At 43.3% G+C, this 230,686-nt stretch carries 188 protein-coding genes, 2 tRNA genes, 1 pseudogene and 2 riboswitches (1 of these 193 only partly in view); of the genes and pseudogenes, 84 read left to right on the forward strand and 107 right to left on the reverse strand.

Annotated elements, in window-relative coordinates; translation table 11 throughout:
• Both DXX92_RS17935 and DXX92_RS17940 read left to right on the forward strand, forming a co-directional pair.
• On the forward strand, nucleotides 1-298 hold the 3' portion of the coding sequence (locus DXX92_RS17935) for a BlaI/MecI/CopY family transcriptional regulator (RefSeq protein ID WP_116002037.1). 83 nt of this gene lie to the left of the window's left edge; 298 of the gene's 381 nt are visible here — the last part of the coding sequence; its start codon lies beyond the left edge, outside the window; it ends in the stop codon at nucleotides 296-298.
• A 121-nt stretch (nucleotides 299-419) separates the two neighbouring features.
• The gene (locus tag DXX92_RS17940) at nucleotides 420-2,519 is read left to right on the forward strand and encodes a M56 family metallopeptidase (RefSeq protein ID WP_116002038.1); all 2,100 of its coding nucleotides are present in this window, start codon (nucleotides 420-422) and stop codon (nucleotides 2,517-2,519) included.
• Nucleotides 2,520-2,594: 75 nt separating this feature from the next.
• On the opposite strand, the gene DXX92_RS17945 is transcribed toward DXX92_RS17940, so the two are convergent.
• Nucleotides 2,595-3,101: a Spy/CpxP family protein refolding chaperone gene (locus DXX92_RS17945; RefSeq protein WP_116002039.1), complete on the reverse strand. Its 507-nt coding sequence runs from the start codon at nucleotides 3,099-3,101 to the stop codon at nucleotides 2,595-2,597.
• Nucleotides 3,102-3,302: 201 nt separating this feature from the next.
• Between DXX92_RS17945 and DXX92_RS17950 the strand changes: the two genes are divergently transcribed.
• The 4 genes from DXX92_RS17950 (at nucleotide 3,303) to trmL (ending at nucleotide 7,234) form a co-directional block, all read left to right on the forward strand.
• Nucleotides 3,303-4,004 (forward strand): response regulator, encoded by a 702-nt coding sequence (locus tag DXX92_RS17950; protein ID WP_116002040.1) that lies wholly within the window; start codon nucleotides 3,303-3,305, stop codon nucleotides 4,002-4,004.
• On the forward strand, nucleotides 3,997-5,418 hold the full coding sequence (locus DXX92_RS17955; protein WP_116002041.1) for an ATP-binding protein: 1,422 nt from the start codon (nucleotides 3,997-3,999) through the stop codon (nucleotides 5,416-5,418). Before DXX92_RS17950 ends, DXX92_RS17955 begins: the two co-directional genes overlap by 8 nt.
• 149 nt (nucleotides 5,419-5,567) lie before the next feature.
• Entirely contained in the window at nucleotides 5,568-6,668 is a 1,101-nt protein-coding gene (locus DXX92_RS17960; protein ID WP_181901781.1) for an alpha/beta fold hydrolase, read from the forward strand.
• A 101-nt stretch (nucleotides 6,669-6,769) separates the two neighbouring features.
• Nucleotides 6,770-7,234 carry a tRNA (uridine(34)/cytosine(34)/5-carboxymethylaminomethyluridine(34)-2'-O)-methyltransferase TrmL gene (gene trmL, locus DXX92_RS17965; protein WP_116002043.1) on the forward strand — a complete coding sequence of 155 codons (465 nt, stop codon included), beginning with the start codon at nucleotides 6,770-6,772 and terminating at the stop codon, nucleotides 7,232-7,234.
• 86 nt (nucleotides 7,235-7,320) lie between these two features.
• On the opposite strand, the gene gpsA is transcribed toward trmL, so the two are convergent.
• The 4 genes from gpsA to DXX92_RS17985 all read right to left on the reverse strand — a co-directional run bounded on the left by gpsA (nucleotide 7,321) and on the right by DXX92_RS17985 (nucleotide 9,615).
• On the reverse strand, nucleotides 7,321-8,328 hold the full coding sequence (gene gpsA / locus DXX92_RS17970; RefSeq protein ID WP_116002044.1) for an NAD(P)H-dependent glycerol-3-phosphate dehydrogenase: 1,008 nt from the start codon (nucleotides 8,326-8,328) through the stop codon (nucleotides 7,321-7,323).
• 8 nt (nucleotides 8,329-8,336) lie between these two features.
• On the reverse strand, nucleotides 8,337-8,822 hold the full coding sequence (gene secB / locus DXX92_RS17975; protein ID WP_116002045.1) for a protein-export chaperone SecB: 486 nt from the start codon (nucleotides 8,820-8,822) through the stop codon (nucleotides 8,337-8,339).
• 81 nt (nucleotides 8,823-8,903) lie between these two features.
• Entirely contained in the window at nucleotides 8,904-9,164 is a 261-nt protein-coding gene (gene grxC, locus DXX92_RS17980) for a glutaredoxin 3 (RefSeq protein WP_116002046.1), read from the reverse strand.
• 22 nt (nucleotides 9,165-9,186) lie between these two features.
• On the reverse strand, nucleotides 9,187-9,615 hold the full coding sequence (locus tag DXX92_RS17985) for a rhodanese-like domain-containing protein (protein ID WP_116002047.1): 429 nt from the start codon (nucleotides 9,613-9,615) through the stop codon (nucleotides 9,187-9,189).
• A gap of 469 nt (nucleotides 9,616-10,084) precedes the next feature.
• Here DXX92_RS17985 and gpmM point away from each other — a divergent pair, with 469 nt between their 5' ends.
• From gpmM to DXX92_RS18000, 3 genes are all read left to right on the forward strand, one after another.
• On the forward strand, nucleotides 10,085-11,626 hold the full coding sequence (gpmM, locus tag DXX92_RS17990; protein ID WP_116002048.1) for a 2,3-bisphosphoglycerate-independent phosphoglycerate mutase: 1,542 nt from the start codon (nucleotides 10,085-10,087) through the stop codon (nucleotides 11,624-11,626).
• Nucleotides 11,627-11,634: 8 nt separating this feature from the next.
• On the forward strand, nucleotides 11,635-12,807 hold the full coding sequence (locus DXX92_RS17995; RefSeq protein WP_245961524.1) for a murein hydrolase activator EnvC family protein: 1,173 nt from the start codon (nucleotides 11,635-11,637) through the stop codon (nucleotides 12,805-12,807).
• An 84-nt stretch (nucleotides 12,808-12,891) separates the two neighbouring features.
• Nucleotides 12,892-13,641, forward strand: coding sequence for a divergent polysaccharide deacetylase family protein (locus tag DXX92_RS18000; protein ID WP_245961525.1), 750 nt, complete (start codon nucleotides 12,892-12,894; stop codon nucleotides 13,639-13,641).
• A gap of 18 nt (nucleotides 13,642-13,659) precedes the next feature.
• Here the strand turns inward: DXX92_RS18000 and DXX92_RS18005 are convergent, their stop codons facing one another.
• Entirely contained in the window at nucleotides 13,660-14,421 is a 762-nt protein-coding gene (locus DXX92_RS18005; protein ID WP_116002051.1) for a S1 family peptidase, read from the reverse strand.
• A 104-nt stretch (nucleotides 14,422-14,525) separates the two neighbouring features.
• Between DXX92_RS18005 and DXX92_RS18010 the strand changes: the two genes are divergently transcribed.
• The 4 genes from DXX92_RS18010 to DXX92_RS18025 all read left to right on the forward strand — a co-directional run bounded on the left by DXX92_RS18010 (nucleotide 14,526) and on the right by DXX92_RS18025 (nucleotide 19,428).
• The gene (locus DXX92_RS18010) at nucleotides 14,526-15,383 is read left to right on the forward strand and encodes a patatin-like phospholipase family protein (protein WP_116002052.1); all 858 of its coding nucleotides are present in this window, start codon (nucleotides 14,526-14,528) and stop codon (nucleotides 15,381-15,383) included.
• Between the two features lie 306 nt (nucleotides 15,384-15,689).
• Nucleotides 15,690-17,291 carry an acyl-CoA ligase (AMP-forming), exosortase A system-associated gene (locus DXX92_RS18015; protein ID WP_116002053.1) on the forward strand — a complete coding sequence of 534 codons (1,602 nt, stop codon included), beginning with the start codon at nucleotides 15,690-15,692 and terminating at the stop codon, nucleotides 17,289-17,291.
• Between the two features lie 4 nt (nucleotides 17,292-17,295).
• Nucleotides 17,296-18,522: a pyridoxal-dependent decarboxylase, exosortase A system-associated gene (locus DXX92_RS18020; RefSeq protein ID WP_116002054.1), complete on the forward strand. Its 1,227-nt coding sequence runs from the start codon at nucleotides 17,296-17,298 to the stop codon at nucleotides 18,520-18,522.
• A 135-nt stretch (nucleotides 18,523-18,657) separates the two neighbouring features.
• Nucleotides 18,658-19,428 carry a PEP-CTERM/exosortase system-associated acyltransferase gene (locus tag DXX92_RS18025; RefSeq protein WP_116002055.1) on the forward strand — a complete coding sequence of 257 codons (771 nt, stop codon included), beginning with the start codon at nucleotides 18,658-18,660 and terminating at the stop codon, nucleotides 19,426-19,428.
• Nucleotides 19,429-19,893: 465 nt separating this feature from the next.
• On the opposite strand, the gene DXX92_RS18030 is transcribed toward DXX92_RS18025, so the two are convergent.
• The 13 genes from DXX92_RS18030 to DXX92_RS18090 form a co-directional block, all read right to left on the reverse strand.
• Nucleotides 19,894-20,847 carry a PEP-CTERM sorting domain-containing protein gene (locus tag DXX92_RS18030; RefSeq protein WP_116002056.1) on the reverse strand — a complete coding sequence of 318 codons (954 nt, stop codon included), beginning with the start codon at nucleotides 20,845-20,847 and terminating at the stop codon, nucleotides 19,894-19,896.
• Nucleotides 20,848-21,061: 214 nt separating this feature from the next.
• Nucleotides 21,062-23,857 carry an XrtA/PEP-CTERM system TPR-repeat protein PrsT gene (prsT, locus tag DXX92_RS18035; protein ID WP_116002057.1) on the reverse strand — a complete coding sequence of 932 codons (2,796 nt, stop codon included), beginning with the start codon at nucleotides 23,855-23,857 and terminating at the stop codon, nucleotides 21,062-21,064.
• 30 nt (nucleotides 23,858-23,887) lie between these two features.
• Nucleotides 23,888-25,603, reverse strand: a complete 1,716-nt coding sequence (locus tag DXX92_RS18040; RefSeq protein ID WP_116002058.1) for an FAD-binding oxidoreductase — start codon at nucleotides 25,601-25,603, stop codon at nucleotides 23,888-23,890.
• Between the two features lie 27 nt (nucleotides 25,604-25,630).
• The gene (gene prsT, locus DXX92_RS18045) at nucleotides 25,631-28,369 is read right to left on the reverse strand and encodes an XrtA/PEP-CTERM system TPR-repeat protein PrsT (RefSeq protein ID WP_116002059.1); all 2,739 of its coding nucleotides are present in this window, start codon (nucleotides 28,367-28,369) and stop codon (nucleotides 25,631-25,633) included.
• 73 nt (nucleotides 28,370-28,442) lie between these two features.
• The gene (wecB, locus tag DXX92_RS18050; protein ID WP_116002060.1) at nucleotides 28,443-30,713 is read right to left on the reverse strand and encodes a non-hydrolyzing UDP-N-acetylglucosamine 2-epimerase; all 2,271 of its coding nucleotides are present in this window, start codon (nucleotides 30,711-30,713) and stop codon (nucleotides 28,443-28,445) included.
• Nucleotides 30,714-30,783: 70 nt separating this feature from the next.
• Nucleotides 30,784-32,151, reverse strand: coding sequence for a phosphomannomutase CpsG (locus DXX92_RS18055; protein ID WP_116002061.1), 1,368 nt, complete (start codon nucleotides 32,149-32,151; stop codon nucleotides 30,784-30,786).
• Entirely contained in the window at nucleotides 32,151-33,563 is a 1,413-nt protein-coding gene (locus DXX92_RS18060) for a mannose-1-phosphate guanylyltransferase/mannose-6-phosphate isomerase (protein ID WP_116002062.1), read from the reverse strand. Before DXX92_RS18060 ends, DXX92_RS18055 begins: the two co-directional genes overlap by 1 nt.
• 40 nt (nucleotides 33,564-33,603) lie before the next feature.
• Complete coding sequence (gene prsR, locus DXX92_RS18065) at nucleotides 33,604-34,953, reverse strand: PEP-CTERM-box response regulator transcription factor (RefSeq protein ID WP_116002063.1); 1,350 nt, start codon at nucleotides 34,951-34,953, stop codon at nucleotides 33,604-33,606.
• A gap of 23 nt (nucleotides 34,954-34,976) precedes the next feature.
• Nucleotides 34,977-37,004 carry an XrtA/PEP-CTERM system histidine kinase PrsK gene (prsK, locus tag DXX92_RS18070; protein WP_116002064.1) on the reverse strand — a complete coding sequence of 676 codons (2,028 nt, stop codon included), beginning with the start codon at nucleotides 37,002-37,004 and terminating at the stop codon, nucleotides 34,977-34,979.
• A gap of 26 nt (nucleotides 37,005-37,030) precedes the next feature.
• A complete protein-coding gene (locus DXX92_RS18075) occupies nucleotides 37,031-38,131 on the reverse strand; it encodes a nucleotidyltransferase domain-containing protein (RefSeq protein ID WP_116002065.1) in 1,101 nt (366 codons plus the stop codon).
• Entirely contained in the window at nucleotides 38,128-39,033 is a 906-nt protein-coding gene (locus tag DXX92_RS18080; RefSeq protein WP_220347673.1) for an HprK-related kinase A, read from the reverse strand. The genes DXX92_RS18075 and DXX92_RS18080 overlap by 4 nt, the downstream gene beginning before the upstream one ends.
• On the reverse strand, nucleotides 39,030-39,200 hold the full coding sequence (locus DXX92_RS19120) for a hypothetical protein (RefSeq protein WP_181901782.1): 171 nt from the start codon (nucleotides 39,198-39,200) through the stop codon (nucleotides 39,030-39,032). Before DXX92_RS19120 ends, DXX92_RS18080 begins: the two co-directional genes overlap by 4 nt.
• A 101-nt stretch (nucleotides 39,201-39,301) precedes the next feature.
• The gene (locus tag DXX92_RS18090; RefSeq protein WP_116002067.1) at nucleotides 39,302-39,973 is read right to left on the reverse strand and encodes a hypothetical protein; all 672 of its coding nucleotides are present in this window, start codon (nucleotides 39,971-39,973) and stop codon (nucleotides 39,302-39,304) included.
• A gap of 283 nt (nucleotides 39,974-40,256) precedes the next feature.
• Here DXX92_RS18090 and DXX92_RS18095 point away from each other — a divergent pair.
• The 3 genes from DXX92_RS18095 (at nucleotide 40,257) to DXX92_RS18105 (ending at nucleotide 43,226) form a co-directional block, all read left to right on the forward strand.
• Nucleotides 40,257-40,333 (forward strand) — tRNA-Arg (locus DXX92_RS18095).
• 219 nt (nucleotides 40,334-40,552) lie between these two features.
• Nucleotides 40,553-41,323 (forward strand): UDP-2,3-diacylglucosamine diphosphatase, encoded by a 771-nt coding sequence (locus DXX92_RS18100; RefSeq protein ID WP_116002068.1) that lies wholly within the window; start codon nucleotides 40,553-40,555, stop codon nucleotides 41,321-41,323.
• Nucleotides 41,324-41,510: 187 nt separating this feature from the next.
• Entirely contained in the window at nucleotides 41,511-43,226 is a 1,716-nt protein-coding gene (locus DXX92_RS18105; RefSeq protein ID WP_116002069.1) for a GNAT family N-acyltransferase, read from the forward strand.
• 120 nt (nucleotides 43,227-43,346) lie between these two features.
• Here the strand turns inward: DXX92_RS18105 and dapE are convergent, their stop codons facing one another.
• Nucleotides 43,347-44,528 (reverse strand): succinyl-diaminopimelate desuccinylase, encoded by a 1,182-nt coding sequence (dapE, locus tag DXX92_RS18110; RefSeq protein ID WP_116002070.1) that lies wholly within the window; start codon nucleotides 44,526-44,528, stop codon nucleotides 43,347-43,349.
• A gap of 193 nt (nucleotides 44,529-44,721) precedes the next feature.
• On the opposite strand from dapE, the gene DXX92_RS18115 reads away from it, so the two are divergent.
• The 4 genes from DXX92_RS18115 to DXX92_RS18130 all read left to right on the forward strand — a co-directional run bounded on the left by DXX92_RS18115 (nucleotide 44,722) and on the right by DXX92_RS18130 (nucleotide 49,614).
• Complete coding sequence (locus DXX92_RS18115) at nucleotides 44,722-45,840, forward strand: ketoacyl-ACP synthase III (RefSeq protein ID WP_116002071.1); 1,119 nt, start codon at nucleotides 44,722-44,724, stop codon at nucleotides 45,838-45,840.
• Nucleotides 45,841-45,950: 110 nt separating this feature from the next.
• Nucleotides 45,951-46,592 carry a single-stranded DNA-binding protein gene (locus tag DXX92_RS18120; protein ID WP_116002072.1) on the forward strand — a complete coding sequence of 214 codons (642 nt, stop codon included), beginning with the start codon at nucleotides 45,951-45,953 and terminating at the stop codon, nucleotides 46,590-46,592.
• Nucleotides 46,593-46,742: 150 nt separating this feature from the next.
• Entirely contained in the window at nucleotides 46,743-48,887 is a 2,145-nt protein-coding gene (locus DXX92_RS18125; RefSeq protein WP_147301988.1) for an SHOCT domain-containing protein, read from the forward strand.
• A gap of 235 nt (nucleotides 48,888-49,122) precedes the next feature.
• The gene (locus DXX92_RS18130; protein WP_116002074.1) at nucleotides 49,123-49,614 is read left to right on the forward strand and encodes a TVP38/TMEM64 family protein; all 492 of its coding nucleotides are present in this window, start codon (nucleotides 49,123-49,125) and stop codon (nucleotides 49,612-49,614) included.
• A gap of 35 nt (nucleotides 49,615-49,649) precedes the next feature.
• On the opposite strand, the gene DXX92_RS18135 is transcribed toward DXX92_RS18130, so the two are convergent.
• From DXX92_RS18135 to ccoG, 3 genes are read right to left on the reverse strand one after another with little or no spacing between them, the layout of a single operon-like run.
• Nucleotides 49,650-50,288 (reverse strand): thiol:disulfide interchange protein DsbA/DsbL, encoded by a 639-nt coding sequence (locus DXX92_RS18135; protein WP_116002075.1) that lies wholly within the window; start codon nucleotides 50,286-50,288, stop codon nucleotides 49,650-49,652.
• 10 nt (nucleotides 50,289-50,298) lie between these two features.
• Nucleotides 50,299-51,276 (reverse strand): serine/threonine protein kinase, encoded by a 978-nt coding sequence (locus DXX92_RS18140; RefSeq protein ID WP_116002076.1) that lies wholly within the window; start codon nucleotides 51,274-51,276, stop codon nucleotides 50,299-50,301.
• A complete protein-coding gene (gene ccoG, locus DXX92_RS18145; RefSeq protein ID WP_116002077.1) occupies nucleotides 51,276-52,715 on the reverse strand; it encodes a cytochrome c oxidase accessory protein CcoG in 1,440 nt (479 codons plus the stop codon). The genes DXX92_RS18140 and ccoG overlap by 1 nt, the downstream gene beginning before the upstream one ends.
• 129 nt (nucleotides 52,716-52,844) lie before the next feature.
• Here ccoG and DXX92_RS18150 point away from each other — a divergent pair, with 129 nt between their 5' ends.
• Complete coding sequence (locus DXX92_RS18150) at nucleotides 52,845-53,198, forward strand: hypothetical protein (protein WP_116002078.1); 354 nt, start codon at nucleotides 52,845-52,847, stop codon at nucleotides 53,196-53,198.
• Here the strand turns inward: DXX92_RS18150 and DXX92_RS18155 are convergent.
• The 7 genes from DXX92_RS18155 to DXX92_RS18185 form a co-directional block, all read right to left on the reverse strand.
• A complete protein-coding gene (locus DXX92_RS18155; protein ID WP_116002079.1) occupies nucleotides 53,175-55,511 on the reverse strand; it encodes an FdhF/YdeP family oxidoreductase in 2,337 nt (778 codons plus the stop codon). The genes DXX92_RS18150 and DXX92_RS18155 overlap by 24 nt on opposite strands.
• Nucleotides 55,512-55,513: 2 nt before the next feature.
• Nucleotides 55,514-56,395, reverse strand: coding sequence for a formate dehydrogenase accessory sulfurtransferase FdhD (fdhD, locus tag DXX92_RS18160; protein ID WP_116002080.1), 882 nt, complete (start codon nucleotides 56,393-56,395; stop codon nucleotides 55,514-55,516).
• Nucleotides 56,396-56,450: 55 nt separating this feature from the next.
• A complete protein-coding gene (locus DXX92_RS18165) occupies nucleotides 56,451-57,830 on the reverse strand; it encodes a formimidoylglutamate deiminase (RefSeq protein WP_116002081.1) in 1,380 nt (459 codons plus the stop codon).
• 12 nt (nucleotides 57,831-57,842) lie between these two features.
• Entirely contained in the window at nucleotides 57,843-58,643 is an 801-nt protein-coding gene (gene hutG / locus DXX92_RS18170; protein ID WP_116002082.1) for an N-formylglutamate deformylase, read from the reverse strand.
• Between the two features lie 171 nt (nucleotides 58,644-58,814).
• The gene (locus tag DXX92_RS18175) at nucleotides 58,815-59,312 is read right to left on the reverse strand and encodes an META domain-containing protein (RefSeq protein WP_116002083.1); all 498 of its coding nucleotides are present in this window, start codon (nucleotides 59,310-59,312) and stop codon (nucleotides 58,815-58,817) included.
• 406 nt (nucleotides 59,313-59,718) lie between these two features.
• Entirely contained in the window at nucleotides 59,719-60,375 is a 657-nt protein-coding gene (locus DXX92_RS18180; protein ID WP_245961526.1) for a peroxiredoxin-like family protein, read from the reverse strand.
• Between the two features lie 152 nt (nucleotides 60,376-60,527).
• Nucleotides 60,528-62,414 (reverse strand): methyl-accepting chemotaxis protein, encoded by a 1,887-nt coding sequence (locus DXX92_RS18185; protein ID WP_181901783.1) that lies wholly within the window; start codon nucleotides 62,412-62,414, stop codon nucleotides 60,528-60,530.
• A 310-nt stretch (nucleotides 62,415-62,724) separates the two neighbouring features.
• Here DXX92_RS18185 and purU point away from each other — a divergent pair, with 310 nt between their 5' ends.
• From purU to hemN, 5 genes are all read left to right on the forward strand, one after another.
• Entirely contained in the window at nucleotides 62,725-63,585 is an 861-nt protein-coding gene (purU, locus tag DXX92_RS18190; protein ID WP_116002085.1) for a formyltetrahydrofolate deformylase, read from the forward strand.
• 997 nt (nucleotides 63,586-64,582) lie between these two features.
• Nucleotides 64,583-65,173 carry a Der GTPase-activating protein YihI gene (yihI, locus tag DXX92_RS18195; protein WP_116002086.1) on the forward strand — a complete coding sequence of 197 codons (591 nt, stop codon included), beginning with the start codon at nucleotides 64,583-64,585 and terminating at the stop codon, nucleotides 65,171-65,173.
• Between the two features lie 42 nt (nucleotides 65,174-65,215).
• Entirely contained in the window at nucleotides 65,216-65,713 is a 498-nt protein-coding gene (locus DXX92_RS18200; protein ID WP_116002087.1) for a DUF2489 domain-containing protein, read from the forward strand.
• Between the two features lie 30 nt (nucleotides 65,714-65,743).
• On the forward strand, nucleotides 65,744-66,055 hold the full coding sequence (locus DXX92_RS18205; RefSeq protein WP_116002088.1) for a TraR/DksA family transcriptional regulator: 312 nt from the start codon (nucleotides 65,744-65,746) through the stop codon (nucleotides 66,053-66,055).
• A gap of 92 nt (nucleotides 66,056-66,147) precedes the next feature.
• Nucleotides 66,148-67,518: an oxygen-independent coproporphyrinogen III oxidase gene (gene hemN, locus DXX92_RS18210; protein WP_116002089.1), complete on the forward strand. Its 1,371-nt coding sequence runs from the start codon at nucleotides 66,148-66,150 to the stop codon at nucleotides 67,516-67,518.
• A 36-nt stretch (nucleotides 67,519-67,554) separates the two neighbouring features.
• Here the strand turns inward: hemN and DXX92_RS18215 are convergent, their stop codons facing one another.
• Complete coding sequence (locus tag DXX92_RS18215) at nucleotides 67,555-68,100, reverse strand: DUF1285 domain-containing protein (RefSeq protein WP_116002090.1); 546 nt, start codon at nucleotides 68,098-68,100, stop codon at nucleotides 67,555-67,557.
• A gap of 148 nt (nucleotides 68,101-68,248) precedes the next feature.
• Between DXX92_RS18215 and DXX92_RS18220 the strand changes: the two genes are divergently transcribed.
• The 3 genes from DXX92_RS18220 to DXX92_RS18230 all read left to right on the forward strand — a co-directional run bounded on the left by DXX92_RS18220 (nucleotide 68,249) and on the right by DXX92_RS18230 (nucleotide 70,109).
• A tRNA-His gene (locus DXX92_RS18220) sits at nucleotides 68,249-68,324 on the forward strand.
• Nucleotides 68,325-68,644: 320 nt separating this feature from the next.
• Nucleotides 68,645-69,631 (forward strand): GAF domain-containing protein, encoded by a 987-nt coding sequence (locus DXX92_RS18225; protein ID WP_116002091.1) that lies wholly within the window; start codon nucleotides 68,645-68,647, stop codon nucleotides 69,629-69,631.
• Nucleotides 69,624-70,109, forward strand: coding sequence for a Panacea domain-containing protein (locus DXX92_RS18230; protein WP_116002092.1), 486 nt, complete (start codon nucleotides 69,624-69,626; stop codon nucleotides 70,107-70,109). The genes DXX92_RS18225 and DXX92_RS18230 overlap by 8 nt, the downstream gene beginning before the upstream one ends.
• A gap of 244 nt (nucleotides 70,110-70,353) precedes the next feature.
• On the opposite strand, the gene DXX92_RS18235 is transcribed toward DXX92_RS18230, so the two are convergent.
• On the reverse strand, nucleotides 70,354-70,617 hold the full coding sequence (locus DXX92_RS18235) for a CBU_0592 family membrane protein (protein WP_116002093.1): 264 nt from the start codon (nucleotides 70,615-70,617) through the stop codon (nucleotides 70,354-70,356).
• Between the two features lie 279 nt (nucleotides 70,618-70,896).
• Here DXX92_RS18235 and DXX92_RS18240 point away from each other — a divergent pair, with 279 nt between their 5' ends.
• Both DXX92_RS18240 and DXX92_RS18245 read left to right on the forward strand, forming a co-directional pair.
• Entirely contained in the window at nucleotides 70,897-71,463 is a 567-nt protein-coding gene (locus DXX92_RS18240) for an SOS response-associated peptidase (RefSeq protein WP_116002094.1), read from the forward strand.
• 368 nt (nucleotides 71,464-71,831) lie between these two features.
• Nucleotides 71,832-74,651, forward strand: coding sequence for an insulinase family protein (locus DXX92_RS18245; protein WP_116002095.1), 2,820 nt, complete (start codon nucleotides 71,832-71,834; stop codon nucleotides 74,649-74,651).
• A 107-nt stretch (nucleotides 74,652-74,758) separates the two neighbouring features.
• On the opposite strand, the gene DXX92_RS18250 is transcribed toward DXX92_RS18245, so the two are convergent.
• Nucleotides 74,759-76,018 carry a glutamate-5-semialdehyde dehydrogenase gene (locus tag DXX92_RS18250; RefSeq protein ID WP_116002096.1) on the reverse strand — a complete coding sequence of 420 codons (1,260 nt, stop codon included), beginning with the start codon at nucleotides 76,016-76,018 and terminating at the stop codon, nucleotides 74,759-74,761.
• A gap of 13 nt (nucleotides 76,019-76,031) precedes the next feature.
• The gene (gene proB / locus DXX92_RS18255) at nucleotides 76,032-77,186 is read right to left on the reverse strand and encodes a glutamate 5-kinase (RefSeq protein ID WP_116002097.1); all 1,155 of its coding nucleotides are present in this window, start codon (nucleotides 77,184-77,186) and stop codon (nucleotides 76,032-76,034) included.
• A 510-nt stretch (nucleotides 77,187-77,696) separates the two neighbouring features.
• On the opposite strand from proB, the gene DXX92_RS18260 reads away from it, so the two are divergent.
• Both DXX92_RS18260 and DXX92_RS18265 read left to right on the forward strand, forming a co-directional pair.
• On the forward strand, nucleotides 77,697-78,599 hold the full coding sequence (locus tag DXX92_RS18260) for an acyltransferase (protein ID WP_116002098.1): 903 nt from the start codon (nucleotides 77,697-77,699) through the stop codon (nucleotides 78,597-78,599).
• 111 nt (nucleotides 78,600-78,710) lie between these two features.
• Complete coding sequence (locus tag DXX92_RS18265) at nucleotides 78,711-79,955, forward strand: mechanosensitive ion channel family protein (RefSeq protein WP_116002099.1); 1,245 nt, start codon at nucleotides 78,711-78,713, stop codon at nucleotides 79,953-79,955.
• An 11-nt stretch (nucleotides 79,956-79,966) separates the two neighbouring features.
• Here DXX92_RS18265 and tesB read toward each other — a convergent pair whose 3' ends face one another.
• The gene (tesB, locus tag DXX92_RS18270; protein WP_116002100.1) at nucleotides 79,967-80,824 is read right to left on the reverse strand and encodes an acyl-CoA thioesterase II; all 858 of its coding nucleotides are present in this window, start codon (nucleotides 80,822-80,824) and stop codon (nucleotides 79,967-79,969) included.
• A 506-nt stretch (nucleotides 80,825-81,330) separates the two neighbouring features.
• On the opposite strand from tesB, the gene DXX92_RS18275 reads away from it, so the two are divergent.
• Nucleotides 81,331-81,585, forward strand: coding sequence for a hypothetical protein (locus DXX92_RS18275; RefSeq protein WP_116002101.1), 255 nt, complete (start codon nucleotides 81,331-81,333; stop codon nucleotides 81,583-81,585).
• A gap of 74 nt (nucleotides 81,586-81,659) precedes the next feature.
• Here the strand turns inward: DXX92_RS18275 and DXX92_RS18280 are convergent, their stop codons facing one another.
• The 3 genes from DXX92_RS18280 to DXX92_RS18290 all read right to left on the reverse strand — a co-directional run bounded on the left by DXX92_RS18280 (nucleotide 81,660) and on the right by DXX92_RS18290 (nucleotide 86,315).
• Nucleotides 81,660-82,220 carry a hypothetical protein gene (locus DXX92_RS18280; RefSeq protein ID WP_116002102.1) on the reverse strand — a complete coding sequence of 187 codons (561 nt, stop codon included), beginning with the start codon at nucleotides 82,218-82,220 and terminating at the stop codon, nucleotides 81,660-81,662.
• Between the two features lie 26 nt (nucleotides 82,221-82,246).
• Complete coding sequence (locus DXX92_RS18285; protein WP_147301990.1) at nucleotides 82,247-84,088, reverse strand: GGDEF domain-containing protein; 1,842 nt, start codon at nucleotides 84,086-84,088, stop codon at nucleotides 82,247-82,249.
• A 148-nt stretch (nucleotides 84,089-84,236) separates the two neighbouring features.
• A riboswitch (cyclic di-GMP riboswitch) is annotated at nucleotides 84,237-84,319 on the forward strand.
• Nucleotides 84,320-84,545: 226 nt separating this feature from the next.
• Nucleotides 84,546-86,315, reverse strand: coding sequence for a DUF885 domain-containing protein (locus DXX92_RS18290; RefSeq protein WP_116002513.1), 1,770 nt, complete (start codon nucleotides 86,313-86,315; stop codon nucleotides 84,546-84,548).
• A 249-nt stretch (nucleotides 86,316-86,564) separates the two neighbouring features.
• Between DXX92_RS18290 and DXX92_RS18295 the strand changes: the two genes are divergently transcribed.
• Nucleotides 86,565-87,578 (forward strand): GGDEF domain-containing protein, encoded by a 1,014-nt coding sequence (locus DXX92_RS18295; protein ID WP_147301991.1) that lies wholly within the window; start codon nucleotides 86,565-86,567, stop codon nucleotides 87,576-87,578.
• A gap of 66 nt (nucleotides 87,579-87,644) precedes the next feature.
• On the opposite strand, the gene DXX92_RS18300 is transcribed toward DXX92_RS18295, so the two are convergent.
• Both DXX92_RS18300 and DXX92_RS18305 read right to left on the reverse strand, forming a co-directional pair.
• Nucleotides 87,645-87,977, reverse strand: coding sequence for a DUF3630 family protein (locus DXX92_RS18300; RefSeq protein WP_181901784.1), 333 nt, complete (start codon nucleotides 87,975-87,977; stop codon nucleotides 87,645-87,647).
• Nucleotides 87,965-89,437: a protein adenylyltransferase SelO gene (locus tag DXX92_RS18305; protein WP_116002514.1), complete on the reverse strand. Its 1,473-nt coding sequence runs from the start codon at nucleotides 89,435-89,437 to the stop codon at nucleotides 87,965-87,967. Before DXX92_RS18305 ends, DXX92_RS18300 begins: the two co-directional genes overlap by 13 nt.
• A gap of 122 nt (nucleotides 89,438-89,559) precedes the next feature.
• On the opposite strand from DXX92_RS18305, the gene DXX92_RS18310 reads away from it, so the two are divergent.
• On the forward strand, nucleotides 89,560-89,859 hold the full coding sequence (locus DXX92_RS18310; RefSeq protein WP_116002106.1) for a c-type cytochrome: 300 nt from the start codon (nucleotides 89,560-89,562) through the stop codon (nucleotides 89,857-89,859).
• An 81-nt stretch (nucleotides 89,860-89,940) separates the two neighbouring features.
• Here DXX92_RS18310 and DXX92_RS18315 read toward each other — a convergent pair whose 3' ends face one another.
• Complete coding sequence (locus DXX92_RS18315) at nucleotides 89,941-91,647, reverse strand: M1 family metallopeptidase (protein WP_220347674.1); 1,707 nt, start codon at nucleotides 91,645-91,647, stop codon at nucleotides 89,941-89,943.
• A gap of 169 nt (nucleotides 91,648-91,816) precedes the next feature.
• A riboswitch (TPP riboswitch) is annotated at nucleotides 91,817-91,915 on the forward strand.
• A 124-nt stretch (nucleotides 91,916-92,039) separates the two neighbouring features.
• Between DXX92_RS18315 and thiC the strand changes: the two genes are divergently transcribed.
• Genes thiC through thiE form a run of 5 tightly spaced genes read left to right on the forward strand, consistent with a single transcriptional unit; the run spans nucleotide 92,040 to nucleotide 97,983 of the window.
• Nucleotides 92,040-94,019 (forward strand): phosphomethylpyrimidine synthase ThiC, encoded by a 1,980-nt coding sequence (gene thiC, locus DXX92_RS18320; protein ID WP_116002107.1) that lies wholly within the window; start codon nucleotides 92,040-92,042, stop codon nucleotides 94,017-94,019.
• 5 nt (nucleotides 94,020-94,024) lie between these two features.
• Nucleotides 94,025-95,236, forward strand: coding sequence for an FAD-dependent oxidoreductase (locus DXX92_RS18325; protein ID WP_116002108.1), 1,212 nt, complete (start codon nucleotides 94,025-94,027; stop codon nucleotides 95,234-95,236).
• Nucleotides 95,233-95,511, forward strand: a complete 279-nt coding sequence (gene thiS, locus DXX92_RS18330; RefSeq protein WP_116002109.1) for a sulfur carrier protein ThiS — start codon at nucleotides 95,233-95,235, stop codon at nucleotides 95,509-95,511. Before DXX92_RS18325 ends, thiS begins: the two co-directional genes overlap by 4 nt.
• 2 nt (nucleotides 95,512-95,513) lie before the next feature.
• Nucleotides 95,514-96,308, forward strand: coding sequence for a thiazole synthase (locus DXX92_RS18335; protein ID WP_116002110.1), 795 nt, complete (start codon nucleotides 95,514-95,516; stop codon nucleotides 96,306-96,308).
• A 52-nt stretch (nucleotides 96,309-96,360) separates the two neighbouring features.
• Entirely contained in the window at nucleotides 96,361-97,983 is a 1,623-nt protein-coding gene (gene thiE, locus DXX92_RS18340; protein ID WP_116002111.1) for a thiamine phosphate synthase, read from the forward strand.
• A 13-nt stretch (nucleotides 97,984-97,996) separates the two neighbouring features.
• On the opposite strand, the gene DXX92_RS18345 is transcribed toward thiE, so the two are convergent.
• The 5 genes and pseudogenes from DXX92_RS18345 to DXX92_RS19280 form a co-directional block, all read right to left on the reverse strand.
• Nucleotides 97,997-101,029: a PqiB family protein gene (locus tag DXX92_RS18345; RefSeq protein WP_116002112.1), complete on the reverse strand. Its 3,033-nt coding sequence runs from the start codon at nucleotides 101,027-101,029 to the stop codon at nucleotides 97,997-97,999.
• 55 nt (nucleotides 101,030-101,084) lie between these two features.
• Nucleotides 101,085-101,744 (reverse strand): paraquat-inducible protein A, encoded by a 660-nt coding sequence (locus tag DXX92_RS18350; RefSeq protein WP_116002113.1) that lies wholly within the window; start codon nucleotides 101,742-101,744, stop codon nucleotides 101,085-101,087.
• Nucleotides 101,734-102,363 carry a paraquat-inducible protein A gene (locus tag DXX92_RS18355; protein WP_116002114.1) on the reverse strand — a complete coding sequence of 210 codons (630 nt, stop codon included), beginning with the start codon at nucleotides 102,361-102,363 and terminating at the stop codon, nucleotides 101,734-101,736. The genes DXX92_RS18350 and DXX92_RS18355 overlap by 11 nt, the downstream gene beginning before the upstream one ends.
• Before the next feature lie 144 nt (nucleotides 102,364-102,507).
• Entirely contained in the window at nucleotides 102,508-103,047 is a 540-nt protein-coding gene (locus tag DXX92_RS18360) for a c-type cytochrome (protein WP_116002516.1), read from the reverse strand.
• 72 nt (nucleotides 103,048-103,119) lie between these two features.
• Nucleotides 103,120-103,740: pseudogene (locus DXX92_RS19280) on the reverse strand (c-type cytochrome); the annotation flags it as partial.
• 393 nt (nucleotides 103,741-104,133) lie between these two features.
• Here DXX92_RS19280 and yihA point away from each other — a divergent pair.
• On the forward strand, nucleotides 104,134-104,781 hold the full coding sequence (gene yihA, locus DXX92_RS18370; RefSeq protein WP_245961527.1) for a ribosome biogenesis GTP-binding protein YihA/YsxC: 648 nt from the start codon (nucleotides 104,134-104,136) through the stop codon (nucleotides 104,779-104,781).
• 608 nt (nucleotides 104,782-105,389) lie between these two features.
• On the opposite strand, the gene DXX92_RS18375 is transcribed toward yihA, so the two are convergent.
• The 4 genes from DXX92_RS18375 to DXX92_RS18390 form a co-directional block, all read right to left on the reverse strand.
• A complete protein-coding gene (locus DXX92_RS18375; RefSeq protein WP_116002116.1) occupies nucleotides 105,390-106,679 on the reverse strand; it encodes a hypothetical protein in 1,290 nt (429 codons plus the stop codon).
• A gap of 1 nt (nucleotide 106,680) precedes the next feature.
• Entirely contained in the window at nucleotides 106,681-107,724 is a 1,044-nt protein-coding gene (locus DXX92_RS18380; protein WP_116002117.1) for a nucleoid-associated protein, read from the reverse strand.
• Between the two features lie 202 nt (nucleotides 107,725-107,926).
• The gene (locus DXX92_RS18385) at nucleotides 107,927-108,208 is read right to left on the reverse strand and encodes a hypothetical protein (protein ID WP_116002118.1); all 282 of its coding nucleotides are present in this window, start codon (nucleotides 108,206-108,208) and stop codon (nucleotides 107,927-107,929) included.
• 19 nt (nucleotides 108,209-108,227) lie between these two features.
• A complete protein-coding gene (locus DXX92_RS18390) occupies nucleotides 108,228-108,410 on the reverse strand; it encodes a hypothetical protein (RefSeq protein WP_116002119.1) in 183 nt (60 codons plus the stop codon).
• Nucleotides 108,411-108,600: 190 nt separating this feature from the next.
• Between DXX92_RS18390 and DXX92_RS18395 the strand changes: the two genes are divergently transcribed.
• Nucleotides 108,601-110,577 carry a winged helix-turn-helix domain-containing protein gene (locus tag DXX92_RS18395; RefSeq protein WP_181901785.1) on the forward strand — a complete coding sequence of 659 codons (1,977 nt, stop codon included), beginning with the start codon at nucleotides 108,601-108,603 and terminating at the stop codon, nucleotides 110,575-110,577.
• A gap of 20 nt (nucleotides 110,578-110,597) precedes the next feature.
• On the opposite strand, the gene DXX92_RS18400 is transcribed toward DXX92_RS18395, so the two are convergent.
• The 7 genes from DXX92_RS18400 to katG all read right to left on the reverse strand — a co-directional run bounded on the left by DXX92_RS18400 (nucleotide 110,598) and on the right by katG (nucleotide 121,680).
• Nucleotides 110,598-111,602, reverse strand: coding sequence for a cytochrome-c peroxidase (locus DXX92_RS18400; protein ID WP_116002121.1), 1,005 nt, complete (start codon nucleotides 111,600-111,602; stop codon nucleotides 110,598-110,600).
• 189 nt (nucleotides 111,603-111,791) lie between these two features.
• Nucleotides 111,792-113,081 (reverse strand): sensor histidine kinase, encoded by a 1,290-nt coding sequence (locus DXX92_RS18405; protein ID WP_181901786.1) that lies wholly within the window; start codon nucleotides 113,079-113,081, stop codon nucleotides 111,792-111,794.
• A gap of 13 nt (nucleotides 113,082-113,094) precedes the next feature.
• Nucleotides 113,095-114,510, reverse strand: a complete 1,416-nt coding sequence (locus tag DXX92_RS18410; RefSeq protein WP_245961528.1) for a sigma-54-dependent transcriptional regulator — start codon at nucleotides 114,508-114,510, stop codon at nucleotides 113,095-113,097.
• Between the two features lie 122 nt (nucleotides 114,511-114,632).
• The gene (locus DXX92_RS18415; RefSeq protein WP_116002123.1) at nucleotides 114,633-117,101 is read right to left on the reverse strand and encodes an FtsX-like permease family protein; all 2,469 of its coding nucleotides are present in this window, start codon (nucleotides 117,099-117,101) and stop codon (nucleotides 114,633-114,635) included.
• Nucleotides 117,098-117,844 carry an ABC transporter ATP-binding protein gene (locus DXX92_RS18420; protein ID WP_116002124.1) on the reverse strand — a complete coding sequence of 249 codons (747 nt, stop codon included), beginning with the start codon at nucleotides 117,842-117,844 and terminating at the stop codon, nucleotides 117,098-117,100. Before DXX92_RS18420 ends, DXX92_RS18415 begins: the two co-directional genes overlap by 4 nt.
• 3 nt (nucleotides 117,845-117,847) lie before the next feature.
• A complete protein-coding gene (locus DXX92_RS18425) occupies nucleotides 117,848-119,098 on the reverse strand; it encodes an efflux RND transporter periplasmic adaptor subunit (RefSeq protein WP_147301992.1) in 1,251 nt (416 codons plus the stop codon).
• A gap of 362 nt (nucleotides 119,099-119,460) precedes the next feature.
• Nucleotides 119,461-121,680, reverse strand: a complete 2,220-nt coding sequence (gene katG, locus DXX92_RS18430) for a catalase/peroxidase HPI (protein WP_116002126.1) — start codon at nucleotides 121,678-121,680, stop codon at nucleotides 119,461-119,463.
• Between the two features lie 120 nt (nucleotides 121,681-121,800).
• On the opposite strand from katG, the gene DXX92_RS18435 reads away from it, so the two are divergent.
• From DXX92_RS18435 to DXX92_RS18445, 4 genes are all read left to right on the forward strand, one after another.
• Nucleotides 121,801-122,712, forward strand: a complete 912-nt coding sequence (locus DXX92_RS18435; protein ID WP_116002127.1) for a hydrogen peroxide-inducible genes activator — start codon at nucleotides 121,801-121,803, stop codon at nucleotides 122,710-122,712.
• A gap of 451 nt (nucleotides 122,713-123,163) precedes the next feature.
• Nucleotides 123,164-123,307 carry a hypothetical protein gene (locus tag DXX92_RS19125; protein WP_181901787.1) on the forward strand — a complete coding sequence of 48 codons (144 nt, stop codon included), beginning with the start codon at nucleotides 123,164-123,166 and terminating at the stop codon, nucleotides 123,305-123,307.
• A gap of 102 nt (nucleotides 123,308-123,409) precedes the next feature.
• On the forward strand, nucleotides 123,410-123,622 hold the full coding sequence (locus DXX92_RS18440; RefSeq protein WP_116002128.1) for a DUF2061 domain-containing protein: 213 nt from the start codon (nucleotides 123,410-123,412) through the stop codon (nucleotides 123,620-123,622).
• A 60-nt stretch (nucleotides 123,623-123,682) separates the two neighbouring features.
• A complete protein-coding gene (locus tag DXX92_RS18445; RefSeq protein ID WP_116002129.1) occupies nucleotides 123,683-124,159 on the forward strand; it encodes a Dps family protein in 477 nt (158 codons plus the stop codon).
• 131 nt (nucleotides 124,160-124,290) lie between these two features.
• On the opposite strand, the gene DXX92_RS18450 is transcribed toward DXX92_RS18445, so the two are convergent.
• Both DXX92_RS18450 and DXX92_RS18455 read right to left on the reverse strand, forming a co-directional pair.
• A complete protein-coding gene (locus DXX92_RS18450) occupies nucleotides 124,291-126,501 on the reverse strand; it encodes a xanthine dehydrogenase family protein molybdopterin-binding subunit (RefSeq protein ID WP_116002130.1) in 2,211 nt (736 codons plus the stop codon).
• On the reverse strand, nucleotides 126,494-126,967 hold the full coding sequence (locus DXX92_RS18455; RefSeq protein WP_116002131.1) for a (2Fe-2S)-binding protein: 474 nt from the start codon (nucleotides 126,965-126,967) through the stop codon (nucleotides 126,494-126,496). Before DXX92_RS18455 ends, DXX92_RS18450 begins: the two co-directional genes overlap by 8 nt.
• A gap of 219 nt (nucleotides 126,968-127,186) precedes the next feature.
• Here DXX92_RS18455 and DXX92_RS18460 point away from each other — a divergent pair, with 219 nt between their 5' ends.
• Complete coding sequence (locus DXX92_RS18460) at nucleotides 127,187-130,384, forward strand: ATP-binding protein (RefSeq protein WP_116002132.1); 3,198 nt, start codon at nucleotides 127,187-127,189, stop codon at nucleotides 130,382-130,384.
• Nucleotides 130,385-130,387: 3 nt separating this feature from the next.
• Nucleotides 130,388-130,669 carry a hypothetical protein gene (locus DXX92_RS18465; protein WP_116002133.1) on the forward strand — a complete coding sequence of 94 codons (282 nt, stop codon included), beginning with the start codon at nucleotides 130,388-130,390 and terminating at the stop codon, nucleotides 130,667-130,669.
• 27 nt (nucleotides 130,670-130,696) lie between these two features.
• Here the strand turns inward: DXX92_RS18465 and DXX92_RS18470 are convergent, their stop codons facing one another.
• The 7 genes from DXX92_RS18470 to DXX92_RS18500 all read right to left on the reverse strand — a co-directional run bounded on the left by DXX92_RS18470 (nucleotide 130,697) and on the right by DXX92_RS18500 (nucleotide 145,500).
• Nucleotides 130,697-131,308, reverse strand: coding sequence for a TetR/AcrR family transcriptional regulator (locus DXX92_RS18470; protein WP_116002134.1), 612 nt, complete (start codon nucleotides 131,306-131,308; stop codon nucleotides 130,697-130,699).
• Between the two features lie 139 nt (nucleotides 131,309-131,447).
• Nucleotides 131,448-131,987 (reverse strand): carboxymuconolactone decarboxylase family protein, encoded by a 540-nt coding sequence (locus tag DXX92_RS18475; protein WP_116002135.1) that lies wholly within the window; start codon nucleotides 131,985-131,987, stop codon nucleotides 131,448-131,450.
• A gap of 787 nt (nucleotides 131,988-132,774) precedes the next feature.
• Nucleotides 132,775-135,570 (reverse strand): DNA polymerase I, encoded by a 2,796-nt coding sequence (polA, locus tag DXX92_RS18480; protein ID WP_116002136.1) that lies wholly within the window; start codon nucleotides 135,568-135,570, stop codon nucleotides 132,775-132,777.
• Nucleotides 135,571-136,316: 746 nt separating this feature from the next.
• Complete coding sequence (locus DXX92_RS18485; protein WP_116002137.1) at nucleotides 136,317-138,371, reverse strand: S9 family peptidase; 2,055 nt, start codon at nucleotides 138,369-138,371, stop codon at nucleotides 136,317-136,319.
• 94 nt (nucleotides 138,372-138,465) lie between these two features.
• Nucleotides 138,466-139,032 carry an acyloxyacyl hydrolase gene (locus tag DXX92_RS18490; RefSeq protein ID WP_245961562.1) on the reverse strand — a complete coding sequence of 189 codons (567 nt, stop codon included), beginning with the start codon at nucleotides 139,030-139,032 and terminating at the stop codon, nucleotides 138,466-138,468.
• Between the two features lie 334 nt (nucleotides 139,033-139,366).
• On the reverse strand, nucleotides 139,367-140,719 hold the full coding sequence (gene gorA / locus DXX92_RS18495) for a glutathione-disulfide reductase (protein WP_116002139.1): 1,353 nt from the start codon (nucleotides 140,717-140,719) through the stop codon (nucleotides 139,367-139,369).
• Nucleotides 140,720-140,826: 107 nt separating this feature from the next.
• Entirely contained in the window at nucleotides 140,827-145,500 is a 4,674-nt protein-coding gene (locus DXX92_RS18500; protein ID WP_147301993.1) for an EAL domain-containing protein, read from the reverse strand.
• A gap of 258 nt (nucleotides 145,501-145,758) precedes the next feature.
• On the opposite strand from DXX92_RS18500, the gene prlC reads away from it, so the two are divergent.
• The 7 genes from prlC (at nucleotide 145,759) to DXX92_RS18535 (ending at nucleotide 154,326) form a co-directional block, all read left to right on the forward strand.
• Nucleotides 145,759-147,804 carry an oligopeptidase A gene (gene prlC / locus DXX92_RS18505; RefSeq protein ID WP_116002518.1) on the forward strand — a complete coding sequence of 682 codons (2,046 nt, stop codon included), beginning with the start codon at nucleotides 145,759-145,761 and terminating at the stop codon, nucleotides 147,802-147,804.
• Nucleotides 147,805-147,827: 23 nt separating this feature from the next.
• Nucleotides 147,828-148,535, forward strand: coding sequence for a DNA-3-methyladenine glycosylase I (locus DXX92_RS18510; RefSeq protein WP_116002141.1), 708 nt, complete (start codon nucleotides 147,828-147,830; stop codon nucleotides 148,533-148,535).
• Nucleotides 148,535-149,335 carry a class I SAM-dependent methyltransferase gene (locus tag DXX92_RS18515; protein WP_116002142.1) on the forward strand — a complete coding sequence of 267 codons (801 nt, stop codon included), beginning with the start codon at nucleotides 148,535-148,537 and terminating at the stop codon, nucleotides 149,333-149,335. The genes DXX92_RS18510 and DXX92_RS18515 overlap by 1 nt, the downstream gene beginning before the upstream one ends.
• Before the next feature lie 281 nt (nucleotides 149,336-149,616).
• Entirely contained in the window at nucleotides 149,617-151,584 is a 1,968-nt protein-coding gene (locus DXX92_RS18520; protein ID WP_147301994.1) for a methyl-accepting chemotaxis protein, read from the forward strand.
• Between the two features lie 262 nt (nucleotides 151,585-151,846).
• Complete coding sequence (locus tag DXX92_RS18525) at nucleotides 151,847-152,323, forward strand: peroxiredoxin (RefSeq protein WP_181901789.1); 477 nt, start codon at nucleotides 151,847-151,849, stop codon at nucleotides 152,321-152,323.
• Nucleotides 152,324-152,464: 141 nt separating this feature from the next.
• Entirely contained in the window at nucleotides 152,465-152,995 is a 531-nt protein-coding gene (gene ftnA / locus DXX92_RS18530) for a non-heme ferritin (RefSeq protein ID WP_116002144.1), read from the forward strand.
• A 125-nt stretch (nucleotides 152,996-153,120) separates the two neighbouring features.
• Nucleotides 153,121-154,326 (forward strand): NAD(P)/FAD-dependent oxidoreductase, encoded by a 1,206-nt coding sequence (locus DXX92_RS18535; protein ID WP_116002520.1) that lies wholly within the window; start codon nucleotides 153,121-153,123, stop codon nucleotides 154,324-154,326.
• Nucleotides 154,327-154,405: 79 nt separating this feature from the next.
• On the opposite strand, the gene DXX92_RS19150 is transcribed toward DXX92_RS18535, so the two are convergent.
• Nucleotides 154,406-156,397, reverse strand: coding sequence for a serine hydrolase domain-containing protein (locus tag DXX92_RS19150; protein WP_220347675.1), 1,992 nt, complete (start codon nucleotides 156,395-156,397; stop codon nucleotides 154,406-154,408).
• 224 nt (nucleotides 156,398-156,621) lie between these two features.
• Between DXX92_RS19150 and DXX92_RS18545 the strand changes: the two genes are divergently transcribed.
• Nucleotides 156,622-158,700 (forward strand): winged helix-turn-helix domain-containing protein, encoded by a 2,079-nt coding sequence (locus DXX92_RS18545; protein ID WP_181901790.1) that lies wholly within the window; start codon nucleotides 156,622-156,624, stop codon nucleotides 158,698-158,700.
• 134 nt (nucleotides 158,701-158,834) lie between these two features.
• On the opposite strand, the gene msbA is transcribed toward DXX92_RS18545, so the two are convergent.
• Both msbA and DXX92_RS18555 read right to left on the reverse strand, forming a co-directional pair.
• The gene (gene msbA / locus DXX92_RS18550; RefSeq protein ID WP_116002146.1) at nucleotides 158,835-160,613 is read right to left on the reverse strand and encodes a lipid A export permease/ATP-binding protein MsbA; all 1,779 of its coding nucleotides are present in this window, start codon (nucleotides 160,611-160,613) and stop codon (nucleotides 158,835-158,837) included.
• A gap of 145 nt (nucleotides 160,614-160,758) precedes the next feature.
• Nucleotides 160,759-161,157, reverse strand: a complete 399-nt coding sequence (locus DXX92_RS18555) for an acyl-CoA thioesterase (protein ID WP_116002147.1) — start codon at nucleotides 161,155-161,157, stop codon at nucleotides 160,759-160,761.
• A 198-nt stretch (nucleotides 161,158-161,355) separates the two neighbouring features.
• Here DXX92_RS18555 and ubiE point away from each other — a divergent pair, with 198 nt between their 5' ends.
• The 7 genes from ubiE (at nucleotide 161,356) to DXX92_RS18590 (ending at nucleotide 167,090) form a co-directional block, all read left to right on the forward strand.
• Nucleotides 161,356-162,147 carry a bifunctional demethylmenaquinone methyltransferase/2-methoxy-6-polyprenyl-1,4-benzoquinol methylase UbiE gene (gene ubiE / locus DXX92_RS18560; RefSeq protein WP_309545219.1) on the forward strand — a complete coding sequence of 264 codons (792 nt, stop codon included), beginning with the start codon at nucleotides 161,356-161,358 and terminating at the stop codon, nucleotides 162,145-162,147.
• Nucleotides 162,148-162,150: 3 nt separating this feature from the next.
• Nucleotides 162,151-162,786: a ubiquinone biosynthesis accessory factor UbiJ gene (locus tag DXX92_RS18565; protein ID WP_116002148.1), complete on the forward strand. Its 636-nt coding sequence runs from the start codon at nucleotides 162,151-162,153 to the stop codon at nucleotides 162,784-162,786.
• Between the two features lie 133 nt (nucleotides 162,787-162,919).
• On the forward strand, nucleotides 162,920-164,563 hold the full coding sequence (gene ubiB, locus DXX92_RS18570) for a ubiquinone biosynthesis regulatory protein kinase UbiB (RefSeq protein ID WP_116002149.1): 1,644 nt from the start codon (nucleotides 162,920-162,922) through the stop codon (nucleotides 164,561-164,563).
• A gap of 255 nt (nucleotides 164,564-164,818) precedes the next feature.
• On the forward strand, nucleotides 164,819-165,523 hold the full coding sequence (locus DXX92_RS18575; protein WP_116002523.1) for a DUF1538 domain-containing protein: 705 nt from the start codon (nucleotides 164,819-164,821) through the stop codon (nucleotides 165,521-165,523).
• Entirely contained in the window at nucleotides 165,520-166,329 is an 810-nt protein-coding gene (locus tag DXX92_RS18580) for a DUF1538 domain-containing protein (RefSeq protein ID WP_116002150.1), read from the forward strand. Before DXX92_RS18575 ends, DXX92_RS18580 begins: the two co-directional genes overlap by 4 nt.
• 9 nt (nucleotides 166,330-166,338) lie before the next feature.
• Nucleotides 166,339-166,689: a P-II family nitrogen regulator gene (locus tag DXX92_RS18585; RefSeq protein ID WP_116002151.1), complete on the forward strand. Its 351-nt coding sequence runs from the start codon at nucleotides 166,339-166,341 to the stop codon at nucleotides 166,687-166,689.
• Nucleotides 166,690-166,691: 2 nt separating this feature from the next.
• Nucleotides 166,692-167,090 carry a CBS domain-containing protein gene (locus DXX92_RS18590; protein ID WP_116002152.1) on the forward strand — a complete coding sequence of 133 codons (399 nt, stop codon included), beginning with the start codon at nucleotides 166,692-166,694 and terminating at the stop codon, nucleotides 167,088-167,090.
• Nucleotides 167,091-167,243: 153 nt separating this feature from the next.
• Here the strand turns inward: DXX92_RS18590 and arsH are convergent, their stop codons facing one another.
• The 7 genes from arsH to DXX92_RS18625 form a co-directional block, all read right to left on the reverse strand.
• Nucleotides 167,244-167,975, reverse strand: coding sequence for an arsenical resistance protein ArsH (gene arsH / locus DXX92_RS18595; RefSeq protein WP_116002153.1), 732 nt, complete (start codon nucleotides 167,973-167,975; stop codon nucleotides 167,244-167,246).
• 99 nt (nucleotides 167,976-168,074) lie between these two features.
• On the reverse strand, nucleotides 168,075-168,617 hold the full coding sequence (gene sigZ, locus DXX92_RS18600; protein ID WP_116002154.1) for an RNA polymerase sigma factor SigZ: 543 nt from the start codon (nucleotides 168,615-168,617) through the stop codon (nucleotides 168,075-168,077).
• A 143-nt stretch (nucleotides 168,618-168,760) separates the two neighbouring features.
• Complete coding sequence (locus DXX92_RS18605; RefSeq protein ID WP_116002155.1) at nucleotides 168,761-170,494, reverse strand: two-component system response regulator; 1,734 nt, start codon at nucleotides 170,492-170,494, stop codon at nucleotides 168,761-168,763.
• 201 nt (nucleotides 170,495-170,695) lie between these two features.
• Nucleotides 170,696-171,118, reverse strand: coding sequence for a response regulator (locus DXX92_RS18610; RefSeq protein ID WP_116002156.1), 423 nt, complete (start codon nucleotides 171,116-171,118; stop codon nucleotides 170,696-170,698).
• On the reverse strand, nucleotides 171,102-173,012 hold the full coding sequence (locus DXX92_RS18615; RefSeq protein WP_116002157.1) for a response regulator: 1,911 nt from the start codon (nucleotides 173,010-173,012) through the stop codon (nucleotides 171,102-171,104). The genes DXX92_RS18610 and DXX92_RS18615 overlap by 17 nt, the downstream gene beginning before the upstream one ends.
• A 1-nt stretch (nucleotide 173,013) precedes the next feature.
• Nucleotides 173,014-173,472, reverse strand: coding sequence for a response regulator (locus DXX92_RS18620; protein ID WP_116002158.1), 459 nt, complete (start codon nucleotides 173,470-173,472; stop codon nucleotides 173,014-173,016).
• Nucleotides 173,462-174,964 (reverse strand): PAS domain-containing sensor histidine kinase, encoded by a 1,503-nt coding sequence (locus tag DXX92_RS18625; protein WP_116002159.1) that lies wholly within the window; start codon nucleotides 174,962-174,964, stop codon nucleotides 173,462-173,464. Before DXX92_RS18625 ends, DXX92_RS18620 begins: the two co-directional genes overlap by 11 nt.
• Before the next feature lie 456 nt (nucleotides 174,965-175,420).
• Between DXX92_RS18625 and DXX92_RS18630 the strand changes: the two genes are divergently transcribed.
• Complete coding sequence (locus tag DXX92_RS18630; RefSeq protein WP_116002160.1) at nucleotides 175,421-175,933, forward strand: 2TM domain-containing protein; 513 nt, start codon at nucleotides 175,421-175,423, stop codon at nucleotides 175,931-175,933.
• Between the two features lie 44 nt (nucleotides 175,934-175,977).
• On the opposite strand, the gene recQ is transcribed toward DXX92_RS18630, so the two are convergent.
• Entirely contained in the window at nucleotides 175,978-177,789 is a 1,812-nt protein-coding gene (gene recQ / locus DXX92_RS18635) for a DNA helicase RecQ (RefSeq protein WP_220347676.1), read from the reverse strand.
• A gap of 153 nt (nucleotides 177,790-177,942) precedes the next feature.
• On the opposite strand from recQ, the gene DXX92_RS18640 reads away from it, so the two are divergent.
• The 3 genes from DXX92_RS18640 to DXX92_RS18650 all read left to right on the forward strand — a co-directional run bounded on the left by DXX92_RS18640 (nucleotide 177,943) and on the right by DXX92_RS18650 (nucleotide 179,945).
• Entirely contained in the window at nucleotides 177,943-178,398 is a 456-nt protein-coding gene (locus tag DXX92_RS18640; RefSeq protein ID WP_116002161.1) for a thioesterase family protein, read from the forward strand.
• Nucleotides 178,399-178,477: 79 nt separating this feature from the next.
• The gene (gene rarD, locus DXX92_RS18645; RefSeq protein WP_116002162.1) at nucleotides 178,478-179,389 is read left to right on the forward strand and encodes an EamA family transporter RarD; all 912 of its coding nucleotides are present in this window, start codon (nucleotides 178,478-178,480) and stop codon (nucleotides 179,387-179,389) included.
• Nucleotides 179,390-179,495: 106 nt separating this feature from the next.
• Nucleotides 179,496-179,945 carry a hypothetical protein gene (locus DXX92_RS18650; protein ID WP_116002163.1) on the forward strand — a complete coding sequence of 150 codons (450 nt, stop codon included), beginning with the start codon at nucleotides 179,496-179,498 and terminating at the stop codon, nucleotides 179,943-179,945.
• Between the two features lie 21 nt (nucleotides 179,946-179,966).
• On the opposite strand, the gene DXX92_RS18655 is transcribed toward DXX92_RS18650, so the two are convergent.
• The 7 genes from DXX92_RS18655 to lptM form a co-directional block, all read right to left on the reverse strand.
• Complete coding sequence (locus DXX92_RS18655) at nucleotides 179,967-181,220, reverse strand: diguanylate cyclase (RefSeq protein ID WP_116002164.1); 1,254 nt, start codon at nucleotides 181,218-181,220, stop codon at nucleotides 179,967-179,969.
• A gap of 300 nt (nucleotides 181,221-181,520) precedes the next feature.
• Complete coding sequence (gene uvrD / locus DXX92_RS18660) at nucleotides 181,521-183,698, reverse strand: DNA helicase II (RefSeq protein WP_116002165.1); 2,178 nt, start codon at nucleotides 183,696-183,698, stop codon at nucleotides 181,521-181,523.
• 16 nt (nucleotides 183,699-183,714) lie between these two features.
• Nucleotides 183,715-184,449 (reverse strand): HAD-IA family hydrolase, encoded by a 735-nt coding sequence (locus DXX92_RS18665; RefSeq protein ID WP_116002166.1) that lies wholly within the window; start codon nucleotides 184,447-184,449, stop codon nucleotides 183,715-183,717.
• Nucleotides 184,450-184,530: 81 nt separating this feature from the next.
• The gene (locus DXX92_RS18670; protein ID WP_116002167.1) at nucleotides 184,531-185,229 is read right to left on the reverse strand and encodes a DUF484 family protein; all 699 of its coding nucleotides are present in this window, start codon (nucleotides 185,227-185,229) and stop codon (nucleotides 184,531-184,533) included.
• Nucleotides 185,226-186,056 carry a diaminopimelate epimerase gene (gene dapF, locus DXX92_RS18675; RefSeq protein WP_116002168.1) on the reverse strand — a complete coding sequence of 277 codons (831 nt, stop codon included), beginning with the start codon at nucleotides 186,054-186,056 and terminating at the stop codon, nucleotides 185,226-185,228. The genes DXX92_RS18670 and dapF overlap by 4 nt, the downstream gene beginning before the upstream one ends.
• 58 nt (nucleotides 186,057-186,114) lie before the next feature.
• Complete coding sequence (gene lysA, locus DXX92_RS18680) at nucleotides 186,115-187,362, reverse strand: diaminopimelate decarboxylase (RefSeq protein ID WP_116002169.1); 1,248 nt, start codon at nucleotides 187,360-187,362, stop codon at nucleotides 186,115-186,117.
• Complete coding sequence (gene lptM / locus DXX92_RS19055; RefSeq protein ID WP_147301995.1) at nucleotides 187,362-187,502, reverse strand: LPS translocon maturation chaperone LptM; 141 nt, start codon at nucleotides 187,500-187,502, stop codon at nucleotides 187,362-187,364. The genes lysA and lptM overlap by 1 nt, the downstream gene beginning before the upstream one ends.
• Nucleotides 187,503-187,620: 118 nt before the next feature.
• On the opposite strand from lptM, the gene cyaY reads away from it, so the two are divergent.
• The 6 genes from cyaY to DXX92_RS18710 are packed head-to-tail and all read left to right on the forward strand — an operon-like array spanning nucleotide 187,621 to nucleotide 194,375.
• A complete protein-coding gene (cyaY, locus tag DXX92_RS18685) occupies nucleotides 187,621-187,941 on the forward strand; it encodes an iron donor protein CyaY (RefSeq protein WP_116002170.1) in 321 nt (106 codons plus the stop codon).
• A gap of 36 nt (nucleotides 187,942-187,977) precedes the next feature.
• Complete coding sequence (gene hemC, locus DXX92_RS18690; protein ID WP_116002171.1) at nucleotides 187,978-188,901, forward strand: hydroxymethylbilane synthase; 924 nt, start codon at nucleotides 187,978-187,980, stop codon at nucleotides 188,899-188,901.
• Nucleotides 188,891-189,742, forward strand: a complete 852-nt coding sequence (locus DXX92_RS18695) for a uroporphyrinogen-III synthase (RefSeq protein ID WP_116002172.1) — start codon at nucleotides 188,891-188,893, stop codon at nucleotides 189,740-189,742. The genes hemC and DXX92_RS18695 overlap by 11 nt, the downstream gene beginning before the upstream one ends.
• Complete coding sequence (locus DXX92_RS18700) at nucleotides 189,732-190,997, forward strand: uroporphyrinogen-III C-methyltransferase (RefSeq protein ID WP_116002173.1); 1,266 nt, start codon at nucleotides 189,732-189,734, stop codon at nucleotides 190,995-190,997. Before DXX92_RS18695 ends, DXX92_RS18700 begins: the two co-directional genes overlap by 11 nt.
• Entirely contained in the window at nucleotides 190,994-192,172 is a 1,179-nt protein-coding gene (locus DXX92_RS18705; RefSeq protein WP_116002174.1) for a heme biosynthesis HemY N-terminal domain-containing protein, read from the forward strand. Before DXX92_RS18700 ends, DXX92_RS18705 begins: the two co-directional genes overlap by 4 nt.
• 4 nt (nucleotides 192,173-192,176) lie before the next feature.
• Complete coding sequence (locus DXX92_RS18710; protein WP_116002175.1) at nucleotides 192,177-194,375, forward strand: sensor domain-containing diguanylate cyclase; 2,199 nt, start codon at nucleotides 192,177-192,179, stop codon at nucleotides 194,373-194,375.
• A gap of 92 nt (nucleotides 194,376-194,467) precedes the next feature.
• On the opposite strand, the gene fre is transcribed toward DXX92_RS18710, so the two are convergent.
• Together fre and ubiD are read right to left on the reverse strand one after the other, a co-directional pair.
• Nucleotides 194,468-195,163, reverse strand: a complete 696-nt coding sequence (fre, locus tag DXX92_RS18715) for an NAD(P)H-flavin reductase (protein WP_116002176.1) — start codon at nucleotides 195,161-195,163, stop codon at nucleotides 194,468-194,470.
• A gap of 23 nt (nucleotides 195,164-195,186) precedes the next feature.
• On the reverse strand, nucleotides 195,187-196,668 hold the full coding sequence (gene ubiD / locus DXX92_RS18720) for a 4-hydroxy-3-polyprenylbenzoate decarboxylase (protein ID WP_116002177.1): 1,482 nt from the start codon (nucleotides 196,666-196,668) through the stop codon (nucleotides 195,187-195,189).
• A 125-nt stretch (nucleotides 196,669-196,793) separates the two neighbouring features.
• Between ubiD and DXX92_RS18725 the strand changes: the two genes are divergently transcribed.
• Nucleotides 196,794-197,288 carry a DUF1579 domain-containing protein gene (locus tag DXX92_RS18725; RefSeq protein WP_116002178.1) on the forward strand — a complete coding sequence of 165 codons (495 nt, stop codon included), beginning with the start codon at nucleotides 196,794-196,796 and terminating at the stop codon, nucleotides 197,286-197,288.
• Nucleotides 197,289-197,642: 354 nt separating this feature from the next.
• Here DXX92_RS18725 and DXX92_RS18730 read toward each other — a convergent pair whose 3' ends face one another.
• The 3 genes from DXX92_RS18730 to trxA all read right to left on the reverse strand — a co-directional run bounded on the left by DXX92_RS18730 (nucleotide 197,643) and on the right by trxA (nucleotide 200,290).
• Nucleotides 197,643-198,380, reverse strand: coding sequence for a substrate-binding periplasmic protein (locus tag DXX92_RS18730; protein WP_116002179.1), 738 nt, complete (start codon nucleotides 198,378-198,380; stop codon nucleotides 197,643-197,645).
• 110 nt (nucleotides 198,381-198,490) lie between these two features.
• The gene (gene rho / locus DXX92_RS18735; protein ID WP_116002180.1) at nucleotides 198,491-199,750 is read right to left on the reverse strand and encodes a transcription termination factor Rho; all 1,260 of its coding nucleotides are present in this window, start codon (nucleotides 199,748-199,750) and stop codon (nucleotides 198,491-198,493) included.
• A gap of 213 nt (nucleotides 199,751-199,963) precedes the next feature.
• Complete coding sequence (gene trxA / locus DXX92_RS18740) at nucleotides 199,964-200,290, reverse strand: thioredoxin TrxA (RefSeq protein WP_116002181.1); 327 nt, start codon at nucleotides 200,288-200,290, stop codon at nucleotides 199,964-199,966.
• A gap of 209 nt (nucleotides 200,291-200,499) precedes the next feature.
• On the opposite strand from trxA, the gene rhlB reads away from it, so the two are divergent.
• Both rhlB and DXX92_RS18750 read left to right on the forward strand, forming a co-directional pair.
• The gene (gene rhlB, locus DXX92_RS18745; RefSeq protein WP_116002182.1) at nucleotides 200,500-201,747 is read left to right on the forward strand and encodes an ATP-dependent RNA helicase RhlB; all 1,248 of its coding nucleotides are present in this window, start codon (nucleotides 200,500-200,502) and stop codon (nucleotides 201,745-201,747) included.
• A 3-nt stretch (nucleotides 201,748-201,750) separates the two neighbouring features.
• Nucleotides 201,751-203,256, forward strand: a complete 1,506-nt coding sequence (locus DXX92_RS18750; RefSeq protein WP_116002183.1) for a guanosine-5'-triphosphate,3'-diphosphate pyrophosphatase — start codon at nucleotides 201,751-201,753, stop codon at nucleotides 203,254-203,256.
• A 113-nt stretch (nucleotides 203,257-203,369) separates the two neighbouring features.
• On the opposite strand, the gene hemB is transcribed toward DXX92_RS18750, so the two are convergent.
• Genes hemB through tatA form a run of 7 tightly spaced genes read right to left on the reverse strand, consistent with a single transcriptional unit; the run spans nucleotide 203,370 to nucleotide 209,012 of the window.
• Complete coding sequence (gene hemB, locus DXX92_RS18755; protein ID WP_116002184.1) at nucleotides 203,370-204,380, reverse strand: porphobilinogen synthase; 1,011 nt, start codon at nucleotides 204,378-204,380, stop codon at nucleotides 203,370-203,372.
• Entirely contained in the window at nucleotides 204,373-206,283 is a 1,911-nt protein-coding gene (locus DXX92_RS18760; RefSeq protein ID WP_181901791.1) for a sensor domain-containing diguanylate cyclase, read from the reverse strand. The genes hemB and DXX92_RS18760 overlap by 8 nt, the downstream gene beginning before the upstream one ends.
• A 14-nt stretch (nucleotides 206,284-206,297) precedes the next feature.
• A complete protein-coding gene (locus tag DXX92_RS18765; RefSeq protein WP_116002186.1) occupies nucleotides 206,298-207,077 on the reverse strand; it encodes a TatD family hydrolase in 780 nt (259 codons plus the stop codon).
• A gap of 12 nt (nucleotides 207,078-207,089) precedes the next feature.
• Nucleotides 207,090-207,632 carry a hypothetical protein gene (locus DXX92_RS18770; RefSeq protein WP_116002187.1) on the reverse strand — a complete coding sequence of 181 codons (543 nt, stop codon included), beginning with the start codon at nucleotides 207,630-207,632 and terminating at the stop codon, nucleotides 207,090-207,092.
• Nucleotides 207,632-208,381, reverse strand: coding sequence for a twin-arginine translocase subunit TatC (gene tatC, locus DXX92_RS18775; RefSeq protein ID WP_116002188.1), 750 nt, complete (start codon nucleotides 208,379-208,381; stop codon nucleotides 207,632-207,634). The genes DXX92_RS18770 and tatC overlap by 1 nt, the downstream gene beginning before the upstream one ends.
• Entirely contained in the window at nucleotides 208,362-208,772 is a 411-nt protein-coding gene (tatB, locus tag DXX92_RS18780) for a Sec-independent protein translocase protein TatB (protein ID WP_116002189.1), read from the reverse strand. Before tatB ends, tatC begins: the two co-directional genes overlap by 20 nt.
• 3 nt (nucleotides 208,773-208,775) lie before the next feature.
• Complete coding sequence (tatA, locus tag DXX92_RS18785; RefSeq protein WP_116002190.1) at nucleotides 208,776-209,012, reverse strand: Sec-independent protein translocase subunit TatA; 237 nt, start codon at nucleotides 209,010-209,012, stop codon at nucleotides 208,776-208,778.
• Nucleotides 209,013-209,595: 583 nt separating this feature from the next.
• Here tatA and DXX92_RS18795 point away from each other — a divergent pair.
• Complete coding sequence (locus DXX92_RS18795; RefSeq protein WP_116002192.1) at nucleotides 209,596-210,648, forward strand: hypothetical protein; 1,053 nt, start codon at nucleotides 209,596-209,598, stop codon at nucleotides 210,646-210,648.
• A gap of 98 nt (nucleotides 210,649-210,746) precedes the next feature.
• On the opposite strand, the gene DXX92_RS18800 is transcribed toward DXX92_RS18795, so the two are convergent.
• The gene (locus DXX92_RS18800) at nucleotides 210,747-213,383 is read right to left on the reverse strand and encodes a sensor domain-containing phosphodiesterase (protein WP_116002193.1); all 2,637 of its coding nucleotides are present in this window, start codon (nucleotides 213,381-213,383) and stop codon (nucleotides 210,747-210,749) included.
• A 248-nt stretch (nucleotides 213,384-213,631) separates the two neighbouring features.
• The gene (rpoH, locus tag DXX92_RS18805) at nucleotides 213,632-214,498 is read right to left on the reverse strand and encodes an RNA polymerase sigma factor RpoH (protein ID WP_116002194.1); all 867 of its coding nucleotides are present in this window, start codon (nucleotides 214,496-214,498) and stop codon (nucleotides 213,632-213,634) included.
• A gap of 274 nt (nucleotides 214,499-214,772) precedes the next feature.
• Between rpoH and DXX92_RS18810 the strand changes: the two genes are divergently transcribed.
• Complete coding sequence (locus DXX92_RS18810) at nucleotides 214,773-215,984, forward strand: EAL and HDOD domain-containing protein (protein WP_116002195.1); 1,212 nt, start codon at nucleotides 214,773-214,775, stop codon at nucleotides 215,982-215,984.
• Here DXX92_RS18810 and ftsX read toward each other — a convergent pair.
• The 3 genes from ftsX to ftsY form a co-directional block, all read right to left on the reverse strand.
• The gene (ftsX, locus tag DXX92_RS18815; RefSeq protein ID WP_116002196.1) at nucleotides 215,981-216,955 is read right to left on the reverse strand and encodes a permease-like cell division protein FtsX; all 975 of its coding nucleotides are present in this window, start codon (nucleotides 216,953-216,955) and stop codon (nucleotides 215,981-215,983) included. The two genes, DXX92_RS18810 and ftsX, sit on opposite strands and share 4 nt — an antisense overlap.
• Complete coding sequence (gene ftsE / locus DXX92_RS18820) at nucleotides 216,948-217,664, reverse strand: cell division ATP-binding protein FtsE (RefSeq protein ID WP_116002197.1); 717 nt, start codon at nucleotides 217,662-217,664, stop codon at nucleotides 216,948-216,950. The genes ftsX and ftsE overlap by 8 nt, the downstream gene beginning before the upstream one ends.
• A gap of 218 nt (nucleotides 217,665-217,882) precedes the next feature.
• A complete protein-coding gene (gene ftsY / locus DXX92_RS18825; RefSeq protein ID WP_116002198.1) occupies nucleotides 217,883-219,394 on the reverse strand; it encodes a signal recognition particle-docking protein FtsY in 1,512 nt (503 codons plus the stop codon).
• Between the two features lie 310 nt (nucleotides 219,395-219,704).
• On the opposite strand from ftsY, the gene rsmD reads away from it, so the two are divergent.
• The gene (gene rsmD / locus DXX92_RS18830) at nucleotides 219,705-220,313 is read left to right on the forward strand and encodes a 16S rRNA (guanine(966)-N(2))-methyltransferase RsmD (RefSeq protein WP_116002199.1); all 609 of its coding nucleotides are present in this window, start codon (nucleotides 219,705-219,707) and stop codon (nucleotides 220,311-220,313) included.
• On the opposite strand, the gene DXX92_RS18835 is transcribed toward rsmD, so the two are convergent.
• The 4 genes from DXX92_RS18835 to DXX92_RS18850 form a co-directional block, all read right to left on the reverse strand.
• A complete protein-coding gene (locus DXX92_RS18835; protein WP_116002200.1) occupies nucleotides 220,305-221,078 on the reverse strand; it encodes a CPBP family intramembrane glutamic endopeptidase in 774 nt (257 codons plus the stop codon). The genes rsmD and DXX92_RS18835 overlap by 9 nt on opposite strands.
• A gap of 60 nt (nucleotides 221,079-221,138) precedes the next feature.
• The gene (locus DXX92_RS18840) at nucleotides 221,139-221,738 is read right to left on the reverse strand and encodes a YjaG family protein (RefSeq protein WP_116002201.1); all 600 of its coding nucleotides are present in this window, start codon (nucleotides 221,736-221,738) and stop codon (nucleotides 221,139-221,141) included.
• Nucleotides 221,739-221,841: 103 nt separating this feature from the next.
• Complete coding sequence (locus tag DXX92_RS18845) at nucleotides 221,842-223,548, reverse strand: hypothetical protein (protein WP_116002202.1); 1,707 nt, start codon at nucleotides 223,546-223,548, stop codon at nucleotides 221,842-221,844.
• A gap of 187 nt (nucleotides 223,549-223,735) precedes the next feature.
• Complete coding sequence (locus DXX92_RS18850) at nucleotides 223,736-224,485, reverse strand: SapC family protein (protein ID WP_116002203.1); 750 nt, start codon at nucleotides 224,483-224,485, stop codon at nucleotides 223,736-223,738.
• A gap of 262 nt (nucleotides 224,486-224,747) precedes the next feature.
• On the opposite strand from DXX92_RS18850, the gene DXX92_RS18855 reads away from it, so the two are divergent.
• Together DXX92_RS18855 and DXX92_RS18860 are read left to right on the forward strand one after the other, a co-directional pair.
• On the forward strand, nucleotides 224,748-225,605 hold the full coding sequence (locus tag DXX92_RS18855; RefSeq protein WP_116002204.1) for an EamA family transporter: 858 nt from the start codon (nucleotides 224,748-224,750) through the stop codon (nucleotides 225,603-225,605).
• A gap of 11 nt (nucleotides 225,606-225,616) precedes the next feature.
• Entirely contained in the window at nucleotides 225,617-225,946 is a 330-nt protein-coding gene (locus DXX92_RS18860; RefSeq protein WP_181901792.1) for a hypothetical protein, read from the forward strand.
• Between the two features lie 40 nt (nucleotides 225,947-225,986).
• Here the strand turns inward: DXX92_RS18860 and pgi are convergent, their stop codons facing one another.
• Nucleotides 225,987-227,618: a glucose-6-phosphate isomerase gene (gene pgi / locus DXX92_RS18865; protein ID WP_116002206.1), complete on the reverse strand. Its 1,632-nt coding sequence runs from the start codon at nucleotides 227,616-227,618 to the stop codon at nucleotides 225,987-225,989.
• 444 nt (nucleotides 227,619-228,062) lie between these two features.
• Here pgi and DXX92_RS18870 point away from each other — a divergent pair, with 444 nt between their 5' ends.
• Together DXX92_RS18870 and DXX92_RS18875 are read left to right on the forward strand one after the other, a co-directional pair.
• Nucleotides 228,063-229,472 (forward strand): choice-of-anchor L family PEP-CTERM protein, encoded by a 1,410-nt coding sequence (locus DXX92_RS18870; RefSeq protein ID WP_116002207.1) that lies wholly within the window; start codon nucleotides 228,063-228,065, stop codon nucleotides 229,470-229,472.
• Between the two features lie 68 nt (nucleotides 229,473-229,540).
• Nucleotides 229,541-230,149, forward strand: a complete 609-nt coding sequence (locus tag DXX92_RS18875) for a peptidoglycan-binding domain-containing protein (RefSeq protein WP_116002208.1) — start codon at nucleotides 229,541-229,543, stop codon at nucleotides 230,147-230,149.
• On the opposite strand, the gene DXX92_RS18880 is transcribed toward DXX92_RS18875, so the two are convergent.
• Nucleotides 230,126-230,650 (reverse strand): flavodoxin family protein, encoded by a 525-nt coding sequence (locus DXX92_RS18880; RefSeq protein WP_116002209.1) that lies wholly within the window; start codon nucleotides 230,648-230,650, stop codon nucleotides 230,126-230,128. The genes DXX92_RS18875 and DXX92_RS18880 overlap by 24 nt on opposite strands.
• Nucleotides 230,651-230,686: the final 36 nt, after the last annotated feature.

A 230,686-nucleotide genomic window follows, 5' to 3' on the forward strand; every position in this document is an offset into this window, starting at 1 on the left:
CGTTCGACAAATACATGAAGCAGTAAGCGAAACGCAAAAAACTGGCTACACGACTGTACTCAAAATTTTGCAAATCATGCACGAAAAAGCATTGGTGATTCGCGACGAAAGTAATCGTGCTCATGTTTATGCCGCCGCGAACAGCGAAACCCAAACACAATCATCGTTGATCAAAGACCTGATCAGTAAAGCTTTTGGTGGTTCAACGTCAAAGCTGGTAATGCGTGCCTTAAACGAATCAACCAGCAAACAAGAAATTGAAGATATCCGTCAGCTGTTAGACACTTTAGATAAATAACACGAAAAGTTAAAATAACAGCAATACTTAATAAGTAATGCTTGATATGTACTACTTTTAAGCGAACGGGCACACAACAATATCGTTAATACAAATTAAAAATATTGCGAATTAGAGCAACATGATATCAACACTGATCACTAACAGTCCTGAGGTTCAAGCGTTTACACAAGCGCTGACCATGACATTGCTACACTTTCTGTGGCAAGGGCTAGTGATAGCTGGTGTGCTAAAAATTGCATTGTCACTGATTTCAGTGCAGCGTTCTAGATTGCGATACGGGTTAAGTTGTTTAGCCATGGGGGTAAATTTATTACTTCCCATAGCGACTTTTAACTATTTATTCCAGCCATCGAATAGCTCGATTCTCAGCCCAACAAACTCTATGCCCATTGCGCAATTCCAACATGTATTGCAACAACAGCATGGGGTGACTTGGTACAGCCAAAGCCTTGACTATTTGCCGTATCTATCCGTCGCTTGGTTTGTTTGTGTGCTGTTCTTAACCAGCAAGCTGTTAATTGAAGTAACGACTACGGGGCGGTTAGCACGTAATCAAACAATACCAACAGATCCCAAACTATTAGCAAGGTTTAGTGAACTCGCAGCGCAAATTGGGCTAAACCATACCCCACGTTTAGTTATTTCACTGAAAGCACAAGTACCAATGGCTATCGGCTGGCTAAAACCCGTTGTACTGATGCCTGCACAAATGCTAATGGGGCTAAACCAAGCACAGTTAGAAATGCTACTACTGCACGAACTGGCCCATATTCGCCGTTATGATTACCTTGTTAACTTCCTGCAAACACTGATCGAAATATTATTATTCTTCCATCCCGCGGTGATCTGGGTGTCTAAGCAAATGCGCCAAGAACGTGAATATTGTACTGATGACATTGCCGTGGCGCATTGTGGCAATGCTGTTGCTTATGCTCACACCTTGGCCGACACGGCGTCATTATGCCAGAGCCACCATTGTCAGAACCATCGCCATGAGACTATTCCAGCGATGGCCGTGGCGGCATCTGGCGGCGATTTAAAAGCACGCGTGGTTCGTTTAGTTGATCATTCTTGTACTAACGAACAAGCCCCTGGGCGATTGCTTGCTGCACTGGTCATTATTGGCTCGCTGCTAGTGTTAAGCATTAAGCAGCTAGTGAATTCACCCTTGCTAGAAATATCAGGTCTAAAAGTGGCTGCTTTTTCAGATAGCTATGGCCAATCTTCAGGTTATAACAGCCACCAACAAAGCTTTAACGACGCTACGCTGAAACAAGACTCTATTGCTGGTCACTTATTGGCAGATCATTTATTGGCTCTGCCGAGCTGGTCGGCAAAAACAGAATTGAACTTGCAACAAGACAAAAACCAAGAGCAATCGTTATTCGCTTCAGCTCCCAAAATGGAAAAAGAGCAGCAAAACGACCAGCAAAGCAAGGACGCAACGGCTTCTCTTTTACGCGAACACGCCCTCAGTGAAATTGCCTTAGCATCGCCAAGGAAAGAACAAAAAGAACAAAAATCACTTGCTAGCGAAGAGCTGCCTAGCGCTAATCCAAATATTAAAACAGCAGCAACTCATTTGAACATCGACGCGAACACTAACATCGACGTAAATGCTAACGCATATGGGCAACAGAGAGTCGAAAGCTCTGAGATAAATAAATCGAGCGCCCCAGCGACAGCACTGTTAGCATCAACAAGCATTAGGTCAGACGGTGAGCAAAACCCATTGGCTCAGTCTTCAGTCATTAATGAAAATGATAGCATCGGCACAACTGAAAATAGCTTAGCTAATGATGATAGTGAACACGTTACGCTAGCCAAAATCGTACCTACATTGAGCAGTCCACATCAGTCACTGTTTGAAGCTCCGGTATCAAAAGTAAGCTTATTTGAACAACGCTACCAGCGCACTCCTACCCCACAATCGGATGTCATTCAAAACTTGGCGCCTGCCAAACTGATGAATGCCATTGATCCTCGTTATCCATCAGTCGCTAAACGAAAAGGAATTGAACTTGATGTGCAAGTCAACTTCACCATCGATGAATTTGGTCGAGTGACTGATATTGAATTTGAGCAGCAAAGCAAGCTTAGCTATTTCCGCTCGGCAATTATTAGTGCAATCGAGCAATGGCGTTTTGAGCCTGCTCGCGCAAATGGCGAACCAGTAGACAGTAAAATGTCAAAAATTTTCTCATTTAGTATGAGCTAAAGTTGGCGCGTTTGATTGAGCTAGCACTACCGTCAGCTAGCTCAAATTGCTTTGGTTAGAGAGCTCTAACCTCTATTAGCTTCGCTCTGAACTTCTACGAGCTTTACGTTTTTCCTGAAATGCTTGCCATTTCGTTTGTTGCTCTGGCGTTAACACTTGAAAAATAGCATGACGAGTTTTCGCTTTTTGCAGTGCGAGTTGTGCAAAAGTCTCATGATATTGTAGATAAGTGGCGCTGAAAGCTGTTTCATCAAATTCACTACCCGATTGCTGATTTTTAACCTCTGCTTTAAACGCCTTCATTGCCGTGCGAAGAGGTTCGTTTTCTGTTTTGCTTTGGCGGCGAATTTCTTTAATTTGAGCAACCTGCTCATCACTCAAATCAAGATAGCGCGTCATTTTCCTCAACAGCTTTACACCGTATTGCCCCTGCTTCATGCGATGACCGCTATGTACCTTTTTATGCTGGTGTTCGTAGCCTTGTTGATGCTCATCGCTAAACGCAGCAGGAGCTGCCAGTAAACCTAACGCTGTAAATAACGCTGCTGCCTTAACTGTTGTTTTTCTCATTGCTGTTGTCATCTTATGCCTCTCAATCTGTTTCAAGTATTAGGGGCTAATGAATTATTAAATAAAAGTCAGCAGCCCCTAGTTCAAATTCAGTATAAAAACTGCAATGCAAAGATGCGCAAAGCCAGTGTAAAACTGTGTAAAGATAACAATCGTTGGATTAATAAACTGATAAAATGATGGCTATCGACAATGGGGTAATACCAAAACGTTATGACAAAGCATATCTTGATTATTGATGATGATATTGAATTAAGTGAGCTGCTCACTAGTTATTTATCTGCAGAAGGCTTCACTATCACTTGCCGTCACGATGGCGCCAGTGGTTTAGCAAAAGCCTTTGATCAGGATATCGACTTGATTTTGCTCGATGTTATGATGCCTAAGTTGAATGGCTTTGATGTCTTAAAAGCCCTGGGCGGTAAACACCATATCCCCATTCTAATGCTGACCGCCAAAGGGGATGACAGTGATCGTATTCTCGGTCTTGAATTAGGGGCCGACGACTACCTACCTAAGCCTTTTCACCATCAAGAGTTGCTTGCTCGCATCAAGGCGATATTTAGACGTATTGATATCACTCAGCAACAAACAGGCACAGGGCACGTACTCAATGTTAATGGTGTACTCATTGACAATGCGACACGTCAGGTTAAATGTGAAGAACAACTTATTGAACTAACCGGCACGGAATTCGAAATTTTATTCGAGTTGATGACGCAAAACAGCGTGATTGTCAGTAAAGAGCAACTTTCAGAGCAAGTACTAGGGCGAAAGCTTAGTCCATTTGATCGCAGTATTGATATGCATGTCAGTAATATTCGCCGTAAATTAAGCCAATATACGAGTGACGACAAGATTAAAACCGTACGCGGCTCAGGTTATATATTTTTAGCAGGAGAGTCGCTTGTATAGCCTTACCAAGACGAATGTGATTAGTGGTATTCGCCGCCACTTGAGCTCCATCAAAGTAAAGCTGTTTCTCTGGTTTTGGATTGTCACCATTTGTGCAATTGCCGCCACGCGATTCGTTTCTATTCAATTGAGCCAGCAGTATGTAGAAATTGATACAGATAAAGGCGATTTGCGCCGGCTAACGCGAATCACTGATGTCATACATCAAGCTCAGCCCAGAAATTTGGCAAAGTTTATTCACGACAATCGTCACCGCCGAACCAAGCGCAGTTTTAAACATTTAATGGTTAAGCCGCTGAACAACAATCAACCTGTCATAGGCGGTCATCCTGAACATCCGTACGTAAACCAGTTTATTCAGGCAAATGTATTTGATAACACCACGACTTGGATATTTCCACATTCACAAATCACGGGGCCTGTACAACTAGAGGTACGCGGCCAACAGTATTTAGCCTTTTACAAACGCCACACCAGCCGTATTCGCACCATAGGCTTTTTTATGCAGCAATTACCTTATTGGGCAAGAATTGGTACGCCAGTCATTGTCAGTTTTGCGCTATGTTGGCTGCTCGCTCGCTCACTCAGCAGGCCATTGTCAAACATCACTAGAGTGGCTGACCGTTTTGGTCAAGGAGACTTAGCCGTTCGAGTAGAAAATGACGATAAACGCAGTGATGAATTAGGCACACTCGCCAAAGCCTTTAATCAAATGGCGGATAAGCTATCTGACAACGTCTCAGCGCATCAACGTTTGCTCGGCGATGTCTCGCACGAGTTACGCTCGCCATTAACCCGATTACAAATGGCATTAGCACTTGCGCAAAAACACAAGGACGATCACGAAACCTTAGAGCAATACATTGCGCGCAGTGAGCGCGAAGTCGCTCGTTTAGATGAAATGATCGAACATGTACTTACCTTATCTCGCCTTGAAAATAGTGCTCAAGCGATAAGTAAACAGCCCTGCCACCTTAAGCCTTTACTCGATCATTTAGTCGATGACGGTAACTTCCTTGGCCAAGATAAGCAGGTTCAAGTCAACCTTAATGCCTTAGGCAACCCGCAATTAAACCTTGATGAAGCCCTTATAGCGAGTGCCGTAGGAAACATTATTTGTAATGCTATTAAGTACTCACCATCAGCGAGTAAGGTGCTAGTTGAACTAACCGAAACTGCCGAGCACGTTGTGATCAGTGTCATTGATCAAGGTAATGGCGTGCCTGATTTAGTACTTAGTAAGTTGTTTGAACCTTTCTATCGAGTCGCTTCTGCCCGTGATAGGTTAACAGGTGGCACAGGATTAGGATTGGCAATTGCTAAGCAAGCAGTGCTAGCTCACCGCGGTGAAATTTCCGCAAAAAATAATAGTGAAGGCGGCTTAACGGTCACTATCTGCCTACCTAAGGTTTAGTCAGGGCGTGTTGACCATATAATGAACTTTGAATAAAACCGAATAGATCGGCAAATAGCTCATTGAAGTGTGCGTAAATTGGGGCATAAATGGGGACGTAAATTTAACAGATTGCAATGCTGTTTTTTTCAACAAAATTGCGTAACATAATGCAGGCATTTCACAATATTAATAACAATATGAAAGATTTACTGGCAGGATTACTCGCAATTTCTATGACGCTATTATCAGTAAAGGCATCAGCCATGAGCTCACCTTGGTCGATTACCTCAGAGCAAGAGCTTACCACTCGCTACGAGCGGGAAATAAAAAGCTTTTGGCAAACTGGCCAATTTAGCCAATTTAGCGGTGTTGACGACATTAATATTCGTTATGCGCAATTTGTATCGCCTAATCGCGACAAATGTTTAGTACTAGTGCCAGGGCGCTCTGAAGGTTATTTGAAGTACCAAGAACTCGCTTTTGATCTTACCAATGCGGGCTACAACTTATTTATCATCGATCACCGTGGCCAAGGGTTATCTGGGCGCATGCAAGCAGATCAACACAAAGGCTATGTCGCTATGTTTGATCATTACAGCGACGACCTCCACTACTTCGTAAGTAACATCGTTCAGACACAATGCCAACAAGATATCTATTTGCTTGCTCACTCCATGGGTGGAGCAATCAGCGCGCGTTATATGCAGCGCTACCAAACGCCAATTAAAGCCGCAGTATTAGCCTCGCCAATGATTGCAATAAACAGCGGCGGCATCCCGAATTGGCTCGGCGAATTTATTATTAGCGGCGGTGATACCTTATCTAAATGGTTGAGCGATGACTCTTGGTATTTTCTTGGTCAAGATGGTTACAGCAGCAGGCCGTTTGCCGACAATGCGTTGATGCAATCTTCTGTGCGCTATGAAATTTTTACTAACCTATACCAATCGACGCCTGAGTTGCAGTTGGGTGGTGTCACCTTCCGCTGGTTGGATGAAGCAGTAAAAGCGAATAAAGACATATTTGCCGATATCAATAAACTAACCACGCCGACCCTAGTACTTCAAGCTGGCAGTGATACGGTTGTTGATAATAGTGCTCAGGATGACTTCTGCCGAGCATTGCATGCAGCTCACCCGCAGTCATGCCCCAATGGCAAACCAGAAGTCATTGCTGGCGCTCGCCATGAAATCTTTTTTGAGCTAGATGAATACCGTGTTGATGGTATTGTTAAAACCCTTAACTGGTTCGAGCAAGTAAACAACTAATACCGATTTGGTGCAATACGCCCTAAATAAAACGAGCCATTAACTTAAGCGGCGGATTAACGATATAATGCGTCGCAGTATTCGCTTATTGATTATTTGTTATGTTAGATGTTGTGCTGTTTCAGCCAGAGATTCCACCAAACACTGGTAATATTATTCGCCTATGTGCTAATTCTGGGTTCCGTTTGCACTTAATTGAGCCACTAGGCTTTTCAATAGAAGACAAGCGACTAAAGCGTGCAGGGCTTGATTACCATGAATTTGCCAACCTGAAGCGCCATGAAAACTTTGATGCATTTCTCGCTAGCGAAAAGCCCAAGAATTTATACGCCATTACCACTAAGGCAACACGTTATCATCATCAAGTTTCCTTTGAACAAGGTGACTATGTAATGTTTGGCTCAGAAACTAAAGGTTTACCTGATGTCGTGCGCGATCAAATTCCCGACGAGCACAAAATTCGCATTCCTATGGTCACTGGCAGTCGCAGTATGAATTTATCTAATTCAGCGGCAGTGATTATTTATGAAGCGTGGCGTCAGCTTGATTTTGCTAATGGGATCTAGTCAGCTTCAAATAACTAAATGTGGTTAAAGATACGAAAAGCTGAATGAGAGAGTTAGTGAGATAAAGAGAGTAACAGCAAACGCTGTTACTCAAATTTCTTTTCGCGAGAAAGTAAATCAGAGGCTGCTTTTAAGGCGGGTTTACCTTGATAAAGCACTTGGTAAACTTGCTCAACAATTGGCATTTCAACCCCTTGTCGCTCAGCCAGCATAAAAACTTCTTTGGTATTGCGATACCCTTCTACCACTTGGCCGATATCAGCCATCGCAGTATCAACATCTTTACCCTGTCCCAATGCTAAACCAAAACGACGGTTGCGCGATTGGTTATCAGTGCAGGTTAACACCAAGTCACCTAAGCCAGCCATGCCCATAAAGGTTGCAGGTTCGGCTCCCAAAGTTGCCCCTAAACGCGTCATTTCAGCAAGACCACGTGTGATAAGCGCCGTTCGAGCGTTAGCGCCAAAGCCAATACCATCAGCCATGCCAGCACCAATGGCAATCACATTCTTAACCGCGCCACCGAGCTGAACACCAATAAAGTCGTTATTGCTATAAACTCGAAATGCCTTTTCACAATGCAGCAATTCAGAAAGCTCAGTAACAAAACTATCGTCAGTTGATGACAACGAAATAGCTGTAGGTAAGCCCGCAGCCATTTCTTTGGCAAAGGTTGGCCCAGATAACACACCAAGGCTAATATCATCGCCAAGAATATCGCGCGCCACTTCTTGCAATAAGTGGCCAGAGTCAGGATCTAACCCTTTGGTTGCCCATGCTAGCTTAGCGTTGTCGTTCAGGTGCGGCTTAACTTGGCGTAGCATATCGCCAAAAACATGGCTTGGCACCACCACTAAAACAATATCGCTAGCCTTTACCGCACTGGCAAAGTCAGGTTCGATAATTAAGCTTTCAGGAAACTTGCTGCCAGGCAAATACTTTTCGTTACTGCGAGAAGATGCCATAGCTTGCATTTGCGCCTGATCTCGCCCCCACAATACCGTTGGGTGGCCATTTCGGGCAAAACATATAGCAAGGGCAGAGCCGTAAGACCCTGCCCCTATCACAGAAATTTTGGCTGTTTGCACAGTCATCGCCTCAACTAGTGAGCTTCTGTGCTCGCCGCTTCTTGTTGTGCTTGACGCTGCTGCAAGTAAGAAGCAAATAATGCATCGAAGTTAACTGGCGCTAAGTTAAGTTGTGGGAATGAACCGCGGTTAACTAGGTTAGCAATGGTTTCACGAGCATATGGGAATAAGGTATTCGGGCAGAATGCACCAATCATATGCGCTAATTGGCCTTCGTCAATATTACCAATAGTGAAAATACCCGCTTGCTGAACTTCTGCCAAGAAAGCTGTTTGACCTTCAACAGTTGCCGTTACGGTTACTGCTAAAACCACTTCGTAAGTTTCATCATGTAACTTGTTTGAGCGAGTGTCGATGTCTAACTTAACTTCTGGTTTCCATTCTTTTTGGAAAATAGCAGGAGAATTAGGCGTTTCAAAAGAAATGTCTTTAGTGTAAACACGTTGAATCGCGAACTGTGGTGCCGCTTGCTCTGCTGGGTTTTGATGTTCATCAGCCATTTGAAATATTCCTATAATTTACTGCACGGCAAGGTTCACTGTGCGTTTTCTAACTAAAATCTGTTTTGGTATTAGACAAGCTTACTTTTCAAGCAAAGCGTCCAATTTCTTCGCGTACTCTAATGCTACTAAGTCATCACAGCCGCCAATATGCTTGTCGTTAATGAAAATTTGAGGGACAGTGCTACCACCGTCAGCACGTTTGATCATCACATCACGCAATTCGCGTTGCTTATCAATGCGAAACTCTGTGTATTCTACTTCTTTGTAATCAAGCAATGATTTTGCTCGGCTACAGTAAGGACAATAACCTTTCGTGTAAATTTCAATTTTTACTGCCATAACGACCTCTTAAAATATTCGCCTACTTCTTGGTTACTGGCAGGCCAGCACCAACCCAGGCATTCATGCCACCTTTTAGCAAACTTACTTGTGAGAAACCCGCTTTAAGTAACTGATTTGCCACTTTAGTTGCCGTTAAGCCAGCAGTACATACGACAATAATGGGTTTGTCTTTATGTTTTTCAAGGGCAGCAAAGTCATTTTTATTAGCTTTTTCTTGAGACAGGTGCAGCGCATCAATAATACGGCTTGTTTTGAATTCTTTGTCAGTGCGAATATCAACAACAACACCATTTTCTTTGTTCACCTGAAAGGTTAACTCTTGCGGTGATACCTGTTTTACCGGCGACATTTTAATCATCACTGTAATAACAATAATCGCAACCACAAGCGCAACCCAAGCGGTGCTTAACAATGGGTGATTTGCGGCAAAAACCATTAATTGATCCATAAATACGTACCATGGTGGAATGAAATTTTAAAACGGGCACAGTATACAGACTTCATTAACCAAACCCAAATGGCAACAGAATGCTTAGGGAGTGTTGAACTTTCGAGGTTGAATTTCGTTCAATCTAAACGCTTTCTGATCGCGGCGCTCGCTTTGTCGCATAGTCGTTTTATGTAAAAAGCTAGCAACAATGAGCAGGAAGCGTTTAGGTGAACCCACTCAACACAAAATAAAGGGGCTGCGCCTGTTTGGGCTTTCTACAGTGTTGGCACTTATTTATAGAGAGTGACTACACTGCACAAGTGCCGCCTTGTATAAAACCCCAAACAGGCTGCAGCAAAAGCACCCCTGAAAGATCAACACGCCCGAAATAAACACCAATAATTTTGCGGGCTTGGCTAGTGCTATTCGCCGCTAACTGTGTAAAATAATCTCAGTTTTTCGCCAATCTAGATTTAGGAAATTTCGAATGCCAACTAAGAAGCCAATGGTTCTGCTTATTCTTGACGGTTGGGGCTATCGTGAGCACCAAGAGTCAAACGCCATTTTTCACGCAAAAACTCCGGTGTTAGATGACTTAAAGGCACGTTTTCCTAATATGCTAATTGGCACCTCAGGAATGGCAGTTGGTCTTCCTGAAGGTCAAATGGGTAACTCAGAAGTCGGACATGTTAACTTAGGTGCTGGCCGTATTGTTTACCAAGACTTCACCCGCATCACCAAAGCAATCGACGATCAAACCTTTAGCCAAAACGCTGCGCTCTGCAATGCCGTAGATAAAGCACAGCAAGCCGGCAAGGCGCTCCATATTTGTGGCTTAATGTCTCCCGGTGGCGTGCATAGCCACGAAGATCATATTTTTGCGATGATGAAATTAGCAAAAGCTCGCGGCGCTGAAAAGGTATACCTGCATGCATTTCTCGACGGTCGTGATACTCCGCCACGTAGCGCTCACGAATCATTGGTTAAAGCCCAAGAAAAATTTAACGAGCTTGGCAATGGCCAAGTAGCTTCAGTGGTGGGGCGATACTACGCAATGGACAGAGATCAACGCTGGGAGCGAGTTGAAGCGGCATATAACTTAATGGTTAGCGGCCAAGCACAATATCAATTTGGCTCAGCCGTTGACGCGCTAGCCGCAGCTTATGAGCGCGATGAAAACGACGAATTCGTACAACCAAGCGTGATTACTGACGCTCAAGGCCAAGCTATTACCATTGAAGATGGCGATGCACTGGTATTTATGAATTTTAGGGCAGATCGCGCACGTCAATTTACACGAGCTTTTGTAGAGCCTGGCTTTAATGGCTTTGAGCGCAATAAAGTGCCTGCTATCAGTGACTTTGTCATGCTAACGGAATATGCCGCCGACATTGATACGAGCTGTGCTTTCCCACCTGAGCCGCTGAACAATGTTATGGGTGAGTGGTTAGCTAAACATAACAAAACACAATTACGTATTTCGGAAACAGAGAAGTACGCGCACGTCACTTTCTTCTTTAGTGGCGGCAAAGAAGATGAATTTGACGGTGAACAGCGTATTTTGGTGCCATCACCACAAGTAGCAACCTATGACTTGCAGCCAGAGATGAATGCACCCTTACTTACCGACAAACTTGTTGCTGCAATTGAAAGTGGTGAGCATGACTTCATCGTTTGTAATTACCCTAATGGCGATATGGTTGGCCATACCGGTAAATTTGAAGCAGCGGTAAAAGCTTGTGAAGCGGTTGATACCGCCATAGGACGTGTGGTTGAAGCACTACAAAAAGTCGGTGGCGAATGTTTAATTACTGCAGATCACGGTAACGCTGAACAAATGGTCAATCCAGAATCAGGCCAAGCGCACACTGCTCATACTTGCGAGCCTGTGCCTTTGATTTATGTTGGTCGCCAAGCGACGCCAGTTAACGATGGTGCGCTTAGTGATATTTCACCAACACTGTTAAATTTAATGGGGCTTGAACAACCAGCAGAGATGACTGGCAAGGTATTAATGCAGTTAAACTAAACCCTGTCGTGCGTTTATTTAAAAAACTAACAACCACTGTGCAATGTCTAGCCTTGCTCGTCATTGCCAGTGCGTTTACTCTTGTATCTGCACAAGCTCAATCTGCTTCATCAGAAGACGCAAAGAAGCAGCGTTCTACTGAGCAGTTATCGACGGTAAAAAGTGAAATTGCCAAACAAAAATCGGCAATCGTGCAAGTGAGTAAAAAACGCCGTCAACTCAATGCCCAGCTGAAAAAAGATGATTTTGCCATTGCGAAGGTGGCAAAAGCGATGAATAACACGCGCAATTCGCTCAAAGCAACCCAAGATAAACTCACCAGCCTAGCGAAAGAAAAAGCACAACTCAATCGAGATAAAGTACAACAAGAAAATGCATTAGCGCATCAACTGAGAACTGCTTACACCACTGGGCAGCATGACTACCTAAAAATGCTGCTTAATCAAGAAGAGTCAAGCCAAGTTCAGCGTTCGCTCACCTATTATCAATATTTAAGTAAAGCGCGAATAGCTGAAATTGAAGCGTTTCAGGCGACCATTGCGCGACTGTCTGAGGTAGAGGTAGAGCAACAGCAAAAAGCTAAACAATTAACCCAACTTCAGCAAACTCAACAATCACAACGCGCTGCACTAGAGAAAAATAAAGCGCAGCGCAAGAAAACGTTAACAGCATTACGCAAAGAACTGCTTTCAAACAAGCAACAATTAGCAAAGCTAGAACAAGAAGAAGCAAACTTAGTTGCTGAACTTGAACGCTTGGCACGCCAAAGCGCACTGGCAAAAAATTTACCAGGTCTAGATAGGCTAAAACGAAAACTGCGCTGGCCAGTTTCTGGTCGCATTAAGCACTCATTCGGCACTCGAAAACAAGGCTATTTGCGCTGGAAGGGGGTATTACTTTCGGCGGCTGTTGGTAGGCAAGTCACTAGCATATATTCTGGCAAAGTACTGTTTTCAGATTGGTTAAAAGGTTATGGCTTAGTCACAGTGATCGATCATGGCAAGGGCTATATGAGCTTGTACGGCCATAACCAAGCTTTATTAAAAAATGTTGGTGATACTGTTGAACCAGGTGAAGCAATAGCAATTGTTGGCCAAAGTGGTGGACAAAGTGAGCCAGGCCTCTATTTTGAAATTCGCCATCACGGCAAAGCAGTTAATCCGAAGCTTTGGTGTAGATAGCCAGCTGTGTGCGTTAATAATGCGTCGACCTGTTTCGGTAAAGCTGCTAGGCTAGTCTTACAAAAATAAAAAATAACTACATTCGTGATTCGTTTTCTCTCATTTTTAATGTTTATTGCAGGCTCTGCTGCGTTTGCTAACGCCGCACAGGTTGCCATTGTAATTGATGACATCGGTTATCGCATGACTGACAAACAAGTGCTCACCATTCCCGGCAATATTACCTATGCTGTATTGCCACAAACCCCTTATGGTAAACGTATTGCCGAGGCAGCTAACCGCCGCAACCAAGACGTCATATTGCATATTCCAATGGAATCAAGCCAAGGGAAAAAGCTTGGTCCTGGAGCGTTGACTGCTGATATGAGTGAAGCGGCAATTAAAGCCAGTTTGAATGAATCACTGCAAGAAATTCCCTTTGCTGTCGGCATTAATAATCACATGGGCAGTCATCTCACAACGTTGGCTAAGCCAATGTTGTGGACGATGAAATTTCTTAAAGAGCGCGAGCTATTGTTTCTAGATAGTGTGACAAGTTCAAAAACACTAGGAAGAACCATCGCTGATCGTATGGGCGTACCTGCAATGAGCCGCCATGTGTTTCTCGATAACCAGCTCTCTCACCAATATATCGAAGGCCAATTTAAACAACTGATTAACAAAGCGAAACGCCAACAAACAGCAATCGCGATTGCTCACCCTCACCCTGAAACCGTGGCAGCATTGACTAAGCTTATCCCACAACTAAAACAACATAATATCGACTTAGTGCCATTGTCAGCACTTTACCAAAAGCCCAGCTTTAGCGAGCCATTAACCGCGAGTACCGAATAGCGGCTTGCTTTCCCTAAACTATTGATCAGGTACCTGATTATCACGCATTAACTTGCGTAGGTGGCGCACGGGAATGGCGTAGGTAATACCGCTCGGATTAGAAATCACCGCCTCTTTGGTACTTTGCACAAAAACCTTGTTAATCACCCCGATAACCTTGCCCGTTTCATCATAAAGTGCGCTACCACTGTTGCCTGGATAAGCCGTTCCATCTAATTGATAAACCATGTAGGGATCGCGTAATCGCTTTAACATGGCTATCGACATTTGTCGTGTATCTTTCACTGGAATCACCACGGGCGTAATACTCGCTAACATGGCCTTATGCGTTACTGGAAACAATCCTAAAATCGCGCCAATTGGAAAGCCAGTAAAGCCAACCTCACTGCCTTCTGGATAAAATTCATCCCCAGCTAATGGCATAGCCGGTAACTTGTCACCTTCAACCTTGAGAATCGCCAAATCGTGATAGCGAGAGGAGGCGACAATTTTTGCTTTGCGTGCCTTGGCTTTTTTACCAACCCCAACAAATACCACCATTTCCTGTAAACGTTCAGTATCAAGTACCTCAGGCAAAACATGGTGATTGGTCGCCACGTATTGACCATTACTGATCACAAACCCCGTTCCACGCAATTCATTTTTAGGTTGTCCAAGTGGCGTATAAACGCCAATACCCACCACAGATGGCTTGACCTTCTTTACTAGGCTAACCATGTCGTGTCCATAAGCTGTTTTTACAGTAAAAATTAATGCAAGCAGTGCAGCAAAAAGGCGCATAAACCTTCCTTGTGTCGTTATTCGTTCAGTTGTAAGTCTGTCAATTTTAGGCAAGTTTTCCAACTATAAACCATAATATTTGTAATTGTTGGCGAGGTAGAGTTATGACAACAAAAATTATTCCTATCATGGCAGGTGGTGGCACACGTTTGCCTGCTCATATCGGTATTTTAAAAGCGCTTGAGCAACTGGGCGTAGAATTTGGTGATATTGTCGGTGTTTCTGGTGGCAGCATCGTCGCCAGCCTATATGCAGCCGGTCACTCATTGGAAACAATGAAGCAAATAGCGATTGAGACCGATTACAATCAGTTTAGAGAATTCTCATTGTTAAAATTGCTTCGCAATGGCGGCTTAAGTTCTGGAGACGTTTTCGAGCGCTGGATAGATAACCTCTTGGACGGGAAAACTTTCGCACAAATGGACAAGTCACTACACATTGTTGCTACCGACGTAAAAAGCGGCCAGCCCGTTGTTTTCGATCGAGAAACTTCGCCCGACATGAAAGTGTCTCTAGCCGTACGATTTTCGATGTCGATACCTCTAGTCTTTAGTTTCAAGCCATTTGGTAAACGTATTATGGTTGATGGCAGTATTCTTTCCGAAGACGCATTGCACCGTGATTGGGATGGCCAGGCGACGCCAGTACTTTGCTTTAGGCTGCGCGGTGAACACGAATATCAAGATCTAAAGGTAACGGGTTTCTTGCCCATTTTTAATTACATTACGCTATTAATTCGCACCTTTATGACCACCCTTTCGCGTGAGTACATCAATGAGGCTTTTTGGCACAACACAATAGTTGTTAATACTGGGGAGTGCTCTGCTGTCGACTTCAATTTGACCAGCGACCAAAAAAATCAACTGTTTGAAACGGGTTACCATACGGCAATGGACATCATCCCCATCAAAACCAAAATTAAGACGGCGCCACTGCAACACTTATCAGGTATCAATGGCTAATTTAACCTCAGTTCTAGATAACTAATGCGCTTCTAGCGACTATTTTTACTGCTACCAGCGTTAAATTTACTTGCAATAGACCAGCTATTGACGCGCAAATTTGCCTTGATATCAGAAAAAATTTCTCGCTAGAAGATAGCGCTGAGCATAACTAATTGAATTAATTTATTATTCACTATTTCTTATCCAAATCTAAGGTTAATTTAGCAGCGTCAAAGCCTTGTTAATAGCCTGTGAACATGGTCATAATAATAGGCAAAAGTGCGAATTAATGCGCTTTGACTGACATTGTTTTCAGGATGAAGAATGACCAAGCTATTACACGAACTGATTGAGCTAAGTGCTAAGAAAACACCAGAATCGATTGTGCTGCACCATAAAAATCAGCAACTGACATACAAAGAACTCGCGCAAGAAATAAAGCATATAGCAAAGTGCTACCAATCATTAGGGCTTACTCGATACGGCCGTGTTGGCATTTATCTCCCCAAAAGCCTAGAAACAGTTACCTCTTTATTCGCCTGTTCTGCAGCCGCAGGTGTTTTTGTTCCAATTAACCCAGTACTCAAAGCGCCGCAAGTAAGTCATATAGTGGCTGATTGTGACATTCAAATATTAGTCACTAATAAAGCAAGACTATCGCCTTTAATCGAAAATTTAGCGTCACTGCCCAGCCTAAAATACATCGTACTTGTTGACGGAAAGCCAAATGACGAACGCCAATTAGCGCAGGCTCAGGTCATTAGCTGGGATAATTTCTATGCTGACGCGGCAAAGCAATTATCAGTACCTGCACAAACATCTAACGATATGGCTGCCATTCTATATACCTCTGGCAGCACTGGAAAGCCGAAGGGTGTTGTGCTCTCTCACAGTAATATGGTTATTGGCGCACACTCAGTGGCAGAGTACCTAGAAAATACCGCAGACGACGTTATTCTCGCGGTATTACCACTGAGCTTTGATTATGGCTTGAGCCAGTTAACGACAAGTTTCTCTGTCGGTGCCACCTGTGTGCTGTTGGATTATTTATTGCCTCGAGATGTACTCAGTGCCATTGATAAATACCAAGTTACAGGCCTCGCCGCGGTGCCCCCTTTGTACAGTCAATTATGTAGTTTGCAATGGCCTGAAAACAGCGGTCAATCCATTCGCTATTTTACCAATAGTGGTGGGGCATTAACCCAAGCCAATTTAACAACCCTGCGAGAAAAGCTGCCGCAAGCAAATCCTTACCTAATGTATGGTTTGACCGAAGCTTTTCGCTCAACTTATTTACCGCCAGCGCAAGTGGATCAAAAGCCAGGTTCGATGGGCAAAGCAATCCCAAATGCCGAAGTAGTCGTTGTCCGTCCTGATGGCAGCTATTGCGAGCCGGAGGAGCCAGGCGAACTTGTTCATATGGGGCCATTGGTGAGCTTAGGCTATTGGAACGCGCCAGACAAAACCGCAGCACGCTTTAAACCAGCACCGGGAAAGCCAGAGGGCATTATGCTGCAAGAAATGGCAGTGTGGTCAGGTGACACGGTAAAACAAGATAAAGACGGTTATTTGTATTTTGTTGCCCGTGCTGATGAAATGATCAAAAGCTCAGGTTATCGCGTCAGCCCTATGGAAGTAGAGGAGATACTCTATCAGTATCCTAACATATCAGAGGCGGCAGTCATCGGCGCACCACACCCAGAACTTGGTCAAGCCATTGTTGCCTTGATCTTAGCAAGCGATACTGAAGGTACTGAAGAACAAGAAGCTTTAGCTAAGTTAGTGACTAAGCATTGTCAAAAACACTTAGCAAATTACATGATACCCAAACAAGTTATCGTGCTCGACAGCATGCCTCACAACGCCAACGGTAAGATAGACCGTGCTGCGCTTAACCGAGATTACCAAGGAATTTTTACGGATTAACTTTATGAAAGCACATGACACGCTAACCCCGTTCGAGCAAGAAGAACATCAATTAAAAATTGGCAATAAAACGCTTTCACAGATTGAAATGTTAGTCGGCAGCACCCCTTATTATGCTTACGATCGCGCAATTCTTTCAAAGACCGTTATTTCACTTAAAGAAACATTACCAGAGCGAATTTCACTGCACTACGCAATTAAGGCGAACCCTTACCCACCACTGGTAAATTTTATGCGCCCGCTAGTGAGTGGCTTTGATGTTGCCTCAGCCAAAGAAATGCTGTTGGCTATTCAATCAGGTATGTCACCCAATGAGATTAGCTTTGCTGGCCCCGGAAAGACCGAGGATGATATTCGCGCGGCTATTGTTGCCGGTATTACCTTGCATGCCGAGTCGACGACAGAAATTCAGCGAGCGGTAAATATTGGTAAACAGCTTTCGATTAAGCCCAATATTGCGATTCGCATTAACCCTGCATTCGAGCTAAAAGCATCAGGCATGAAAATGGCGGGCGGTGCCAAGCCATTTGGTATAGACGAGGAACAAATACCAGGCATTCTGGCAGAGTTAGACTACCAAATGCTGAACTTTCGTGGTTTTCATATTTATGCCGGTTCACAAAACCTCAAAGTTGAAGCCATTATTGAAATGCATCAAAAAACCTTTGCACTAGCAGAGCGGCTCGTTTCCATTACTCCAGTTCAAATTGATTACATAAATATTGGTGGTGGTTTAGGCATCCCATATTTTGCCGGTGAAACACGACTCAATCTTGCCCCTGTTGCCGATAATCTAGCCACACTAATAGCTCAACACTCATCACTTTTTGATATTGAGCTCATTATGGAATTAGGGCGTTACCTAGTTGGCGAAGCAGGTGTTTATGTGAGTAAAGTCGTCGATATAAAAGCCTCTAGAGAAACGACATACGCAGTTTGCGATGGCGGCTTGCATCATCACTTAGCAAACTCAGGTAACTTCGGCCAAGTGATCCGGAAAAATTACCCAGTCGCTGTTGGCAACAAAATGGACTTACAAAGCGCTGATACGGAAACCGTCACTGTTGTTGGTCCACTTTGCACACCGCTAGACATTATTGCTGATAAAGTTCAATTGCCAGCACTCGAAATTGGTGACTATATTGCCGTTTATCAATCTGGAGCATACGGCGCATCAGCAAGCCCACAAAGCTTTCTAAGTCAACCAGAATTGAGTGAAATTTTACTCTAATATCATTAGCTTAGGCTGTTGTAAAATTTTCAGACATTTGCAGATTAATGGGTGAAATATCAAAATAACTTGTTATAGTTAAACAAAGGCGCACAAACAAGCGTCAATTTTCGAAGTAACAAAAGTGGGAAAAGTATGGCCGGATATTCATTAGCAGAAAATTTCGCCCAATATTTTCAGGTAAAGTTCGCAAATACTAAAGCGTTACGCCAAGAAGCTTTCAAGATTAGGTATGGTGTTTACGCAGCTGAACTTGGATGGGAACCTGAAAACGACCGTCATATGGAAACAGATGAATGTGACGATTACGCTTTCCACTGTTTACTCGAACACAAAAGAACTGGTGTGCACGCAGGTTGCGTAAGATTAGTGATTCCTCCAACCAATAAACCTGATAAAAAGCTCCCGTTTGAAGCTCATTGCCTAGAGAGCGCTCGCAAGGACGTTATAGATTCGACTCAACTGCCACGCGGTAGTTTTGGTGAAATATCAAGGTTAGCAGTGCTTTCTAGCTTTAGACGCCGGGAAAATGAAAAGAACGTTCCATTTGTGCTGAAGAGCATCAACCCTAAAACAGTATATACAGAAGAAGAGCGTCGTAACTTCCCCAATATAGCAATGGGACTATACATAGCTGCCGTAGCGTTGGCAGATATTTGTAATCATCAAGGGGCGTTCGTTATGATGGAGCCTAGGCTTAACCGTCGCCTAACGCGTTTTGGCTTGCCATTTGTTCAGTGCGGCGAAGAGATGGATTATCACGGTATGCGTGCTATGTTTCACCTTGAGCGTTCAGGTTTTAGCTCTCATCTAAGCCCTGAATTGGCCGAGTTGTATCAAAATATATTCAACGATCTATCGAATCAAATATTTCTAACTCCTTTTACAAATCCGAAAGATAAATAACTACCCAACGCTCTTATACCCCGTTTAATTATATTAAGTGGGGATTTCACACTACTAGACCCCTACTTTAAGTTTACTGTCTTCGTTTGAAGCCACCTTTATCAATAGCAGCAAAATCACTTTTACCCAGACGCTGAAATAGGCAATAGCCAGAAACAGCAAATTGTTTTTATTATGGTCTATTAGTTAAACCAATATTATAGAAAACTTATCTTAGATAATACGATTCTGAACCTGTCGTTAAAATAGTAATGTCGAAGCAAAATAGATATGAGAAATAAAGATTAGTAGCGCAGCTAAATAGGGTATTAGCATGAAATATTTCATTTAAAAACAAAAAACTTAGGTCAACACCAACAAACTGAAAAGCCATCTATTTAATGGCATAGCTGCTACTAGTAGGTTTGAGTGAAAATAAAAAAGGCTTCTTTAGTAGAAGCCTTTAATCAAAGAATAAATGGTGTATTAACTTTGCAATTTTTTTCGTGCAGCAAAACCCATCAGTCCTAATGCTAGAGCAAACAACATACCTGGCTCTGGCACATCTCTAGTCGCGACCACATTCGTTTGGTGGTTAATACTCAGCGTGTAGTTAACACCTGCTAGAAGTGCATTAGTAGAGACTGCTGAGAAAGAGCCCATGATTGCTTGTGATGCAACTTGACCCGCAGATGTTGCGGCAAGTGTAAGGTTAATCGCCATATCATCTTGTAGCTCTGTTGTAGTAGCATTCACACCAACAAAACCGTCTGGTGCCCAAGAAAATACTATCGCATTTGTAGCAACTTCTCTAATTACAATTGAAAACGCTGTACTGGCCTGCGCAAACGAAGGAGGAACGTTGTTGTCTGGCGTTTGTTCAGCTTCCACTAAACCAGAAGCAGTAAAATCAAACTGCACTTGAGAGGCTTGGTTTAGGTTGAAGAAAAACTGAGTATTAGTCGCAACAGTAGACTGTGAGTTACTCGTTGTATTCGTTGTTAATTGGGTCTCGGCCACACTATTAGCAGTCGCACCAGCGCCTGCTCCATCAATGTCTACAACAGCACCAGTTATAAGGCTGTCTGAACGAGAGAAGTTAGTTCCCAATGGTACTTGAGTGAAGGTATTTCCACCAATTGCACAATCACCAATACACGCCATTGCACTATCAGGTGTACCAGTTTCCTGTGTGAAAACTCCGCCTAAATTAGCATTATTAACCTGTGTATCGTTTACACCATTTGGTAACTGGATATTTCCGCTTGCAGGGTCGATAAAGCTGGTAGTTAATGGATTGCCATTACCATCAGACATTACCAAGTTGTTAATATTTAGGTTTGCAAAGGCATAAGAATCTGCCAACGCACTTCCTGAAAAAGACGCCGACAGTGCAACTGCTGATGCTATCGCTAACACTGATTTTGATAATTTTTTCATTTTGTTAATCCTATTCACTTATTTACCGTAATCAAAACTGCTGTACGTTATTCCTTACGTTTGATAGCGACTTTGTATAACAGATGTGCGCTGACAGTAAACAAAGCAAATAATAAACCAAAAATAAAAAAACCTTTAAAAGCAATGCACTAAAAACAATTGATGTGGTTTATTTGCTACAACCTTTAAGGTTTGTAAAGCAAATTGACAGCGACTAGCTCTTTAATTCGCGTAGTTTCTCTGTAGACTTTTTAATAATTAAAAGATCCTTTTCAGATTTGGGCCTTTGGGCCATTATTGACTCTAATGAAACGATAGCGTCTTGCTGGTTTTGGCTTTCAATTTGAATCAGTGCTTTGGTATACAATATGGCAATGTTTAATGGGGTAATAGCATCAGCCTTTAAAATTTGCTTTAAGGCTTGCTCAATTTTACCTGTAGCCATCAATATTTGAGAGTGAGTGTGAATTAAAAACGGATTTTGTGGCTCAAGAGTCATAGCACTTTCAATATGAGTTAACGCCTCTTCAGCCTCATCGTTTTGAAGCAGTAAATAGCTCAAATTATTTAGTGCAAGAACGTCTTTTGGAGAAATTTCAATTATTTTTCTTAAGCTAGGAATCGCCTCACTGTTACGACCGGCTTTAAAATATGCATTCACTAAAACTTTTAATGTTAGCAAATCTTTTGGATGCTCCTTAAGCCACTCTTTCATATTGTTGATAGCTTCTTCTTCTCTGCCTACTTCAAGCAATACATTATTGAGCTCTCTGTGGTACTGATTATTTTTTTGCTTTTTTAACTGGTCTTGAAAAATATCGATAGCAAGATCGTATTGTTTGTTTCGAGCCAGCCAGGTTGCGTACAACATACGAGTTGATGTTTGTTCTGGTGCCACTAGTGTTAGTTGATCTATTGTTTGTTTGGCTTCAACTTGTTTACCTAACATCAGTAGTAATGCAATTTTTCGCTCATACCCTGCTACATAACTTGGCTCTAGTAAAAGTACTCTGTTTAAGTCACTGAGTGCACTTTGAAACTGGCCTAGTTGCTCCAAACTTAAAGCACGCCAATAGTAAGGAAAAAATACTTCTGAGTTTATATTTATTGCTTGGCTCAAGTAGTCAACTGACTCTTCTAGTTGTTTGTCCGTTCTTGCTAACTGTGCAAACAATATTGCCACTCGATAGTTATTGTTAGCTTCTTTACGAAATGGTGATATATATTCTGCTGACTTTGTATATTCCTCCGCAAGATACAAATATTCAGCAGCAGCGAGAGCGGCAGATAAACTCGTATCCCCGCTTTCAATCGCTAGCCGAAGCCACTCAAATGCATTTTCATAATCTAAAGTTAAATCGATTGAATACAGTTGTCTCAATGTGCGAATGTGCTTAGCGTTATGCTGCAATGAGGCTAGGTATACAGCCTTTGCTTTTTCAAAGTCTTGCTGTCGTAAGTATATGACAGCAAGGTTGTGACTCGCGTTAACATCGCTTGGTTGCTTGGCTAATACCTTTTTCAGTAACACTTCCGCTTTTTCGTATTGACCGTTTTCTATCCAAAGCACAGACTGAAGGACTTGACCATTTGTATCTTCGGGAAAGTCTTGAAGAAACCCGTCAATCTCTTGTTGAGCAACTTCATAGTTTCTGTCTGACATGTATATTGAAATCAATAGTAAACGGGCGCTTACAGATTTAGGGTTCTTCTTTATTGCCTGTTGAGCACTTTCTAAACTTCCCTTAATGTCTTTATCACTTAGGTATGCAAGCGTTATGTCTAAATCTGGCTCAATCGCATCAGGCATCAACTCTCGCACATTATTTAGAAACAGTTTTCTACTATCCGTAAAACCTTCCTTAAATGCTGCGTTACTAGCGGCATAGAGTAAATCAATATCATCCACATCAAAATTATCTTCCCCAAGCTTTGACAGGACTTGGATTGCTTTTTCATGCATTCCCAATTTCAATTGAGTTGCAGCCATCAATTTTGCCGAGGGAATATGCATAGGGTTATTTGAATAAACTTTTGTAATGCTTCTTAGTGCCTGCTCATATCGAGATAAAGAGTATGCAGCGGATGCCTTGACATAGTTGCTCGGCATATGTTCCGGGACATATGACAACGCTTTATCACTCAAGTTATAAGCTTTTGTATAATCTTTCTCTTTTAATGCTAGTAACGCACCATAGTAATTGGCTTCAGGGTAATCTGGTGCTCTATTTAATATTTGACCAACCAAATTCTTAGCTTCATCTAGTTGTTCTTTAGCCACTAAGATACGAACTACGTTCATTTTCAACAGGTTGCTATTTGGTTGCAACAACGATGCTTCTTGATACAAAGACAGCGCTTTATCAGCTTTACCTTCAAATGCTGCAATATCTGCTTTTAAAACTATTGCCTTAATAAAACTCGGCTTCTTATTAAGTGCTTCGGTTAAGTAATCATTTGCTACTGCAAATTGTTGTCGGCTACTAAGAACTAACGCATTTGCATATAATAGTGCTGAATTCTCTGGCAAGGTTGAAGCCATATCCAACAGCAACTCGGCTTCTGCTAATTCACCTTTTTGCAAGAACACTTCAATTTTCAATGAAACTGCTGTTGCTTGGTCATCAAGAGTCCACCCTTCAACATCCTGCAACAATTTCTCAAATTCACTAATATTTCTTAACTCGATTAAGGCTTTAGCATATAGTATCTCTATTTCAGGGTCTTTTGGAGATAATGCGATTGCTCGCTCTAGTTCTTTTTCAGCAAGCTCAAAGTCGGCATTTTCTAAGTAAATAGCCCCAAGTAGTTTTCTAGATTCAATATGTCTCGTATTTTTTTTTAATGAATTTTTTAACTCAACAACCGCACTTTCTCTATCATTCTGATTATAATAAACAAAGGCTTGCTGATAATGCTCATCCGCAGTTTTTCCAATATCGCTGCAGCTTTGTAGCGCTAAAGCCACTATAAATGGCAACAAAACCTTACAAGATACCTTAATATCCATTGTTTTCTTCCTTTTAAACGCAAATTTTGATTAATCTAGTTCTATACCATAACGGCCATTTGCTATGACACCATTTGGGTCAAACACCTGCTTCAGTGCAGTTAATACATTCTTGTGTTGTTGACTAAGCTCGTCGTGCCAAGCCTTCCAATGCACATTGGCAACCCGGTAAGGTGGAAAGCCATTCCTAATGCACCGCACCATTGCCGCTTTACTGCATTCTATTGCTCTTCGAGTTTCCTCTTCATTGGTAACATCAAACACAGGGTTACAGATAATCGCGGTGGATCGGTCATCGATAAAACTCAGGGTTGCATATAAATGAAATCCTTCAGATTCATATGCATCTCTCAGTAATTCAAGAACTTCACTTATATGTCGCTTAGACGTGGGGGCTGTCGGTGACATCCAAATAAGACCACAGCCATCTTTTGCGATATCAATAGACGGCCCAAAATCAGTGGGAAAACCACTACTGTGCTTGTGATAGCACCCTTTCAAAAAGTAATTGGTTGGGGTTCCTGAGTGCATATCAATTAACGCACTTGCTGAGATTAAATTAGCTTTAAGCTTAGCAAGCTCGTTGACGACAAACTGCAATGGTAAAAGCTTGTTCAGGCTACTAAAAATAGGAAGTAACCCATTAGCAACGAACATTGCGTTTTTAACCAAGCTTTCTGGCAAAAAGTGAATTTTACAATGACAGGCGCCGTTAAGTGCGCGTTTTAACTCACTCTTGTATGCACTCACCATTTTCTTGCTACCGTATAGTGCCCCAGACATAGCCCATGGGCCTATTCCTAAGTTGGCTAACGATTCGCTAATTTGATTTCTAGTTAATAGTTCGTCGGTGTTTGGTTGAATTAGGTTATAAGCAATACTTGACGAGATTGCTCTCATATCATTGCCAACATGCATAACACTGCGGGCAACGCCAGCCTGCTTTAAGGCAGAGAGAGGCTCTATAGCATTTAGAAAGTCTTCATGGCTATTAAATATAACAATATATGGAAGTATTGACTCAGGTCTTGGCATCAGCCAAAAGCAAAGCTTTGTCACAATACCGAAGTTTGATTGAGAGAATAATCCATCAACAATTGGCCCTGTAGTTGGTTTTGTATGACAATTTCTGACGCCATGCGGGCCTGAGTTTTCATATGCTAAATGGCCAGTTCGCAATATCTCACCATTACCGAGGACGACTTCGAAAGAGCATGAGTTAAACTGCCTGTTTCCGGTCAAAGTGTGGCCAAATCCTCGCTCTAAAATATTGCCAACGATACTGGTAAATTCTGGAGCCCCAGTACAATCCATAAATAAACTCGTATTTTTGAGTCTATCACTTAATTGACGTTGGGTGACCCCTGGTTCAATTATCGCTAGCTTGTTCTCCTCATCTACTTCAACGATTTTGTTCATTTTTGATAAATCAATCAAAACCATGTGTGACTTGGATGGCATAGCATCAGAGTAACCCCAGTTTTTTCCAGCGCTTATAGGGTACAAAGGTATTCCATATTCATTAGCTACGCGAACTATAAACTGAACATGCTTAGTGGTCGTTGGCCAAAAAATTCCTAGAATTTCTGACGTATAACCCGTAGTAACATCGCCATAATTAGCAACATCATCCTGCTGGCATGAGGCAGAGCATTCGTTTATTTGGCAGAACTCTTGAATAGATTGCCAAAAAGATTCTGCATTACCTGAGACAGGTTGATTTGCTACTTTCTTGTCTGAAACCATATATCCTCGCAGATAAACCTATAGAAATTATTTAATCATAGATTCAATTCGTGATTTTTTTTGACTTTGCTCTGCTGTTTCAACATTTGTTTCCTCTAATAGCTGAATAGCTCTTGGGATTCGCTCATTTATAATCAATGCCTCTATATAATTTAGCTTTATATCTACATCTTTACCTTTAGAGCTTTTGTAAGCTAAGCTCGAATTAGCAAGTGCTTCGTCGCTTTCCCCTAATCTAAGCAAGACTTGAGCGTAAGTATCAATAACACTTGCCACTTCAGGTGCAAGAGCAACCGCTTTTTCAGCATACGTAAGTGCTTTCTCTAGCTGCCCTTGTTCCATAAAAAGCCACGCAGTATTGTTAAGAGCAATGACATTACCCGGTTCTTTGTCTGCCATTTGCTGGTAAACGCTTAACGCATCTGTCGATAGACCTGACTCTAACATTAAGCTACCAAGCAATGAGCCAACCCGCGAATCGTAAGCATTTTCAGCCAAGTAAGATTCTAATATAGCAATTGCCTGTGGCTTTTGCTTCGCTCCAGTATGAGCACCAGCTAGCAATAACGCATTTCTAGCACTTGGTTGAACTTTATAAAATTGAGATAAATGCGATTCAGCGGTTGTAAAATCACGCTCGAGTAGCGCTAGTCGACCGTATAAACCATGTCTAATTTGACGATTAGCAATATCCTCTTCTAGCTCAGCAAGTAATTCGCGAGCATCCCTAGCCTTACGCGCATTAATTAACACTTCTGTCTTAATTAACTTTAAAGGTAAACTTTCTGGCTGTTTTATCAGCCCACTTTCGATTGTACGAAGAGCACCGTCAAAGTCTTTTTCCAACACATACACTTCGGCTAAATAAATATAAGGTTCTATGTGATATGGATTGACCTTTCGCCATTCATTTAACGTTGTTTTTACTAAACTGCTGTTTTGGCTGTAACGATATCCAGCAACTTTTAACTGCCAATAAAACTTGGGCGTCTGGATATTGGGTGTAATTGTGTTTAGCTGGGTCAACGCGACTTCAATCTGTTCTTTTCTATATAGCGCTTCTGCATAGACAAGAATCAAGTTAGTGTTCTCAACACTTTGGTTTATCTTTGCTTTTATTTCATTAAGCGTAGCATCAGTATGGTCTAGCTGAAGAAGTGAACGTAAAACTCTAATGTTATCAGGAGAAATAGTATTTGCTTGTTGCAGCAACTCCAGTGCTTTTGCTTGATTGTCTTCGATTAACGAAAGTTGAGCTAATTGCAACAAGGCATAAACGTTGGGCTCTACGGTTATTGCCTGCTCTAAGAGCGCTTTACCCACTTTACCCTTGCCCTGTTTTAAAGCGATGGCTGCGGATAGGTTTAACCCGTCCGGTTTGTCAGGGTAAACTTTTTGCCATTTATTAGCGATGCTCTCCGCTTTAGCGAAGTCACCAGCATTTAACGCCATATAGGCGATAGCTAATTCTGCTTTTATCAACTCTGGGTCAAGCTCAACGGCACGCTCTAATGATACAAGGGCTTTTTCATCATTCACCATTAGCTTTAGCATGCCATCTTTGAGTAGCTGCTGGGGCGAGTTCTCGTCAATATTGACCGCTTCAATAATTGCTTTAGCTTCTTGTTGCGCGCCCGCTTGCAGCAATTTAAAGCTTAACGCTGAATAAAAATCTGCCCCAGTTACTGCGTTTTCATCAACACTGCCAAGCGTTGTCGCAACATCTTCAATGATACCGAGTTCAACTTGACTCACTACCAGCATTTTCCGCGCAAAATGATCTTCAGGCAGGTATTTAACTAACGGCTTGATGTAAAGCATCACTTGTTCATATTTACTTAGATAAAAAGCACTAACACCTGCTACTAGTCTTAAATTAGCTTGGTTTAAATTGTTATTAATTGCCTTTTCAGCATGTTGCAGCGCTAATTCGTAGTCTTGATCTTGTACTCTAACCATAGCTTTAACATAATTTGCCAGTGGTTGGTTAGGTAACGCTTTTAACATGCGATCTGCGTACTTCTCAGCTTGCTCAAACTTTTCAGCCTTTAAAAATGCATTGGCAACAAGTAACTCTACTACTCGCTGGTGAGGCTGAAGTTCTAAATATTTAAGAAAGTTCTCACTCGCGAGTACGTAATTTTCGTTAGCTGCAGCAATGTTACCAAGCAGTAAGATGGCCTCTGGCTGACCTGGTACTTTTGATAATGCCCCTAACGCTTCTTGCTCTGCTTGCGCCAAGTCTTGCTGTTCGTAATGGATAAATGCATTGGCCAGAGCGGTGTAGCCATGTGCTTCATTGGCCTGCTGCATTTCTTGCTGGACTGAAGTTGCTTGCTCTAAGTTACCCTGTCGAATAAAGGTTAGTAATTTATAAAAATGGGTGGTTAATAAAGCGTCAGGGGTCAGTGACGACTGAGATAATGCTGAAACCGCTTCAAAATCTTCAACTAAATAATAGCTTCTCGCGATGAGGGGGCTAACTAAATTGGCGTCATATTTGGCCTTTTGTGCACGTTCAAGTTCTTTGGTCGCGTTGATTGCGTTGCCCTGACTCAAATAAAGTTGGCCAAGAAGAAAACGCGCCTCGCCATTATTAGGCTCAAGTTTAATCGCATTCTTTAAAGCAATTATTGCGTTACTCGGTTGCAGGTTTTGCTTGGCAGCTTTAGCTTGTTCAAGGTAGCTAGCCGCATTCTCCTGTTCGCTGCAACCTGCTGCTAATACCCCAGCAACGGCTAAGGCAATAATTGTACGTTTATTCATTATTATTTATTTCCATGTACTCTCTTATACAAAAAAGCTCATCATGTGATGAGCTTCTTAAAATTTTATGTCATTAAGATCTAGTATTGATTAAATACGAGTCAACTTGCAACTCTCGGTAGTCAGAATGATCTGTCACAAGAATTAATACATCTGCCCAACTATCGAGTTGTGAAAGTTCTGTTTCACGCTCACATAGCCATTCTGGTACATAAGGGTCATGATATTTCACTTCTATACTTGCTTGATTGAAGTAATGCAGAATAGGTTCCGCGGGTGTTTCACGACAATCATCAACGTCTGCCTTATATGCAACACCAAGTATACCTATCTTAGTCTGACCAGGTTGGAGTTTTGCGATAGCTTGCTGAGCGACTAACGCAGGCCTTTCGTCGTTGATAGCTCGAGCTTTGCGTACTAGCTCACCAGATTTCGTGTTTTCTACCAAGAACCAAGGGTCAATTGGAATACAATGACCACCAACACCTGGGCCAGGATTCAGCACATTTACCCTTGGGTGACGGTTCGCTAGTTTGATAACTTCGTAAACATCGACGTTTAACTCCTGACATATCTCAGCCAACTCGTTCGCAAAGGCGATACCGACATCTCGTGAGGTGTTTTCAACCAATTTCACACACTCTGCCGTAGTCAAATCGGTTAAAAAGACTTCACCTTTGACAAAGCTTTGATAAATGCCCTTAACTTTTTGTTGAGCTTGGCTGCTAGTCGCGCCAATAATGCGATCATTATTGACCAATTCATGCAGTGTTTGCCCAGGTATTGCACGTTCTGGACAGTGAACAAGATCAACCGATAAACCAGCAGATTTAAACCTATCTGCCGCGGCCAAACTGGTTTGCGGCGAGATCGTCGATTCGATAATAACCGTTTGACCATTGCTTGCTACTTTCGCAATTGCATCAACAGCACTAAATACATATGAACGGTCGCACGCATTTTCCTTATGTGGAGTAGGAACAGCAACTAAATATGTATCACTGTTCACTACTTGGGTTGACGCCTTTAACAAACCTTGGCTAACAACTTTATCTAATAATTCAGGTAAACCAACTTCATCAAATGGGCAAGTTGCACTATTAATAGCAGCCACTTTTTCTTCATTTAGATCCACACCTGTCACTTGATAACCCGCCTGCGCAAGCAAACAAGCAATAGGTAAGCCCATATACCCCATGCCAACGACGGTTATCGACTCTCCATTGCGAACAATTTCTGCTTGTTCGTTACTTGCTATTGCCTTCTCTCCTAAGCAAATATCAATAATGCGTTTAGCAACATGGCCGTCACCAAATGGGTTTTCCCAGCTAATACTACCCTCAGTATTTAACCACTTATCTGCCGCAGCAAGCGCTTTATCAGCATCACGGCCAACTAAAACATTAGCGCCAACTTCTATCGATTCAGGACGTTCTGTATTTTCTCTTAGCGTAATACAAGGAACACCCAGCAAACATGCCTCTTCTTGAATACCGCCTGAGTCAGTCAAAATAAGCTCAGCATTTTTCTGAAGTTGAATAAAATCGAGATAGCCAATTGGTGGGCTTAACTTAAGATAGCTAGGAATCGTTATGCCAAATTCTGTTAGTTTCGCTTGAGTACGAGGATGAATTGGCCACACGATTGGTTGCTCATACTTCTCATGTAAGCGTTCAAATAAAACCAGCAGTTCTTTTAAGTGAGCCGGAATATCAACATTAGACGCTCGATGTGCCGTCACTAGAAAGTAGGCTTTTTTGTTAAGTTGCAACTCATCAAGGATTTGGCTTTTATCTGCGGCAATTTCTAGGTGCTGAAATAGCGAGTCAGAAACGGTATTGCCAACCGTGTGAATCTTGTCTGCTGAGATACCCTCTTTATCAAGGATTTGTTCTTGATTTGGCCCTACAGCAAATAAGAACTCACTCATATGATCGGTAAGAATGCGATTTGTTTCTTCTGGCATCATACGATCATAGCTTCTCAAGCCCGCTTCAATATGACCTACTTTGATATTAAGCTTTGACGCAGCAAGTGCACCGGCAAGAACCGTATTCGTGTCCCCTTGAACAAGCACTATATCTGGTTTCTCTTCAACCAAAATAGGCTCCATTTCGATCAAAATATTACCCGTTTGGTTACTATGCAGCCCAGAGCCGACACCCAGATTATAGTTGGGAGCTGGTAACTCTAATTCATCAAAGAAAATACTATCCATTTCCTGTGAATAGTGCTGATTAGAGTGAATAATAAAGTAGGGGATAGATCGCTTTTGGCACTCACGAATTACAGGCGCCATCTTGATTATTTCTGGGCGCGTGCCGACAATAATCCCAATTTTCATCTATTTTTCCTTTGAACAAGTTTGACAAGCAAATAGGAGCTAATTGTATAGCTACTGCTAAAATTAATCATCAGTCTTTGAGCAATATCCCTAACACTTCTTGTGTTTTTTCTTTCATCAGCCCAATCTCGCCTTTAGACTCAACATTTAAGCGCACAACGGGCTCGGTATTACTGCTGCGAAGATTAAAACGCCAATTAGAAAATACCATGCTGATGCCATCAGTTTCGTCAAAGTCTATAGCCATTGGCTGATAAAACGCTTTCACTCGGTTAATGGCTTGAGGAGCGTCTTTTACCCGATTGTTAATCTCACCAGAAGAAGGGAACATCGCAATTCGTTCGCCAACTAACTCAGATAGCCTTTTATCTTTGACACAGACTAACTCAGCAATCAAGAGCCAAGGAATCATGCCACTATCGCAATAGAAAAAATCTCGAAAATAATGATGAGCGCTCATTTCACCGCCATAGACAGCGTTTTCCTTGCGCATACGTTCTTTGATAAAGGCATGGCCTGTTTTACTTTGAATGGGGTGGCCACCAGCATTACTGACAATATCAATCGTATTCCAAGTCAACCTAGGATCGTGTATTACAGCCTCTTGAGCATTCTTGGCAAGAAAGTTCTCTGCCAGCAAACCCACGATGTAATAACCTTCAATAAATTGCCCGTGCTCGTCAAACAGAAAACACCGATCAAAATCTCCATCCCAAGCGATACCAAAATCGGCTTGATGCTCAATCACTGCTTGTTGAGTTGAATCTCGATTCTCGGGCAGCAATGGATTAGGAATGCCATTAGGGAAAGTACCATCTGGTTGGTGATGAACTTTGATAAATTCGATTGGTATTTGGTGAGTGCGAAAATACTGTTCAATAAAATCTAACGTTGGTCCTGCAGCGCCATTGCCTGCATTAACGACGATTTTCAAAGAAGAAAGCTGCCCTGAATCAATATAGGTCATTAGGTGCTCAGTAAACGCTGCCTCAATGTTCAAGTCGCGTTTAGTGCCACGGCGTTCAGGCTTTTCAAATTTATTGGCTTCAGCTAGCTCTTTAATATCAAACAGTCCAGAATCGCCGCTTATTGGCTTACTTTCACTACGTACTAGCTTCATACCGTTGTAATCAATTGGGTTATGGCTCGCTGTCACGCATATGCCACCATCGCAGTTTAGGTGAGAAGTCGCAAAATAAATATGTTCTGTCCCGCACAGGCCTATATCAATGACATCAGCCCCGCCATCCATTAACCCTTCTGCAAGCGCTGCCTTAAGCGATTCTGTACTCAGGCGAACGTCGCCCCCGATAACAACCGAGTGGGCAGCTAAGTGTTGTGCAAACGCTCGCCCAACACGGTAAGCAACATCTTCATTGAGTTCATCGCCGAGTTTGCCGCGAATATCATATGCTTTAAAACAGGTCAGTACTGACACTAGTTTTGCTCCTGTTCACGGCCATATCGATCTTCCAAGCGCACTATATCGTCCTCTCCCAAATAGCTTCCCGATTGCACTTCAATCATCTCTAAAGGCAACTTGCCTGGGTTTTCCAAGGCATGAACAGCGCCTACAGGAATATAAGTTGATTCATTCTCAGTCATCAAAAAGGTGTCGTCATTAATTGTCACCTTTGCCGTGCCAGAAACGACAATCCAATGCTCTGCGCGATGATGATGCATTTGTACAGACAACTTAGCGCCAGGTTTGACGACAATTCGTTTCACCTGAAAGCGTGAACCGTTGTCGATTGAGTCATAACTACCCCAAGGTCGATAGACCTGACGGTGATGATCAACCTCACTGCGTTGCTTCAGTTTGAGTTCATTAACAATATGCTTTACTTGTTGAACCTGAGACTTCTCAGCCACTAGCACCGCATCTGAGGTATCAATCACAACTAAATTGTCGATACCAACAGTTGCTATCAGCTTATTGTCGCTATGCAAATAACTGTTGGAAGTTTCGTGTGTCAGCACGTCACCTTTGCAAACATTACCATCTTGATCTTGCTCACTAACTTCCCAAAGTGCACTGTAAGAGCCCACATCGCTCCAACCTGCATCTAGCGGCACGACCACAGCTTGTTCGGTATGCTCCATTACAGCATAATCAATAGACTCATCAGGACATTGTTTAAACGCCGCTTTATTTGGACGAATAAAGTCTAAATCCGTGACACAATCAGACATTGCCGCTTGGCAGGCTTGATAAATATTCGGTCGATATTTATTCAATTCTGCCAAATAGCGACTTGCTTTGAACATAAACATGCCGCTATTCCACAGATACTGACCACTAGCTAAATAGGCTTGAGCAGTAGCTAGATTGGGCTTTTCAACAAAGGTATCAACATCAGCAATTCCCTGATCTAGCACGCCATGTTTAATATAGCCATAGCCGGTTTCGGGCTTGGTAGGCACAATGCCGAATGTTACCAATTTGCCTGCTTCTGCAGCTGCTTGTGCCTGCACAACAGTATTTTGAAAGGCAAGCTGGTCATGAATAACATGATCAGCCGCTAAAACGAGTAACACTGCATCGTCATCTTCGGCAATTGCTTTAAATGCAGCTAACGCTACCGCAGGTGCTGTATTTTTTCCTTGTGGCTCTAATAAAATACTACCTTGGTTATCTACAGCATTAATTTGCTCAGCAACGGTAAATCGGTGGGCCTCGTTACAGATAAAGATTGGCTGCTGACAGCTGCTAGGCAGTCGCCCTAAAGTATCTTGCAGCATAGTCGTTTGATTGACTAGCGCTATGAATTGTTTAGGCAATAACCGACGTGACAATGGCCACAAACGGGTTCCGCTGCCGCCACACATAATTGCAGGGTAGATTTTCATAGAACTTTAACTCCTTATTCCTGCCAGCAATGTAAAAAGCTTAGCCATGCAAGTTCAAGCCATATTTTTCAATTAAGCTATATAAGGTTGGGCGAGTAATGCCCAGTAATGCTGATGCTTTAGACATATTCCCGTCAGTTAACGCGTAGGCTTTTTGAATTGCAATGGTTTCAGCCTGTTCTCGTACAGTGCGCAAATTTAACGACAGCTCATAGTTATCGTCACCTGAATTTAATAACCCTAAATCTATCGCACTAACTTGGTTGCCTGCCGCCATAATGACTGAAGATTTGACCTTGTTTTGAAGCTCGCGAATATTTCCTGGCCAGCGATGCTGTTTGAGCGCTTGTATTGCATCATCGGCAAACCCTTTGATGTTGCGCTTATATTCAGCCGCATATTGTTGAAGGAAAAACTGGGCAAGAATTATAACATCCTCTTCACGATCACGTAGTGGTGGGATATTAATCGTGATTTCGCTGATACGATAAAATAAATCTTCTCGAAACTCTTTATTAGCAACCATTTCTTGAAGGTTTTGATTGGTTGCACACACCACTCTGACATCGACAGGAATTTCCTGCCGCCCGCCAATACGTTCAATTACTTTTTCCTGTAAAAAACGTAATAGTTTGGCCTGCAAATTAAATGGCATATCCCCAATTTCATCTAGAAATAACGTACCACCCTGTGCACACTCTATTTTTCCCTTTGTGGTGCGATGGGCGCCAGTAAACGCTCCTTTTTCAAAGCCGAATAATTCACTTTCTAATAAGGTTTCAGGAATTGATGCACAGTTAATCGCAATAAAAGGTTTCTTGGCGCGATCACTCACACTATGCACAGCCTTTGCGGTGACTTCTTTACCTGTGCCACTTTCGCCTAATAACAAGACAGAGATTTCTGTTGGTGCAACCCGTAAAATCATTTCTCGCATGCGATCAATCAAGGTGCTATTGCCGATAATCCCTGTTTCAGCACCGGCAAATTGCTTCATCGTGCGATTTTCTTTCTCCAAATTGGCGAGTGACATCGCACGAGAAACAATGACATTAATCACATCTGAATCAATAGGCTTTTGATAAAAGTCATATGCGCCAAGTGCAATAGCTTGTAGTGCAACATCATGATTATCGTTACCTGTTATCACGATAATTTTGGTATGTGGCGCTATTGCCAAAATCTCTTGCAAAGCAGCTAGCCCCTCGCTCGCATTAGCAGGATCTGGTGGTAGTCCTAAGTCTAAGGTAATTACGCTAGGTTCAAAGCGTCGAACGGCGGCAATCGCTTTCTCACGATTTTCTGCAAACACCACGTCGTAATCCGATAAGCTCCATTTTAGTTGCTTTTGAATACCGGTATCGTCATCAACTATTAGTAATTTTTCCATAAATATTGTTTTGCCTTATTCAATCACGCACATGGTATGTTCAATATAAAGGTACTTCCCTTGTGTTCTTCACTCGTCACCGAAATTGTTCCACCTTGAGACTCAACAAATTGCTTCGCCTCAAACACGCCAATACCCATGCCAGCGTTACCTTTAGTTGTGTCGAAGGGCTTAAACAAACGGTGCTTGATAAATGACTCACTCATACCTATGCCATTATCGCTAACAATGACCTCTACTTTATTATTTTTAGAAGCGATCTGCACTTTCACCCAACCTTCATCGTCTGTCGCTTCCTGCGCGTTTTGCACGATGTGGTTTAAAACAGGGCTAAGCTCTTCATTTACTTCGATGTTTAATTCTCCATCAATTTGAACGTCAACACTAGGTTTATTTATATTTCTTTGTGCGAGCACTTTATCGACCAAAGACGACAACAAAACATTTTGATTTCTATGTTCAGAATGTTGTTTATTACGCAGTTGTTGAAGCACTTTATTAAGCCGCTCTGTGGCTGATAACACGGTTTCAAATACATCATCAACAAAAGCAGGGTTATCACGATGTTTCGAAACATTGCTGTTGATCAAAGCTAGTTGGCCCTGAATATTCTTAAGATCATGTACCAAGAATGCCGACATTCGGTGAAAAGCTTCAAACTGTTTAGATTCGGCGAGCTTACTGTTCGCTTCATTCAACGAGATAAAATTGCTTAGCTGCTTAGTGACCGCAAACAGCAAGTCGCGATCTTCCCAATTGAGGAATGTTTGATTTTTGCCTCTAGCCAACATGAACAATCCCCATATTTCATTGTTATGAATTACAGGAATAATCAAATCAACATTGGCTTCCCGAAGTACAGTTAACTCAAGTGATAACCCCTGATACGCATCCTCAACAAAAAGATACTCTTGCACATCGATGATCCAGCCAGACTGATGGCAAAAATCAGCAATAGTCATCAAATTTTCATGTAACTGTTCATCAACTTGCATATCCATATTGATGGTACTGACTACTTTAAAGTGGTGATCCGCAGTTTTTTTAATTAAACAACCGCCAGGTGCATCGATCGATGAACAAATAACTTTTAACGATGTTTGATAGCTGTCTTCACTTTCACTTGCTTCAATTTGCTCAATAGAGCGAAGCCACTCAATGCGATAGTCATACTTATTGGCAAAAAAATGTTTGGTAATAAAAACTTTAACTTCACGACGTAGCTTCTCAGTTAGCAGCAAGGCTGCCAGTACAGCCATTCCAAGTGCCGCAAAAGAGATACTGAGCACATTGCCCCATTCACCACCAAACAATTTCAACGCGTAGCCTGCGAATGACAGCGTAAGTAAGTAGCCACCGGCGATTAATATCATTGAGCTGTAAAAAACGACTTCGCGCGAAACAAAAACATCAACAGACCAGTCTTTAATACGGCGAGCACTAACCAAGAAAAATGGCATACCTAGTGCAATAACATACCCTCGTGCATACCAAAAATTAAAATCAAGCTGGTCGAGCATTGAGGCTTGCGCAAAGATAATAAAATCAACCACCGTAATTACGCCAAGCGAAATCACTAATGGCCACAGCATCCATTTTTCTCGTGATTCGGCGTTACGATAAAGCTGCTCTAAGAGCACAATGACAAATAGATTTAAGACGAGAAATAATAAAAAGAGCGAGTTACTGCCGAGCTCTGTTTGATGAGCAAGAACCCAAGTAACTGCTGATAATACTATTAGACTCACTACATACTTGAGCAGCCAAGGCTGTTGAAGTAACTGTGACCATGCAGTTAACCTCGCACGAGCCGCAAACAAAAATATGATTAAGCTTAATAATTTAACATTTTCTGCAAGCAAAACCGGCTTCAGCGAGTTACTATAATAAACTTGAACAAAACCTGTGACGGTAGCAACCAAAGTAAAGAGTACGCTGCTGGCAATCAACACCGCGATGAGTGACTTCTTTCGAATAACAATAAGTAAAAAGAAAAAGACTAAATAAGCAAGCGACGCCGCGCCATAGCCAGTAATAGCAACCCAATTCATATTAATCCCTATACGTTACAGGCTAACTACAATGATATAGTTGCCTCATCTTTCTTCTTAAATACTCCAGCAAATGCTTTATATGTTAAGTGTGGCAGCAAGATATTAATCGGCATCTTTAACCAATGAGAGCGCACAAATAAGCACAGTGACGCCCATTTGTATTTAGAGTTTTGCCTCACTTTTAGATCAGGGTTCAACACGGTAGTAAATGCGTTAACTATTCGATTAGCAATAGTTTTTGATGGCAACCCTGACTCTAGATTTTTCATAACGAATGCATCCACTTGAAATGAAAAAAAGGCTTGTTGCAACCTAAGAGAATAATACAGAAGAAAGCTAACATTCAGCGCTTCAGCACGCTGACAAAGTCGCATTTGAAAATCATCATCTCTTTGTTGAAATTCAATTAGCATCAGATAGATATCATGAATATCACGAAAGCCATGATTAAACTCACCATCAAGTAACAAGTGAATTATGCTATGAAGTACTTTATCCTCATTACACAATGTGTTGGTGCTATGCTTATTTTCGGTGTCAATTTCCAATAACTTATCTGAGTTAAATGAAACTCGGCTAACAATTGGTAATAAATGATGATGAAGGTCTAATGTCATACCAGTTTTGGTGTTCACCATCGGCGGTAGCTCATGCATCCAGTCTCGGTAGTACTTTTGGTCATGCTCATCAAGTGACTTGACTTGCCAACCATTCCAACCAAGTATTTCTTCTGCCGCTTTGAGCTCTTCCTTTTTAACAAATACATCGATATCTGAGAACAATCTACCTTCACTACAAGTGAGCTTTTCCAGCAGATACGCACTGCCTTTTAAATAAACAGGTGTGATGCCTACCATACCTAACGTATTGTTAATTTTTTCAACCTCCCTTACCGCATCGTCGCGATGAGCAATGAAAACTTTATTTGCTGACTCAAAGTGCCATTTCATTTCATTCGGCACATGACAGAACAATTGTCGCTTAATAAGCATGGCATATACTCGAGCTAGCATGCCCGTATAATAGCTTTGCTCAATCAATTGTTGCCACTGTTCAGGTCGCCAAGCTCCCACTTCAGTGGGAGTGCTAAGAAATTTAATCAGAGGAGTTATCTTTATACTCATTCCACCAAAGAGTCCATTACTCTAATCGCATACTCTAAATTACCGTCATAATGAAAACTAAAACATTCCACTTGGTCGTGGAGTTTGCCTAAGGCACAAAATCCATCGTTAGCTAACACATTATAATTGAAAGAATTCTCAGCTAGTCTCATAAAGCTCTCACCTTTAGAGAGTTCGTTTAGTCTATTTTCAATGTTACGTTGAAACTTTGGGTAAACAACAATTGACGGAATCGCCAATTCACTTTTTGCTTTAAGGCTTTCAGAAGGAGCCCTGACATGGGCAACTGAGCCTTTTATAGTATCTTTAACTACGGAAGAAAAAGGATCATTGCCAATATAAGATTTAATCAAATCAATAGACTGATTTTTTAGACTGATTGGTCTGGGGTTGGGGTGAATATATGAATCATTTATATTTACCATAGTGAGTTCATCAGATAATAAGCGCCAGCCGCCTAATTCGACCAAGGCTGCGCACAATGTGCTTTTTCCGGCTCCAGGACTGCCAGGAAGAATCAACGCCTTACCATTTTTTTCGACGACAGCGGCATGAATAATCAAATATCGGTGATCATGACTCGTCACACACCAATTCAGCCCCCATTCAAATAGCGGGAAGGCTTGGGCGCATGGTAATGGACTAAAAGGCTCTATTCCATTAAAGCTGAATTGAACTTGTGGCTTCAGAAGCCCACGAATACCTGACGATCGTTGCAAAGAAACATTAAAATCAACCATTCCATCAACAATGGCGGCATTGCGATAAAGCTTTTTAATACCTCGTGCAACACTTACTATGTTAGACGAAAGTTTAACCGCGTAAGATCCTGCTTCGAATCTCAATCCAGCTGTTGTTAATTGACAAATTAACTCTTTCTCTGGTAAATCTTTGATAATCACTCAATACGCTCAATCAACTGCAATCGCTCCAGTGTATCAAGAGATTGTGACAAAGAATCCAGTTCAAACCTTTGATGATTTTCTAACGACATCAGTAACTGCTCTAGAGTCAACAAACGCTCATCTTCCAATGCAAAAAAAACCGCTGTTTCAATTGCTGGCAGCAATATAGTTTCTTTCGATAACGTATCAAATAACACCAATTCAGGGGGACAAGCATATGATAAAAGCTGTCTATGCTTGGTTTTTGTAACTCTCAAAATACTGATTAATGGTATAACTGAGCAAAGAACTTTTGTAGATCGAGTGTATCTAAGTTCAACACAGCACCAGTTGTTGTTGTGTAGGTTTGTTGCATTGAAGTGTAAGCCATGTAGACACCACGAATATCAATGGCATTGATTTTACCGTCCCCGTTACCCCAATTATAGTAATTGGCATTAAGGAAATTAGAAATCATATGGAATTCTAAAGTGCCAGGGTTTTTTAATAATACGTCGTGCAATGTATCTGAAGGGTCTACATACACACTAGGCGTTGCACCACTAAAGGCTTCCCATGCATAAAACAAAGTACCATCGGGATCGTCGGGATATATACCTTTCTTAGTATTGTAGCTTAACGAGCCAGCTTTTCGTGGATTAGGGTAAAAACCAGCCTTAATCCAATTATCTCTGCTGCCATCTTGGTTTCCAGTCTTGTAACCATTTTCTTTCCAACCACCAGGGCTGATTCCACCACAACCAACATTATGGCGAGCAACCCCCGAAGGATTAACAGATTGGAACCCGGAAAGGCTGCAAACGGCACCATAAGCTGGGCGACTAGCTAGCGTAATAGCCAAAGGCGTACCAATCACAGCCTTTTTGAAAAGGCTTCTACGCCCTTTCTGTTTCTGTGATGCTGAATTCACTTCCGCTGTAGACTTTTTAACGCTCATAAACCTTCTCAACTCTAAATGCCGCTAATGACTATTGGGGGCAACGACTTTTACAAAATTCAAGCAAAAAACAAACCATGTCATGAATAACGCATAACTACAGCGCTTCAACAACTATAACGATTTTTAGAACCCCTAAATTGTCAAAATTACTGACACTAAATGTAGTTAATTCACTGACTTTTAGTATAGTAATCTCATTAATAAGAGCTATCAATAAATAACATTTATTGCAGTAACCGCCTAGACACATGGCTTCATTATCTATACTATTTCGCCCGCTGCACCCATAGCTCAGCTGGATAGAGCGCTGCCCTCCGGAGGCAGAGGCCGCAGGTTCGACTCCTGCTGGGTGCGCCATCGCTCTATTATTCTCTTCTTGCTTAGCTTTCATAAATTCTTCAATGATTCCATTCGTCACTAACTCGTAAGTAAACCGTAAGCATTTGTTTAAAAAAACGTCACAGCTCTGACATAAATCACTTCTAGCATAGCCCCCGTAAGTTCGGTTATCGGAAATACGACACCAGCAAATTTACCGACAGCATTATTTTCCAACGGCATTGAGCAGGGCGCACTATGAAGCAACATCATCGCACGGTTTGGTTATCTGATATTCACCTAGGCTGCAAAGATTGCAAAGCAGACTTGCTGCTCGATTTTCTTCAATATAACACCATGGACACACTCTACCTAGTGGGTGATATTGTTGATTTTTGGGCATTAAAGCGTCAGTTTATGTGGCCAGAAAGCCACAACTGTTTGCTTCACGCCTTGTACCAAAAGTCACTTGATGGCACACATGTGGTCTATTTACCAGGCAACCACGACGAAATCATTAAGCCATATGCCAATATGCTATTCGGCAAAATCGAAATTAAAAAACGCCTTGTGCACACTACAGCACAAGGTAAGCAACTATTGGTATTACACGGTGATGACTTTGATGGCGAAGTTTGTTTGGGTAAATGGCAAGCTTGGCTTGGCGACAAACTTTATGATGTGCTGCTCTGGCTAAACCGCAACCTCGATCATTGTCGCAGAATGCGTGGCTTTCATTATTGGTCGCTGGCCGCTTACATTAAAAAACGCATTAAAAAAGCAAACGAAGCCATCGCCCGCTATCGTGACGCAACACTTAAGGAAGTTGCCCGAAATAATTTAGATGGCGTGGTATGTGGCCATATCCACCACCCCGAAATTGTTGAGCAAAATGGCTTGCTATATTGCAATGACGGTGACTGGATTGAAAGCTGCAGCGCCCTTACTGAAAATGCGTATGGAGAACTTAATTTATGCTACTGGACAACAATGCAACCTAAGCTGACCGTTGTCTCTATGGCGAGTTAATCGTTGTGCTAAGAGTTTTAGCTGAGTGCTTGTTAAGCACTTTTTAGGCATAGCTAACAGCCCCTTTAGAGTCTCAATAACAATGGTCATAAAAGCATCATCTAGCTGTCACCTTTTATTCATCTGCTTCACTTAACGTGCACAAAAGCTTGCCACAGAGTGAGTATTTCAGGTGTAAGGAAAGAATATGTTTCGAGTTGATGATGTAGTTGCACAAAACCTACCCACACTTAATGATAAGCCTTGGTTAGCAAAACCCGTAAAAGCAGCCTTAAGAGGCTTGTTGCACGAAAAAGAGTTCTTAGATTTCGAGCAAAGATATCCTCACCTCACCGGCTTAGATTTTGTTGAACAAGTGCTGAATATGTTCAATATCAGCTATTCAGTACGTGATTCAGAGCGTGAAAACATCCCCTCGACAGGACGAGTCGTTATCATAGCCAATCATCCTATTGGCTCGCTCGACGGCCTTGCACTGATCAAAATGGTTGCCGATATTCGCCGTGACGTCAAAGTAATAGTTAACAGCTTGCTGATGAACATCAAACCGCTCAGCCCGATGTTATTACCTGTTAACAATATGGGCGGTAAAACTCCCAAAGAAAACTTGCAAGCTATTCACGAGCACCTAGCGCAAGACAGCGCTATTATTGTGTTTCCAGCTGGCGAAGTGTCGCGTATTCGCCCAGCTGGTGTTAGAGATACCAGGTGGCACGCTGGCTTTCTAAAATTTGCACAAGCGGCGAAGGCTCCCATCGTACCTGTTTATATCAAGGCGAAAAATTCAGCGGCCTTTTATGGCGTTTCTATGATGTATAAACCGGCATCAACTTTGCTCCTAGTCAACGAAATGTTTAAACAACAGCAAAAAGACATCCCGATGCGCATTGGGAAGCAAATTCCATTTGATAGCTACCATGGTATGCCGCTTGATATTAAAACCAAAACGAAGCTGTTTAAGAAGCACTTATACCGTTTAAAAAATAATAAAGCCGATATATTTCAAACACAAAGCGCGATCGCCCCGATTGAAGATAGAAAAGTGCTGAAAAAAGCCATTAAGCAATGTGAATACCTTGGCACCACTCAAGATGGCAAAGGAATCTACTTACATCGCGCAGTTGAGAATGACCCGATCATGCGAGAAGTAGGTGTACTGCGTGAAATTGCCTTTCGTATGGTCGGCGAAGGTAGCAACTTACGACGTGATATCGACAAATACGACAGCCACTATTTCCACTTAATTTTGTGGGACAACGAGGAGCTAGAGATCGTCGGCGCCTATCGCCTAGCAGACACGCAAGCGGTACTTGATCAGCAAGGGTTATCCGGTTTATACACTCACTCGCTCTTTGAACTAACAGAACAAATGTCACCTTATTTAACACAAGGTTTAGAGCTTGGTCGCAGCTTTGTACAACCTAAGTACTGGGGTAAGCGCAGCCTAGATTATTTATGGTATGGCATCGGGGCTTTCTTGCAAAAGTACCCACATTATCGCTATTTGTTTGGGCCAGTAACCATGAGTAATGCACTGCCGCAATCGGCCAAAGAACTGCTAGTGTATTTCTATCAATTGTACTTTGGTGCAGACCGCGAGATCGCGCCGTCGCGATCTCCATTTACTTTAAACCAGCCAGCGATGGAACAGCTAAAGTCACAATTTGTCGGCGATGATTACAAAGCGGATTTCGCCAAACTTAAACACCTACTTGCTAATATGGGAACAAGCGTACCAACACTTTATAAACAATACAGTGAATTAACTGAAGCTGGCGGAGTGAAATTTATCGACTTTGGCGTCGACAAAGACTTTAACGACTGTATTGATGGTTTAGTATTGCTAGATATCACTCAACTTAAACGAAAAAAACGCGAGCGCTATCTGGGTGAAAACGAATAAAGCGTCACAAAGGTTTACTTAATAACACCGATTGACTGGCAGTATTTAGGTGCAATTTAAGTGCTACCATAAAGCTGCCGTAAATCTTACACAACGTAAATACAGTACACTTTTCGTCTATTAATCAATGCCCATCAAGCGTACCAATAACGTTTGATAGATTGCTTGTAGTTGTTGCAGGTCAGAAATTTTTACACGCTCGTTAACTTGATGAATTGTGCAATTTGGCACACCTAATTCAACAACCTGACAACCAGTCTGAGCGATAAAGCGCCCGTCAGAAGTACCACCTGAAGTCGATAACCTTGGAAAACGCTTGGTTACTTGATAAATCGCTTGTTCGACCACGCCAATTAAGTTCTGCTTATCATCCACCACTTCAGTCAAGTAAGGATGGCAAGGGCGCAACCATTCAATCGCGATCGTTTTTTGTATCTGGCGTAAGCCATCCTCTATTCGTTGCACTATGCTATGTTCGCTGTAAACATGGCTATAGCGAATGTTGAAACACAATTTACTTTGGCCAGGAATGATATTGTCAGTCCAACGACCAGTATCAATGCCGGTAATTTGCAAACTTGTACCTGGAAAATCATCGCTCCCCTCATCCCAAGATAAGTGATTCAACCAAGAGGCAATATCTGCCGCCGTATGTGCGGCATTATCAGCAAATTGGGGGTAAGCAGCATGACCTTGCCGGCCACTAATGGTCAATTCGGCAGAAATTGCACCACGCCGCCCAACTTTGATCACATCACCTGTTTTATGGCTGGCCGTAGGTTCACCGACAATACAGTAATCAGGCAATAAATCATGTGCCGCTAAGTGCTCTACTATCGATTTTGTGCCAAATTCAGCTTCGCCTTCTTCATCGCTAGTGATCAATACTAAAAACGTGTTTTTTTGTGTATTAATGCGATTAATTGTGGCTTCTATTGCCGCGAGCATCGCGGCGATTCCCCCCTTCATATCGGCAATACCGCGACCAATAATCTCATCACCTTTTAACGTTGCAATAAACGGGTCGGTGCGCCAGTTATCTTCATCGCCAGCAGGCACCACATCGGTATGACCGGAGAAAGCAATTTTCGTATCACCTTCCCCTAATGTCGCGACTAAATTAGCGACACCGTTATCGGTAAATTGATGTGTTTTAAAACCTAGCCTACGCAAAACCTCACCAATGTAGTCCTGACAACCAGCATCCATCGGCGTTATCGAGGGGCGATTAACTAAATTTTCAATATGTTCAAACAGTAAATAGTGTTCAGATAAAGAAAATTTTAGTGACGAAAGAGACATAACAACTTATACACTTTGCCAATTTTATCGTCAGCTTAGAAGACGTTATTGACAGTTCGGTGACAGTTCGGTGTCAATGGTATGAAACACTGACAAACCTCACTTTGTACTAATTTGTATCAAGGCTTTTAAAGCACGTTTTAGGTGAGTAGAATGCCGTCAACTACAACAGGATCAATAGAAGTATTAAGCTATGTCTGCAGACACTTTCGCTGAAAACAGTGCCCTACAAAATACCGCAACCTATGCCGAGATTACCGGCTGGGGTAAATGTGTACCACCAGCTGAATTAACTAATGATGATTTAGCTACATTTGTTGATACCAGCGATGAGTGGATCACCACACGTACCGGCATTAAATCGCGTCGCATTTCACATGTAAATACTGCTGAATTAGCAGCGCTTGCCGCAAAGCGTGCTATGGCAGCGGCCGGTATTAGCCCAGAAGAAGTTGACTTAGTTGCTTTAGCTACCTCATGTCCAGATACCATAGTGCCGAATACAGCTTCTAAAGTGCAGCAATTGATTGGCGCTAAAAACGCCGCAGCGTTTGATTTAAATTCAGCCTGTACTGGCTTTTTATATGCGCTGCAAAATGCGACAGCACAAGTACGCTCAGGCATGATCAAAAAAGCGGTTGTTATTGGTGCTGAACGCATGAGCTGGTGGGTAAACTGGGCGCTGCGTGAAACCGCAGTTTTATTCGGTGATGGTGCAGGCGCAGTCGTGATTGAAGCTAGCGATAAACCAGCAGGATTAGTCCACGCTAAGCTCGGCTGTGATTCAGAAGCTAGAGATATTCTTGAAATTCGCGGTTTTGGTACTGATATGGATCGTTACGAAAACCCACCGTCAGCCTTAGATGTGCACTTTATGGGGCCTGACATTTTTAAACGTGCTGTACGTGCAATGGGACAAGGCTCTGAAACCGTGCTTAAACAAGCACAGCTTAATGTTGAAGATATTGACCTTTTAGTCCCGCACCAAGCAAACTTGCGCATCATCGCATCCCTACAAAAACAGTTTAAGCTAACTGATGATCAGGTCATGGTAAATATCCACAACTACGGCAACACATCGGCGGCTACGGTGCCAATTGCACTTTGTGAAGCCGTTGAATCTGGTCGTGTAAAACCTGGCGCGAATATTATGACAGCTGCATTTGGTGCGGGTTTAACATGGGGTGCAGGTTATATTAAGTGGGGCGAGCGCGTGACACCAGTGAGCACCTGTGATGAAGAGCTGCCAGCCAACGATAAGTCAGCGAAAGAGTTACTGTCGATTGCAATTAAGCACTGCCTTAACCAATAAAACAATTAACCGTCTAATATCAATTAATTAATTCAATTGGTATGAAACTATGTTTTAATTAAAAAGCCGTAACCACGGCTTTTTTTGTTTGTGTTGAAGAGCTAAAACCTATGTCTAGATCTCGCCATCAGTTATGTCAGGTAACCTTACTGGGCAACCTAGTCGCTAAGCCTGAAATTCGCTATCAAGCGAATCCCGTACTTGCTGTTACAGAGTTAACACTGGCGACAACTCATCGATGGCAAGACAAGCAGCAACAAACCAAAGAGTGGACCAGCTACCACCAAATCAAAGTTGTTGGTAATGCTGTTGAAGAGGCGATCGCACAGGCCAATAAAGGAGACTTGCTGCTGGTAAGTGGTTACCTAGCAACAAATTCAATCAACCGCAGTGAGATTGTTCACGCAACAACTGTTGAGCACTTTGCGAAAGGTTTTACTCCCAATATTAACCAAGTAATTTGCAGTGCAGAACTGGTTTCAAACGTAGAATTAGTCACCAGCGAACGTGGTCAACCCCTCGCACATTTTAATGTCGCCATCTCGCACCGAGCCTATAGCGAACAAAAGCAACAACTTATAGATCACAACATCACTCGAACAGTACAAGTTTGGGGGCACACCGCTAGCCAACTTCATCAACAAGCGAGCTTGGGTGCAAACTTAGTAATTGAAGGGCGACTCACTTATGCTAACGACGCTGAAAAAACACAGCAAATTACCGCCAAAAGCGTTCACGTGTTACTCAAATAAATCTATTGAAACTGTTGATTTTTCGGTCATTAACAACGATTATTAGAGGATAATAACAAGCTACCAACAAGATCAGTTCAAGTAGATTGCAGTCGGTTGAGGTGCCAATTTTAAGACCATATGTGGGTCAACTTTAACGACACTGTAAGTATGAATACACTTCGTATTATAATTTTTTTAGCCTTTTACTTTTTGCTAGTCGCTTGGAGTTCAAGCGCAGAATTAAGCTTCAAACCTTTTGCCACCTTGCCGAAGCATATTGCCGAGCAGGTGATCGCTATATATCCCATTTCGAAATACTATCAACATTTTATAGTCGCTAGCGCATCTGGAGAGTTATTTATTCTTAATGCGAGTAAACGCCAGCCTGAGCTGACACCGCTGAACCACAAATTACTCACCGAAAAAGATAACTCAAGACTTCTTGCCATTGCACTACACCCTAATTTCGACACACGCGAGCAAAACGGCTACCACAAGTTTTATAGTGCTCATCAAGCTGCAATTGATCAAGCCAACACTAAAGCCAGTCGAATTGTAGGTCGGCAATTCAACAAAGACTCCCTGGAGCAAGATATTGTGCTTAAAGAGTGGCAATTAAGTGACAGCATTGACCTAGAAGAGGTCACTGTACGAGAGGTGCTGAGAATTGGGTTACCAACATCGACCACTGCAAAAGTACAACTGGCATTCAATCCTTACCATAGAGCGTGGGATGATAATTTTGGTTTGCTGTATATAGGTTTAAGTGCAATTAAAGGTTTCGCAACTTCACCACTTTATTCGGGCAGCATATTGCGTATCAAACCCGAACAATTTGGTTTAAAACCTTACACGGTTCCTCCAACAAATCCCTATGTGGAAAACGCAGAGGTTAACCAAGAAATTTTTAGGTTCAAACTGTCACAACTCGGTCATTTCACTTGGCCTGATAGAGTTAATGAAACACTTTGGATTGATCATCAAGACGAGCAGACACACAAGATCAGCCGGGCTTCTAACCCTTTATCCACCGTGTTTCGTTACAAAAATCTTGAGATCAGTGATTTTCAAATACTTCCCTATTACGGGAACCAAGCAGACCAGCTTTTTGGCTCCACTCTAGTGGTAAGTGTTCATCAAGACCAACCATATCTAGTAAGCCTAACCAAGCATGCCAGTAGCAGTGACTATCAATTAACACCAATTATACCGCTCGGCGTAGAGCTACCAGTAAAATTGTTTCACGATGCAGTTGGCGGCGTGCTGATGTATCAACCTTCGACAGGCATATTGTCTCGTTTAGTCAATAACCTTGCCGATTCAAAAGAAACATTGGTAACAGACTCCAATACGGGGTTAGATAAATTAATCGTTTTTCTGATAATGCTATCGCTGACAAGTTGGGGATTATGGCATACCTATCGTCGAATTAATAAGCGTAGATTCTCTGTTACCAGTTTTTACCAACAACAGTTTAATCACCTAGAACTATCCAGTGATCACAGTGTAATTCATCTGTTTAAACCGCACCAATCCGTCCCTAGTAAAAGCTTAGCAATTGGAAACCTTGCAGGGATTAAACTGCTTATCAACAATATCAGCGTGGTTGAGTTGTCCATTCAACAAGGCATGACCAATGACTTTGATAATATTTGGCGTCAGACATGTAATGTCGAAAAGCGAGAGAAAATGACTGACGGAAAGTTAAGGCATATTCAATTAGCTATAACTGACAGTGAGCGGCAAATATATTTAGTTAGTCTGTATCTACGCAAAGGTGATAATCGTATTTCAAAAGCGAGCTATCAGGCAGCGTTGGTCAATGCAGTAGACTGGGCATGGCGTTTGTCTGCATTACTTGCACCTGAAACGACGGAGCAAAGGGAAACGTCATCGGATGTAATTATCGATAAATCAAGACCTATAAAAACGCGAAAGACGTTTTTAAACTGCTCTGCACTCGCAAAAGCAAAAGCAAGTAGTCCGCTCTCTAGCGAAAACACCGTAAACAATTCAGACAACGAGAATGAAGAAAAGTGTGTAGAAGAAAGTAAAGTGGAAGCCAAAACAGAGCAAATAGCAGACACTACCCATGCTCAAAAAGCTGATGTTGATGATTTCCATTTATTTTCAACAACGAATACAACTGAAGAGCCAGGAGCCCTTGCCGAAAACAGTGGACTAACCCGTGGCCAAACTGATACGCAAATCATTTTAGCTTTAGAAAAACTCGTCAGCCTAAAAAAACAAAACTACCTCACTGAAGAAGAGTTTGAACAAGCAAAAGCTAAGTTACTTAACGGCTTGATGTAAGCGTGTAACTAATAAATCAAAATTCTGAAGCTTGCACTTAGCGGGCTCCCTTAATGCCCCTGCTTTATGTTTTAGCACTCCACTCATATAATGGCAGCACTGCCATTTACACCACGAAAAGTAGTAGAGCGCCAATATCGACAGCCTAAGCCAATTAATCACGAGTAGCACCTGGTTCACCGCCACGCCATCAGGCTTTTTACTTTGCTATCTCATCTTAAGTTTAGCGACTGGGATGGGGTTACCACGACAAGTAGCAGCGTTATCTACAGGTATGCTGTTTGGCGCGAAAGTAGGTTTTATGGTGGCTACAGCCGCCACAATTTCTGGTTGTATGCTAACGTTTTTGGCTAGCCGATATTTATTCGCCCGTTGGGTCTACCAGCGTTTTCCAAGTAAATCTTTGGTTATACATCGCTTTTTATCAGTTAATACTTTTACAAAAGCACTGATCATTCGAGTTTTGCCGCTGGGTAGTAACTTCATCACTAATATTGTCGCAGGTGCGACAAAATTACCTTTTACCCCCTATATTGCTGGCTCTGCGTTGGGCTTTATTCCACAAATGGTGATTTTTTCACTGGCGGGTGCAGGCATTAAATTAGCAGCAGAAACTCAACAGCAAATGAGCGTCGCACTAGCTGGGTTAGCGCTAGGGTTAATGCTCATGCTCTACATAAAGCATAAACACAAATTACAGGCGAAAAAAAAGCTTAGCCAAGGCTAAGCTTTTCGAAATCATAATTTCACCAAAAAGCGCCATTAGCCCTCTAGCGTAGACAAGTACTTCACAATGTTAATGTAGTCTTGTTCGAAGTTATTGCGGTCTAACTTATCAGCGTTGATACGGTATTTACCGTTTACAACGACTGTTGGAACACCCGTTAGTGCGCGTTTTTTCACTAAGTCGTTTTGCATTTTCTTCATCAACTTAGCTTTGCTATTCACTGAAAAGCTCTTAAATGCCTTGTCGAATGCCGCACCATCTACACCGTTTAATACGAAGATGTTGCGAATATCCTTTTCTTCGGTAATAGCACCGCGTTGTACTTGAATGTAGTTAAAAATCGCAGCAGCAATTTTGTCTTCAACTTTTAATTGTTGTGCAGTGGCTAACGCTTTAGTGACCATAAATTGGATTTCAGGCGTTGTAAAGCGTAAGAAATCAACGTGGTTACGTTCAAAAGACACACCTTCTGGCAGGTTCTTTTTCACGTTTGCAAAGAAAGGTTCAAAACGCAAACAATGTGGGCAATAAAAAGAAAAGTACTCACGAACTTCAGGCTTTTTAGATAACTGGTCACTGACTTTAGTGTACTGGTTACCTTCTTGGTAATTCGCGGCTTGTGCGGCAAATGGCAACAACATAACCATTAACAAACTAGCAAAAATTTTTTTCATCTCTGTTCCTTTACGGTAATAAGCTTAGCGGTGCCTGCGTTAAGGCAGCGTGTTGCTCTTTCAACACTAACACCTGTTGTTCCCAGTATTTATCGGTATTAAACCACGGGAAGTTACGCGGAAACGCTGGATCTTGCCAACGTTTACTTAGCCAAGCAATGTAATTGACTAATCGCATTGTACGCAAAGATTCTATCAAGACAAGCTCGCGCGCATCAAATGAAAAGAACTCTTCGTAACCGCTTAACATGGTGTCTAATTGTAAAAATTGTTGCGATCTATCCCCAGAGAGCATCATCCATAAATCTTGGATTGCTGGGCCTTGGCGACAATCATCTAAGTCAACAAAGTGTGGTCCTTGCTCGTCACGCCACAAAATATTACCGGCATGACAATCGCCATGTAAGCGTATGCTCGATTTTGGTTGGTACTGACTTAACGCCAGCTGAATCACTTGATCGAGTACCGTAAAAAAAGCATTTTCGATGTGCATAGGCACAAAGCCACTATTGGCTATCGTCTCACGTGCCTCAAGCAAAAATTCATTGGTGTTAAATGATGGGCGGTGCGCAAACGCTTGCTTGCTACCCACGGCATGAATGCGGCCAACAAAACGCCCCATCCATTCCAATTGATCTAAGTTGTCTACTTCAAAGATGCGCCCGCCACGGCATGGATAAAGCGCAAAGTGATACCCTTGGTGTTCAAATAAACTCTTACCATCGCGCAAAATCGGCGCAATTACTGGAATTTCTTGCTCAGCTAACTCTAGCGCAAAATCATGTTCTTCTTGAATTTGCGCCAGCTGCCAGCGCTGCGGCCGATAGAACTTAGTGACCCAGCGCTCACCGTGTTCATCCTGAAACTGATAAACACGATTTTCATAGCTATTAAGTGCTAATAAACCCGATTCAGCATAAACGCCAATGCTTTCTAAGCCGTCTAAAATGAGATCGGGCGACAGTGAAGAAAAATCAAAAACCGCCATTAGCGCTTCTTAAAGAAGCGACTATCGTGAGCTAAACGCACATCACTATCTTGCTCGGCAAGTTCAACAACAAAGGTAATATCAGTCATATAGTCTTTCAATTCGTATGGGTCAACGGCAATGCTAATTGGCAGAGTATATACTGATGCCGCCTTAACAAACACCTCGCTTTCACCAATCCACTTGGCGCCGTCAATTCCTTCAACGGACAATCGATAAGTGTTGTCTTGCTGCGACTTGTTCAAAATTTTCAGGGTGTAAACGTTTTCCACTTCACCGTTAAAGTTCTCGCGAGCTAATTCATTGCGGTCGCGAATAATGTCCATCGAAACGGGGACACGAGTAGCAATTTCATAACCTAACAATGAGGTCATAATGATCATCAAGGTTGCATAGCCAACTAATTTGCCACGCAGGATATGGACTTTCTTGCCTTTAAGCTCATGTTCTGTGGTGTAACGAATCAAGCCAGGTTCATAGTTCATTCGCTCCATTACGCCATTACAGGCATCGACACAAGCACCACAGTTAATGCACTCGTATTGTAAGCCGTTGCGAATATCTATGCCGGTTGGGCACACCTGAACACATAAATTGCAGTCAATACAATCTCCTAATCCTAAAGCTTTAGGGTCTTGTTTACGGCCACGTGCACCGCGATTTTCTCCGCGATTGTAATCATATGAAACCGTCAATGTGTCTTTATCAAACATTGCTGATTGGAATCGTGCATAAGGGCACATATGCAAACACATAATCTCTCGCATCCAACCGGCGTTACCGTATGTACAAAAGGCAAAAAACCAAACAAAGCCCGCTGCCATCAGCGAGGTTTCGAGTGTGAAAAAGTCGATAAACAGTTGACGAACAGGAGTGAAATAGCCGACGAAAGTGAGCGCGGTCAGCACGGAGAAAAAGAGCCAACAGAAATGTTTTAGCGCCTTTTTGCGCAGCTTAGTGGCATCCATTTTTTGCGCATCGAGCTTTTTACGCTGATTGGCTGTACCCTCAATTTTTTCTTCAAACCAGATAAAAATAAAGGTCCATACGGTTTGTGGACACATGTATCCACACCACACACGCCCTAAAAAGGTAGTGACAAAAAACAGTAAAAAAGCACTTAAAATAAACAGCCATGCCAGCAAGGTTAAATCTTGCGGCCATAGGGTTAGGCCCCAAATATTAAAGCGCTGCTCGCCAATATCGAAGAGTACCGCTTGTTGGCCATTAAAGTTCACCCAAGGAATGGCTGCAAACATAAACAAAAAGACGAAATTCATCTTTTGTCTTAACTGCTGATAGAAGCCTGTGACTTTGCGCACATAAATTTGGTCGCGCGGCTTATAGTGCTCTTGGCTACCACTTTTAGGTTGATGAATTTCTACATTCTTGACGGGAATTGCTGATTTGCCGCCTAGCTCTTTCTTGTTGTCACTCACTCTAAACCCTAGCCCCCTGGGATGATTGAATTTCGTTATGCAATAGCGCGCAATGTAATCGCTGTTTGGAATTTATTCTTTGATGAATTTTGATTATGCTACTGCCACTTCACCATTATATGATAAGCCATGAAAAATATATTGATCTTAATCGTCTTCGCCGCTGTTTTTCTTCACTTTTACCCGCAACCTGAGGTAACCACTTGGTATGAAGAAAAAAAAGAAGCGGTGCTTGAGATGTTCTCAGACGCCACAGATACCAAAGTGCGCCTAAAAGCCGATCGTGTTTTTAAAGATATTGAACCTAAATTCAATCAATTCAGACCCAGCGAAATCAAGCACGTGGAACAAATCACCAGCTCACGCAAAGCTATCGTTAGCTATTACAATGAATATTGCGCCAATAAACGTGATACTAAGCTATACGCAAAGAATCAGGCACTTGTTTGCCAAACCATGTCAAAGTATTCGAGTTTCTTCTAAGATTGGTTGATGTGGCGTGATCACAATAGCAATCGATTTTGAGGTTGGCGTAAAGCTTTGCTGACCAACACTGGCAAGCGGCACTAGCGCGTTAGCCTCAGGAAAATACGCGGCAGTATTGCCCGCTGGCATATCGTAAGGAATTAAGCGAAAACCAGTGACCTTGCGCGTGATTTCATCAGGCCAAAGCGACTCAATATCCACTAATTGCTCGGCTTGCATACCTAGTGCCTTAATGTCGTCTGAATTGATTAGCAGTACTTTACGATCACCGGAAATACCGCGATACCTGTCTTCAAAGCCATATACCGTGGTGTTGTACTGATCATGCGAGCGCAGTGTTTGTAAGGTAAATACGCGATCGCTAGATAATGCCCGCACCGACGCAGGCACTATCGCCTCAGGTAATGAATGAGACAAAATTTGTGCTTTTTGTTGCGATGTTTGCCACAAACGTTCAGCAGCGCTATTCCCCAAGTAGAAGCCACCTGGCGCCGTTAGTCGCTGATTCATGTTGTGAAACCCAGGAATGACTTGGCTGATCAGCTCTCGAATATTGCGATAATCTGTAATCAACTCCTGCCAGTTAACGGGTAAATTACCTAGCGTCGCCTGTGCAATACCCGCGACAATTGCCGGCTCTGAGCGCATCTCCCCTATCTCACTTGCCACCACGCCAGCCGAGGCATGAACCATAGAAAACGAGTCCTCCACCGTAACTTGCTGAGGCCCACTCGCTTGTTGATCAATATCTGTGCGCCCTAAACAAGGCAATATTAATGACTGTTTACCCGGCGTTACGTGGGTGCGATTAAGCTTGGTGGCAATATGAACGGTTAGCTGGCAATTCGCCATCGCCTGTTTGCTCAATTCGGTATCGGGTGTTGCCGCCACAAAGTTACCACCGAGACCGACAAATACTCGACTGTGACCTGACAGCATAGCTTCAATCGCTTGCACGGTATTGTGACCATGGGCTCGTGGGGGTTCAAAGTCAAAAACCGCCGCTAATTTGTTTAAAAATGCAGGATCTGGCTTTTCGTTAATCCCCATGGTGCGATCACCTTGCACATTCGAGTGCCCACGCACCGGACACAACCCCGCACCACGTTTACCAATCTGACCAAATAACAACTGCAGGTTGGTCATTTCCTGAATAGTGGCCACTGAATGCTTGTGCTGCGTAATACCCATTGCCCAAGTAAAAATCACGTTGTCGGCATTTTGATAGAGCGTTGCCGCTTGTGCTAGTTGCGACCGACTAAGCCCAGATTGCTGCTCGATATGCTGCCAATCTGTGGCATCAACTGCGGCTAAATAATCTGCCATTCCCTCGGTGTGCGCCGCAATAAAATCGAGATCGAATACTGAAGCGCCTTTTGCTAGCGCCTGTTGATGACGTTCAGCTAGCACTTTCACTATGCCGCGCACCGCCGCCATATCACCGCCAAGGTTCGGCTGAAAATAATGACTGGATATTTGGGTGGCGCCGCCAGTAAGCATTTCGGTAGTTGATTGCGGATTCGTAAAGCGTTCTAAACCTCGCTCTTTTAACGGATTAAAACTGACTATCGTAGCGCCACGGCGTGATGCCTGACTTAACGTATCCAACATACGCGGGTGGTTCGTGCCCGGATTTTGCCCAAAAATGAATATTGCATCAGCGTGTTCAAAATCAGTTAAAGTGACAGTTCCTTTGCCGACACCAATTGCTTGTTTTAACGCTACGCCACTCGCTTCATGGCACATATTGGAGCAATCAGGAAAGTTATTCGTACCATAAGCGCGCACAAATAACTGATATAAAAATGCCGCTTCGTTGCTGGTACGCCCGGAAGTATAAAATTCTGCCTGATTTGAGCTTTCTAGCTGTGTTAAATGCTCGGCAACAAGGGCAAATGCCTCATCCCAGCTAATCGCTAGGTATTTGTCTAAGGCGCTATCATAGCTTAGCGGCTGCGCCAGCCGCCCTTGATCTTCTAAAAAGAAATCACTTTGCTTTGCCAGCCAGCTCACCGTATGCTGAGTAAAAAACTGTTCACCTACGCGGCGCCCAGTTGCTTCCCAATTCACCGCTTTTGCGCCATTTTCACAAAAGCGAAAACGCCCGGGCTCATCCTTTTCACCCCAAGCGCAACCTGGGCAATCAAAGCCATGAGTTTGATTGGTTTTTAGTAGGTTTTTAATGTTTTTAGCAACATTATCACTACGCAACAAATGCTTAGCTGTGCTTGCCAGTGCTCCCCAGCCGCCGGCACTGCCTTGATACTGGCTATAAGTTTTTTTTTGATTGGCATTCGATTTATCTGACATAGCTAATTTTCCATCGCCAACTGAGATTGGCCACAATAAACATTGGCTTGTTGCGCCTTTGTAAAACCAATGAGTGCAATATTAAAATGTTTAGCTGTTGTTATCGCTAAATCAGAGGGTGCGCCGACCGCGACAATAACAGGAATACGTGCAGCTACTGCCTTTTGCACTAGCTCGAAACTGATACGGCCACTGAGTACCAACACGCTTTGTGCTAACGATAGATTATGCTGATAGGCATGCCCCAGCACTTTGTCGACGGCATTGTGACGACCAACATCCTCCGCAATAACCAGTTCACTTGTTGAATTAGCAAGCCAAAGTCCTGTACCATGACTGCCGCCAGTTTGCAGAAATAATGATTGTCGCTCTCGAAGCTCACTAGGCAGTGAAAGCAACTGTTCTGGCTTTAACCAGCTACGCTTAGGGTTAAGCGGCTCAAATAATAACGCCAACTGCTTTAATTGGCTTTGTCCACAAACACCACAACCAGACTGACTGACAAATACCCGCTCAAAACGCTGCCAGTCAACCTCAATATGCTGCTTCAGCTTCACTTCCGCTAAGTTATCTTCTTCAAGTATTAACGCCTCAACCTCTACCAAGGTGTTAACTACGCCTTGTGAAACCAAGTAACCGAAGACTAATGCCTTATCATCGCCAGGTGTGCGCATGATGACTGCTAGCGAGCGACGTTGCCACCGCCCCTGCTGGTAATAGTTCAGCATAATTTGCAGGGCTTGTTCGCTTGCCACACTATCGCTCATTGGCGCTAAATTGACTCGCCCCGCGTTAGTTTGGTCAGAGCCTATTTGCTCGAAGCTGGGAGCCGAGATCACTAGCTGGGTTTTATTGATAACAGTCGCTTGATTCGTTGATTCCACGTTGGGCAATTAATTTCTCTATCTATGTCAGTAGTTCTAGGTTAACGGTTAATGTTCAGCGCTTTAATCGTGCCAGTAACGTGCTAAATTTCTCGTGTGTTGCTTGCTCGTTAGGATGCTTGCCCTCAGTCACGACCCATTGGCCATTCACCATAACGTCTGCAATAGCATTGGCGTGTGTGGCAAACACTAAGCTATCAAGGCAATATTTTGCGCCACTGGCATATACGGAAAGTTTAGCTTCATCTAAAACAAGTAAATCAGCTTGTTTACCAACCGCCAACTCCCCTGTATTGGACGAAGTACTCTGCGCGCCGCCTTTAGCCGCCGCTTGCCATAAATATTGACCGACCGACGGGGTCTGAGGTGTAGCCAAAACTGCACGCTGCTGCTTCGTTAAGCGCTGGGCATACTCTAACCAGCGTAATTCTTCCACTGGGCTAACCGAAATATGGCTATCGGATCCTATCGCCCAGCTCCCGTGCTCGTTAATAAATTCCGTGGTCGGGAATATTCCATCACCTAGATTAGCCTCTGTTGTTGGGCAAATGCCAGCAATGGCACCACTGGCAACAATACCTTGTCGTTCCTTAGCATCAATATGAGTAGCATGAATTAAACACCAATGCTGATCGAGTTCAGCATTATCTAAAAGCCACTGCACAGGGCGTTTTTCATAATGTGCCAAGCAATCATTCACTTCTTTTTGCTGCTCAGCAATATGAATATGAATAGGTGCGTGTTTATCTTTGCTTCGCACATATGAAACAGCTTCAAGCAAAGAAGATTTATCAACAGCACGCAGCGAGTGAGGCGCAATACCTACATTGCTGTTAGGCTGGCGCTCAGCAAGTGCAAAGCAATCATCAACCAAAGCATTAAACGCATTCATTGAATGGATAAATCGCTTTTGGCCATCATTTGGCGTCTGCTCGCCAAAACCACTAAAGCGATAAAGCACTGGCAACATCGTAAGGCCAATGCCACTGGCCTTTGCCGCATTAAAAATAGCTTCAGCCATTGCCGCAGGTTTTGCATGTACATGCCCCTGGGGATCGTGATGCAAATAGTGAAATTCAGCAACACGGGTGTAGCCTTGTTTGACCATCTCAATATATAGCTGCTCGGCAATCAACTGTGCATCGTCAACCGTTAGTTGTTCAAGGAACTGGTACATAATATTGCGCCAAGTCCAAAAGCTATCTTTCATTTCGCCTTGGCTATTTTCGCTCCCTTGCTCACTGAAGCCAGCAAATGCGCGTTGAAATGCGTGAGAGTGACAGTTCACCATACCCGGAATCACAATACCTTTAGTGACATCGGCGTAGGATTCACAGCCTTCAGCCATTGCGGTGATCAAGCCATTGTCGATGGTGATAATTTGGTTTTCCTGCCAACCCTTGCTGGTTAACACTTGTTTAGCAAAAAGTTTCATTGCAACACCACGCTATTTATTACGACTAATTTGGGCACCAAATGCGATTAAGGCGCTCACTAAAGATTTAAGTTTAGGCTGTACTTGCTCAGCGCGACTTGGCGAATAGCTTAAGCTCTGTTCATCCATATAAGTAATTTGTGACAACTCTAGCTGCAATGCATGGATATCTTGCTCTGGATTGCCATACGCTCGGGTAATATAGCCGCCTTTAAATCGGCCGTTGGTTACTTGGCTATACGGCGCGAAATTGATTGCTTCAACTTGTTCGATTAATGCCGGTGCACAGCTTTTGCCATCAGCACTACCAAAGTTGAAATCCGGCAAGCGGCCATCAAAAAAACGCGGCACATGTGACAATATTGAGTGGGCTTCTAATAACACCGCGACACCAAATTTTTGCTTAATCGCCGCCAGCTCGTTAGCAAGCGCTTGATGATAAGGTTGCCAGTAAAGCTCGACACGGCGCTCAATTTCAGCTGACGACGGCACTTTTCCGTCGACATAAAGAGGTGATAAATCAAACGCACTGGTCGGGCAAAGTTCGGTACTATTCGCGCCTGGGTATAGGTTTACACCCTTAGGATCACGGTTTAAATCAATCACATAACGATTGTATTTAGGCGCAATAATACTTGCTCCCATCGCCTCGGCAAAATCATAAAGTTTATCCAAGTGCCAATCGGTGTCGCGAACAGCTAGGCCATCGGCTGTCATATTGGCGGCGATATCATCGGGAATGGCTTGACCATTGTGCGGCATGCTGATCAAGAGTGGCGTCAAACCTTGGTGTAGCGAATAGCTTTCAGTCATCACATGAAATTGTATATACAAGTTGTATTATTAATTTACCATGCCGCTCAGAAGCAACGCAACTTACGCTAATAACCTTTAACTGTGCGCAACAACAAAAACGCCGAACTTTCGGCATTGCGAAAAGTTCAGCGCTTGTTCTGGGATTACTTGAGGCGTGTTGAGCTTGAGTTAATCTTGCTTAAAGCGTGCGATTGTCTCGCCCTGTTGATCAATAAGTTCTAAAAACTGCTCACTAAATCGATAGGTAGACACTTGCGTTATCGCTTTAGCAAATTTAGCTTCAAGCTCCATCCCTTGCTGACAAAGCATTTTCGTCATGGCTAAATGACCAAAGTTCAGTGCATTTTGCTTGATGGTGTATGCCCCAAAGTAACGGTTACAACCGGCAAAACCACTGACTTGCTGTTTTTGGGGTTCAAAGCGAAGGCTAACGGGTTTACCACCTTTGCCTTTGAGCGTTTCAGTTCCAGCTAATTGCACAAGTTGCCATTGGCGTTGATATAAGCGTGCGAGCCCAGACTCGTTGCTAACTTGTCCAGTCTGTTCTTGGCTATTGGCGGATTCAGGGGTTTGAGACACTGAGTTAACAGGGGCTTGATAACTACATGCGCTTAACGATAGTAAGGTGGTTGCGATAACGCAAACCAGAGTTGTTCCTTTGGTCATATACCTTTCCTTTTACAGATAATGGTTGTGTATACCCAAACCACTTCAAGATACATGTTTCAGCGCTATCACAGGAGCTTAGTATCAAGGCGCAGCTAGCAGGAATGGTAACTCCCTTGCAATTAGCTGTAACGATGAGAGTAAGTTCCTGTGAAGCGCCCGAAGGGTTGATTTAAAAACGATTTATGCCGCGTTATTGATCTTAACAAGGGAACAACCATTCTTGGCAATCAATGCCTTGCCTAAATCGTTTTTAATTTCAACTGAAACGAGCATTTTGAAGTGGCTTGGGTATATATGACCTTAGTGTAACCAGCTCATCGACGACAATCGACCTGCTGATTACAGGTTTTTAGCAATGCCTATCAATTAACTGATAGGCATCGCCAAAGCAGTAAGTAACTACTTACTTCACTAATTTTGCAGCAGCTAGCAAGATTTCAGGCTGTAAGCGAACTCTAAAGTTCGGGTTAACATAGCTAAACTGTACTAGACCTTTGCCGTCAATCACGTAAATCGCTGGTACTGGTAATACTAGGCGTTCTTCACCATCAGCATTTTTTTGAAGCGGGTTAGACAACTTCATCGCCGCTAAGTAACGCTCTGTGGTTTTTTGTGATGTAAAAAAAGCTAAACCAAATGCTTGGCTGATCGTTGAGTTGTAGTCTGAAAGCAGTTGGTATTCTAAAGACATGCTATCAACACTTTTCTTTAAGTCTGCTGGCGCGTCAGTTGACACACCGATAAGCTGGAAGCCTGCTTTTTTAAGCTCAGGCTCTAACTGCTTTAGCTGACCCATTTGCGTGTTACAGAATGGGCACCAGCCACCGCGATAGAAAAACAAAATTGTCTTTTTGCCAGCTAGTACGTCTTTTAAAGGCTTGCTTTTACCGTCAATCGTTACCGCATCTACATTAGGTACCATCTGACCATTCAATAGCGGGCTTACCCACTCAGCACTTTCAGCAACAGGCTTTGTTTTCATGGTATTAGTCTCGGCCATACTGGCAGAGGTAAACAACATCGACAATGCAATTACCGCAGGAACAAATAACTTCATCATAAATTTTCTCTTTTAGTTCTAATCAGCGCAATTGACCTTGTTAGATGCAAAAATATTTCACAATGGCAACAGATATACGTCGAAAACTTACACGACTTTCGCTGAGCTATTGCGTGGAGCCGCGTTACCTTGCGCTGCGATGAGTAAACGCCTTACACCTTAAATTGGCGCACTAACAGGTTAAGATCGTCAAACACCGATTGCAGTTCATCACAGGCATGCTGAGTTTGTTGCAAATTGCCAACGCCTTCCTGATTTAAATTCATTAGCTGTAAAATATCTTCATCAATACTTTGAATTACATTGACTTGTTGCTCTGTCGCCACAGCTACCGAATGATTTTCTCGCTCAACATCCGCCAAAGCGCCAATCACTTGCTGCATTTTGTCACCCGCAACATTGGCTAACGCAACGCTATTACTGCTGTTCGTTTGGCTTTCGGCCATCGTATCAACTACCGCCGACGAGCCTTGTTGCAAGCTAGCAATCATCACTTCAATTTCGGTTGTTGCCACTTGTGTGCGCTGCGCAAGCTGTCTCACTTCATCGGCAACAACAGCAAAGCCGCGCCCTGCTTCCCCTGCGCGAGCTGCTTCAATGGCCGCATTAAGGGCAAGCAGATTAGTTTGTTCACTAACGCCTTTGATAACGTCAAGAATGTTACCGATATTCTGCGTTTCTTGGCTGAGTTTTGTGATGTCGTCACTTGAGCCCGCCATCATATTGCTCAGCGTATTGATCGCAACAATGTTGTCGCTGATAGCATCAACCCCCTGTTGAGATTGATTGTGCATGGCAGACGTTAGCGATGACGCCGTGGCTGCATTGCTGGAAATTTCTTGCGCCGAGCTATTGAGCTCGGTTACCGCGGCAGAAACGTTCGTGCCCCGACTTAATTGTTGCTCAGCCATATTGATACCCGTTGCAGTACTACTGCGAACTTGCCCAATTTGGCTGTTTAGCGTTGTGGCAACGGTATGTACTTGGGTCATGGATTGATGGATGGTATCAATAAAGCCATTGAAATCATGTGACAATTTACCAATTTCATCTTGGCTTTTAACCGCTAAACGCTTGGTCAGATCGCCGTCGCCTTCAGAGATATCTTTGATCGCATACGATAATTGCTGAATAGGTTTAAGCAAATGACTGAGCAATAGGTTTAACAACACAACGGTCACCACCACACTCACTACACCAAAAACAATAGCGCTGTTTCTAGCACTTGCTAACGGTGCATAGGCTTTTTCCTGATCAAGCACAACGCCCAAATACCAGTTTACCGATGAAATCCCTTTGACGGGCATAAAGGCAACAATCTGGTTCTGCTCATCAACATCAACAAGCTCACTATTGAGTGGCGCCTGATAACCCAATAAATCGCTAATATTTTTATCAATATACTGAGCTTCTGGGTGACTTAGGATCTTGCCTTGTTCAGTAACTAAATAAGCATAGCCGAGCCCAAGAAACTCGATGCTGTTGATAATATCGGCCACTTTATCAAGCAAGATGTCGCCGCCAGCAACACCAATAAACTGCCCTTGCTGCTCAATCGGCGTTACCGCAGAAATAAGTAACTGATTAATCGTGGCATCAACATAAGGTTCGGTAAACGAAGGCATGCGCTCTTGCTTAACCTGCTGATACCAAGGACGTTGCCTTGCATCAAAATCTGCAGGTAGTTGAATATTAGGGTCATCGAGAATAAATTCACCGGATTGTTCAACAGCGATATATGCGTTTTTAAAATCACCCGCATTATCTGCTTGCTTAGTAATGTTAAACATCTCAGCACTGCTCGTGTCCGCGGTGGTTGCTGTTGCCACGGCTTCAACAATCGCGAGTTTGCCGTTCAGCCAGTTGGCGATATTGCCAGACACTGACGATGCAATTTCGGTAATACTTTGCTGCAGTTGGTGATGAATTTCTTCATTCGCCGCAGTGTAGTTTCGAACCGTGAGTACTGATAATGCAAGTACAATCAATACGGCTGCAATTAAATTAATTTTATGGGCAAACTTTAATTTCGCGAACATATACATCTCAACTATGCCTAACTAAATGTCTAACTAAATGTTTTGTTATGAATATTTTTCTGATTTTTCTCTGGCGTCTAACGCTGAGCAGTGTGTTTTTTTAGGGTTTAAATAGCTTTAAATCTATTGGTCGCTCAGACACGCGCAGCTTCTTATAACACGATAAAAGTCGCTAGGCTACGGCAGTAATGTCCAGTCCAATAACACCATATGTTTCCATATTTCAGCAAAGCAGTACTTATATTTTTTTCTACTAGCTTTATCAGCAAGAATACTGGCAAGATACGGCTTTTGCAGTTAGGAAGTGTTTATGCAGTCTCATCATCATTATGTTCTTACTTGGCAGTGCCCTGATACCTCTGGGGTATTGGCAAAAATCACCCAAAACTTGTATGAACACGGCGCATTTATTACTGAAACTGCACAGTATAGTGATCCCTATAGCGACACCTTTTTCTCACGCATTGCCTTTGATGACAGATCGCTAACGGTTCCGATTGAAGAATTTATCGCTGGTATCGAAACACTGGCTAAGCCACTGAATATGCAGTATCAACTACGCAGCAGAGATTTGTTGCCGAAAGTGGTGATTGCGGTATCAAAAGACGATCATTGTTTAGTGTCATTACTAACCAAGTGGAAAGCCGGTGTGCTACCAATCGATATCGTAGCGGTGGTATCTAACCATACCGACTGCCAGGCGTTAACCCAGTGGCACGGTATTCCATTTCATCACCTACCGATTACCGCTGACACCAAGGCCGAACAGGAAGCGCAAATGCTGAAACTGTTCAATGATTATGAAGCGGAATTACTGGTACTCGCTCGATATATGCAGATTTTGTCTGACGATTTATGTGAGAAGTTACGAGGCAAGGCGATAAATATTCATCACTCTTTCTTGCCAAGCTTTAAGGGCGCAAGACCTTACCATCAAGCCCATGCTCGCGGCGTTAAAGTCATTGGCGCAACCGCGCACTATGTCACCGCTGATCTTGATGAAGGGCCGATTATTGTGCAAGAAGTAAAACCCATCAACCATACCTTTACCATCGAACAAATGGTGCATATGGGCCACGACCTTGAAGCCACTGCACTATCGCACGCGGTAAAAATGCACGCCGAACAGCGCATTTGTTTAAATGGTGATAAAACGGTTATTTTAGCCTAGCCCAACGGTTAGGCTCAGCGCTAGGAACCATACATCGATATACGCTGGCTAAATACGCTAGCGTTGCTAGCGGTAAACATCAGACTACTACTTTCACTTAAAAACCTAAAAACCTTAAACCTTAGTTTAGGTTCAGTGAAGCTCCTGCTAGCTAATAGCACTTCACCTCTTTTACACGCAAATCCACTCCCCCAAAAAAAGATAATTGAGTAAATATTCCACTGCAAATGATCAATTTTGGTTCAAAACAAAGCCAATCTGTACTACAAGAGCTATCTTTTTTGTAAGACATTTGCCATTTTATTAATTTTTTTGATTTGGTTAACATAAAATTACATTTTAATTACACATTCAATACAAGCACTTAGCAACAAAGACGCAAAATGCTCAAAAAAAGTGCAAAAATATAACTTGCTGTTATGGGATAACAGCGTAAAGTAATGACCAGCTACTACGTTAGTGGCGCTGTTAGCGCATAACGATAATTAGCCAATATTAAGAATAAGGACACTAGCTCAGCTAGACTTGCACAGGAAGCAAGATGTCATTCACCATTAGCAATTGACCCCAGCGTCGTAGCTCAGGTGAAGACCTTATCTGAAACACGGATGGTTAACTTGGTTATCAGGATGATACGATTATTAGTCCAGGAGGGCTCGTAAGGATAGCTAAAAAAGCGTTAGGACGACCGAAAAAAACAAAATACGTACGGAAACAACAAAAATAAGACAGGATATAGTTGAATTACAGGGACTGTGCTAATTAGGTAGGATACCAATTCAGGATCGGAAAAGATATTGATGGCACTAGCCACAGTGACTCTCCAAAAGCGATGCAATTGCATCGCTTTTTTCTTTTCTAAGAGCTAGCAGTTTGTCTTCACTTAGCTCAACTAGGTCAAACTAGTTTAGTTAACAAGTTAGATCAGCCAGATGTTTTCCATATCTGCTGAATTCCCGTAAAATAACCACCATTAATCCCGCTCAAGTTAAATTTCATGACACGTAAAAAGAAATCAAGAAAGCCTGGCGTAGGCTCTAGTGGCATTCGCAAAACTGACACAACAAACAGTTCAGTCGTTGTTTCTGATAAAAAGCCAAAGAAAAAAACAGGTAAAGCAGCCGGCAGTCGCCAAATCGAAGGGACAAAATCCAAAAAAGCTGGCAACACAAACAAGCCGGCTAAAGATCCACGTATTGGCAGTAAAAAACCTATTGAGTTGGGCACCTTAGCCTCAACCAAAACGGCGACACCAGCAGTAAAACACAAGCCAAATAAACCTCGTATCGCAAACGTTCGTGTTATTGATGCAGCGCCAAGCCTAGCTCAGCAACTTGCAGCGATTGAAAACGACGAGCGGCTCCAGCTTATTCTTGCCAAGCAAGAACAAGAAGAGGCGTTGAGCAGTGAAGAAGTCGATCTTTACAATGAACTAATGGACGAATACGAACGTTTATCTGCACAGTTAGCTGAGCAAGAAGATACGACATCGGCACCTTCGAATACGCCGGATGGCGCGTTAGATGACGATGACTTATGGGATAAGCTCGATACCTCAGATTTCTCAGACTATTCCGACGAAAGCTAAGACCAAGACTAAAACCAAGATTAGACACAAGAGTAATCATCAATGACCGAAAACATATGGCTTGTGTTAGCCGTTGTTGGCGCACTGATCATTTTTGCCCTAGCAATTTACGCAGGTAAATTGTTAATGCAACTAAAGCAGCAAAATGTCGCCCAAGCTAAGGCCGAGCAAGAGCGCCAAGCGCAACTGCAAAAGCATGATCGCAAAGTGCTCGACAGTTTATTGATCATCGTCAAAGCGATGCAAGAGCAGCAATGTGAATATAGTGAAGGCGCATGGCGATTAACTGTGCTGATGGACTCATTGAAATTAACACCCACTATGTCGGCAGAATTTCCTGCTATAGTTGAGTTATACGAGAGTATTAAACATCACTCAATACTCGCCGAGCGCAAAAAATTGCCCAAACAGCAACGCATGAAACAAGATGTCGAGCGCATGCAAGCCGAGGCAAAGCTAACGGAGCAAATTTCATTGGAACTCGACACCCTATATGAAACGGCAACCGCACAACGAGCCAGTATAAGCGAATCTTCATAACGATTATTCGCTCATGCTAAGGAGCGAATAATGTCAGAGCAGTTAAAACAACAATTTACCGAGCGTATCGTTGAGCTACAACAACGCATTGACTCTATCCACCAAGACTTTGCCGACGGGCGCCATGCCGATTGGTCTGAGCAAGCGGGTGAACGAGAAAACGACGAAGTGCTTAACGCGTTAGAGTCAGAAGCAAAAGTTGAGATACAACAACTTTCTAACGCCATTACCCTTATCGACAACGGCAACTATGGCTATTGCCAAAAGTGCGGCGAACAAATAAATCCTAAGCGTTTAGCCGTCCAGCCCGCAGCTATCAAGTGCATCAACTGCGCTGACTAAACAGCCAACCATTCATCTCAGGCTTTGCGCTTGATCAACTTTTGCCATGATGTCTTCTGATAAAATACTTCGGTTAACATTCGGGAGATATCATGCAAATTGCACAGTTATTCGATAAAAAACTCTTAGCTAAATACAATACCAGTGGCCCAAGGTATACCTCTTACCCGACGGCATTAGAGTTTCACGACGAATTTAACGATCAAGCCTTTATTGACGCCGTTGCTGGCTCAGACACCCGTGATTTGTCTATTTATGTGCACATTCCATTTTGCCACAGTCTTTGTTACTACTGCGGCTGTAATAAAATTGTCACTCGTCATCGCGATAAAGCCGATATCTACCTAGACTACCTTGCCAAAGAAATCATCCAACGCGCGCCGTTGTTTAACGAGTATCAAGTTAAACAAATTCACTGGGGGGGCGGTACACCAAGCTTTTTAACCAAAACGCAAATTACCCATTTGGTTAACTTACTCAAGCAACACTTCAAATTTGCTGAGCAATTGGAGATGAGCATTGAAGTTGACCCACGTGAAATCGAGCTAGATTTAGCAGATCATCTATACGAGCTAGGCTTTAATCGCATGAGCATCGGTGTACAAGACATTGATGAACAAGTGCAAAAAGCGATCAACCGTGAGCAATCTACCGAGTTTATTACCGACTTCACGCACCATGCAAAAGCCGTCGGCTTCCAGTCCATTAATATCGATTTAATTTACGGGCTACCGCACCAAACGCTTGATACCTTTGGTCGCACACTCGCTAGTGTTGAAGAAATGGCCGTTGATCGCATTTCGCTGTTCAGCTATGCCCACTTGCCATCGCGTTTTGCCGCGCAGCGCAAACTCAAAGACGAATGGCTACCGAATGCCAATGAAAAGTTAGCACTCATGCAGTTAGCGATAGAAACCCTATGTCAGCAAGGTTTTGACTTTATCGGCATGGATCATTTTGCCAAACCCGATGACGAATTAGCGATAGCGCAGCGCACAGGTAATTTGCACCGCAACTTCCAAGGTTACACCACGCAAGGTGACTGTGATTTGCTTGGCTTAGGGGTTTCTTCAATCAGCGCTGTTGGCCGCTGTTACAGCCAAAACAACAAAGAGCTGAAACAGTATTACCAAATGATTGACGAGCATAGCCATGCCGTTGAGAAAGGTGTAACGCTGAACACCGACGATGTATTGCGCGGCAAAGTTATCCGCTCACTAATGTGTAATATGTCGCTCGACAAACGCGCAATTGAACAAGAGTTTAATATTGTATTTGACGACTACTTCGCTGATGAATTGGTCTCGCTAGAAACCTTTATTGAAGACAACTTAGTGACTAATCGAGAGCATGAAATTGTCGTTCATGCCAAAGCTCGCCTACTCATTCGTAACATTTGTATGAGCTTTGATGCTTATATGAAGCAACACATTAACCAACAACGTTTCTCACGCGTTATCTAATTAATGCCAATTTCAACTTTAGACCAATAGGGCGTTTTAATAACGCCCTATTTCATACCCTCGCCCTTGGCTGTGCATAAATAGGCTAGTGCTACTATCACTTGCAACCTCTTTCGCCGCCTCAACCCATTGATAATAAACATTGCGATGTACTTTCGCCTCTAAATTGCGGCGCACCGTAATGTAAATATTGCCCTCGCTATCTAATCGAAGGGGGTGCTGCTCGTTTAACACAAACTCGTCACCTAAATTGGTCGCGAGTAACAGCTCAGAATGAGGCTGCTCATCTTTCCATTCCCAGCGCGTAATTAAAAACGGGCTGTCTTCCACCTGAATTTTTACTTTCTCTACAGGAGTGACTAAAAAGTACTCGCCATCTTCTTTTTTCAGCACCGATGCGAACAATTTAACCAAAGACAAACGTTTAAATGGCGTGCCCATATAAAACCAATCACCGTTTTGCCTAATCTGTAAATCAATTTCGCCACAATACGCTGGGTTCCACAAATCAACCGGTGGCCCTTTTTTCTCTTCGCCACAAATATGCCCATCGAGCTGCGCAAACAAATTATCTAACGACATAATGATGCCTTTTTCACCACTTTATTCAGCTAATAGTATTAATTTTACTGGTATTGAAAGAAATTACGAGTTGATGCTTGTCAAAGCCCAGTAAACTGATATAGAATCCGCGCACTGATTCGCACAGGCGGGTTAGATTTCCTTGATGGTGGCATTAGCTCAGTTGGTAGAGCCCTGGATTGTGATTCCAGTTGTCGTGGGTTCAAGTCCCATATGCCACCCCACTATTTTCCTTGCTCTAAAAAACAATCCTAAACAAACTATCAGACCAATAGAATTAAGCTCTAAAGCTAATTTATTGTCTATTCAATTAGCCCTTCTTTATTAAATTTTAATATTCTGGCAAATTGATTGACTGCTTAGTTTATATATTCGCTGCATAAGTATCGTCAATTACAGTTGAATAAAGCCAACTGGGCACATTTTTATCTATAATTAGAGCATAAAAATAAGATTATAAATTCCAATTGAATTAACAGTTTACTGTGAATTTCGCGTCCATTAAACTTCATATAGTTACCTTTTAAATTTGATAGGGAATTGAGTGAATAAGCTGCAATTCGGTTTTACTGGTGAGTCTGAAGTACTCAATCAGTTTTCTAATAAAATTGGACAGTGGTGGTATATATTCTTTGCTGCAGCCGGTTCTGCGCTGATAAGTATCTGTGCTTCTTTCGCTGCTGGCTTTGATTTTTCTACTAAATTGGAAGCTACTATCGGTTTTTGGCCATGCCTATGGTTATTTATTTGGAACCCATGGCTAGGAATATTGTTAGGTGTATTAGCAATTCTATATGGTGGTAAAGGCACATTTAACGACCTAGAAAACCTTAACGATATAAATGCAAAACTCAAAAAAGAAAATACAAATATTCCCGAATTAAAAAATCAAATAAATAGCATTTCTGAAGACTCTGAATCATTACAAAATCAGCTTTCAGACTTGCAAGTAAAGCTTGTTGAAACATGGCTAAAAGGTAGCTCAAGGCAATGGAAGTTGAGCACTCAAGAGAGGGTTTCGATCTATTACTATGTTGACAATCATTTTTATTTACTTGCTAGACATTCTCAAAACCCGATTTACGCCGAGCAACACAGACAAAAGTTTTCTCGAAATCAGGGTGTAATAAGCAAGGCATGGCAACATAAAATTTGTGTCGATATTGAGAACTGTCCATTATACAAAGATGATCCTGAAGGATACAAAGCCTACATGCAGGAGCATTATCAATACGACTCCGAGAAAATTGATAATTTAGCAATGAAAAGTAGTCGATTTGTAGCAATATCAATTATTGACGCTGATAAGCATATAGGTGTTATAGTAATAGAGTCCGTACGAGCAGATTTTTTTAAATCTCAAAAGGTGTCGCAGATTAAACGTTATTGCACTGAGTATCAAAGTTATATGGTTGACTTTGTTAAGGGCGCAATTCAATACGATAAATCTGCTAAGGTAGGACAAAATCATAATCTGCACGTTGATCAGGACTTTATGGAGTCATTAACTAAAGGGGGGAAACATGAATAAATTGCGAGCAATAATGGCATATTTTTGTGCGAACTACCCACATAAAAGCGAACTTTCCAAAGCTCGATTAACGAAGTTAGTTTATTTAGCTGATTGGTATTCTGCCCTTATGCGGAACCATAGGATGACAGATATTGATTGGGTTTTTAACCATTATGGGCCTTATGTAGACAACATTACAGATCTAGCCAGTCTTGATGGTGACTTTTCAATTACTCCACAGAGGACCACTTATGGTGGAAATAAATTCGTTATTTCGTATAACGGAGATAATGTTGAAGGTCTATTTAATGAGAGTGAATTAGATATTCTCAACGCAATAATAAGCAAAACAAAAGCTATGTATTTTAATGAGTTTATAGACTTTGTTTATTCTACATATCCAGTCTCATCAAACGAACGTTATAGTAAACTTAATCTGGAATTATTAGCTGAGCAATACAGGGCAACTCATGTAAATCAAACTCTACGGAACTAGAACTCAGCGATACCGAAGCAAAAAGCTTAAAATACCTTATCAGTGGACAAGTAATAAAAGCTTTTATTTCGCTATACCTAATGTTACTTGATGTTTGCTTAACTAGGTTAATCTCGAAACATTTGCACAGAAGCCCTATTTATATTTCGTGAAAGTTAGCCAAATTGCTTTATGGTAAAAACAAAAACGCCGTAACTCAGTACGGCGTTTTAAACTGACTGCTGCTATTTAAACTACAAAGCAATTAGCTGGCTTGTACTGGTTCTCGCTGATAATAGCGGTAAATACCAACCAGTGATGCCGCAATCCAGAAGATTTCAATCACAAAGCTCGCCAAGTTGAAGTTAATACACAGGCTGATCAGTAGTAAAATAGCACCGGTTAAGTTTAATAAGTTGTACGCCATGCCTTTTGGGCTAAGCTTTTCTAACTGAATTAAAAAGAAAGCAAGCACCACTAAAAACGTGCCTGACATACCGATGATATCGGCAAATAAACTAAGAGACATTCTTACTCCTAAACGATGTAATTACCTGGCGCGGTTCCTTGGAGACTAGACCATGTTAGCGACTCAAAGTCGCTAACTTCCCTCTGGCAGAATTTAATGATTAGAAAACGCACAATAGGCGTCGAAATTTAAACCGGCGGGTATTCTAGTGATCTAGCGCCAAGAATCAATAGCGAATTATCCTCTGTTGGTGATTATTTCAGCTGCGTTAGCGTTCACCGTTAAGTCGCGAGATAAAAATGCTAGTATTAGCATTAACTTGGCAGATAAGAAGCAGCTATGTGTGGCCGATTAAACATTATTGACGATCCCATCGCACAGTTTATTAACGACGTGTTAGGAATCGAATTTAACACGCAAACCAACCCTGATTTGCGCCCTTCGCAGGATATTGCTGCCATTATTCGCCCTAGTGGGCAATTTCAACAGCTTAATGCCACATGGGGCATTCAACCTGAGTGGTCAAATCGGTTATTAATTAATGCACAAGCGGAAACGGTGAACACCAAACCCACATTCAAAGCAGCATTTGGTCATAGCCGCTGCTTACTGCCTTGCTCTGGTTGGTACGAATGGAAAACAGAGCATAATCAAAAAACTAAGTATGCCTTTACACACGCCAATGAACAGCCTTTTTTAATGGCGGGCATACTCTATGATCTTGCTGCCCCTAAACTTGTCACACTCACCACCAGTCCGAACGAGAAATGTGGCGAGATTCACAAACGCATGCCTGTGCTAATTCAGCCAGAACATATCGACTACTGGTTTAATGCTCAGCCACATGAACTAGAGCCTTTGATGAACGCAATTAGCGGTGACAGTATTCTCATACAGAGGGCTTAATCCATACCAGTATTAGCGTTTCATTGCACTCAAACACCTAATTATCGCTGCGCAAAAGTCACTTAACCTAATGATCTACATCAATATATAGCACACAATACTTGTTAATTTCACCGGAGTTTAATAGGGTGTCTGTTCGCTAAAATCTTCAAATAGCGATATCCACCCTCGGTAAATAGTGAATATTAGTGAAGTTTGTTGCCCTTGAACCTTATCAGTTCGAATTTCCAGCAATTCAAAATCAAGTTTGCCATACTAGTCTTCGTCATTGATAAGACTTGAGGTAGGACAAGCGCCGAGTATTTTCGTCGATATGCCCACAAAACACTCACTAATAACAACATGGAAAACAAGGAAGCGTGTGCTTTATGAAAACCTTTACCCAACAACTGACTAAGCTCAGTACCGCACTTGTGCTATCTGGCGCTGCACTTGGTACTTATGCAGGCACAGTCAACAAAAGCCCAAATGACCCGCGTGAATACCACACCTTCACCTTAGGTAATCAACTGGAAGTTATCACGGTATCTGACCCCAACTTGAAACAGTCGGCTGCCACTTTATCTGTCGGAGTCGGCCAATATCAAGATCCAACGCAATTTCAAGGTTTAGCGCATTTTCTTGAGCACATGATTTTTATGGGCTCAGAAAAATACCCTACCCCTGATGAGTTTATGGCATTCGTTAGTGAAAACGGCGGTCGCACCAATGCTTATACAGCACAGCAGCAAACTACCTACTTATTTACAATCGACAGCAAGCAGTTTGCACCTGCACTCGATCGATTAAGTAGCGCCATCAAGCAGCCATTGTTTGACGCAAGCATGGTGCAAAAGGAAATCAACGCGGTAAATTCCGAATGGCTAACTCATCGCCAATCAGATCAGTTTGTACAGCAACGCGCTGCAGCTCGCACAGGTAACTTAGCGCACCCAAGAGTGCAACTAGGTGTTGGTAATCTAGAAACGCTTAACAAAGACAAAGCGGCACTATTAGCTGAGCTAGGTAACTTCCACCAAGATTTTTACTCTGCCAATATCATGAAGTTGGTACTGGTTGGTAACCAAACACCTAAGCAGCTAAAGAAGTTAGCGAAAAAATACTTTTCGAATATTAAAAACAAGAAAGTCGAGCGCCCAGTCACACTACTACCGGCCTACCAGACAGAGCATTTAGGCCAACACATTTATGTGCAAAGTAAGGTTAAAGTGCCGCTACTGGCAGTAGAGTTTGCGATCCCCAACAATATGTCGCAATGGCAAAGCCAAGCTAACGCTTATGTGCAAAAACTTATTGCTTCACAAGAAGAAGGCTCGCTGCTTGCCACGTTAACCGAGCAAGGGCTAATTCAATTTGGCAATGTAATGTTTATGCCAAATGCATGGGGTAACAATGGCAGCGCCTTTATTCAATTTGTTTTAACCGAAAAAGGACAGGCCCAGCAAGATACAATTCTGGCGAGTACCTTTAGCTACCTAGAGCAAATTAAAAGCCAAGGTATTAGCCAAGCACACTTTGACGAGCTAAAAGGCTTGCTCAACCTTCAATACGAAGATTACCGAGCGCCTGCAGCACTGCCACTTGCTATGCAACTAGCGCAACCTATTTTTGATGTACCAAGTGAGCATTTAATTGATCACAACTTTGTCGCTAAGCGGTTTAATGCTAAACAGATTGGCGATCTTGTCGATCATTTAACGCCAGAACGCGCACGTATTTACCACATTAATCCTGAAGAAAAAGTCGATACTGAATTAACTTACGCTGAGGGTGGCTACCGCGTTGCAGCAATAACCGAGCAAGAGTTGGTAAAATGGCAAAGCTCGCCACTAGCGGTGAAATTGCCAGCGGCGCAAATTATTGAGCAAGAAGAAGCTGTAGAAGTTGTGCTAGACGGCGATTACTCTTCACCGAAGAAAATTTTTAGTGAAGCGGGCACTCAAGTGTTTTACTCACAAAGTACTCACCATAAGGGTAAAGAGGGAGTGCTAAACCTTGCACTAACCTCAACTGCCCCATCTGAGAATATCGACAATGCAGTCAGCGCATCACTACTTAACGTCATTTTTATTAAAGAAAATCAACGTTTGTTACAACGCGCTCAGCAGCGTAATGGTGTAATGATTAGCCCTGCGCCAAACAATGCCAATAACACGGTATTTCGTTTGTTTGGTCGTAGCAGTAAGCAATTTAAGTTAGCCACTCAGCTTGTAGAAGAGTTCAAAGAATTAGAAATTACTGAACGTGACTTTAAATCAGCCTTGAAACTTGTGAATGACTCACTCGAAAGTATGCAAGAGTTGAAAATTTCCGATCAGTTGTCATTCCATGCAATGAACTTAACTCGCCGTAGCCCTTATCAATATTCGGTCAAGGCAACGCGCAAAGCCCTTGCCAATGCTTCTTTAGAAAAAGTACAGGCAATGCATCAGCAAATCCTCAACAACAACTTTGTTGATATTTATGCCCATGGTAATTTTGCACCAAACAAGCTGATTGAATTTGCGAAACAAACACGTGAATTATTGGGTAAAAGTGAAATGCAGCCTTGGTATATAGCTTCAGAATTTTCTGTTAAACAAGGTAGCGCAGTCGTAAAAAAAGTGTCGGTAAAACAAGACGGCGTTGGTCTAGTCGATACTTACATTTACCCAGAGCAATCAGCAAAAGTGCTAGCTCAGCTACATTTGCTTAATCGCTTGTCATCAACACCATTATTTAAGGAGTTGAGAACCAATCAACAAGTTGGCTATGTGGTCAGAAGTTACGAAGAGAATATTCACGACTATCCGGCATTGTCAGTGATGATTGTTAGTGACAATACAAACTTGCAACAGCTAAAAGAAAGAATCGAATCTTTCCAAATTGGCTTTTACAACGCACTGGAGCAAGTAGATGAAAAAGCGATTACTCAACTGGCTAACTCAGTCGCTGATGAACTCAGTAAAAAGCCTGAAAATATCTTTGTTGAAGTCGGCCATTTTATTCAAGATTGGGAGCAAAATAAGCACTCTTTTAGCACCAAAGCACAGCAAATTCGCGATATTAAAGCGACCACAAAAGCTGACTTACTTGCGCTTTATAAAGATATGTTTATTCAAGGTAAATTTATGAATGCCTTAACCCAATTAAAAGGCGAAGACTTTAAAGATACGGGTTATTACAGCTGGTCTTCAACGGGTCAATAACCGTTTAGTGTAGCAACTAAAAAGCGCCGTTACTTATTGCAAAGTTAGTTATGCAAAAACAGTAACGGCGCTTTCTTTATATCAATGCCAGACTAGCTTCGACTCAATTAAGGTCTAACTTGGCCATCCCCTAAAACCACAAACTTTTCTGTGGTTAGCGCCTCTAACCCCATTGGCCCATAGGCGTGCAGCTTACTGGTAGAAATGCCAATTTCTGAGCCTAGGCCAAGCTGCCCACCATCAGAAAAACGCGAAGACACATTGGCCATCACCACAGATGAATTGATCCGGCGGATAAACTGCTGACAACGGGAGGTATCTTGGCTAACTATCACTTCAGTGTGATCTGAGGTGTATTGGTTAATGTGAGCAACCGCTGCGTCGTAATCCGCGACTATTTTAACTGCAATTTCTTGCGCCAAATACTCTGCTTGGAAGTCGTCTTCACTGGCCAGTTCCGCCCCCTCAAAATATGGCTGAGATTGCGCACAAGCATGAATTTTCACGTCAAATTCTGCTAATGCTTGAGCCGCTTTCGGTAAGTACTGCTCGGCAATCGATTGGTGTACAAGTAAGGTTTCCAGTGCATTACAAGCGCTTGGGCGCTGCGTTTTACCATTGACAAGCAGATCAATCGCTTTGTTTAAATCAGCAAACTCATCCACGTACTGATGACAAACCCCTTTAAAATGCTGAATAACGGGGATTTGACTGTTCTCAGTAACGTAACGAATTAGCCCTTCACCACCGCGTGGAATTACCAAATCAATCGAATCACGTTGTTTTAGCAGTTGTTCGATTACTTCACGGCTGGTATCAGGAATAACGGAAACCATGTAAGGATTTAGCTGATGTGTCGCCAACACTTGGTGCAAACAATTAGCTAGCGCAAGGTTGCTGTGAATAGCTTCTGAGCCACCACGCAGCACCACCGCGTTACCTGCCTTGATGCAAAGCGCTGCCGACTCTGCGGTCACATTTGGGCGTGATTCATAAATCATCGACACAACACCAAGCGGAATACGCATTTTACCCACTTGCATACCATTTGGGCGAAGCTGCATATTCGCAATATTGCCAACCGGATCAGACAGGTTAACAATGTCGATAATGGCGGCGGCAATATCATCAATTCGCTCAGGTGTCAGCGTTAGCCTGTCTAACATGGCTGACGACAAACCTTTGTCTCGCCCTGCTACTAGGTCTTTTTCATTTTCAACAATTATTGCAGCGCTGGCAGCGCGAATGGCCTGCGCCATATCGGTGAGTAGCTGGTTCTTTTGTGTTGTGGTTAGTTGCGCCACTTCACGGCTTGCAGCTTTAGCTTGTTGTGCCATGTATTGCATATCAAAGTTTTTAGAATTCATGTGCGTTCCTTTACTACTGAGTGTTGTCGCTGCTGGTATTGGTTTGATTACTGACATCACTGCTATTCGTTTTTAGCATCACCATATCATCACGGTGTACTGCTACTTTACTCGGGCAATAGCCAAGAATGGCGGCAATTTGATTACTGTTTTGCCCTATAATCTTCGCCAAATCACGATGGCTATACTGGCTAATACCTTTGGCAACGGGCGATTGATTTACCGCATCAATAATGTCGATAGAGTCACCGGCAGCAAAACTACCTTCAACGCCTGCAATGCCGGAAGGCAACAACGACGCGCCTTTATTGGTCACAGCATGAATCGCGCCGGCATCGAGCAATACTCGCCCAGTACTTTTTAACGTGTGTTTTAGCCAGTGTTTTTTCGCTTTAAATGGTGCTTGCTGGGCATGAAAATGCGTGCCGGCATTAATACCTTGGCCGAATTGTTCAAGCGCATTGGCATCTTCGCCACTGAGAATAAAGGTCGCGATGCCATTTTCTGTTGCTTTTTCTGCCGCTTGAATCTTGGTTTGCATACCACCTGTCGCAATGTGATTATCAGTACCTGAAGCCATCTGGTATATCGCTGGAGTAATCGCACTTACATCGCTGAGCTTTTCAGCGTCAGGGTTATGCTTTGGGTTTTCACGATATAAACCATCAACATCGCTGAGAATTAACAAGCAATCAGCCTCACTGACCAGCGCTACTTGTGCTGCCAAGTTATCGTTATCGCCAACTTTTAATTCATCGGTTGCCACCGTATCGTTTTCATTAACAATCGGGATCACGCCATTGGCGAGTAAAATACGAATAGTATTTTTGATATTAATATAGCGCTGGCGATCTTTTAAATCGCCATGGGTGATCAGTAATTGGCTGCATGGCACATCGAAAAAGCGCTGCCAATTTGCCATCATTTTCATTTGCCCCACTGCCGCCATCGCTTGTTTAGTGGGGATAGAAGGGTTGGGAGAGCCATGTCGTATTAATGCGCGGCCAGCAGCAACACTGCCAGACGAAACTAAAATCACTTCTTTCCCTGCCTGTTGGCATTGGGTAATAAAGCGCGCTATCGACAATAAATACTGCCCGCTACAACCCTGTTTATCAGGGGCAACTAAGGCACTGCCGACTTTAATCACAACACGTTGAAAATTCATTACTCCTCCTCAATTACTACCAGCCTAGCATGACGTGAAAAAGGCTTAAATAGCAATCACCTTTTGCGACTTTTATCAACGAAAAGAATCTTTTTAATAGGTTTAAAGCATATGGCTACACTAGCCTTTATTTTTACCCATTAAATGTTAATAAAATGTATATTTTTAAATGGCTAACTAAAAATGTGTTTATTTTGTCACCTTGGTTGACAACCTATTCAATACCACTGTTTTTCATAGTAAAAATCCGCACTTTTGTGGTGCAATCTAGTATCAAAAAGCGGTTCTTTTCTAAAAATACATAGTTAAACGTAATTTGCGATAGCTCGTCATATAAGTTCAGCTTACAACCGTTCACTTTCGCTAGTTATCATCAAGTCCAGTGATTTTTACGATGTAAAAACTGGTTATCTGGTGATAGAAAAAACCGTGTTCAAACACTTTTTAAACCCTTACAATCTAAAAATCGTCAACCTTAAAAGCAAATTTTTGTCAGTTAAGTTCATTATTATGTTGAGTTTTCTACCTAGACCTTTGATCGGATTTTTGTCTTTAGTTTGTTACACCATCAACACATTATTGTGGGTGTTACCTGTTGTTGTTAGCTCTCTATTAAAAGCTTTAGTACCACTTAAAGGCTGGCAAAAGCTCTTTAGTTATTTGCTCGATCGCATGGCAAGTAATTGGGTCACCTGTAATACTGGCATTCAAAACTTATTCACCAAGGTCAATTACCAAGTCACCGGCTTAGATAAACTCACCACTAAAGACTGGTACTTAGTGCTGAGTAACCACCAAAGCTGGGTAGACATTCTGGTGCTGCAACGGTTATTAAATGGCAAGATCCCATTTTTAAAGTTCTTTTTGAAAAAAGAGCTTATCTATGTGCCTTTTCTCGGCATTGCCTGGTGGGCATTAGACTTTCCATTTATGAAGCGCTATAGCCAAGCGTTTTTGAAAAGGAATCCTCATTTAATTGGCAAAGATATTGAAACAACACGAAAAGCGTGTGAAAAATTTAAACATAAACCTGTGAGTGTAATGAACTTTATTGAAGGAACGCGCTATACGCAGGCCAAGCACGAAAAACAAAAATCGCCGTTTAAGCACTTATTAAGACCGAAAGCCGGTGGTATCGCCTTTGTGCTAGATGCCATGGGTCAACACCTCAATAAAATTGTTAACGTGACTATCTATTATCCGAATGGCATTCCAAGTTATCAGCAGTTTATTTCAGGCGATGTCAGCGAGATCCACGTAAACGTTGAAACTATCGATATTCCAGACGAAATTATTGGCGATTACTTCAATGACAAGGCGTTTAAACAAAACTTCCAGCAATGGGTTAATCAGCTGTGGCGCGATAAAGATCAGACAATGGCGGAAATGGAATTGGCTGACCATCAGTCTTAACAACAATTGAAGTCGCGACTTAGTTGTTTGGCGATTATAAAAAGCTCGAAAGATTCAATATCAAGCCGTTGATTAAGTTGGCAATAATAAGAATGATAAAGGAGTAAACCCGTGCAGCAATGGATTTCTGAGCAATTGATTTTACTTGGTTTACCAAACCAATATTTGGAGTTGGGTACGAGTGTTGCGGGCATTGTATTATTGTTATTGCTTGCCAGTGCCAGCCACTACTTAGTTAAACACCGTCTATTGGTGTTGGTACAAAAACTTGTTCAGCGAACCAAAAACACCTGGGATGACTTGTTTGTTACCCACCAAGTATTTACCAAAATTAGTTTACTGGTTCCGTTTTTTCTAATTATTGCGCTAACGCCTATTTTCTTGCCTGATGAGTCACTCAAGGCAACGATTCTAGTGGCGATTGCACGTGTCGCGGTGATCTTTCAAATAGCCCGAGTATTGTCGGCACTGCTTGACGTAATTAAGGCCATCTATCAAGCAAAAGCCAAAACCCGTTACATGCCGCTAAATGCGACAATTCAGTTGATCAAGCTGGCTATCTATTTAGTAGCAACCATCTTGTCTGTTGCTGTAATTATCGATCGGTCACCCATATTCCTGTTGAGCGGTTTAGGTGCACTAACAGCAGTACTGTTACTTATTTTCCAAGACACCATTAAAGGGTTAGTCGCCAGTATCCAAATTGCGGCGAATAAAATGGTTGCCCCGGGGGATTGGGTTGAACTGCCACAATATGGTGCCGATGGTGATGTTCTTGAAATTGGCCTAAATACGGTAAAAATTCAAAACTTTGATCGCACTGTAACCACAGTGCCTACCTATGCGTTGATCAGCGGCTCCTTCAAGAACTGGCGAGATATGTTCAACTCTGGTGGCCGACGCATCAAACGGGCGATTTATATTGATGCCGCCAGTGTGCGCTTTTACCAAGCGGAAGAAATCAAACAGCTCACCAGTATTCGCTTGCTCGCTGACTATTTAGCACAAAAACAAACGGAGCTGGCACAAAACCAACAACAACTGGGTAGTGCAGCGACCGATAAGCGCAACCAACGCCAGTTAACCAATATTGGCACTTTCCGCGCTTACATTACCGCTTATTTGCAAAGTCATCCGAAAGTTCATCAACAAATGACTTGTATGGTGAGGCAGCTAGCCCCAACAGCAACCGGGATTCCGTTGGAGCTTTACCTATTTAGCAATGACCAAGATTGGGTCAATTACGAGGGTATTCAGGCAGATATCTTTGACCATATTTATGCTATTGCGCCAGAGTTTGGCCTGCGAATTTTCCAACATCCAACAGGCCACGATTGGCAGCGTTTCGCCAACTAATACCAATAGTACTAGCGAGCGCGGATCACACCTTCTTGCATTGTTGAGGCAACCAACTCGCCTTGGCGATTAAAAATTTGGCCTTTCACTAAGCCTCGTCCGCCAGTGGCTGATGGGCTATCAACCGCATACAACAACCAGTCATCAAAGCGAAATGGACGATGAAACCACATGGTATGGTCAATCGTGGCGATCTGAAAATTTGGATCCCAATGGCTTTTACCATGCGGAAACAGTGACGTAGGTAAGAAATGAAAGTCTGACGCATAAGCCAGCATATAAGTGTGCACACGTAAATCATCAGGCAAATCACCGTTGGTTTTGATCCACATATGGGCTTTAGCGGGCACTTTTTCTGGTGACACCCAGTTATATTGCTCAACTGAGCGCAATTCAATCGGCTTTTCAGCAAGAAAAATTTTGCGGATATGCTCAGGGAAAACTGACTGATTTGCGCGAATAAAGTCTTGGTAAGAGGGAACGCCTTCAGGACCAGGGACATTTGGCATTTGATCTTGATGTTCAAAGCCTTGCTCAAGCTGTTGAAACGAAGCTGTCATATAGAAAATAGGCTGTCCATTTTGGATAGCCTTAACGCGCCGAGCACTAAAACTGCCGCCATCACGCAATACTTCAACGTCATATACAACGGGTTTAGTTGCATCACCGGCGCGTAAAAAGTAGGAATGTAATGAATGAACATGGCGCTTTTCATCTACTGTTTCTTGCGCCGCGGACAGCGCCTGACCTAATACTTGGCCACCAAATAAAGCTTTAAAACCAAGGTCTTGGCTTTGACCACGGTAAATACCCTGTTCAATTGTTTCTAGTGTTAATAGTGATGATAAGTCGTCTAACACCTGACTCATACTCGCCTCTTTGCTTCTTGTTGTTTTTGGTTATCATACCAAATTGAATAATTATTTGGTCACTCAGCGAGAATTTAAAGGCTCATAGACAAGGCTTGGCGTGCAGAGAATAGTTACTCCCCTTTTTTGAACGAAAAGCAAACGCCATAACGCGGTATATGAGCCTTTAAAACTCGCTCTTGGGAATGCGTAAGCAGCATGATAACGGCACAAAATTCACTAGATGTAGAACAAAATTTCGTTTGTTCTAATACTGCTTACGCCATTCTGAGAGACTAAATAGTTAATCAAAGTGGTATTAAACCCCAGCCAATCTTCCAGGGTAGACTCGCCCGCCAAAATCCACAGCACTCGTGTTCGTTATATTAAGTACAACTGCTCAGCTAACACTAAGATTACGTTAAATTTTTATAAAATATACACATTTACCTGTTGAAATATTAAACAATATTCTATAGTGTCACGTAATAGTTATTTGCAGTTTAAATAGTTAATGTGAGGCTAGGATGCAGGCGGTTTCAAAACGTGAAATGCTGTTAGAGCGAAGGCAACACGACCAAATTCAAGCAACGTTATGGGAAAAATTAACCTTAGCGCAGAAATTTGCAGCCAGCAGTCTGACTCAGTTTGGGTATGATCTAGCATTTATTAGAGCCAGTGCCGGCAGTAGTTTAGCCATACTATTATGCGATGGAAAAGTAGCAACTATCGCATGGGATGGTGAAATAAACACTCAACCTGAGATTACAATTCGCAACTAGTAGCAAGCATTAAAAGATAGTAAAACAGCGCTTTATAGCGCTGTTTTTGTTTGTATTCGTCTTGTTAATTAGCGTTAATTGAATTTATGAAATTCGATATTTTCTTCAGGCGCTTCTTCTTTCTTCACAAGTTTTATTTTAGCCAATGCTTGTTGCTGCTCAGTCAACAAGCTTTCCATCAGCGACATAAAGCCGCTTAAATTATTGCTGCTCCACATCCGCGCAACATGCTTCTCACGACCCGAAATATAGGTAAGAAAGTCTTTATAAGCACCTGGTTTGTGATTTTCAAAATAGGTTTGCGCGGTCGGTTTAAGTTGCTCTTTACCGCCAGCACAAGCATTGAAGATTGCCGCATAGTTGGTCACTAGTGGCGATATACGTTTCACATCGCTCAATATTGCTGGTGATTTTCGCTCTGCTTCTTCTTTTACTTTATTGTAGCGAAAAGTAAAAAATTCTTGCTGCTTTGCTCCGATTGAAGCCACCGTATCAGCTAGCTGCTTATGACTTTTTCGGGTTTGTGCTGTATCGCGTTTTTGTTGAACTAAATCATGCTGTAAGCGTTCTGAACGAAAATAGAAATAAACACTAACGGCAACAAAAATGGCAATTACAACTAATGCAAAAAACATAAACCTACTGAATACCCTTCAATAATTTAAGACACGTCACTCAAGCGCGATAAGAAGATATAAGGATCGATATCCTGCACTGCGGGTGTATCTAAAGAAAACCTAATATTAACCGAAAATTCGCCCAAATTGGCAAAAAAACGTACCTTAAGTGCATCAATGAGCTTTTCAAACTTAGCTTTGGCTTGGCTTTGTGACTGATGCGGAAAAAGCACAATATACTCACCATCGTTAATCTGCCCACTCTGATCAAACTCCCCCATATGCTCATTAATCAATGTAGCTAGTGTTTTGTTCACTTCGGCAATAACCCGCTTGTTAAAACTAAACGTTAAGTCTTGCCAATTGCTAATCGTTAAATAACCTATGGTGAGCGGGTACTCATACTTGCGTGCTTTCTTGAATGCGCGATGGTAGATATATTTGGTTTGTGCTGGATTAGGCACTAAATACGTTGGGCGCTCTAACTGTTCATACACATCGTGCTGTTTGCGAGAGCGATAGGTAAGCCATTGAATAATCAAAACCACAAGCAGAAACAAACTCAATGTTGTTAAAACGATAATATAGTGTTGCTGCATCCTCACTTGTTCTGAGAATTCAGTGTGTGCGTCATATGCTTCGGCTAAATCTAGCGCAAGCGCTTTGTTGCTATCTTCGACCGCAAGCCGACTAGGCGCACGAATAACTCTGGCTTTCGCATCTTTGAAAAACTGATGTTGCAATTCTACGTAACGATTAAGCATTGCTAGTGCTTTGTCTTTATCACCTTCAATCTGGTAACGATTAGCGAGTAGTAGGTATAAATCAACTTGATCACCTGCTACTTCGACGATTTCAGCAAGCTCTTCAGCAAGTACCAGCAATTGCAATGCAAAAGCCTGGCGATCAGTTGCAAAGCTCGCCTTAGCTAGTGCAATTAACGTGCTCAAATAAGGCTTATTCAAATTCTGCCCTTTAAATGAATGCTCGGCTTCAACGAGGGCGAGATAAGCAGATTGATACTCACGTTGATCCAATAACACTTGGCCAATACCAAGTTCGGCATAAGCGCGTTTTATTGGCCAAACGCGCTGCTCAGCAATTTGCTTTACCTGCCAAAACGCATTGTATGCATCATCTAATCGTTCGAGCTCTCGGTACGCTGAAGCTAAATTGTAATAGGTTCCTTCAATACCATTTTTGCGATTAAGCGCGAAACGCAATTTTAGAATACGCTCGTGTATCTCCATCGCAGTTTGATAATCCCCTAAATAGTGATACGAGATAGCAATCACTTCCAATAACTGTAAATGCTCCGCATATTGGAGGTTTTGCTCAACCAACTCTTTCACCATATGGAGATCGTCAGCCGCTTTTTGATTTTCACCAATTAGGGCATTTGCCATTGCACGATAGCCCAAAGCCAGTAGTTGGTACTTTACTAAGCCTTCTTGCGTGGCGCGCTCCCAGACTTGATCAACAAAGTGGAAGACATTGTGATATTTACTTTTTACAAAGTAACCTTCCGCCAATTTGATTTCTAAATTAAGCTGCAGCTCAGCAGGTAGTGGCTTGTAAGTTAAACCGTCAATCGCAAATTGAAAGGCACGTGCAGCATCACCTTTACTCGCTGCGACTTCGGCAAGTAAGACGTAAGCTTTAGCAATAACGTCTTTCGGGTATTGATGACGATACTGAACAATTTCAGTCGCCAAAGAAACTATTTCATCGTAGGGAAGTGCTTCTTTATCTGCCTGATAAAAACCACTGACTCGTTCGATATTGGCGGTAACAACTTCTCTTGGCAACTGTGCTTGTGCATTAGCAACTTGACTTAGCAAACAAGTCATCACCAATGTCAGTACCAACCAAATCTGTTTCAACAAGTGTCAACCTTAAACGATAGCTTTTTCAGAGCAGGCATTTTAACGAATCGTATGAATTAGCGCCAACTTTCGACTAACCTTAGTCATCAAATTGGATTTAGTATTTACTCTACGCAAATATTGACTATAATATCGCCGAGCGACTAAAGCTCGTTAAAGGCAAATCTAGTGAAAGCTAGAGACGCAAAGTTACCGGTCTAAGGGGAAACCTAGGACAGCGGGACTGCCAAATTTAGATATAGTGGGGGCTTATCTATTTTAGCTATTCAGCTAACCTTCTACTCCTACGGTATACTTTGCGTGTCTTTCCCTTTTCTTTCTTTTATTCCTATTAATACCTTGCAGCCTCTCTGCTAAGTAGCACACCAGTAACAACGACACCTAGCCGCTGATCAATTGAATATGTAATCAGCATGCTATTGGCGCCATTCAACATTTAGCTTATTAGCTCTTTCAGCTATTGCTTTTTCTGTTGCTGCTCTTGCTGCTGCTCTATGTATTGCGTAATCACAACCTCCAACATAGACAAAGGCATCGAACCATTTGCTAGCAATTGATCGTGGAAGTCACGCAAATCAAAGTCAGCGCCTAGCGCTTGCTCAGCCTGTTTGCGCAAACGCTTAATCGTCAACTCGCCAATTTTGTATGAGAGTGCCTGACCAGGCCAAGAAATATAGCGGTCTATTTCAGTTTTAACATTGTGCAGTGACAACGCGGTATTGCTGGCTAAAAAGTCCATTGCTTGCGCACGTGACCAACCTTTGACATGCATTCCAGTATCAACCACTAGTCGACAAGCGCGCCACATTTCATATGTTAAACGGCCAAAATCACTGTAAGGGTCGGGGTACATACCAGCTTCAATACCTAAGTATTCAGCATATAGGCCCCAACCTTCACCAAATGCAGAAATATAAGTTTCATTTCTGAACTCTGGTACGTTTTTCATTTCACGAGCAATAGAGCCTTGTAAATGATGACCAGGTACGGCTTCATGTAAGGTTAACGCTGGTAACACATAGAGCGGGCGGCGATCTAAGCGGTAAGTATTAACCCAATAATTACCCGGTTGATCATCTCGCGATGGTCCAGAGTAACGGCCCGTTGTGTACTTAGGCGCAATATTGGCAGGAACTTCAATTACCCCATAAGGTGTGCGCGGCAAAGTTTTAAACAAGCTTGGTAACTTGGCATCCATTTGTTTAGCAAGAAAAGAGGCTTCTTTGATCAGTTGCTCTGGCGTAGTCGCGTAAAATTGAGGGTCTGTTCGCAAAAACTCAACAAAATCAGCAAAAGAACCTTCAAAGCCTAGCCTCGCAATAATGGCATTCATTTCAGCGCGAATTCGCTTAACTTCTGCCAAACCAATTTGGTGCACTTCATCGGCGGTCATATCTAATGTCGTGAAATGCTTCACGCGATTGGCGTAAAACGCGGCACCATTTGGCAAACTACTTGCCGCGATATTTTGTCGAGCATTGGGTTGATATTCGCCCACCATAAAATCATAAAAAGCTTGGTAACTGGGGAATACTTGCTCTTTAATGACCTTGGTTGCTTGCGTTCGTAACGATGTTTGTTGTGCCGTTGTTAAATGCTTTGGCATTGACTTAAACGGCTGATAGTAAACACTTTCGGTCACATCTTCTTTGATAAAGGCCGTAATTGATTCTTCAAAGCCTTTCAATACTACTTGCGGTTGGCTGTAGCCAGCAGCTAACCCTTCACGCATCCAAGTCATTTGCTGCTCAAAATAACGTGGCATTTGTGCCAAGCGGCTAAGGTAATCAAGGTAGTCTTGTTCGGTTTTAAAACTCACCATACGGCCAATAAAACTGATATGTGCATGGAATCCAGATTCCGCAGTTATTGGCATTAGGTGTTCTTTATTTAGGTAATTATCTACCTGATTTTGAATGCGATATTGCAGTACCGACCAGTTAATTTGGTTAGCAGTACTAAGTGACTCGACATCAATAGCATTCACTTTGGCTAAAATATCCGTCAGTTGTTGATGGTTTTCAGCTAATGTCTCGGCACTTAAATCTGGCAATTGTGCATTAGTTTTGCCTGGCTCTGGGTTATTGAATGGACTACTTTGCTGCTCATAATCGTGATAAGTCTCAATCACGTTGGCTAGTTGTTGATCGGCATTAGGCTTACTTTTTAGCGCCGTTTGGCTACACGCCGTCAGCATGAACAACATGAGTATAATGGGGTATTTCATTAGCTTATTGCTTCCGTAATCGAGCTTTATTAAGCGGTTATTGTGCATTTATTTTACCTTGGCGATACGCCCTTGCAAATTAAGGCTAACACAAAGCTATTTCGATTCGCACAACAGCCTTTCTGGATAAATAACACGCACTCATTAAACTATTTGCTCTATTAATCGATAAAAGTTGTTTGTAAGGCTAGAAGTTTTCAGCATTTTTCGCCAGAATGGCTGAGTAGTTAGATTTTTTGGGGTGAATCATTGAAGCATCATGATTCCTTAGCACAAGCACAAGTTAAAATGGCAAAAACACTTAAGCTGTTAGCACAGTGGAAGTTGCCTGCAACCCCAATAAATTACGCAATTGGTTACGAATACATTTGCGAAAAAAACACACCGCTTATCACTAAGATAGACCAACATTTATTTGCCAATAATCACCTCGATAACTTTCTCATTGAGCAGCTTTATCAAGACCATGTACTTGGTCAAAGTAACTTGCGCGACGACATTTTTGATGATGCTAAGCAACTAACTGCCCAGCTCAGTGAAACTTGTCATAACGCTAATGCGCAAGGTAATAAATTGCTGTCTGCACTCGACACTAATATTGCATCAGTGCGAGATGGTGATAAAGAGCAAGCAGCGCAGGCCCTATCGCGATTATCACAGACAGTTGAATTGCTTAAGCAGCAACAAGCGTCATTGTTGAAGCAACTGGCGAAAACCGAGCAGCAAGCAGATAACTTGTATCAAGAATTTAGTGCGGCACGCAAAGAAATCTACCTAGATCCAGTGACTCGGTTATACAACCGAAAGGCGCTGAGCAAGCATTTTGATACATGGGTGAGTGAATCACCGGACCGTCAAATCGCAGCTTTGGTCGTTAGTGTTGATGACTTTAATCTGTTTAGTAATAAATTCGGTTCGCTAATTGGCGATGTTATTTTGTCTAAGATTGCCAACAAGGTAAGTAACTACGTGGGTGAAAGTGGCTTACCTGTGCGCACAGGTAATGAGGAATTTCTTATTCTGCTGCCTGATGTTGAAATGGGAATCGCAAGCGAAATTGCCGAGAAAATTCGCCAAGGCGTAGAGAAAATACGCTTTATTAGCAGTAAATCTGGCATCCGTTTACCACAAATGACAATTTCACTTGGCGTTAGTGAATTCAAGCAAAAAGAAACACTAAATAGCCTACTTAGCCGCACCCAAAAAGCGCTATCGAATGCTCAGCAAAAAGGCCTAAATCAAGTATCTATGCTTCCTGCTTAGCTGCCGCTTAACTTTTTTACTCACTTCGCAGTAAAAACTCTCTAACAACCGATAGTGTCAGCTTTGCTAATTGCCCGTTAATGAACCACAAATAAGTTCCAGCAAAGGTTGTTCATCAATAGACTCTGGCTCTAACCAGCATGACTGGCTATACACTTCAAAATTTAAGACAAAATAACCAAAATCTTCCGCGACTTGTGCACGGAATCTGACATTATGGCGATCGGCGCCGGGGATTTTTTCCAAGATACTAACCTGCGTCAACTGACTCAATACCACCTCGGTCGCGATGTCGAAATCTTCTTCGTCAAACTCGCCATCAAATCGAATATCGAGATGATCATCACGCAAAAATACTGCTGAAACTAGAAGTGATGATGGTTGCGTTAACTGCTGCATGAAATTTCCAAGTGCTTGCCCCATTCTGGCGCTGGCTGTGCATATTGCTCTGCGCCTGCTTGCTCATCAAATGGGGTTTGTAAAACGCCTTGTAGGCGCTCAATTTCAGTGTAATCACCCTGCTCTGCTTGCCTAATCGCTTGCTGAGCTAAGTAATTGCGTAAGATAAATTTAGCGTTATGCTGGTTTTGAATTTGATGGCGGGCACTATCTGCCATGTCATCGTCCGCTAATCGCTGGCGATACTTTTTAAGCCACTCAATAACAACTTGTTGATCATTAAAATGTGCTAACAACTTTTGGCATTGCTGATTATCAACATCATCGACAAATACTTGATTGAGCAGCCTGAAACTTAGAGTGTAATCTGCTTTTTGCTTGGCCAGCAGTGTTAACCACTCCCCTAACAACGCCTGATCTTCATCTTGCCATGTTGCCAACCCAAGCTTTCGCTGCATTAACGAAATATAGTGCTGCACGAATATTGGCTCATATTGGCTCAGCGCCGCGCGAATTTCTTCGGTTGATAACCAGTCAGAGAAAGTAATAGCCAGCGCATTTAAATTCCACAGGCCAATGCTCGGCTGCTGGTCAAAGGCGTAGCGACCGGTATGATCGGAATGATTGCAAATAAAACTGGGCTGATAGTCATCAAGAAAGCCAAATGGACCATAATCTATGGTCAGGCCAAGAATCGACATATTATCGGTATTCATTACCCCATGCGCAAAACCATGTACTTGCCACTTAGCAATGAGTGTCGCGGTTGATTGTACAATCGCCGCCAGCATGGCTTTGTGTGGGTTTTCCTGCCTTAAACACTCAGGAAAGTATTCAGCTAAACAATAATCCGCGAGCTGATTGAGTTCATCTTTTTTCCCTTGATGAAACCAATATTCAAAGTGACCAAAACGAATATAACTCGGCGACGTTCGCGTCATGATAGCGCCCTTTTCGACGCGCTCGCGATAAACATCGTGTTCACTACCAATAATGCATAGCGCTCGTGTGGTGGGAATATCAAGCGCCGCCATCGCCTCACTAGCGAGGAATTCGCGAATACAAGAGCGCAGTACTGCCCTGCCATCGCCCATGCGAGAAAACGGCGTTTCCCCTGCCCCTTTGAGTTGAACATCTAACCGCTGGCCAGACTTCGCAATAATTTCGCCGAAGCTAATGGCTCGCCCGTCACCTAATTGCGGCACGTATTGGCCAAATTGGTGACCGCTATACACTTGCGCATGAAAATAGCCACCTTTAGGTAATACCTTGCCAGCAAAAACATCAACAAAATTAGTTTGATGTAAATCATCTTTTGCAATGCCAAGCTCTGCTAGCATAGCGTCACTGGTCGCCACCAAATGCGAATTCACTAAAGGAGTCGGCGATACAGGTCGATAAATAAAAGGTAAATGCTTTACAAGTCGATTGTCGAAATTAAACGCAATTGGCTCGGACATCGTAATTACTTCAGTCATAGTAAGTGTTTACATAATACTAAAAAATCTAGGACAACTTAGGTCTTTTTCCATATAATCGACTAAGGCTCAGAAAAATCTAATCATTAAGAGAGACAGACATTATGAAAAAAATGACTCTTGCTATTGCAACTGCAGCAATGATGGTAGCTCCAGCATTCGCGGGCGACGTTGCAGCGGGTAAAGCAAAATCAGCAATGTGTGCAGCTTGTCACGGCGCAGAAGGTATTTCTGCTATTCCAATGTACCCTAACCTTGCTGGCCAAAAAGAAGCTTACATTGCGAAGCAATTAAAAGATTTCAAATCTGGCGCACGTAAAGATCCAGTAATGGCTCCTATGGCGATGGGCCTAACTGATGCAGACGTAGCTAACTTAGCTGCGTACTACGCTAGCCTTAAGTAATTTATTACTGTGGGCTTAGCAAAAGCGCTCATCTGAGCGCTTTTTGCTTTTCTAGCGCCTGACAAATATCTTATCCATCGCCTACTCAATCAAAAGCTGCGCAATATAGTGGTTTTTGTCCCACTGAATACCTGTCGCACCCTGCGGTAGTTCAAAGGTTTGCCAATCGCTTGTCAGCGCAAAATTTTGCTGATCAGATGCCACACCACCAGTAAACTTCGCCGGAATTGCCATCGCAAAACCATCCACCACATGACGCCAACGGGCTTTAAATTCGCCGTCCATTAGTCGATATTCCAGCACAGGAATACGACTGTCGCGCAGGTACTGATCAAAAAACTTATTAAGCACGAGCCCAGATTGTTCAGCAATATAATCTTCCACTTGCTGGGTAGTAACGGTTTGATGATAAAAAACCTTGTTTAAGCCACGCAAAATCTCACGCCATTTGCTGTCGTCATTAATGAGTTGGCGAAGCGTGTGCAGCATATTCGCACCTTTGGGGTAAATATCGTACGAACCCACTTGGTGTTGGTGATAAGTCCCTATCATCGGCTTATCGTTGCGAATATTTTGACGTTGCCCACGCAAGTATTCTGCCCCTGCCGCTTTGCCGTAGTGATACTCAACAAACAAACCTTCAGCGTAGGTGGTAAAGCTCTCTTGTATCCATAAATCAGCAACATCCTTAGCCGTAATACTGTTAGCAAACCATTCGTGTGCGGTTTCGTGAATAATCAAGAAATCCCACTTTAAGCCCCAACCTGTCTCGCTGAGATCACGTCCTTTGTAACCTTGCTGATAGTTGTTGCCATAAGTGACTGAGCTTTGATGCTCCATGCCAAGATACGGAGCTTCAACCAACTTGTAACTGTCTTGATAAAACGGATATGGACCAAACCAATGCTCCAGCGCTTCGATAGTACGCTTGGCATCACCAAAGTGTACGCGCGCTTTTTCTTCGTTAGCACGTAGCACGTAATAGTCCATATCTAATACGCCATTTTCACCTTGATATTGCTCGGCAAAATTGACGTAGTCAGCAATATTGATATTCACACCGTAATTATTAATAGGATTGATGACGCGCCAGTGGAAAACTCGGCTATCACCTTGATCTTCAATGTTAATTAAACGGCCATTAGAGACATTAAACAAAGGTCTTGGCACTTCAATCAACATATCAATTCCGCGGTCGGCTTCGTCATAGCCGTGATCTTTATTCGGCCACCAAATACTGGCGCCGATCCCTTGATTTGACGAAGCAATAAATGGCATGCCATCTTCATCTTCCGACCAAGTAATACCGCCATCCCAAGGGGCATTTTTCGCTTCATGAGGCTGACCCGAAAAGGTCAAGGTTAACTGATATTCCTGACCTATTTGCTGTGGCTCTTTTGTCGAAATAAAGTAACTGTAACCTTCTTGGCGAATCCCTAAGATTTGCCCTGCTTGCACAGCAGCTTCAAGCTTCATAGGTGCTTGTAGCTCAATTTGTAATTCTTTTGCATTATCAATTACTTGATAGGTTATGATGTTTTCGCCAGCAAAAGATCGGTCACCAATATCGACAGCCATCGATAGCTGGTAATGCTTTACATCCCACCAAGCGCGTTCAGCGGTAATCGCACCGCGTAAATGCTTTTGCCTTTGTTCGCTAATGTCAGGTGTATTTGGCTTGCTTTCAATTTCGTTATTAATATCGATAAGCTGCCGCGCATTAACTTGATGACTGGTCAGCACGAGTAAGGCACTAATTGCTGTTGATAACCATTTGTTGGGCATCATTTTTTAACTCTTTGCTCTGAGAATATGAGCAATATTGTGCGTCGCTAGCAAGTTGATGGCAAGCCATAGACAAAGTGGGTTTGTCACCGACCTATGAATCTGGCGCTTGCGTAAATTAAAAATTCTTGTAAGACTAAAAAGCATCTGAGCAAGCGAATTAATTTGCTCAGCGAACTTGTCGGAGTGCCATAGGGCTGAGATCGCGAAAGCGGGATCCGTAGAACCTGATCAGCGTAATTGCTGCGAAGGGAACAAGCGCAATACAAACTCAATATATTAATTAGCTGTAGACAATTTTAGGCTACTGTTCTTGATGACATTGGGTTTGTGTTGTTCTCGTCATACCTAGTCAACTCCGCCGAATATAATTAATTATTATCTAGGTGAGAGCTATGAGTTCATTATCGCGACGTGAACGTCGTCAGCAGGCGGAAGCCTTTATCAACAATGTGTCGGGACAAAGTTACCCGAATTCCAGCAAAATTTATGTATCGGGCAAGCTGCACAATATCCAAGTAGCCATGCGAGAGATTGCCGTTGGCGATACTTTTGTCGGTGGCACCGAAGAAAACCCCATTTTTGAACCTAACGAGCCGATTCGTGTTTACGACAGCTCTGGCCTTTACACCGATCCAAACGTAAGCGTTAATGTTCATGAGGGTTTACCTAAACTGCGCAGTGCATGGGTAGCCGAGCGCGCAGATACTGAAGAGCTTACGGGCGCGACATCAGGTTATAGCCAGCAGCGTTTAGCGGATGAAGGCCTTGATCATATTCGCTTTGAAAACCTACCGAAAGTGCGCCGCGCCAAAGCGGGGAAAAACGTGACCCAGTTACACTACGCACGCCAAGGTATTATCACGCCGGAAATGGAATACATCGCCATTCGCGAGAATACCAAACGGGCGGAAATGAAAGACGAAATCCTCAGCCAGCGTCATGAGGGGCAGGGCTTTGGAGCCAAATTTACCGAAGCTGGTCACGCTAACATTCCCGAGCAGATTACCCCTGAGTTTGTACGCCAAGAGGTTGCAGCAGGGCGCGCCATTATTCCCGCTAATATTAATCACCCTGAATCTGAACCAATGATTATTGGTCGTAATTTTTTGATCAAAGTAAACGCCAATATCGGTAACTCGGCGGTTACTTCATCCATTGAAGAAGAAGTGGAAAAGCTGGTGTGGTCAACCAAATGGGGCGCAGATACCGTGATGGATTTATCCACTGGCCGCTATATTCACGAAACGCGCGAGTGGATTGTGCGTAACTCGCCAGTGCCAATTGGCACAGTACCGATTTATCAAGCACTCGAAAAAGTAAACGGCATTGCCGAAGACTTAACATGGGAGGTATTTCGCGACACCTTGATTGAACAAGCAGAGCAGGGCGTTGACTACTTTACTATTCACGCAGGTGTACTGTTGCGCTATGTGCCGATGACGGCAAAACGCGTGACCGGTATCGTCTCGCGCGGTGGTTCTATTATGGCAAAGTGGTGTTTAGCACATCATCAAGAAAACTTCCTTTACACCCACTTTGAAGATATTTGCGAAATTTGTAAGCAGTACGATGTTGCCTTTTCATTAGGTGACGGCCTGCGTCCGGGTTCTATTGCCGATGCCAACGACGAAGCACAGTTCTCTGAGCTTCATACCTTAGGAGAGCTGACCAAAATCGCTTGGCAACACGATGTACAAGTAATGATTGAAGGTCCAGGTCATGTGCCACTGCATATGATTAAGGCGAATATGGACGAGCAACTGGAACATTGTCACGAAGCGCCATTTTATACATTAGGACCACTGACGACAGATATCGCCCCTGGTTATGACCACATCACCTCGGGGATTGGTGCCGCAAATATTGGCTGGTACGGCTGTGCCATGCTGTGCTACGTGACCCCCAAAGAGCACTTGGGCTTGCCTAACAAAGAAGATGTCAAAGAAGGCTTAATCACCTACAAAATTGCCGCGCATGCGGGCGATTTAGCAAAAGGGCATCCCTGTGCACAAATTCGCGATAATGCATTGTCAAAAGCGCGCTTCGAGTTTCGCTGGCACGACCAATTTAATCTTGGTTTAGATCCTGAGCGCGCCCGTGAATACCACGACGAAACCTTGCCGCAAGAGTCAGGCAAAATCGCCCATTTTTGCTCAATGTGTGGGCCAAAATTCTGCTCGATGAAAATCACCCAAGATGTTCGCGACTATGCGGCAAAACTAGAGGCTGAGCAACGCATTGAAATCAAGCTCGCAGACGAAACCGTCAGCGTTAGCCGTGATGCCATTGATAAAACGCTTGCCCAAGGTATGGCGGAGAAGTCAGCCGAATTTAAAGCAACTGGCTCTGAAATTTATCATCAAGTAAGGTAAATACCGTGGCCAATATTGCAATTGTTGGCGCGGGGCTGCTAGGTCGTTTAATGGCCTGGCAGCTGAGCCTAGCGAGTAACACGCACAATAACGCACACCAGATCAGCCTATACGACAAAGACGCCATTGATGGTCGGCAAAGTGCTGCCTACACGGCAGCGGGTTTGCTCACGCCTTATGGCGAGTCGTTAAGCTGTGAACCTGAAATTGTCGCCATGGGCGAGGCAGCACTAACCATGTGGCCGGAGTTACTCGGCGAACTTGCCAGTCCAGTCGACTTTCAAGCGAATGGTTCTATTTGCGTTAGTCACCGCGTGGACCAAGGTGACTATGAACGCTTTGCACGCCATATCAGCCAGCATTATCCGCAAGCTCAGCTTCAATTACTAAGCAAAAGCGAATTTACCCAGCAAGTACCTGCATTAGCAGAGCGCTTTGAAAGCGGTGCATACCTGCAAGGTGAAGGCTGTATTGATAATCATCAACTGCTCAATGCACTGGCAAGTGCGCTGCAAGCAAATAATGCGGTCGATTGGCTTGCGCAAACGCAAGTGCTGACGGTATCTCCTTATCAAGTTCACACCAACTCAGGTATTAAGCAATTTGACTTGGTCATTGATTGCCGTGGCATCGGCGCAAGTGCCATTCACACCCAAGCTGGTTCCAATATCGACGCGAATACCGATGCCAAAATCAAAGACCAGGGAGCACTGCCGATGTTAAGGCCAGTGCGCGGAGAGGTCATCAGGGTGTATGCGCCGGACGTCGAATTTTCACTGCCAGTGCGTTTAATGCACCCAAGATACAAGCTTTATATCGCTCCGAAAGCCAAGCATGAATACGTTATTGGCGCGACGGAAATAGAAAGTGGGGCGACGGGTAAAGTTACCGTGCAATCGGCACTAGAGCTGCTGTCTGCCTTGTATAGCCTGCATCCAGGTTTTGCCGAAGCGCAGATTCTTGAGCAGCTTAGCCACTGCCGCCCAGCATTTGCCGACAACCGCCCACAAGCAAGAAGCAAAGCAGGGCTGATACAGCTCAACGGCTTATATCGCCATGGTTATTTGCTCGCGCCAGTGATGCTAGCAACGGGCTTACACTTGGCTGCTCAGCAAATTAATACGGCTAAAAGTAGCAAGTCCTCTTACTCAGTGCCGCCAGCATTTTTTGAATGGCTACACGTTGACGGTAAAAACAATCTAAGAGCAAAACAATGACCCATACCTACCCAGATAAGACCTACCTAGCTCATACCTACTTGGTGAATGGTAAAGCTTTCACCCTTGATCAAGCTGTTTACCAAGAGGCTGAACACAAAGAAACAGACATCACAGTGAGCCAACTGCTTAACGAGTATTTTTCAGTGCACCCAGAGCCTAAGTTATTTGCGGTAGCCGTCGATCAAACCTTTGTTGCCAAAACAGACTACGAGACAACATCACTTAGCAACGGCGCAAGTATTGAGCTATTTTCACCGATTCAAGGAGGTTAGCGATGACACTCTCTATCTATGGCACTGAGCTTGATAGCCGACTGCTCATCGGTACGGCACTTTATCCAAGCCCAGCCATTATGCAACAAGCGGTCATCGCTAGCGGCGCTAAAGTAATGACTTTATCACTGAAGCGCCAATCACCAGCAGAGCAGGGGGGGCAGATGATTTGGCAGTATTTGCAACAACTTGCCAATGATCACCAAATTAAGCTACTGCCCAATACCGCAGGTTGTAAAACTGCCAATGAAGCCATCACCCTAGCACACATGTCGCGTGAGTTATTTCAAACCCATTGGCTTAAATTAGAAGTGATAGGTGACGACTACAACTTGCAACCCGACCCGATTGAATTGCTTAAAGCAACTAAAGCCCTAATTGATGATGGCTTTCAAATATTGCCGTATTGCACTGATGACTTAGTACTGTGTCAGCGTCTTTACGATTTAGGCTGCGAGGTGATCATGCCGTGGGCATCGCCGATTGGCACAGGTAAAGGTTTAATGAATCCCTACAACCTCGCCACGATTCGCAGCCGCTTACCCCAAGCAACCTTAATTGTTGATGCCGGTATTGGAAAACCTTCAGATGCGGTGCAAGCACTAGAGCTAGGTTATGACGGCGTACTACTTAATAGTGCGGTTGCGCTAGCAAGTGATCCTGTTGCTATGGCAAAAGCTTTTGCCTATGCAATGCAAGCAGGAGAACTGGCGCAACAGGCTGGCATTATGCCTGAGCGCCAGACGGCACAGCCAAGTACGCCAACACTCGACACGCCATTTTGGCACCAAAGTTAACCAGCAGAACATTACAAGCTAAGTAAAGACGAAAGAGTAGTATGAGTTTCTTATGAGCACATCCCGTTCACACCATCCAGCACCAGATAAAGCACTTGATACACAAAAGCCCAAACCAATTGTTTGGACAATTTCCGGCAGTGACTGTTCTGGCGGTGCGGGTATCGCAGCCGATATCAAAACCATGCATAGCCTTGCCCTTAGCCTTTCACCTGGCCTTAGTCTTAGCCAAGACAATGTTGAAATTTGTACGCTGATCAGCGCCAATACCACTCAAAATTCAGAGCGTTTAGTGGCGGTAAATCCAGTCGCTACAGAAATACTTGATGAGCAGGCCAAACTACTTATCAAGGATAAGCCACCCACGGCTATCAAGATTGGTTTATTAGCAAACGATCATCAAGTTAATTGGCTGATCACGCTATTGGCAAGGCTCAAACAGCAAGATCCTGCGCTGATCACTGTCTACGATCCCGTCGCTAGTGCCAGTGTTGGCGGTAAGTTCAGCCAAATCGATCCCGTAGCGATCCAAAAATTATTACCATACCTTGATGTGATCACACCTAACTTGCCTGAGCTTGAAGCGCTTGCTTGTGTAGAAAAAGTAACAGAAAAAACAACTGAGCAAGCTGCTTTGCAATTGCTAAACCATGGTGTTCAAACCGTTGTGGTAAAAGGCGGGCACAGTAGCGATATTGATACTTGTTTAGACAGTGCTTATTCACTAGTTAAGAATTGTGATCCAGCTAACAAACCTCAGCTACACACGATAAAAATTGTTAGCGCACGAATTAATACGAGTTACAGCCATGGCTCAGGTTGCGCTTTTACATCGGCACTCACCTTATTATTAGCGCAAGGTTATTTATTGCGTGACGCACTCACTTTAACTAAAGCGTTTATTAATCAAGGACTAAGCAAGAATGTTGGAAAAACTGGCTATTATGGCGCTTTTGCTGTTGGAGCTTTTCCTACGGATGATAAGTATTTTCCTGACATAGTTAACAACAGTGCAGATTTACCTAACTCTGGCTTTCCTTCGCTAGGGTTAAACAATGGTTTAAGCAATAGTTCCGGCAAAGAAAAACTAGGACTTTACCCCGTGATTGACTCACTCGATTGGCTAGAGAAACTGCTGCCATTTGAGCTCAATATTATCCAGCTCAGGCTAAAAGATTTACCGATTGATGAAGTCGAGAGACAAATTGCCCAAGCAGTAAAGCTAACGAGCAACACAACTACTCGGTTATTTATCAATGATTACTGGCAACTGGCGATAAAACACGGTGCCTATGGCGTGCACTTAGGACAAGAAGATCTCGCCGATGCCGACTTAAAGGCTATTGCTAATGCAGGATTACGGCTTGGGATCAGCACCCATGGCTGCTATGAGCTTTTATTAGCTCGGCAACTAAAACCTAGTTATTTAGCCATTGGGGCGATTTTCCCAACTGTGACCAAAGATATGACAGGACAAATTCAAGGATTGGAAAATTTGCAGCACTTGTTAGCACTCAAGCAAAATATTCCCATTGTTGCGATTGGTGGCATTAACCTTGAGCGAGCGAAAGTCGTTGCCAGCACTAGGGTTGATAGCGTCGCCGTAGTCACCGCGATTACCCGCGCAGATGATTACCGCCAAGCTGTTCGAGCGCTAAAAGCCATTTGTCAGTAGTCGCTTTATAGAGTTAATTCGCTAGCTGAATTTTCGGAGCCCAACTACGCCATTTGGCCTCAGGGTTTTGCTTTAAGGTAAAGCTGTATCCTTGGCTAACTGATGAATCCCCTGAAGTGGAATCTGGAGTCGCAAATGCGATACCACCGGCAATGATGGTTTCAATTGATTCAGCATCAACAGAAACGCCTGAGAATAATCCAGCATCCATACTAAAACCACTGGTATTCCAAAACTGACTGGCAGGTGATACTAATTTGGCAAAACGCTGCTCAATATTAATAAAAATATGCACTTGATCAGCGGTTGGCGCTAAGTCCACACCAATGACTTCACCTACTTTCACCTGACGATAAAGAACAGGATTGCCCACCCGAACTGAGCCAAGTTGCTGTGCCGTTAACTGCAAATTTAAGCCAAACGGCAGTTGTGTAACCGCTGGCGCATAATCTTCCGCGATAAATTCAGTTTGCTGCGCTGCTTTACCGTTAACGTGGGCAGCAGGTAAGGTATTAATAAAGCCACCAGTGATCAAAGCTCCCACATTTTTAGAGCCCACTAAGCCCACTTCCGGCTCAGCAAACCAGAACTTAGTACCAGCCGCCGCAAACTTGCGACCTGAATGATTTAAATACGCAAACGCCGTTGCACCATGTGCGTTCTCATTAAAAACAACGCGCTCAACCATGCCAATTTCTTGCCCCTGATATTGGATAGGTAAGTTAGCCTTAAGTCCCGTAACTTGATTAAACGCAATACGAATAGCGACACCCGCATTTTCCGCATGGCGTAAATCATTAAACAAGGTATATTGCGCCGTCTCTTGCGCAGGCTGCGGGTTAACAACACCGTCTGGGTTGTAAAAACTAAGACCGCCAGTTAGCACTGTATCTGCCGATTCGGTTTTAACAACAAAGTCGGTTAAATTGCCCGTAATGGTAAAGCCACTGGCATGATAAAAACGCGTATAGTCGTGCACTAAATGGCGATACTGCTCGTCGATAGAGATATTAATTGCGACTTTTTCACCGTCACTGGCAAGCTCAATATTGTCGACCTGACCAACCACAATACCGCGATAACTAATGGGACTCCCTGGGCTAACTTCACTACCGTTTTCGCTAATCACGGTAAGCTGTAAGCCTTCTGCTGATGCGTGTTTAGCAGGTGCTTTATCAAGGGCAACAAACTGTCGGAGCTCAGTGCTTGTATCACTTGTATTGCCCGCATCAACATTAAAATAGTTACCGCCAAACAGGGCTTCAGTATCGGTTAGGCCAGAGAGCGAGAGCTTAGTTTTTACTAACCAGAACTGAGTACCGTCTTTTAAAAGCCAACGAAATTCAGGCAGAATACCCACGTTTAAACGGGCGCTGTCATCTACATAACGAATGGTATGCACCGCGCCAATTTGCTCACCGCGATACATAATTCGTGTGCCTTTGCGCACATCTTTCGCGCTGACAAGTGCCAGTTCAATGGCAACACGTTGCTTGGCTATATCAATGTTTTCATGCAAAACAAAGGTATCACCGTTATTCGGTGGTTGCTGAGCATCATCAATGCCCTTGTCGAAGGCGATACCGCCAGCAAGGATGGCTTGCATTGACTGACTTTGAATGTCTAACTGCTGAATATTGCCGGCAATTCTTAACCCGCTAGCGTTCCAGAAGCGACTATCTGAGCTCACATAGCTTTGGTATTCCGGCTGGATATGAATATGCACATTGAAAGCGCTTGGTCCGGTGTTTTCAATTGCCTGAATATTACCAACCACTTGCTGTTTGTAAAAAACACTGGTGCCCACTTTTAGCGAATTAACATCACTGGTGGTTAACACTAAGTGCAAGCCGGGTTCGGAGTATCGATAAGCAGGCTTTTGACTATGAACTCTGAAAGTATCGGTAACATCGCCGTCTAATGATGGCCGCATGCCAATTTGAGCACCAGCAATAACGTTGTGTAAGTTAGTAACCCCGCCTAAATCTAACTCAGGTGCCATTAGGTAAAATTGGGTACTGGAATTAAGGTACGCAGCAATACGTGGGTTAACCTTGGCAAGCGCGGTGATTTCACGCGTTTGTGGATTGATATTGGTGAAACTATCTAATCGCCCTAGCGTAATGCCTTGATAGACAATGGCGGCACCGACATCGAGCTGGCTGTTCCAATCAAGCTGTAAGTTAATGGCGTAACCCATTTCGGCATCTTGAAAATGTTGATGTAGCTTAAAGCGTGCACCATTTTTGCTATTAAGCGCTTCTCCTTCAACATCGAGGGTATCAAAAGCAATACCTCCTGAGATTATCGACGCCAATGAATCAGTATCAACATGCACACCTGTGGTTAATGAGCCAGAAACTGTTAAGCCACTCGCGTTCCAAAAGCGTGAATGTTGTTTAACAAGGTGAGCAAATTCAGGTTTGATATACACGTTGATATCAACTTGATTGCGTCTGTCATCGTAACGATAGCTCGCCACATGACCAACCATAATTTGTTTGAAGGTAACGGGTGAGTCTTTAACAATCGAACCAAGCGTATCTGAAGAAAGCACAATATGCAGGCCCGGTGCCGATTCGTCGACCTCTGGCTCTTCTTTTAAACCAATAAAATGGCGCTGCGACTTGCCACTAGCGTCAATATCTGGGCGAACGTTAATATAGCTGCCAGAAAGTAGGGTATCTAAGCCTTTAACTCCGCTCAAAGAGACATCGGCAGTCACATACCAAAACAGTGTTTCATCAGTCAGTGTATCTTTTGCATCACTGATTACTTCCGCCTCAACAATCACACTTTGCAGATCACTGGAAGTTTCAATGTCGCGCACAACACCAACCGTTAAGCCTTTGTAGCGAATTTCAGTTTTACCCGCGACAATCCCTGTTGCGTTGTCAAACTCAATAGTGATAAATACGCCGCGATCACCAACCGCTTTAACCACTAACCAAGCACCAAAAATCAAGGCAACAATAGGCACCAACCAAATAGCAGAAATACCTGATTTTGCTTCAACAATTGGCTCTGGATGTGATTCTGTGCTCATCGTGCTTCTCTTTTGTCTGCTTTATTCTGGGTTATTTGTGTTGGCGCTAAACAGCTTAACGCGATTTTGCTTCGTTGAGCTGACTTTGGCTATCATCAGTTTTTGGCTTCTGGTCTTGTGCATCCCATAGCAATCGGGCATCAAAACTCTCGGCGGCTAGCATGGTAAACACCACCATTAGACCAAAATAGGTGATCCCCTTTGCTGCTTCAATAGAACTGAGAAAACCCAAATTGACCACCGCCGCCATAATAGCGACGACAAAAACATCTAACATTGACCAAGGGCCTAAGAATTCGACTATGTGATACAACTGCCCTTGCTGCTTAACCGTTAACTTACTCGCGCGTTTGGCGTGATACATCAGGATAAACAAGCCAATAATTTTTGCCAGCGGCACAACAAAGCTGGCAATAAAAATCACGATCGCCACTGGGTACATACCAAACTGAATAAAGGTTGCTATCCCCTCTAAAATGGTAGATGCCTCTGGTTGCCCAAGAGTGTAGTAGATCATCATGGGGTATAAGTTGGCTGGCACCAGCATCACTAATGCGGCAATTGTCCACGCAAAGGTATGCGATAAACTATTGATTTTGCGTACGCTGAAACTGCGGTGGCAGCGTGGACATTGCTGAGTTTCAGCCTGCATTTTCACCACTTTATGGCAGCAAGGGCAGCAGCCCAAACCCATCGCTTTCGCATTAGTCTTCAAGCGCTTGCTCCATTTTCTCCCAAACGTAGTGATGATCTAAGGTCACCGATACCAGCGTTGAGCAAATAAGCAATAACACAAAGCTCATTAAGCCGCCGCCAACAGTGAGCTCAGCAAGATCAACAATTTTGTAAATAGAAACAACAACACCAAGGAAGAACACATGCAGCATCGTCCAACTGTCTAGCACGTGATAACTGCGAAAAAACACTAGCAATGACTGGCTAATTTTATTGAAATGCACCGCAACAGCAATGTAAAACGCCGCCAACAGGTGAACTATAGGAATGGCAATGGTAAACAAAAACACGATAAACGCGACGATGTGGTAGTCGGTGTTAAGCAAAATGATGATGCAATCAATTAATGATGCTTCATTGTGCGTACCTGCGGCACTTACCCCTATCATGGGTAATAAAATTGCAGGAAAGAAGAGTAATAGCCCCGCCAGCGACACCGCCATAGTGCGCTCCATGGGGTTTTTCTTTAGCTCGTACAGCAGGGCGCTGCAACCAGGGCAAGTGGCTTTTTGACCCGGTTCAATTTTAGGTTTAGATAACACCGCATCACAGCGACGACAAACCACAATATTGTTAAGCGATGCAGCTGGTTTTGCCAAGGTAACCTACTGAAAGAGGAGCGTTTAACTGCAAGTTTAAGTCAATATCTAACGCTAGCCAACCTGTCTACGACAAAAATCACCCGCATATTGGAGACATAAAAAAAGCAGCCTACTGGCTGCTTTCTCTAATTTAGCAATAGCTTAAAGCGATTGGATAAACGCTGTAAGGTTAGCAATATCATCGTCTGATAGCTTGATCGCGATGTTACGCATCATAGCGTTAGCATCGTTACCACGTGCACCAGAGCGGAATTGCTCTAACTGTGCTTTCACGTAATCACCGTGCTGGTTAAGTAATGCAGGGAACTTCGCGTGCTGCATACCTTCACCGCTTGGGCTATGACATGCTGCACAAGCGGTGATACCACGTGCAGAGTCACCACCGAAGTATAACTTGCGGCCCGCTTCGTTTGCAGTTTCCGGTTTCACAACCTTAGACGTTGTTTGGCTTGCAAAGTAAGCTGCTAAGTTCTTCATATCTTCGTCAGAAAGTGCTGCAACCATACCAGCCATAATGCCGTTGTTACGTGCGCCAGATTTGAATTCTTGTAACTGCTTCAACAAGTAACCTTCGTGCTGACCCGCAATTTTCGGGTAGATTGCTACTTGAGCGTTGCCGTCAGCACCGTGACAGGCAACACAAGTTGCTGATTTTGCTTTACCAAGCTCTATGTCACCCATAACAGCAACAGCGGCTTTAGTTTTCTTCGGTGCCACATTAGCAACAGCTGCAGGGTCTTTGAAGTAAGCGCCTAAGTCAGCAATTTCTTGCTCTGTTAAAGGACCTGCAAACTGCCCCATTGCGTAGTTGTTAGCGCGGTCGCCTGATTTGAAGCTGTTTAATTGCTTTTCAATGTACTCAGGGTGTTGCTTCGCTAGATTTGGGTAAATTAATACTTTGCTTTCGCCGTCTTTACCGTGACAGCCAACACAAGCACCGATAGCACGAGACTCGTCGCCGTTTTCGTATAAGTATTTACCTGCTGCTGCATCACCAACAATAGCTGCTGTCACAACGGCTGCTGGAGCGGCTGCATCGCCCGCTGATGCCGAAGCTGATGCTGCGGTAAGTGGCTGGCTCGCAAAGTAAGCACCTAGGTCTTGCATATCTTGCTCAGACAAACCTGCTGCCATTGGCGCCATTACAGGATCGTTACGGGTTGAACCGTCTTTAAATGCTTTTAATTGCTTAACAATGTAATCAGCGTGCTGACCCGCTAGGTTAGGGTAGGTATCTACAGCGCTATGCCCAGTAGCACCATGACATGCTGCACAAGTTGCGGCTTTCGCTTTCCCCGCTTCAGCGTCGCCTTGCGCATTTGCATTCGCTAGCACACCCAAGCCCAATAGAAGTGATACGATAACTTTTTTCATCGAATGCTCTCTGCTTGTTGATCTTCATACTCAGCGCTTGTGATATTTAACTTAGCCCACACGCACACTGAATCCCAATATGATTAGTCGCGACATTTTACACGAATATTCTTTTTGTGTAACAGGCTAGTGCATAAAAACCTATAAAAATTCCGGTTATTTAACCGTTTTCTTCAATTAATCCTCATAATTGCACAAAGTCATAGGCGAATTAAGCGTTAGATAAATCACTCCAAACAGACTTAACACAATGTTTTTACTAGATATAAATGCAATTTATAGCAAATAGCGCTGCAATGAATTTCCGGTGAAAATCTACCGCAAAGCTATTTATTGTCAGCAACAATGAAAAAAACGCTATAATAGCGCCACTTCAAAAGAGGAATGTCTGCTGTGTCTGAGCAAGTTATCAATTTAAACAACGCAAAATTTACCATTAGTGCCCCCGATATCCGCCGTTTACCTGAAGATACAGGTATCGAAGTTGCCTTTGCTGGCCGCTCTAACGCAGGTAAATCTAGTGCGCTTAACACACTGACTCGCCAAAAAAGCTTAGCTCGCACGAGTAAAACACCAGGGCGTACCCAATTGATCAACGTTTTTGAAATAGCAGAAAACAAGCGTTTGATTGACCTTCCTGGCTATGGCTTTGCCAAAGTTCCGATGGAAATGAAGAAAAAATGGCAAAAAGCCCTTGGTGAATACTTAGAAAAACGCGACTGCTTAAAAGGTTTAGTGGTATTAATGGATATTCGCCACCCGCTAAAAGACCTAGATCACAATTTGATTGAATGGGCCGTAGACAGTGAGTTACCTGTGCTATGTCTACTCACTAAGTCAGACAAACTATCGCAAGGTAAAGCATCGGCAGAAGTGTTAAAAGTGAAGAAAACACTGGCTGAACTGAACGGGAATATCAAAGTACAAGCGTTTTCATCGTTGAAAAAGTCAGGTATGCCACAAGCAACGCAAGTAATTAGTGACTGGTTTGCTCAAGAAGATTTAGAGCAAGAAAGTTTAGGCGAAGACGCTGCAGAGTAAGACTATTTAGGATAGGCAGCTGCGAGCACAGTTAGCTGCATAAATCCATTGTAAGCTCTAGCTTAAAAAGTTAGAGCTTAGCACCCACTCCCTCAATACAAATTCCAAAGACTTCTTTCACGCTCACGAGAACATCAACGGCTTTAATACCTGTTGAACTTTGAATAGAAGCCAATCACGCTTACACGCCTAATGAATTCGCTATAAAGAATCGATAGATTCAATGTAGAACAAGCATACCAGTATCAATTTGGCTGACTCTCCAAGCGCATGACGCTCCAAGCGCAGATAGTACTCTAGGTTAACCAATCCTTTAATTTAATTGGTAGCTCACTGAAATTTGGACAAAAAAAACCGGCAATGCAAGCATTGCCGGGTATTTAGCTATGGGGAAAGCTAGAATATACAAAATTATTACAACAGGCGTTCACAAGGAACGATTTGAAGTATAGAGCATGTACTCTACAAAAGTAAAGTACTTACTCTAAATTAATTAAAAAATATTCATTCGGTTTGAATATCCCGCAGTCTAAGATTAAAACCCAACCGTTAAGACTAAGAAACACCCTAGTTTTAGGAGAGTAGAAAAATCTTTTGATTGTAGTTATTTAAGTAATCGCAACATATAATTTTAACCAAAGGAGAAGTGGCACTAATAGGAGGTTTATCCAAACAAAAACGCCATACCATACTAAGCGCTCTTTCTTACTTTCAATTGCTGCTCCAAGCCTCTCTTTCATTTCTCTAATTTCTTTTATAACTTTTGTTCTATCTAACTTTTGAATTCCGTCTTCCGTTAGTTTCCTGAATACAAAATTTATGCTGTCTTGAATCTGTTTGAACCGAGAAAACTGCTCACTAATAATGAATTGAGAAAACAAGCAAACGATAAAAATACCTAACACAATGAAGCTATAACTCAACCAACTACTAGCTTTTAGTAATGCACCTATACCTATTAAACTTGCTGGAACTGCGAACATTTTAGCTTGCACGTCACCAACTGTTTTATTGATACTTTCAATGTACTCGAAATACTTATTCTCGACTTCGTTATGAAATTCATCCAATGCGAAATTTTGAATGAATACCTGAACTTGTTCGTGGTAAGAAGCTGTTAATTTATCTATGTTTTCCAGCAAAGATTTAACAACGGGTACTTTAGAGGTTTTTTCTTCTGCAACATCTGACAGTACTTGAACAATGGCTTGCTTAAAAAACACTTTTCGTTCTTCAGTATGGAGATCACTTTTACTTTGTAAAAGTGTTGTGAACTCTCCTAATTTTGGTATGTTCTGTATTTTCGTAAAGCTATAATCGATTATTAATTCAAGTTCGGTATGCTTCAGAAATTTATCTTTGTCTCTTTTAGCAATAAAATAAATAAGCTCTCCGTTTTCTGTGGGCTTGTCGATATCAGATAAGCTACGAAATAAAGCAAACCAATCTTGTACAACAGACAGATTATTGAACCATACAGGTTTATCTTTAGAAGTACTTTTATAGCCTTCATTTACTAAGTAGTAATAATCAGGTAAGGCTGCACCTTTAGCCAAAAAAGGAGCCTGTTTATCAATAAGTTCAATTGCAGAAGTGGCAAAAAAAATAGGCTTCTTGTCTTGCGGCTTATTTATTGAAATTGAAAGGTGAGTACAGACATCTTCCGGCTCCAAAGTTTCAAATGAGACATCTTCATAATCTACATTTAGCTCCAATTTTCCAAGCAACTCACTTTGCTTGTTTAACTCTTGCAGAATGCTGATAACCCGCGAGTTTAGCGAAAACTCTTTAGTTAAGCTAAAGGTGTCGAATGAAGAAACCTCTATATTTCCCTTGCCGACAGAATAGAGCTCTATCAGTAAATTAAATACCAGTTCCTTTTGGTCAATATCATTCATTTTATAAATTTAAATGTTGCTTAACTTGATCAATAAATTCTTTTGATAGATCTCGAATAATTATTTGATCTTTTTCAGGATCAAACATTACGGGCTTCGCGCTTGAGGCGCTATCTCCGCTTAAGCCAAGAACATCTTTTTCAAAGTTAACTGTTACTTTATCTGTTTTAAAAGCTAATCTAACCATGCTTTCGACAGTCCCTTTTGAAGCTTGGAAACTATCAGGAAGTTGATATCTATCTTGTTTAGCGAACTTAAGGAAGGCATCTTTAGCCTCGTTGATTTTATCATCAGGTAAGTAAGCATTAGCAATCTCATTTATTCTGTTTAAGTATACAGTTTTATCTTTATTCGCATTAAAGTATCTCAATACACTTTGTTGAGCTTCTTTTATTAAGTGCTCTTTTTGTGAATAACCCTCTAAAAACACTCTAACCGCGGCAGGAGAGGCTTTAACAGCCTTTGATGGAGTAATATTATCTGTGCAACTAAAAGCTAATTGAAAATAACCTGAAGGTTCTCCACGCTTACTAATGAAGCCTATGTAACTTTTCTTTAATTCAGTTTTCCCTAAATTGTTCAAATAGTATGAAACATTAATATCTAAAGCTTGATATAGCTTGCTTAAATCTACGTGAATTTCTTGTTCTGGTTTTAGGTTAGTTAGTTTTATACCATCTGTATTTTTTATCATGGCTACTAGTAACCTGTTGTCACCTTTAGATTGATACTCAATGAAGCATATATATCCCCCTGTCCCACTTGTCGTACTTATTGCATCAGACAGTAAGTCCATAGCTTTTGTGGAAACTTCATAAAAACCCTCTTGATGATAAGCGTCATTGTAATCTGCTAGTAGCCGAGGAAACTGGCCACTACTCTGAAATTTTCCCCAGATCACATTCACCTTATTTCGATATATATTCAAGATATCTTCAGCCAGTGACATAACTAATGGATCACTCAAATCTAAAACACTTTTTGCGATATCGGAATTCTGGTGCTTAATTAGTTCATGAATGATGAAGTTAGTAATCTTAGCCATGTTAAATACTATCCTGTGAGGTTATTTGCCCACATTACTTATGCAAGCGGTTATTTGGTGATTTATAAACGTTGATTTTGTTTAAACTGTCCAAGCTTATTATTTTGAAATAAATAAATGCTTGATGTAGGTATATTGCGACTGTTCTATTTTATAAATTGCAATATATCTATTTCTTCACGGTTGTGTTTCTTCTTATTACTTATCTTAGCGAGCTACACACTCGGCCTTTTTTTACATTTCTTGAAGATTCGCCGGCTGCTAGTGTTCGGCATTTTCGGCAGCAACCTTGAAAACCATCGGGATTGGCAGAAGTTACATCGGCAGAGGGCATGCCAAAATCATAAGGATATTGGTGAAACACATGCTCGCTACCATGGGTAGCAGAGCAATGTGGGCATGATTTGTAAGTATGACCTGACTCGGCATCAACGCGTATTACGGTTCCACTACTTAATTCGAAGCCACAACACTGGCACGTCATAAAAAAACTCCTAAATAATTTATTGAACGCGTTCACGGCACAATGGGAAATCTAAACAACGACCAAATTTTTCGAGTTCGCTTGGCTTGTTATCGACTTTTGCCAATGTTGATGCTTTATTGGAGGTGAATTCAGTGTTACTTGCTAAGGTGAAAGTAACGGCAGCGATAGTGATTACAGTAAGTGTTTTTAAAGTTTTCATTTTCGGCATTCCTCTTGGTTGAAACACCGATTCAAGTTATTGAAACTACTGTTACGAGACTTTATAAAAAGCTTATAATGTTATGATATTTTTCATATAAATTAGGCAGTTTGCTGGCTTTATGGTTAGTTCGGGCGTTTATTACACAATCAATAATAGACTTCAGTTTTTCTATAAAAGCGGTTGTTTAGTGCTTGACCAACAAGAGGTCAAATTAGACCCACTAGAGTCACTAGTACTGGAAGAATTAACCAAACACCCCAAAGAAATTATTGCCACAGATACTTTGCTTGATCTTTGGCCAACTAGCGCAACTAGCCCAAATTCCCTGACAAGAGTTATTTCAACGTTAAGAAAGAAGCTACGAACACTAGATGCTTTCCATGTTGAGATTAAGAATTACCCCAAAAAAGGTTATGCATTAATTGCTGAGGTTGATCACTTATCAGCCCAAACACCTAAGGTACAATTAGAAAACAGGCACACTAAACCAACTAGATTGGCAGCTAAGACGCCAATAATAGGGATACTATTCATTGCTGTTGTGCTGCTCATCAATTATGCCGCCACCTTTGTTTTTGAAAAAACCGAAGATTCAGTGTCACCTGTGCTTGATAAAGCGATACAGCTTGTCGACGATCAATTTGAAAAAGTCGATTTGTCGGTAAACGACACACATACGCAAGTCGTTTATGCAACTCGTGATAACGAGCAGGCCAATTGGCAGTTGAAAGTATTGGACACCTATTCGCTAGAAAGTAGGGTGATATCAGAGGCTGGTGTTAATTTAAGATCCCCAGACTGGCTCAACAATGACACATTGATTTATCGAGCATACGGGGATAATAGTTGCGCGATTAAAAAGCTTGATTTGTTGCACAGTGATGCGCAGCCGATCGCTATGTTTCCCTGCAATGAATTAACCACAGGCAAAGGGCTTTCTGTATTAAGTGCTGACACCATATTATTTACTGACGCGGCTCATGATATTGCACCGGCATCTCTTTACAAAGGGAATATACAAACAGGAAAAGTCATTAAAATTCCTGGTTTTGATAGCAGTGGTGTTGGTGCTTACAACATTCAATCAAAAGCGGGCTCAAATTTAGTTGCGATACTAACTAGCACGGATTGGAGTACCAGCAATATTCACTTAGTAGATACGCAAGACAACTGGCGCTCAGTTTGGCAAACCAACACACCTAAAGCCAAACATTCAGTAAGTTGGGATGGTCAGTCTTTGTTTCACGCCAACGAAAGTGGTGGCGTAACCGCCCATTTATTCAATGCGAGTCATTATGTGAAAAGCATCGAGATGTCGGGTTTTAGCAAGCTTTACAATTTTGTCGGTAATAATGGCTCTGTCGCTTTTATACAAGGCGATATGTATCGCACTGATGTATTGATGTCGCCTATCAATGAATCCGAAAGCACAGCAACCTTGCTTGTTGATTCACGTGCATCCAACAAACTTGCCCAATTTATTGACGAAAATACCGTGCTGTACGTTTCAGACGTTACAGGGATTGAACAGCTTTGGTTAGTTGATATCAATACACAAACGAAGAAACAGCTATCAATGTTTGCAAAAGCCCAGAAAATTGATCACATTGCTTACAATGTACAAAAGGGGCTAGTTGCCATTGAGGCAGATAAAACAATAAGCCTATTCACACTAGCTAGCGGTAAAGTAAGTGGTGATGGTTATCAGCAATTCGCAGGTACCAAACCATTATTTTTTGAAGATAACTTGCTATTTAGTACTCATGACGATTCAGATAACTATCGTATTGATGCCTTAAACCTTGAAAATCAAACACTGAAGAAAAGTTTTTTGATTGGTGCGCACGACGCCAAGGTAAGCAATGGTCGTTTGTACTACACCAAGTACTATCAACCAGGCTTATGGCAATACCACAAACAAAAAGATGATGACTTAGTCTCCGCGATGAGTCAGGACGTCAGTTATTGGTTTGTCGACGGTCAACAGCTGTTATTCAAAGATCAAGACGATATGCCAACACTGGTTGACTTGACCAATAACCAGTTCACTCAATTGAACGGGTCAACTTGTCAGTTTATTACGGACTATCAATTCGGCCATTGTTTAGGGCAAGCCTATAAGCCTAACAATACACAATTGATGTTGGCGGAAACCAACCTCTAGGATTGCACTCTCCACGCACACTACTGGCGAGTATTGAAACTGAACGCCGCCTGATTATTTAGGCTGGAAAAAAACGCTTTAATATCTTGAATTTCTTGCGCTGTTAGACGAATACCCAGCTGATGTTTAGCGGTGTCGATAATAGCTTGTTCAATGGTAGTGGCAGCACCGTCATGGAAATAGGGAGCGGTATTTAGCACGTTACGCATCGAGGGCACTTTAAAAAAGAACTTATCACCAGCATTGCCAGTAACCTCCGCTCGGCCAAGATCAACTTTATTGGGGTAAGGTTCGACAATGCCCATTTTCATCAACAGTTGCCCGCCCATCGCAGGGCCGTTATGGCAAGCAACACAGCCTTTCTCGATAAATAGCTTTAAACCTGATTTTTCCTGCGTGTTTAGCGCAGTTTCATCACCTTTTAAATACTGTTCGAAGCGATCTTGGGAAATTAATGTCCGCTGAAAGTCGGCCAGTGCAATCGCTAGGTTTTCCATCGTGATCTGCTTGGTATTCTCAGCGCTTGCCGGAAAAGCCTGCGCAAAAAGCTTGGTATAACCTTTACCCTCCAACCTAAGAATAACTTGCTCTGGAGAAGTCATCGCCATTTCAGCCGGGTTGAATATCGGTAAAGTCGCTTGCTCAACAAGCGTTTTAGCTCTCGCATCCCAAAATTGGGCAAAGTGCAAGCTTGAATTCCAAGTGCTCGGCGCATTGCGAGTACCTAGCTTGCCCAGTGCGCCGATTGATGTTTTCAAATTATCAACGCCAGCACCGCCATTACCGAGTCGATGGCAGGTATTACATGACTGGCTATTGTTAATAGACAGGGCAGTTTCGAAATAGAGTTTTTTACCTAAGGCGATACGTGCTTGAGTATTTTGATTTTGTGCTAAAAGTGGCTTTGGAAGTGGCGAAAAATAAGTGCGAGCAGTGTCTAACAGCTTTGTGTTTTCAGTTGCAGCAATTGCCACGCTTGTTACGAACACGAAATGAAGGAACAGAGAAAAAAGGAGCTTGCTCATCGCTTACCTAATTGGTTATGGCCGTTTCGCCTGGTAATGTTTCGGCTAGTAATTCTTGCCTAATAATACGGCTAAGTTTAAACCACTATTAAAGGCGCTAGAATAACATGCCTCTATTCTCACGCTTTTCTCAAGCTTTAAAGAGAGCCATGATGCAATGCTATCGCCTTTTCACAGAAGCAAAGAGCGTTAGCTTTGTAGTGGCCAAATCAGCTCAACTTTCGCGCCGATTCCCGCATTATCCTGATTACCAACTTTCACATCTGAATCAGCCACATTGGAAAGCCTGACAACTCCGCCGTGTTTATTCAACACAGTTTCAACAAAGGCTAAGCCGATACCGGCACCATTAGCCTTGGTAGTAAACAACGGCGTAATAGCGTTGTCGATATTGGAAAAGCCGGTGCCATTATCAATCACACTCAGGTATTGCTGATTATCTTGCTGATAATAATTTACCTTGATAACCACACCCTGAGTATCTTTCGACTCAACCGCATTTTTAACTAAATTCATCAGCACTTGCGCCATCAGTTGCGAGTCGGCGTAACAGATATGTTGACCGGTAAACGTCAGTGAATCTTTTTCGGTTAACAGCACTTTGGTTTGCTCAACCAAGGCAGGTAATTCAAAACGCTCTTTATTGGGCTCTGGAATTTTTGCCACTTCCGCAAAGCGTTCGACAAAGTTCAGCAAGCCGCTCGAGCGGGTTTTAACACGCTCAAGCACTTTACGCGTTTGCACTGTATCCAAGGTTTGCATCGACAATAAGGTTTCTGCCATTGACGACATCGGCGTTAGCGTATTTCTCAGCTCATGACTCAGCACGCGCACGAGGTTTTTCTGCACCGCCTGCTCGCTTTGTTTAAGTTCGCTGGCAATATCAATGGCGGTAAACAAATGGATAGGTTGTTGCTGAAAGTTAATCAGACTGGACTGACAACGCCAATTTGACGCCAGCGCTGAGTGATTAAGCTGCTTATTTTGCTCAACAAAGCCTAGCGCTTTAGCACTCATGCCTTGTAATAAGCTGATTTCAGCAATGTCGTATGCCGCTCGGTTGGCATAGCTGAGCGTGTAGTCTTGCTCAAATATCACCACAGCTATCGGCAAGTCTTCAAAGAGCTGACCAAATAACATGGTCAGTGAAGCATTTGCGCCGCTATTCACTGTAGACTGTTGATAAAGCTGTGTGATCTCATCACTCAAATCATCGAGCAATGTCGATTTACCACGCTGAGCAAGCGAGACACCTGACTCTCCCATGGCTAGGCTTTGCGTGTAGGTGGTTAAACGCATTATCGAAGATGACCAAAACTGCCATGTGCGCCACGCCAGCCAACACAGTGGGTAACTCAACAAAAACACTGAGGTTACCGTGGCAAGCATGGACCAGCCCCACGCAGTCGTTAATAGCACGACTAAGGTAATAAAAGCGAGTACAAAGCAGGTCAGGGCGAATTTGATCTTAAATTCCACTGAGCGAAACCTGCTACTCAAGGTCAAATTCCTCTTTATCGAGCTGATACTTTTCCATTCGGCGATACAACGCATTGCGCGAAATACCCAGTGCTGCAGCCGCCTTACTGATATGGCCTTGATATTTTTTCAGCGCTTTCCTGATCATCTCAAATTCAATGTCATCAAGCGGTCGAAGTTCTCTATCACTAACTTCATTGCTAGCATGCTCTGATGACAGAGGCTCAGACAGCATAATATGTGCACTTAAAATTTCTGTCTCGCGACACAAAATCACCGCTCGCTCTATCACATGGCTAAGTTCGCGAATATTACCCGGCCATGAATGAGCATTCAGCATCGCTATAACATCTTTGCTTAATGTTAGCGTTGGCTTGTTGTATTTGGCTGAAAACTTTTCGATCAAGCTATTGCACAGCGGCACAATATCTTCTTTACGCTCTCTAAGCGGCGGTAATGTGAGCACAAAGGTATTTAAGCGAAATTTAAGATCGCGTCTAAACGCACCAGTCTCCACTAACTGAGCCAAATCGGCATTGGTGGCGCTGATCAATCGTACATCTGCACGCAAAGTTTGGCTGGCACCAACAGGTTCAAATTCGCCGCTTTCTAGTACCCGTAACATTTTGGGCTGAACACTAGCAGGCAGAGTGCCGATTTCGTCCAAAAACAATGTGCCATGTTGCGCCAATTCAAAGCGCCCTTGGCGATTTTCACGCGCATCAGTAAAAGCACCTTTTTTATGACCGAATAATTCACTTTCAAATAAATTTTCTGGGATTGCGCCCATATTCACCGAGATAAAAGGGGCTGAGTTTCGGCCAGATAGTTGGTGTATACGCTGAGCAAGTAATGATTTTCCGGTGCCATTTTCACCTAAAATCAAAACGCTGGCTTGCGTGTCAGCCACTTGATCAATCATAGCTTCAAGTTGCTGCATCGCTTGAGATTCCGCAATCCAGTTTGCAGTAATAGAATCCGTATTCGTTTTACGATTGGCGACTTTTTGGGGGGAGGACTCACCATCAATAGGTATTTTAGCTATTTGCTTGTCGACTATTTGTTTATCGATGATACCCAACAGCTTTTGGTTATCCCATGGCTTTTCAATAAAGTCAGCAGCACCTAATTGCATACCTTTGACCGCGAGTTCAATATTTCCCCAAGCCGTCATCAGTACCGTTGTGATATTTTGCTGCGCTAACTGCGACAGTACTTCCAACCCTTCAGTGCCACTAGTGGTATCACGACTGAAATTCATGTCTAGTAGCACTAATCTGGGTTTAACACGAGCAGTGATGCTCGCTAATTCGGCAGGTGAGCCCGCTTCCATTACCTGATAACCTTCATTGGTCAGCAGCATAGACAAGGCCAATCGAATATCTTCATCGTCATCCACAACAACGACCAGCCCTTTGTTCATTTGCATAGTGCTCCTTAACATAACGCTCTTTAAAATAGCGCTCCTTAAATTAACGGCCTCAAACTGCGACGTTCGAGGCCGTTATTGCATCCAAAATTGATAAATAGTTTGCTTGGCTATTTACCTGGTTAAAGCTCTCTTAGTACCCGCATTGGATCTTTACGGATAACCAACCAGCCAGGCAGTGCCACTGATAGTATCATCACTATCGCAAGCGCCAAGTTAATCAGCGATGTTACCATCCAGTCAAACGCTGGCGCACTGTTAAAGAAGGTCAGTAAATACTGGTAGCTAGTCACCGCTGCCAATACGCCTAGTCCTAATCCAAACGCTAACATCCAAATAGAATCTTGCAGCAACAAGCGTAGCAAGCGACTTTGTTTAGCCCCCGTTGCCATGCAAACCGCCAGTTCATAGCGTTTTTGGCTCGCGGTCATTTGACTCAAACCGGAAACACCAATCGCAGCTAACGCTAATGTGAGTGCCGCCAGCCCCATCACCACGTACATATTTAAGCGAGTGGCTGCCGTCACCGTATTCCAGCGCTGTTGCATAGAATCAACTTGTACGTCACTCAAGCGCGAATCCATACCAACAAGCAGCTGCTCAACCTCTTCTCGCTGCAACTCTTGCGCGTCAGGCATAATCACCACGGCAGACAAGCGATTTAGCACAATGCGCGATGGGTTACTATAGTAGACTTCTGGGGCATCAATGTTCAAGGTGCCGCCCGGTAGTGGAATCGTATCTTCAACAATACCCACTACCTTGAAAATATCTTCTGTATCGGTTCCCATTTTAAGCTCTTTACCAATCATTGCTTGCCATGGTTCATTGCCAGCACGGTCGATGGCAAACGAGCGTGAGATCAAGACATGCGGCAAGTCGATATCCGTCTCGTTCAAATCTCTACCTGCTAATAGCTCGATATCAAACTTAGCCAATAACCCCTCCGCCCACATTTGTGGTCGTATCATCACAGAATCACCGGTATCAGGATCAGGAAAGGCACTCATCGAGACATTACCAGACAGGGGCAAGGCATTGATATCGATAACATCGCCACCCAAGTTCGACAGACGCTCAACCAAATTGGCTCTCAGTTGTTGCCATTCACTGCCGCGATACTGTTCGTATTCAGCCAATGAGGTTTGCCAAGTTTCATCGCCAATCGCCATGCTCACTTCGAAGGCATTGGGCATACTGTAACCAAGATTTGCATAAGCACTATTAAAACTGTCTTTAACAGAAATACTGGCACCGGTGAGCAATACACAAGCCAAGGTTAATTGCACTATCATCAGCGCTTTACTAACCAGTTGATTTTGCTGAGCTGGCGTACCTTTACCACTGGAATTTAAACTATCGGTCAGTGCAGTTTTATCGACATAAATTAAAGCGACCATGGCAAAAATAAAGTTGATCATGCCAATCAATGCTAAGGCGATAAGTACACTGCTAGTACTCAGTGATATTTGTTCGACTAGCGGCAGGTTATCGCCCGCTAAGGTAGGTAGACTCTGAATTAGCCAGCCAGCGGCAATCAGCCCAAGTGTGGTTGCCAGTAAAAACATCGGTAGATTTTCGGTGAAAATTAAGCCGCGCAGTCGACCCAAGGTCGAGCCCATACACATTTGAATGGCAAACTCTTTGTTTCTACTTTGATAGTGGGCAATAAACATATTGAGCAAGTTGAGACTCGCCATCACCAATAAACTAAACATGGCGAACATCAATACGAAGACTAGCTGGCGACTATCACCAATAAATGAATCCCGGTAGCTTACGACTTCACCTGTGACGGCTTTGCTGAGCAGAAAATCACGAGCGCGGTCATTGCTGATCTCCGCATTCACGTAATCAACAAACCACGACTCTAGATCTTCAGGAGTTGGAAGCGCACTTTTATCCCCTCTAACAAAGGTAATCGGCCCTAAGTTAAGTACAACTGCATCAGGTGATTCCAGGGTTGCTTGCAAGTTTTGAAATTGCCAGATTTGTTCGCTTGACTGCTCACTCAGATTCACTGAATTAAGGCTGGTTAAATTGTCAAACACCCCAAAAATAGGATACTCAGTGCCATCTAGGCGCAGTATCTGCTGCGATAAATCTTCAGCGCCGCCAAACATTGATTGCCACAACGCCTTAGAAATCCAAATACCGTCTTCCACATTATCAATGTCACTGCCTTGACCATTTAGTAGCGATAAACCTAGCAATTCCGGCGAGCCTGCGGTGGCATTAAAGCGCGTTACTTGAACTTCATTACCGCCAAGCTCAATAGGCACAGTATCTGACGCGATATTGCCCCAAGCAAGGTCGTCGCCATAGAGCTTTTTGATCGCCGCGATACGTCTTGGCTCACTAAAAAACGGCACGGTTAAATCTTCATTAAATGCCAGATTCAATTCAATGCGATACAGATCATTCTCGTCGATGTCGGCCAGTGGTTGGTAAAGCAGCGTATTGGCCACCGCAATTACGGTTAGCACAGCAGCTAACGTTAACCCTAAGGTGGTGATCAGGGGTAAACTCAAGCGTGGCAGGTTGAATATGCGGGCGATGCCCTGCTGAAAAGCCTTGCTGTATAATCTCATGCCACTTCCTTTTCACTCTTTGTTTGCAAACAATTGGTTTGCAACTTATCGCTTTGCAACTGTTTTTCACCGACAATTTTGCCGTCTAACAGTTGAATTTGGCGATCTGCCAAACCACTGTAGCGGCTGTCATGGGTGACCATGACTATGGTTGAACCTTGCTTGTTAAGCTCAATCAGTAGCTTCATTACAGCATCACCATTTTTGGTATCTAAGTTACCGGTTGGCTCGTCCACTAAAATAAGATCTGGGTTGCCAACCAAGGCTCTAGCGATTGCCACCCGTTGCTGCTGACCACCGGAAATTTGATTCGGCTTATAGTTTACGCGGTGCTGCATTCCCACTTTCGTTAGCGCGGCCAGCACTTCTTGCTTGATCACCTCAGGTTTTTCACCTCGGTGCTCAAGCGGCAGCGCGACATTGTCGTATACCGACATTGAATCAATTAGGTTAAACGATTGAAAAACATAGCCAATATGCTGGTTTCTAACATGAGTGCGCTGATCGACTTTTAACCCTGTGGTATCAATACCACTCAGTTGATAACTGCCGTCACTCGCGCTATCCAGCAAACCCATAATGGTTAATAGTGTTGATTTACCGCAGCCTGATGGGCCGGTAATAGCAACGAACTCGCCTTGGTAAATGGTTAGTGACACCCCTTGCAAAGCGTGTGTTTCAATTTCAGTACCGACATATTTTTTGTGAATGTTTTCCATACTGACGACAGTGTTATTAGTCATTTTTTACCCCTGTTGATCGATATTGATTGTTTGATATGCCGACCATGTGTCAGGCATTTGTGAAATAAATTGCTCGTCTGCGCTAATGCCAGACTCGATAATGAGCTTACCCTTAGTTAAATCGCCCAATTGAATGTTTCTTTTCGTCGCTGTTGTAGTGCTATCTGTGGTTAACACAAAGCGCTCTAGCTGGGACATTGGACGTAAGCCTGCCACTTGTTTGATATACAGAGCATTTTCTTTGGTGTGCATAAATATTTGCCCGGTAACCGGTGCTAATGGTCTGGCATCGGCAGGCAACTCGCTCGCTAGCGCCACTTCCGCAAGCACATTACCGTTGGTTACCAAAGATTCGATACGGGCGATTGTGCCACTAATGGTTCCCTTGCGAGTGGCTAGTTCGACAGGCGCACCAATAATAATTTGATCCGCTTGATGTTGCGGTACTCGCAGCCTTGCTAACAAAGAATCTACTGAACCGACACGTCCTAAAATCGCACCTTGTGGTAAAGACTCACCCGTTTCAACCGCTAAACTTTGTAGCGTGCCATGAATACCCGCTTTTACTTGTAAATCATCCAGTTGCTGCTGCAATAACGCGACTTCTTGGCTTTGCTGCTCCAGAGCAATTTGACGTTGTTTTAACTGAAACGCCTGCACTTTGAGAAAGTGCTGATACTTTTGCTGTTCAAATGCGAGCTTTTTCCCTTGCTGATTTACCGACAATTCCGCTCTGATGATATCCAATTTGGCAGAGACACCGCGCTCGGAAAGTTCATTGTTCACTCTCAACTCTAACTGGGCTCTTTCCAATGCCGACTCGATATCGACAATGCGGCCTTGGTAATCTAGGCGCTCATTTTCTTGCTCTAACTCAAACGACTCTAACTGAGCTTTGCTGGCATCTAAATTTCCCACAGCTGACTGATAAGCCAAGTTCAGTTCAGGGTTTGCTAACGACAAAATCACCGTTTCTGGCGTAACAATTGCGCCGGGTTTAACGTGAATATTTGCCACTTTGCCTGATGCTTGTGAAGTCAACATGCGCTCTTGTGCAGAATACAATTCACCAAAAGCTTGGCTAAATAAATCCACTTGCCCTTGTTCAACCTTGAGTAAAGTCAATTTATCGCTAGCCACTGTCGGCACACTATCCGCCTGATAAAAATATAAAATACAGGCAATTAAGCCCACAAACGTGGCGGCTGCATATTTGAGTTTCATGGACTTTTTACGCGGTATCTGAATTTCCACAATGGCTCCCTTCTCGATTTTTAATTCATTATGCTAGGGGTAATGAAAAATCTGCGCCAAGTTTATTGTTATTAAATATCAATAACTTAAGTGAAAAAATATTGAGATGTTCGGATTTGAATGTATGTTTTCAAACAATTATGTTCGATTTCGAACAATCAATATTTAAGTGTTCGCTCGGTGAAAACGTTAGAAATCTATTAGCTACCTAGCTAGTTCGGAAGGACGCAAAGCAAGTTACGGATAGAAAGATTAAAGCTAAAAATATAAAGAGCCGCAAGTGCGGCTCTTTAAGTGGAGTTGTGTGAGCACCTACTAGTGAGCACACATTTTATTTTGGATTTTCGTTCGACTCTAAAGACTTAGTTTTTTAAGTCAAAGCGGTCAAGCTGCATTACTTTAACCCAAGCAGCAATGAAGTCATCGTAGAACTTCTGCTTCGCATCAGCTGAAGCATAAACTTCGGCAATTGCACGTAGCTCTGAGTTCGAACCGAAGATTAGGTCAACAGGTGTTGCTGTCCACATTGCTTTGCCAGACGCACGCTCTTTACCTTGGTAAATACCTTCTTGGTTGGTTTTGCTCCACGTGTAGCGCATATCCAATAAGTTAGTAAAGAAGTCGTTGTTCAACGTACCTGGCTTATCAGTGAATACACCGTGCTCGCTGCCATCGTAGTTGATGTTAATGCTACGTAAGCCACCTAATAATACCGTCATTTCTGGTACTGTTAGACCAAGCATGTTGGCTTTATCAACCATCATTTCAGTTGGGCCGAAGTATGAAGCGTCAGTGAAGTAGTTACGGAACGCATCTGCTTTTGGCTCTAAATGAGCAAATGAAGGTACTTCAGTTTGTGCTTGAGAAGCGTCAACACGACCCGCAGCAAATGGTACAGACACTTTCATGCCAGCATCTTTCGCCGCTTGCTCGATACCGGCAGCACCAGCTAAGACAATAACGTCAGCTAGTGATACATCACGGCGAGACTTCTTGTTCCACGCCTTTTGTACATCTTCTAGCTTAGCTAATGCTTTGCTTAATTCTTTCGGGTTGTTAACTGCCCAGCTTGCTTGTGGCTCTAAACGAACACGTGCACCATTGGCACCACCACGCATATCAGTTACACGGTGACTTGCCGCTGACGCCCATGCAGTGCGCACTAGCTCAGAGGTTGTTAAACCAGTTTTCAAGATTTGCTTTTTAAGTTTCGCAGCATCTTTTTCACTGATTTGCTTACCTTTCGCTTCTGGCAATGGGTCTTGCCATAACAACACTTCTGATGGTACATCAGCACCAACATAACGCGCACGAGGGCCCATGTCACGGTGCGTTAGCTTGAACCATGCTTTGGCGAAAGCTAAATCAAACTCTTTTGGATCAGCTCTGAAACGTTCAACAATTTTGCGGAATGCCGGATCTTCTTTTAACGCAATATCCGTAGTGAACATGATAGGCGCATTACGCTTACCCGGAATGTGTGCATCTGGCACTAGGTTCGCTGCTGCAGGGTTATCTGGGATCCACTGCTTAGCACCTGCTGGGCTTTTCGTTAATACCCAGTTGAAGTTCATTAGGTTATCTAAGTAGTTAGTTGACCAACGGGTTGGTGTTACTGTCCACGCACCTTCTAATCCACTGGTGGTTGCATCAGCACCTTTACCGGTACCACAGCTGTTTTTCCAACCTAAACCTTGTTGTTCGATCGGCGCTGCCGCTGGTTCTTTGCCAATACAGTCGCTTGGCTTTTTCGCACCATGTGCTTTACCTAAGGTGTGACCACCCGCAATTAAGGCAACAATTTCTTCGTCGTTCATCGCCATGCGGCCAAATGACATACGAATATCGTTAGCAGCTAATAGTGGATCTGGCTTACCGTGTGGGCCTTCTGGGTTAACGTAAATTAAGCCCATTTCAACCGCTGCCATTGGGCCTTTTAATTTGCCAAATTTGTCGCGACGCTTGTCTTTTAGAAACGCTTTTTCTGGACCCCAGTAAACTAAATCGGGTTCCCAATCATCTGAACGGCCACCAGCAAAACCAAAGGTTTCAAAGCCCATTGATTCAAGTGCAACATTACCCGCAAGTACCATTAAGTCAGCCCATGAAAGGCTTGCACCGTACTTTTGCTTAACAGGCCATAACAGGCGGCGTGCTTTGTCTAAGTTGGCGTTATCTGGCCAGCTATTTAAAGGCGCTAAACGATGTTGACCACCTGCTGCACCACCACGACCATCAGCAACACGGTATACACCAGCGCTATGCCATGCCATACGGATCATTAATGGACCATAGTGACCCCAGTCAGCTGGCCACCAGTCTTGTGAATCGGTAAGCGTAGTTTCAATATCTTTTTTGACTGTTGCTAGGTCCAGCTTGGCGAATGCTTTTGCGTAATTGAAATCAGCACCGTAAGGGTTAGATTCTGGGCTGTGCTGACGAAGTGGGGCTAAGTTTAGTTGCTCAGGCCACCAAAATTGATTGGTTTTTGCTTCACCTACTGACGCAGATACTGACATTGATGCCGTGCCGAACATCATGCCAGCAGCGACTGCAGCAGATAAGATCTTATTAAATTTCATTTGTTCCCCCTAGAAGGATAGTTAGGTGTAACTACTCTGTTCAGCGAAAGTATAGGAGATTCCCAAGCAATCGAAATTTGATTAAAATGAACGTTATATTCGATTTATTAGAACAACAAGATGATTTCTCTTAAGCAAATCAATTACGCGCTAGCGGTTGGTAAAACCTTGCACTTTAAAAAAGCCGCAGAAATGTGCAACGTGTCGCAGTCAGCATTAAGCTCTGCTATTAATGAAATGGAAACTCAGCTTGGCCTCAAAGTATTCGAACGTAATAACAAGCACGTTTTTATTACTGATATCGGTCAGCAAGTGTTAGCAAAGGCTCAACAAGTTAAGTTGGAACTTGAAGAACTTATGCAGCTGTCACAAATGGATAAATCACCGCTGAGTACCCCAATGACGCTTGGCATTATTCCAACCATTGGCCCTTACTTATTACCGAAAGTGCTACCGGAAGTACGCAAAAACTACCCAGATTTTCGCTTAAAAATTGTTGAAGCACAGTCGCACGAGTTAGTTGATCGAGTGCGCACAGGTGATTTAGACGCGGCAATTTTAGCACTACCTTATGCGATTGATGGCTTGATGAGTTTCGAATTTTGGCAAGAAGACTTTTATATGGTTTGCCACCACGAAGAATGCCCTGCCAACACGAAAGAAATCAGCACGCAAGAAATGGCAATGGACAAGCTCATGTTGCTCAAGGAAGGACATTGCTTAAAAGATCACGCCCTTGCTGCTTGCCAACATAAAAGCGTAGAGAAAGACTCAACCTTTGATGCCACTAGCTTACATACAATAGTCCAGATGGTAGCAGGTAAATTAGGCACCACGTTAGTACCAGAGATGGCACTACAACAATTGCTACATAACGAAAGTGAACTGCGCGCATTACACTTAAATGAGCCAGGCCCGCACCGTAGCATTGCCTTTATTATTCGTCCTAACTACGTTAAAACCAATGACATTGAAGTGTTGATGAAGCTATTTCGTCAGCAACTTAAGTTGCTGTGCACTAAGCCCAAATAGTTACCGAAAACTGCTGCCAATTAGACAACGTTAAACGCAATCATCAAAATAAATCGCGTAATCGTTGAGCCTATGCTGCTGGCAAAGGCTCAACGATTTGCTTGTTAAAACGGCTTGCTTGTCAAAGCCGAATACTGAACGATCCAATTTTCATCTCACTTTCTATTTCACTGTTGTACTTTTCCTGCGCTTTTCTTGCGCTTTTGCTCGCTCTGACTCTCAGGTTTGTTGTTTCACTTAGCTGCTATGTGTTGGTTAGTAATATGTGTTGACGAGTTGAATGCAGGCATAAAACCATTATGTTCGAAAAAACTGATTGTAATAACAATTTTAATTAATTTTTATAATTAACACCTTGGTCGCATACTAGCTTCATCAAACAAACACAGGCACTTGTTATTTCGCTCTACGGGCATTGATAGCAAGCACAAGCAAGATAAGGCTAACCATTATGAAAAATGTTATTCAATCAGTTATTCGCCAGTTCAACCGCAATCATTCCGTTAAAGCGGAAGCTGTTAAAAACAAGGCAAACGAATGTAATTACAAAAACAATTACTACGGCGATCAATTGTGCAAAGTGAAGTTGGGTTAAACCCTGCTCCAATAAAACGTTAGCAATTATTAAACACTTATTAAGTGCTAGGTAATTAACTCAGCTTTAACTGGGCAGAGCAACCAAAATAGGAAACCAACAATGGCTAAAACAACGACCTTCGCAATTACGCATTTTTCTGTCGCCTTTGGCGTCACTTATGCCATTACCGGTGATTTTGTATTGGGTGGCTTAGTTGCCATTGTTGAGCCAGCAATTAATACCGTTGCCTACTTTTTCCATGAAAAAATTTGGGACAAAGCAAAAGCATCAAGTGCCAGTCGCCCCCTCAGCAGATCCGCAGAGTATTGCTAATTTAACCACTAGAAGAAATTAATCGCTGAATTCAGACCAGCAAAGACCCAAGGAATAATGATGAGCGCAAATACAATCAATATCGGAATTAACGAAGCAGACCGAATTAACGTAGCGGAGCAATTAAAGCACTTACTCGCAGACTCATATACGCTTTACCTACAAACACATAATTTTCACTGGAATGTCACTGGTCGCCAATTCCGTGAACTGCATTTAATGTTTGAAGAGCACTACACTGAATTGGCCGATGCGGTTGATGAAATTGCCGAACGCATTCGCACACTAGGCGTTGCAGCACCTGGCACATACAAAGCATTTGCTGCACTAAGCTCAATTGAAGAAGTGGAAGGTGTACCAAGTGCAAGTGACATGGTCAGCATTTTAACCCGAGCTCATGAAACTGTGGTTCGTACCTGCCGCGCAGCACTAAAAGTGGCTCAAGATGCTGATGATGAATCTTCTGCGGCACTAGCTTCAGACCGCATGCGTGTACATGAGAAAACAGCATGGATGTTAAGAGCACTGCTAGACTAATCTCAGCAACCTTGCTTGCAGCAATGTGATAACGATAAGGCAGCACCTAAAGCTTTAGGTGCTGCTTTTTTAGATACTGCTCCTTTCGCTGACTAAGCAAAATCGGCGCTGTTGAAGCCTGCCAAACATCACTAAATAAAATTCACTGTCTTATTCATAGGTAGCTCGCGAATGCGCTTAGCTGTTGCAGCAAAAATCGCATTAGCAAGAGCAGGGGCCGCCGGTGGTACGCCCGGTTCGCCAATGCCTTTAATGGACTGATTGTTTTCCAGTACTTTAATGTGAAATTCCGGTACTTGGTTCAGACGCATCCCTTGATATTGATGATAGTTCGTCTGCTGAGGTGCATAGTTATCGTACGTCAGCTCACAATTGATGGCGTGCCCTAGCCCCCAAATCGCAGCGCCAAACAGTTGCGCCTCAACATTAACCGGATCTAGCACTAGGCCAACATCAGCCACAATATAAACCTTGTCGATACGAATCCCTGCCGGTGTGTTCGTCACATCAACCACATAAGCACAGGCAACGCCAAATGAGCGAGTCATAGCCACTCCGCGCCCACGGTTTTTACTTGGCTTACTGCCTTGCCAGTTAGCAAGTTCAGCTAAGGTTGCCAAGACTTGATCGGCAACAGGGTCGTTACATAGGCGAATACGTTCAGCCATTGGGTCTGCGCCAGCTTGCACAATAAGCTCATCTAAAAATGATTCATGGTAGAAGCCATTTTGTGAAGCGCCAACCGAGCGCCAAGAACTGATCGGCACCATTTCTGGTGCTTTGTAGCCAGTGACTCGATAGTGTTCAATACCATAGGGTTGATCGTCGGCACCTGTGGTGATGGTGGCATCTGGCCCTGGTAGTGCGTTATCTATTCGCCCAAACCAAGACGCCATTAATGAAGCGCTGACCAATTGCATATCCATGGCGACAACTTGTCCGTTACTGACTCGGCCTTTTGCTTTTGCAAGCGTCATTGGCCTTGGGTAATCGTGACTCATGTCTTCTTCGCGTGACCATGTCATTTTTACTGGTGTGCCTTTCATTGCCATGGCGATTTCCACCGCTTGTAATACGTAAGTATCTTCTAAACGGCGACCAAAACTGCCGCCCATTGGCAGCACGTGCAAGTGAACATTCGCTTTGGCATAGCCCGTAAGTTGGGCAACATGATTTTCAATAAAACGGGGAATTTGAGTGCCTGTCCAAATGTCGATGCGGGTATCGGTTATCAACACTGTCGCATTCATTGGCTCTAATGGCGCATGGGCTAAATAGGGGGTGCGGTATTCAGCACTGACTAACTCTGATGGTGTGCCGCTCGCTAACACTTGTTCAACACGCCCGTTATCAAGGCGCTGAATATTCTCAAATTCAGGTTGAATATGGTTTTCAAGTACTTGCCACATTTGCGCTGAATTGGCGGGATAGGGGGCTGGTTGCCATTCAATTTCAATCGCATTTACCGCTTTAAAAGCTCGCCACGTGTTGTCAGCAACCACCGCAACACCATTAGTAATCGGCATAACCCGTTTAACACCGCGCATTTTTTTAGCACTACTGGCATTGAACGACTTTACTGGTGCCCCCAAACCAGGATTGGCGCGAACACTGGCGTAAACCATGTTATCGGCTTGCATATCAATGCCGTAATTTTGTGTTCCCGTTGATTTGGCTAGGGTATCAAGTCGTTGATGTGGCTTGCCTAAGTACCGCCATTGGCTAGCAGGGCGCAGTGTCACCTCATTTTGAGGTGCAATATTGGCAGCACTTGGTGCGAGTTCCTGATAACTAATTGCTCGTTCATCAGGTAAAATCACAAAGCCATTTTCTGTTGTTAATGCCTCAAGTGGCACATTGTAGACAACAGACGCCGCCATTTTTAACGTTTCACGAGCAACCGCTCCTGCCATACGCAAACGCTGATATAAATCTGGTACCGTTGAACTGCCGCCGGTAATTTGAAAACCCAACAACTTACCGATAACATCGCCAAAACCAGGCATAGCTTCGTCAATGACGGCGCCATTATAGTAAGCCAAACTTGGCTTACCTGGGCTAAGAGTCACTTGATAGGGGTCAACATCAAGCTCTTCTGCAAGCAACATGGCCTGAAGTGAATATACTCCTTGGCCTTTGTCAGCCCGTGGGGTTATTAAAGTCACGCCATTGGCATCAATTTTAACGAATGGCGTTAATGCTGCCTCACCTTCTTTTAATCCATCGAGCAACGGGTTGTCTGCAGGCGTTAGATATTTATAGGTACCAAAGGCAATACCACCGGCAATTGCCGCAGAGCCGATTAAGAAAGTGCGACGGGTGAATGTGCCAAGCTTACTCATCAGCAGCCCCTTGGCGCAAAAGCTTACTAGCGCTATAAATCGCTTGTTTGATACGAGGGTAACTGCCACAACGACATAAGTTGCCCGACATGGCGGCATCAATATCACTGTCACTCGGGGTAGGGTTAAACGCCAATAGGGCGGCGGCTTGCATCATCTGGCCCGACTGACAATACCCACATTGCGCCACTTGATGCTCGGCCCATGCTTGTTGCACCGCATGCATCGCTTGAGGTGTTCCAAGTCCTTCAATGGTGGTAATTTTTTGGCCGTCTACCATTTGTGCTTGTAACTGGCATGAGCGCATCGCGGTGCCATTAAAGTGGACAGTGCAGGCACCACATTGCGCTAGGCCACAACCAAACTTAGTGCCCGTTAGTCCCAATTCATCACGCAGTACCCAAAGTAGTGGCATATCATCCTCGACATCAACCTCTACGGCGCTACCGTTTAATTCAAATTTCATGATTCCATTCCATTAGTTATCAGCCAGCTCACGAGCAATAGCTTTTTTATTGAGTCTTGTCAGTAGCATACAATTTAGCATGAAGATGCTCAAACTTTGTACTAACGTTAATAGGCAGAGTTACGATGTGTTGCGCGCTTTAGATTCATTCCATCTGTCCTCCATACTCAATGCCGCCGAAAGGCAATGTTAACTAGATTAACCACAAAGGACGTGCACATGAGACATTGGCGACCATCGCTTGATACCCGCAATCAAAGCAAAGTAAATGAGTTTTGGGTGTTATTCGACACGATTATCAATGAAGCCATTTCACTAGAACCGCTTAAAAGTGCCCAGCAAAAAAATGGCGAAGTCTTTCCCTACTATATTCAACGGCGCTCTTATTTTTCAGCAGAAACGTTAGAAAAACTGAAGAGTAAAATCAGCATAAAATTCAAGCACTATCAATTAGGTGAACAGGAAATTGATTTAATTGGTATGTTGACCAATTACAGTGGCAGAAGACAAATTGCGATAGTGGGTCATCGTGGGGTCGGCAAATCGTCATTTATCAATTATGTTAGCTGGGTTATCCAACAGTCAGGGGTCAACGAAGGCTCACAATTCCTCAATATTGATTGTCGCGCCATAATCGAAAGCGAAGGAAAAATCAGCTTGTGTCAGCTTTTCTACGACGCAGTTGAAGCACTACCTAGCGAGGTTTTTGGCCGAGAGTTATTGAAAAAAGTTAAAGCAATTCTCAAAGAAGACAAAACCGAGAGTATTACTGGTGCACTCACACATTTGAGCCGGCAGTTACAAAAGCCACAAAAAGACAAGTTGGTCGTGGTTTTTGATAATTTAGATCATCTGCATTGCGACTTCATTGCCAAAGCAACCGCGTTATCACGGCAAATTAGCATTCAAACCGACTTGCCAACTATTGTGTGCATTCGTCCCAACAGTATGCAGCGCCTTGCATTGCGGGGAAATTCCCGAGCTATGTTTGGTTATCGACTTAATTTGTCACCACCTGATTTTACTGTTTGGTTTAACATGTTGGGTGAGCGTGTGGTCAACACCTTTATGAAGCATCGCAGCAGCAATAAAACCACCTATAAACTCTACAATCGTACGGTCACCAAAACTAATCTACTGAACTTTTTTTCAAGCGTGAATCACCTACTGCGTGGTCGCCAACCTGATGATGATGTATTTAAGCTGATGGAAACCATTAGCTCTGATGACACTCGCCATTTAGCCTTAATTATTATGCGCTTATTTTGTCATCATGGATTTCCGGTTTACCCATTGTTCTTGCAAAAAACAATAGAAGGGCATTTGCATCATCCTTTGCATTACTTGATGCGCGCTGAACACGATATCTACCGCAGTGACACGTCGTTGATCACTATTCCAAACCTGCTATACGTCGAGTGTGGTAATGAAGAATCTTATTTATTGCCATATCGTACTTTATCGCTGATTGCCGATGGTGTGATCATCTACAAAAACATAGTCGCTTGTTTAAATTTGATGGGCTATTCCGAACGTTTAGTCCAACAGACCTTAAACAAACTGATGTTGACTCTGTTAATTCGTGGCACGACCTCGGTTTCGATTGATCGCGTAGGTGAACCAGAAGCCTTTTATCTAACGCAGTCCGGGCATTATTACGTGGAATCGTTTATCAGCACACCAGATTACCTCACTAATGTAATGCTTGACGTGAAAGCCGAGCACAAGTCCTTCTATACATACTGCAATAGCCGCAAAAGCGATACAGAGTTTACACCTAGGCTTGTTGACCTACTTGATTCAATTGAAGAGTACTTAAAAAAGGCATTTGAATTAGAAAAGTCAGCACTAACTAAGTTGACGTCAAAACCGAAAAGTGAACCTTTATATCAACTAACGAAGTCGATTCATAATTTTGGTTTTCTCACTGATCGTATTTGGGAAGGACTAACATCGCTACTCAAGCGCATAGATGGCAGTAAATTTAAGCGGTTAGCTGAAATTGAATTAATGGCACAAGAAGTAATTGAAGAGGTGCACTCATTTCGCGAACACCGATTTCAAGAACTCCTTAACAAGTGCACTAACGAACACAATTTTGAACATTGCGAGCTAGACTTCAATATCCAAGAAACCAATGTTCAACTGCTGCTCGACAATGGTATGGGAGGCACCAATATCAAAGTAGCAGTAGACGCCAATGGCTCCTATACCAGAGATTCAACTTACCTTATCGCATTAGCGGCTAACGATGGTGAAGGTGAGGTTTATTACGCAACGAAAGCAACCGGCTATTTTAATTCTGCGCACCAGAAATCTCAGTACATTAGGAATTATCAAACCTTTCCAAGCTTGAATTTGCCATTTGAACAAGCCTGTGAAAAACAGCGCTATAACGTCAAACTAACGCAAGTCACCCCAAGTCGCGAGGATATCGTGCGTTCGAATCTGGCGATCATCAACACTTACCTGAATCAAAATACCCTAAAAATTGTCTTATCGATTGTTGGCGGCGACGACTGCAGCGAACACATCATCGGCTCACATGCTGATTTTCCGGCGCTTCAAAGCTTAGTGGACGAACAAGTGTCGAGCATTAGTGCCTTAGCAAGCCAAGGAAAGTTAACCCATGCCGCACTTGATGTTGCAGGTTCTACACTGGCGTCGAATATTCTTACCCCTGAAGGCGAATCATTGCTTGCCACCCATTTGCATATGGTGAATAAAGCCGTGTTGTGCATCAATCGTGAGCTTCTAGGCATCCCTTGGGAGTGGATTAGACCGCGTCCGAAACCAGGTGCCCAAACCTTAGCAATAGGTCAGGCATGGCATCTTTATCGCAACGTGTTGGATGACAGCAATTTTGTCAAAATTGACTTCACCGCATTTGATTATCAGCTTTCGACTGATAAATATTTAGCATTCGGCATTCAGCCTGCTGAAGAGATTGAGCAAACGGTAAATACGCCAAGTTCACTACCTGAGCTTTACCAGCATTTAGAGTCCAGTAGCATTATTCACTTGGTTGGGCATCATGATGAAAGCAATGCCAACATAGTGTTGGGCGAAAGTAGTATCGGTAGTATTGACGATCACAAGCTTACGATTAATTACGCAGAAGCAGACGCATATAGCTTTGAGGGTAAAGATAGCCTGCTAGTGCTATCGTCTTGTGGCGTATCACTATCACCTTATCACAACAATATCGCGATCAAACTATGTGAGCGAAACGGCTGCGAAGTTTGGTCGCCCCTGATCATTATTCCTTACCAATACGCCCAACAATTACATCATCATTTCGCCCAGCTTCACCAGCAAGAACAAGAAATGTCGATTGCTGCTGTATGGGAGCATGTCATGAAATGCGATACAACGATCGCAGAGCGTATTTACACCCGCTATTTAAATATGGAGTAGCTAATGGATTCATTTGAATTGGAAATCAACGAGCAAGATTTACCCATTGACGTAAAAAACAAATTAGAAATCGCTAATGCCGAGCAAGAAAATTTAGGCGTGGTAGATAATGTTAAAGAAGTGCTGTCAGCAAATTTCGGTAAAATAGTGCTATCAAAAGTATCTTCAATTATTCCTGATGCCTACGAAATCAATGAGCTCAGCTTTTCAGTATCACTAAAAGGTGAGTTGTTTGGCAATGGCTTTAATACGCAAGTAACCGTTAAAGTGAAGCCGGTAAAATGACTCAAAATAACAGAAGCGAGCTCTTACTTATTCAGGCCTAGTTAAACCTAAACCGCTTAAGCAAGTATCAACCACAACTTCCAGTTCATTTGCTTCTACGCCAGAGCGAGCCATTGCTGCTGTGCCTTTAAGCATAGTGTATAAGGTAAGCGCAATTTGCTCAGCTTGATTGGCGAGGTTTAATGAAATAGCTTCACGATCGTGTTGAAATAGTTCAGTAAATACTTGCTTGGGTATAGACTCAGCTGTCGCCAACACAGCACTAGCTTGTGCAGGTAGATCTCCCCCGACAATTTCCGACTGGCACAGCACTAGATAGCAACCTTTAGGAGAGTTAACACAGCATTGTTGATTAATAATCGACATTAAATATTGTTTAAGGCGCTCAAACAACGATAGCGAAGGGTTATTAAGGATTTCCAAGTGTGGCTTCATTTTGCTATTGATGTATAGCTGTGTAGCCTTGATAAACAATGATTCTTTATTGCCAAATGCACTGTATAAACTGGGCTTGTTAATGCCCATTCGGCTGGTTAAATCGCTAAGCGAGGTACCGCTATAGCCTTTTTGCCAAAACACTTCCATCGCAGCTTGCAGCGCAACTTGTTCATCAAATTCTCGTTTTCGACCACTTACCACGTACTTTTCCTAAGGCTACTTATACCAATTGAATTGGTATAATCATTCACATCTCGCTAATGAATATTTTACGCCGCCATGCTCGTATCCGCAATCTGGTGTTTAGGGCGCAGGCACTAAACACCAGATAGGCTAATGATTACGCGAATTGCTTAAACGGGGCATCTAATTCTGTCTCAGCAATGTGATTAGTGTAGTTACTTATCACTTTTTGCGATAGACCTAAGATGATTTCAAGTACTTGCTGATCACCATACCCAGCTGCGAAGAAACGCTCTAATTCAGCACCATCAATGTGACCGCGATTGCGAACAATCGCTAATGTCGTATCGCGAAGTACTTCTAACTTCTCTGTTGGTAGCGGAGTTTTGTTGCGCAACGCATTAATGATCTCTTCACTCACTTTCATTGAGTGGGCAATACCTGTATGCGCCGGCACACAGTAGCCGCATTCGTGTTCAACATTAATGGTTTGCCACACAACCGTAAGTTCATCAGCATCAAACGATGAGTTAGAAAATAGTTCGTGTAACACTTGGTAAGCTTTTAGCGTCTCTGGTGAACTTGCCAATACTGCGTGTAAGTTAGGCACCATACCAAATGCTTTTAACGAGTTGTCTAGTAGTGGTTTACTTGCTTCAGGTGCACTGTCTACTGTGTGAGTTTTTAATTTAGTCATCTGCTTATTCCTCTCTTATTGCCGCGCTAATTGGGCGACTTCATTAAGTTTTCGCCAAATCTGTACCGATAGGTATGAAATTAATTATAGTGACAATTGGTTAGATGGCTAATATTTGTTTGTTACAAAGTGTAGGGCGATAAATTGACCAAATACTCTGGTTAGCGATCACAGTTGAATGTCTACGCGAATTACTGGCGAACTTGACAGATTATTTTTATATGCATAGAAAAGCGTAGTTAGGACACAAACGGCCAAGCGGTTAAGGCTAAGTGAAATAAGAAGTGTGAAATAGAATAATGGTTAGAAGCTACCTTCTGATAAGGTGGTTGTTATTTATATTCAAGTAAGTGAAATTAAATTACAGACATAAAAAAACCGGTGATAACAAAATCACCGGCGTATTAGCTTATGGGGAAAGCTAGAATATACAATTATTACAACAAGCGTTCACGTCGAGGAACAGGATGAATTATAGAGTAAGGACTCTATTCCTGTAAAGCATATTTTGTAATTTTTTTTCATTTTAGTTGTAAAAAAACGTAAAGTGATGATTGTTACAATAAAAAAAGCCGCATTTGCGGCTTTATTGATCGATCGCTGTTAATTTACAACATTTGTGATTTATACCAATTGAATTAACTAATTGATCAATTATGGCGTAGGAAAAAGGTTCATAAACAAGGCGTTATTTTTTAGTAACTAGTTGTTCTAATTTCAAAAATAACAACGCAGTTTATGAGCATTTTAACCAGCCAGAATGATTAAGTATTTATTGAAATTGGTATTAATGAGCTTGTTGCCAATTATCGCCACTACCCGCTTCTGCGATTAATGGCACATTTAATTCAGCTGCCGCATTCATGATTTCAACCAATTTGGCTGTCACTTGTGCTAACTCACTTTCCTTGATTTCAAAAATCAATTCATCATGCACTTGCATGGTCATTTTCACCACATCAGCTGGCTGCGTAGCAATCCATTGATCTACTGCTAGCATTGCCTTTTTAATAATATCAGCGGCAGTGCCTTGCATAGGGGCGTTGATGGCAGCGCGCTCAGCCGCTTTTTTACGTGCTTGGTTGCGGGCTTTAATATCAGGCAAGTACAAACGACGGCCAAACAAGGTCTCAACATAGCCTTTCTCGCTCGCTTGCTTACGCGTATCTTCCATGTACTGCATGACGTTAGGGTAGCGCTCGAAGTATTTGTTCATATAGTCTTGCGCTTGGTTTCGGCCAACACCAATTTGCTTGGCTAAACCAAATGCTGACATACCGTAAATTAAACCAAAGTTAATGGCTTTCGCGCTGCGGCGCATATCGCTAGTGACACTATCAACATCAACCGCAAAAATTTCAGCTGCGGTTGCACTGTGAACATCTTTACCTTCGCTAAACGCTTTCACTAAGCCCGGATCGTCAGACAAGTGCGCCATAATTCGCAATTCAATTTGCGAGTAGTCGATCGCAACAATTTTGTAACCTTGTGGTGCAATAAAGGCTTGGCGAATTTTACGGCCTTCTTCACTGCGAATAGGAATGTTCTGTAAATTTGGATCGGTTGATGACAAGCGACCTGTTGCTGCAACTGCTTGATGATACGAAGTATGTACTCGACCTGTTTTCGGTTGCACTAGCAACGGTAACTTATCGGTATACGTTGATTTTAGCTTGGCTAGGCCGCGGTGCTCTAAAATCAGCTTTGGCAGTGGGTAGTCAAGTGCTAACTCTTGCAATACTTCTTCAGCCGTTGATGGCACACCACTTGGCGTTTTCTTGATCGCAGGAATTTTTAACTCTTCAAACAAGATTTCACGCAGTTGCTTAGGTGAAGCTAAATTAAATGCTTTACCCGCAATGTTATGCGCTTCAATTTCCAACTCCGCTAAACGAGCGCCGATCGCTTGGCTTTGCTCCGCCAGCACATCACTGTCAATCAATACACCGTGGCTTTCCATACGTTGCAATACTTGGCTAAGCGGAAGCTCGATATCCGTAAAAACGGATAACGGGCCTTTATCTTTAACAAGTTTTGCGTGCAATGCCTGATGTAAACGCAAGGTGATATCAGCATCTTCCGCGGCATAATGACCGGCTTTTTCGATCTCAATTTGGTTAAACGTTAGTTGTTTAGCGCCTTTGCCGGCAATATCTTCAAAATGAACAGTTTCGTGGTTCAAATATTTTTTCGCCAGCGCATCCATATTGTGACGGCTTGCCACACTGTTGTAGCAATAAGATTCAAGCATGGTATCGAATTCAATGCCGGCTAAATTAATGTTGTAGTGACTTAGCACATGCGCATCATATTTTAAGTTTTGTCCGACCTTTTTATGCTCATCACTTTCTAGCAAAGGTTTTAACTGTGCCAAGACCCAATCGCGACTTAGCTGCTCTGGAGCGCCTACATACTCATGGGCAACAGGTACATAGGCAGCCTTGCCAACTTCGTGAGAGAAGGATAAGCCGACAAGTTCTGCTTGCATGTAATCAATACTGGTGGTTTCGGTATCAAACGCGAATAAAGGGGCAGCTTTGAGCTTTGCTAACCATGTGTTGAAGTCTGCTTCGGTGAGAATAATGTCGTATTCAGCAGTCACTGTTTCGCTTTCATCTTCACCTTGCTCTTTGCTTTCTTCTTGGGTCTCTGGCGCTTGCGATGCGGCAACGTCACTACTTGAAGCCGATACTGTTGGCTTTTTCAGATCCGCTAAGTGGCGACGCAATTCATACTGAGTGAAAAGCTCAGTCAATTTATCCAGATCGCGTTCTACTGGTTGTAACTCATCTACTTGTTGCTCAAGTTCAACATCACATTTTATTGTCGCGAGCTCATATGACAGGCGAACAATTTCTTCGTGCTCGATCATTTTCGGCTTTAAGCTTTTACTGCCGCGAAAGCCAAGACCTGCTATGTCGTCTAATCGCTCGTAAATATCGCGAATTCCACCAATGCCAGCAATTAGCGCTTTGGCAGATTTATCACCAACACCTGGCATACCTGGAATGTTATCCACCGCATCGCCCATCAGCGCTAAGTAATCAATCATATGCTCAGGTGCAAAACCGTACTTTTCTTTAACAGCGTCAATATCGGTAATTTTCTCTTTCATGGTATCAAGTAAAGTTACGTGCTCAGTTACCAACTGCGCCATGTCTTTATCGCCAGTTGAAATAACCGTTTCGATACTTTTTTCACATGCTTGTTTTGCTAACGTGCCAATAACATCATCCGCTTCGACCCCTTCAATAACCAGTAATGGAAAGCCCATAGCAGCAATCATTTCGTGCAGCGGTGCAATCTGACAGCGTAAATCTTCTGGCATAGGCGGGCGGTTCGCTTTGTATTCGGCATACATATCATTGCGGAATGTTTTTCCCTTAGCATCGAACACCACCACGATATTGCCGTTTGGATAATCTTTTTGCAGGCTTTTGATCATATTTAGCACACCTGTGATTGCCCCTGTTGGGTGACCATCAGCTGTGGATAAAGCTTGCAAATAAGGAACGTGATATGCGCGGAATAAGTAAGAAGAACCATCAACCAAAATGAGTGGTGAAAGGGCTGAACTTGCCATAGTGTGTTGTCAACTTAGAGTAAATTTAGCTAAGCATGCCATATCCTGAAAATTGTCTCCAGCACAGGCACCGAGTTGGTGGATAGACAAGAGGCTAATTCAGCTGAAAGTTTCAGTAATTATTGTGGATAAGTTTGTTAACAAGCATTATAAATCTCCGAGATAAGTTTTCACTTAAATCAGATGTCATTTCATAAGTTGTTGGAATACATAAAAAAGATGAGGCAGAAATCCTTTTTACACACAACATTTATTATTTTTATTTTTGTGGATAAAACATTTAACTTGTTTGCTTCGGTTTTTGTACAAAAAGCAACCAAAGTTCGAACAAGGGGTAAAAGATTACCAGATAATTACCCCATTACCAGAAGATTATTAAAATTTTTTGAACGTTATTTGACAGGCTAAAATAACTAAATTTTCTAAGACACAATTCATAAGGGCTGGCGAATAACTAAGCAAAAGTTAGATGAATTTTTTATCTTAAGCTCTAGGGCGTGTTGATCTTTCGAGATTGAATTTTGTTCAATCTAAACGCTTTCTGATCGCGGCGCTCGCTTTGTCGCATAGTCGTTCTATGTAAAAAGCGAGCAACAATGAGCAGGAAGCGTTTAGATGAACCCGCAGGGCAGCGTCTGTTTGAATTTTCTACTGTGTGGGCACTTATTTATGGAGAATGACTACACCACACAAGTGCCGCCTTGTATAAAGCCCAAACAGACTGCTGCAAAAACAACTCTGAAAGATCAACACGCCCTAGCTAATACATCAAGATAAAAAGCATACTCCAAGGCAACTTCGCGATACTGGTTAAAGCGCCCAGATTGACCGCCATGGCCCACTTCCATATCACACTTAAACAACAAGGAATTATTATCCGTTTTGTATTCTCGGAGTTTAGCTACCCACTTAGCAGGTTCAAAGTACTGCACCTGTGAGTCGTATAAACCTGAAGTAACGAGCAGATGAGGGTAGGCCTGTCGCTTAATTTGATCGTACGGCGAGTAGCTTAATATGCAGTCATAGTAGGTTTTATCATTAGGGTTACCCCATTCATCATACTCACCACAGGTCAATGGCAGACTTTCGTCTAACATAGTTGTCAGCACATCAACAAAAGGAACATGAACCGCACACGCCAAGTAAAGCTCTGGTGCCTGATTAAGCGTAGCACCAATTAACAAACCGCCTGCGCTGCCACCGGTTGCCAACACCTTGTCAGCAGCGCCAAAACCCAAAGCGACTATGGCTTGCGTAGCATCAACAAAGTCATTGAAGGTATTTTGCTTATTTAACATTTTCCCTTGTTCATACCAATGGCGACCCAACATAGCAGAGCCGCGCACATGGCAAAATGCATAAACAATACCGCGGTCGAGCAAACTTAATCGGCTGTAAGAAAAATCAGCATCAACATTGAACCCATAGGCGCCATAACCATCAATCAATATCGGATTTTCACTCGGGTTAAACTTATCTTTGCGATAAACAAGTGTGACGGGTACTTGCTGACCGTCACGCGCGCCAATTTCAATATGCTCACAACAATAATCTTGTGCATTAAACTCACCGGCAACTTGGTGCTGTTGCAACAGGGTTGGTTCGCCAGAGCTTAATTCAAACTCAAGTACCGATTCTGGTGTAGTCATGCTGTTATAGTTAATACGCACCCGTTTAGCCGCTAAATCAAGATTGTCCTGAAAGTAGGCAGAAAAAGCCGAGTCATTAAACTTAAGCTGAAGTTCTTGCCCAGAATCTAAGCTCTTAACGATAAACTGTGGCAGCCCTTTAACGCGTTGGCTAAACACTAGATGTTGATTAAACACTTCAAAGTTTTCTAGCAGCGCATCTTCTCTATGCGCAACAACTTCATGCCAAGTCGATTTATCAGCAATAGTACTTATGCTAGTGGTGACAACTTTGAAATTTTTCGCCTGCCAGTTAGTTAAAATAAAAGCGCGATCATCAACCAACTCAAGCCAGCAAAGGTGATTTTCTTCTTTTGGCAAGAGCGTAACTACGCTGGCAGATTCGTCATCTGCACTTAACAGAGAAACACCACTCGACTCTTTGGTGCCGTGATAAATTACAATGCTCGCCTTATCTTTGCTTTTAGCAATTTGAGTCCAAAAGCGTTGATCTGTTTCTTCGTACAAGAGTTCATCGTTATCTTGCGTTGTGCCAAGCCTGTGGCGATACACTTGAAAGGGTAATAAGGTTTGCTGATGCATTTTTACATAGTAAAAGCAGCGACCGGTATTACACCAAACCAGCTCACCGGAAGTATCAACAAGTTTGTCGTTTAAATAGCTACCATCTTCAATGTCCTTTACCGAAACCTGATAAAGTCTATCGCCATTGGTATCTTCGGCAATCGCAGCATAGGTGCCATCCTCACTCACTTCAATTGGCGCGAGATCATAGTATGCATGGTCTTTGGCGCACACATTTGCATCGAGTATCTGCAGAGCTCTTTGCTTTTGCGCCGACGCATCGCGCCAGTAAATAGGATATTCAGCATCCCCTGCATACTCATGCCAATAGAAATGGGCACCGTGTTTGAAAGGGACTGACTGACGTTCTTTTACCTGCCGAGCAACCATCTCTTGAAACAAGCACTCTTGCAATGCTTCGGTGTGGGCGAGCGCTTGTCGGCAATGTGCATTTTCAGCACTTAGGTGAGCAATCACCTCCGACGATTGCTTGCTGTCATCTCTCAACCAATAGTAATTATCGACACGTTCATGGCCATGCATTACCAGTTTATGAGGCTGTTTTTTAGTGTGAGGAGCTGTGGCCATTCTTTATTCCTAAGTTACTTATATTCGCACTGGCTTTTATGATTTTAACGTGCCATCAAACTACGTAAAAGCGATTCGGCAATAACACGATAGGCTAAAACGAATAGGCATAAGATAAGTTTAAGAAATCAACCCCTGGATTTTTACTATTAAGGCCTCCGTTACTGTAATGCATGTACCGAATTGCCGCAGATTGACTATTGTTTTGACCAAAATCTATTGCCAAACCGAGCCTGTCTTCAAACTGATAGTGAGAGCCAATGTCTTTGCCGGCAAATCTAGTATCTTCCACAAGTGATATGCCAACGCCAAACTCCCATCTAATCGGATATTTTCCTTTGATGTGATAAAACGTTTGACCAATTACGGGAGAAAAAGCCAGTACATAGTTCGTCTCATGCTGGTTTGATTCACCATACTCCCAAAAATTCACACTCACTTCCCAATATATATAGAGCTGATCGACAAATAAGATATCTTCAAGGTGATAAACATGTGGTCGATACGCTAAGCGAAGCCCGTCAATATCATCTGACCCAATTAACACATCCACCGCAATGGCCTGAGATAATTTTCGTTCAGACGAATAACTGGCAAACGAAGACAATATCAGTGTGAAAAATAAGACAGTGATGAGAAGTTTTGAATTAAGTATGTTCATATTCTTCAAGGTTAATGGCCTCATTCACTAGAGAATATTCGTGACTTGATGCACCTGGATTTAAGAATAGAAATATAAGAAATTTGCAGAATACTATGGCGGCAGTTCGTACAAACTTTCTAGCAAATCATCCAAATGTTCATTGCTAGCAGGTTAGAAACTATGAGAATAAACCAAGCTCAAAATTAAAAGGAAGAGAGCGAGAGAGGTATCCATAAAAGTGTTTTTAAGAACAAAAAAGCCCTCACTAAATTGAGCTAACTTAGCGAGGGCAGTGTGTTATTCAAGTGAATCGAGAGAAAACGAGTTTGTGGCAAGTTTTCTCAGGAAAAATCTACATAGTCACAAATTCTTCAGCCGAAGTCGGGTGAATCGCCACTGTATTATCAAAATCAGCCTTAGTTGCGCCCATCTTCATCGCCACAGCAAAACCTTGTAGCAATTCATCGCTGCCAAAACCAATTGAGTGAATACCAACAATTTTCTCTTCTTTGCCCACACATACTAGCTTCATGCGTGTTGGGTCGCGGTAATCTTCGGTAATTGCTTGATAAAGTGCCGTAAATTGTGAGTTATACACCTTAACTTGATCTTCACCGTACTGCTCTATCGCTTCTTGCTCGCTTAAGCCAACCGTACCGATAACTGGGTGACTAAAGACCACGGTGGCGACATTTTCATAGTCTAAGTGCTCGTATGGTTTATTGTTAAATAAACGCTCACATAAACGGCGACCAGCAGCCACAGCAACAGGCGTTAACTGCACTCGGCCTGTGTTATCACCCACAGCATAAATGCCGTCTACATTGGTGTTTTGGTATTTGTCGGTTGGAATAAAGCCACGCTCGTCGGTTTCAACACCCGTCGCTTCAAGGTTAATTTGATCAGTCGCTGGCTCGCGACCAATCGCCCAAATTAGGGTATCAACCGGGCCAACTGTCTTACCGTTTTCAAGGTGAACGGTTAACTGGCCGTTGTCGTGTTTTTCAACCTTAGTTGGCACGCTTTGGTTGTGAAGTGTTGGGCCATGTTTCGCCATTTGCTCAACTAGCGTGTCACTTAACATTTCATCAAAACCGCGCAATGGCTTTTCTTTACGAACAAGCAAGTGTGATTCTGTACCTAACGCATGTAAAACGCCTGCTAGCTCTACAGCTATATAACCTGCGCCAACAACAGCTGCAGATTTAGGTTGTTCAGTTAACGCGAAGAAGCCATCTGAATCGATGCCATATTCAGCGCCTTCAATATTTGGAATGCTAGGGCGACCACCTGTTGCAATCACAATATGATCAGCAGAGTAAAGCTCACCGTTCACTTCAACGGTATTTTTATTTACAAACTTAGCGAAACCTTGAATAACGGTGACATCATTGGCGGTAAAACCACGTTGATATGCGGCGTGAATACGCTCAATGTACGCTTCACGGTTTTTAATTAAGGTTGCCCAGTCAAAGCTTTGCAGTGGTGCATTGAAACCGTAGTCTGGCGCATAGTGCAATGCGTCGGCAATTTGCCCTGCGTACCACATCGCTTTTTTCGGCACACAACCAACATTTACACAAGTTCCACCAATTGCCTTCGCTTCAATTACGGCTGCTTTTTTACCATGCCTCGCTGCACGGTTAGCTGAAGCAATACCGCCACTACCTGCGCCAATGGCGAGAAAATCAAAATGTTGAGTCATAATTGTGTACCTATAAACCTAATCGTTTTGTTATCGTTAATTAATGGGGGAGGAAAAGGCAAATTACAAGCTTGCATTACTATGCCTAACTTTTGCCAAACCTTTGTCTAACCTTTAGCGACCGTACTAAACTCATTTTTATTCTCCGCGAGTTTTTCTGTCAGCTCATCCATGGCCAGCGGCGAGTAATAAAAATAGCCTTGGATCAAGTGGCATTGATGATCAACTAAGTACTGAAGCTGTGCTTCGGTTTCTACGCCTTCGGCAACACAGGCAATATTTAAACTTCGTGCCAATACCAGTGTTGAGTCTACAATTGCTTCGTCTTCAGGCGATTCGCCAATACCACTAACAAAGCTGCGATCAATCTTAATAATATCAAGCGGTAGCTGTTTGATATAAGACAGTGATGAATAGCCAGTACCAAAATCATCTAACGCTAAGCGACAGCCCATAGCAGAAAGCGTATTGATGGTTTCTATCGCTTTTTCTGGCTCGCTCATAAATGCGCTTTCGGTCACTTCTATTTTTAAAGCACCAGCAGGTATTTGATAATCATTAAACTTGTTTTCCAAGAAGGTGACTAAACTAGCGTCAGCAAAATGTTTGGCTGATACGTTAATCGACAAGTAAAAGTTAGGGCTTAGCGCACGCCATACTTTAAGTAGTACCAACGCCTTATCGAGAGCAATCCCGGTCATGGTGGCGATCAAGCCCATTTCTTCGGCAAGTGGAATAAACTTGTCAGGTGATACTAAGCCCTCTTCACTTTTCCAACGCATGAGTAATTCAGCACCAATAATCTTGCCTGTGTGGGCATCAATCACGGGCTGATAAACATTGAAAAACTCATCGTTTCTCACCGCCTGCTTAAGGCTGGATTCCATGGTTAACCGCTGTTTAGCTTCCAAATTCATACGTTCGGTAAAGAACTGGAAGTTGTTGCGGCCTTGTTGTTTGGCGTGATACATGGCAACGTCGGCATTGCGCAATAGCTCGTCTTGCGACCCTGAATCTTCAGGGTACATCGCAATACCAATGCTGGCGCCAACACTCACGGTGGTACTTTTCAGTTTCACTGGCACCTCAACCACATCAATAATCTTTTGCGCAATGCGGCTTAAATCATTATGCGATTTAAAATGCTCCACCAGCACCACAAATTCATCACCGCCAATGCGGGCAATTGTGTCGTCTTCTCTAAGTGCACTATTCAGACGAGCGGTGATTTCTTGCAATAGCAAATCACCATAGTCATGGCCGAGCGAGTCGTTAACCTGCTTAAAACGGTCTAAATCAATGAAAAACAGGGCAATGGTGTGTTGCGCGCGACGTGCCTGTTCAATACCGTGCTTAATGCGTTCAAGTAATAATGAACGATTGGGTAAGCCGGTTAGGTGGTCATAGTTGGCTAATTGTCTAAGCTCGAACTCAGCTTTTTTCTGCGCACTAATATCGGTCATCACAAAAATATAGTGATGCGTATTGTTCACTTTATTTTTGCTGACACTGATATTCATTAACACATGGTATTCTTGACCTAGCGGCGTTTGAATCAGCTCTTCACCGCTATAGTGGCCTTTGTTTTTCAGCGTTGGTAACAGCTCAAGATAATAATTGCTGCGCTCTTCTGTTAACCCGAATAGCCCTCGATGGTAGTCAAACTCTTCATTTTTCCAGCCGAACACTTGGCCCATTGATTGATTAACCGTGACACGCTCAAAGTTTTCATCAATGATCACCACCCAGTCTTGGGTATGCTTAAAGGCATCACCAAAGTTTAATGCACGCTCTTCATCGGCACGCGTTTGGGTAATGTTAGAATAAGATCCGGTTACGCGATCTGGCTCACCATCGATATTGCGGGTCACAATTTTGCCAATATCTTTGTACCATAACCAATGGCCATCGCTGTGCTGTAATCGATAGCTGCATTCAAAGCTGTCAACGGGCGAATCGCTCATCAAAAACGCGTGCCATTTGGACAAAAACAACTCTTTGTCTTCTGGGTGGATCAAGTCAACGTGAGTTTCAAAGCCAAGCGATGTATCCGGAGCCCCATAGCCTAAGTCTTTGGTAAAACGCTTAGCATAAATACGATTGGATTGGCTTTCCCAGTCCCACACCTCGCTATCACTGCCAGTAAGTGCTAGCTGTAAACGGTGCTCTCTTAACTTAACCGCTTCGTGTGCAGCAATTAATTCTTGCTGTTTATTGGCCCGCCAACGAAGCCAAATAAACAAGCACACTAAGACACTAAACCCATAAAAAACGAGGGTTACTGGTGCTCGCCACAATGGATATGAGACACTAAACGACAAGGAGCTAGGCGCAGAAAGCTCGCCTGTGTAAGGCGATTTAGCACGCACAATCAGCTCATAGTCGCCAGAACTTAAACTCGGAAAAGTAACATAGTGCTGACTGGAAAACGGCGCGTTTATTTCAGTAGGTCCAACGAGCTGGTAACGATACTCAATAGTGTCGCGATGTAAGAATGAAGACGTAGTAAAGTCGATACGAATGCCAATATCACTGTGCTTGAAGGCAAACGTCTGATCATTATTAATAAATGTAGGGACAGTTAAGTCACGTGATAACGTACTGACGCCCGCAAATTTAACGCTAAAGTCTTGGTTAATGGCCTCATTTTGGTTGTGCAGTTGAACCGGGTTAAAAATACTTAAGCCCAGCATTGTGCCATAGGCAAGTTTGCCATCGGCCATTGCAAGGTATGCATCGGCATTAAATTCATTAGTAGCAAGGCCATCACCAATATCGAATTGACGCAGGTGTCGAGTGTTTTTATCCAATCGATAAATCCCCACTTGACTCGCGAACCATAAATGACCCTCAGTATCAGTCTTTACACCATAAATATGCTCATCTAAGGAAGTGCTAGCAGCGTCAATAAATACTCTAGATTCAAGGCTTAAACCATCAAGCCCAAACAAACCAACACCATCATAGGCGACCCATAAAATATTGTTATCATCTAACGCTAGGCTATTAATCTCGGCGTGACGAAACTCTTGGTTGTGATGAAACTGATAAACCAATTTCAACGAATCAAGCATTGGGTTATAGACCCAGATACTATCTTGAGTGGTTAATACTAACTGCTCAGGCCATAATGCCACATCGGCAAAAACTCGCTGAATTTGGTCAGGTGATAACACCTTGTTAATTGCATCAAGTTTTTCCATTTCACCAGTTTTTAACGAAATACGCCCAGCCCCTTCCGAGCCAAAAAACCATAAACTTTGCTGCAATATGGCAAACGTATAGTGCTCACCATGATGTTGACACAGCCACGTTTGAGTTGCCGCAGAAAAAGGTTCTGACACGACCCGCTCTAAGCGCTTATTAAAAGGCCTAATTCCTTGTTGAGTTCCAACCCAAAGTGTATCGCCGCTATCAACTAGTTTGGTGATGTCGGCGTGTAAATGTCTAGTGTGTTCGTGTAGGTCGATAGCATAGTGTTTAACTGTTTTAGTCTCAGTATTGATGCGGTTTAGTACACGCCCCGTACTTGCCCAAATAATCTTCGGGTCTTGGCTATCAGCAGTCATGGCGTATACACCGCCTAGACCAAGTCCGCTTACTTCTTCATTTAGCGGGCTATTATTAGTGGCGCTAACATGCTCAACATTCCAAATGAGTTCACTGTTTGGATTCCAACGATAAACCCCATTTGACTGTGAACCAAACCAAAATATGCCACTGTTGTCTTTGGTAATATCCAACACATCATTGTGTGCAACATGTGGGTTAATATCAGAAAAGCGAAACAATAACTGATAAACGAAATCTGCCGATGTGGGGGCGGTTGTATTTTTAATGTCAGTATTGCTTTCGATATCTGTTCCGTTTTCGCTACCCGCGCTGCTTTCACCTAGCTGCACCTGCATCACACCTTCGTGCGAGCCCACTAGCACTTTATCCTGCTCAGCATATAGCGCACGCACACCATGCATAACGTTCGGATGAACAACAGGCAATTCAGCCAAATTGTCAAAGTAACGCACCAGATCGGCAATCTTAAAAATGATCAAGCCAGCTTCCGTAGCAACAAATACGTGACCTCGCCAACTAACAAAGTCATACAAACGGTTGGCCTCAAAACCGTCTAAACTAATACTGGAAACAACCTGATTAACCACTAAATCTAAGTGATTAACTTGCCCAGTGGATAACTCCAGAACAAAGGCGCCTCGGGGGGTAGCGACCAATAAAAATTGCTCAACTTGATGCACCCGCTCAATAAATTCCCCACCTTCTAATTGCTCGGTTAAATCAAGCACCAATTCAACTTGCTTGCTTGCTTGGCTGTATCGCAACACCTTTTGCCCAATAGCAAGCCATGGCGAGTCTCCAGAATTGGGTTGATGAGCTGCATCAGCAGTTGTGATAACGGAGTCGCTATCGGTGACTAATTGATAACTATCGGCTTGAGAGTCGTATCGGTAGATGCCTTTACCCGGCATGGTTAGCCAAACAATACCTTGTTTGTCTTGCACAATTTGCGTCACTGCATAGCGCTCAAAGTCACCTTCGGGGCCACTTAGCGAGCGCATTGTGTATCCATCGTAAATGTTGACACCATGCTCTGTGCCCAGCCACAAGTAGCCATTAGTGTCCTGCATCACTGCAAAAACACTGGCACTATTAAGACCATCAGCCACACTAATGTTTGATAATGACAAACTGGTGTTGCTGATCGCAAAAACAGAGCGAGTGATTAACACACTCAGCAATAGCAGACACCACATTATTCGACGCAAACTAACTTATCCTACACTAAAAAAAGAAATACAAAGCTAACCCAATATTATGCCGAAATTTATGCTGCTCGTATTGCGTTAACACAAGGTAAAACAAAACAATACAATTGGTTTACACGCAAAAAGGTACAAACAAGAGCGAGCACTTAGCTGCAAAAGTTAGAACTAACATACAATAAATATAGTGCGCCTCTTGAATTACGCGACTACTGGCTATAAATGTATAGCTGATAACAACTGATGCCGAAGGCTTACTTTATGACAAACCCATTATTGCAATCACACGCACTACCACAATTTTCAGCGATTAAACCAGCGCACGTAAAGCCTGCCGTTGAACAAGCCATTGCTGATTGCAAGCAGTGTATCGACCAAGTGTTAACCGAAAATGATACATTCACATGGCAAAATTTAGTGATGCCGATTGACGAAGTTGATGATGTTTTAGGAAAGTTATGGTCACCAGTATCACACCTAAACTCAGTGTTAAGCAGTGAAGAGTTGCGTGAAGCCTATGAAAGTTGTTTACCGCTGCTGTCAGAGTACGGCACCTTTGTTGGCCAGCACCAAGGCTTATATCAAGCCTATAAACAGCTTGCCGAAAGCGAACACTACCAAACACTAGATACTGCACAACAGAAAGTCATTGATAATGCCCTTCGCGATTTCAAACTCTCAGGTATTGCCTTAGCACCTGAGAAACAACAACGCTACGGTGAAATTGTGGCGAAACTATCTGAACTAGGTTCGGGCTTTAACAACAATTTACTCGATGCCACACAAGCATTTACCGTTAATATCACCGACGAAACAGAATTAAGTGGCCTACCCGATAGCGCGAAAGCGGCAGCAGCCCAACTTGCACAAGCAAAAGCGCTTGACGGATGGTTATTTACCTTAGATTTTCCAAGCTACTTACCGATCATGATGTACTGCGACAATCGCGATCTGCGTGAGAAAATGTACCGCGCATTTGTTACTCGCGCGTCAGAACTTGGCCCAAATGCAGGTGAATTCGACAACTCACAAGTGATGAATGAGATTCTTGCACTGCGCCACGAACTTGCACAACTACTTGATTTTGAACACTACGCCGATAAATCACTGGCGACCAAAATGGCTGATTCGAGCGAGCAAGTCATTGGCTTTTTACAAGACTTGGCAGCTAAGTCAAAACCGCAAGGTGAGCAAGAGCTGGCAGAATTACACGAATTTGCCAAAGAAAAACATCAAGTTGAAACATTAGCTGCATGGGATTTACCCTACTACAGCGAAAAGCTTAAACAAGAGCGTTACGCAATTTCAGACGAAGAGTTGCGCCCATATTTCCCTGAACAAACCGTTGTTGCCGGTTTATTTGAAGTGGTCAATCGTTTATTTGGTTTAACCATTAAACAACGTGACGGCGTTGATGTATGGCACCAAGACGTTAAATTTTTTGACGTTTACGACGAAAACGAACAGCTACGCGGCAGTTTCTACCTAGATTTATACGCACGCGAGAAAAAGCGTGGCGGTGCTTGGATGGACGATTGCGTTGGTCGCCGTGAGTTAGCCAACGGCACAGTGCAACTGCCAGTTGCTTACCTAACTTGTAACTTTAACGGCCCAGTAGGGGACAAACCCGCGTTATTTACCCATGATGAAGTGGTCACCTTATTCCACGAATTTGGTCACGGTATTCACCATATGCTAACGCAAATCAACGCTTCTAGTGTTGCCGGTATTAACGGTGTTGCATGGGATGCTGTTGAACTACCAAGCCAGTTCTTAGAAAACTGGTGCTGGCAGCCAGAAGCATTAAGTTTCATTTCAGGCCACTTTGAAACAGGCGAATCGTTACCACAAAGTATGCTAGACAAAATGTTGGCCGCGAAAAACTTCCAGTCAGCAATGCAAATGTTACGTCAGCTCGAGTTTGGTTTGTTCGACTTCACGATGCACGCACAATTTTCACCAGAAAAAACCGAGCATATTCAAACCGTGCTAAACGATGTACGCGCGCAATACGCTGTGGTTAAAGCACCTGAATTTAACCGCTTCCAACACAGTTTTGGCCATATCTTTGGTGGTGGTTATGCGGCTGGCTACTACAGCTACAAATGGGCGGAAGTGTTATCAAGTGATGCTTTCTCACGTTTTGAAGAAGAAGGTGTGTTTAACCAAGGCACTGGCCGCAGCTTCTTAGTGAACATCTTAGAAAAAGGTGGTTCACAAGAGCCAAGCGAGCTATTTAAAGCCTTCCGTGGTCGCGAGCCTGAAATTGATGCGCTACTAAGACACAGCGGTATTCAAACAGCTTAGGCATTGAATTTAGATTTTAAACAATGAAACTAGAAGCTTTCGATAAACTCTATCAGCGCGCCGCCGAGCGAAAAGGAGGCGTTGCGCAATTAAATATACTGCTACCACCGGTTGAAGAGCAGGGCGCATTAGCCTTGCTACCCGATGATCGCTACTTAGCGGCATTCACGAAAAAAGTATTTCAGTCGGGCTTTGTTTGGCGTGTGGTCGAACAAAAATGGCCAGACTTTGAAGAAGTGTTCTTCGGCTTTAACATCGAGAAAATCTTGATGATGCCAGAAGATATGCTGGAGCGAAAAGCCGCCGATCCGAAAATTATTCGCAACTTTAATAAGGTAAAAACCATTAAAGCCAATGCCCAAATGATTTTTGAAGAGCAGCAAAACGGTCATTCATTTGCAGAATTTATTCGCCAATGGCCAAGCGACAATATTATCGGCCTATGGGCGCACCTGAAAAAACACGGTGCCCGTTTGGGTGGCAATACGGGCCCATACGCGCTGCGCGCGCTTGGTAAAGACACCTTTTTGCTGTCACGCGATGTGGAAGCCTACTTTCGGGCGCACGACTTAATCTCGGGCGGCTTGCAAACCAAAGCCAGTTTAACCACCATTCAAACTGCGTTTAATCGCTGGCAGCAAGAGTCCGATCTCAGCTTAACTCAGTTAAGTCGACTTGTTGCTTATGCCACTGGCGATAACTACATCCAAGTGCATGAGGACGACAGCTAATGGCAGACAATCACTTGCAAGTTGCCGTTGCCTACGTTCACAAAACCGATGTTGATCTAGCCAAACAAATTGCACAGCGTTGGCACTTTGACTATATCGGCGATATTGCCGCAGCAGCTAACTTTGCTGAGCTTGCCTTTGTGCTGCAAGTAAACGACCAAGTGCTTGAATTAGTGAAGTTAGATGAACCTAAGCTCGCCCCGATTAAAGTTGATTTTATTGACGGCGCTGTTGGTCATCGCCGCAAATTTGGTGGTGGTCGAGGCCAAGACATCGCCAAGGCTGTTGGCCTAAAGCATGGTTTTAACCCACATGTGTTAGACGCTACAGCTGGTCTTGGTCGCGACGCCTTTGTACTTGCTGCGCTCGGTTGCAAAGTTACGCTAGTAGAGCGCAACCCTGTGGTCGCCGCTTTGCTGGAAGACGGGCTGGCACGCGCACAACTCAATGCTGACATCAATGAAATAGCCCAGCGCATGACACTGATTCACCAGTCGTCTACGCAAGACATGCCGCAACTTGATGATATTGATGTGGTCTACCTTGACCCTATGTATCCGCACAAAGAAAAGTCGGCGCAAGTGAAAAAAGAAATGCGTGTATTCCAACACTTAGTCGGTGCCGATCTCGATGCCGACCAACTACTCGCGCCAGCATTAGCGCTTGCGGAATACCGTGTGGTAGTGAAACGACCCAGCTATGCCGACTACTTGGCGGATCAAAAACCTTCAACCGAAGTAAAAATGAAGAAAAACCGCTTCGACATCTACGTCAACAAAGGGATTCCCAAACCGGCATAACTGCTCAACGTGTTGCTGGTTTTTATAGGCAGCAACACGAATAAAGCCCTATCTCTATTCCTTTAGCCGCCTATTCGTTTAACCACCTATTCTTTTAACCAAAAGTTTTAGCGAACCAGTTATATAGCCTAGCTGTTGATATTTCTGCCTGAACACACCTTATTAACAAGCTACTAACAAAATCATTACTGAGCAAAAAACGAGCTGTAACAAAAATGTCATATTAGATCGTTACCATCCGCCGCGACTAAATATATTCGGCCAGTTGAGAGATTTAAACAGTGCGAGTTTCAACGTTTTCACGTTCATCGGTAGTTGCCATTAGCAGCTTTGCCATCATATTTTTGCTGGCAATGTATCAGGTCGGCAACACGCTAAAAACCAATCGACTACTGCTCGCTGAATACCAAAATTTGAAGTCGTTAACGACCGTCGATTTTTATCGAACTATCGCTAGCTATTTGCAGTCTGGCGATGCGAGTTTGCTGACCACTGCGGAAAGTTTGTTAGATCAAATCAATACCAGTGCAGAGCAATTATCAATTGCTGATTTAGGCGCTACTGTTTCTGAAAAAACTACTGAACTTAAACAAAACATTGCCGACACTTACCGCCCGCTCGGCAAACTAAGTGGTGACCCGATGGCGCTTTTACGCAACAACGAACAAGGGATTTCGTCGCTAAATAGCGGCCTTGCTAATTATGCGCGCCAATCGAATGAACTAAGCAGCGACCAGCGATTAGACTACCTTGCCACCACCAACAATATTGCCTCTGCGTTGACCAGCGTTATCAATGTTCGTAGTAAAATATTTGCTAGCGACAATGTAAATTCCTCGCTGCTTAACCAGCCGTTATCTGAACTGAATAGCTTGGCTGGCAAGCTCGCTAATTTTCCATTGCTTGGCATTTTCGAAACAGGTGTCGAAACAGATGATGAAGACGAATTAGGCGATGATGACGACTTATTGCTTGACGATGAAGAAGAGGCAACGGATTTAAGTGAAGAAGCGCTTGATGAATTGCGCTCGTTAGTTGGCCGCTATCGTAGCGAGCTAAACAACACAATTTCACAGCAACAACAGCGCCAACAAGGTTTAGCCTTGCTCAATGCTGATGTATCAGCCATTGAGAAAATTATCCTTGAAGGTGAGGCGATTATCCTAGCTGAGCAAAAGAGCATTAACGATCGCATTACCTGGGTTGTGATCTTACTGATGTCGATTCTGGTCGTCTTTTTAGCGGCAAATTACTGGTTAACCCGCACCGTTGTATTAAACCCGCTGCGCCGCTTACGCGACAGTTTTGTCACCTTAGTGAATGAAGGCCGTGTTGATTTGATTGAAGGTATTCCTGAAAAAACGGAGCTAGGGCAAATTTCTAGCAGCTTCAATAAAATGGTGACGCAACTTGCGGAAGAAGATAAGCAAAAAGCAAAGCAGCTTGGTTTAGTATCAACCGCCATGCAAACCATGGAAACACAGGCACAAACCATATTAAATTCATCTTCAAGTACCAGTGCTCATTTAGCAGCGGTTGATGAAATTATGGCGGCGCTATCGCAAGTCACCGAACATGTAAATTCATTGTCGCAACAAGTGGTTGATAATGCCCAAGCGAGCCAACAGGCGCTAACAGACAGCCAACAAAAGGTTGATGAAGCACTCGCCGCCAGCGAGCAAACCAGCCTTGCCGCGCAAGCGGGTAAAGAAGCGATTGAATCACTAGGACAGTCAGTAGAGAGTGTCGGTACCATTGTCGATGTGATCAGTTCCATTGCCGATCAAACCAACTTATTAGCGTTAAACGCTGCCATAGAAGCGGCGCGCGCTGGTGAACATGGCCGCGGTTTCTCGGTTGTTGCCGACGAAGTACGCCAACTTGCCGGTAAAACACAAGAATCCCTTAAACAAGTGAGCGATCGTTTAGATCAGTTAAACCACGACAGCAAAGCGCTGGAAACCAATATTTTTGATATTGAAGCAGCGTCTAGCCGACAGCGTGAAATTTCAGACGCCCTAAATGAAAACACTGCCAACGTGCTCGACCAAGCAAGCGCATCGGCAGGGGTTGCCGCCGACTCGCTAGAGCAGATTAATCAGCAGCGCCACCACTTTGCTGAATTTGAGCAAGCAATGGAAAGTGTCCGTGGTGAAGTTACTTACTCTCGCGAACTCGCCGAAACGATTTCAAGCGATGTGGCGACCCAAGTTGTAGATATAAGTGCCACGTTAAAGTTAGTGTCGTAGACAAACTAGACGTCGAATAGCGAATAGAGACAAGCAAATAAGCCTCTAATACTTTAGAATATGTGTTAGAGGTTTTTTTATGGCTAAATCACTCTGTAAGTGGAAAAAGAAGGATATTGAGAAAAATATCCATGAATTGATCCACATTGTTGATAAACCCCGTTTTATCTGTAAAGACTGCGCACGTAGTGCGCACGACAAAGGCTTTTTGTGTAAGCCAATCAAGCTAAAATAACAATTCATTCATACGAGAAAGCAACAAATGACTATTGCCCTTAACGACAAGATGCCAAGCGGCCAATTACAAGAACTTAAAGATGGTGAAATGATCAACCACGCTACAGATGAACTTTTTGCTAACAAGAAAGTTGTACTGTTTGCCGTACCTGGCGCGTTCACACCAACCTGCTCGGCTGCTCACTTACCTGGTTATGTTGTTAATGCTGACGAATTTAAAGCCAAAGGTGTTGACCTAATCGCTTGTGTGTCAGTTAACGACACCTTTGTCATGAATGCATGGGGCGCAGCACAAAACGCAGAGCATATTGCTATGTTGGCTGATGGTGACGGCAGTTACACCAAAGCCCTTGGTCTTGAAATGGAAACTGGCGCCTTTGGCGGCCTTCGTTCTCAACGTTACGCCATGGTGATCGAAAATGGCACAGTAACACTGTTACATGTTGAAAAACCTAAAGAATTTGAAGTGTCAAAAGCAGAAGCTGTGCTTGCTGCGCTGTAAATATTACACGTTGAGTGCATAACAGAAGATAAACAATAACCATTATCACTTTGTATCCATTTGTTTTTATTGGTTTTTATTTGTCTTCATCAAAAGTTTTTGGCACAATGCCGCCATTATTAACGCTGTGAGGTTGTTCCTATGTTGAAGCCGGAGATGGTTAAAGAGCTTAACCAACAAATTAATTTAGAGTTTTACTCATCAAATATGTACCTACAAATGAGTGCTTGGTGTGAAGACCAAGGCTTTGAAGGAGCGGCAGAGTTCATGCGCAAGCACGCGCTTGAAGAAATGGACCATATGAACCGTTTATTCACTTACGTGAGTGAAACAGGTGCATTACCAATTCTAGGTGCGATTGAAGCGCCACCACACGAATTCAGCTCACTTGCCGATGTGTTCGAACAAACCTATAAGCACGAATGCCATATCACTGAGCAAATTAACGCGCTTGCTCATAAAGCTTTCACCACGCAAGACTACTCAACCTTTAACTTCTTGCAATGGTATGTGGCTGAGCAACACGAAGAAGAAACCTTATTCAAGAGCGTGCTAGATAAAATCAATCTTGTGGGTCACGATGGCCACGCGTTGTTCTTCGTTGATAAAGATTTGGCTGAAATGGCAAAATCTGGCGGCAACGGCAGCGTAATGACGGATACTGGCGCTTAACGAGCTGCTGCCGACAGCGCATAGTAAAAAGCGCATCACAAAAAATAACAGGGGCTTCATAGCCCCTTTATTTTTATCTCACTATAATGTGCGCTTTATTCCTTATCGAGCCACATTCCATGTCAATAGTCCAAACAGATGTTTTAGTTATCGGCGCAGGTGCCGCCGGCCTTATGTGCGCCGCCACCGCAGGCTATCGCGGAAAATCTGTTACTGTCGTGGATATGGGTAAAAAGCCCGGTCGTAAAATACTGATCAGTGGTGGTGGTCGTTGTAACTTTACCAACGAAAATACCCGCCCAGAAAACTACCTGAGCCAAAATCCACATTTTGTAAAATCAGCATTAAGCCGCTATAGCGCGCAAGACTTTATCGAATTAGTTGATCGCCACGGCCTTGCCTATCACCATAAAACTTTAGGCCAGCTATTTTGTGATGACAGCGCACAAGATATTGTTGATATTTTGATGACCGAGTGTGACTGGGCGGGTGTTAATATCGCACTACGCAGCGAAGTGCTGTCAGTAACCAACTTATCTAAAGGCAGCGAAGAAAGCGCACAAGGCTACCAAGTTGTTACCTCTGGTGAAACTTATCATTGCAAATCTTTGGTTATCGCTTCTGGCGGCTTAACCATGCCGAAATTAGGGGCGACACCGATTGGTTATAAAATTGCTGAACAATTCGGTTTGAACGTATTACCGACCATGGCGGCACTGGTACCGTTTACCCTACACGATCACGACAAACAACGCTTTGATGGTTTGTCAGGCATTAGTCTGCCAACAATCGTTACCGCAGATGATGGCACCCAATTTCGTGAGAATATTTTATTTACCCACCGCGGTTTATCCGGCCCCGCAATACTACAAATTTCTTCTTTCTGGCGAGCAGGGCAGGCTGTAACTATCGATTTATTACCTGACAGCCCAATTGCAGATCTCATCAAAGAGTGGCGTCAAACCAGCCCACAAAAATCACTGAAAAACTTGCTAACCACTGTGCTCCCTAAACGCTTAGTAGAAGCCATGTTCAACAATAAAGAGCTGACCGACAAAGTGATCAGCCAGTTAAGTAATGAAGAAGTTACTTACTTGCAGCAATACCTACACCACTGGCAAATAAAACCTAACGGCACCGAAGGGTACCGCACCGCCGAAGTCACCCTAGGCGGCGTTGATACCGACGAACTCAGCTCAAAAACCTTTGAGGCGAAAAACGCCAAAGGCTTATTTTTTATCGGCGAAGTCATTGACGTGACGGGCTGGCTAGGGGGCTACAACTTCCAATTCGCATGGAGTTCTGGCGTAGCTTGTGGGCAGGCGGTGTAAACGGCCTATCGCCAATAAGACAATACCAAGCACTCAAGGTTACATTTGGTATTGTCATCATTATCGGTAGACTCCGCTACTAATCCGCAAATGCTGGAATAACGGTATCGGTAATTTGCGTCATGATTTTATCGTCTCTGTCATGGCCGGTAATGGCGATAACTAACCCTAGCTCTGCGACCACAATAACGCGCTGTCCACCGCCGCCCCATGCCAAATTAGCCACATAAGTTTTGCCTTTCACTTGCACTGGAGTGGTGTACCAGAAATAACCGTAACGGTATTCCTCTGGAATAAAGTCTTCAGGAGGGTTGGCAAAAGCACTCGTAGCTTTCACTAAATAGTCAGTAGAAACAAACGGTTTTCCCTGCCACTTACCTTGATTAGCGACTATTAAGCCTAATTTAACCATATCACGTGACGTTAGGTTTATCTTCCAACCTGCTTGGGGTAGGCCGCTAATGTGTGTGCTCCACTGGTAATTCGCAATATTTAACTTATCTAACACTTCGGTTTTTATGAAGTGTTCGGCCCCCTTTGGCGTTACCGCATCAATCACTGCCATAACAAGTATGGGATTGTAGTTACCATATTTGTAGACTTGGGTTTCATCGGTGATCGGTGCACTGATTTCCAGTAACGCTTGAACCAGCTTTTGACCCTGAAGCTGAGCGGGCGACTTTTCTAATTCCTGCCATTTTTCCTCATCAATGGTTAAACCACCGTGCATAGTAAGCGCTTTGTGTAGTGTAATTTTCTCAGCGCCTTTAACTAGTTCGCTTTTATTTATTTTGTTCAAAAAGCTGATGATTGGCTTATCAAGATCAGCCATCGACAAGTAACCTAGCTGAATCGCACGGCCAACCAGTAAACTTGTGTAGCCTTTGGTGGCAGAGGCTTGCGGGTGAGCCAAATTAAATCGTCCTCTTTGCTGATAACTTTCAAAAACCAAGGCATTCTTATGGGCGATTAACAGGCTGTCGTAATTGCCATGTTTAACGGCACCTATTTCTTTTGCTAGCTGAATAATCGCTTTGGTATTGTCTTCCGCCACGGCCAGTTGCCTTGCCGCTAAGCTGCTATCTGAAGATGATGGCGCTGTATCGAAAAAGGCATTTTTAAGCGCTGGAATATCCCTAAATGACCCGACAGCTTGTGCGGCTGTACCACGCGGCGCACTTGTAGCGTGATACTGCTTGATATGAGCAGGTTTTAGTTGCTCGATGACCTTGGCATCTACCCAAAAGGTATCTACGTTGTCATCGTCCACACTGCGGTTAAAGAATAAATAGTTACCATCAGGCGAGACTTGTGCGGCAAATTCAGAAACTTCAGTGTTAATGTTCTCGCTAAATTTAATCGCCTCGCCCCAAGTGCCATCAGGCTCTTTAAAACTGATAAACAAGTCTGAATTTCGATCATCACTGCCTCGCTGACCATCCCAAATAACATAGCTTTCATCAGGGGCAATAAACGGGTGTGCATTCCATAAACCTGTGTTGATATGCTTAGGGAATGGTTTAGGTGCCAAGCGTTTGCCATTCTCTAATTTGGAATAACGCAGCATTCCCTCTTTTTCGGCAACATCGAATGCAATGGTACCGTTTAATGAAGCGGTCACGCGCATAATCCTGAACTCTTCAAAGTCAGGGCCTAGCCTTTGCATTTCAGACCAACCTGACTCTGTTCGAGTTTTAAAGCTGCGACCAAAAAACATCGTTTTATTATCCGGCGATAGTGTCGGCGTTCCTACCCTTTTGGAAATAACACGCTCCTGCCATTTCTCATCGTGTTGTTCAAAAACAACAAACTCTTGGTACGGTTTATTGTCTTTCATAACTTCTCGAACAAAGTACATTTCATCCAAGCGTGGCGAAAAAACAACGCCGTATTCCCATCCTTCGCTAGAAACAATGTCTGGCGCAAAAACTTCAGGTGTTAACCCTGGTGCATTTTGGCCAAGATATGGGCCAGTTATTGAAGCCTTTACATCCTCAGCTTTTGACAGTGCATTACCACTAAAACTTGCCACTAGTGCTAATGCCAATAAATTTTTAAAAGTTACCTTCATGATTGTTCTTCCCCTTTGCCAAATGGCATTTCTTCAAAGCGTTTGGATCGTTGTTCAACGATCCTTATTTTGTTTGCATGCAAAAGTTGAATATCAAGCTGCCAGCTCATGCCCTGAAGCACATGAAAAAAACCTGACGTTTAGCTGATTTCTCTGTTTTCAGCTTTATTTTGTAAGTGTGTACGGTAAGATTTGAGCAGAATTACCAAGGAATGAACTTTTTTATGGCCACGCAGTTTTGGGTTAACAACTACTTTATCGATGTCAGTCGAAACCAAATAAAGCATCAACAACAAGCCACCCAAATCCCTCCTAAAGCATTAAAAGTATTAGAGGTGTTAGCGAGCCGGGCGGGTGAAGTCGTCAGCCATGATGAGTTAATGGATGTAGTTTGGGAGAGCAGTGTTGTTGGCCCCAATACCTTGCAACGTGCCATTGCCCAGTTGCGCAAAGCATTCGGTGACGACAGTAAACAACAAGCATTTATTAAAACTCATGCGAAAAAGGGCTACAGCTTAGAAGCGAATGTACGTTGGGAAACAAATAACAATCAGAAAACGCCTGTTCGTGAATTAGAGCCAAATAAATCACTAACCTATCGGTATGCGTTGGCGGCATTGGCGAGTGTCGCTTTACTCGTTTTCATGCTATTTCCGTCAGAGCAAGCCGTTTTTGATCGCGTTATGCCACTCACAGCAAGTGACGAACAAGAATTTAATGCCGCCTATTCCCCTGACGGTAGATATTTAGTTTTCAACCGTTATGTTGGCCAATGTATTAGTCACTTATGGGCTAAAGATTTAACCAACAACCAAGAAGAGCGTTTAAGCACAGAGCCTGGGCATTATAGCCAGCTAAGTTGGTCGTCGGATGGTTCTCAGTTAGCGTTTATCTTGCAATCTGATTGCTCAGATGATCTTGAATATACGCAGCAATGTTGGCAATTACAGACGCTAGATTTCGCTGAGGCTTGGAATGGTAACGCGAAAAATCTATTGCGTTACAACTGTGCCAACATCAAAACAACGCACCCTACTTGGCTCAATGACGGCCGAATAGCGATGCTGCAATATCCCACACCTGACAGTAATCAACCGACACTGGTTATCTATGATGCTGTTGCTGATGAGCTCACTAACATACCGACAAGTGACAGTGATCGAATATATTCGCTGGATTATTCTCGTCGCTTAGATCGGTTGGCAACCGTATCTATCAGTGATGACCATATGCATATATTGCGAACCTTATCTGTTGACGGAACAACAAAGAGCGAAGCGCAAATATCTCCAACAGAAAGTTATTCTGCAGATGCTCGCTTTCCAATTGACTTTTCGCCTGACGGTGAGCATTTTTTGACTCATCTTGAAGGGCAAATATATCGTCTTGGTATCGACGGCGACCTTACCTTGATGCACCCAGCAAGCCACTCGGGACTCTGGAATCCTAGTTACCACCCGAGCCAAGAGAAGTTTGCTGCTACCTTTGGTATTAAAGACTATGATATTGGCTACCTGTCCCTAGAAAGCGAAGAAGAGGCAGATATACAGACGTTTGCTCGCTCTACTTCTGTTGATTTCAATGCCAAATTTCAACCTAGCGGCGAGCTCATTACCTTTATCTCGCACCGCTCTGGCAAACGCCAACTATGGGTAATTGATGGCACTAGCACCTACCAACTTACCCAATTTGAACAAGGACTTAGAAGTAGCCGATACGAATGGTCACCTGACGGGCAAACCCTAGCCGTTAATGTAAACAACCAAATTGCGTTAATTAGCTTAGATGGTAGCTATCGGCTGGTTAAATCACCGATATCGGTGAGCGTGATAATGCCTTGGACGGCTCCAGACACACTACTGGTAACAGATAACCAAACTAAACAACAGCGATTGTTTGCGATTGATATCAATAGCGGTGACGCTACCGATTTGGCGCAGGAGCAAATTTTATGGGCTGCCTACTATCAAGCAGATCAATTGCTTTACCTGAATAGCCAAGGCCAAGCCATGCTGCGTTCTGGCTCAGACTCGGGCTCTGGCTCTGTTTCAAATATTCAACCGCTTAACATATTGACCAATAAGCTGTTTGACGATTATTTATTGTTAAAAGGGGACTCGCTTTATGGCATTAGTTCGCAAGCAAAGCTTTGGCGTTACGATTTAAAATTACATCAGCTAACGCCTATTGCTAACCTTGATAAAGATGTTCTTTATGTTACTGATATCCGAGATGATAAAATGCTGGCGAGCAAATTCATTGGCGGCAGACGAGAGCTAGTTGAATTTAGCCAGCCTAAGTAGGGGAGGCAAGAAGATAGATTCTAATCACATACGCCTAACCGATTGGCAAACCAAGAAAAAAGTACCCCGCTATTTGCAAACAAAAGGCTAGCAATTTCGCTAGCCTTTTACGTTCTATATGCTGAGTTTGTTAGTTATTGAGCAAACTGAAACTTATGCAGCTGCGCGTAAGCGCCATCTTGCGCTAGTAACGCTTCGTGATTGCCTTGCTCTATCACTTTACCCTGATCGATCACCAAAATATTGGTGGCACTTTCAATCGTCGATAAACGGTGAGCGATAATGATTGATGTGCGTTGCTGTTGCAGTTCGGTCAAAGCATCCTGAATATGGCGCTCAGATTCAGTGTCTAGCGCACTGGTGGCTTCATCTAAAATTAAGAAAGGTGCATCACATAGCAATGCTCTAGCAATTGCCACGCGTTGACGTTGACCACCTGATAGCAGGGCGCCATTGTCACCAATATTGGTGTCTAAGCCTTGTGGCAATTTGTCGGCAAATTCCAATACGTGAGCTTTCTTTGCGGCTGCGATGATTTCTTCGCGGCTTGCTTCAGGCTTGGCATACGCAATATTGTTAGCAAGCGAGTCGTTAAACAGCACAACTTGTTGAGATACATAAGCAAATTGGCGACGTAGCGATTTAATCGTCAGTGTCGAGATATCGGTATCGTCAATTAAAATTTCGCCTTTTTGCGCTTGATAGAACCTTAATAACAACGACGTTAACGTCGATTTACCGCTACCAGAGCGGCCCACCAAAGCAATTGTTTCGCCGGTATTGGCGTGAAAGCTGATATTGTCGAGCGTTAGCTTTTCTTCATTCGGGTATGCGAAGCTCACATTGCGAACGGTTAACGCACCTTGCGATTGCTCAAGCACCTTATCACCAGTTTCTTGCTCTGGTTGCTTGTCGAGCAGTTCAAAAATACTGCTACTCGCCGCCATTCCGCGCTGGAATTCATTGTTCACATTAGTGAGCAGTTTCAGTGGCCTCAATAGCATGGTCATATAAGTCACTACGCCCATAAATACACCGGGCGTTAAGCTGTCAACAAAGCCATCAAGGGTGGCCACATACAGTACAAAGGCTAAAGCGAAGGACGCAATAATTTGAATAATTGGCACACTGGCAGACTTAGCGGTGACCATTTTCATCCGCTGCTGGCGATTGTGCTTATTAATTTGGTAGAAGCGATCATTTTCACGCTCTTGGCCATCAAACGTGATAACAACCTTGTGTCCGTTAAACGTTTGCTCTGCAGCGCTGGTCACTTCACCCATGGCGTTTTGAATATTTTTACTGATCTTGCGAAAACGTTTAGACACTATAGTCACAATCACCGCGATAATTGGCGTGATCACTAAGAAAATCGCCGATAACTGCCAGCTTTCCCAAAACATTAGGAATAGTAAGCCAATTACAAAGCCGCCTTGCTGAACCAGCGTCAATAATGACTTGCTCACCGCTTGTAACACTTGCTCCGTGTCAAACGTTAGCTTGGAAATTAAGGTACCCGTAGACGTGCTATCGTGAAAGGCAACAGGCATTGCCATAACATGCTTAAAAATTTTCTGGCGCAAGTCGGCAACCACATTGTTGCCAACCCAAGCTAAACAGTAATTGCTTAAGAAGTGGAAAGTGCCGCGCAAAATAAAGCAGACAATCACAAACAGCGGGGCCCACTTCATAAACTCTGGGTTTTTGCCTGTTAAGCCTTCATCGATCAGCGCTGGCAATTTAGATAAGAAGTAAACATCAATTGAGGCATAGCCAAGCATACAAAAGATCGCGAAAAACGATGCTGCTCGGTAAGGAAACGCATGGCGAATCAAGCGCTTAAAATTAAGCCAAGTGTTTAACTCGGTTACGTGTTGTTCGGCTGGCGATACTTCTTTGGAGCCATTTCCCATGGATTAAATTCTCGTGTCTTGCGTATGCAATCTAGCTGAAATAATAACTTAGCGCTGATAGAAAGCGTTCTGCGCTGAAATTTTGCTAATTATATACAAAGTTTGTGGGCATTGGCATGACTGTATAAGATTCTCGTCAATGTGATTAATCTTCTGGCAAACAGCCGTGAGGGATCGGCTTCATGGTTTCAGGGTCAACACAGACAAAAGTCACATCGTGCACTTCACAGATAACGCAATGAGTTGATTTATTGCGCACCAGTACATCAACCGTGATTGAGGTACGACCAAGGTTCTTGGTTTTCATCCCAAATTCGATGATATTGCCTTTGAAAGCTGGCGCACGAAAATTAATTTCGCCAAATCGAGCCGTTACCATGGTCATATCATCTTGGTTACCTAATTGGCACTTGGCGTAGATGTAAATTTCTTCGTCTATCCACGCCAACATAGTGCCACCAAACAAGGTGTCATTGTGATTAAGGTTGCCGGTTTGCACTAAACGGCGACCGAAAAAGGCCCAATCTTGCGAGGCTGATGTCATTCGTTATACCTATCAGTAAAGTGTTGAAGTTAAGTTTATCACGCTCGGCCAGTAATCAGGCGATATGTCGCAGAAAAACCCCCAAAGTAATCCAAGATGCCCTAGATCAATCTCTCGCTAAAATATATCGGCAAAAGCTGATTTTAACTAAGGCTTGCAGTACACTAGCGTCAACTTGAAAAGGTAAACGAATAATTGATGTCTCAGCCCATGCAGCACGAACAAACTGAAAACCAAAACGCAACGGATCAAGAAACCACTCATTTTGGCTACCAAACGGTAGAAAAAGGTTCTAAAGAATCTATGGTGGCAGGTGTATTCCACTCTGTAGCGAAACAATACGACATTATGAATGACTTGATGTCTTTCGGTATTCATCGCTTGTGGAAACGTTTTACCATTGACGCTTCAGGCGTGCGCCCTGGCAATAAAGTTTTAGATTTAGCCGGTGGCACGGGCGACTTAACGGCGAAGTTCTCTCAGCTTGTGGGCAAAGACGGCAAAGTGATTTTGGCAGACATCAATAGCTCAATGCTTAATGTAGGTCGTGACAAATTGCGTGACCGCGGCTTAGTGCAAAACATTGAGTATGTGCAAGCAAACGCCGAACACTTACCATTTGAAGAAAATACCTTTGATATTGTGACCATTGCTTTTGGTCTACGTAATGTCACCAACAAAGACAACGCATTGCGTTCAATTTTCCGTGTATTAAAACCAGGTGGACGGCTACTGGTATTAGAGTTTTCAAAGCCTGAGCACGAAATCCTTAACAAAGCTTACGACTTCTATTCATTCAACATTTTGCCAAAAATGGGTGAACTGGTCGCCAAAGACGGTGAAAGCTACCAGTACTTAGCCGAGTCAATTCGCATGCACCCAGATCAAGAAACGTTAAAAACTATGATGAATGATGCAGGCTTTGAACAAACTACTTATCACAACTTAACCGGTGGTATTGTGGCGTTACACAAGGGCTACAAGTTCTAATTTATGCGACCTGCTTTACTTGCTCAATTGCTGTGTTCAGCGATAGAAACTATCGCTAATCAAGCGTTTGCACTAAGTGAAAGGCCAGTAACTTTTGCCGAAAAGTATCAAGGCAAAGCACTTGCTATTGACCTCAAAGAGCTCGGCTTTTCACTGCAATTTCAATATATCTCTGCGAAGTTATTAGTCACAAGTCCTGAGCAGCCAGCTGCTGATTGCACCATTACCACTAGCTTATCAACACTGAACAAAATAAAAAGTGAGTACCAACTTACTGAATTAATAAAGGCAGACCAGCTCGATATTTCGGGCGATATGAAACTCGCACAGCAGTTTGCTGCCTTGGCAGAAAGTATTGAGATTGATTGGGGCAGTGCCATTGAGGCACATATTGGTGATGTTGCAACGCACAAGTTGCTAAGCCTTGTGGCTAAAGCGAAAGACAAGCTGAATTTTGCTAAAGCACAAATAAGCGCGGATATGAGCGAATACTTGGTCTTTGAGCAACAGTTAGTGGTTTCTGCTAGCGAATTGCGTCACTTTAACGAAGGCGTAAAAGACAACCAGCAATACGCTGAGCAGCTTGCTCAACGCATTGATGATCTGTCAGCAAAAATCTCGAAACTCAGCCATCATTAGCGGGTATAGCTCACTAAGAATTTGGCTTTGTTAATCTCAGCTTTGTAAACAAGAGCCTTGTAACTCTTAGCCTTATAAAATATGGCAAGTCAAAATAAGCGGCTTCAGCCAATAACACTAACGGAATGCCAACGTGCGCAGCTTACGAATTTATCGAATTATTAAAACCTTTCTTCAGCATGGATTAGACGATCTGCTGCCAAGCAAAGCTATTCCTTGGTACGTAAAACTGGCAAGGCTTTCACTGTTTTGGTTATACAACAAACATTCAGATAAAAGCGATGCCCAGCGTTTTCGTTTAGCCATTGAGGCGTTAGGGCCTGTATTTATCAAGTTTGGTCAAATGCTCTCAACACGCCGAGACCTGTTGCCACAAGCCTTTGCCGAAGAGCTGGCATTACTACAAGACCAAGTACCACCCTTTTCTGGCGAGCAAGCCTTAAAACAAATAGAAAAATCGATTGGTCGCGAAGCCTTTGCCACCCATTTTAAAAACTTTGAACAAGAGCCGCTTGCGTCTGCTTCGATTGCACAAGTGCATACCGCCACGTTACTAGATGACGACGGTAACAACATAGAAGTCGTACTAAAAGTACTTCGCCCGGGTATTGAAAAAACCATTATCGCTGACATTAACGTTATGTTGATGTTTGCAGGCATTGTCGCCAAGTGGCTGCCTGACGGTAAACGGTTGCGTCCAAAAGAAGTGGTGAACGAATACAAGAAAACCATTTTAGATGAATTAGACTTAAACCGTGAAGCGGCTAATGCCATTCAACTAAAGCGCAATTTCACGCAAGGCCGTGATACAGATCACCACTTATACGTTCCTGAAATTTACAGCAGCTATTGCCACAAGAACGTTTTAGTGATGGAGCGCATCTATGGCATAGGTGTTGGAGAAGTAGCCACCTTGCAGGAACTTGGCTGCAATATGAAGCTCTTGGCTGAACGCGGCGTTGAAGTGTTTTTCACGCAAGTATTTCGCGACAGCTTCTTCCATGCCGATATGCACCCCGGCAATGTATTCGTTAACGCCAGCAACCCTAGCGATCCAACGTGGATCGCCATTGATTGCGGTATTGTTGGCACACTAAACAAAGAAGATAAACGCTATTTAGCTGAAAACTTTGTAGCGTTTTTCAATCGCGATTACCGCAAAGTAGCGCAATTACATGTCGATTCAGGTTGGGTGCCACGCGACACTAGCGTTGATGAATTCGAATTTGCTATTCGCACGGTTTGCGAGCCTATTTTTAATAAGCCGCTGGCCGAAATCTCGTTTGGCCAAGTGTTGGTGAACCTGTTTAATACAGCCCGCAGATTTAACATGGAAGTACAACCACAACTGGTGTTACTGCAAAAAACCTTACTCTATATCGAAGGTTTAGGGCGCCAACTCTACCCTCAGTTAGATTTATGGCAAACCGCAAAGCCGTTTTTAGAAAACTGGGTAAAAGAGCAAATGGGGGTTTCGGCAGTTTTTGGCAAAATTAAAGACAACTTGCCGTTCTGGAATGAAAAACTACCTGAAGTACCTGATCTGGTTTATGACTTTTTGTACTCAGGAAAACAGGCACATTTACAGCAAATTGAATTATTGACCGAAATCAAACAACACCAGCAAGTAAAATCACGCCAGCTGACATATTCTATTCTTGCAGCCGGAGCAATGATCACTAGCGCGTTAAGTTTGTCCGCTCAGAACTGGCTTGTTACCTATGCTACTGGTGCTATTGCGGTGCTATTTGCAATCAAAGCACTCAGCGCTCGCTAGCGCTAATTTCTGCTAACGCTAATTCCTATTGAGGAGCTAAACTGCTCCTCTTCTATCTGCTTTCTTCTGTCCGCAGCTACTCCTTCTTGCTATTCGGCGTAAACCCTCACTCAGAAATTTTCCAGCATTCTCAAAATCAATTGCTAAGCTTGTTTTAAATCAAAACCTAAGCAGTAGCCAACTGCTAAGATGAAGAAAATATAGACAAGGAACTCGCTCAGCTTGCAAGAAACCATCAAAAAGCTCGCTGGATTTATGCTCGGCAGTATTCGCGATTTAGCGCCAATTATTGCCGTGATCGTGTTTTTTCAGCTAGTCATTATTCAACAACCCCTACCTAACGTGCTAGAGCTCTTAGTCGGTGTACTTTTTGTACTACTCGGCTTGACCTTTTTTATCCATGGTTTAGAGCAAGGCCTGTTTCCTATTGGCGAAACCATGGCTCACGCATTTGCCAAAAAAGGCAGTGTCTTTTGGCTACTCGTTTTTGCCTTTGCACTGGGTTTTGGTACGACAGTCGCCGAGCCTGCGCTTATTGCCGTTGCGGCAGAAGCCGCTGAGGTCGCTGCCAGTGGCAATATGATAGCCGCCGATGAAGCAGCAAAAGCTAGCTATGCTAATGGCCTACGATTTACCGTTGCCTTATCAGTTGGACTCGCCATTGTGCTTGGTGTATTTCGAATTCTTAAGGGGTGGCCAATTCAGTACCTAATTATTGGTGGCTATGTCTTGGTGGTAATTCTTACCTTGTTTGCACCGGTTGAAATTATTGGTATCGCATACGACTCTGGCGGTGTTACTACGTCAACGATCACAGTGCCTTTGGTGACCGCTCTCGGGGTCGGCCTTGCTTCTTCCATTAAAGGTCGTAACCCAATGATTGATGGCTTTGGTTTGATTGCACTCGCATCATTAACGCCAATGATGTTTGTCATGGTTTACGGGATGGTGATGCTATGAACCTACTCACGATATTGACCGATCTCGCACAAACCATGTTCAGCACGGTAACAGATGTTATTCCAATTGCCGTTATTATTTTTGGCTTTCAATTTGCCGTCATACGCCAGCCTGTACCCAATATCGGTAAGGTACTGACAGGGTTTGTTTGGGTTGTCGTCGGCCTAACGTTTTTCTTAGTCGGCTTAGAACGAGCCTTGTTCCCACTTGGCAAACTAATGGCGCAGCAACTTACTGACCCTGTGTTTATTGCTGGTGGCGAAGCACTTAACGCGGTTAAACAGGCTATTACACTTAGCTGGCAAGACTATGGCTGGGTTTATTTATTCGCTTTCTTAATCGGTTTTAGTACCACCATTGCCGAACCCTCATTAATTGCTGTGGCGATCAAAGCGAACCAAGTTTCTGGTGGTGCCATTGGCATTTGGGGATTGCGTATTTCAGTTGCACTTGGCGTTGCTATTGGGATTTCTTTGGGTTGTTACCGCATTGTTGTTGGCGACCCTATTCACTGGTACATCATTGCTGGCTATGTCGTTGTGGTTATCCAAACCTTATTTGCGCCGAAATTGATTATTCCACTGGCGTATGATTCCGGTGGGGTAACAACGTCAACCGTAACCGTGCCATTAGTCGCAGCGCTTGGTTTAGGCCTAGCGGAAACTGTGCCGGGCAGAAGCCCACTTATTGATGGCTTTGGATTAATCGCTTTTGCTAGTCTGTTCCCGATGATGTCGGTAATGGCCTATGCACAATTAAGTCAATGGTACGCTCAGCGCAAACGCCCTGAAGCGGCTCAATCTTAAGGAATTATTATGCGCTTTAAACTTATTGTGGTCTTCGTGGAAGATGCACTAACAGATCAAGTCGTTGAATCTGCTCGTGAAACAGGCGCGACGGGCGCGACTGTTATCAACAATGCTCGCGGAGAAGGGTTAAATAAGTCAAAAACCTTTTTTGGCTTGGATTTAGTCACTCAACGTGACGTGGTGCTGCTATTGGTAGAAGAGCACATGTCACGCCATATTTTAGAAGAAATCGCCCGAGTAGGTGAGTTTGACGAAAAACCAGGCTCAGGTATTGCTTTCCAAATCGATGTTGAAGACGCGGTTGGCGTATCTCATCAAATCAGTCAATTAAGCTCAAGTGTGGAGAACGAACTGTGAGTATGAAACAAACCATCAAAGCAAAAGATGTTATGACCTCAGCCTATGCCCAACTTGACGGCATGCAAACAGTGCGCGAAGCACTTACCGCGATGAAAGAAAAAAATACGCAAGTCGTGATTGTGAACAAACGCGACCAACATGACGCTTATGGTATTTTATTGCTGTCAGACATCGCGAAAAAAGTGCTGGCTAAAGACCGCTCGCTTGACCGCGTGAATATTTATGAAATTATGTCTAAGCCAGTGATGTCGGTGCCGCCAGAAATGGATGTACGCTACTGTGCACGCTTATTTGATAAGTTTGGCTTGAGCTGTGCGCCAGTGATTGAATCAGAGCAAATTCTGGGCTTAGTTGGCTATCAAGAATTGCTGATGAAAACTATTGAACAATTTGAGTAATCGCTGACACTGCTTGCAATAAGCTTTTTTCCAAAAAAAATACGAAAAAGGTCAGCGTGATAACAGCTGACCTTTTTTATTCAAAACTAAGACTAAGCGACTAATTTAGCTTAAAGCCCCAGCATACTCAGATGTACTAGTTCAGACTAGTCACTAGCAACAAGCCGCTTTCCCCTCTACTTTTGCTTCTAGTACATCCGCTTGTGCAACTTGCGCTTTAACTGCTTGTAATGCCTGTGTATTGCGTTCACTAAACCTGTCGGTGAGCATAGGGTTGGCATCGCGAGTCAACAAAGTGAATTTCATTAACTCTTCCATCACATCAACAATGCGATCCCTAAAGGGTGACGCTTTCATTGTTCCATCAGGGTTAAACTCTTGCCAAGCTTTCGCTACCGATGATTGATTCGGTATGGTTAGCATACGCATCCACCGACCTAAGACCCGCATATTGTTGAGCGCATTAAAGCTTTGAGAGCCACCCGTCACTTGCATAATCGCCAGCGTCTTCCCTTGTGTCGGGCGCACAGCACCATCAGAGAGCGGTATCCAGTCAATTTGATTTTTAAACACCCCTGACATATTGCCGTGAATTTCCGGCGAACTCCACACTTGAGCTTCTGACCACATAACAAGTTGCCTTAATTCCTTCACTTTTGGGTGCGAAGCCGACGCACCATTATCAAACATTGGCAACTCCGCTGGATTAAAGAACCTCACCTCAGCGCCTAAATGTTCGAGTATATTGCCCGCTTCTTGTGCCGCAAAACGACTAAAAGAATTCTCTCGTAGCGATCCGTACAGCACCAATACTCTTGGTTTATGGGGGCTCGGCTTAGTTACAGTTGAACTGAGGTTAAAGGTATTATTTTCTAGGTAATTCATTAGCTATCCTATGTTGGTTAAGACAGCTATAAGACGTGCGTCAGTCTGAAAAGACGAAACAACAACGAGAAAAAATCAAAATATTTTGCTAACGCTTACTTAGTCGCAACGTAAACAATTAGTCGGTTTTTCGATAAATTCGATTAAATTACCCTTTTTATCCAACTCGAAATGGCAGCAGTCATCAAACAAGGTTTTTAATAACATCCGTCCTTTTTGGACGCGAGACTTTAACGTTGAATAGCTAATCCCAAGCTGCTCTGCGTATTGCTTTTGGGAATGCTCCGAAAGCTCAATAACAGTCAGCAATTCTGCAGTTTCTCGTGGCAGTGCGTTAATAAAAGGCGCGATACATTTCGACAACTCTTCTTTAACATCCGGTGGACTATTTTCATACCACAAGTCTTGCGCACTAAGATCTCGGTTTCGTTGTTTTCGATAAAAATCGATGATGGTGCGGTTAGTAATTTGGAACAGCCAAGGCTTAATACGGCTTTTATCTTTAAGCTCGGGTAACTTGGCGTGTACTTTAATCAAAATTTCCTGCAACAAGTCTTCAACATCATCAACGTTAGCCACTCGTGATAACAAAAACGCTTTCAAACTACTTTTGTATTGTTGCCAGATAACTTCAAGCTTCATATCAGTGCACCTTAGACATGTGTTACATGATAGGGAAGAGTGGGGAAATTTATCACAATCCTCTCAGCAGCTTAAGCCAAATAGTTAGCGAACTCTGCTTGAAGGATTAAAGACTTAAAGCAGATGAGCAATGAAAAGCTAGCCTAGCTATAAGCTGACGAAATTTGATCTGAACGGCTCACTAGCTTGGTCAGTGAGGCTAGCGGCATGGGTTTATAGTAAAAGTAGCCTTGGTGGTAATGAATATGAAGCTGCTGACAATAGTCCGCTTGCTCCGCACTTTCTATTCCCTCTGCAACCACTCTCATATTCAGCTTTTGTAGCATGCTGGCAACGCCCGCCAACATCGCCTTACTCATCGAGTGTTGCGAGCCAGAATCATCAATAATACTGCGATCAATTTTAACCGTATGAATGGGACATTTTAGTAGGTGTGATAACGACGAATACCCCGTACCAAAGTCATCCAACGCTATCTTAATACCATACTCATATAAGGCTTCTAAGTTTTCTAATGTTGCGGTGTTATCGTTGAGTAGGGCGGTTTCGGTAATTTCAATGGTGATATTCTTGGCAAGAATTTTCTTTTGTTTTAACCGGTTAATGATCGCCTTAGCAAAGCCTGCTTCGGTGAGTTGGCAAGGAGAAACATTGATAGAAACATAAAATTCAGACGCTGGTGATTGTAAATACGTTGCCAATTCTTCAAGTGCTTTGTCAAATACCCACAAACCTAGTTTTTGAATAAGGCCACATTCTTCTGCAACCGGAATAAACTGATCTGGTCGCTGCGTGACATTTGCTTTGGGCCAGCGCACTAACGCTTCAGCCCCCATAATTTGTCCTTGCTTGACGATAGGTTGGTAGTGAAGCTCGAAATCCTGTGCAAACGATGCGCGCCTAAGCTCGGTTTCGATCTTATATTTGAATAAGATCTCTGCCTGCATATTGTCTTCGTATACACACAGCTTTTCGTGAACGTTTTGTTTAGCTCGATACATAGCAATATCTGCACACTTCATCAGCTCTGTTTGAGTATCCCCATTGAGTGGGAACAGCGCCATACCAACGCTTGCAGAGCTATGAACTAAATGGTCGTCGATCATAAAAGGTTCCGCCAGAGCCTCTAAAAGCCGATTACCAATTTGTTTTGCTTCTACCAACGACTTAAGCTGACCGCAGGCAAAGGCAAACTCATCCCCCCCAAGTCGAGCAAACAGCTCGTTACTGCGAAAGACTTTTTTAAAGCGCTTGGCCACTTCAACAAGCAATTGATCGCCAACATTGTGACCATATGTATCGTTAATATGCTTAAATTTGTCGAGATCGAGCAACATTACGACAATAATTTCACTGGGATGGCGCAGTCCTGCTTTGATGCGCTGCAATAATGATTCTTCAAAATGGTAGCGATTGTACAAGCCAGTCAGAGAATCACGCTCCGCCATACTCTTAACTTTTTGATAGCTGTCGTAAAGCTCTTGTTCTAACTCATAACGCTTTTTCGCCTGTAAAATTGAGCGTTTTAGCTGTGAAGGGGTAATATCTTCTTTGAGTACAAAGTCTTGGGCACCCGCATTAATAGCATCAAGTATAAGCTCATCATCCGCATAATTGCTGACCATAATAAAAGCCGTTTCACAGACAAAGGGCGATTTTTTCAGTTTAAGCATCAACTCAATACCATTAACCGCAGGCATCAGATAATCTAATAAAACCACATCAAAATTTTGATAAGTAAGTTGTTGCAGTGCTTTATTTGGCTCGCTTTCTTCGACAATATTGTAGTTAAAATCAGCGTTCGACAGAGCGCGCTTTAAACTAGCCCGCTCAATATCATCATCATCCACGATAAGCACATTTAACTGGTTATACATCCTTATACCTCAGTACTTTCAACTTTATATTTTTAACTTTGCACTTTTGCCTTCTAACTTTTACCTTGGTACTGGAAGGCTCCAAAAGTTTAGACGGAAACATGAAATAGAAAGCTTAAGCTAAACCTCAACTAAAAAACTCAAAAACAAACCACAGCGGTGCGAGCTAATTTGCATTACGCTGGCTAGTGCCAATAGGGTTTATACTGGCAAATGAGCTATCCGCCAATACCCCTGTAATAAAGACACTATTTCAACAAACTCTTTACCTGCTTCATCTTTGACAAAGTAGCCAGCAACGTTTTGGGAATAACTACTGACAATGTCTTGCTCATCATCAGAAGTTGTGAGTACAAAAATGATCGCATTTGCTGTGTTCTCATTGCTTCTAACCTGCGCTAAAAATTCTAGTCCTCCCATTTTAGGCATTTGCAGATCTAGCAATACAACATACGGATGAGGTACAGCATCATTGAGCAGCAAAGACAAAGCTTCTTCACCGTGATGAGCACGGATGATTTTGTTACCAATACGCTCTCTAGCAAAACTGCGCTCTATGGTCATAAAATCAATATCGTCATCTTCAACTACCAGCAGAGTAACTTGCTCACCGAACTTGGTCATAAGCTTCCTTATTAGTTTGCAAAACCACAAGCTGCTGCAACGGCCAAACAATTTTAAAGTGCACCCCTTGGCGGTGTTGCTCGTTATAGACAAGCTCAACGCTACCTTGGTAGTGATCGATGACCTTTTTCACCATCGCCAGCCCCATACCGCTGCCTTCAACTTCATCTTTAGATTTGAGTGTTTGAAACATTTGGAATACTTTGTCAGCATATTCTGGCGCAATGCCTGGCCCATCGTCTTGATAATGAATCTCGTAGCAGTTTTCGCACTCAACTACATCAATAGTAATAGTCCCTTGCGCTTGATGGTGATGTTTGATGGTATTGCCAAGTAAATTCAACAACACAATCTGTAAGGCCGCCCTTGGCAGCACAACGTCGATATCGGTTGCCACTACTGGAAACCGCTCATATTCAGCATTAAGCTCGTGGGCACTGACTGCCAACCGATTGAAGTTAAAGTGTTCAGCGTCTGTCAGCTTTTTATTCAATCGTGAATAGGCCAGCAAATCATTTAATAATTGTGACAATCGCGCAGCGCGATTCTTGATCATATTAAAATGCTGCTTAGCACCACCTGGCATGCTATCGCCGTAATCTTCTTCAACCCATGAGACAAGCTTCTTAATGGCATTAAGTGGTGATTTTAGATCGTGTGACGCGATATAAGCGAATTGCTCGAGGTCTTCATTGGACTTTCGCAACTTTGAAATCAGTAAATCGCGCTCTGTCACATCAGCAGCAGAGCCGAGAATAAAGGGCTCACCAGCGCCATCAGTAAAGCGAACTTTATTAGTTTGGAGGATTCGGACTTCACCGTTGGGAAATGTAATTTTTTCAACGGTTTCGCTAAAACCCGCAGCAAACGCTTCCTTGTCTTTGGCGAGGAAATCTTCTACGTCTGCGGGGTCATAATCTTCAAAAGTCGTTCTACCCAACACTTGCTCTTGATCGTCAACCCCATAAAGCTGAAGGAATTGCTCGTTAACTTTAACTAAACGAAAATCTTTGTCTTTCACGAACATATAGCCAGGTACAGCCTGAAAGACTAACTCTAAAAAATTATGCGCCTCGTTAAGTTCTTGTTCTTTTATTGCTAACTGCCGGTCATGACGCTTTTTCTGCACCGCTAGCCAAATAGTTTTATCCAACATACTGGCAGTCAATTCAGCTTTGACTAAATAGTTTTCCGCACCAAATTTAATAGCATTAACGGCGACAGATTCACTACCTTGCCCTGTAGTCATAATGACGGGTATAAAAGGGTGATTAGTGACGATATTAGCAAGCACTTCTAAGCCCGTTACCCCTGGTAGAGAGTAATCAAGCAGTATGCAATCTGGCTGTATGTTTTTTACCAGTTCCATACCTTTTTGACCTGTAATGGCATGGTAAAAAATATAGTCACTGGATGCCTTCCCCAACAAGCGTTCACACATTTCAATATCATCGGGGTTATCATCAATGATCAATACTTTGCAATCCAAAGAAGTGCGCCGAGGTAGTAGTGTTTTAGCATGTTTAATTGCTGAAGATATTTTCTCATCGAGATTAACAGAGAATAAATTATATTTGTTGATATAGTCTTGGGCGCCTTGTTTTATCAAGGTTGCGGCGGTTAGCTGATCTGTCTGTCCGGTTAACACCACAATCGGAATGCTAGGAATTTTGGCCTTTAAAGCACGAAATAAATCTAAGCCCGACATGCCCGGTAGATGGTAATCAAGCAAAATACAATCGTACTTATTCACTTCAATTAGGCTTAACCCTTCTTCACCTGACAAGGCACTTGAAAACTGATAGCTATGCGCCTGACATTTTGCCAAAGAGCGCTGAATCGCTTCAACATCGTCTGGGTTATCATCAATGATTAATACATCCCTTACTTGCATGCTAGCCTTCCTTCTGCTCGCTACCTGGCAATACTGCAATACCAAACCAATAATCTTTTATGGTTCCAATCGCTTGAGTAAGCCCTTCGAAACTAACCGGTTTTTGAATATAAGTACTGGCTCCCAAGTTATAGCAGGCTTCAATATCATGCGGATCTGTAGAAGTAGTCAGCACCACAACAGGAATACCTTTTAATGCCATATCCTGTTTAATAATTCTCAGTAGTTCTCGTCCATCTAGGCCCGGCATATTAAGGTCTAACAAAATAATTATCGGCTTTTCAGCGGCGTTTTTACCACTGTGCTTGCCTTCATGGTACAAATAATCTTTTGCATCCTGACCGGATTGACACCAAGCAACGGGATTTAACAATTGATTTTTGCGCAACCCTCGAAAGGTTGCCTCAAAATCATCAGGGTTGTCATCAACGAGCAAAATAGTACCGACTTTATTGTCCATCGTTGCCTTCCATATTTAACGTAAAGTAAAAGCAAGTACCGTTGCCCACCGAGGACTCCAGCCATATTTGCCCATTTTGCCGCTCAATAATTTTTTTAACGAAAGTTAACCCGACACCTGTGCCACGAACAGCATCATTTTCTTCGTTTAAGCGCTTAAAAATGCGAAAAATATCAGTAAAAAAGCGTTTATCAATACCAATGCCATTGTCTTTAACAAAGAAGACTCGTGACTCCTGACTACCTGAAAACGGATTTATCATCTGTGTGATACCAACTTCCACACGCTTATTCGGGCTATTGTTGTACTTGATTGCGTTAGAAATTAAGTTTCGAAATAACTCAGTGGTACGCGGCACATCGCACAACACTTCAGGTAAATCACTAGGCCAATGCACGCTGATATTGGGTTTTTCCTCAGGCAACGTGATTTCCACGACATTGGTTAACACGTCAGTAAGATTGACCTTGTTGATCGCTAACTCCTGACGCCCGAGTCGAGAGTAGTACAGCAAACTATCAACCAAGTGCTCCATGCGCTGGCAAAGAAATCGCATTCTTGCCAGTCGTTGTTTACCTCGCTCATCAACTAATTGTTCGTAGTCTTCTTCTAAAAACATGGCGTTATTAGACAAACCGCGCAATGGCTCTTTAAGATCATGGGAGGCGATATAAGCGAATTGGTCGAGCTCTTCGTTACTCACTTTTAGCTGATCCATATAAGTTTGTATTTCACTTTCTGCGGCTTTGCGCTCGCTGATATCGTGAATGGTGCCTACAAATATGGTCTCGCCTTCATTTTTCATTTCATTGACACCGAGCTCTATCGGAAAAATAGTGCCATCTTTTTTCCTTGCAGCAACTTCACGACCAAGGCCAATGATTTTTTTCACGCCGCTGTGATGATAATTTTGCAAATACTGATCGTGCTCTGAGTGATATGGATCAGGCATCAGGATTTTGACATTTTGACCAACCACTTCGCTTTTTTGATAACCAAAAATACGCTGCGCCGCTTTATTGAATTCTTTAATTTGACCACGTGAATCTATCGTAATCAGGCCATCAATCACGGTATCTAGTAAGGTTTCGGCATATTTAACGGAGGTTCTAAGTTGCGCTTCACCTAGCTTGCGACTGGTAATGTCGCTAATGGTGCCGAGAAAATAGCGCTGCTCATCTATGAACAACTCATTCACCGATAACTCCATCGGAAAAGTCTCGCCATTTTTGCGCTGTGCTTTTATTTCTCGACCTTTGCCAATGATCTTTTTGGTACCAGTGGTTAAGTAGTTGGCTAAGTAGCCGTCGTGCTCAGAATGAAAAGGCTCAGGCATTAAGACGTTGACATTTTTGCCTAATACTTCTTCCGATTGATAACCGAAAATGCGACATGCTGCGGCATTGAAACTTTGAATTTGGCCTTTTTCGTCAATAATGATAAAGCCATCGACAACAGTATCGATGACCGACTGTATTTGGGCATTAAACATGGGGGACTACATCATTCCTTTGATCAAAGATTTTTTTGTCCATTCATCAAAGGTATAGACCATTTTCATCAATTATTGAAATTAGCCCGCTATATATTGGAAAAATAGTCGATAAGCCTGTAGATTTTGTCCAGCCTACTTGCCAATATCACTTAACTAAGCCTATGATTTTAAAGGTTTGTCACCTAAATGTCGCCTCTATGACGTGGTGTTTATGAGCCACAACAAAGATGATTGCTAACGACTGCAATATTTAACAAGTATTGCCAAATAATACCAATTGAATTAATTAGTTGATCAATTGTGGCGTAGGAAAAAGGTTCATAAACAAGGCGTTATTTCTTGTTAACTAGTTGTTCTAATTTCAAAAATAACAACGCAGTTTATGGGCGTTTTAACCAGCCAAAATGATCAAGTATTTATTGAAATTGGTATAAGCTGCAAAGGAAGATTTACATGCTAATAAAGAAGTTACGCCTACAACGTGGTTGGTCACAAGAACATTTATCACAAGTGTCTGGTATTAGTGTTCGCACGATTCAGCGTATTGAGCGTGGCCAAAAAGCGGGACTCGAATCACTCAAATCGCTGGCAGCTGTTTTTGAAATTGATATTACATCACTGCAACCGGAGGCAGACATGACCAGCAATCAAATATCATCAGAACATTCATCAGGGCTAGATCGTTCTTCTCAACTTCAGGTGACGATTGAAGAACAACGGGCAATGGAATACGTGCAAGGGCTAAAAGCTTTCTATGGGCACTTGGCCACTTACATTATTGTTAACATCGTATTGTTGGCCGTTAATTGGTTTATTACGCCGGGTTATTTCTGGGTACTGTGGGTGATGATGGGGTGGGGCATTGGCCTTGCCAGCCATGCTGTTGCTACGTTCGAGTTTTTCAACTTTTTTGATGCCGATTGGGAAAAGCGTGAAATTGAGAAACGTTTAGGACGAGACTTGTAAGCAATAACTCGCGCTGCGCGCTATACAGAATCAAATAGAGGGTGTTAGCCACCAAGGTGAGCGTTTATCAATGATAAGAATGGCTCACCGTATCTCGCCAGCTTAGTATCACCAATACCACTGACTGACAACATCTGCGCTTGTGAACGAGGCTGAATGCGGGCTAATTCCGCCAGTGTTGCATCGTTAAACACGATAAACGGGGCGACATCTTCGGCATCGGCAATTTCTTTGCGCAACGAGCGCAATTTGCCAAATAGCTTACGATCGTATTGCTTGGTGGCCGTATTTTGCTGCCAGTAGCTAGCACGTTGTAAACGTGGAGAAGCGAGCATTAAGGTTTCTTGCGCGGTTAAGATTGAGCGCGCAGCTTCAGTTAACTTCAGTGCCGAATGTTGAGCAATATCTTGCTGTAAATAGCCTAAATGAATCAGTTGGCGAATCACCGAAAACCAGTAGCTAGGCGTTTTGTCTTTGCCAAGACCAAAGGTTGATACTTTTTCATGACCATGTTTTTGAATAAGCGGCGTTACTTGACCACGCAGTACCGTCACCAGGTATTGCACATCGCCTTTTTGCTCAATGCGATAGACACAAGACAATACTTTTTGCGCCACTTCTGTGGCATCAAATTCACTGGGTGGATCCAAACAAATATCACAGTTACCACAGCGTGTTTTGGTAAATTCGGCAAAGTAATTGAGTACCACTTGTCGGCGACAAGTTTGCGCATCAACAAAATCAGTCATCGCCTGAAAACGTTGCATCTCCACTTTCGCCCGCTGCTCGTCTTCATGCTCAGCAATGCGCTTTTTCATTCGGCTGATATCTTGCTCATCGCATAAAAACAGGGCTTCCGCGGGCAAGCCATCACGACCGGCACGGCCAATTTCCTGATAGTAGGACTCTATCGTGCGAGGCGGCTCAAAATGCACCACGAAGCGCACATTTGGCTTGTTAATACCTAAGCCAAACGCAACTGTTGCGACCACAATTTGAATATTGTCTTTGGTAAAACCGTCTTGCACGTAAGCGCGAATTTCCGTTTCTAATCCTGCGTGGTAGGCCGCACAATTAATCCCTGCTTCACCCAGAAATTTACTGAGCTTTTCCACTTGCCAGCGACTACTGCAATAAATAATGCCGGCATCGTCTTTACGTTGTTTTATGTACGACAGTATTTGCTTTTGACCGTTGTACTTCTCTGCAAGCGTAAAACGAATGTTCGGGCGATCAAAGCTATCTAGGTGAACATAAGGGTTGTGCAAGCCTAGTTGCTCAAGAATATCTTTGCGCGTAGTGACATCAGCAGTGGCGGTTAAGGCCATCACGGGAATATGCGGAAAATGACGTTTTAGACAACCTAGCTGGGTATAAGCACGACGAAAATCATGCCCCCACTGAGAAATACAATGTGCTTCGTCAATGGCAAATAAACGAATGGGGAGGCTAGCAATACCTTGCAAGAAGTAGTGCTGAGTTAACCGCTCAGGAGCCACATAAAGTAGGCGAATTTGCCCTGCTGCCAAACGCTGAAAAATATCGTTAACCTCAGCTTGGCTTTGCGAAGAGTTAACAAATGCGGCGCTAATGCCTTGTCGGGTGAGACCGTCGACCTGATCTTTCATCAATGAGATCAGTGGCGAGACCACAATCGTGATGCCGTCAAACAAGGTGGCAGGCAACTGATAACACATCGACTTACCGCCGCCTGTTGGCATTAAGACTAAGCAATCCCGGCCACTCATCACTTGCTCAATAACATCTGCCTGCCCATCGCGAAATGAGGTGTATCCAAAATGATGCTTAAGCGAATCGAGAAGTGAAGCTTGCGGGGCAATTGCAGAGGGAGTCAACGGTTTTCCAGCTGGTTAAAAATCGCAAGCATTTTAGCCCAAGCGCATGTGAATCCCTAGAGTGGAGTTTAAAAAATACAAAAAAAGCTGCTAGGCTGAGGTTACCTAGTCAGCACATCTGACCAGATCCTCAAAGGAGCTAAGGCGCACAATATGAATAAAGAACAACGCTTTCAAAAAGTTGCTGAGCTATGGAATGCCAACATGCCATTTAACCAGCTACTGGGCTTTGAAATTTCTCGCTTTGACGACACTCGCTCTGAAATTAGCTTTCATTGGCACGACAAACTTATTGGCAATCCTATGCAGAAAATACTTCACGGAGGGGTGACGGCTGCAGCACTTGATTTGGCCGGCGGTGTTGTTGCTGCCGCCAGCATTATCGCCAATATGGAAGAGGTATCTGCACAGGTGATTCAAGAAAACCTCAGCAAGCTCGGCACCATAGATTTACGTACCGACTTTTTACGCCCCGGCCGAGGTGAGCACTTTGTTGCCTCCGCACATATTATTCGCAGTGGCAGTAAAGTCGCTGTTGCCCGAATGGAGCTGCACAACGAAAAGAACGACCATATTGCCTTTGGTACTGGCACCTATATGGTTGGTTAAAACCGCGTTATAACCTTGCTATGAATGTGCGAATCTGTGATAGAATTCGCGCCCTTAAAATAGTGACTAGGTCTTCTTCATGCCCAACTCATCAGCTTCAGCTCAAACCAATAGCGGGATAATCAATGCGCTAGCGGCTTACTTTATGTGGGGCTTAGCACCAATGTATTTTAAGGCACTAACAGCCGTTGGAGCGACTGAGATATTGATCCACCGCGTCGTCTGGTCAACGCTGTTATTGTTAGTCATCGTTGTAGCTATTCGCAAATGGCAGCCTTTTATCAATACTATCACCAACAAAAAAGTCGTCGCTAGCCTTGCAGTTACGGCAACATTGCTGGGCAGTAATTGGTATATCTTCATTTGGGCAGTGAATAACGATCACCTTTTAGATGCCAGTTTAGGTTACTACATCAATCCTATTTTTAATGTCGCGTTAGGTATGATTTTCCTAGGTGAACGGCTGCGCAAGTGGCAGGGTGTTGCAGTGGCGCTAGCGATAGTTGGCGTATTGATCCAAGTCGCCGTACTCGGCACTATTCCAGTGATTTCACTGGTGTTAGCAGCAACGTTTGGCATTTATGGCTTAGTGCGTAAAAAGCTACACGTTGATTCATTTGTAGGCTTATTGATTGAATCGCTATTACTACTGCCTGTTGCGCTCTTAGGTTGGCTATTTTTTGTCAGCAGCGACACTAGCAATATGGCTAACAATGCTTGGACGCTAAACACTATGTTAGTATTAGCTGGTGTTGTCACCACAGCACCACTACTTTGCTTTACCGCAGCAGCTAAACGTTTAACGTTAGCAAGCCTAGGATTTTTCCAGTATATCGGCCCTAGCATTATGTTTATGCTCGCGACATTTTATTATCAAGAAACGCTAGAACCAGCCAAGCTCGCAACCTTTGCCTGTATCTGGCTCGCACTGCTAGTTTACAGCGCAGACTCACTGCGCGCGCGAAAAGCTAGTAAAGCTGTATCAGGCTAATTAGCAGAGCAATAGAAAGAGCAAAATAAAAACTAATAGACAAGTAACATTGCAAATTCTCAGGCTGAGCTATACTAAATAAGGTATTTAGCAGGGAATTTGCACTATGGAACAGTTACTTGTCTTTGAAAAAATCCGCTATCAGATTGACCCACCAAACAATATATTCACAGTGAAAGTTGCACGTAATATCGACTACAAAGACATTGTCGTGCATTACGGTAATTTGATGGAAGATGAGGGTTATTATGCCGGCTTAAATGGTTTATATGACTTTAGCCAATTAAAACGCATTACTGGCGATCACCAAATTTTGATTGATACGGCAGAGGTGATGAACGACCCACAAGTGGTTAGCAGCCCAGCTAAAACAGCCATTGTTGTGTTTGAAAAATGTGGATTTTTTTATGAAGTGCTAAAAATGTTTTGCCAAGCAGCAGCACCTTCACAAAATGACTTTCAAATATTTGATGTCAGCGAAAAAGCTGAAATAGAGCGCTTCCTCGCCTTACCAAAAAACTACTACCAGCTGGCAAGTAATGCCTTGCCAGCTTAGCTACAGCACCTTACAAGGTTACTAGTCTTCTTGGCCGCTAATCACGACTTGGTTACGGCCATTTTCTTTGGCATTGTATAAGGCTTGATCAGCTTCATTCATTTGGCTTGCCAATGAACCTGAGCCATTGAACACCGCACCTATACTGATAGTGAGTGATATTTGCTGATCTTCGTATGGCAATTGGGCAACAGAAAGCTCACGGCGCAAATCATCTAGGCGCGTGAATAATTGGTCTTCATCAACCCCTTCCATCAACACCGCAAACTCTTCACCACCCAAGCGCGCCAACATCGCTCTTGGCAAGTGTTTACGCATATACAAGGCAACCATTTTCAGCACATTGTCACCGGCATCGTGACCATAGTTATCATTGATTTTTTTGAAGTAATCAATGTCTAACATCGCTAATCCGTAAGCGACACCTTGTTCCGCGTATTTAGGCAATTTGGTTTGCGCAACTTGAATAAAGGCGCGACGGTTAGGTAAGTCTGTTAAGTAGTCAGTATTCGCTGCACGTTGAATTTGCTTAATATTGTTTAAACTTTCAATGTTTTGCGTAATTCGGCAGTAAAACTCTTCAGGACAAAATGGTTTGCGTAAGAAGTCATCGGCGCCATTTTTAATAAATCGAGCAGAATGAATACCATTGCTGGCGCCTGAAATACCAATAACCGACATACGATCACGTGAGTAACGTTTGCGCAATTCATTGGTAAGCTCAATACCATCCATATTCGGCATTTCTAAATCAGTGATCACCATCTTAATATCAGGGTGCTGCTCTATTACTTCGAGTGCTTTAACACCGTCGCTGGCGACATAAACAGTAAAGTTTCTGCGCATTAACAGTTCAACAATATGATTGCGAGTTGCGAGGCTATCATCAACCACCAAAATGCCATTTTCATGATTCACTTGCTGGCCGTGCAATATACGTTTTAAATACAAAAACGCTTGGCTATTTTCTTTCGGAATATAATCAACAACGGCTTGCGCTAAGATTTTCTGACGGGTGATATCATCCATTTTTCCGGTCATCACAACCGCTTGCACACCATGAGATAACACGCATGGAATAGCCTCGCCATCAGGTGCATCCGGTAAGGCATAGTCAACAGTGGCAGCAAAAAACTTAGTATCACCTTGCAATAAAGCTTCAACTTCAGCCAAGGTGGTTGCAACCACGACTTCGAATCCCAATGACTCAGCCAGCTGACTAATAACCCTAGCAATTGGCTTACTATCTTCTACAACTAATAAACGATCAGCCATTATCTCTCGTTACTCCTACTCATTATGAATCGAGTCAGGGCGTATTGATCTTTCAGGATTATTTTTGCAGAAGTCTGTTTGGGCTTTATACAAGGCGGCGCTTGTGCAGTGTAGTCACTCTCCATAAATAAGTGTCAACACAGTAGAAAGCTCAAACAGACAATGCCCTTCGGGTTCATCTAAACGCATCCTGCTCATTGTTGCTCGCTTTTTACATAGAATAACTATGCGACAAAGCGAGCGCCGCGATCAGAAAGCGTTTAGATTGAACAAAATTCAATCTCGAAAGGTCAACACGCCCTAGTTAATTGATGTTAAGTTAGCGTACGAAACAACTAACCATTTGATACCCACTTGCTCAAAATTAACCTGAATACGGCTTTGAGCACCTGCTCCTTCATAATTAAGTACCACACCTTCACCAAACTTTTGATGCATCACTCGTTGCCCAAGGCTAAACCCAGTATTATCAAAAGACTCCGTGGTTAAGGTCGCAGAAAACCTGCCACTTGAAGCTGGTCGTGAAACCTGACTTTGCAAGCGTATCTCTTCTACACACTCTTGTGGTAACTCGCGTAAAAAACGACTCGGCTTATGGTATTTTTCTTGACCATATAAGCGCCGACTTTCAGCATGACATAAGTATAGCTTGTGCATTGCCCTTGTCATGCCAACGTAACATAGGCGTCGCTCTTCTTCTAAACGACTAATATCTTCTTGCGACTGTTGAGAAGGGAACATACCTTCCTCTAAACCAGCAATAAAGACCAGCGGAAACTCCAAACCTTTCGCCGAGTGCATCGTCATTAATTGCACCGCTGGCTCATATTCATCTGCTTGCGACTCACCTGCTTCAAGCGAGGCATGAGTAAGAAAAGCCGTTAACTTGGTTTGTTCTTCTTCCAGTTCTGGTTCTTGCACAAAGGTTTGGCAAGCCGTGACTAATTCGTTTAAGTTTTCAATGCGTGCCTGCGCTCGTTCGCCTTTTTCTGCTTGGTACATAGCTTTAAGACCGCTATGACCGATAACAAAGTTCACTTGTTGATCTAAATCTAATGCAGCAGAGTCATCTTCAAGCTGATCAATCAGGTTAATAAAGTTGGTAATGGCGTTTGCTGCACGGCCTTTAATGCTTTGTTCGGCCAGCATGTTTTGACACGCTCGCCACAAAGTAACTTCCATCGACTTTGCGGCATCGCGAATCAGCGCTAGGCTTTGGTTGCCAATGCCACGTGTTGGCGTGTTGATAATGCGCTCGAACGCAGCGTCATCGTCACGATTATTAATTAGGCGCATATAAGCGAGCGCATCTTTAATTTCTTGGCGCTCGAAGAAGCGTAAACCACCGTAAATGCGGTAGGGCAGCTGTGCTTGCAGTAAAGCTTCTTCCAGTAGGCGTGATTGCGCGTTACTGCGATATAAAATGGCGACATCATCAAGCGAGCCATTTTCTTCTCGCCAAGTATTGATGCGGCCAGCAATAAAGCGAGCTTCGTCGATTTCATTAAAGGCTGTGTAGATCGAGATTTTTTCGCCAGCCGTGTCTTGCGTCCACAGCTCTTTACCTAGGCGGTTATTGTTGTTGGCAATTAACTTATTGGATGCATTTAGAATGTTAGCGGTTGAGCGATAGTTTTGTTCTAAACGAATCGTTTCTGCTTTCGGGTAATCATCAAGGAAGCGCTGAATATTCTCGATTTTAGCGCCACGCCAACCGTAAATTGACTGATCGTCGTCACCAACAATCATGACCTTGCTTTGATCTTTGCCAAGCATGGTCAGCCAGGCATATTGAATCGCGTTAGTGTCTTGGAATTCGTCAACCAAAATGTGCTGAAAGCGCTGCTGGTAATGATTAAGTAACGCTGGGTGTTCAAGCCATAGCTCATGTGCTCGCAGCAAGAGCTCAGCGAAATCAACTAAGCCAGCGCGGTCACATGCATCTTGGTAACTTTGGTAAATATTAATAAAGGTTTGCTCGGTCGGATCAAACTGAGCATCAAGGTGTTTCGGTCTTAATCCTTCATCTTTTTTGCCGTTGATATACCAAACTGCTTGCTTAGCCGGCCATTTTTTCTCATCTAGGTTGAGCGCTCGAATAGTGCGCTTGACTAAGCGCAATTGATCGTCAGAATCTAACACTTGGAAGCTCTGCGGCAAGTTAGCTTCTTGGAAGTGCATGCGCAATAAACGGTGTGCTAAACCATGGAAAGTACCTAGCCACATACCAAACACATTGCCGCCAGTGGTTTGCTCAACACGGGCGCGCATTTCTGAGGCGGCTTTGTTGGTAAAGGTTACCGCCAAAATACTATGCGGCGACGCTTGCTCAATACGCATTAACCAAGCGATACGTTGTACTAATACACGTGTTTTACCACTGCCAGCACCTGCCAGCACAAGCATATTTTGTAGAGGTGCAGCGACGGCTTCGCGCTGCTTGTCATTTAAGCCGTCTAATAGATCAGAAACATCCATTATTTTGAAACTCAGATTAGGAACTCAAGTGGGGGGCTAAGCCTGCTAATTCAGTCACATCGCTTAGCTCAATATGGGGTAAAACTTTCAACGGTTTACCAACATCATAGCAAGACAACCAAGCGGCTTGGCAACCTGCACGCAGCGCACCAAGAATATCAGCACGACCACAATCGCCGACATGAAGTATATGCTCGCAAGCAATCGCTAAATCTTGTGCCGCTTGTTCAAATAAGTCGCCAGCAGGCTTCATTTTTAGGCCATTGCCAGCGTGGTAAATATGATCAAACTGGTCTTTTAGCCCAATCGCTTGGGTATCTACATTACCGTTGCTGATGGCCACAACTGGCACATGCTCTCTAAGCTGCTGTAACAACTCAATGCTGCTGGCTGGCACAGAAAAATCGCTACGGGTTGCTAAAAAATGTGCCATAGCTTGTTCAGCGAGTGATTTGGCGTTTGCCTTTTCCGCCCCCAAACTTGCAATACCAAGTTGGTAGGTGGCTAAACGCAATGCCGTAACATCGTGCCTTATTTCAGGGTTTTGCTCAATTGCGGCGGTGCGATGTGGCTGCCAAAAATGGCGATCAAAAGTAACTGTTTTGCCAGCTAATAGCGGCGACAATAGTTGTTGAAAATAGCCGGGCATCGCACGCTCGGTGGCAACCATCACAGGGCGATTGCTGTAGAGCGTGTCGTCTAAATCAAAGCTGATAGCCTTGATAGGCTTTAACGTACGGTAAAATTTCAAGTGCTGACACCTTTGCCAATCATTTAATATTCTGTCAAACCTTACGCTAAGTTATATCGCAAGGCTTAGAAATGGCAGATGTTATTGTTCAAGATGTTGAAATAACAGTTTAGCCACTAGCTTTTGGAATTGGCTAAGCAACAAGGTATCCATACGCGGATCAAAGTGATCGGCATCTTGCGAGCTAATCGCTAAAAACCCGATATCTTGACCAGCATGCTCGAGCTTAATGAGCACTACGGAGCCGGCAAACCCGTGACCAAATATTTGTTGTAGTTCGCTTTGCTGCAATCGGCCAAAATAATAATCTTCGTTTGCTAAGCGCGTTTCGATGACCGACTGGCAGTCGTTTACGATCACACTGTCGTGCGCTGGCGTTGCATGGTTAGCGATAAAGCTAGGCGTTAACCATAACTTTAATCCTGACAGAGAAAGCAGCTCTAAGGTTGCACGTGTAAGAATATCTAATAATTGCGTAACATTTTTGCTGTCAATTAACTGCAAATACAAATCGCTGTATAAGCGAAACAGTTGCTCATTATTGTTAGCAACGGACATTAACTGAGTAATTTCTTCCTCAAGCCCTTGAATTTTTTGTCTTAGCTGGGTTTGTTGACGCTCCACTAGTGAGACTGTGCCACGATGTGGGTCTTGCAAACGCAAAGACGTAATCAATGATGGGTTGCGGCTAAAAAACTCAGGGTTATCTTCAAGGTAACGCACAACGAGATCGTCTGTTAACGGTAAATCGTCGGCGTGTAACGGGTTTTGTTCATTCATATATGTATTTGACCATCAAAAACATGAGCAGCCGGGCCAGACATTTTCACCGGGTGGCCTGGACCCTTCCAAAATATCCGTAGTTTACCGCCAGGCAATTCAACAGTAACTTGTTTATTCAATTTTTTCTGTGTTTGACCAATCACCACGGCTGCACATGCACCGCTGCCACAAGCTAAGGTTTCACCAGCACCACGCTCAAAAACGCGCAATTTAATAAAGTCAGGTGAAACTACCTGCATAAAGCCAACATTGACTTCTTTTGGAAAACGCTCGTGGGTGGATAGCTCACGCCCTAAGGTTTCTACTGGCGCAGTGTTAATATCGTCAACGGTCAACACGCAGTGTGGATTGCCCATAGAGACGGCGCCACACAGCACAGTTTCATGTTCGGTGCGCATAATGTAGGTGCCTTCAACCTTTTGCGCTTTAAAGGGGATTTGCGCAGGTTCAAATTGAGGTGTTGGCATATTCACTGATACATTGCCATCACGCTCAACGTAAAGCGTCATTTTGCCAGAAGAAGTTGAAACGCGAATCTTATTGCGGTTAGTAAGCCCTTTGCTGCGCACGAAGCGAGCAAAACAGCGAGCACCATTGCCACATTGGCCAACTTCACTGCCATCAGCGTTGAAAATACGGTAGTGAAAATCTAAATCAGGGTCATAAGGGGGTTCAACAACCAAGAGTTGGTCAAAGCCAACGCCAAAATTGCGGTTTGCCAGTTTTTTTATTTGATCATTCGGCAAGTATACGTTCTGGGTAACATTATCAATGACCATAAAGTCATTGCCCAAGCCGTGCATTTTTGAAAAATTAACCAGCATATTTAGTGTCTTTCTTTACTTCTTATTAGCTGTTGTTAGTCGTTGATGATGCTAACGACTAAGGTAAAAGGTGCTCACCCTGCCACAGTTGCTCAATTGTTTCGCGCTCTCGCACTAGGGTACTGGTGTCGCCATCCACCATGACTTCAGCGACACGTGGACGACTGTTGTAATTAGAGCTCATGGTAAAGCCATACGCACCAGCCGAGCGTACCGCCAATAAATCACCAGCTTTAATCGCTAATTCGCGGTCTTTACCGAGAAAATCACCTGTTTCACAAATTGGCCCAACAATATCGTAATTGATGCTCAGCTCATCTTGGCGCTGCTCAACAGGAATAATGTTCTGCCACGCCTGATAAAGTGATGGTCGCAGCAAGTCGTTCATCGCGGCGTCAACAATCGCAAAGTGCTTGTCTTGATTTGTTTTTAAGAACTCAACTTCGGTCACCAAAATACCAGCGTTGGCCATTATGGCGCGGCCCGGCTCGTAAATCAGGGTAATATTGCGACCGGCAATTTTCTCTGCAATCGCTTTCGCGTAGTCATTAGGGTGCGGTGGTTGTTCGTCGTTATAACACACGCCTAGGCCGCCCCCAACATCGATATGAGAAAGCTTAATACCTTGCTCGGCAAGGGTATCAACCAACACTAATACACGGTCGAGTGCGTCCAAAAACGGCTGTACTTCAGTGAGCTGTGAGCCGATATGACAATCAACCCCTTTAATGTCGATATTGGCAAGCGTCTCCGCGTGTTGATAGAGCGCTGGAGCTTCTTCAATGCTAATGCCAAACTTATTCTCTTTTAAGCCCGTTGAAATATAAGGGTGTGTGCCGGCATCAACATCTGGATTAACGCGAAATGACACAGGCGCCTTTTTGCCCGCTTTACCCGCAACGTGATTGATGCGCTCTAGTTCAGCAGCAGATTCAATATTAAAACAGTAAATACCGTGGGATAGGGCATAAGCGATTTCGTCAGAGGTTTTACCTACTCCAGAGAAAACTACTTTAGCAGGGTCACCACCAGCAGCTATCACGCGGGCTAATTCGCCCTTGGAAACGATGTCAAAACCTGAGCCTAAACGCGCCATCACGTTCAACACGGCTAAGTTGCTATTCGCCTTCACCGCATAACATACCAGGTGAGGGAGCTCACCTGCCGCTTTATCAAAGGCATGCCAGTGACGTTCAATTGTCGCACGCGAGTAGACATAAAGCGGCGTTTGATATTGTTTTGCCAGCTCAGTTACAGCGCACGCTTCGGCATACAAGGAGTCACCTTGATAGTTAAAATAATCCATTAGTTTTCTCCTGCATCCGATACTGGCTGTTCTTGCTCAGGCTGCTCTGGTGTTTGATAAAGTGGCGCTTTTAAGCCACAACCAGCAAGCAGACAAAGAACAAAAAAGCAGGCACAAATTCGGTTAAGTTTTGTTTTCATTTTTTAATAAGTTAGCAGGCAAAAATTAAGGTAATACGCTGGTATTACGGCATGTGACTGGTATTATACGCACATGCACATCTACAAATACAAGTGTTATCACTCTTGGATCTGATAAATGAACGATAGCCAATACAATTTCATTGCTGACGAGTTATTACTCGCGGTAGAAGAAGCCATTGAAGACTGTGGTACAGACATCGACTACGAAGGTGTTGGTGGCATGCTAACCTTGGCATTTAAGAACGGCAGTAAAATTATTATCAATAAGCAAGCGCCACTGCACGAAATTTGGGTTGCCACTAAGTTTAATGGTCACCACTTTGTGTTAGAAAACCACCAATGGCGTGACAAACGTGCTGGCGATGAATTTTGGCAGTTTTTGTCTGCCGCCGTTGCCAAACAAGCAGAAGCTGACATTACGTTAGCACAGCCATAAGCGCTAATTCCTAGCACTCAGCCGTAAGAGACCATCATGACCACAGTAAGAATCGCGACTCGCAAAAGCGCTTTAGCCCTATGGCAAGCGGAATACGTAAAAGCTCAATTAGAGCACTTTCATCAAGATATCACCGTTGAACTTGTCCCAATGACAACCAAAGGCGATATCATTCTTGATACGCCGCTGGCTAAAGTCGGCGGTAAAGGCTTGTTCGTTAAAGAGCTAGAAGTTGCCATGCTAGAAGGGCGCGCAGATATTGCCGTGCATTCGATGAAAGATGTACCTGTCGATTTTCCAGAAGGTTTAGGGCTGGAAGTTATTTGCCCGCGTGAAGACCCGCGCGACGCTTTTGTTTCAAACACTTACGCCAGCATTGACCAGTTACCAGAGGGTGCCATTGTTGGCACCTCAAGCTTACGTCGCCAGTGTCAGCTAAAATCGCAGCGTCCCGATTTAGATATTCGCGATTTACGCGGCAACGTGAATACGCGCTTGAAAAAGCTTGATGACGGCGAGTACGACGCTATTATCCTTGCCTCGGCGGGCCTTATTCGTTTGGAAATGCCAGAGCGCATTAAAGCCTATATTGAACCAGAGCAAATGTTACCAGCAAATGGTCAAGGGGCGGTAGGTATTGAGTGCCGTACCGATGATGAAACCATCAAGCAATTGTTAGCACCGCTAGAATGCCAAGAAACTCGTGTTCGAGTGCTGGCCGAGCGCGCCATGAACCGTGCGCTTGAAGGCGGTTGCCAAGTACCAATCGGCAGCTACGCTATTATTGAAGACGACGAACTGTACTTGCGTGGTTTAGTGGGTTCAGTTGACGGTAGCGAAATTATCGAAAGCGAAATTACTGGTAGCGTTGAGCATGCTGAGCAAATCGGTCAAAAACTTGCCGATACGCTACTAGGCTTAGGTGCTAAGCGCATTCTTCAGCAAGTTTATGGCGACTAACATAGTCAATAAATCGCACCTTCAGGCGAGTTGTTCAAGCAAGCAAAGCCACTCAAGCAAGCTAAGCAAACCCAAATTGCTGATTACTCGCCCTGAGCCACAGGCTCAACAATTAGCTAGCCAACTTAACTTAGCTGGCTATCAAACTCTTTGCCAACCGATGTTTGCATATTCAGCCGCTGCCAATCAAAGTCAACTAAGCCAAGTACTTAATACGCACCAGCCCAGCATTATTATTTTTGTTAGCAAAGCTGCAGTCGAGTGGGCGAATAAAATACTTCCTCTTAGTGCTTGGCCAACTGCCACCACTGCCATTACTGTCGCCGTTGGTAGCGCAACCCTTACCGCTTTGCATCAACTGGGTATCAAGCAAGCAATTTGTCCACCCCAGCATGACAGTGAAGGAATGCTGGCGCTGCCTGAATTAAGCCAAGTAACCAACAAAAACATTCTTATTGTGCGCGGCAATGGCGGTCGGGAGCTACTGGCAAATGAGCTGGTTATACGCGGTGCAAATGTTCGCTATTTCGAAAGTTACTATCGCCAGTGGCACGAGTTTGATCCGCATCAAGCCCAGCAGTGGCGCAGCCAAGGGGTAACAGGCATTATTGTGACCAGTCAGGCATTACTTGAAAGCACTTGGCAATTAACCCAAAATGGGACTCATTCTGAGCATAACAATAATTTCTGGCAAAACACCTGTTTATGGTTTGTTGCCAGCACGCGTATTGCACAACTCGCAAGGGAATATGGGCTTAGGCACGTGATTTGTACTCACGGCGCAAGTGATCAAGCCATCATCACCACGCTGAACCAATTGGAATCTATAAATGACAACTAACACAACGCCGGAGTCGGCTGATAACAACGCAAAGTCATCTAAGGTTGAGTCATCAGCCAGCGCAACAAAAGTTGCTACGAAAAAAGCGCCTACATCCACTCAATCAGGCGCTCGTGCCCCGCAAGCAAGTAACGCTATTTCGAAAGTCGGCTTGTTGGCTTTAGTATTGTCGGTTGGCGCATTCGCGACTATCGGTGGTGGATACTTGTGGCTACAAGAACAACAAAAGTTGCTACTTAGCGAGCTGAGTCAACATCAGCAACAACAAAATACCAGTGTTGAACAAAGCTTAAAACAAGCCTTAGCAAGCCAACAACAAAATACACTTGCACAAATTCCACAATTGGCAGAGCAAGCGGTTGCACCAGCAATATCACCAGTGCAGCAAGAGCTCGCGCAGCTAAAAGCACTGACTTTAAGTTTACAACAAACGAAAAATACGCCGTGGCAGCTAAAAGAAGCAGAATATCTGATCCGCGTAGCTAGCCGTTCATTATGGTTAGAGCAAGATGCTCAATTGGCGACTCGCTTACTAAACGAAGCGGATGACAAGTTAAAAGCAACTAAGAACCCAGAGTTCTTGCCTGTGCGCAAACTGATCAGCCAAGATATTGCGGTATTGAACTTACTACCAGAATTAGCAACTGATGACGTTATTCTCACTTTGATGGGGTTAGCCGAGCAAGTTAATCGCTTACCGATTGCGATGGCGCACTTACCAACGCCAACAGAAGCAGATCCTGATCTAGAGTTGTCTGACGACATTGCCGATTGGCAAGAAAACCTTGCTAAGACATGGCAGAAAATAGCGAATTACTTCTTTACGGTTAAACGCCGTGCAAGCAACGTTGAAGCATTGCTTAGCCCAGAGCAACAAAACATTTTGCGCCAAAACTTAATACTTAAGCTACAACTTGCCCAATGGGCCGCTAGCCAGCATAAAAAAGCGCTATACCAAGAATCGCTAGTTAAGGTGAATGCATGGTTAAGTGAGTATTTTGATACTGATTCACCTGAGGTAACAGGGTTTATCGACACTGTGACAGCAATGAATAATCAAGTCATTAGCTTGAGCTTACCAAGCAAGCTTGAATCTTATACTGCCATCAGCCGCTTGGTTCAAAGCAGTGAACGAAGCAATGTACAAAGTGACGCACAGGGTGAAGTGCAAAATGATGCTTCACCCGCAGACAATGATGAAAATGAAAAGCGCAAAGCAGTTAATGAGCAAGACTCAGCTGGAGCTATTTTATGATCAAGCTAATCCTGACGACCTTATTTGTGCTTGCAGCAATTGCAGTAAGCCCATTACTGATTGGTGAAAAAGGCTACATTTTAATTGCCATGGGCGATCTCACGATAGAGTCGACAGTCGTTACCGCCACCTTTTTCCTGGTCGTATTATTTATTATCTTGCTGTTTACACTAAAGGTATTAAAAGGTGGCGTTAAGCTAAGTACTGGCACTTGGCACAAATTCGCTTTTGCCAACAAGCGTCGCAGTGAGCGCGACTATCGCAAAGGTATCGCTGAGTATTTACTGGGCAACCACCAACAAGCAGAAAAACTACTAGCAAGCAGCGCTGATAAAAGTCACTCACCACTGACAGCCTACTTAGTTGCCGCCAAAGCTGCCCATCAGCAAAACGACAATGTAAATGCCGAGCGTTACCTGCAATTAGCAGATCATCAAGGGCAGAATGTAAAAGAGCATGGCATTGAAAGTATTTTAGTGCAGGTAGACATTTTGATGGCAAACAAACAATGGCAAAAAGCGCGTGAAATGCTTGATAACTATCACACGCATATTGGCCATGATCACCGGCTACTCGCTCATGAAATCACCCTAAGTATTGCCGAACAACGTTTCGAACATGCGATTGATTTTATTGCCAAGGCGAAAAAACAAAAAGCGATCACTAGCGAGCAAATCAGTGGCTGGCAACAAGCTGCTTATTTGGGGCAGTTTGAGCAGCTAGTGCATGATAAAAGTGCCCAAACACTCGAACAATACTGGCAAGGCCTAGCGCGTAAGCTTAAACAAGATAACGATATTATTGCTGCTTACTGCCAAGTATTAGCCAAGCACCAGTTAACCGAACAATTAAACCCGTTGCTATTGCCTGTGATTAAGAAAGGTAAAAACACTGACCTTATCAATCAATTAAAAACCATAGAGCTTGCCGCGCCAAGCGAGGTGATTAAGGTAACGCAGCAACACTTGCAAAAAGACCAACACAATCATTTTTGGTTAAGTTGTTTAGGCCACTTTGCACTGAGCGACAAACAATGGCCATTGGCAGAGCGGGCATTTCACAGTATCGCTTCAAGCGCCGAGCCACTGACTCCCCTTGATGCTAAAGGGTATGCACGCGCTTTAAGTGAGCAGGGTAAATATCAGCAGGCCGCGGAGCTATTGATAAGCTTGTAATCATATGACAGCAGTACCTACGTCGACACCATCAGGCAATGCCCAGCCAAACCAGTTTCACCCGATTGCGGTGGCAATGGTACTGGGTCTTATTGGGGCATTAATTAACTGTTTCCCATTTCCGTTTCTACCGGAAGTAGAGTTAATTTTTGGCAACACTATGATTATAGTGGCGGCCATGTGTCTCAAGCCTCAATGGGCACTGCTGACAGCCTTATTAACGGCAACACCGCTTTATTTTACTTGGGGTCACCCATTTGCCTTTTTAACCTTTGGCCTTGAAGCCCTAACAATCTCGTATTTACGCACTAAGGGCTTCTACGTTTTATTCGCCAATATTGGCTATTGGTGCCTCATTGGTATGCCGTTAACAGGCTTTCTGGTCTGGCTGAATTTAGAACAAGGTACAGTGTACTGGTTATTTATTTCACTAAAGCAAGGGTTTAACGCAGCACTCTATACAACGATGGGCTGCTTACTTGGCTTTTTGCTGAGCGATCAGCTAAACGCCAACTGGTCACAACAGCCGCCACTAAAGAAGAAGCTAAGGCACCAACTGAACTATGCCATTGTGCTGGTAACCACCTTAGGTTTGTCGGCAACAACGCTTTTTATCAGTCGTGATTTAATCCTTGGAGCACAAGAGGTTGTTGAAACAACTTTAGAAGACAGATCGAGAAAATTTGCTGAAATTATTGATATTTCAATGAAGAATCAACAAAGTGCAATTGCCTTAGCCGCTAACTGGCTGAGTGCAATTCCAGCCAATCAATGGCAGCAATCGCTAGAGCAAGTGCATCAGAGTTATACTGGCTTTCTCACCATGCTAGTAACTGATCACAACGCCAATATAACCCACGCGAGCCCAAGCAAATTACTATCGGTAGACGCCAAGCTTAATGTTGCAGATCGCGACTACTTTCAGCAAGCGATGCTGACCCAATCACTCTATGTTTCGCCCGTGTTTAAAGGTCGAGGCTTTGGTAATGACACTATCGTGGCAATCAGTACCCCTATTTTTGATAGTGCATCCCCTAATCAGCCAAAGGGTATTGTTGAAGGCTCTGTTGACCTTAGTTTTATTGGCAAGGTTACGGATGCAAAGTTAGGGTCAGAAGCAATAAAAGTAGTGGTCACCGATCAGCACGACAATATTATTTATGCCCACCCCTCATTCAACTTGGAGCCACTGTATCTATTTGATACGGAGCGCGTGGTCGACACCTCCATCCAAGATCGACTGATTATTGAAAGTTTGCCGGATAAGCAGTTTGCTTACGCCATGACCACGGCAACCATGAACTGGAAAATTTATACGCTGATTGACTACGACGTTACTGTTAAGGAAATTGAGCGCGAATACCTAGTGATCTTCTTCGCTTTAATATTCACCTTGCTGTTAACGACGGTTCTTGCGCATCGCATTGGTAATCGCATCACGCGTCCACTGCGCTTTATCATCAGGCAAGTCAATAAATACGACAATAAAACCATTACCGAATTTGCGCCGCTTTACCAAGTAGCAGCGACTGAAATTGATCAGCTCTACAATGAGCTTAAATCGGACAAGCGTTCGGTAAAAGAGTATCAGCAGCAGTTAGAGTTTAAAGTTCAAGAGCGAACCAAAGAACTTAACGAAGCGAACCAAAAACTCAAAGCAAGAGCTAATATTGACAGCTTAACAAAAGTGTATAACCGCCATTATCTAGACAGCCGCTTTGAGCAAATTCAAAAAGCTGCTCAGCGCAGTGGCGATAACCTGTCTGTTGTCATGCTGGATTTAGATCATTTCAAACGCTTAAATGACACCTATGGTCACATTACAGGTGATAAGGTGCTGGTTGCTGTCGCTGAAGTGATTAGCCGGGCATTTAGCCGCGAAACCGATCTGGCCGCTCGCTTTGGCGGTGAAGAGTTCGTGATAGTTGCTCCTTATATTTCGCCAGAGGCACTCACACGAAAACTTGAGTCTTTGCGATCAGCGATAGCAGCACTGCAACTAAGTGACTCTTCAGGCCGAGCCATTACGACCAGCGCAAGCTTTGGCGCGGTGATCGCTAAAGCGAGTTTTGCCGACAATATCGTATGTTGGGTAAAAGTAGCGGACGCTTGTTTATATCAAGCAAAAGGTAATGGCCGAAACCGAGTCGTGCTAGACGACCAAACGACAAGTGAGCAAATGGTAGAAGAAGCGGAACTTTAACTGTTAAGTTAGCTCCGCATTTTTGAAGAGAGAGCCTAGATGTCGCTCCCTCGAAATAAGTAACGCTTAGCCTTACCTAATTTTGCCTAACCTTAAATAAACGCAAAGGCATCAGCGTACATATGGTCGATATTGGCGCCATGCTCAACAAAATCATTGCGCACTATGCCAACCATATCAAAGCGACCAGCCAAATAGATGTCATAAGGTTCAAGGCTAACAATATCTTTCATAACGGCTTGATGCACTAAGCCTGTTTGACCTTGCCATGCCTCATCCGCCTGCTCAACAACAGGAATAAAACGCGCGTTAGGTAATGATTCAACCATGGCTTTCGTTTGCTCTAGCTCATAACATGCATCCTGCGTGCGTAAGCCCCAATAAACCAATAGTGGACGCTCCGTGCCTTGCTTAGCCAAGTGCTCGAACATCGATTTAATGTAAGAAAAACCGGTACCACCAGCCATTAATAATAATGGACGCTGGCTTTCTTCACGCAAATGGGCATTACCCATTGGCGCTTCGATCGTCACTGAATCACTGTTCTTTAGTTTTTCAATTGCTTGCATAGCATAGCTGTCTTCACCAAAAGCACCGATTTGTAACTCAATTAGCGATTGGTGAGGTGCACTGGCAATCGAAAATGCACGCTTGTCATCTTCTGCCATCACTAAATTAAGATATTGGCCAGGCTTGAACGTCACCGCTTCATTGGGTGCAAGCAACACTTTGTATACATACGGGGTTAAGTTGGTGATCTGTTCAACCCGGCATTCAATGGTATTCATCTACAATAATTCTCTTATGTCTTTTATTTGGAGGCTTTCGGGACTATCGCCAATTCTTGCCATATTTCATCTACCTGCTGCTTCACAGCATCATCCATAACGATTGGCTCGCCCCATTCTCGGTCAGTCTCTCCTGGCCATTTGTTGGTTGCGTCCATCCCCATTTTTGAGCCTAAGCCAGACACTGGCGAAGCAAAGTCTAAATAGTCGATTGGCGTATTATCAACTAACAGGGTATCACGACTGGGATCCATTCGCGTAGTAATTGCCCAAATCACATCTTCCCAGTCGCGCGCATTCACGTCATCATCGCAGACGATGACAAATTTGGTGTACATGAACTGGCGTAAGAACGACCACACCCCCATCATGACGCGTTTGGCATGACCTGGGTATTGCTTCTTCATGGTGACCACGGCTAAGCGATAAGAACAGCCTTCCGGTGGTAAATAAAAATCAACAATTTCAGGAAATTGCTTACGTAATATCGGCACAAACACTTCGTTTAATGCAACACCTAAAATGGCTGGCTCATCTGGCGGACGGCCCGTGTAAGTGCTGTGATATATCGGATTTTCGCGCATCGTTACATGCGTGACGGTAAATACTGGAAATTCATCTACTTCATTGTAATAGCCAGTATGATCACCGTAAGGGCCCTCTGGCGCTGTTTCATTCGGCGCAATGTAGCCTTCCAGCACAATTTCTGCTGTTGCTGGCACTTGCAGGTCATTACTAATGCTTTTAACTACCTGCGTTTTACTACCGCGCAATAAACCAGCAAAAGCATATTCAGACAAGGTATCAGGCACAGGAGTAACAGCCCCAAGAATCGTGGCAGGATCGGCACCTAAGGCAACCGATACTGGGTAGTTTTCACCTGGATTTACCTTTTTAAATTCTTGAAAATCGATCGCCCCACCTCGGTGTGACAACCAGCGCATAATTAATTTGTTTTTACCTAGTAGCTGCTGGCGATAAATACCTAAGTTTTGGCGCTCTTTATGTGGACCTCGAGTGATTGTTAGTCCCCAAGTAATGAGCGGAGCAACATCGCCAGGCCAACAATGTTGAATCGGTAACTTGGTTAAATCGACCTCATCACCTGACATCACAATTTGCTGACACTCTGCTTTTTTCACCACTTTGGTTGGCATGTTCAGCACTTGTTTGTACAGCGGTAACTTATCTAATGCGTCTTTAAAGCCTTTTGGTGGCTCAGGCTCTTTTAGTGTTGCCAGTAGCTGACCAACTTCGCGTAACGCGGCAACATTTTCTTGCCCCATTGCCAAGGCAACACGCTCAGGAGTACCAAAAAGGTTAGTTAATACTGGCATATCAAAGCCAATAGGGTTTTCAAACAACAAAGCAGGACCTTTGGCACGAAGCGTGCGGTCACTTATTTCTGTCATTACCAACTCGGTAGAAATAGGCTGCTTAATTCGTTTTAGCTGACCGATTTTTTCCAGTTGCTTTATAAAGTCGCGTAAATCGCTGTATTTCATATTATATTTTGGTCAAAAATAGTGCTGCTATTATAACTTGCGACGCTAGCGCTCGCTATGTCCTAACGTGAATTTACATAATACTGCTAAGGTTAGACTGGACTACTACGAACTTGAGACCAATTATGACCAGTAAAGTTATTATTTTGCTTATCGCATTAACTGCTTTTGCTTCAAGCGCTTGTGACGACAAAAGCCATCGACAGTTCGATTTCTGGATTGGTCACTGGCAAGTAACGAACAGTGCCAATGATGAGGTCAGTAACAGTAAAGTTTCCTTGATTAACAATGGTTGCGGCATCTTAGAAGAATACCGAACACCATCCGGCTTTGAAGGAAAGAGCCTCAATATTTATGATCAATTGTCCAAACGTTGGCATCAAACCTGGATTGATAATACTGGCTTATTACTGCAACTCGATGGTGAGTTTAAAGGTAATATAATGACATTAACAGGTGAGCTAATAGTTCCACACAACCCGCCAGTAATGAACAAAATTACCTGGCAGCGGTTCAGTGAAGAGGTTGTAGTTCAGCGTTGGTATACCAGCCAAGATAACGGGAAAACATGGGAACTAGTATTTGATGGATATTACGAAAGAGTTAAGCCTGATAATTAGCCTAGCCCTTGATGAATAACGGGTGACTAGATGAATCAATAGTCTTGAAGCAAGCTAGCTACTTTTAACAACTAGGGCGTGTTGATCTTTCGAGATTGAATTTTGTTCAATCTAAACGCTTTCTGATCGCGGCGCTCGCTTTGTCGCATAGTCGTTCTATGTAAAAATCGAGCAACAATGAGCAGGAAGCGTTTAGATGACCCCGCAGGGCAGCGTCTGTTTGAATTTTCTACTGTGTTGGCACTTATTTATGGAGAATGACTACACTGCACAAGTGCCGCCTTGTATAAAACCCAAACAGAATGCTGCAAAAACAATCCTGAAAGATCAACACGCCCTAATCGAAATGAGGAATTATGGAAGTAAAGGCGGCTTAACTTGCGCCGCTTCACGCAGACGTTTAATCAACTCTTTGTGTGTTGTTTGACTGGCGGCAAGCCACAGGGTGTTGGTTTCAATATCAACAGGTAGCACTTTAACAAAGCGATGACAGTCATGCCGCGTTAACACACAAGCCTCCATAAAATGACTTGAGCTCGCAGGAATAACGTCAATACGGTTATTCATTAACTTATCAAAGTTTTGCTCTGCAAAAGGAACAGCATGTATTTTGGTAAAGCCTGACGCTCTTAAGTGTTGGTCAAGCATAGAGTTGATCACGGTACCGACTCGCATCGATTTGATGCTGTGCTCAGTTATCTCTTTACTCTGCATCACTTGCGCTGTGCTGTAAAAATTATACTCAAGGCTAACTACCGGCGCTACCCACTGATAATATTGCTCGCGTGACGGTGTGCGCGCTAAGCCAACAATCAGGGTGTTGGGAGCAGTTTTAGCTTGCTCTACCGCTCTTGGCCAAGGAATTAGCTTGAACTGATATTCACCGAGGTTGGCTTTTTGTAACACACTTTTTACTTGCTCAGCCATTTGCCCTTGGTAATTACCCCTATGCATGTACTGCAACGGGTAGGCATCTTCAACCAACACATCAATCTTAAGCAATTCTTGTTCAGCACTTATCGCCTTAAAGACAAGTAGTAAGCTTGTCAGTAAGCTAAATAATCGCAATATCAGCTGTGGTCGGTGTTTCATTAAATAGTATTGATTGTGTTGTCAGCAACTAGAGCTTTCGTTATGCGCTTTATCAAGCCTGAAAACAAAAAACACCAGCTTAGCCGGTGTTTTTCAATCAAAGAATCGTACTACTTACGTTTCATTGAGTCGAAGAATTCATCGTTGGTTTTGGTCATTGCCAACTTATCGATAAGGAATTCCATCGCATCGATTTCGCCCATTTCGTGGACAATCTTGCGCAAAATCCACATTTTCTGAAGTTCATCTTGCTTAGTAAGCAATTCTTCGCGGCGCGTACCACTGCGATTGAAGTGAATTGCTGGGAATACACGCTTCTCAGCTACTTTACGAGATAGGTGCAGTTCCATGTTACCTGTACCTTTAAATTCTTCGTAAATAACTTCATCCATTTTCGAGCCAGTATCCACTAGCGCGGTGGCAATAATGGTTAAGCTACCACCTTCTTCGATGTTACGCGCAGCACCAAAGAAACGCTTAGGACGGTGCAACGCATTGGCATCAACACCACCCGTTAGGATTTTACCTGATGATGGAATTACGGTGTTGTACGCACGTGCCAAACGAGTAATTGAGTCGAGCAAGATAACCACATCTTTTTTGTGCTCAGTTAAGCGCTTCGCTTTTTCAATGACCATTTCAGCCACTTGTACGTGACGACTAGCAGGTTCGTCGAACGTAGAGGCAACCACTTCACCTTTTACTAGGCGCTGCATTTCGGTAACTTCTTCTGGGCGCTCGTCGATAAGCAATACCATTAACTCACACTCAGGGTGGTTATGAGCAATGCTTTGTGCAATGTTCTGAAGTAATAGCGTTTTACCCGCTTTTGGTGGTGCCACAATCAAACCACGTTGGCCTTTACCAATTGGTGAGGCTAGGTCTAATACACGAGCAGTAATATCTTCTGTAGAACCATTACCGCGCTCCATCACCATACGTGAGTCACAGTGAACAGGCGTTAAGTTTTCAAATAAAATCTTGTTACGTGAGTTCTCTGGCTTATCAAAGTTAACTTCATTAACTTTTAACAGCGCAAAGTAGCGTTCGCCATCTTTTGGCGGACGAATCTTACCTTGAATCGTATCACCAGTGCGTAAGCTGAAACGGCGAATTTGACTTGGTGATACATAAATATCGTCTGGACCAGCAAGGTACGAAGAGTCAGCTGAACGCAAGAAGCCAAAACCGTCTTGTAAAATTTCCAACACACCGCTACCGAAAATGTCTTCACCGCTTTTAGCATGCGCTTTTAGAATTGCGAAAATAATGTCTTGTTTACGGTTACGAGCTAGATTATCAAGCTTCATCGACTCGGCTAAAGCAACCAATTCGCTGATAGACTTCTGTTTGAGTTCAGTAAGATTCATAGTAGATGTTCTTAAACAATAAAATGTTGTTATGTGTTGCCTGCTGGCAGTGCTTGGACGTAAGAATAGGGTTTAGGTATGTGTTACTACAGGGCTAAAGTTAGCATTAAAAACTTGCTAGGTAAAGTAAGCGCCTTGTTTATTCTAATTATTCAAATGCTTTTCAAGCGCAAAAGAAAAAGCTCAGCAATGGCTGAGCTTTTCGTTGATCACTTATAGGTTTGCGTCAATAAACTCTTTTAACTGAGTTTTTGATAATGCACCTACTTTAGTGTCAGCAACGTTACCGTCTTTGAATAACAATAACGTTGGGATACCGCGAATACCGTACTTCGGTGGAGTACCTGCATTTTGGTCAATGTTTAATTTACCAACGGTAAGCTGACCGTCATACTCTTGCGCAATATCGTCAAGTAGTGGGGCAATCATTTTACAAGGACCACACCATTCAGCCCAAAAATCAACCAATACTAAACCTGATGCGTTGATTACATCAGCGTCAAAGCTGTCGTCTGTTAGCTGAAGTATTTTATCGCTCATTTCTTTCTCCGTTACTAGATACCTTGCAAGTTATACGAGCAAGAGTATACCTTGCTCATATAGTTATGCGAATAATTCAATAGAGTTTTTTATTATACCAAGTGCAATTTAGGTCGTTTGTTTCGCTTGCGCCGCCAAGTTGGCCTGTTTTTCGCGTTTTCCTGTTATCAATCATTTTTTAACGCCTGATAACCTGTTAAGCTTGCTGCATGAAAAAAACACACTTAACTGAAACCAAGTTTGCCGACCTTGGGCTTGCTACGCAAGTTGTTACAGGCCTTGAAGCTATGGGCTTCGAGCACTGCACCAATATTCAAGCAAAATCGTTACCTGTTTTACTAGCAGGCAAAGATATCGCCGGTCAAGCACAAACCGGCGAAGGTAAAACCATCGCATTTTTATCTGCAACCTTTCACCACTTATTGCAACAAGGCAAAGTTGATCATAATCAGCCGCGCGCCTTAATCATGGCACCAACGCGTGAATTAGCGATTCAAATTCACAACGATGCAAAAGCTATGGCCAAAAGCACGGGATTACGTCTTGGTGTGGTATATGGGGGCGAAGGTTATGAATCTCAACGCCAAGAGTTGGAGCAAGGGGTAGATATTTTAATTGGTACTTGTGGCCGATTAATTGACTACTTCAAGCAAGGCGTATATCAGCTGAGCAATATCGAGGTTGTTGTCCTTGATGAAGCCGATCGCATGTTCGATTTAGGGTTTATTAAAGACATTCGCTATATGTTCCGCAAAATGCCAGCGGCCGCCAAGCGCTTGAATATGCTATTTTCTGCGACTTTATCGTTTCGCGTGAAAGAGCTTGCGTTTGAGCATATGAACGATCCGGTCAGTGTTGAAGTTGCCCCAGAGCAAAAAACCAATACGCGTATTACCGAAGAGCTCTTCTATCCATCAAACGATGACAAAATGGCGTTATTGCAAACCCTTGTTGAAGAGGAGTGGCCAGAAAAAGCCATTATTTTCGCCAATACCAAACACATGTGTGACAGCATTTATGCCCACCTTGATGCTGACAAGGTGCGCGTTGGCCTGCTAACTGGCGATGTAATGCAGAAAAAACGCCTGAAAATTCTAGAGCAGTTCACAAAAGGGCATCTAGATATTTTAGTGGCAACCGATGTCGCCGCACGAGGCTTGCACATTCCGGCCGTTACGCATGTATTTAACTACGACTTGCCGGACGACTTTGAAGATTATGTCCACCGCATTGGTCGTACTGGGCGCGCAGGCGAAACAGGTCATGCTATTAGCTTTGCTTGTGAAGATTACGTTTTCAATTTGCCAGCAATCGAGAACTATATTGGTCATACACTGCCGGTCAGCAAGTACGACCCTGATGCGCTACTAACAGACCTACCTAAGCCTAAGCCTCGTCACCGTCGCCATAAGCCACACAACGGTGGTCAAAACAGAGCGCGAAACGGACGCAGATAAGCAATGAAAAGTCAGCAGTACGCCGCACCTAGCCCACTTTATGCGGTGATCGACTTGGGCTCAAATAGCTTTCATATGTTGATCACCCGTTTAGTCGCAGATGGCGTACAAACGGTTGACAAGGTAAAGCGCAAGGTGCGCCTTGCCTCAGGCTTAGACGAGCAACTGAACTTATCAGAAGAAGCCATTGGTCGCGGCCTTGAGTGTTTAAGCTTTTTTGCAGAGCGTTTACAAGATATCGCGCCAGAAAACATCCGTATTGTGGCGACTGCAACCTTGCGCATTGCCAATAATGCCGAACACTTCCTCTCTCGTGCACAAACCGTATTAAAACAGCCAGTGCGCTTACTTTCGGGTATTGAAGAGGCAGAGCGTATCTACCTTGGTGTGGCACATACGAGTGAATGCAGCTCACGAAAGTTAGTCTTAGATATTGGCGGAGCCAGCACTGAGATTATCGCTGGCGAAGATTTCGATATTCACCATGCCATCAGTTTAAACATGGGTTGCGTTACCTTTAATCAGCAGTTTTTCTGTGCTGGTAACATTGATGAAGCCGCATTTAGTAAGGCGATTGCCGAAGCGAAATCACACCTTTTGCCATACATTGCGCAATACAGCGACTTTAATTGGCAACATGTGCTTGGTGGCTCTGGCACGATGCAAGCGTTAGCAGAAATATTGATGCACCAAAACCGCTCTGCCATTGTCACTTTAGCCTTTATGCAGGAAGTCAAAGCGCAACTGATTAGCGCAGGACAAATTGAGCAAATCAATATCGGCGGATTAACCAGTGAACGTTCACCGGTACTGGCCAGTGGTTTAGCGATTCTAATCGCATTATTTGAAACCTTCGAAATTAACGCTTTACAGCTTTCTAGCGGCGCTTTGCGCGAAGGTTTACTCTACGAGATGCTGCCAGATATGCGCTCATTGCATATCAGAACGCGCACGGTTGACTCTTTAGTTGAGCGTTTTCATATTGATGTCGCTCACGCTGAACGCGTTAGCCACCAAGCTATGCACTTGTTCAATGGCTATGCTGATAATTGGCAGCTGCACGATGACAACCTAAAACAGCTTTTAAGCTGCGCTTGCCAACTACATGAAGTCGGCTTGCTATTGTCGTACAAAAATCACCAGCGCCATGGAGCCTATATTTTGCAACACGCCGATTTACCTGGCTTTGATCAAACGGAGCGTCAGCTTTTGGTAAATTTAGTGAGGCTCTCTAAAGGTGATATTCCAGCCAATGCGATGGCAGAGTTGGCAATTACAGATACGTTAACTGCCACTCGGCTTTTAGCGATATTGCGACTAGCGATTATTTTGTGTCGCCGCCGCAAAGACGACGTTTTGCCGCAATACAACACCAGTGTTAACGAGCGAATGATAAATTTATGTTTGCCAAGTCAGTGGCTAGAAGCACATCCGTTAATTAGTGATGAATTGCTTCATGAACGTCAGCAACTTCGTGCACTAGGTCTAGATCTGACCATCGCTTGTTAACACAGCACAAGTCGCAGCGTGCCTGACTAAATAGATTCACAATAGATACCCAATGCCATATCAGGTGATCGGGTATCTATTGTTGGGTTGGCGCTAAAAGGTGAGCATAAAAGCTAGTTTTCTTCTTTTAACCAACGCGCAACTTGCTTGGCAAAATAGGTCAAAATGCCGTCAGCACCAGCACGTTTGAATGCCAGTAAACCTTCCATTACACACGGTTTTTCCGCTAACCAGCCGTTTTGAATTGCCGCCATATGCATAGCGTACTCTCCACTCACTTGATAGGCATAAGTAGGCACGGTAAATTCGTCTTTAACACGGCGAACAATATCAAGATAAGGCATACCCGGCTTTACCATTACCATATCTGCGCCTTCAGCAATGTCTTGCGCAATTTCATGCATTGCTTCATTACTATTAGCCGGATCCATTTGATAGGTATACTTGTTACCACCTTTGAGATTACCGCTAGAGCCAACCGCGTCACGGAATGGGCCATAGTAGTTAGAAGCGTATTTAGCTGAGTATGCAAGTATACGAGTATTGAAGTGTCCCGCCGCTTCAAGAGCTTCGCGAATTGCGCCTACTCGACCGTCCATCATATCAGACGGCGCGACAACATCAGCGCCAGCTTCTGCATGAGACAACGCTTGTTTCACTAAAATGTCTTTAGTGACTTCGTTAATCACGTAGCCTTCTTCATCAATAATGCCATCTTGGCCATGGGTGGTGAATGGATCTAATGCAACATCGGTAATAACACCTAGCTCTGGAAAAGCTGATTTTAATGCGCGTACGGCACGTTGTGCCAAGCCATCAGGGTTGTAAGCTTCTTCAGCCATTAACGACTTTTGTGCCTGCGGTGTCACTGGAAATAAAGCGACAGCTGGTACGCCCAGCTCAACGAGCTCTTTCGCTTCTTCAAGCAGCAAATCAATGCTCTTGCGTTCAACGCCTGGCATAGATTCTATGACTTCACGCTGATTCTCGCCTTCTAAAACAAAAACTGGGTAAATTAAGTCATTCACCGTTAATTGATGCTCTGCCATCAAGCGGCGAGAGAAATCATCTTTACGCATACGGCGCATACGTCGAGCAGGGTACTGGCCAAAGGCATTAGTCATGAGAGTGCTCCTGAATCAATAAGTCTGGGGAAATTTCTTGGGTTTTAATTTGGTTGCGACCATTATGCTTCGCTTGATACAAGGCCTTATCGGCCGCACAAAAGATGTGTGCAGGTTCGATGTGTTCTTGCTGCGTATAAGTGGCAATGCCACAACTTACGGTCAATGAAATGTGTTGTTCGTGATAAACAAAATCAAACGACTGCACAGCTTTTCTTAACTCTTCAGCTAGGCTAATCGCACCCGCTTGATCGGTATCGGGTAAAATCAAGCAAAACTCCTCACCGCCGTATCGGCAACCAATATCGGTACTGCGTTTCAAGCTTTGTTTAATATGTTGAGCTAACCAGCTTAAACACTGATCACCCGCAAGGTGACCGTATTTATCATTCACTCGCTTAAAATAATCGAGGTCAATTACGACTAAACTTAGCGGCGTCAGATTTCGTTTACTTCGGCGATATTCCGCCAACATACGCTGATCGTAAAAGCGGCGATTATACAAACCCGTCAATTCATCGATGGTGTTCTTTTGCTCTAACTCGCGATTCGCTTCTTCCAGTTCAGTCAGCGCAATGTTTAATTCTAGCGTGCGCTCTTGAACTCGTTGTTCCAACTCTTCTTGGTTTTCTTCTTGCAGCGCTATCAGTTTTTCATGAGCTTGCTTAGAAGTCATTGCATTCGCTAAGGCTTGCTTTTGCGCTAACTGCTTGTCTTGCATTTGGTAGTAGTACATACGACAGATCAAAAACACGACAAGTATTACGTTAAACAAGAATGAAACAACCAAAAGTGACTCTCGCGCACTAAATGGTGAAATATCAAAAAACAGGCCGAGCGATATAATTAATCCAAACAAAAATTGCACTGCCATTATGACGCTGAAGAGCAAGGCCAATCTTTGCTTGCGCTGATGCAAGTACAACCCAAGCGTAAACAGAGCGACCAACATCGCAATGAAAACTATGTTAGTTGACAGCACGATAGCTGAAAGTGGTAAGTAAAAGCTCACTAGTGAAATAGCAATCAATAGCAGGGAAGCAAATTTGGCAAACTTGACCACAATTGGCATGAGTTTGGTCAATTGGAAGAGGTAAACTGTAAACCAGATAAATGCCAAGGTACTTAGGCCAACCAAGGCTAATAACTCGATACCTCTAAGTTCGTCATGATTCGGGAAGAGGTAATAGAGGTGGCCGCCCACCAATACAGAGAGTAAGCCCGCACGTAAGAAAAAATAAACTGATAGCCAAGCGAGTGCTTTGTCTCTAACCGTGATCCCCAGCAATAACGACATAATGGCAATCGCCACAACCGCACCAACCGCAAAAGCATTGCGATACTGTAAACTCCCTTGTTTAGCGGTAAATTGCTGACCACTTTCAACACTGATTGGGCGATATAATTCACTGCTAGAGCGCAACTGAATATATAGCGTGCGATATTCGTTAGGCGCTAACGTTAATTCCGTTAACCAATGATTAGTCGCTAACAGCGTCGTTGATTCTTGGTGTATTTGTTGTCCGTGAGCTTCACTAAATACATTAAACGAGCTAAAAACAATATCGTTACCTAGGGTAACAAAACTCGTTGCAAACGCCTGACTAGGGTTATTAATAACTACCTTGTACCAATTACCTCCTTCGGCAATCGGTAAATGCTGTGATTCGAGCTTCTGCCAAGCCGTATCAGCGCTAGCAATTTGTTCTATATTTTTGGGGTGAGTTTGGATGTCATCTTGTGAAGCCTTGTATAAGGCGCTAATTTCAACGGTGCTATTTCCCTGGGTACCAAGGGCATTTCCTTGAGGTGCTTTGGTCAAATGCACTACGTCATGGCTAGCAGTAGCGACAAGCGAATGCCACAAACACAACAAGGCTAAACACCGAACAACCGTAGTCACAACCACAGCCTTAATCACAACGAAAAAACCTTTTTAGCGTTGGCGGTACTTATCGCGATGACCTCATCAACATCAACTTGCTTCAATTCGGCAATTTGCTCCGCGACATAGCGCAGGTATTTAGGTTCATTGCGGCTAGATTTAGGACGCGGCCTGATCGTACGCGGGGTCAGGTAGGGCGCATCGGTTTCAATCATCAAGTACTCGAGCGGCAGTGCTCGAACCGCGGTCTGTAGTTCAGCGCCACGGCGTTCATCGCAAACCCAACCGGTAATGCCTATGTAAATACCGTTTTCCACACACTGAATTAATTCTTGTTCATTACCGGTAAAGCAATGAGCAACCATGGCGGGGACTTGATCAATATAAGGTTTTAAAATAGCGAGCCAGTCTTCAAATGCATCTCGTTGATGCAAGAACAGCGGCAACGCTAGACGACTGGCTAATTGCACTTGTTCGCGAAAAACGTTGACTTGCTGAGCAGGTGCAGAGAAGTTTCGATTAAAATCCAGCCCACATTCACCAATCGCTTTAACTTGTGGTGACTGCGCCAATTCGGTTAAAACATCGAGATAATCTGGCGCAACATGATCTGCATAATGAGGGTGAACGCCAGCAGTGGCAGAAAGGAACTTATTGTTCGCATTGGCAAGCGCCAATGCCTGTTCACTTTCAGCAACCGTAGTACCTGTGATCATCAAATGGCTAAGCCCACTGCTTAGTGCAGTGGCAACAACCTCTTCACGATCCTTATCAAAACGAGTACTCGTGAGGTTAACCCCAATATCAATCATGCTAGTTACGCGCTATTTAATGCGTTTAACTCGAATTGTGCGATTGGCATCTGGTTTTTTCAAATAAAACGCGTTCATCACGCCACGTTTGATAATAACTTCTTGACCAGCAACAAACTTGGCAAAACGATCGGTATCTTTTTGCTCCCACTTTTGTCCATTCTCAAACACAAAGCGCCATTTCTTTCGCTTAGACAAGGTGGCAGATTTAATCACAAAGCGCACCTCGTCAACTTGGCTTGATTTAAACTTTGCTTCCTGACCAAAGATATCTTCTGCATCAACCTGCACAATTTTAGGCGACTTCTTAGCCGGTGCTGCTGCTAAAACGTTTTCGCTGGCAGTTGCCGGCACTTTATCAGCATTAACTGCTGGCTGCTTAGCCGGCAACTCTGATGATAATGACTTAGCAACGCCATCGTAACACACAAGACGTTTCAAGCTGTCCGCTTCGCTTTGACAAGTTAACAACTGTGCCTTCAGGCTATGCGACGGGTTAGCGCTAGCCGTTAAGCTGATAAAAACAAGTGATAACATTAGCGTGATTTTTTTCACTACTGCTCCTCTGATGCCTCAACGGCTTCCTTTTTCTGATAAAAGCCCGCTAACAATAAGCCAAGCTCAAACAATAAGAGCATTGGAATCGCAAGCAAGGTTTGGGAAATAATATCTGGTGGTGTCAAAAGCATACCAACAACAAACGCGGCAACAACGATGTAAGGTCGTTTTTTACGCAAGCTTTCAGGGCTAGTAAAGCCAGTCCAGCACAGCAACATGATCGCAATAGGGATCTCAAATGCTGCGCCAAAGGCAAAAAACAGCTTCAACACAAAGTCTAAATAGCTACTGATATCGGTTGCTATGGTCACACCTTCGGGGGCGACCGAGGTAAAAAAAGCAAAAGCGAGTGGAAAAACCACAAAATAAGCAAAGCTAATTCCACCGTAAAACAACAAGGTACTACCGACCATTAACGGCGCGACAAGTCGCTTCTCGTTTTGGTATAAACCCGGCGCAATAAATGCCCAGATTTGATATAAAATCAATGGCATAGCGATAAAAATTGAAAGCACTATGGTGAGCTTAAATGGCGCAAAGAACGGGGATGCGACATCGGTAGCGATCATTTGCGTACCCTCAGGCATAGTCGCTAATAAGGGCTCAGCTAAATACTGATAAATGTCCTGAGCAAAATACGCTAGGCAGCAAAAAACCAACAAGACACTTACAACGGCACGTAACAAACGTGTGCGTAATTCAATCAAGTGGTCAAATAAAGTGTAATTAGCCTGACTGTTTGTCATTCGGCGTGGACGTCTCTTGAGTGGTCGAAGAAGCGCTGGTTAGTGCTTCTTGGTTGGTATTTTGTTGTGCATCGGGATTTGGCTGCGTAGCTTCAGTTTGCTGAAATGGTCTATTCACCATTTCAGCAGCTTCTTGCAGCGATTTTAATGACTCTGCGACTTGCGGCGACATATTTTTAAAATCACTTTGCTCGGCTTTTTTAAGATTTTCATGCAACTCATTGATACGCAACTCTTCTTTCAATTCAGTTTTCACTGATTGCGAGAATTGTCGAACACCATTGATCCAATCACGTACTGTGCGAATCGCCACAGGCAATCGTTCTGGACCCAGCACAAGCAAGCCAATCACGGCGATCAGCATTAACTCCCAAAAACCAATGTCGAACATAAACTAGGCGCGATCTTTTTCTTTGTCTGCAGCCGTTTTTTCAACATTAGCTGGTGCGGAATTGTCTTCCAACGAATCAGTCTTTGCAGTTGTTTCGTTGTTTTCTTCAGATACCGCTTTCTTGAAACCTTTTACTGCCGAGCCTAAATCTGTACCTAATGTACGTAACTTTTTAGTACCGAACAATAAAATGACAATCACTGCGACAATCAGCAACTGCCAAATACTAATACCACCCATAAATCGCTCCTATTGATGCATCTTGGTGATGCGCACGGGCACCTGAAACAGGCTTACTATGTACGCTGTGGCTCTATTATACCCAAGCTAACCCAAAGTGCGAGTTTCACTTAGTGATTTAACTGATACAGATCACAACTGTGCTGACAACTCACGTATACCAATTCGCATAATAATATGGTCAGCTCAGAACGGTTTCAGCGGTTCAAGTACAAGTAAAACTTTTGCAGATATAGTCGCTCTCGGTTTTGTCTCCTGAGTCACTCTACCTCCTGCATCCATGCAGTCGTACATCAATAAAGTTTTGCGCAGTAACTGGGACGCTGAAAAGTTCCTGAAAGGCTTGGCTAAAACGCTTTATTGCTTCGTTGCTTGTCTTTGAAAGGGAGTAACCATTACGTGCAAACAAGCGCCTTGCACTAAAGCGTTTTATCACAAGCTGAGCGATCATTTATTTATGCGAAATGGTATTAAACCTATACTAAATTGATATAAAAGGTATTTTAAAGTAGCAAAATAAGCGCTAATTTAATGATAGCGACTATGATAGTGGCTGTAGTTGATTGTTCATCGGATGAAGTAAATGACAAGAACGGTTTGTTACCTCAGAAAACTTGCTTGGCTGCTAATCAGCGGTGTTTTTATTGCGCCTATTGTTAATGCTCAGCAAACAGCAGCTGAGCCAGATAACACGCCACCTCAAACAATTGAAAAACCACAAAACCCAATAAAGCCCGACGAACAATTCACCATTGTTGGTAGCCAAAGCCAAGCTGAAATTGATTGGATGGAAAGCCTGCACAGCAAAGTAAGTGATACTGTATTTCGTTCCGCCTTCTGGTTCGATGGTTTTTTTACTGACAATGATGACGATGACCGAGAGCGGCCAAATGTAAAAGCCAGAATTAGACTTGGCTGGGAACCTAAAGCCAGAGACTTATCAGGTTTCGACAACAAATTTCGCGTTCGCCTTAAATTACCGCATTTTAAAGATCGCTTAGATTTGATCTTTTCCGATGATGAAGAAGATAGTTTGAGCCAGCTGCCACTTGAAGTGGTCAACACTCGTGAACAAGTGGAAGACGATTCTTTCGCAGCTGCTGTACGCTTTGTCCATCATAGCGATAGCGATCATATTACCGATACTCGCTTGGGCGTTTCATCTGGCGATATTTTTGTGCGTGCACGCCATAAAAGCCGCTATTCATGGAATAAAACCCACGGCCTGCGCGTTGAGCCCGCCTTATTTTATTTTGTGGATGACGGACTAGGGGCAAGACTACTTCTAGAGTATGACTATCAATTAAGCCTGCGCAATCAGTTCCGTTTTGATTATTCCATTCGAGGTTCTGAATCGTTCAGTGGTATTCGCTGGAAACACGGTTTTTATCACCTGCATCAATATTCTTTAAAACGCGCGGGAGCACTGGGATTAGTGATTGAAGGGGAGCGAAATGGTGAGAATGGTTTTATCATCGACAACTACACGCTGAGCTATCGTTACCGTTTTAACGCCTATAAACGTTGGTTATTTTTTGAAGTTGAGCCTTTTTTAGAGTGGCCTGAAGACGAAAATTACAAAACGACACCGGGCATTGCACTGCGAGTAGAAGGTTATTTCTACAAAAATCAATAGCGATGGTAAGCAACGAAGATTAGCGATATCGCGCTATGCATATCACTGCGGGATTTAAACACGACTTGGTTGGAAACTCGATTAAGTTTATATCTCGACTAGGCGTATGTTTTATCTTCCAACGGAAGAATCGCTTGCGCGAGTTTACTTGGCTTAGCGATAAAGTACCCTTGACCAAAATCACACCCAGCCGCTTGCAACTTAGCTAGCGTCTCTTGATTTTCTATGCCTTCGGCAACTAATCGGTAACCAAATTTATTGCCGAGTTGATGCAATGCGGTAACTAAAGATAAGTGCTTGTCATTGTTGTTCAAGCTGCGAATAAAGCTGCGATCAAGCTTAATAAATTCAAATGGATACTGATGTATAAAGTTAAATGACGATTGCGAGGCACCGTAATCATCAAGCGCCAATTTAACGCCTAACTTCTTGAGTTTGCGCAAGCTAGCGAGTGCTAAATCAGGCTGTGGCAAGATCGCTGATTCATCAAACTCTAAAATCAAACGATGTGGCTCAATGCTCTGATCTTTGATCACTGCAATAAGTTCGTTTAACTGGTTATGCTGCGTCAGATATCGGCTTGATAAGTTAATGGCGATTAACGCATTTTGGTATTCAGCAGAGATATCTGGTGATGATTGCCATAATGACAATTGCGCTACCACTTCACCAATTAACCAGCGTTCAATCTCAACAATCAAACCCGTTTCTTCCGCCATAAACAAGAATTCGCTCGGCGTTAACAAACCTTTCTCAGGGTGTTGCCAACGCAGTAAGGCTTCAAAACCAATGGTATTGGTGCGCTCTAAATTGGAGATTTGTTGATAGTGCAATTCAAACTGTTGCTGTTTAATCGCAGCTCTTAACTCTTGTTCAAGGGTCATGCTTTTAAGCAGCTGCTCACGCATGCTATCGTCAAAAAACACATAGCGCCCACGACCTAAATTCTTCGCTTGATACATGGCTGCGTCTGCATCGCGCAGGATTTCTGATGCATCTTTGTAGGCTGGCGTGCACTGTGCAATACCGATACTCGCATTCGAGTATAAACAGTGCCCATCAAGATCAAAGGGTTGACTTACCGCTTCAATGATTCGTTCAGCAACGTCTTCTACATCATCTTGATTGGTCAGCGAATCAAGTAAGATCACAAACTCATCACCACCTAAACGAGCAAGTACGTCATTATCACGCACACAACTTGATAGGCGCTCTGCAATTTCAATGAGAAACTTATCGCCAATATGATGACCGAGTGTATCGTTAATCAGCTTAAAGCGGTCAAGATCAATAAAGAGTACCGCAAAGCTATGCTCTACATGGCGCTTAATATGACGTAAGGCATGGGTTAATCGGTCAGTAAACAACGCTCTATTTGGCAATCGCGTTAATGCGTCATGATGTGCCTCAAAATACAAACGCGACTCCGCTTTACGACGCTCTTCAATTTGCATTCGTAATTTGTAATTTGACGTTTGCAACGCTTGCGTTCGCTCATTAACAATTTGTTCAAGCGACTCTTTACTTTGCTCGACTAAACTTAAGTCTCGTTCACGCACAACCGCACTGGTCACTTGCTGAGCAACAAAGCGGAACATTTCTAAATGCTTTTCATGGTACGCTTGTTGGTTCGAATAGTGCTGTGTCGCAATGATACCAATTGGCTGACCATGCTCAATTAATGGCGCTGCTAACCAAGTTTGAGGCTTACTCTTACTGTCAAAATCTAATAGATATTTCGCACGCTCTTTCGTGCCATCAGCGTTAAGTGTTACTAATTGACCTTGTGCTATTACCAGAGGTTTCGCAATTTTTAACGCAAGCTCAGTAAATATGGCTAAGCGTTTGTAACTATCAATGCCGATGGTGTCGGCATCTTTTTGATAAACGACTTCTGTAGATTCTTGCTTATCTTGATTGCATTGCTTAATCACCACATAAAAATTCTGGCACGCAAGCAAAGGGAGCAACTGCTGATGAACTTGTTCAAACAAGCTAGGTAAGTTTTTACTGGTTGCCACAACTTCAGAAACCCCCAACAGTACCTGGTGGGTCATTTCTACTTGCTGGCGTTCACAAATCTCTCGCTGTAGTCGACGATTCGATTCGGTTAGTTTCTTTGTTCTTTGCTCAATACTTTGTTCTAGCAAGGCACGGCTTTTGACACGATCTATCGCAGTAACAAGATGTTCACCAATAAATTCAAGTAATTGGCAGTCTCGGTCATCAAAATATAGGGATTGATCGTAACTTTGCAAAGCAATTACACCGATAACCTGATGACCTCGCCTTAGTGGCACACCTAACCAATCGACACAAGCTGAACCATAGAGCACAATTTTACCTGCTTTAGCCAGTGCCATGCGTTCAGCGGCATTGCAGTGCAGTGCTTGTTGCGTGAGATAGACTTGACCAGTTAAGCCTTTGCGCCAGTCATTAAATTCGACGTGTTCTGCTAGTCGATGCTCGACAGGGTTATGACAGTAGACGATTTCAAGCTCTTTCTGGTCATTAACTAGAGCAATATGAACACTGTTGGTGGTCAGCAATGAATCAATGATCTCAACCATTGCTGGGTAAAAATTTTTAAGCTCAGTAACTGTGCTCGCAAGTTCGGATAGGCGTAACAAGCTCTCCTGCATGGCTTTCACCTGCCGGTACTTGTTTAATAGTGACTTTAATTTAGGAAGTTGACGCTGCGCTAGCGAATCTTCCACAGTACTGGTGTCGCTCAAGTAACTTGTTCTTATTATTTATAATTATTTGAATTATTTCCGGCAAATAGTCTATCAAAAATCAACTAGATCACCAGAGTTAAGTAACATTTATCTAACAACTATAAGCTAGCCCACAGTATTAGCTGTCCTGACTGATGTTATATCAAGCAAGTTAGAGGAAATTATGAATCTGAGCGCCTGATTTCGGCACAAAAAAGCCGACTTACGTCGGCTTTCTATATGAATCAGTTATTAAAGCTAAGATACTAGATAGTCATCGCACTTTTTAATTTATTCAGTGCATTTTTCTCTAATTGACGAATGCGCTCAGCTGATACTTGGTATTTATCAGCAAGCTCTTGCAACGTCGATTTATCATCGTCTAACCAGCGCGTACGAACAATGTCTTGACTACGTTCATCAAGGGTAATCAAGGCTGATGATAGTCGTTGATTAGCATGTTGCTCCCAGTTGGCTTCTTCAACTGACTGCGCTAAATCAGACTGCTTATCTTCAAGGTATTGAGCAGGAGAGAAGTTGCCACCAGCACTAGCGCTATCGTCATCATCTGATGATAACTCGAACGCTTGGTCTTGGCTGCTCATACGTGATTCCATTTCCATCACGTCTTTCGTGCTAACCCCTAACGTTTCTGCAACGGTATTCACTTCATCATTGCTAAACCAACCTAAGCGCTTCTTGTTCTTACGTAGGTTAAAGAACAACTTACGCTGTGCTTTGGTTGTTGCCACTTTCACAATACGCCAGTTCTTGAGCACATACTCATGAATTTCTGCTTTGATCCAATGCACAGCAAAAGAAACCAAGCGCACACCCACTTCTGGGTTGAAGCGTTTAACCGCCTTCATTAAGCCAACGTTACCTTCTTGAATAAGGTCAGCTTGCGGTAAACCGTATCCTGAATAGTTTTTAGCAATATGGATAACAAAACGCAGATGCGACATGATCAGCTCTTGCGCTGCGTTAAGATCGTGCTGGTCATGTAAACGAGTGGCTAATTCGTGCTCTCGCTCTGCGGTGAGCACAGGGATGCTGTATGCAGATTGGACATATGCTTCAATGCTGCCGCTTTGCGGAACAGTTAAGGCCATTGATTGCATTGATTCACTCATTTGAAAAACCTCGATTTACACTGGAAACTATAGAAAATATTCACATAGTCGGCTCGCGATATTAGCACGCTTTATTTACCGATGCGACTATGAATACCAACTTTTTATTACCAGATCATGAATGTCACTATTTTATTTCACTACCGATGAAAATAATTACGGTATTCTGCTAGGCTAAGATTATATTTAAAAAACTTATACTTGAAACATCATAACCTTAGCAAAGATCCCCGACCAATAGCTAAGCATTGACTGTAATTAAAGGTAAAATATTGTGTATTCCTATGTTGCGCGCCAACCTATCCTCGACAACAACCAACAATTGGTTGCTTATGAATTACTCTTTCGCGATGGCGACAGCAATTACTTTCCCAACATAAACCCCGATCAAGCAACCTCAAATATATTAACAAACAACCATTTAACTATGGGAGTTGAACAGGTTACGGGTGATCTTCCAGCCTACATCAATTTTCATGCGGATACGCTAATTCGCCACTTCCCAAGCTTTTTAGATCCTAAAAAGATCGTGATCGAAATTCTTGAAGATGTACCAATCAGCGACGAATTATTAGCCGCGTGTAAGTCACTAAAAGAGCAGGGCTATGTATTGGCACTAGACGATCATGATTTTGATCCTAAGTGGGATGTGTTCTTACCGTATATCGATATTATCAAGGTGGATGTATTGTCGATATCGATTCTTGAAGTTAGTCGCTATGTCAACCGGATCAAGCCATACAACAAAACTCTATTGGCGGAGAAAGTGGAAACAGCACAGCAGTTCGAACAATTGAAAATGTTAGGCTTTTCACTGTTCCAAGGGTACTTCTTTGCCAAGCCGGAAATGCTGAAACAGAAGAAGATAACAACCACCAAACACAATATTTTAGAATTGATCAATCAAGCCAGTAAAATATCGCTCGACTTTGATCATATCAGCGATATCTTTAGTAGTGACCCAGGCTTAACCTACAAGCTATTGCGTTTTATCAATAGCCCAACCTATGGCCGTAGCCAACAAATTACCTCACTGAAGCATGCGCTTGTTTACATCGGGGAGGTTGAACTGAAAAAGTTTATCGCGCTATTGGCACTATCTGATCTGGCTGAGGATAAAGCCAGCGAGTTAATGAGAATATCATTGTTCAGAGCAAGATTTTGTGAACAAATTGGCCAGCTACTTAAAGACAGTGATAACCCACCGAAAGCATTTTTAACCGGCTTGCTTTCGATGATAGACGGAATTTTAGATCACGATATTCAGAGCGTGGTGGAAATTTTACCCATAGATCAAGACATCAAATCAGCTTTGCTGGGAGAGGCAATCTACCTGACAAATTACCTAGACCTGGCCAAGCACTTTGAACAAGGGCAATGGCTGCACAGTGAAAGCATCGCACAACAATTTGGTCTCGATATGGAAAAATGCTCGGCAGCGCATATCGAAGCAATGAGCTGGGCAGACAGTATGCTCAGCTGCTAATCTGCGGTTGGTTCGATGGCGCGAATGTGCTGTCGAACCGACAAGTAACTACCTAGCAAACCCAGTAAAATTGCAGCAAAGAGTAAAATTAGATTTTCACTCGCAGACAAGGTTTCTAACTCAAATTTGCTACCGTATAAGCCAGTTAGATCGGTAATGGCTCCAGAAAGGTAATGAGCAAGAATAAAGATGGCTAAGTTTGCGAAAAAACCACCCGCAATGCCATACCACATGCCAGCATACATAAATGGCCGTTGAATAAAGCTGTCGGTCGCACCGACCAACTTCATTACCGCGATAGCGTCTTTTTGATTGAGTATCGCCAGACGAATCGTATTACCGATAATTAATACCACTGACAAGCAAAGCAATAATGCAACGCCTATCACCACATCTTCAATCAGCTTTGCCATCGCTTCTAGACGAGTTAACCACTCTAAATCAAGCTTACCTTGGTCAACTTCGCGTTCTTGCTCAAGCTTGGCAAGTAAATCACGTACCGCATGTGCTTGGCTAGCACGCTGTGTTGGCGATACCAGCAGTGTTGCTGGCAAGGGGTTGCTGTCAAGATAAGCCAGCGCATCACCATAGCCAGAGTGTGCTTTAAAGTCTTTCAACGCCTGCTCAGCGGAAATATATTCAACCGCCGCAACTTCAGGATAAAGCTCTACTCGACTGGTAAAGTTTTGCGCGGCTTTATCATTAATATTCAACTTTAAAAACAGGGTAATTTCCGAGGCCGAATCCCACTGTGCGACAACCGTATTGGCATTCTTAACAAATAAATGCAAAGTAGCCGGTAACGTAAGGCTAATACCTAATACTAGTAACGTCATCAAGGTGGTAAATGGCGTGCGCCATAAGTCACCTAAGCTGCCGATTGCTTGCTGCAAATGGCGCAATGGAAACGCTAGCATGCGTTGCACTAAACTCACCTTGGCTTGCTGTTGCGGCTGGAATTCACTAGTCATAGCGTGTTTCACCATTAGCCATCGCATCATCCGGCTGCAAGCCGTCAACAAGGCCATCATTGATCATATTACCCGCTCGAAGCGTTAGCGTGCGATAGCGCATACGAGCGATTAAACCAAGGTCATGGGTGGCAATTAGTACAGAAACGCCAACAGAGTTAAACTCTTCAAATAGCTTAATAATTTCCAGTGAAAGCTTAGGGTCTAGGTTACCCGTTGGCTCATCAGCGAGCAGAATAGGGGGCTTGTTGACGATTGCTCGTGCAATCCCGACACGCTGTTGTTCGCCACCTGAAAGCATATTGGGAAAGCTTTTTTGTTTGTTGCCTAAATGCACCTTGTCTAGCGCCGCATCTACACGCTTGCGAATTTCTTTCTGACTGTAACCTTCAATAATCAATGGCAACGCAACATTGTCAAAAACAGTGCGATCCATCAGTAAGTTATGATTTTGGAAAATCATACCAATATGGCGGCGCATGTAAGGTACTTGTCGGTAGCTGACCTGAGCGAGGTCTTGGTTATTGATATGAATGGTACCCGAACTTGGCTTTTCCATCAGGCTGATCAGCTTAAGTAAGGTACTTTTACCGGCACCAGAGTGGCCTGTTAAAAAGGCCATCTCGCCAGGAGCAATTTGAAAGCTCACTTGCTTTAAAGCAAGGAAGCCGCCGGGGTAGGTTTTGTTTACTTGGTCAAAGCGGATCATTTATTGTTGTTATTATTAGCGTTTAGGTTAATGTGCGACTGATTTATTGGCCGTAATTTGCCTTTATTTTCTTTTGTTCGTGCACAGCGTTGGATTAATTTAAGTAAACCAACGCTGCAACTAATGCTTTATTGTTATCATCCCTGAGTTTAAAAGCAACGACTAAAGCCTATCGCGACAATTACCACCAACGCTATTTGTCCTTATGTGCTCAACGTTTAGCTATTTTCCTTACTAAACAAGGCTTCAATAAAGTCATCACTATTAAATGGACGCAAGTCGTCAATACCTTCACCGACGCCAATGTAGCGAATCGGGATTTGGTATTTATCAGCAATCGCGAATACCACACCACCTTTTGCAGTACCGTCAAGTTTAGTTAATGTGATACCAGATAAGTTAACCGCTTCATCAAATAACTGCGCTTGACTAAGCGCGTTTTGACCAGTGCCAGCGTCTATAGTGAGCATCACTTCGTGTGGTGCGTTTTCGTCGATTTTCTTCATTACACGTACCACTTTCTTCAACTCTTCCATCAAGTGGCCTTTGTTTTGTAGTCGACCCGCAGTATCGGCAATTAATACATCAGCGCCACGCGCTTTAGCAGCATTTAATGCATCAAAGATAACCGATGCACTATCGGCTCCGGTATGCTGAGCAATCACTGGAATATCATTGCGTTCACCCCAAACTTGCAGTTGCTCTACCGCCGCCGCCCGGAAGGTATCACCGGCAGCTAACATAACTGACTTACCCTGCGCTTGAAGTTGCTTGGTGAGTTTACCAATGGTTGTGGTTTTACCCACACCATTAACGCCAACCATTAAAATTACGTAAGGCGTATCGCTTTTTGGAATATCAAGCGGCTGAGTAACGGGGTCGACTAAGTTTTTCAATTCCACTTTAAGCAAGTCATAAAGCGCTTCTGCATCTTTAAGCTGCTTTCTCGACGCAGCATCAGTCAGTGAGTCGATAATTTTCATTGTGGTATCAACACCGACATCCGCCAGCAATAGGTGAGTTTCTAATTCTTCAAATAGATCATCATCAATTTTTTTACCACGAAACAGGTCGAAAATACCGCCACCTAGGTTTTGGCGAGTTTTGCTTAAGCTCTGTTTTAAACGTGCAAAGAAGCCTTTTTTCTGCTCTGGCTCTGGCTCTGGCTCTGGCTCTGGCTCTGGCTCTGGCTCTGGCTCTGGCTCTGGCTCTGGCTCTGGCTCTGGCTCTGGCTCTGGCAAGACATTATTGATATCGCTATCGGCTGAAACAAGAGGCTTTTCTTCAACAGGCTCAAGGTTTAGATCACTGGCAGCTTCAACGACTGTTTCTGATACGGCTGCTTCTGGTTCGATTGGCTTTTCATCAATTGGTGCTTCATCAACAGACGCTGTTTGCTCAACTTGTGGCTGCTGTTGTGATGCATCTACTTCTGCAACCGGCGTATCTTGCTCGGTCGTTTCAGTGTTAGCAGGCACTGCTTCGCTGCTTTTTGATTCCGTAGTGGTTGATTCAGTGATTGTTGATTCGTTAGTTTGGGGTTCGCTAACCTGTGCATCGTTTACATCACTTGATGTGTCGTCTTTACCAAAGCCTAATTTCGACCAGAAACCTTGTTTTTTCTGTTCGGTTTCAGCTGAACTTACACTTGATTCACTGGCAACTTCTTGCTCAGGGGAATTCTGTTTGCCTCGACCAAAACGAGAAAATAAGCCTTTTTTCTTTGCCATAATATCTACTATTTATTACTTGGTTGCGCTTGCTCGATTAAGCAAGTTTGGTTCGTACTTTAGCCATGGTCACAGCATTAAGTTAACTTGATGCAGACAATCTCAGCCAGACATCACCTCGACGACATGCCATCTTAAAGAATGTCTCCAGTGTGTTGTCAATTCGATAGGTTTGGCATCCTTATAGCCAAGCAAGCGGATACCAGATAAAATTGGTCGCTATATTACCACCTAATTCTGTCTTGAAAAACCAGACGCCTTATTTTAATTGGCTCGATGTCAATCAGATCAAATAAATGAGTAATGCTAAATGAATAAAGCGCGCGCTCGCAAACGCTCAACGACTTCTTCGACAGCTAAGTCACAAAAATCAACTAGCTCAATTCGTATCATTGCAGGTCAGCACAGAGGAAGAAAACTGCCTGTTTTGTCATCTGACGGCCTGCGTCCAACAACCGATCGCGTTAAAGAAACCTTATTCAACTGGTTAATGACAGATATTCAAGGCAGTAACTGCTTAGACTGCTTCGCCGGAGCGGGCAGCTTAGGTTTTGAAGCGCAATCGCGTGGGGCAGAAACGGTCACTATGCTCGAACTCAATGACGCGGCTGCCAAACAGTTAAAAGCCAACCAGTCGTTGCTAAACGCCACCAACCTAGAGGTGGTGAATACCAACACATTAGGTTTTCTTACCAAGCCTACAAACCAGTTCGATATCGTATTTATTGATCCACCATTTAGGCAACAACTGGCTCAGCAAACCATTGACTTGCTCACTTCAGGTTGGCTTAGTGAAAACGCGTTAGTTTATGTAGAAACAGAATCCGATAGCCCAACACCAAGTGTGCCAGCAAATTGGCAGTTAGCAAAAGAGAAAACTGCAGGCCAAGTTACCTATCGCTTGTACCAGTTAGTATAAGTAATACAAAGCAAACATGGTTAGGCTATTGCAGGTTGCGTGAGCTACGATCGCTAAGCTGGTACTTTGGTATTTTACCCGTATCCAAGTGAAGTAAAGTCCCAATACAAATACGAAAATGATGCCTGCCATACTGTATTGAATGTGAATGGCTGCGAACAACAAACTTGTGATCGCAATAGCACCGATCTGCCCCAATTGCGTTAAGGCGAAGCGCTTAAATAGCCAGCCCCGAAAAACAAGTTCTTCAACGATGGGCGCCAACATACACGTATTCAACACAATAAACCATATTGGCGTGGCAGAGTTCTTGAGCTGCTCCATAAATGGCTCTTCTTCAAGCGCCAAGACATAAGTTGCGATCGTCATCATTAGCCAAAATGCTGCGCTAAAGACAATCACTAACCATACGAGTTTCGGTAATGGCAGAGCCAAGTTGAGGAAATGTCGGGCTGATCTAGTTTTATGGCAGGACTGGGGTTCATGACTGTATTTTGCCAATAACCATAGGCAGGGCAGTACGATCAAATAAACTGCAAACGTCATGGCAAGTAGGGTTTCAACCTGGGCAAACCAGGCGTCGCCACTTGCTACTCCGTAAGCTTGTGCATACATGCCAAAGCCAAAGCTGACGATAAAGCTTGGCACTATGTATAGAAACAGCGCCCAAAATAAGGTGGCGACAATCGATGGCGTGGTTGCTAACTTTTGTTGGCTGTTTAAAGTACTAACCGCTTGCTTATCCTTTGACTCTTGTGGTTCCATCCGAAGGTTTCCAAGTTTTTATTCTGCTATTGCAAAAAAGATTATGGCAAAAAAAGACGTTTAAATTTCGATACCTAAGTTCGATAGTCCTTCTTCTAACACCATCGCCTTCGCTTGCTGACAGGTGTTCTTGTTTTCAGGCGCTTGCTTAAGAAAATCAAACAATTCATTTTGAGTGGCTAATTCCCATTCCATTAATGGGTGCTGATTCAGTTGCTGCTGTGAAATAGAAAGTTCATCATCTGCATCATCACTTTCTTCTACTAACAGCAACTCAACATAATAGCTCACACTGTTGTGCGATAACCTTGAGACATTAGCAAACTCTTGTGCATCTTTACTTTGTAAAGCCTGTAGCAGCGACATTAATGCCATACAAACATCGAGCGCGGGAAACACGCCAAAGAAGTCAAAGGCTTCTGGATCAGGAATTTGTTCTTCTAATTTTTCCAACTGAGCGTCGAAATTTAGTTTAACTTTTTGCTTGCTATCAAGGCGCTGCCAAATCAAATCAAGTTGATTGCGCAGGACATTAACGTCGCCAAACTCTGCCGCTTGCGAAAACATCGCATAGTTGGGCAACATGCGCTCCAGTAATGCGCAACAAAATGCGGTTTGTTGCCATAAAGATAATTTTGCCAAAGGCAGGCGAATTGCCATAGAAGAAGTCTCGTTAACTAGCGTTGCCGAGAGTATACAAAGATCTAGCGCTGATCTCTTGTGAAATCAGCGGGAGTTGTTAAATTTTTATCCAATAGAGTGGTTAGTTTTGCTGAAGCTGCTGCTGCGCGTATTCAAAGCGCAAACGATATTCGCGTAATTTGTCTTCTAACTCAGTCAACTCTTGCTCGTGCTTAGTATTGAGCTCTAAGTTTTCATCACGCAGATACTTAATTGTTTCGCGGGTGTTATTGTTATCTTGCTCGAATTTCTCTTTCGCATTAGCCAGCTTTTCTTCCGCTTTTTGCTCATTTGCTAGTGCTTGCTTGATTTGTTCATTTAGCTTATCGAGTTTGATCTGCTGTTGTTCTGAGCTTTGCTGTTCTTGCGTTAATTGCTTTTCGAGCGATGCCACTTGATTGGTTAAATCTTCAATTTTCTCGGTAAACAAAGATTCACCAGCCGCTAACTTGCCGGTTAATTCACTAATAATGGCATCATCACTTTCATGTTGCTTTTGAGCGATGGTGACTTTCTCAGTCAAAGTCGCCACTTGCTCTTGCTGCGCCTTAACTTGCTGAAGCTGAGATTGATGCTCGCGTTCAGCATCATTCGCTTTTATTTTGGCTTGCTCAATTTGCTGCTGATAACTGCGTTCAGCGGCTTGATATTTTTCCGTTTCAACTTGATGTTGTTCAGCTTGCTTTGCTGACGATTGCTGATGATTGGTTTCAAGCTGCGTTAATTGCTCAGATTTCTCAGCAAGTGCTTGTTTAGCGTCATCCAGCGCTTTGGTTTGCTGCTCACCATGGCTGTTAGCCTGCGTTAATTGATCTGATAACTGCTTAACCTGTGCTTCAAGTGTCTCGGTTTGCTTTGCTGCATCACCAACTTGTTGTGTTAACGCTTGCTCATTTTGTTCTACTCTCTGCAAGTTTTGTTGGAGTAGGTTCACTTGCCCAACTTTATCGTTAAGCTCGGTAGTTAATGCATCTAACTCAGTTTTAAATTCACTACGTTGCAGCTCTGCTTCCGCTAGCTTGGCCTGCAACTCTCCTTGGTCTTTATCCTGTTGCGCTTGGCTTTGATCAAGCTGTGCAGTCAGGGTGCTAACTTGCTCCGTTAGTTGTTTATTTTGTGCTTGCTCGTTGGCCAAAGAAGCTTGCATGTTTTCATTTTGCTGGCCAAATTGTGATTGAGCATGCTCTAGTGCACTACTAACTTCATTTAACTTGGTATTGAGATCAGATATTTGCTGATTTTGAACTTCCAGCGTTGCGGTTTTTGCTTTGTCTGATTTGAGTAAGTTTTGCTCTTTTGTTGCTAGCGTTTGATTTTCTTGTTTAGTCTGTGCTAGTCGCTCGGTGATATCTGCCAGCTTTTCCTGAGTTTTATTTTGCTCGTCATTTAACTCAGCAATCTTTTGTTCTTGCGCAGCTATATTTGCGATTTTTTCTTTAAGTACTTGCTCAGTATCAGTAAGTTTAGCGTTGTTCAATTTACCAATATTTTTTACTTCAGATTCGCTAGCATCAAGTTTCGCTTGCAGCTCATCGAGTGCTTGTTGGTGTTTGGCTTGTTCTGATTCGGTTTGTTGGTTAGCCGCTGCGAGATCTGCCGCTAACTGTTGTTGCTTCTCGAGGGCCGCTTGGTAGAGCTGATGTTCTGTGATCACTTGCTCTGAGATAGGTTGTTGCTGCGCAGACGATATAATACTCGCCATACGCTCTTCTACTTGAATGTAGACTTCACTGGCTAGGCTTTGTATTTGTTCTTCCAGTTCCTTGGAAAGTTTATTGTTGTCTGCCATAAAATCCTCGTTATTTACCACATAACCTATTATTAGCAATGTAGCTTAAACTAACACAGCAGTGGCTAGTTGTTAACCGTTATCGCACGCTGTATGAGTACCGAGGACTTATGCCAATAAAAAAGGGGCCTAAGCCCCTAATTTGTGATTAATATAATGATTATATTAACTATTTTATAAATTCATTTTATTTTTCAAGTGGTACTACTTGTACGCCAGCCACCTTCACGTCACTCTGTTCGTTACGTAACTGAGCCAGACGGTTTAACTGACCAATTGACGATAGCATTGAGTGGATTGGGATGAACATACCACGCTTGTGAAAATCTAGTACTTGCTCGTCTGACAACTCACGTAGCTTCGGCTCTTTAATGGTATGAATACCAACAATTTTTTTCTTCTCACCGTTGGCAAACGTAATCACTAACTCAACTTCTTCAAGTAATTCTGCGTCTTGCATTTCTTTAATGAAACGCTCAGTCATGACTTCACTTTCATATAAACGGCCAAGCGTGTCTTGAATGTTCTTCATCAAGTCCGTTTCTTCGCCTTTTTCGTTATACAAAGGTAGCTCTTTATCTTCACCTACATATTCGCTATCTAGGTCAACACAAGCCGTTAGTGTTTTTTCCTTGTCTGGGTCTAAACCTAATGAGAATGGCACCATACCAACACTTTGTGGTGCGTATAAACCAGTCCAGTCATCACCTTTCAAGAATAAGTTTTCACCCGTTTCTAAACCTAGCATAGCCACTGAGCGGAAACGGTTTGAGTCAGGGTCTTTAACAATAAATACTGGGTAGCTCATTGCACCTTTTGAGTACTCTGGCGCAGTAATTGGCACAATGTGTAAGCCTGCAATGTGCTTTAAGCTGCGCTGTGCAGCGATTTTCAAATTTTGGTGATGTTCTTTTTTAATTGGTACTAAATTCGCCATGGCAATACTTCTCTCTTCAAAATACAACTCAATACCGCAATGGCATCAGTTTAATTATTGTTTTGTTCATCATGCAATCGAACCGACTACATTTTGTTACAACAGACATGGTAGCTAGTTAACTCGGTTTCAACCCAGCAGCGCAAAAAATTTTTCCTTTCTGTTAACTTGTACAAATAAGCTTCGAAAATCTCTCAATATCTCGATTTGGCTTTGTGCTACTATCTCAGCAATTTAATCAAACTACGCAAAACAAAGTACTGTGAAAGCTCTCGTTTTTGTTTCAATTTTATGGGCATTTTCCTTTGGGCTCATTAAAGGAGAATTAACCGGTATTGCTCCAAGTCTTGTCTCAGCATTACGACTATTGTTGTGTGCCCTGGTCTTTTTGCCTTTTATTCGTTTAACCACCAATAACAAACTAAGCGTTCAGTTTCTATTGTTAGGAGCCCTGCAGTTTGGTGCGATGTACTGGGCCTACATTAGTTCTTATCAATATTTACCCGGTTATTTAGTGGCAGTTTTCACAATATTTACGCCTATTTACGTTTTTCTTATCGACGGCTTAATGTCACGTCGTGTTAACTTACAACAAATGCTACCCATTTTACTCTCAATTGCTGGTGCTGCCGTGATCGTTTTTAAAGCACCAAATAGTGATGCTTGGTTAGTTGGTTTTATCATATTGCAAGGTGCTAATCTCGCATTTGCCGCAGGCCAAGTTGGTTATCAACGTATCAGTAAAGCGTACAGCACTGACCACACCAATAATATGTCGATAATGTACATAGGTGCGGCGATTTTTATGCTGATAATTGTGTTAGTTGAGCAGTCTTATGTGGGCGTATCAGACATTACTAACCGTCAATGGTTGGTGATCCTATATTTAGGTATCATCGCATCCGGCGTAGGTTTTGCGCTGTGGAATTATGGTGCAAAACAAGTTAACGCAGCATCACTTGCAGTGATGAATAATGCCTATATTCCATTTGCGGTTATATTTGCATTAACCTTGTTTAATGAACACGCTGATATCGCAAGGCTGGCGTTAGGAACTAGTTTAATAGCGGCCTCTGCATGGCTGCTAAGCAAGCAACAAGTGCAAAAGGCAAGCGAATAAAAACGACTCGTATGAAAAACTTGTTTTATGCCATCAAACAAAAATCAGCTATCGCTCTTGTCGCTTTGATCACGACGTTCCATGCATCGGCAATTCCACGCATCGACACTGAATATGGCTACAACGCCGATGGTTTTGTCCGCGTTAAAGTAACCAATGAAACAACACGCGAATTGGCGTGCTATGTTGCCATTGACGGTCGCAGTATTAAATTTGTATTGCCGCCTAGAGGGGCGTCGCGGTGGTATCGCGCAACGGATAAGCGTTTCACGGCGAAAAGCTTTAGTGTTTGGTGTGATTACTTAGAGTTTCACCCTGCTTACCAAAGATATAAACGTTAAAGCGTGTATTTTCTAGTAAGCAGGTTATAGAGAAAAGGTGTTATTTCCGCGCGCGATAAAGCGAAATTAAGCCATTGGTAGAGCCGTCCATCGTCAACTCAGCGTTGGTATCTGCAAGTTTACTTAATACTTGATTACCAAGTGCTTTACCTAGCTCTACCCCCCACTGATCAAACGAGTTAATCTGCCAAATCACACCTTGCACAAATACTTTTTGCTCATACAACGCAATTAGGCTGCCCAAGGTTTTTGGATCAAGGCGGTCGAACAATAAGGTATTGCTTGGTTTATTGCCTTTCATCACCTTGTGGCTAGAGAGATTTTTAATCTCTTCGGTACTACATTTTGCTTTTTTCATCGCAGCAATCACTTGCGCTTCACTTTGCCCTTCCATCAGCGCCTGACTTTGACCAAAACAGTTTGCTGCTAGCATATCGTGGTGATTGGCACATTCACTTGCAGGGTGAAGCGGCATCATAAAGTCCACAGGAATATGGGTTTTACTTTGGTGGATCAATTGATGGAATGAGTGTTGACCATTGGTGCCTTCACTGCCCCAGATAATCGGGCCAGTGTCGTAGTCTGCTTCCTCATTCTTTAAATTAACCGACTTACCGTTACTTTCCATATCCAACTGTTGAATATAGGCAGGAAGACCACGCAAGTAATGATAATAAGGCAGTAATACCTGTGATTGAGCACCATGGAAGTTGCGGTACCATATGCCCAGCAGTGCCATAATCACAGGCATATTTTGCGACAGCGGTGCCTGCTGGAAGTGCTGATCAAGCTCAAACGCGCCGGTTAAGAACTCATGGTAGTTTTCGTAACCTATGGCAAGTGCTAACGGTAAGCCAATTGCCGACCAAACCGAATAACGACCACCGACCCAATCCCACATTGGGAAGATATTGTCAGGATTAATACCAAACTCTTGCGCCGCTGTAATATTGGTTGAAACACAAGCAAAGTTATATTCAACATCGGCTTGCGTAGCAGTTTGTAAAAACCACTCTTTCGCAGACTGGGTATTACGCAATGTTTCTTGTGTCGTCAGCGTTTTTGATGATGTGATAATCAACGTGGTTTCTGGATTTAAGCCCGCTAATACATCTTGCAAGTGACAGCCATCAACGTTGGCAACAAAGTGCACATTAATATGTTTTTGACGATAAGGCTTCAACGCCTCTGACATAATTTTAGGGCCAAGAAATGAGCCACCAATGCCAATACTGATGACATCAGTAAATGCCTTACCGCTGTAACCTTTCTTTTCGCCGGTTGATACCGCTTCAACAAAACGCTTCATTTGCGCACGCGTCTGCTCAATTTCAGGCATCACATCTTGGCCATCAACATACACTGGCTGGCCAGAGAAATTACGTAATGCCGTATGCAGTACTGCGCGATGTTCGGTCACATTAATTTCACTACCAGCAAACATGCGCTCACGCTGTTGTTCAACATTGGCGGCTTGAGCCAATGCCACTAAATGCTCTATGGATTGCTCGGTAATATGATTCTTTGAATAATCTAAAGTCAGCCCTGCCGCCGTCATCGAATATTTGTTGAAGCGCTCACTGTCTTGCTCAAACAGTGATTTCATATGAATATCTTCGATATCTTGATAATGTTTTTGAAGGTTTTTCCACTCGGCAGAGGAAGTGAGCATAGTTGATTTCCCAATAATTATTCTAAAAGTACGCCTGTTTTTGCTTTAGTTTACGTAAACTCGCGGCAAAGGTTAACCATTATAGCGTTCAACAACATTTACGCATGGCCTTAAATCGCCTATCAATTCATATACAAAGCGATGAATAATATAACGCATCAACTTTGCAACTCTATGAAAGCCTACTTTATTTGTTAAGAGGAAACGATAGGTGAAAGCTTTCATTTCACTAGTTTTACAACAGCTCACGATTATGAACTTACCTAGCTTACCCTAATCGTCTGTTTTATTTACACTTTAGCAATTTATTTTCAACAAGATTCAAAAACAACCAAATAAATTCAATAACATAGTTAAACCCAACTGTTTGGGCATATGTTTTGCTATTAACTCGTCTGACCAATAGAAAAACTATCAATTATCATAATTTTAAAGGAAGAAAACATGAGAAATAGACGTAGTTTGATCCGCTTGCTGCTGGGAGTTAGCGCCTTAGCTAGCTTGATCAGTTCACAGTTTTCGTACGCAATAGTCATTACTGCCAGCCAAGATGCAACTGAACTCGCCAACACTCTTCTCGTTCCGGGTTCTGGGATCACAATAAATTCTGCAATACTCTCTGGTGGATTTAGCTCAGAATCTGGTGATGAGGGTAATTGTGAAGATGAAATAGGGTGTGGGCCAGGCGAAAATGGGAATGTTAACCTTGACAACCCAATCGCACCATTAAACCAAGCAGGCTTGTTTACTAATGCCTCCGGTGTTTACAACTTGCCAGCTGCTGGCGGTATAGTCTTTAGCACCGGTAACGTTACAAGTTATCAAGACGGCCCAAATACCAGTAATTCATTTGGGTTAGATAATGGAAGTAGTGCAAGCCAAGAACAAAACGATCAACTGTCTCCTTTAACAGGCCAGCTTCAACATTTCGACCCCGTTCAGCTCGACATTAGCTTCACTGTTGATGAGGATAGCGCCTCAACAATCACCTTCTTCGGTGCTTTTGGTTCAGAGGAATTCCCTGAATTCGTCGATTCAGGGTTTGTGGACGGCTTTGGTCTATTTGTAAATGGTCAAAATGTTGCTGGAGCCTTGCCGACAGGAGCATCGCCAGGAGATGAACTAGCACCTATCAATATCAATCATCCTGACTTTCTGCCTTTACCTGGTACTGAGTTAAATGGTGTACTAGCTCCTAACGGTAACCCTTTACTTAGGTTTGATGTACCTGTTCAAGAGGGTGTAAACACCTTTAGGTTACTGCTAGCAGATGCTTCTGATGGCGGCTACGATTCAACCATTTTTCTGGCAAGTTTCGGTGAGCTAGGTGAATCGCCATTTACGCCTATTTTACCCGACCCTAGTAACCCTACGAATGAAGATGGAGCATTTGTTTTTACTCTCCCTGATGTTCAACAAGACGAAACAATCTGGTTTGATCCTGATGTAGCATCTGGCTATACATATACATCAAGCCTCGCTATTGCAACGGTTACAGCACCACCATTTGACGCGGTTCCTGACCCAGACGGCTATATTTTGGAGTTTATGTTTAACAATATGTTGCAACAGTTTGCACTTAACTCCGGTGAGACCTTTGACTTTGTTCTTAATGGATTTAATGGAGTAACTACATTCTCAATTCAAGGTATTAACCTTGACCTAGCCTTGGACCCAGACAACCCACAAGCATTCGTTACTGGCGTTTCTTTTGCCGAATCTGGCGCTTTGTCATTTACCCAAGATCCAATTACGGTATTTGTGCCAGATGTCAACGATATCCCTGAACCAGCGTCTATCCTGATAATTAGCTTAGGCTTGGGTGGATTAGCCTTACGTAGAAGAAAAATTTAGCATTTAAAAGCAGTTGTTGTATAAAAATAGCCTAAGTATTCCTACTTAGGCTTTTTAATAGGGAAATTATGAAGAACATTAAAATACTTTTATTTACTATCAACTTAACCTTACTGACGCTGACCACTCATGTGCTAGCTGCTGACAAAGATGGAAAATTTGCGGCAAAGGGGGCAGCAAGAAAGTCTTGTGCTGATTTTTTAACGGCTACAGAACATAGAAGTTCTGATTTTTTGTTGTATGCTGGCTGGCTAGAGGGATATCTCACCTCATTTAATCAAGTCCAAGCCAAAAACTACGATATTTCACCTTGGCAAACGACTGAGTTGCTATTAATGCTATTACAAAAGCACTGCCAATCTAATCCTGAAATTAAGTACTTTGATGCCGCTAACGCACTAATAAAGTCTATTTTTCCCATAAGGCTTAACGAAGAGAGTACGATCGTAAAGGTTCAAATTGGTGATGCGGTAGGCTTTCATTACGAAGAAATATTGTTAAGAGCAAAACAGCGACTAAAAGCTATGGGGTTTTATAAAGATGAGGTAGATGGTAAACACTTTACCACAATCGATAGTAAAGTATTTCTGGCCTATCAAAAAAAATTGGGTTTAAAAGAAACTGGTATGCCTGATCAAGTGACACTCGCAAGTTTATTCTTGAAAGCGTTGAATTAGCGATTCATATTGCTTGATTCTAACATTGCTGTCGTATGCATTGCAGTCATCTTCAGGACATGAAGTATAAACTATGCCCAAATAACGCATATTTAGGTACTTAAACGTTAAACTAAAAATTTGTTCAAAACAGTGGGTAGGTTGCTCGTCGACGCCTGTCGCGATAACGCCCGCAGCCTTGCCTTTCAATTGTCTGCCAAGCGGTTTATTGATTTCCAACAAATCCGTTAGTCGATCCATAAACACTTTCATCTGCGCGCTCGGTGAATACCAGTAGATTGGTGAGGCAAGCAAAATAACGTCATGCTTTGTTACCACTTCATCAATCAATGTTGAAAAATCATCCGTTTGATTAGCAAACTCATAGTCATAAGGCAGTATGTGGAAATCACTTAGCTGATAAAGCGACACTTGGTGCTCACAATTGCTAATAAAGTCATTAACCAATTTAGCAGTGTTTCCTTCACGCCTACTCGTGCCCAAGACAATGGCTATCCTCATGTTTTGTTCCTTCTATTAAATAAAGAAAGACACAAG

The organism is Thalassotalea euphylliae (assembly GCF_003390395.1).
In the GTDB taxonomy this organism is placed as follows: domain Bacteria; phylum Pseudomonadota; class Gammaproteobacteria; order Enterobacterales; family Alteromonadaceae; genus Thalassotalea_F; species Thalassotalea_F euphylliae_C.

Coding starts and splice junctions, on each gene's coding strand:
- DXX92_RS18400 (WP_116002121.1), bottom strand. CDS start 111,602: ATGAGCAAGCTCCTTTTTTCTCTGTTCCTTCATTTCGTGTTCGTAACA.
- DXX92_RS18115 (WP_116002071.1), top strand. CDS start 44,722: ATGTCTGCAGACACTTTCGCTGAAAACAGTGCCCTACAAAATACCGCA.
- DXX92_RS18725 (WP_116002178.1), top strand. CDS start 196,794: ATGACCAGTAAAGTTATTATTTTGCTTATCGCATTAACTGCTTTTGCT.
- DXX92_RS18155 (WP_116002079.1), bottom strand. CDS start 55,511: ATGTCAGATAAATCGAATGCCAATCAAAAAAAAACTTATAGCCAGTAT.
- cyaY (WP_116002170.1), top strand. CDS start 187,621: ATGAACGATAGCCAATACAATTTCATTGCTGACGAGTTATTACTCGCG.
- DXX92_RS18730 (WP_116002179.1), bottom strand. CDS start 198,380: ATGAAACACCGACCACAGCTGATATTGCGATTATTTAGCTTACTGACA.
- DXX92_RS18850 (WP_116002203.1), bottom strand. CDS start 224,485: ATGGCGAATTTAGTACCAATTAAAAAAGAACATCACCAAAATTTGAAA.
- DXX92_RS18525 (WP_181901789.1), top strand. CDS start 151,847: ATGACTATTGCCCTTAACGACAAGATGCCAAGCGGCCAATTACAAGAA.
- DXX92_RS18590 (WP_116002152.1), top strand. CDS start 166,692: ATGAAACAAACCATCAAAGCAAAAGATGTTATGACCTCAGCCTATGCC.
- DXX92_RS18845 (WP_116002202.1), bottom strand. CDS start 223,548: ATGGCAGACAACAATAAACTTTCCAAGGAACTGGAAGAACAAATACAA.
- DXX92_RS18605 (WP_116002155.1), bottom strand. CDS start 170,494: ATGTATAACCAGTTAAATGTGCTTATCGTGGATGATGATGATATTGAG.
- DXX92_RS18615 (WP_116002157.1), bottom strand. CDS start 173,012: ATGCAAGTAAGGGATGTATTAATCATTGATGATAACCCAGACGATGTT.
- DXX92_RS18040 (WP_116002058.1), bottom strand. CDS start 25,603: ATGGTTTCAGACAAGAAAGTAGCAAATCAACCTGTCTCAGGTAATGCA.
- DXX92_RS18310 (WP_116002106.1), top strand. CDS start 89,560: ATGAAAAAAATGACTCTTGCTATTGCAACTGCAGCAATGATGGTAGCT.
- DXX92_RS18750 (WP_116002183.1), top strand. CDS start 201,751: ATGAAAAGTCAGCAGTACGCCGCACCTAGCCCACTTTATGCGGTGATC.
- msbA (WP_116002146.1), bottom strand. CDS start 160,613: ATGGGAAATGGCTCCAAAGAAGTATCGCCAGCCGAACAACACGTAACC.
- DXX92_RS18105 (WP_116002069.1), top strand. CDS start 41,511: ATGTTTCGAGTTGATGATGTAGTTGCACAAAACCTACCCACACTTAAT.
- rarD (WP_116002162.1), top strand. CDS start 178,478: ATGCCCAACTCATCAGCTTCAGCTCAAACCAATAGCGGGATAATCAAT.
- thiC (WP_116002107.1), top strand. CDS start 92,040: ATGAGTTCATTATCGCGACGTGAACGTCGTCAGCAGGCGGAAGCCTTT.
- hemB (WP_116002184.1), bottom strand. CDS start 204,380: ATGACTAATGCCTTTGGCCAGTACCCTGCTCGACGTATGCGCCGTATG.
- pgi (WP_116002206.1), bottom strand. CDS start 227,618: ATGCTCACTTCCTCTGCCGAGTGGAAAAACCTTCAAAAACATTATCAA.
- DXX92_RS18280 (WP_116002102.1), bottom strand. CDS start 82,220: ATGTTTTTTGCATTAGTTGTAATTGCCATTTTTGTTGCCGTTAGTGTT.
- DXX92_RS18450 (WP_116002130.1), bottom strand. CDS start 126,501: ATGAGTAAGCTTGGCACATTCACCCGTCGCACTTTCTTAATCGGCTCT.
- wecB (WP_116002060.1), bottom strand. CDS start 30,713: ATGAAAATTGGGATTATTGTCGGCACGCGCCCAGAAATAATCAAGATG.
- trmL (WP_116002043.1), top strand. CDS start 6,770: ATGTTAGATGTTGTGCTGTTTCAGCCAGAGATTCCACCAAACACTGGT.
- DXX92_RS18200 (WP_116002087.1), top strand. CDS start 65,216: ATGACCGAAAACATATGGCTTGTGTTAGCCGTTGTTGGCGCACTGATC.
- dapF (WP_116002168.1), bottom strand. CDS start 186,056: ATGCTGGTTAATTTTTCAAAAATGCACGGCTTGGGCAATGACTTTATG.
- DXX92_RS17960 (WP_181901781.1), top strand. CDS start 5,568: ATGCAGGCATTTCACAATATTAATAACAATATGAAAGATTTACTGGCA.
- DXX92_RS18670 (WP_116002167.1), bottom strand. CDS start 185,229: ATGAATGAACAAAACCCGTTACACGCCGACGATTTACCGTTAACAGAC.
- DXX92_RS18485 (WP_116002137.1), bottom strand. CDS start 138,371: ATGGCCACAGCTCCTCACACTAAAAAACAGCCTCATAAACTGGTAATG.
- DXX92_RS18510 (WP_116002141.1), top strand. CDS start 147,828: ATGAAACTAGAAGCTTTCGATAAACTCTATCAGCGCGCCGCCGAGCGA.
- DXX92_RS18010 (WP_116002052.1), top strand. CDS start 14,526: ATGACAACAAAAATTATTCCTATCATGGCAGGTGGTGGCACACGTTTG.
- yihI (WP_116002086.1), top strand. CDS start 64,583: ATGACACGTAAAAAGAAATCAAGAAAGCCTGGCGTAGGCTCTAGTGGC.
- hutG (WP_116002082.1), bottom strand. CDS start 58,643: ATGACTGAAAGCTATTCGCTACACCAAGGTTTGACGCCACTCTTGATC.
- ftsE (WP_116002197.1), bottom strand. CDS start 217,664: ATGATCCGCTTTGACCAAGTAAACAAAACCTACCCCGGCGGCTTCCTT.
- DXX92_RS18650 (WP_116002163.1), top strand. CDS start 179,496: ATGGAACAGTTACTTGTCTTTGAAAAAATCCGCTATCAGATTGACCCA.
- DXX92_RS18135 (WP_116002075.1), bottom strand. CDS start 50,288: ATGAAAAAAATTTTTGCTAGTTTGTTAATGGTTATGTTGTTGCCATTT.
- thiE (WP_116002111.1), top strand. CDS start 96,361: ATGAGCACATCCCGTTCACACCATCCAGCACCAGATAAAGCACTTGAT.
- DXX92_RS18475 (WP_116002135.1), bottom strand. CDS start 131,987: ATGACTAAATTAAAAACTCACACAGTAGACAGTGCACCTGAAGCAAGT.
- DXX92_RS18140 (WP_116002076.1), bottom strand. CDS start 51,276: ATGGCGGTTTTTGATTTTTCTTCACTGTCGCCCGATCTCATTTTAGAC.
- lysA (WP_116002169.1), bottom strand. CDS start 187,362: ATGGATTATTTTAACTATCAAGGTGACTCCTTGTATGCCGAAGCGTGC.
- DXX92_RS18795 (WP_116002192.1), top strand. CDS start 209,596: ATGACAAGAACGGTTTGTTACCTCAGAAAACTTGCTTGGCTGCTAATC.
- DXX92_RS18410 (WP_245961528.1), bottom strand. CDS start 114,510: ATGCAAATGAACAAAGGGCTGGTCGTTGTTGTGGATGACGATGAAGAT.
- DXX92_RS18005 (WP_116002051.1), bottom strand. CDS start 14,421: ATGCGCCTTTTTGCTGCACTGCTTGCATTAATTTTTACTGTAAAAACA.
- prlC (WP_116002518.1), top strand. CDS start 145,759: ATGACAAACCCATTATTGCAATCACACGCACTACCACAATTTTCAGCG.
- DXX92_RS18375 (WP_116002116.1), bottom strand. CDS start 106,679: ATGAATGATATTGACCAAAAGGAACTGGTATTTAATTTACTGATAGAG.
- purU (WP_116002085.1), top strand. CDS start 62,725: ATGCAGTCTCATCATCATTATGTTCTTACTTGGCAGTGCCCTGATACC.
- DXX92_RS18305 (WP_116002514.1), bottom strand. CDS start 89,437: ATGTCCGAGCCAATTGCGTTTAATTTCGACAATCGACTTGTAAAGCAT.
- tatA (WP_116002190.1), bottom strand. CDS start 209,012: ATGGGTGGTATTAGTATTTGGCAGTTGCTGATTGTCGCAGTGATTGTC.
- DXX92_RS18235 (WP_116002093.1), bottom strand. CDS start 70,617: ATGTCTCTTAGTTTATTTGCCGATATCATCGGTATGTCAGGCACGTTT.
- DXX92_RS18455 (WP_116002131.1), bottom strand. CDS start 126,967: ATGAAATTTGAATTAAACGGTAGCGCCGTAGAGGTTGATGTCGAGGAT.
- DXX92_RS18205 (WP_116002088.1), top strand. CDS start 65,744: ATGTCAGAGCAGTTAAAACAACAATTTACCGAGCGTATCGTTGAGCTA.
- DXX92_RS18465 (WP_116002133.1), top strand. CDS start 130,388: ATGGATTCATTTGAATTGGAAATCAACGAGCAAGATTTACCCATTGAC.
- DXX92_RS18695 (WP_116002172.1), top strand. CDS start 188,891: ATGGCGACTAACATAGTCAATAAATCGCACCTTCAGGCGAGTTGTTCA.
- thiS (WP_116002109.1), top strand. CDS start 95,233: ATGACCCATACCTACCCAGATAAGACCTACCTAGCTCATACCTACTTG.
- DXX92_RS18130 (WP_116002074.1), top strand. CDS start 49,123: ATGGGGTTACCACGACAAGTAGCAGCGTTATCTACAGGTATGCTGTTT.
- DXX92_RS19125 (WP_181901787.1), top strand. CDS start 123,164: ATGAAAAATGTTATTCAATCAGTTATTCGCCAGTTCAACCGCAATCAT.
- DXX92_RS17950 (WP_116002040.1), top strand. CDS start 3,303: ATGACAAAGCATATCTTGATTATTGATGATGATATTGAATTAAGTGAG.
- DXX92_RS18030 (WP_116002056.1), bottom strand. CDS start 20,847: ATGAAAAAATTATCAAAATCAGTGTTAGCGATAGCATCAGCAGTTGCA.
- DXX92_RS18840 (WP_116002201.1), bottom strand. CDS start 221,738: ATGGCAATTCGCCTGCCTTTGGCAAAATTATCTTTATGGCAACAAACC.
- secB (WP_116002045.1), bottom strand. CDS start 8,822: ATGGCTGATGAACATCAAAACCCAGCAGAGCAAGCGGCACCACAGTTC.
- DXX92_RS18575 (WP_116002523.1), top strand. CDS start 164,819: ATGCTCGGCAGTATTCGCGATTTAGCGCCAATTATTGCCGTGATCGTG.
- DXX92_RS17945 (WP_116002039.1), bottom strand. CDS start 3,101: ATGACAACAGCAATGAGAAAAACAACAGTTAAGGCAGCAGCGTTATTT.
- DXX92_RS18290 (WP_116002513.1), bottom strand. CDS start 86,315: ATGAAATACCCCATTATACTCATGTTGTTCATGCTGACGGCGTGTAGC.
- DXX92_RS18860 (WP_181901792.1), top strand. CDS start 225,617: ATGAAAAACTTGTTTTATGCCATCAAACAAAAATCAGCTATCGCTCTT.
- DXX92_RS18435 (WP_116002127.1), top strand. CDS start 121,801: ATGATTTCTCTTAAGCAAATCAATTACGCGCTAGCGGTTGGTAAAACC.
- gorA (WP_116002139.1), bottom strand. CDS start 140,719: ATGACTCAACATTTTGATTTTCTCGCCATTGGCGCAGGTAGTGGCGGT.
- ubiD (WP_116002177.1), bottom strand. CDS start 196,668: ATGAAATACAGCGATTTACGCGACTTTATAAAGCAACTGGAAAAAATC.
- gpsA (WP_116002044.1), bottom strand. CDS start 8,328: ATGACTGTGCAAACAGCCAAAATTTCTGTGATAGGGGCAGGGTCTTAC.
- DXX92_RS18380 (WP_116002117.1), bottom strand. CDS start 107,724: ATGGCTAAGATTACTAACTTCATCATTCATGAACTAATTAAGCACCAG.
- DXX92_RS18215 (WP_116002090.1), bottom strand. CDS start 68,100: ATGTCGTTAGATAATTTGTTTGCGCAGCTCGATGGGCATATTTGTGGC.
- DXX92_RS18125 (WP_147301988.1), top strand. CDS start 46,743: ATGAATACACTTCGTATTATAATTTTTTTAGCCTTTTACTTTTTGCTA.
- DXX92_RS18870 (WP_116002207.1), top strand. CDS start 228,063: ATGAGAAATAGACGTAGTTTGATCCGCTTGCTGCTGGGAGTTAGCGCC.
- DXX92_RS18610 (WP_116002156.1), bottom strand. CDS start 171,118: ATGACCAAGTTCGGTGAGCAAGTTACTCTGCTGGTAGTTGAAGATGAC.
- DXX92_RS18275 (WP_116002101.1), top strand. CDS start 81,331: ATGCAGGCGGTTTCAAAACGTGAAATGCTGTTAGAGCGAAGGCAACAC.
- tatC (WP_116002188.1), bottom strand. CDS start 208,381: ATGACAAACAGTCAGGCTAATTACACTTTATTTGACCACTTGATTGAA.
- DXX92_RS18075 (WP_116002065.1), bottom strand. CDS start 38,131: ATGAGTATAAAGATAACTCCTCTGATTAAATTTCTTAGCACTCCCACT.
- DXX92_RS18835 (WP_116002200.1), bottom strand. CDS start 221,078: ATGGAACCACAAGAGTCAAAGGATAAGCAAGCGGTTAGTACTTTAAAC.
- polA (WP_116002136.1), bottom strand. CDS start 135,570: ATGGCAAGTTCAGCCCTTTCACCACTCATTTTGGTTGATGGTTCTTCT.
- DXX92_RS18640 (WP_116002161.1), top strand. CDS start 177,943: ATGAATAAAGAACAACGCTTTCAAAAAGTTGCTGAGCTATGGAATGCC.
- tesB (WP_116002100.1), bottom strand. CDS start 80,824: ATGAGTCAGGTGTTAGACGACTTATCATCACTATTAACACTAGAAACA.
- hemC (WP_116002171.1), top strand. CDS start 187,978: ATGACCACAGTAAGAATCGCGACTCGCAAAAGCGCTTTAGCCCTATGG.
- arsH (WP_116002153.1), bottom strand. CDS start 167,975: ATGAATTACCTAGAAAATAATACCTTTAACCTCAGTTCAACTGTAACT.
- DXX92_RS18180 (WP_245961526.1), bottom strand. CDS start 60,375: ATGATGAAGTTATTTGTTCCTGCGGTAATTGCATTGTCGATGTTGTTT.
- DXX92_RS18150 (WP_116002078.1), top strand. CDS start 52,845: ATGAAAAATATATTGATCTTAATCGTCTTCGCCGCTGTTTTTCTTCAC.
- DXX92_RS18555 (WP_116002147.1), bottom strand. CDS start 161,157: ATGACATCAGCCTCGCAAGATTGGGCCTTTTTCGGTCGCCGTTTAGTG.
- DXX92_RS18875 (WP_116002208.1), top strand. CDS start 229,541: ATGAAGAACATTAAAATACTTTTATTTACTATCAACTTAACCTTACTG.
- DXX92_RS18060 (WP_116002062.1), bottom strand. CDS start 33,563: ATGAAAATCTACCCTGCAATTATGTGTGGCGGCAGCGGAACCCGTTTG.
- DXX92_RS18120 (WP_116002072.1), top strand. CDS start 45,951: ATGTCTAGATCTCGCCATCAGTTATGTCAGGTAACCTTACTGGGCAAC.
- DXX92_RS19150 (WP_220347675.1), bottom strand. CDS start 156,397: ATGAAGGTAACTTTTAAAAATTTATTGGCATTAGCACTAGTGGCAAGT.
- DXX92_RS18250 (WP_116002096.1), bottom strand. CDS start 76,018: ATGAATTCTAAAAACTTTGATATGCAATACATGGCACAACAAGCTAAA.
- DXX92_RS18620 (WP_116002158.1), bottom strand. CDS start 173,472: ATGGACAATAAAGTCGGTACTATTTTGCTCGTTGATGACAACCCTGAT.
- rpoH (WP_116002194.1), bottom strand. CDS start 214,498: ATGAGTGAATCAATGCAATCAATGGCCTTAACTGTTCCGCAAAGCGGC.
- uvrD (WP_116002165.1), bottom strand. CDS start 183,698: ATGGATGTTTCTGATCTATTAGACGGCTTAAATGACAAGCAGCGCGAA.
- DXX92_RS18515 (WP_116002142.1), top strand. CDS start 148,535: ATGGCAGACAATCACTTGCAAGTTGCCGTTGCCTACGTTCACAAAACC.
- DXX92_RS18230 (WP_116002092.1), top strand. CDS start 69,624: ATGAATAAATTGCGAGCAATAATGGCATATTTTTGTGCGAACTACCCA.
- prsK (WP_116002064.1), bottom strand. CDS start 37,004: ATGAATTGGGTTGCTATTACTGGCTATGGCGCGGCGTCGCTTGCTTAT.
- DXX92_RS18245 (WP_116002095.1), top strand. CDS start 71,832: ATGAAAACCTTTACCCAACAACTGACTAAGCTCAGTACCGCACTTGTG.
- DXX92_RS18580 (WP_116002150.1), top strand. CDS start 165,520: ATGAACCTACTCACGATATTGACCGATCTCGCACAAACCATGTTCAGC.
- DXX92_RS18185 (WP_181901783.1), bottom strand. CDS start 62,414: ATGTTCGCGAAATTAAAGTTTGCCCATAAAATTAATTTAATTGCAGCC.
- DXX92_RS18415 (WP_116002123.1), bottom strand. CDS start 117,101: ATGAGATTATACAGCAAGGCTTTTCAGCAGGGCATCGCCCGCATATTC.
- DXX92_RS18765 (WP_116002186.1), bottom strand. CDS start 207,077: ATGATTGATATTGGGGTTAACCTCACGAGTACTCGTTTTGATAAGGAT.
- DXX92_RS18630 (WP_116002160.1), top strand. CDS start 175,421: ATGCTAATAAAGAAGTTACGCCTACAACGTGGTTGGTCACAAGAACAT.
- prsR (WP_116002063.1), bottom strand. CDS start 34,953: ATGGAAAAATTACTAATAGTTGATGACGATACCGGTATTCAAAAGCAA.
- DXX92_RS17985 (WP_116002047.1), bottom strand. CDS start 9,615: ATGGATCAATTAATGGTTTTTGCCGCAAATCACCCATTGTTAAGCACC.
- ftsX (WP_116002196.1), bottom strand. CDS start 216,955: ATGACTAGTGAATTCCAGCCGCAACAGCAAGCCAAGGTGAGTTTAGTG.
- DXX92_RS18700 (WP_116002173.1), top strand. CDS start 189,732: ATGACAACTAACACAACGCCGGAGTCGGCTGATAACAACGCAAAGTCA.
- DXX92_RS18335 (WP_116002110.1), top strand. CDS start 95,514: ATGACACTCTCTATCTATGGCACTGAGCTTGATAGCCGACTGCTCATC.
- rsmD (WP_116002199.1), top strand. CDS start 219,705: ATGAATAAAGCGCGCGCTCGCAAACGCTCAACGACTTCTTCGACAGCT.
- DXX92_RS18240 (WP_116002094.1), top strand. CDS start 70,897: ATGTGTGGCCGATTAAACATTATTGACGATCCCATCGCACAGTTTATT.
- DXX92_RS18345 (WP_116002112.1), bottom strand. CDS start 101,029: ATGAGCACAGAATCACATCCAGAGCCAATTGTTGAAGCAAAATCAGGT.
- hemN (WP_116002089.1), top strand. CDS start 66,148: ATGCAAATTGCACAGTTATTCGATAAAAAACTCTTAGCTAAATACAAT.
- DXX92_RS18460 (WP_116002132.1), top strand. CDS start 127,187: ATGAGACATTGGCGACCATCGCTTGATACCCGCAATCAAAGCAAAGTA.
- DXX92_RS18015 (WP_116002053.1), top strand. CDS start 15,690: ATGACCAAGCTATTACACGAACTGATTGAGCTAAGTGCTAAGAAAACA.
- DXX92_RS18020 (WP_116002054.1), top strand. CDS start 17,296: ATGAAAGCACATGACACGCTAACCCCGTTCGAGCAAGAAGAACATCAA.
- DXX92_RS18165 (WP_116002081.1), bottom strand. CDS start 57,830: ATGAAACTTTTTGCTAAACAAGTGTTAACCAGCAAGGGTTGGCAGGAA.
- rhlB (WP_116002182.1), top strand. CDS start 200,500: ATGAAAAAAACACACTTAACTGAAACCAAGTTTGCCGACCTTGGGCTT.
- ubiE (WP_309545219.1), top strand. CDS start 161,356: ATGTCTCAGCCCATGCAGCACGAACAAACTGAAAACCAAAACGCAACG.
- DXX92_RS18390 (WP_116002119.1), bottom strand. CDS start 108,410: ATGAAAACTTTAAAAACACTTACTGTAATCACTATCGCTGCCGTTACT.
- DXX92_RS18655 (WP_116002164.1), bottom strand. CDS start 181,220: ATGGCTGATCGTTTATTAGTTGTAGAAGATAGTAAGCCAATTGCTAGG.
- DXX92_RS18880 (WP_116002209.1), bottom strand. CDS start 230,650: ATGAGGATAGCCATTGTCTTGGGCACGAGTAGGCGTGAAGGAAACACT.
- DXX92_RS18705 (WP_116002174.1), top strand. CDS start 190,994: ATGATCAAGCTAATCCTGACGACCTTATTTGTGCTTGCAGCAATTGCA.
- DXX92_RS18090 (WP_116002067.1), bottom strand. CDS start 39,973: ATGAGCGTTAAAAAGTCTACAGCGGAAGTGAATTCAGCATCACAGAAA.
- DXX92_RS18300 (WP_181901784.1), bottom strand. CDS start 87,977: ATGCAGCAGTTAACGCAACCATCATCACTTCTAGTTTCAGCAGTATTT.
- lptM (WP_147301995.1), bottom strand. CDS start 187,502: ATGAAAACAAAACTTAACCGAATTTGTGCCTGCTTTTTTGTTCTTTGT.
- DXX92_RS18625 (WP_116002159.1), bottom strand. CDS start 174,964: ATGTTTAATGCCCAAATACAGTCGGTCATCGATACTGTTGTCGATGGC.
- DXX92_RS18025 (WP_116002055.1), top strand. CDS start 18,658: ATGGCCGGATATTCATTAGCAGAAAATTTCGCCCAATATTTTCAGGTA.
- DXX92_RS17940 (WP_116002038.1), top strand. CDS start 420: ATGATATCAACACTGATCACTAACAGTCCTGAGGTTCAAGCGTTTACA.
- DXX92_RS18315 (WP_220347674.1), bottom strand. CDS start 91,647: ATGATGCCCAACAAATGGTTATCAACAGCAATTAGTGCCTTACTCGTG.
- DXX92_RS18260 (WP_116002098.1), top strand. CDS start 77,697: ATGTTGAGTTTTCTACCTAGACCTTTGATCGGATTTTTGTCTTTAGTT.
- dapE (WP_116002070.1), bottom strand. CDS start 44,528: ATGTCTCTTTCGTCACTAAAATTTTCTTTATCTGAACACTATTTACTG.
- proB (WP_116002097.1), bottom strand. CDS start 77,186: ATGAATTTTCAACGTGTTGTGATTAAAGTCGGCAGTGCCTTAGTTGCC.
- DXX92_RS18545 (WP_181901790.1), top strand. CDS start 156,622: ATGGCCACGCAGTTTTGGGTTAACAACTACTTTATCGATGTCAGTCGA.
- sigZ (WP_116002154.1), bottom strand. CDS start 168,617: ATGAAGCTTGAAGTTATCTGGCAACAATACAAAAGTAGTTTGAAAGCG.
- DXX92_RS18565 (WP_116002148.1), top strand. CDS start 162,151: ATGCGACCTGCTTTACTTGCTCAATTGCTGTGTTCAGCGATAGAAACT.
- DXX92_RS18445 (WP_116002129.1), top strand. CDS start 123,683: ATGAGCGCAAATACAATCAATATCGGAATTAACGAAGCAGACCGAATT.
- DXX92_RS18100 (WP_116002068.1), top strand. CDS start 40,553: ATGAAGCAACATCATCGCACGGTTTGGTTATCTGATATTCACCTAGGC.
- prsT (WP_116002057.1), bottom strand. CDS start 23,857: ATGGATATTAAGGTATCTTGTAAGGTTTTGTTGCCATTTATAGTGGCT.
- gpmM (WP_116002048.1), top strand. CDS start 10,085: ATGCCAACTAAGAAGCCAATGGTTCTGCTTATTCTTGACGGTTGGGGC.
- tatB (WP_116002189.1), bottom strand. CDS start 208,772: ATGTTCGACATTGGTTTTTGGGAGTTAATGCTGATCGCCGTGATTGGC.
- ftsY (WP_116002198.1), bottom strand. CDS start 219,394: ATGGCAAAGAAAAAAGGCTTATTTTCTCGTTTTGGTCGAGGCAAACAG.
- DXX92_RS18420 (WP_116002124.1), bottom strand. CDS start 117,844: ATGACTAATAACACTGTCGTCAGTATGGAAAACATTCACAAAAAATAT.
- DXX92_RS18440 (WP_116002128.1), top strand. CDS start 123,410: ATGGCTAAAACAACGACCTTCGCAATTACGCATTTTTCTGTCGCCTTT.
- rho (WP_116002180.1), bottom strand. CDS start 199,750: ATGAATCTTACTGAACTCAAACAGAAGTCTATCAGCGAATTGGTTGCT.
- fre (WP_116002176.1), bottom strand. CDS start 195,163: ATGAATACCATTGAATGCCGGGTTGAACAGATCACCAACTTAACCCCG.
- DXX92_RS18490 (WP_245961562.1), bottom strand. CDS start 139,032: ATGAACATACTTAATTCAAAACTTCTCATCACTGTCTTATTTTTCACA.
- prsT (WP_116002059.1), bottom strand. CDS start 28,369: ATGAATAAACGTACAATTATTGCCTTAGCCGTTGCTGGGGTATTAGCA.
- DXX92_RS18585 (WP_116002151.1), top strand. CDS start 166,339: ATGCGCTTTAAACTTATTGTGGTCTTCGTGGAAGATGCACTAACAGAT.
- ftnA (WP_116002144.1), top strand. CDS start 152,465: ATGTTGAAGCCGGAGATGGTTAAAGAGCTTAACCAACAAATTAATTTA.
- DXX92_RS18385 (WP_116002118.1), bottom strand. CDS start 108,208: ATGACGTGCCAGTGTTGTGGCTTCGAATTAAGTAGTGGAACCGTAATA.
- trxA (WP_116002181.1), bottom strand. CDS start 200,290: ATGAGCGATAAAATACTTCAGCTAACAGACGACAGCTTTGACGCTGAT.
- katG (WP_116002126.1), bottom strand. CDS start 121,680: ATGAAATTTAATAAGATCTTATCTGCTGCAGTCGCTGCTGGCATGATG.
- DXX92_RS18360 (WP_116002516.1), bottom strand. CDS start 103,047: ATGGGTGACATAGAGCTTGGTAAAGCAAAATCAGCAACTTGTGTTGCC.
- DXX92_RS18175 (WP_116002083.1), bottom strand. CDS start 59,312: ATGACCAAAGGAACAACTCTGGTTTGCGTTATCGCAACCACCTTACTA.
- DXX92_RS18710 (WP_116002175.1), top strand. CDS start 192,177: ATGACAGCAGTACCTACGTCGACACCATCAGGCAATGCCCAGCCAAAC.
- grxC (WP_116002046.1), bottom strand. CDS start 9,164: ATGGCAGTAAAAATTGAAATTTACACGAAAGGTTATTGTCCTTACTGT.